The organism is Segatella oris, from assembly GCF_900637655.1.
GTDB classification, from domain to species: Bacteria; Bacteroidota; Bacteroidia; order Bacteroidales; family Bacteroidaceae; genus Prevotella; species Prevotella oris.
Window position 1 is genome coordinate 1,730,144 of the sequence record NZ_LR134384.1, and the last position, 230,686, is coordinate 1,960,829.

At 43.1% G+C, this 230,686-nt stretch carries 168 protein-coding genes, 6 tRNA genes and 3 pseudogenes (2 of these 177 cut by a window edge); 104 read left to right on the forward strand and 73 right to left on the reverse strand.

From position 1 onward, the window contains the following. The 15 genes from EL210_RS07270 to EL210_RS07340 all read right to left on the reverse strand — a co-directional run. A protein-coding gene (locus EL210_RS07270) for a glycoside hydrolase family 26 protein (protein WP_025879524.1) crosses the window boundary here: on the reverse strand, positions 1–791 show its 5' portion. Its footprint begins 334 nt before the window's first position; 791 of the gene's 1,125 nt are visible here — the first part of the coding sequence; the start codon lies at positions 789–791; its stop codon lies beyond the left edge, outside the window. A gap of 21 nt (positions 792–812) precedes the next feature. Then, positions 813–2,093 carry a glycoside hydrolase 5 family protein gene (locus EL210_RS07275; protein WP_018920163.1) on the reverse strand — a complete coding sequence of 427 codons (1,281 nt, stop codon included), beginning with the start codon at positions 2,091–2,093 and terminating at the stop codon, positions 813–815. 12 nt (positions 2,094–2,105) lie between these two features. Continuing rightward, the gene (locus EL210_RS07280; protein WP_018920164.1) at positions 2,106–3,341 is read right to left on the reverse strand and encodes an acetylxylan esterase; all 1,236 of its coding nucleotides are present in this window, start codon (positions 3,339–3,341) and stop codon (positions 2,106–2,108) included. A 104-nt stretch (positions 3,342–3,445) separates the two neighbouring features. Continuing rightward, the gene (locus EL210_RS07285; protein ID WP_018920165.1) at positions 3,446–4,669 is read right to left on the reverse strand and encodes a glycoside hydrolase family 27 protein; all 1,224 of its coding nucleotides are present in this window, start codon (positions 4,667–4,669) and stop codon (positions 3,446–3,448) included. A 502-nt stretch (positions 4,670–5,171) separates the two neighbouring features. Then, positions 5,172–6,497 (reverse strand): sialate O-acetylesterase, encoded by a 1,326-nt coding sequence (locus tag EL210_RS07290; RefSeq protein WP_018920166.1) that lies wholly within the window; start codon positions 6,495–6,497, stop codon positions 5,172–5,174. Positions 6,498–6,678: 181 nt separating this feature from the next. Continuing rightward, the gene (locus EL210_RS07295) at positions 6,679–8,349 is read right to left on the reverse strand and encodes a glycoside hydrolase family 26 protein (RefSeq protein ID WP_018920167.1); all 1,671 of its coding nucleotides are present in this window, start codon (positions 8,347–8,349) and stop codon (positions 6,679–6,681) included. A gap of 138 nt (positions 8,350–8,487) precedes the next feature. Continuing rightward, entirely contained in the window at positions 8,488–9,774 is a 1,287-nt protein-coding gene (locus tag EL210_RS07300; RefSeq protein WP_018920168.1) for a glycan-binding surface protein, read from the reverse strand. Between the two features lie 26 nt (positions 9,775–9,800). After that, complete coding sequence (locus EL210_RS07305) at positions 9,801–11,561, reverse strand: RagB/SusD family nutrient uptake outer membrane protein (protein ID WP_018920169.1); 1,761 nt, start codon at positions 11,559–11,561, stop codon at positions 9,801–9,803. A gap of 18 nt (positions 11,562–11,579) precedes the next feature. Then, complete coding sequence (locus tag EL210_RS07310) at positions 11,580–14,864, reverse strand: SusC/RagA family TonB-linked outer membrane protein (protein WP_025879525.1); 3,285 nt, start codon at positions 14,862–14,864, stop codon at positions 11,580–11,582. Between the two features lie 651 nt (positions 14,865–15,515). Further along, positions 15,516–17,000, reverse strand: coding sequence for a xylulokinase (locus EL210_RS07315; protein WP_018920172.1), 1,485 nt, complete (start codon positions 16,998–17,000; stop codon positions 15,516–15,518). Between the two features lie 593 nt (positions 17,001–17,593). Further along, complete coding sequence (locus EL210_RS07320; RefSeq protein ID WP_018920173.1) at positions 17,594–18,610, reverse strand: beta-carotene 15,15'-monooxygenase; 1,017 nt, start codon at positions 18,608–18,610, stop codon at positions 17,594–17,596. Between the two features lie 21 nt (positions 18,611–18,631). Further along, positions 18,632–20,506, reverse strand: coding sequence for a peptidase U32 family protein (locus tag EL210_RS07325; RefSeq protein ID WP_018920174.1), 1,875 nt, complete (start codon positions 20,504–20,506; stop codon positions 18,632–18,634). Then, entirely contained in the window at positions 20,507–21,424 is a 918-nt protein-coding gene (gene metA / locus EL210_RS07330) for a homoserine O-acetyltransferase MetA (protein ID WP_018920175.1), read from the reverse strand. Positions 21,425–21,543: 119 nt separating this feature from the next. Next, positions 21,544–23,577 (reverse strand): M13 family metallopeptidase, encoded by a 2,034-nt coding sequence (locus EL210_RS07335; RefSeq protein WP_018920176.1) that lies wholly within the window; start codon positions 23,575–23,577, stop codon positions 21,544–21,546. Positions 23,578–23,594: 17 nt separating this feature from the next. Then, positions 23,595–25,538, reverse strand: coding sequence for an ABC-F family ATP-binding cassette domain-containing protein (locus EL210_RS07340; protein ID WP_018920177.1), 1,944 nt, complete (start codon positions 25,536–25,538; stop codon positions 23,595–23,597). A gap of 112 nt (positions 25,539–25,650) precedes the next feature. Between EL210_RS07340 and EL210_RS07345 the strand changes: the two genes are divergently transcribed. The 5 genes from EL210_RS07345 (at position 25,651) to EL210_RS07365 (ending at position 34,269) form a co-directional block, all read left to right on the forward strand. Further along, the gene (locus EL210_RS07345) at positions 25,651–27,774 is read left to right on the forward strand and encodes a Tex family protein (protein WP_018920178.1); all 2,124 of its coding nucleotides are present in this window, start codon (positions 25,651–25,653) and stop codon (positions 27,772–27,774) included. A 700-nt stretch (positions 27,775–28,474) separates the two neighbouring features. After that, complete coding sequence (locus tag EL210_RS07350; RefSeq protein WP_018920180.1) at positions 28,475–31,012, forward strand: ATP-dependent Clp protease ATP-binding subunit; 2,538 nt, start codon at positions 28,475–28,477, stop codon at positions 31,010–31,012. A 196-nt stretch (positions 31,013–31,208) separates the two neighbouring features. After that, entirely contained in the window at positions 31,209–31,910 is a 702-nt protein-coding gene (locus tag EL210_RS07355; RefSeq protein WP_004370855.1) for an iron-sulfur cluster assembly scaffold protein, read from the forward strand. A gap of 12 nt (positions 31,911–31,922) precedes the next feature. Next, a complete protein-coding gene (locus tag EL210_RS07360; RefSeq protein WP_004370856.1) occupies positions 31,923–32,936 on the forward strand; it encodes a GGGtGRT protein in 1,014 nt (337 codons plus the stop codon). 352 nt (positions 32,937–33,288) lie between these two features. Then, positions 33,289–34,269, forward strand: coding sequence for a DUF7833 domain-containing protein (locus tag EL210_RS07365; RefSeq protein WP_018920181.1), 981 nt, complete (start codon positions 33,289–33,291; stop codon positions 34,267–34,269). A 267-nt stretch (positions 34,270–34,536) separates the two neighbouring features. On the opposite strand, the gene thrS is transcribed toward EL210_RS07365, so the two are convergent. The 5 genes from thrS to EL210_RS07390 all read right to left on the reverse strand — a co-directional run bounded on the left by thrS (position 34,537) and on the right by EL210_RS07390 (position 40,086). Continuing rightward, positions 34,537–36,486 (reverse strand): threonine--tRNA ligase, encoded by a 1,950-nt coding sequence (gene thrS, locus EL210_RS07370; protein ID WP_018920182.1) that lies wholly within the window; start codon positions 36,484–36,486, stop codon positions 34,537–34,539. A gap of 86 nt (positions 36,487–36,572) precedes the next feature. After that, positions 36,573–38,546, reverse strand: a complete 1,974-nt coding sequence (locus EL210_RS07375; RefSeq protein WP_018920183.1) for a tetratricopeptide repeat protein — start codon at positions 38,544–38,546, stop codon at positions 36,573–36,575. 9 nt (positions 38,547–38,555) lie between these two features. After that, the gene (gene def, locus EL210_RS07380; protein WP_025879526.1) at positions 38,556–39,119 is read right to left on the reverse strand and encodes a peptide deformylase; all 564 of its coding nucleotides are present in this window, start codon (positions 39,117–39,119) and stop codon (positions 38,556–38,558) included. 9 nt (positions 39,120–39,128) lie between these two features. Continuing rightward, entirely contained in the window at positions 39,129–39,563 is a 435-nt protein-coding gene (gene ruvX, locus EL210_RS07385) for a Holliday junction resolvase RuvX (protein WP_004370863.1), read from the reverse strand. Positions 39,564–39,600: 37 nt separating this feature from the next. Further along, positions 39,601–40,086, reverse strand: a complete 486-nt coding sequence (locus EL210_RS07390) for an SPOR domain-containing protein (protein ID WP_004376182.1) — start codon at positions 40,084–40,086, stop codon at positions 39,601–39,603. A gap of 251 nt (positions 40,087–40,337) precedes the next feature. On the opposite strand from EL210_RS07390, the gene EL210_RS07395 reads away from it, so the two are divergent. Genes EL210_RS07395 through EL210_RS07405 form a run of 3 tightly spaced genes read left to right on the forward strand, consistent with a single transcriptional unit; the run spans position 40,338 to position 41,161 of the window. Beyond that, a complete protein-coding gene (locus EL210_RS07395; RefSeq protein WP_004370867.1) occupies positions 40,338–40,559 on the forward strand; it encodes a YtxH domain-containing protein in 222 nt (73 codons plus the stop codon). A 2-nt stretch (positions 40,560–40,561) separates the two neighbouring features. Then, on the forward strand, positions 40,562–40,912 hold the full coding sequence (locus tag EL210_RS07400) for a phage holin family protein (RefSeq protein WP_004370869.1): 351 nt from the start codon (positions 40,562–40,564) through the stop codon (positions 40,910–40,912). A 3-nt stretch (positions 40,913–40,915) separates the two neighbouring features. Then, positions 40,916–41,161 (forward strand): hypothetical protein, encoded by a 246-nt coding sequence (locus EL210_RS07405; RefSeq protein WP_018920185.1) that lies wholly within the window; start codon positions 40,916–40,918, stop codon positions 41,159–41,161. Here the strand turns inward: EL210_RS07405 and EL210_RS07410 are convergent. From EL210_RS07410 to EL210_RS07420, 3 genes are read right to left on the reverse strand one after another with little or no spacing between them, the layout of a single operon-like run. Continuing rightward, the gene (locus EL210_RS07410; RefSeq protein ID WP_018920186.1) at positions 41,151–41,918 is read right to left on the reverse strand and encodes an MBL fold metallo-hydrolase; all 768 of its coding nucleotides are present in this window, start codon (positions 41,916–41,918) and stop codon (positions 41,151–41,153) included. The genes EL210_RS07405 and EL210_RS07410 overlap by 11 nt on opposite strands. Next, positions 41,915–42,928 carry a UDP-N-acetylmuramate dehydrogenase gene (murB, locus tag EL210_RS07415; protein ID WP_025879527.1) on the reverse strand — a complete coding sequence of 338 codons (1,014 nt, stop codon included), beginning with the start codon at positions 42,926–42,928 and terminating at the stop codon, positions 41,915–41,917. Before murB ends, EL210_RS07410 begins: the two co-directional genes overlap by 4 nt. 11 nt (positions 42,929–42,939) lie before the next feature. Next, a complete protein-coding gene (locus EL210_RS07420; protein WP_026285930.1) occupies positions 42,940–43,794 on the reverse strand; it encodes a DUF4348 domain-containing protein in 855 nt (284 codons plus the stop codon). Positions 43,795–43,988: 194 nt separating this feature from the next. Between EL210_RS07420 and pheS the strand changes: the two genes are divergently transcribed. Continuing rightward, positions 43,989–45,029, forward strand: coding sequence for a phenylalanine--tRNA ligase subunit alpha (pheS, locus tag EL210_RS07425; RefSeq protein WP_026285931.1), 1,041 nt, complete (start codon positions 43,989–43,991; stop codon positions 45,027–45,029). Between the two features lie 520 nt (positions 45,030–45,549). On the opposite strand, the gene EL210_RS07430 is transcribed toward pheS, so the two are convergent. Both EL210_RS07430 and EL210_RS07435 read right to left on the reverse strand, forming a co-directional pair. Beyond that, entirely contained in the window at positions 45,550–46,413 is an 864-nt protein-coding gene (locus EL210_RS07430) for a glycoside hydrolase family 25 protein (RefSeq protein ID WP_025879528.1), read from the reverse strand. Between the two features lie 88 nt (positions 46,414–46,501). After that, positions 46,502–48,142: a diphosphate--fructose-6-phosphate 1-phosphotransferase gene (locus EL210_RS07435; RefSeq protein ID WP_026285932.1), complete on the reverse strand. Its 1,641-nt coding sequence runs from the start codon at positions 48,140–48,142 to the stop codon at positions 46,502–46,504. Between the two features lie 196 nt (positions 48,143–48,338). Here EL210_RS07435 and EL210_RS07440 point away from each other — a divergent pair, with 196 nt between their 5' ends. The 17 genes from EL210_RS07440 (at position 48,339) to EL210_RS07520 (ending at position 71,960) form a co-directional block, all read left to right on the forward strand. Next, complete coding sequence (locus EL210_RS07440; RefSeq protein ID WP_018920192.1) at positions 48,339–48,608, forward strand: hypothetical protein; 270 nt, start codon at positions 48,339–48,341, stop codon at positions 48,606–48,608. A gap of 6 nt (positions 48,609–48,614) precedes the next feature. Next, on the forward strand, positions 48,615–49,160 hold the full coding sequence (locus EL210_RS07445; RefSeq protein ID WP_004370882.1) for a 1-acyl-sn-glycerol-3-phosphate acyltransferase: 546 nt from the start codon (positions 48,615–48,617) through the stop codon (positions 49,158–49,160). A 12-nt stretch (positions 49,161–49,172) separates the two neighbouring features. After that, positions 49,173–52,064 carry a golvesin C-terminal-like domain-containing protein gene (locus EL210_RS07450; protein ID WP_018920194.1) on the forward strand — a complete coding sequence of 964 codons (2,892 nt, stop codon included), beginning with the start codon at positions 49,173–49,175 and terminating at the stop codon, positions 52,062–52,064. 26 nt (positions 52,065–52,090) lie between these two features. Continuing rightward, a complete protein-coding gene (locus EL210_RS07455) occupies positions 52,091–52,420 on the forward strand; it encodes a hypothetical protein (RefSeq protein WP_004370884.1) in 330 nt (109 codons plus the stop codon). Between the two features lie 51 nt (positions 52,421–52,471). Continuing rightward, positions 52,472–54,526 carry a YgiQ family radical SAM protein gene (locus EL210_RS07460; RefSeq protein WP_018920195.1) on the forward strand — a complete coding sequence of 685 codons (2,055 nt, stop codon included), beginning with the start codon at positions 52,472–52,474 and terminating at the stop codon, positions 54,524–54,526. A gap of 114 nt (positions 54,527–54,640) precedes the next feature. Beyond that, on the forward strand, positions 54,641–57,112 hold the full coding sequence (feoB, locus tag EL210_RS07465) for a ferrous iron transport protein B (protein WP_018920196.1): 2,472 nt from the start codon (positions 54,641–54,643) through the stop codon (positions 57,110–57,112). 17 nt (positions 57,113–57,129) lie between these two features. Further along, positions 57,130–58,362 (forward strand): type IX secretion system plug protein, encoded by a 1,233-nt coding sequence (locus EL210_RS07470; RefSeq protein ID WP_025879529.1) that lies wholly within the window; start codon positions 57,130–57,132, stop codon positions 58,360–58,362. 512 nt (positions 58,363–58,874) lie between these two features. Further along, positions 58,875–59,918, forward strand: coding sequence for a UDP-3-O-(3-hydroxymyristoyl)glucosamine N-acyltransferase (gene lpxD, locus EL210_RS07475; RefSeq protein WP_018920199.1), 1,044 nt, complete (start codon positions 58,875–58,877; stop codon positions 59,916–59,918). A gap of 7 nt (positions 59,919–59,925) precedes the next feature. Continuing rightward, positions 59,926–61,317, forward strand: a complete 1,392-nt coding sequence (locus tag EL210_RS07480) for a bifunctional UDP-3-O-[3-hydroxymyristoyl] N-acetylglucosamine deacetylase/3-hydroxyacyl-ACP dehydratase (RefSeq protein ID WP_018920200.1) — start codon at positions 59,926–59,928, stop codon at positions 61,315–61,317. Between the two features lie 17 nt (positions 61,318–61,334). Beyond that, positions 61,335–62,105, forward strand: a complete 771-nt coding sequence (gene lpxA, locus EL210_RS07485) for an acyl-ACP--UDP-N-acetylglucosamine O-acyltransferase (protein ID WP_004376166.1) — start codon at positions 61,335–61,337, stop codon at positions 62,103–62,105. Next, on the forward strand, positions 62,105–63,004 hold the full coding sequence (miaA, locus tag EL210_RS07490) for a tRNA (adenosine(37)-N6)-dimethylallyltransferase MiaA (RefSeq protein ID WP_018920201.1): 900 nt from the start codon (positions 62,105–62,107) through the stop codon (positions 63,002–63,004). Before lpxA ends, miaA begins: the two co-directional genes overlap by 1 nt. A gap of 53 nt (positions 63,005–63,057) precedes the next feature. Continuing rightward, on the forward strand, positions 63,058–65,610 hold the full coding sequence (locus tag EL210_RS07495; protein ID WP_018920202.1) for a transglycosylase domain-containing protein: 2,553 nt from the start codon (positions 63,058–63,060) through the stop codon (positions 65,608–65,610). Continuing rightward, positions 65,600–67,354: an AAA family ATPase gene (locus tag EL210_RS07500; RefSeq protein WP_018920203.1), complete on the forward strand. Its 1,755-nt coding sequence runs from the start codon at positions 65,600–65,602 to the stop codon at positions 67,352–67,354. The genes EL210_RS07495 and EL210_RS07500 overlap by 11 nt, the downstream gene beginning before the upstream one ends. 67 nt (positions 67,355–67,421) lie before the next feature. Continuing rightward, positions 67,422–67,862: a hypothetical protein gene (locus EL210_RS07505; protein ID WP_018920204.1), complete on the forward strand. Its 441-nt coding sequence runs from the start codon at positions 67,422–67,424 to the stop codon at positions 67,860–67,862. Positions 67,863–68,301: 439 nt separating this feature from the next. Continuing rightward, the gene (locus EL210_RS07510) at positions 68,302–69,771 is read left to right on the forward strand and encodes an SLC13 family permease (protein WP_018920205.1); all 1,470 of its coding nucleotides are present in this window, start codon (positions 68,302–68,304) and stop codon (positions 69,769–69,771) included. A 127-nt stretch (positions 69,772–69,898) separates the two neighbouring features. Then, positions 69,899–71,197 (forward strand): NCS2 family permease, encoded by a 1,299-nt coding sequence (locus tag EL210_RS07515; protein WP_018920206.1) that lies wholly within the window; start codon positions 69,899–69,901, stop codon positions 71,195–71,197. A gap of 1 nt (position 71,198) precedes the next feature. Continuing rightward, on the forward strand, positions 71,199–71,960 hold the full coding sequence (locus EL210_RS07520) for an SDR family NAD(P)-dependent oxidoreductase (RefSeq protein WP_018920207.1): 762 nt from the start codon (positions 71,199–71,201) through the stop codon (positions 71,958–71,960). 234 nt (positions 71,961–72,194) lie between these two features. On the opposite strand, the gene EL210_RS07525 is transcribed toward EL210_RS07520, so the two are convergent. Next, complete coding sequence (locus EL210_RS07525; RefSeq protein WP_018920208.1) at positions 72,195–72,491, reverse strand: hypothetical protein; 297 nt, start codon at positions 72,489–72,491, stop codon at positions 72,195–72,197. Positions 72,492–72,600: 109 nt separating this feature from the next. On the opposite strand from EL210_RS07525, the gene EL210_RS07530 reads away from it, so the two are divergent. From EL210_RS07530 to nifJ, 6 genes are all read left to right on the forward strand, one after another. Further along, entirely contained in the window at positions 72,601–73,110 is a 510-nt protein-coding gene (locus EL210_RS07530; RefSeq protein WP_018920209.1) for a nitroreductase family protein, read from the forward strand. A 714-nt stretch (positions 73,111–73,824) separates the two neighbouring features. Continuing rightward, the gene (gene infC, locus EL210_RS07535; protein ID WP_018920210.1) at positions 73,825–74,520 is read left to right on the forward strand and encodes a translation initiation factor IF-3; all 696 of its coding nucleotides are present in this window, start codon (positions 73,825–73,827) and stop codon (positions 74,518–74,520) included. Positions 74,521–74,584: 64 nt separating this feature from the next. Further along, positions 74,585–74,782 carry a 50S ribosomal protein L35 gene (gene rpmI, locus EL210_RS07540; RefSeq protein WP_004370904.1) on the forward strand — a complete coding sequence of 66 codons (198 nt, stop codon included), beginning with the start codon at positions 74,585–74,587 and terminating at the stop codon, positions 74,780–74,782. A gap of 36 nt (positions 74,783–74,818) precedes the next feature. Then, positions 74,819–75,163: a 50S ribosomal protein L20 gene (rplT, locus tag EL210_RS07545; protein ID WP_004370905.1), complete on the forward strand. Its 345-nt coding sequence runs from the start codon at positions 74,819–74,821 to the stop codon at positions 75,161–75,163. 318 nt (positions 75,164–75,481) lie between these two features. After that, a complete protein-coding gene (locus tag EL210_RS07550) occupies positions 75,482–76,669 on the forward strand; it encodes an ATP-binding protein (protein ID WP_004370907.1) in 1,188 nt (395 codons plus the stop codon). A 143-nt stretch (positions 76,670–76,812) separates the two neighbouring features. Continuing rightward, positions 76,813–80,403, forward strand: coding sequence for a pyruvate:ferredoxin (flavodoxin) oxidoreductase (nifJ, locus tag EL210_RS07555; RefSeq protein WP_018920212.1), 3,591 nt, complete (start codon positions 76,813–76,815; stop codon positions 80,401–80,403). Positions 80,404–80,933: 530 nt separating this feature from the next. On the opposite strand, the pseudogene EL210_RS07560 reads toward nifJ, so the two are convergent. The 5 genes and pseudogenes from EL210_RS07560 to EL210_RS07580 all read right to left on the reverse strand — a co-directional run bounded on the left by EL210_RS07560 (position 80,934) and on the right by EL210_RS07580 (position 84,865). After that, a pseudogene (locus EL210_RS07560) lies at positions 80,934–82,054 on the reverse strand (IS256 family transposase). Between the two features lie 289 nt (positions 82,055–82,343). Next, on the reverse strand, positions 82,344–82,916 hold the full coding sequence (locus EL210_RS07565; RefSeq protein ID WP_018920324.1) for a Maf-like protein: 573 nt from the start codon (positions 82,914–82,916) through the stop codon (positions 82,344–82,346). A 13-nt stretch (positions 82,917–82,929) separates the two neighbouring features. Continuing rightward, a complete protein-coding gene (locus EL210_RS07570) occupies positions 82,930–83,448 on the reverse strand; it encodes a KdsC family phosphatase (RefSeq protein ID WP_025879820.1) in 519 nt (172 codons plus the stop codon). Between the two features lie 2 nt (positions 83,449–83,450). Then, complete coding sequence (locus tag EL210_RS07575) at positions 83,451–84,236, reverse strand: Rossmann-like and DUF2520 domain-containing protein (protein ID WP_018920326.1); 786 nt, start codon at positions 84,234–84,236, stop codon at positions 83,451–83,453. Then, the gene (locus tag EL210_RS07580; protein ID WP_025879819.1) at positions 84,233–84,865 is read right to left on the reverse strand and encodes a TetR/AcrR family transcriptional regulator; all 633 of its coding nucleotides are present in this window, start codon (positions 84,863–84,865) and stop codon (positions 84,233–84,235) included. Before EL210_RS07580 ends, EL210_RS07575 begins: the two co-directional genes overlap by 4 nt. A 150-nt stretch (positions 84,866–85,015) precedes the next feature. Between EL210_RS07580 and EL210_RS07585 the strand changes: the two genes are divergently transcribed. Next, positions 85,016–87,304, forward strand: a complete 2,289-nt coding sequence (locus EL210_RS07585; protein ID WP_018920328.1) for an NADP-dependent malic enzyme — start codon at positions 85,016–85,018, stop codon at positions 87,302–87,304. Between the two features lie 68 nt (positions 87,305–87,372). Here the strand turns inward: EL210_RS07585 and EL210_RS13565 are convergent, their stop codons facing one another. The 3 genes from EL210_RS13565 to lepA all read right to left on the reverse strand — a co-directional run bounded on the left by EL210_RS13565 (position 87,373) and on the right by lepA (position 90,619). Continuing rightward, complete coding sequence (locus EL210_RS13565; protein ID WP_154649972.1) at positions 87,373–87,651, reverse strand: hypothetical protein; 279 nt, start codon at positions 87,649–87,651, stop codon at positions 87,373–87,375. A 523-nt stretch (positions 87,652–88,174) separates the two neighbouring features. Next, positions 88,175–88,771: a Crp/Fnr family transcriptional regulator gene (locus EL210_RS07595; RefSeq protein ID WP_025879818.1), complete on the reverse strand. Its 597-nt coding sequence runs from the start codon at positions 88,769–88,771 to the stop codon at positions 88,175–88,177. Between the two features lie 54 nt (positions 88,772–88,825). Next, on the reverse strand, positions 88,826–90,619 hold the full coding sequence (lepA, locus tag EL210_RS07600) for a translation elongation factor 4 (protein ID WP_018920331.1): 1,794 nt from the start codon (positions 90,617–90,619) through the stop codon (positions 88,826–88,828). 88 nt (positions 90,620–90,707) lie between these two features. Here lepA and EL210_RS07605 point away from each other — a divergent pair, with 88 nt between their 5' ends. Further along, positions 90,708–91,088 carry a hypothetical protein gene (locus tag EL210_RS07605; RefSeq protein ID WP_004376145.1) on the forward strand — a complete coding sequence of 127 codons (381 nt, stop codon included), beginning with the start codon at positions 90,708–90,710 and terminating at the stop codon, positions 91,086–91,088. A 227-nt stretch (positions 91,089–91,315) separates the two neighbouring features. Here EL210_RS07605 and EL210_RS07610 read toward each other — a convergent pair whose 3' ends face one another. After that, complete coding sequence (locus tag EL210_RS07610; RefSeq protein WP_004376144.1) at positions 91,316–92,044, reverse strand: YebC/PmpR family DNA-binding transcriptional regulator; 729 nt, start codon at positions 92,042–92,044, stop codon at positions 91,316–91,318. Between the two features lie 45 nt (positions 92,045–92,089). Further along, on the reverse strand, positions 92,090–94,558 hold the full coding sequence (gene pheT / locus EL210_RS07615) for a phenylalanine--tRNA ligase subunit beta (RefSeq protein WP_018920332.1): 2,469 nt from the start codon (positions 94,556–94,558) through the stop codon (positions 92,090–92,092). Between the two features lie 657 nt (positions 94,559–95,215). On the opposite strand from pheT, the gene EL210_RS07620 reads away from it, so the two are divergent. From EL210_RS07620 to EL210_RS07675, 12 genes are all read left to right on the forward strand, one after another. Continuing rightward, the gene (locus EL210_RS07620; RefSeq protein ID WP_026285947.1) at positions 95,216–96,487 is read left to right on the forward strand and encodes a DUF3078 domain-containing protein; all 1,272 of its coding nucleotides are present in this window, start codon (positions 95,216–95,218) and stop codon (positions 96,485–96,487) included. Positions 96,488–96,555: 68 nt separating this feature from the next. Beyond that, a complete protein-coding gene (locus EL210_RS07625; protein ID WP_018920335.1) occupies positions 96,556–98,163 on the forward strand; it encodes a CTP synthase in 1,608 nt (535 codons plus the stop codon). Next, positions 98,164–100,098 carry a membrane protein insertase YidC gene (yidC, locus tag EL210_RS07630; protein ID WP_018920336.1) on the forward strand — a complete coding sequence of 645 codons (1,935 nt, stop codon included), beginning with the start codon at positions 98,164–98,166 and terminating at the stop codon, positions 100,096–100,098. A 127-nt stretch (positions 100,099–100,225) separates the two neighbouring features. Continuing rightward, positions 100,226–102,394 carry a S9 family peptidase gene (locus EL210_RS07635; RefSeq protein WP_018920337.1) on the forward strand — a complete coding sequence of 723 codons (2,169 nt, stop codon included), beginning with the start codon at positions 100,226–100,228 and terminating at the stop codon, positions 102,392–102,394. A 33-nt stretch (positions 102,395–102,427) separates the two neighbouring features. Further along, on the forward strand, positions 102,428–103,795 hold the full coding sequence (locus tag EL210_RS07640; RefSeq protein WP_018920338.1) for an MFS transporter: 1,368 nt from the start codon (positions 102,428–102,430) through the stop codon (positions 103,793–103,795). A gap of 412 nt (positions 103,796–104,207) precedes the next feature. After that, positions 104,208–105,071, forward strand: a complete 864-nt coding sequence (gene purU / locus EL210_RS07645; RefSeq protein WP_018920339.1) for a formyltetrahydrofolate deformylase — start codon at positions 104,208–104,210, stop codon at positions 105,069–105,071. A 57-nt stretch (positions 105,072–105,128) separates the two neighbouring features. Continuing rightward, on the forward strand, positions 105,129–105,863 hold the full coding sequence (locus EL210_RS07650; RefSeq protein ID WP_018920340.1) for a cell division ATP-binding protein FtsE: 735 nt from the start codon (positions 105,129–105,131) through the stop codon (positions 105,861–105,863). A gap of 38 nt (positions 105,864–105,901) precedes the next feature. Then, positions 105,902–107,224, forward strand: coding sequence for an aspartate kinase (locus EL210_RS07655; RefSeq protein ID WP_018920341.1), 1,323 nt, complete (start codon positions 105,902–105,904; stop codon positions 107,222–107,224). 8 nt (positions 107,225–107,232) lie between these two features. Next, entirely contained in the window at positions 107,233–108,393 is a 1,161-nt protein-coding gene (gene lysA / locus EL210_RS07660) for a diaminopimelate decarboxylase (RefSeq protein ID WP_018920342.1), read from the forward strand. Between the two features lie 29 nt (positions 108,394–108,422). After that, complete coding sequence (locus EL210_RS07665) at positions 108,423–109,565, forward strand: glycosyltransferase (RefSeq protein WP_018920343.1); 1,143 nt, start codon at positions 108,423–108,425, stop codon at positions 109,563–109,565. An 8-nt stretch (positions 109,566–109,573) separates the two neighbouring features. Continuing rightward, positions 109,574–110,353, forward strand: coding sequence for a hypothetical protein (locus EL210_RS07670; RefSeq protein ID WP_018920344.1), 780 nt, complete (start codon positions 109,574–109,576; stop codon positions 110,351–110,353). Next, positions 110,350–112,341, forward strand: coding sequence for a fructose-bisphosphatase class III (locus EL210_RS07675; RefSeq protein WP_018920345.1), 1,992 nt, complete (start codon positions 110,350–110,352; stop codon positions 112,339–112,341). Before EL210_RS07670 ends, EL210_RS07675 begins: the two co-directional genes overlap by 4 nt. 141 nt (positions 112,342–112,482) lie before the next feature. Here the strand turns inward: EL210_RS07675 and EL210_RS07680 are convergent, their stop codons facing one another. Both EL210_RS07680 and EL210_RS07685 read right to left on the reverse strand, forming a co-directional pair. After that, the gene (locus EL210_RS07680; protein WP_018920346.1) at positions 112,483–113,049 is read right to left on the reverse strand and encodes a hypothetical protein; all 567 of its coding nucleotides are present in this window, start codon (positions 113,047–113,049) and stop codon (positions 112,483–112,485) included. A 402-nt stretch (positions 113,050–113,451) separates the two neighbouring features. Then, positions 113,452–114,633, reverse strand: coding sequence for an MltF family protein (locus EL210_RS07685; RefSeq protein WP_018920347.1), 1,182 nt, complete (start codon positions 114,631–114,633; stop codon positions 113,452–113,454). A gap of 246 nt (positions 114,634–114,879) precedes the next feature. Between EL210_RS07685 and hisC the strand changes: the two genes are divergently transcribed. Continuing rightward, complete coding sequence (gene hisC / locus EL210_RS07690) at positions 114,880–115,914, forward strand: histidinol-phosphate transaminase (protein WP_018920348.1); 1,035 nt, start codon at positions 114,880–114,882, stop codon at positions 115,912–115,914. A gap of 15 nt (positions 115,915–115,929) precedes the next feature. Here hisC and EL210_RS07695 read toward each other — a convergent pair whose 3' ends face one another. Genes EL210_RS07695 through EL210_RS07705 form a run of 3 tightly spaced genes read right to left on the reverse strand, consistent with a single transcriptional unit; the run spans position 115,930 to position 116,969 of the window. Beyond that, positions 115,930–116,208, reverse strand: a complete 279-nt coding sequence (locus EL210_RS07695) for a hypothetical protein (RefSeq protein ID WP_018920349.1) — start codon at positions 116,206–116,208, stop codon at positions 115,930–115,932. A 19-nt stretch (positions 116,209–116,227) separates the two neighbouring features. After that, entirely contained in the window at positions 116,228–116,581 is a 354-nt protein-coding gene (locus EL210_RS13570) for a hypothetical protein (RefSeq protein WP_018920350.1), read from the reverse strand. After that, a complete protein-coding gene (locus EL210_RS07705) occupies positions 116,574–116,969 on the reverse strand; it encodes a hypothetical protein (protein WP_126370221.1) in 396 nt (131 codons plus the stop codon). The genes EL210_RS13570 and EL210_RS07705 overlap by 8 nt, the downstream gene beginning before the upstream one ends. A gap of 162 nt (positions 116,970–117,131) precedes the next feature. Here EL210_RS07705 and EL210_RS07710 point away from each other — a divergent pair, with 162 nt between their 5' ends. The 3 genes from EL210_RS07710 to EL210_RS07715 are packed head-to-tail and all read left to right on the forward strand — an operon-like array spanning position 117,132 to position 119,316. Continuing rightward, positions 117,132–118,697, forward strand: a complete 1,566-nt coding sequence (locus EL210_RS07710; RefSeq protein ID WP_004376119.1) for an acyl-CoA carboxylase subunit beta — start codon at positions 117,132–117,134, stop codon at positions 118,695–118,697. A 37-nt stretch (positions 118,698–118,734) separates the two neighbouring features. Beyond that, complete coding sequence (locus EL210_RS13575; RefSeq protein ID WP_004370947.1) at positions 118,735–118,884, forward strand: hypothetical protein; 150 nt, start codon at positions 118,735–118,737, stop codon at positions 118,882–118,884. Positions 118,885–118,890: 6 nt separating this feature from the next. After that, complete coding sequence (locus EL210_RS07715) at positions 118,891–119,316, forward strand: acetyl-CoA carboxylase biotin carboxyl carrier protein (RefSeq protein ID WP_018920352.1); 426 nt, start codon at positions 118,891–118,893, stop codon at positions 119,314–119,316. 196 nt (positions 119,317–119,512) lie between these two features. Here the strand turns inward: EL210_RS07715 and EL210_RS07720 are convergent, their stop codons facing one another. From EL210_RS07720 to EL210_RS07730, 3 genes are read right to left on the reverse strand one after another with little or no spacing between them, the layout of a single operon-like run. Next, on the reverse strand, positions 119,513–119,956 hold the full coding sequence (locus EL210_RS07720) for a DUF4293 domain-containing protein (RefSeq protein ID WP_025879846.1): 444 nt from the start codon (positions 119,954–119,956) through the stop codon (positions 119,513–119,515). 1 nt (position 119,957) lies between these two features. Further along, entirely contained in the window at positions 119,958–120,293 is a 336-nt protein-coding gene (locus EL210_RS07725; RefSeq protein ID WP_018920354.1) for a DNA-directed RNA polymerase subunit omega, read from the reverse strand. Positions 120,294–120,300: 7 nt separating this feature from the next. Beyond that, entirely contained in the window at positions 120,301–121,161 is an 861-nt protein-coding gene (locus EL210_RS07730) for an outer membrane protein assembly factor BamD (RefSeq protein WP_018920355.1), read from the reverse strand. An 864-nt stretch (positions 121,162–122,025) separates the two neighbouring features. On the opposite strand from EL210_RS07730, the gene uvrB reads away from it, so the two are divergent. From uvrB to EL210_RS07800, 13 genes and pseudogenes are all read left to right on the forward strand, one after another. Continuing rightward, positions 122,026–124,074 (forward strand): excinuclease ABC subunit UvrB, encoded by a 2,049-nt coding sequence (gene uvrB / locus EL210_RS07740; RefSeq protein ID WP_018920357.1) that lies wholly within the window; start codon positions 122,026–122,028, stop codon positions 124,072–124,074. A 130-nt stretch (positions 124,075–124,204) separates the two neighbouring features. Then, the gene (locus EL210_RS07745; protein ID WP_018920358.1) at positions 124,205–125,002 is read left to right on the forward strand and encodes a DUF4468 domain-containing protein; all 798 of its coding nucleotides are present in this window, start codon (positions 124,205–124,207) and stop codon (positions 125,000–125,002) included. A gap of 20 nt (positions 125,003–125,022) precedes the next feature. Continuing rightward, positions 125,023–125,280 carry a hypothetical protein gene (locus tag EL210_RS07750; protein WP_018920359.1) on the forward strand — a complete coding sequence of 86 codons (258 nt, stop codon included), beginning with the start codon at positions 125,023–125,025 and terminating at the stop codon, positions 125,278–125,280. Further along, positions 125,277–127,583 (forward strand): putative porin, encoded by a 2,307-nt coding sequence (locus EL210_RS07755; RefSeq protein ID WP_018920360.1) that lies wholly within the window; start codon positions 125,277–125,279, stop codon positions 127,581–127,583. Before EL210_RS07750 ends, EL210_RS07755 begins: the two co-directional genes overlap by 4 nt. A gap of 2 nt (positions 127,584–127,585) precedes the next feature. Continuing rightward, positions 127,586–128,503: a 1,4-dihydroxy-2-naphthoate octaprenyltransferase gene (gene menA, locus EL210_RS07760; RefSeq protein WP_018920361.1), complete on the forward strand. Its 918-nt coding sequence runs from the start codon at positions 127,586–127,588 to the stop codon at positions 128,501–128,503. Positions 128,504–128,506: 3 nt separating this feature from the next. Beyond that, positions 128,507–129,139 carry an HD domain-containing protein gene (locus EL210_RS07765; protein WP_025879848.1) on the forward strand — a complete coding sequence of 211 codons (633 nt, stop codon included), beginning with the start codon at positions 128,507–128,509 and terminating at the stop codon, positions 129,137–129,139. 66 nt (positions 129,140–129,205) lie between these two features. Continuing rightward, positions 129,206–129,278, forward strand: a tRNA-Thr gene (locus tag EL210_RS07770). A 5-nt stretch (positions 129,279–129,283) separates the two neighbouring features. Further along, a tRNA-Gly gene (locus tag EL210_RS07775) sits at positions 129,284–129,354 on the forward strand. A gap of 131 nt (positions 129,355–129,485) precedes the next feature. Continuing rightward, entirely contained in the window at positions 129,486–129,926 is a 441-nt protein-coding gene (locus EL210_RS07780) for a T9SS type A sorting domain-containing protein (RefSeq protein ID WP_232000301.1), read from the forward strand. Between the two features lie 132 nt (positions 129,927–130,058). Further along, a tRNA-Lys gene (locus EL210_RS07785) sits at positions 130,059–130,131 on the forward strand. A 29-nt stretch (positions 130,132–130,160) separates the two neighbouring features. Beyond that, positions 130,161–130,233, forward strand: a tRNA-Lys gene (locus EL210_RS07790). Positions 130,234–131,018: 785 nt separating this feature from the next. Then, positions 131,019–131,480: pseudogene (locus EL210_RS07795) on the forward strand (alpha-N-acetylglucosaminidase N-terminal domain-containing protein); the annotation flags it as partial. 191 nt (positions 131,481–131,671) lie between these two features. Next, positions 131,672–132,747, forward strand: a pseudogene (locus tag EL210_RS07800) (IS256 family transposase). Between the two features lie 560 nt (positions 132,748–133,307). Here EL210_RS07800 and proS read toward each other — a convergent pair. Further along, on the reverse strand, positions 133,308–134,789 hold the full coding sequence (proS, locus tag EL210_RS07805; protein WP_018920365.1) for a proline--tRNA ligase: 1,482 nt from the start codon (positions 134,787–134,789) through the stop codon (positions 133,308–133,310). Between the two features lie 205 nt (positions 134,790–134,994). Between proS and EL210_RS07810 the strand changes: the two genes are divergently transcribed. The 5 genes from EL210_RS07810 to EL210_RS07830 all read left to right on the forward strand — a co-directional run bounded on the left by EL210_RS07810 (position 134,995) and on the right by EL210_RS07830 (position 141,550). Further along, a complete protein-coding gene (locus EL210_RS07810) occupies positions 134,995–135,672 on the forward strand; it encodes an OmpA family protein (protein ID WP_004376333.1) in 678 nt (225 codons plus the stop codon). Between the two features lie 65 nt (positions 135,673–135,737). After that, a complete protein-coding gene (mtgA, locus tag EL210_RS07815) occupies positions 135,738–136,472 on the forward strand; it encodes a monofunctional biosynthetic peptidoglycan transglycosylase (RefSeq protein WP_004375063.1) in 735 nt (244 codons plus the stop codon). A 5-nt stretch (positions 136,473–136,477) separates the two neighbouring features. Then, positions 136,478–138,763, forward strand: a complete 2,286-nt coding sequence (locus EL210_RS07820) for an ATP-dependent helicase (protein ID WP_018920366.1) — start codon at positions 136,478–136,480, stop codon at positions 138,761–138,763. A gap of 83 nt (positions 138,764–138,846) precedes the next feature. Further along, a complete protein-coding gene (locus EL210_RS07825) occupies positions 138,847–141,213 on the forward strand; it encodes a TonB-dependent receptor (RefSeq protein ID WP_018920367.1) in 2,367 nt (788 codons plus the stop codon). Between the two features lie 19 nt (positions 141,214–141,232). Further along, positions 141,233–141,550, forward strand: coding sequence for a hypothetical protein (locus tag EL210_RS07830; protein ID WP_126370222.1), 318 nt, complete (start codon positions 141,233–141,235; stop codon positions 141,548–141,550). A gap of 195 nt (positions 141,551–141,745) precedes the next feature. On the opposite strand, the gene EL210_RS07835 is transcribed toward EL210_RS07830, so the two are convergent. The 4 genes from EL210_RS07835 to EL210_RS07850 all read right to left on the reverse strand — a co-directional run bounded on the left by EL210_RS07835 (position 141,746) and on the right by EL210_RS07850 (position 147,184). Continuing rightward, positions 141,746–143,047 carry a DNA recombination protein RmuC gene (locus tag EL210_RS07835; RefSeq protein ID WP_018920368.1) on the reverse strand — a complete coding sequence of 434 codons (1,302 nt, stop codon included), beginning with the start codon at positions 143,045–143,047 and terminating at the stop codon, positions 141,746–141,748. After that, positions 143,044–144,348: an MATE family efflux transporter gene (locus tag EL210_RS07840; RefSeq protein WP_018920369.1), complete on the reverse strand. Its 1,305-nt coding sequence runs from the start codon at positions 144,346–144,348 to the stop codon at positions 143,044–143,046. The genes EL210_RS07835 and EL210_RS07840 overlap by 4 nt, the downstream gene beginning before the upstream one ends. A gap of 241 nt (positions 144,349–144,589) precedes the next feature. After that, positions 144,590–146,125 (reverse strand): OmpP1/FadL family transporter, encoded by a 1,536-nt coding sequence (locus tag EL210_RS07845; protein ID WP_025879723.1) that lies wholly within the window; start codon positions 146,123–146,125, stop codon positions 144,590–144,592. Positions 146,126–146,155: 30 nt separating this feature from the next. Then, complete coding sequence (locus EL210_RS07850; protein ID WP_025879722.1) at positions 146,156–147,184, reverse strand: hypothetical protein; 1,029 nt, start codon at positions 147,182–147,184, stop codon at positions 146,156–146,158. Between the two features lie 142 nt (positions 147,185–147,326). Here EL210_RS07850 and prmA point away from each other — a divergent pair, with 142 nt between their 5' ends. From prmA to rpiB, 10 genes are all read left to right on the forward strand, one after another. Beyond that, positions 147,327–148,190, forward strand: coding sequence for a 50S ribosomal protein L11 methyltransferase (gene prmA / locus EL210_RS07855; RefSeq protein ID WP_018920372.1), 864 nt, complete (start codon positions 147,327–147,329; stop codon positions 148,188–148,190). 642 nt (positions 148,191–148,832) lie between these two features. After that, positions 148,833–150,035, forward strand: coding sequence for an aldose epimerase family protein (locus tag EL210_RS07860; protein ID WP_025879721.1), 1,203 nt, complete (start codon positions 148,833–148,835; stop codon positions 150,033–150,035). 30 nt (positions 150,036–150,065) lie between these two features. Further along, complete coding sequence (locus EL210_RS07865; RefSeq protein WP_018920374.1) at positions 150,066–152,027, forward strand: sodium/sugar symporter; 1,962 nt, start codon at positions 150,066–150,068, stop codon at positions 152,025–152,027. A gap of 451 nt (positions 152,028–152,478) precedes the next feature. Continuing rightward, on the forward strand, positions 152,479–153,156 hold the full coding sequence (locus EL210_RS07875) for an NUDIX hydrolase (RefSeq protein WP_018920376.1): 678 nt from the start codon (positions 152,479–152,481) through the stop codon (positions 153,154–153,156). Positions 153,157–153,185: 29 nt separating this feature from the next. Beyond that, positions 153,186–153,884 carry an L-ribulose-5-phosphate 4-epimerase gene (locus tag EL210_RS07880; RefSeq protein WP_018920377.1) on the forward strand — a complete coding sequence of 233 codons (699 nt, stop codon included), beginning with the start codon at positions 153,186–153,188 and terminating at the stop codon, positions 153,882–153,884. 30 nt (positions 153,885–153,914) lie between these two features. After that, positions 153,915–155,456 carry an L-arabinose isomerase gene (gene araA / locus EL210_RS07885; protein ID WP_018920378.1) on the forward strand — a complete coding sequence of 514 codons (1,542 nt, stop codon included), beginning with the start codon at positions 153,915–153,917 and terminating at the stop codon, positions 155,454–155,456. 19 nt (positions 155,457–155,475) lie between these two features. Then, entirely contained in the window at positions 155,476–157,068 is a 1,593-nt protein-coding gene (locus EL210_RS07890) for a xylulokinase (RefSeq protein ID WP_018920379.1), read from the forward strand. 920 nt (positions 157,069–157,988) lie between these two features. Next, positions 157,989–159,542, forward strand: a complete 1,554-nt coding sequence (locus tag EL210_RS07895) for an alpha-N-arabinofuranosidase (protein WP_025879720.1) — start codon at positions 157,989–157,991, stop codon at positions 159,540–159,542. A gap of 28 nt (positions 159,543–159,570) precedes the next feature. Beyond that, entirely contained in the window at positions 159,571–161,595 is a 2,025-nt protein-coding gene (locus tag EL210_RS07900; RefSeq protein ID WP_018920381.1) for a transketolase family protein, read from the forward strand. 77 nt (positions 161,596–161,672) lie between these two features. Then, positions 161,673–162,116 carry a ribose 5-phosphate isomerase B gene (gene rpiB, locus EL210_RS07905; protein ID WP_004376350.1) on the forward strand — a complete coding sequence of 148 codons (444 nt, stop codon included), beginning with the start codon at positions 161,673–161,675 and terminating at the stop codon, positions 162,114–162,116. A 65-nt stretch (positions 162,117–162,181) separates the two neighbouring features. Here the strand turns inward: rpiB and pyk are convergent, their stop codons facing one another. Both pyk and EL210_RS07915 read right to left on the reverse strand, forming a co-directional pair. Continuing rightward, positions 162,182–163,669 (reverse strand): pyruvate kinase, encoded by a 1,488-nt coding sequence (gene pyk / locus EL210_RS07910; RefSeq protein ID WP_018920382.1) that lies wholly within the window; start codon positions 163,667–163,669, stop codon positions 162,182–162,184. A gap of 250 nt (positions 163,670–163,919) precedes the next feature. Beyond that, positions 163,920–164,585 (reverse strand): DnaJ domain-containing protein, encoded by a 666-nt coding sequence (locus tag EL210_RS07915; RefSeq protein WP_004375039.1) that lies wholly within the window; start codon positions 164,583–164,585, stop codon positions 163,920–163,922. A gap of 1,079 nt (positions 164,586–165,664) precedes the next feature. Between EL210_RS07915 and EL210_RS07920 the strand changes: the two genes are divergently transcribed. Next, complete coding sequence (locus tag EL210_RS07920; protein ID WP_018920383.1) at positions 165,665–168,361, forward strand: valine--tRNA ligase; 2,697 nt, start codon at positions 165,665–165,667, stop codon at positions 168,359–168,361. A 130-nt stretch (positions 168,362–168,491) separates the two neighbouring features. Beyond that, the gene (locus EL210_RS07925; RefSeq protein WP_018920384.1) at positions 168,492–169,670 is read left to right on the forward strand and encodes a clostripain-related cysteine peptidase; all 1,179 of its coding nucleotides are present in this window, start codon (positions 168,492–168,494) and stop codon (positions 169,668–169,670) included. A 46-nt stretch (positions 169,671–169,716) separates the two neighbouring features. On the opposite strand, the gene EL210_RS13580 is transcribed toward EL210_RS07925, so the two are convergent. Both EL210_RS13580 and EL210_RS07935 read right to left on the reverse strand, forming a co-directional pair. Beyond that, positions 169,717–170,136, reverse strand: a complete 420-nt coding sequence (locus EL210_RS13580) for a hypothetical protein (protein ID WP_018920385.1) — start codon at positions 170,134–170,136, stop codon at positions 169,717–169,719. Positions 170,137–170,501: 365 nt separating this feature from the next. Continuing rightward, positions 170,502–172,088: an NAD(P)/FAD-dependent oxidoreductase gene (locus EL210_RS07935; RefSeq protein WP_018920386.1), complete on the reverse strand. Its 1,587-nt coding sequence runs from the start codon at positions 172,086–172,088 to the stop codon at positions 170,502–170,504. A gap of 256 nt (positions 172,089–172,344) precedes the next feature. Here EL210_RS07935 and thrA point away from each other — a divergent pair, with 256 nt between their 5' ends. The 10 genes from thrA to galK all read left to right on the forward strand — a co-directional run bounded on the left by thrA (position 172,345) and on the right by galK (position 186,708). Further along, a complete protein-coding gene (gene thrA, locus EL210_RS07940) occupies positions 172,345–174,780 on the forward strand; it encodes a bifunctional aspartate kinase/homoserine dehydrogenase I (RefSeq protein ID WP_018920387.1) in 2,436 nt (811 codons plus the stop codon). Between the two features lie 6 nt (positions 174,781–174,786). Next, positions 174,787–176,016, forward strand: coding sequence for a cofactor-independent phosphoglycerate mutase (locus EL210_RS07945; RefSeq protein WP_018920388.1), 1,230 nt, complete (start codon positions 174,787–174,789; stop codon positions 176,014–176,016). 3 nt (positions 176,017–176,019) lie between these two features. Beyond that, positions 176,020–177,321: a threonine synthase gene (thrC, locus tag EL210_RS07950; RefSeq protein ID WP_018920389.1), complete on the forward strand. Its 1,302-nt coding sequence runs from the start codon at positions 176,020–176,022 to the stop codon at positions 177,319–177,321. 818 nt (positions 177,322–178,139) lie between these two features. Then, positions 178,140–179,759 (forward strand): ABC-F family ATP-binding cassette domain-containing protein, encoded by a 1,620-nt coding sequence (locus tag EL210_RS07960; protein WP_018920390.1) that lies wholly within the window; start codon positions 178,140–178,142, stop codon positions 179,757–179,759. 109 nt (positions 179,760–179,868) lie between these two features. Further along, entirely contained in the window at positions 179,869–180,465 is a 597-nt protein-coding gene (locus tag EL210_RS07965) for a nucleotide exchange factor GrpE (protein WP_018920391.1), read from the forward strand. Between the two features lie 16 nt (positions 180,466–180,481). Next, positions 180,482–181,654 carry a molecular chaperone DnaJ gene (dnaJ, locus tag EL210_RS07970; protein WP_004375023.1) on the forward strand — a complete coding sequence of 391 codons (1,173 nt, stop codon included), beginning with the start codon at positions 180,482–180,484 and terminating at the stop codon, positions 181,652–181,654. Between the two features lies 1 nt (position 181,655). Then, the gene (locus EL210_RS07975) at positions 181,656–182,942 is read left to right on the forward strand and encodes a bifunctional folylpolyglutamate synthase/dihydrofolate synthase (protein ID WP_018920392.1); all 1,287 of its coding nucleotides are present in this window, start codon (positions 181,656–181,658) and stop codon (positions 182,940–182,942) included. Between the two features lie 100 nt (positions 182,943–183,042). After that, the gene (locus EL210_RS07980; RefSeq protein WP_004376375.1) at positions 183,043–184,134 is read left to right on the forward strand and encodes an aldose epimerase family protein; all 1,092 of its coding nucleotides are present in this window, start codon (positions 183,043–183,045) and stop codon (positions 184,132–184,134) included. A 13-nt stretch (positions 184,135–184,147) separates the two neighbouring features. After that, a complete protein-coding gene (locus tag EL210_RS07985) occupies positions 184,148–185,461 on the forward strand; it encodes an MFS transporter (RefSeq protein ID WP_004376376.1) in 1,314 nt (437 codons plus the stop codon). 86 nt (positions 185,462–185,547) lie between these two features. Beyond that, on the forward strand, positions 185,548–186,708 hold the full coding sequence (galK, locus tag EL210_RS07990) for a galactokinase (RefSeq protein WP_018920393.1): 1,161 nt from the start codon (positions 185,548–185,550) through the stop codon (positions 186,706–186,708). A 482-nt stretch (positions 186,709–187,190) separates the two neighbouring features. Here the strand turns inward: galK and EL210_RS13800 are convergent, their stop codons facing one another. Together EL210_RS13800 and EL210_RS08000 are read right to left on the reverse strand one after the other, a co-directional pair. Continuing rightward, entirely contained in the window at positions 187,191–187,604 is a 414-nt protein-coding gene (locus EL210_RS13800; RefSeq protein ID WP_232000303.1) for a hypothetical protein, read from the reverse strand. 294 nt (positions 187,605–187,898) lie between these two features. Beyond that, positions 187,899–188,807, reverse strand: a complete 909-nt coding sequence (locus EL210_RS08000; RefSeq protein WP_018920394.1) for a TIGR01212 family radical SAM protein — start codon at positions 188,805–188,807, stop codon at positions 187,899–187,901. A 93-nt stretch (positions 188,808–188,900) separates the two neighbouring features. On the opposite strand from EL210_RS08000, the gene EL210_RS08005 reads away from it, so the two are divergent. From EL210_RS08005 to EL210_RS08025, 4 genes are all read left to right on the forward strand, one after another. Then, the gene (locus tag EL210_RS08005; RefSeq protein WP_018920395.1) at positions 188,901–191,105 is read left to right on the forward strand and encodes a S9 family peptidase; all 2,205 of its coding nucleotides are present in this window, start codon (positions 188,901–188,903) and stop codon (positions 191,103–191,105) included. Between the two features lie 272 nt (positions 191,106–191,377). Further along, a tRNA-Ser gene (locus EL210_RS08015) sits at positions 191,378–191,464 on the forward strand. Positions 191,465–191,496: 32 nt separating this feature from the next. Continuing rightward, positions 191,497–191,568, forward strand: a tRNA-Glu gene (locus EL210_RS08020). 58 nt (positions 191,569–191,626) lie between these two features. Beyond that, complete coding sequence (locus EL210_RS08025) at positions 191,627–192,838, forward strand: L-serine ammonia-lyase (protein WP_018920397.1); 1,212 nt, start codon at positions 191,627–191,629, stop codon at positions 192,836–192,838. Positions 192,839–193,376: 538 nt separating this feature from the next. On the opposite strand, the gene EL210_RS08030 is transcribed toward EL210_RS08025, so the two are convergent. The 8 genes from EL210_RS08030 to EL210_RS08065 form a co-directional block, all read right to left on the reverse strand. Next, a complete protein-coding gene (locus EL210_RS08030) occupies positions 193,377–193,934 on the reverse strand; it encodes an NADH peroxidase (protein ID WP_026285948.1) in 558 nt (185 codons plus the stop codon). A gap of 140 nt (positions 193,935–194,074) precedes the next feature. After that, positions 194,075–195,067, reverse strand: coding sequence for a rhamnogalacturonan acetylesterase (locus tag EL210_RS08035; protein WP_018920399.1), 993 nt, complete (start codon positions 195,065–195,067; stop codon positions 194,075–194,077). A gap of 76 nt (positions 195,068–195,143) precedes the next feature. Beyond that, entirely contained in the window at positions 195,144–196,508 is a 1,365-nt protein-coding gene (gene hisS / locus EL210_RS08040; RefSeq protein ID WP_018920400.1) for a histidine--tRNA ligase, read from the reverse strand. 16 nt (positions 196,509–196,524) lie between these two features. Next, positions 196,525–197,802, reverse strand: a complete 1,278-nt coding sequence (locus EL210_RS08045) for an adenylosuccinate synthase (protein ID WP_018920401.1) — start codon at positions 197,800–197,802, stop codon at positions 196,525–196,527. A gap of 51 nt (positions 197,803–197,853) precedes the next feature. Then, entirely contained in the window at positions 197,854–198,303 is a 450-nt protein-coding gene (locus EL210_RS08050) for a Fur family transcriptional regulator (RefSeq protein ID WP_018920402.1), read from the reverse strand. 82 nt (positions 198,304–198,385) lie between these two features. Next, on the reverse strand, positions 198,386–199,000 hold the full coding sequence (locus EL210_RS08055; protein WP_004374998.1) for a DNA alkylation repair protein: 615 nt from the start codon (positions 198,998–199,000) through the stop codon (positions 198,386–198,388). A 12-nt stretch (positions 199,001–199,012) separates the two neighbouring features. Then, positions 199,013–200,947 (reverse strand): dipeptidyl-peptidase 3 family protein, encoded by a 1,935-nt coding sequence (locus EL210_RS08060; protein WP_018920403.1) that lies wholly within the window; start codon positions 200,945–200,947, stop codon positions 199,013–199,015. A gap of 81 nt (positions 200,948–201,028) precedes the next feature. After that, on the reverse strand, positions 201,029–201,526 hold the full coding sequence (locus tag EL210_RS08065) for a helix-turn-helix domain-containing protein (protein ID WP_018920404.1): 498 nt from the start codon (positions 201,524–201,526) through the stop codon (positions 201,029–201,031). Between the two features lie 137 nt (positions 201,527–201,663). Here EL210_RS08065 and EL210_RS08070 point away from each other — a divergent pair, with 137 nt between their 5' ends. From EL210_RS08070 to EL210_RS08080, 3 genes are all read left to right on the forward strand, one after another. Then, positions 201,664–202,839 carry an alkaline phosphatase family protein gene (locus EL210_RS08070; protein ID WP_018920405.1) on the forward strand — a complete coding sequence of 392 codons (1,176 nt, stop codon included), beginning with the start codon at positions 201,664–201,666 and terminating at the stop codon, positions 202,837–202,839. Positions 202,840–204,050: 1,211 nt separating this feature from the next. Further along, a complete protein-coding gene (locus tag EL210_RS08075; protein WP_018920406.1) occupies positions 204,051–205,532 on the forward strand; it encodes a tagaturonate reductase in 1,482 nt (493 codons plus the stop codon). A 71-nt stretch (positions 205,533–205,603) separates the two neighbouring features. Beyond that, positions 205,604–206,347 (forward strand): TIGR02757 family protein, encoded by a 744-nt coding sequence (locus EL210_RS08080; RefSeq protein WP_018920407.1) that lies wholly within the window; start codon positions 205,604–205,606, stop codon positions 206,345–206,347. 7 nt (positions 206,348–206,354) lie between these two features. Here EL210_RS08080 and EL210_RS08085 read toward each other — a convergent pair whose 3' ends face one another. Beyond that, positions 206,355–207,278, reverse strand: coding sequence for a glucosaminidase domain-containing protein (locus tag EL210_RS08085; RefSeq protein ID WP_018920408.1), 924 nt, complete (start codon positions 207,276–207,278; stop codon positions 206,355–206,357). Between the two features lie 78 nt (positions 207,279–207,356). Here EL210_RS08085 and EL210_RS08090 point away from each other — a divergent pair, with 78 nt between their 5' ends. The 6 genes from EL210_RS08090 (at position 207,357) to EL210_RS08115 (ending at position 214,894) form a co-directional block, all read left to right on the forward strand. Beyond that, on the forward strand, positions 207,357–207,737 hold the full coding sequence (locus EL210_RS08090; RefSeq protein ID WP_018920409.1) for a 2-amino-4-hydroxy-6-hydroxymethyldihydropteridine diphosphokinase: 381 nt from the start codon (positions 207,357–207,359) through the stop codon (positions 207,735–207,737). Next, positions 207,734–209,005 carry a M64 family metallopeptidase gene (locus tag EL210_RS08095; RefSeq protein ID WP_018920410.1) on the forward strand — a complete coding sequence of 424 codons (1,272 nt, stop codon included), beginning with the start codon at positions 207,734–207,736 and terminating at the stop codon, positions 209,003–209,005. Before EL210_RS08090 ends, EL210_RS08095 begins: the two co-directional genes overlap by 4 nt. Before the next feature lie 126 nt (positions 209,006–209,131). Continuing rightward, positions 209,132–210,424 carry a serine--tRNA ligase gene (gene serS / locus EL210_RS08100; RefSeq protein ID WP_004374987.1) on the forward strand — a complete coding sequence of 431 codons (1,293 nt, stop codon included), beginning with the start codon at positions 209,132–209,134 and terminating at the stop codon, positions 210,422–210,424. 100 nt (positions 210,425–210,524) lie between these two features. Next, positions 210,525–212,828, forward strand: a complete 2,304-nt coding sequence (locus EL210_RS08105) for a bifunctional dihydroorotate dehydrogenase B NAD binding subunit/NADPH-dependent glutamate synthase (protein ID WP_018920411.1) — start codon at positions 210,525–210,527, stop codon at positions 212,826–212,828. A gap of 444 nt (positions 212,829–213,272) precedes the next feature. Further along, complete coding sequence (locus EL210_RS08110) at positions 213,273–214,088, forward strand: class I SAM-dependent methyltransferase (protein WP_018920412.1); 816 nt, start codon at positions 213,273–213,275, stop codon at positions 214,086–214,088. Positions 214,089–214,270: 182 nt separating this feature from the next. Further along, the gene (locus EL210_RS08115) at positions 214,271–214,894 is read left to right on the forward strand and encodes a hypothetical protein (protein WP_018920413.1); all 624 of its coding nucleotides are present in this window, start codon (positions 214,271–214,273) and stop codon (positions 214,892–214,894) included. Positions 214,895–215,114: 220 nt separating this feature from the next. On the opposite strand, the gene EL210_RS08120 is transcribed toward EL210_RS08115, so the two are convergent. From EL210_RS08120 to EL210_RS08160, 9 genes are all read right to left on the reverse strand, one after another. Further along, positions 215,115–216,017, reverse strand: a complete 903-nt coding sequence (locus tag EL210_RS08120; protein WP_018920414.1) for a 4-hydroxy-3-methylbut-2-enyl diphosphate reductase — start codon at positions 216,015–216,017, stop codon at positions 215,115–215,117. Next, entirely contained in the window at positions 216,018–217,079 is a 1,062-nt protein-coding gene (locus EL210_RS08125) for a DUF1573 domain-containing protein (RefSeq protein WP_018920415.1), read from the reverse strand. It abuts the gene before it with no gap. Next, positions 217,069–222,435, reverse strand: coding sequence for an alpha-2-macroglobulin family protein (locus EL210_RS08130; RefSeq protein WP_026285949.1), 5,367 nt, complete (start codon positions 222,433–222,435; stop codon positions 217,069–217,071). Before EL210_RS08130 ends, EL210_RS08125 begins: the two co-directional genes overlap by 11 nt. Positions 222,436–223,157: 722 nt before the next feature. Then, positions 223,158–224,426 carry an NADH:ubiquinone reductase (Na(+)-transporting) subunit F gene (gene nqrF / locus EL210_RS08135; protein WP_018920418.1) on the reverse strand — a complete coding sequence of 423 codons (1,269 nt, stop codon included), beginning with the start codon at positions 224,424–224,426 and terminating at the stop codon, positions 223,158–223,160. Positions 224,427–224,434: 8 nt separating this feature from the next. Beyond that, the gene (nqrE, locus tag EL210_RS08140; RefSeq protein WP_018920419.1) at positions 224,435–225,061 is read right to left on the reverse strand and encodes an NADH:ubiquinone reductase (Na(+)-transporting) subunit E; all 627 of its coding nucleotides are present in this window, start codon (positions 225,059–225,061) and stop codon (positions 224,435–224,437) included. A 16-nt stretch (positions 225,062–225,077) separates the two neighbouring features. Next, complete coding sequence (locus tag EL210_RS08145) at positions 225,078–225,701, reverse strand: NADH:ubiquinone reductase (Na(+)-transporting) subunit D (protein ID WP_018920420.1); 624 nt, start codon at positions 225,699–225,701, stop codon at positions 225,078–225,080. Between the two features lie 21 nt (positions 225,702–225,722). Further along, a complete protein-coding gene (gene nqrC, locus EL210_RS08150; RefSeq protein WP_018920421.1) occupies positions 225,723–226,424 on the reverse strand; it encodes an NADH:ubiquinone reductase (Na(+)-transporting) subunit C in 702 nt (233 codons plus the stop codon). 14 nt (positions 226,425–226,438) lie between these two features. Beyond that, positions 226,439–227,599: an NADH:ubiquinone reductase (Na(+)-transporting) subunit B gene (locus tag EL210_RS08155; protein ID WP_018920422.1), complete on the reverse strand. Its 1,161-nt coding sequence runs from the start codon at positions 227,597–227,599 to the stop codon at positions 226,439–226,441. Positions 227,600–227,620: 21 nt separating this feature from the next. After that, complete coding sequence (locus tag EL210_RS08160) at positions 227,621–228,970, reverse strand: Na(+)-translocating NADH-quinone reductase subunit A (protein ID WP_018920423.1); 1,350 nt, start codon at positions 228,968–228,970, stop codon at positions 227,621–227,623. 139 nt (positions 228,971–229,109) lie between these two features. Here EL210_RS08160 and EL210_RS08165 point away from each other — a divergent pair, with 139 nt between their 5' ends. Beyond that, positions 229,110–230,686 carry the start of a translocation/assembly module TamB domain-containing protein gene (locus EL210_RS08165; RefSeq protein WP_036889572.1) on the forward strand. The gene runs 2,887 nt beyond the window's last position, so the window shows 1,577 of its 4,464 coding nt (coding positions 1–1,577); the start codon lies at positions 229,110–229,112; its stop codon lies beyond the right edge, outside the window.

A 230,686-nucleotide genomic window follows, 5' to 3' on the forward strand; every position in this document is an offset into this window, starting at 1 on the left:
TGAGTTATGAAATCTTTCCCGGTACCATATTGATACAAGTCTATACCGAGTATATCTACATAGTCATCTCCCGGATAGAAACGGAAGTATTGTTCTGGTGTGTCATCAGCTTGAGCATTGGGAGAATAACTCCAAACAAGATTATGTAAGCCAGCATGCTTCATTGCTTCAAATGTAAGATGAAACAATGCGACATACTGTGTAGGCGTACACTGCTTGCTTCCCCACCAGAACCAAGCCCCACCCATTTCATGCCATGGCCGGAAAATCACAGGCACAATATTCCCTTTCTGGTCTTTAAGTGAAGCAAAGAATTCGGCTAATCGCTTGTGCCAGAGTTGCAATTTAGCGGTTTCTTTGCCTCCGGGAAGAACTTCGGTAACAGCATTCCCTTCTGTATGCCATGCATCTTTACCGGTAACAGGATTGTAGGGATGCCAACTGATGGTTACAATGCCACCTTTCTGATAATGATCTATAATCTGCTGCCGCATTTTATCAAAAGGAACACCATCAAGATTCTTTTCATTGCCAAGTTCAAGACCACCTAATTCACAACCTAAAACGGCAGGATAATCCCCACAAACATCATTCACATCGCTTCTTCCATACTCCCATTTCCATGTCGTACCATAGAAAAAAGCATCCTGATGACCAAACATCACACCTCGTTTCTGCAGTACATGAAGGCGTTCAATAAGCTTTTGTGCAGGCGTTTGCTGCACCTTCCGATTTGCATTTGCATATATTGTCAGTATGACTATTGCCATGACAAAGAGTATTTTTCTCATATCATTCTATTTCTTTGTGTGTCAGTTCTTCGGTAATTTGGCAATAGAAGCTTTTATAATCTTAATGGTACTTTTATCGGTCGAAAACACCGAATTCAACCCTTGTGCTTCTTGTGCGGGATCACCTGTATAGTCATCACCGGGTTGCCATTGTTCATGTTTAGGTCGCGCTTTACCGCCCCATCCCCAGAAATTGCAACCTGCAAAGTATCCTTTTTGGGCTGCATCTGCTATTAAGAGTGAGAATACATAGCTGTAATATGCATCACGGGCTGTGGTAGATGCTTTCTTTGAGAAAGCAAAACCGTCTCGTGGATATCCGAATTCTTCCATTACCAAAGGTTTATTCAGTTTGGTACAGATAGACAAATGACTATCTATATACTCCTTGGTTTTGTCTTTGGAACGCTGTAGGTTTTGTGACAAAGAGTCTTTCTTGGCCCAACTCCAGTTGTAAGGCCAAACATGTATGTTGCAATAGTCTATGTTGGGATCTGCACAAATCCGTTTCCATGAATCGTAATTACCTTCACAACCAAATGCACCTTCAGACCCTACACTCACTAAATGCCGTTTATCAATGCTTTTCATCAAAGCTGCAGCTTTGGCTATCCAGCCTTCGAATGCCGGAAGAACTGATTTATCGAAAGCCCGAGGTTCGTTGCCTATCTGCCATGACATAATGGCAGGATCATCCATATAGCGTTTACCTGTATAGCGATTGGTACGGTTGAGAATGAAACTAAGATGATTAAAGAACAGCTGTTGCGCCTTTTGATTGGTGGCGAATTGCGAAGCATACTTGACATAGGCAGCATATCCTGCTTCATTGGGCTGCACTGCTTTGCCTGCCCCCACGTTCTCAAGATAGAAGCCATAGCCCCCACTCCACTCCCATGAGTTATTAAGGTAGAGCACGGCTACCATTCCACGCTGTTGAAGCTGTTGCATCAGATAGTCAAGTCCGTCAAGTATGGTGTCATTATATACACCTGGTGATGTCTGAAGCACTGGTTTTACTTTCCATTTCGTTCCCTCTTCGCCATCACTACCTACAAGAATGCGTAGATTATTGATGCCTAAGCGTTTCATTTCATCCAACTCACGCTTCAGTCTCTTCCTGTTTCCACCCTCACCTTTTGATCCAAGAATGGCTCCATACCAGTAGTTGGCACCGATGAAAGTATAAGGTTTCCCATTCCGATAGAGTCTTCCGTTTTCTACGGTGACAAAAGATTGGGCCTTAGAGACAGCAACACAAGAAAGAAGCAGTCCCAAAATATAATATCGAATCTTATTCATTGTTTTTAAATTTCATTTTTCTAATCCTAATTGTTGAGTCACCCAGTTCTGCCATTCATCCCACTGTTCTTGAAACCAGAAGTGACCTGTGGCTGGATACAGCCTTAAGGTTCGTGCTCCTTTGGTTACATTATAGGTGGCATATGAACTGTTAGGTGGCACAACTTCATCATTATATCCGAATGAAAACCAACTGGGAACAGTTAAACGACGGGCAAAATTCACACCATCGAAATAGCCGCTTACTGCCACTTTCTCGCTGTCGGGTTGCTTTTGGCCATAGAAATAGTGCGGCCATCCACAGGCTTTGCCATGTAAAGAAGCTGTATGATCACACATAGCTGCATGGACAGCACCCACAAATGTAACTTTAGGATGTAGTGCACCACACACCAATGACAGCATTCCTCCTTGACTTGATCCCGTCACACCGAGCTGTTTGCCATTCCATTCAGGCAGTTGTGCAAGATAATCCACGGCTCGTAATGCACCAATGAATATCCGTTTATAAGGCATTTGGTCGCGATTGTCGAGGTTAGCCTCCCAATATCCGTTCAAAGCTCCATGTAACAAGTCGTCATATACTTGTTGTGGCATCGTTACAGGAATGCCATGCACTCCTATCTCAAGGGTTATCGCACCACGGTCAGCCAAATAAATGTCACCTTGATAGGGCCTGACGCCCGCTCCAGGTACGCGTAAGAGTGCAGGACGTGGCCCCTTAAACGCGGTTGGAATGCAGAGAATGCCATAAATACGGTTGCCGGGATATAAACCATTGAAGCTCACTTCGTACACTGTCACACGCTCCGTACAGCGTTCCGGCAATAATCTTCGGTGGGCATCAAGCGGATATTGGCTGGCTTCTTTATAGGCCTTCTCCCAGAATTGGTCAAAATCTGTCGGACAATTGTCTGTGGGCTGAAGTGTTTCGGGGGCAAAACCAACCGTGCACAAGCCTTCATAGGTCTTATCACCAACGTGTGCCCGCACTTTCAAACGATAGAAACCTGCGGTGTTCATCTTGGCTTTCCATGTGGCAGTGCCGTCTTTCAGCTCCACATTCATCTGCTTGACATCGGGATACATCACAGGTCCTGCTTCAATATCTACCTTTGCTTTTGGCAATGGACAGCCGTTTTTCAGTACAGCTACATTAAAGAGAGCTTCTTCTCCCAACTGATAGTTCCAATCTATGTGATTAGGTCTTACCTGCACGGTGATTTCATTGCCACGTATCTGTGCCATGAGCGTTGCCGATAACAACAGGCAAAGCCAAAGAACAAGTGGGCGTTTAAATGTGGATATCATATGTGAAAAGTATTTTTAGTTAGGGGAAAATTCATTGGCACTTATCGCAATAAGCGATATACAACGACATCCTGTGCAGGAACCGTGAGCTTGCGGTCTACTTTCTGCTTGGTAGAAGTTTTCCCCTCCATGCGCCCTGTCCACAAGTTCTTTACTTTATAGACACACTTATCAAAAGCTGTACTGCGTTTACTCACCTCGTCATCTGTGAAATTAAAGTCCTGCCAGTTAAGGTTACATACAATAGGTTTACGCGTGGGGTTGAGAATAGTCATAGCCCAATCTCCATTTTCAAGAGGCTTGAACCAATAGTCCAATCCGTCACGACTGAAAAGGTGTAGTCCCTGCACACCAAGCTTATCTTGATCAATAGCAATAAGATCACGATTGGTCAGAATAGCCTTGGTTTCTGCACTCATATGGCGTATGTCGTTACCTAAGATAAGCGGACTTGCCATCATGCACCACATCGTAAAGTGTGCCCGGTCTTGGTTTACGGTGAGTCCATTACCTACTTCCAGCATATCGGGGTCGTTCCAATGCCCCGGACCGGCATAGCGACGAAGGCTGTCATTCTTGTTGATACAATCCAAAACGCTATATTGCACATACGTAGGAAATACACGTGTGGAGTCAAAAGAGCACCAAATGTCGGGCCCAATGCGCCATGAGTTTCCTATATCTCTGGCCCAACGCCAAGGTTGATTATCGCCCCACTCACACATGGAGAAAAAGATTGGACGGCCTGAAGCACGCAAAGCATCACTCATCAGCTGATAAGCACCGCGAGGATTGATGTTTACAGTGTTGCACCAGTCATATTTTAAATAATCAACATCCCAGCGGGCATATTGCAGCGCGTCTTGATATTCGTGTCCTAATGACCCGGGACGGCCCGCACAGGTCTCTGTTCCGGCATCACTGTAAATGCCCAACTTCAATCCACGGGCATGGATGTAATCGGCCAAAGCTTTTATTCCATGGGGAAAATGCTTCGGATTAGCCTGGATAAAACCATTGGCATCGCGCTTACCATGCCAGCAATCGTCCATGTTTATATAAATATAACCAGCATCACGCAATCCACTCGACACCATAGCATCAGCAATGCCCTTGATGATGTCTTCATCAATGTTGCCCTGAAACTTATTCCATGAGTTCCAACCCATTTGTGGTGTCTGTGACAGTTCTTCCCATTTTTGGGCTTTTGTTGCCAAGGAAAACAATGCGAATAACAGTAAGGTAATGGCGTACTTTTTGTTCATGTTAGTTTATTCGATTTTTAGTTCTTAGATAATCACAATGCAAAGATAAGACTTAAATATGTAAACTTCAAATACTATATTGACAAAAATCGACACTTTTATGGGCATATGAGGAAAACGATTGCCCATACTCGCAGGTTCTTGACATAGAGTTCTCCGTGCAATGAATATGATTAGTCTTGAAAGACAGAGGCATGATGCAGATGCTGTTACAATCGATTCGAAAGATGTTTTTATTCAACTTTCTCCATATTGGAAATCAATATATTACATGAAATCTATTAAAGCATAAGATAACATCAAGTAAGACCGTGTTCTGACTCCTATCGAAACACGTTGTAATCTGCGTCAAGTTACGTTGCAATCTGACGCAGAACAGCGTGTAACTTGTGTCAGATTACAAGGTAAACTGCATCAAGTTACGCACAGGATTTTGGCATGTGGCAAAATCATATCCATTTCTTTGATTTATCTTTTCCATTTTATAGTGCACTCCCATGGGCTAATCTGTCTTGAAAGGCAACAATGGCAGCCCAGCCTGGTTCTTCACATTTCCCAATTGGAAGTTATGATAACAATAGCGTACGGCAACAGGACGCGCGACATTGGGCGAAGTGAGCAGGAATGTGCTGTTGTGAATGTATTGGGCATGCGCAGGATAATAGACTTTATCCTGACCTGCAATCTCGAAGCCTTCATAAGAAGTTACGGGGACAATGCCATTATAAGTATCTTTCAGATGTACGAAACAACTGTCTCTGCGCACTTCCAACTTCTCGAAACTCGGACTGCGATAGAAGATTTGGTCAAACCCATAGTCGCGTGCAGCGGCTGTCATTGCCAATCGTTCTCCAATCTGTCGTTTCTGACAGGGATGTATCTGCTCCGCCTCTACGGGATAAACCAAATCGTTTGTGCCTATAAGAACAGCATTACCGACGCTTTCTGCCACAGTCTGTTGCTGCATGCGTATAGATGCAGCAGCTGTATCGAGGGCATTACCGTAACTATATGGTGCTATTTCTACAAAATAGAAAGGTAGGTTGGGAACTTTGAAATCACTGCGCCACTGGCTGATGAGTCGGCTGAGACGCTCTGCATAAGTGTTCGGATTGTGGTCGACATTGCTGCATCCCTGATAGTAAATAATGCCGCGTATGGAATAGTTGAGAATGGGATGAAACGTTCCATTGCCCCAAAGCAAGGGGCGCAGCCAGTCTGTCGGATATCTTTTAGCGATTTCTGCGGAGTCTACAGGCTCGTTGGTGTAACATTTCAGATTATCTTCGTTCAACCAACTCTCAACCATAGTTCCACCCTTATTGGCAAGGATGAGCCCAATGGGAACATCAATCATTTCATGCAAGCGGCGACCAAAGAAATAACCAACCGCACTGCAATAATTAGCAGTGTTGGCATTCATTACTTCCCAATGACAGACAGCATCGTCCTTCGGTGTTGCACTCATCACAGCAGGTATCTTCACATAACGCATTCCACGTATGCGCCCGGCATCAGCAATGGCGTCTTGATAACCTTCTACGGGGCACTCATAGAAACCTTGCAGGGGCATTTCCATGTTGCTCTGCCCGGCACAGACCCACACTTCTCCGGCAAGAATGCCATGCAGGGTTACGGCTTCTCCATCACTGAAGGTGATGCTGAGTGGCGTGTAACTTCCTTTAGGAGTACGGATGCGAAAGCTCCATCTACCCTCCTTGTCAGCCACAGTCGTATGACTTGGTCCCCAGGATGGTTTGATGATAACGCGTGTTCTTGGGGTAGCCCATCCCCATAACCGTGCATCTGCCTGTTGCTGCAATACCATGTTATCGCAAAGTATGTGAGGTAATCGGATTTTTGCAGACGCAGGCAAACAAAGGAAAGAGAGGAAAAACAAGATGAGATAATAGAACTTCTTCATGCGTTTTGATGCGTTTTTAGGAATAAGATAAAAAGTTGAAAACTACAAAATCCCCCTCTCGATGAGAGAGGAGGAATAGCATTGTTTATCTTGTGATGACATATTCGGAATTCATTGCTGCTTTCCACCAGTCATCAGTGGCATGCGTACTGCCATACCAAGGCATGGACCAACTCCATTTCGCATCGCTGTTCCATTGCGTTGGAACGTCGGAAACGGTGCCACATTCAGTAAGTGAAATCATCTTGGTTGGATAACGATAAGCCAAGGTGTTGAAGCGATCGGCCATAGCTGCGGCAGAAACCGCTGTCCCGTCTTGCCCATACATATCCGTACCGATGATATCTACATAGTCATCGCCTGGATACCAGTCGCTGTCGGCTTTCTCGGAAGTCCATACCCAAATGAGATTATTGATACCTTTTGCTTTGAAATAGTCATACATAAAGCGCCATAGTTTCACGTAGGAAGCGGCAGAACCATTCCCCCACCAGAACCATTTGCCTGCTGCTTCATGGAGAGGACGCCAGAGAACAGGAATGTTTGCTTGCTGCAATTGCTGCAGATAAGGCACTATCTTCTCCAAGTCTGACTTCATAAATCGGTTGGCCCATGTGCCATCTGTAACCGCATCGTCAAGTGTGAACTCGTTCTTTGCTGCTTTGAAATCGTATTTAACGCTCCCCGTAGTCTCGACAGTAACGCCTGTGACCGTATAGTCATGACCTCCAATAATCAGTCCGTTGGCCCGCATTTCAGTAAGTGTGGTTTGGTCGAGTGTCATGGAATAGCTGTTGCCACTAATGCTGAAGTAGTCCCAGTTCTTGCCGTTCTCATCTACAAAACCTGCCCAACTGCTGTTCTTTATGGAGCCTTGGGCACCTGCTTTCACGTCAGAGATTTTCACAACTAATTTACTTCCGATAGATGCTTTGGCCAATATGTCTTTCGTTGCTTGGGTAGTAAGCTGTATGTTGCCACTCCAGTCACTTGGCATCACCTTGTCCGGACCGCCGTAGAGCACTACGGGTACGGAGGATGTATACGGATTAGAAGTAGGAACATTCCAGTGCCAGCTGATCGTAACTATGCCACCTGCATTGTGCCATGACTGTACAGGAGAGATGTTGGAATAGTCTATCCACCCGCCAGAGGTGCTTGATTGCAAGTGAATATAATCGTATCCGTTGATAGCCGGATATTTACCTGTGAGCTGATATACTTTCTCTGCATTCTCATTATTCCATGCAACATTGGCCATTGTCGCAGAGAATATCTTCTTGCCATAGTTGCTTACCAACTTTTGGTAGAGTGCTTTGGTTTCTGCAGTTGCATCTGCATTGACGGGAGAAGTGGCTATCTTCTGACTCTGTGCCACGAGAGTTGCTTTGACCATGGGGGCTGCTACACGGTTGGGACCAGTTACTACGCCTTCCGGGATAACGAGTTCATAGCTTTTGTCCCGACTGATATTGGCCATGATGAGCAACTGCTTGGATGAGCCGATCACGTTGGCACTAACAACAGGTGAGCCGTTAAGTGTGATTTTACTGTAGTCAGCTGAAGAGAAGAATACATTCTTGTCGTAGGTGACAATAATGGAATCTAAGCCCGCCTTGATATTAGTCTGTGGAGATACACTGACAAATCCGGGAGCATCTACGTCTGCAATATAGTGTTCAACGCTGTCACTGCATGCTGCAGCTGCAAACGAAAGCAGCGTGAATGCTGCGATATGAAGTTTATTCGTGAGCATAGTTTCTTTTGTTTTTAGGATTAAAAAGAATACGGAGGTAAGCCTGTAAAAGTAAGTGTAAGGACTCAAGACGAAGACATTGCTTCCTGATGAAGAAGTATCGGCATGGCCTTGACTCCTTTACACTTGTCATCACTTCTACTTCATTGGCACTACCCTCACATTGTCAATATCTAATTCAGGAGTACAGTCTGTTCCTTCCACACCTCCGTTCCAAAGGAAGAGTGTGAAACCTGTCATGCTATTTTTTGTAATGGTCTTGCCTGCTGACTGTCCTTCATGCGTCTTGTTGAAAGCTGAGAGAGGGATTGTGACTGTAATCCATTCATTTCCTGTATTGAACGAACCTGTTGATTGCCATGGCAACCACAATCCACGGGCGATGTCAGTACTATTATAATACTGGTTGTTTGCTGTCAAAGAGGTCACGTCTTGATTGCCGGTGAAGATGAGTTGAAGGGCAGAAGCGCTCCACGGAGAGGTTTCGGGTACACGACATTCGAATTTCAATGCCATGTCATTGATTTCACAAGTATCAAGCATATTGGCGAAACTTGAGATAGACGAAAGTTCAGGATACCCGGCAGAAGGTTCAGGCCAGTAGTTCATGCCAAAGTCGTCTTCGTCCCATGTAGCACCAACCTTACCTAACATCGTTGCACCACCAAGGTAGAGATAGCTTCCATCGATGCCCCCAGTGCGTATGCGTCCGGGGCGCCATCCATGTCCGCTGGCCAGTCCTCCGTGTGAACCATCGAAGTCAAACAGAATATTTCGTGTGTCTTTATATACGAACTGCGATTTACTCTTGCCGTATACGGTTTCCACATACACTCTTCCAGGCTGTGCACCTGAAGGTACCGTGAAAGTGATACTGTTTTTATTGATTGACTTAATCTTGGTTACCGCCAATTCACCATCATTGAATTTAACCTGTAAAGGTTTGTAGGGATCCTGAATGAAGTAGTCACCAGTAATGGTTACATCTTCACCGGCAGCTGCATATTCACAACTCATCGCAGACACTGTAGGTGGTGGGACTATGACATGAAAATCATAAGTAGTGGTATCACCGTCGCCATTGATCATATAAATCTTGTCAGTTACGGCGGAAGGTATATTCTTCGGGATGTCCACTACTAATGTATTATCAGTGATAAAACTGGTGTTGAGCACTGCTTGCTGGTCATTAAAAAGCATCTTACGAATGCTGCGGAGATTTTTTCCAACAAGACAAATGGTAGTTTGCAGATAACTTTTCGTGATGACAGAGTCTGCACTCTCAGGGAGTCGGACGTATTGTATCTCAGGACTTCCGGTCGTTGATTTATATTCGTCGGGCTGATCCTTACATGAGGTCAATCCTATTGTGGCTGCACCTAACAGAGAAATCAGCGTGAGACATATATTTTTAGAACATTTCATTTGCTTCTGTTTTAGAAAGTTTGGAACTAATAGGAATATGTTGAGCGTACGTCAACATGCACAGGGGTTTTCTGTAAATTGCCATTGAACACCACATCTTGACTCGGGAACGGCAGAGTGAAACTTTGTTCTGAGACATTAGGAGCCTGTGTTTCTGAGGCGTAGTGCATTGTAGATGTATCTACATTCCAAGAATTACTCTCATAATAGTTTTTATAGAGGGTATTAAGACCATAATAGGCACCCCTTTTCTGCTGCTTAAGTTCATTGATGCTTCCAGACATATCATAATAGCTGCGACGCACAAAATCGTACCAACGATCGCCTTCTATGGCCAATTCCAGTCGACGTTCTTTCCAGACATCCTCCCAAGTAATGCTTGTGGGCCGTGTAGCAGACTTGATGGCACGGCTGCGCACTTTGTAATAGGCATCGATTGCATTGGCATCAGTGGTACTTCCGTTATTGCCAATGACCGCTTCTGCATAGATAAGATAGACGTCAGACAATCGCAATACAGGTGTAGCAAGGCTACTGTGCATGTTTGAAGCAGAAATTCCGTCTACAGCATACGTCTTATGATCGTATGCATCTCCGTAAAGATGCTTCACACAATTGCTTCCTGTAGCACTTTGCAGCGTTCCTGGCCCTCCTGAACCATAACCGTTACTGTCGTAAATGAATTGTAAGAAGTTAAATCCTTTACGCCCGCGCTTGTCTGTTTTGTCTGTCCAGAAATACTCGTAGAAGTCACCAGCCATCATCATTGTTGCTTTGCGACGTGCATCTACATCCGTTCTTGTTGCCGGCTCTTCCAATGGTGATACACCAAAAGCCTCCTGCAAGTCTGCTGATGGACCGTTATAGCCACCCCAACAATCACCAAATTCATCGAATCCCTGCATGGCGAGATCGCTCTGAAGTGTGTTCTGTACTGTCCATATGCTGGTATCTGCTGTCCACAACCATGAGAAAAGACATTCTTCATTAAGGGCATTCTGCAATCTGAACACGTCAGAATAATTCGCCATCAGTTTGCGTCCACTGTTATCTATCACGTCTTTGGCATATGAAGCAGCCTTTTTCAGGTCATCAGTATTACGTTGTCCATGTCCATTAGCATTCACCCCACTTTTGTAGAGATATACTTTGGCAAGCAAACCTTCGGCAGCATAATAGTCTATACGCCCCGGATTGCCTTTGCGTGGCAGCAGTTCCATCGCCTTTTCCAAAGTCATGATGATGTATTCATATATGTCAGATTTCTGTACTCGGCTTACATTGCTGTATGAACCGTCTGCAAGCATTGTTGAGTTATCGTGAACGATTGGCACATCACCAAATGAACGTACAAGGAAAAAGTAGGCCATAGCTTTCCATGCAAGGCATTCGCCCATACATTGGTTCTTCACTTTTTTTGAAGCTTCAGCTGCTTTAAGGTTGTTGTAAACAGTGTTGGCGTGCCCTATGACAGCCCAAAGCGAATTAGACATGTTCACAAGGTCTTCGTCTGTGCTGTTCACGGTGAGTGTCATATAGGGACTTGAGCCCCAATAGTAGTTGCCAGACATTACTTCACCCACCTTGATAAAACCTCTCTGAAAGTCATACCAAGGAGAATTATACAGATAATTGACGCCCTGTATACATTGACTATCATCTTTATAGAATGTTCCTGCATTATAGGAATCTTCTGCCGGTCGATCTAAGAAATCATTACACGATGATGTAATAAGCGCACCTGTTGTCAAGGCAAAAGCCATATATAAATATTTTATATGTTTCATTGTGAAAAAGATTTTATGTTAGAAAGTGAGGTTCAAACCAAATGAATAGGTTGTTGGCGAGGGATAGCGACCGTTATCCACCCCGTAAGTATAACCGTTGATATCGGCTGTACTTGCACCTATCTCGGGATCATAACCGTCATAGCCTGTTATAGTGAACAGATTTTGAATGTTCATGTATACACGGACATTCTCTACCCCCCACTTCGAAATCCATTTCTTTGGCATTGTATAGCCCAATGCAATATTTTTCAAACGGAGATATGAGCCGTCTTCTATATAGCGATCGCTAATCACATCGTTATCATTGGGGTCTGTAATAGTGGCACGAGGGATGGTTGTGCCAGGGTTAGCCACGCGTACATTGCTCGCATCTGTATACCAATAGCTACCTGCAGCATAGGTTTTCGATGGGTCAATAGGCTCCAATCGAGCACGTCCTGTAACATCTTTCAGCTGATTACTCCATAGTGTATTCATATGGGTGAGCTTCATCTTCATATAGTTGTACACTTTGTTGCCATATGTTCCATTTATAAAAACATTGAGGTCAAAGTTCTTGTAACGGAAAGTATTCGTCCAACCAAAGGTGAATTTAGGCATAGGTGAACCAATGTTGGTCTTATCATAGTCATCAATAATTCCATCTGGCTTACCGTCTGGGCCGCTGATATCTTTGAATTTCAAATCACCAATCCAAGGTGTGGTATTGCGATCAAAACTCTTTCCGTCAGCAGGATATTTCGAAGTCTTGGGCGAGGTCTCAAGATCTGCTAAGTCTTTATACACGCCATCGGTCACAAATCCATAGAAACTATAGAGAGATTCGCCCACATTCGACACGCTGATCACATCACTCCATTGCCCATATCCTACGATTGCAGCATTCTTCGTACCCGAAAGAGCAACCAACTTGTTTTTGTTCCACGAAATCTGGAATTCAGAATCCCACTGAAAACGACCTGTCAGAGGATGCGTATTCACTGTAAGTTCAACACCGGTATTGCGAATTGTACCATAATTACCATAAGGAGGTGCCAGAACTGAAGACACATTACCCGATGTTCCCATATAAGAAGGGAGCTGGAGAGGCATGAGCATGTCTTTAGATTCTTTGCGATACCAATCCAAGGTCACGTTTATACGGTCGTTGAAAGCTCCTAAATCGAGTCCCACATTCCACTGTTCCTGACTTTCCCACTTTATGTCAAGGTTGGGAATATTGTCTGGACGGTAAGATTTTCCCAGCAAAGTAGGCATAGCTTTCATCAAAGTTCCCCATTTGTAAGAGCCAATAGCCGAGTTACCAGTCTGTCCCCAGCCTGCTCTTAACTTACCATTGGTGACATATTTGCTAAGGAAACTCTTCTGAAAAAAAGTCTCGTTGGTAAAACGCCACGATGCAGCAAACGAGTGGAAACCGGCCCATCGCTTGTTCGGCCCAAAGTTGGAACTTCCATCATAACGGTAAGTGTATGTTGCATTATAGCGATCATTGAAAGCATAAGTCAAGCGAGTAAAGACCGAAGCCATGGCTGAACTGCCGAAACCCACTTGAATTGCAGGCGTACCTGAACCCAAAGCAGGATTGTTTACAGTATTTGAAGGCAGATTAGTATTCTCTGTTCGGTTGTTATCATATTTGCTTTCCCACATCTCCTGACCTATCATTGCCGTGAAACTATGCTTACCAATCGTATTGGAATAAGTGATATAGTTTTTCAATTGCCAGAAAGTTCCGGTTCCTTTTTGCACAGAAGCACTATTGATACTACGCTTCCAACTTCCCAAATCCACAGTAGGGAGGAAACGGTTACCTCGGTTTGCACTAATATCATAACCTAACTCTGCATGCCACACTAAATTCTTGATTGGAGTAACTTCAAAGAATAAGTTGCCATTCAGTTTACGACGGTCAAGCTTGATTTGGTTCAGCATGGCCATTGCTATAGGGTTTGGATTGGTGAAACCTTCTTTTGAAACAGATGAATAACCGCCGTCTATATTATAAATAGGTATATCTGGCGGCGTAGTGAGCGAATAGTTGATGATACCAGCATCACTGTCTGCAAGTTTCAAATCATCATGTGTATTTGAGAAGTTGGCGCTAAGTCCTAATTTCAACCATGATTTCAACTTTGCATCCAAATTCACACGCATACCTAAACGGTCGAATTTGCTGCCAATAATCGTACCCTCTTGATTCATATAATTGGCCGAAACATAGTACTGCACCTTATCCGATCCACCTTGGGCAGCAATCTGATGTGAATGCTGGAATGCCGTTCTGAAAATTGCGTCCTGCCAGTTTGTTCCTTTTCCTAATATGGAAGGGTCTGAATAGTGTTTGTCAGCATCAGCCGCATTGATTTGACCTGTCGTCACAAAATCATTATAATAGTCTGCAAATTCACGCAAATCCATAATGTCTAAGCGTCGGTTTTGCCGGCTCCAAGCCATCATTCCATCATAAGTAAACTTTGCTTCACCGGCCTTTCCACGTCGTGTAGTAATCAACACCACACCATTTGCGCCTTGCGCACCATAGATTGCCGTGGCAGAAGCATCTTTCAAGATCTCCATTGAGACGATATCATTAGGATTAATGGTTGAAAGTGGTGAGATTGTAGATACCTTTCCATTACCCAGAGCATCTCCAAGACCATACGACGCGCCACTTGCTCCACTGCTTTGTATAATCACTCCGTCGATGACATAAAGTGGTTCGGCATTGGCATTGATAGTGGCCTGGCCGCGCACACGTATGCTTGATGATGTACCTGGGGCGCCAGAAGTACTGATAGCAGTAACACCTGCCGCACGTCCTTGCAGCGTCTGATCAAGCGATGTAACGATAGAACCGCGTAGTTTCTTTTCATCCATGGTGACAGATGCACCGGAAACATCGCTTTTCTTCATGGAACCATAACCTACAACAACAACTTCGTTGAGTGTAGCATTGTCTTCTGTCAGCGTGATTGAATAAGAAGTCTGACCTGTAATCTTTACTTCTTTAGGAGTATAGCCAATATAAGATACTTCAATAGTGCTTCCCTGTGGCACTGAGAGCGTGAAGTTTCCATCAAGATCTGTAATGGTAGCATTGTTCGTACCTTTCTGTTTGACAGTAGCTCCGATAATAGTTTCCTTGCCATCAGTAACTTTTCCGGTAATCTTTTTGGCCTGTTGTGTAATGGCATACACGGCATTTCCACCGGCAGCACATACTTGTGGTGAATGTCCAAGCATCGTCAGTGTCAGACATCCAATAAACAATGTAGTTTTACTGTTATTTATATCCATAGATGTTAGGATTAGATTGTTTGATATCTCCTATTGTCAATCTCCGAAATTTACAGCTTCCGGCAATCTGTTTGCTATTGGTTTAATGCTTATAGGAAGGCAAAACTCACTCTTCCTCAGGTATTTTCATCTTCTGTTTAGGTATAATTCCCGATAACAGATGTAACGAGAATTAATTCGGTGCAAAGATAATCATTATTCCGAAAAACAATTGATGTTATTTTACTGTTTACTAATACTATATTGATAAACTGCACTTTAAAGCTATTTTTGCATAAAGCAAGAACCCAAAATTAATATTTAAGAGACCTTATATCATGCATGACAGACAGTCTTAACTATGGCAACTATAACTGTATTGTCTTGGATATCAGCAGGAAAACAATAGGACGGCAACTATCATTATATCGTATTGTCTTGAATGTAATATGTAAACAGGTTACTTGTAAATTATAAAAATTTCTTTTCTTGAATGGAGATAATTTTGAAGTACGGTCTTTATCCTAATCATCCGATTTATGATAGATATCTTGTTGGAAGCATATTATATTGCTAAGCATATGGTATTTAATATAAAGCAGGAAAAGGAAGACATCCAAAAAGTTGCCATCCTCTCCTGCTTTCCTGTCATTAAGGCTTTTCTTCTGTGGTTTAATCTTTAAGAATTGCTTTCCATTCAGCGTATGCATTCAGGTATTCATCGCGCTTTTTCTCATCAGGTTCGATAACAGCAAGCTTCTTCAATGTTGCAAAAGCCTCGTTATTGTCTTTGTAGATACCGGCGCCTATACCGGCACCCTTGGCTGCACCTACGCTGCCGTCTGTCTCATACAATTCGATGGTTGCACCACTGACACCAGCCAAAGTGTCTCTGAACAACGGACTGAGGAACATGTTTGCTCTTCCGGCATGTATCTTATTCAATTCCATTCCCATGTTCTGCATGATTTCCATGCCATAGCAGAAACTGAACACTATACCTTCCTGTGCAGCCCTAACCAAATGAGCTTGGTTGTGATTATTGAAGTTCAGACCATGCACTGAGCAACCAACTTCACGGTTTTCAAGCACGCGTTCCGCCCCATTTCCAAATGGAATAATCTTCACTCCCTCACTACCAATCGGCACTCCTGCTGCCATATCATTCATTTCTGCATAGCCCATATTCGGTGTTATATTACGATGCACCCACGCATTCAATATGCCTGTGCCATTAATGCAAAGCAGAACACCCAACCGATCAAGCTCCGTGGTATAGTTGGCATGGGCAAAGGTGTTGACACGACTCTTCGTATCGTAGTTCACATCACCTAAAACGCCATATACAACACCCGAAGTTCCCGCTGTGCTCGCAATTTCTCCGGGGTTAAACACGTTCAGACTGACGGCGTTGTTAGGCTGATCTCCGGCACGATAGCTGATTGGCGTGCCTTCTTTCAGTCCCAACTCCACAGCTGCCTCCTTGGAAACCACACTTTGGATTGCAAATGTTGGAACGATATCTGCCAGCATGTTTTCGTCAAATCCAAAATAGTCTAACAGGAATTTTGCAGGTTTCTTGGTCTTGAAGTCCCACAGCATACCTTCAGACAGCCCACTGATTGTTGTCTTTACTTCGCCACTCAATTTCATGGCAATATAGTCTCCGGGCAGCATAATCTTGTCTATACGGTCAAAAAGTGCAGGTTCATTCTCTTTCACCCAAGCTAATTTTGCTGCTGTAAAGTTACCGGGAGAGTTCAGTAAATGGCCTAAACACAACTCTGCACCTAAGTCCCTGAAAGCACGTTCGCCATAGGGAACCGCACGAGAATCGCACCAAATGATGCTCGGACGCAGCACTTTATGTGCTTTATCTACGCAAACAAGGCCATGCATCTGATAGGAAATGCCGATTGCCAGAATGTCTTCACCCTTTGCTCCGGTTTCGTTCATGACCTTTTTCAACGAGAGTTTTGCATTCTCCCACCACATCTGCGGATCCTGTTCGGCCCATCCTGCCTTGACAGCCATGATAGGTGCTTCTTTTTCCGGATAGAAAGCAGAAGATGCAATCTCGCCATTTTCCACGTCAACCAATGATGCCTTGACAGAACTACTGCCCACATCAAACCCCAACAAATATCTTCTGTTCATAGTTGTAAACCTGATTTATTTCTTATTCTATATTATATATTACGAATGAAACATAACATTCCCCCTACTCTTCCATAGGAAAAAATTAAAAACTCGGGTCAGAACACGTCTGCCCGAGCTATCATCCTCGCATGGATGAATTTATGGTTGTGTGTTTTCAAATGCTGTCTTATCTCTGTTCTGTACTGGAAAAGACTGCCCAACTGTGCGAAAGTATATCTCTTTCCCGTTGTTGCACTTTGCGCATACACCAAGGAGTATAGTCAGAATTAATTCTTCTTCATGCGTGCAATCAATTTTATTTTGATGCAAAGTTAATGTTCTTCCGAATACTGGGAAATACTAATTTATGATGATTTGCAACATTCTGTCTCCTCCCTTGCATCATAGGGTTAAATCAGAGGAGTGTAGAAACAATGCTACAACAAAGATTTTTATAGAAACAAATATCATGCTGACTTTCAACCACTTACAAGTCAGCTTCTGATTTGCGTCATATGACCGTGTCATCTGCATGAGATTACGCTGTCATCTGCATCAAATGACAAGGTAATCTGACGCAGATTGAAAGCTTGTTTGCTGCATGTTTGAAATCAACTGTTCCATGCACCGCAGTGAGGACAACGTCCTTTACGACGCAAGGCATGCCCGCAGTTGCCGCAAACAAAGAGAGTGCGGTTCTTGGTGGCATAGCGATACAGGGCGAAATAGACATAGGCGACCAACAGCAGATAGCCGATGTAATAGAGCGAGAGGATGCTGAAAATGATATAGTCCACTGCACACACGCCTATCAGTCCGCAGATATAGAGCACTGCCTCGCCTGCAGGGAGTTTATGGAATGTGTCGTCTATGGCTGCAATTCCTACGATGAGCATGGCCCATACAGAAGACAGGAAGACAGAAAGCAGGGGTGGAACCGAACAGGGATTAAGCGTAGGGTGGAAATAGAAATGTCTCCACACATCGGGGGCAAAGTTCTGTATGCTGGCATAGAAAGTCGCTGCAGAAGCCACAATGATAGCCAACAGTGTTGGATAGAACGAGTCTATATCGCGAAAATGCACCAAATGGGCATTCTTGCGCATGAGTTTTCGAGTGACATAGCCCGTGAAAATCAAGACAACAATAACCAATGATATCAGCAGGTGAATATCAGAGAAGGTGGAGATAAACTGTGAAATCGGATCATCGGGTACCACTTTGGACAACAACACCGACTCTCGCTGCCAGCCAAAGGTGTGCTGATCGCGTGCCACCTGTATCCAGACAGAGTCTATCGAGTCAGAGGGTATCGTGCGAATATCGGCTACAACCAGGTGATTATGCTTGTAGACATAGATTGTATCCGTAGGTAAAAGGGCCGAAACCTCCTCGGGTTGCTGGCGAATGAGTGGCATGGAATCGGCCTTTACAATGAAGTTGTAGTTGTTGGTATAATGGTGCTTGGCCTGAAAAGACAGTGAGTCTATCTGCTTTGCACTATAGGTGACCATGGCATCATGTGTCTCCGGCTTCTGATGATAACATGAAGTTATCAGCAGGAGTACGGTCAATACACAGATGCTGCTACTGAAAAAATGGCGGATATGCTTCAAATGGTTCTTCATTGTTGGTGTTCTGATTTAGTTTTATGTTTCTGCATAAATGTTCATTTGGCATTCCTTGCAGTTGAATTCCAATCGGAATCGCCTGCCATCCCCCAACCGCAGATAGAGCGGTTCTTTCCAAGTGGGGTGCTTCCCTCCCCTTTTCACACAGTAACCTAAAGCAAAGCGTATGCAATGACGACATTGCATCACCAAAGGGTTGCGCGTGGGTGAAAGTTCAAAGGCAGGCTGAATGTTTTTCAGTCCCTGCGTTTCAAAAAACCTTTTTGAAAGATGATTGGATATATTATAAAGGTAGGGATAGGCCTTGTATGCCTTGGGCATCACCGTTTCTACACCCTCTGTCTTCTTAACCGCCAGCTCTGTTGCAGGTCTCTCTTGCTTTTGCACCAGCTGTTGTTCCAAGGCTTGTATCGCCTTTCGGCGTAACTCGGTAAGCAGACTGGAAGGTATGAAAAGCTTTCCGGCCTTGTCTTCGATTTTGATTTCCTTGCATGCAAAGATCGTGTTGCCTAATTTTTCCAACTGCTTTCTGATATTTTCCTCCTGTGGCTGACGTGCCTCCTGGTGGTCAAATATAATGGTTGCTTCGGCTTTCATGCCCATTTCTTTGTTAGAAACACGGAGAGTGAAACCGTCATCCGTGGTCTGAAAGGTCATTTCTACCTGCAACTTTCGCCTTGCCGTCACGCCTGAAAGCAGATGAGAAAAGGCCACATCATTGTTGCGGTAGAGTCCCATTCCCGGCTTAAGGCGGGCAGGCATCTTCAAAGGAAACAGCCTGTTACCTACCGCTTTGTTGATGCGAAAACCCTCAAGCTCATGCTCCTCGTTGATAAAACAGAGGCCATCGCCATTCTCAAATGTTGCAGTTCCCGCCACATTGAATGAGTTGCCACGAACCTCCTTGACCTTTCCGACATATTCTCCCATGGCTTTCGGCGTGTCAAAACAGGCGATATCGGCCTGTCGACCGTTGAGAAAATAAGTTGAGAAACCACGGTTGAAAGTCTTTCTGAGATTGGGTTGGAAATCATATTCCATCTTTCCATGTGAAGCTCGGCAATAGCGGTCGGGGGCTTTCTTGATGATTTCGTCTATCCGTTGGCTATAGGCGCTGACCACATTCTTGACGTATTCAACATCTTTCAGTCGGCCTTCTATCTTGAAAGAGCAGGCACCGCTGTCAGCCAATTCCTCCAAATGGTCAATCTGGCACATATCACGCAGGGAGAGTAAATGGCGCTGATGTTCGATTTCCTGTTGGTTATCATCAAGCAAATCGAATTTCATACGGCAGAATTGTGCGCAGGCTCCACGGTTGGCACTGCGGTTAAAGCAATGTTGGGAAACATAGCATACGCCCGAATAGCTTACACACAAGGCACCATGCACAAAGACTTCAAGATCCATATCGGGTACCTCATGGTGGATTTCTGCAATCTCTCGGGCCGAAAGTTCACGCGCCAAGACAGCCCGTTTGAAACCAACGTCCTGCAACCACCTCACTTTTTCGGCCGTGCGGTTATCGGTTTGAGTCGATGCATGCAACTCCATTTGGAAAGGTTTCTCGTCATCCCATTCTGCAATCAGTTCCAAAATACCCATATCCTGCACCAATAAGGCATCGACACCACAGGCATTAAGCGCTTTCAGAAGCTGTTTTGTGTCGGCTAATTCGTCCTCATAGAGAATGGTATTCACCGTGACATAGACACGTGCGCCATACTGATGTGCATAGTCACACAGCTGGTGTATATCCTCAACAGTATTGCCGGCAGCTGCCCGTGCACCGAAGCGTGAGGCACCGATATATACGGCATCGGCACCATGACTGACAGCAGCCATGCCACATTCAAGGTTTTTTGCCGGGGCTAAAAGTTCTAAACTGCGCATTTACTTGATATCCTCAATATTGTAAGGTGTAGTCTGATAAACATAGTAATTTATCCAGTTGTTATAGAACAAGTTGGCATGTGCACGCCAGGAAACCATGGGAGCTTCTGCAGGATTATCGTTCTTGTAGTAGTTGACAGGCTGTTCTACATCATCACGTGTATCCCTATCACGCCTATACTCACGGTCGAGTGTGTCGGGAGCATACTCCAAATGGCCCGTGATAAAGAACTCACGGCCTCCTCGTGCCATGACAATGCTGACACCGCTCTCGGGCGATTCTGCTATGATTTCAAGCTCCAGATGTGCCTCAATGTCCTCTCTGCGCACTTCGGTGTGCCTGCTTTGCGGCATGGTGAAACTGTCATCAAATCCACGAAAGATAGGAAGTGTAGGGGCTAATGTGTGCTGGCGGTAGATGCCAAACATCTTTTTTTTCAGCGGATACTTTGGTATTCCGTAGAAATGATACAGTCCGGCCATGGCTCCCCAGCATAGATACATCGTACTTGTGACGTGAGTGCGGGCCCAATTGAAGATATCCTGTATTTCCGACCAATACTCCACATCTTCATAGTCCATGGTTTCAATCGGTGCACCGGTAATGATCATGCCGTCGAATTTCTGTTTGGAAAGCTCATTGAAGTCCTTATAGAACATCATCATATGCTCTACAGGCGTATTCTTCGGTGTGTGGCTTTTCAGTTTCATGAAGCAGATGTCTAACTGTAACGGCGTGTTGGAAAGCAGACGCACAAGGTCTGTCTCCGTCGTTATCTTCAACGGCATGAGGTTGAGAATGACGATGCGCAAAGGCCTGATTTCCTGGCTGTGCGCACGCGTTTCGTCCATAACAAAGATATTCTCTCTTTTCAGAATATCAATGGCAGGCAGTCTGTCGGGGAGTCTTAACGGCATTTTCGTCTCAAAATATTAATGATACAAAGGTATGGTTTTTATTTGGAAAAAGAAAAAAGGATGCGGAAATATATTCCCGCATCCCCTTATCCTGTGGATATCTACAGTCTATCTTCGGGTTACCAAAGCTGCAGACGTTCGTTCTCCGGCAAGTACATCTTGTCGCCTTTCTTGATATTCCAAGCCTTATAGAAAGCATTGATATGAGGCAGTGCACCGTTAACGCGCCATTTACCCAATGAGTGTGGGTCACGCTTTACACGGTTGCGGATTTCCTTGTCGGTGATGTTCTGTCCCCAAACACCGGCATAAGCCAAGAAGAAACGCTGTGCAGGTGTGAAACCATCTTTGTCTTTCAAAGGCTTCTTTGCCGTTGCATTCATCAGTGCATTGTAAGCAACCTCAAGACCTCCGTGGTCAGCAAGGTTTTCACCAAGCGTGAATTTACCGTTAGCATGCAAGCCGGGAAGCACCTCAATGCCATCAAAGAAGTCAGAATAAAGCTTTGCACGCTTGTCAAATCCCTTGGCATCACTGGCAGTCCACCAGTCTTTCATATTGCCGTCTGCATCATACTGGCGCCCCTGATCATCAAATCCGTGAGTCATTTCATGACCGATGACCACACCGATAGCACCATAGTTGAATGCTTCATCGGCCTTCGGATCAAAGAACGGATACTGAAGAATACCTGCCGGGAAGCAGATTTCATTCGTCGTTGGATTGTAGTAGGCATTCACTGTCTGTGGTGTCATGTCCCATTCGTCCCTGTCAACAGGCTTACCTGCCTTGTCTTCAATTTCCTTGTCATGGGCAAACTTGCGGCAAGCCATTACATTCTCGTAGAAACTCTTATGAGGATCAATGGTCAAACGGCTGTAGTCAGTCCATTTGTTGGGATAACCAATCTTCACATAGAAGCGGTCAAGCTTGGCATGTGCATTGGCTTTGGTTGAATCGCTCATCCATGTCTGGGCATCAATACGCTGTCCAAGACTCACTTGGAGATTCTTCACAAGGTCTGTCATCATCTTCTTGGAAGACTCAGGGAAGTAGCGTTTTGCATAGATACGGCCCAAAGCCTCTCCCATCTGCGCCTGCACTTGATTGGTTGCACGCTTCCAAAGCGGGTAATCTTCCTTGCGACCACTCATGGTCTTGCCGAAGAAATCAAAGTTTGTCTCGCGGATTTCATCCGTCAGATAGCTTGCACTGCTGCTGATAACGTCCCACTCCATCAAGGCTTTGATTTCATCTGCTGTCTGAAGTGACATGAGTTTATCAAGTCCTGCCATGAAAGAAGGCTGACCAACAATCATCTTCTGTATGTAAGCTGACTTGATACCCTCTGCATTGGCAAGCTGTTCGATAGGAATGTTTGGATAATCTGCCTTCACTTCTTCCAATGTCATCTTGTTGTAATTGGCCTGTGGATTGCGCAATTCTGTCATGCTCTTGGAAATCAAGGCAACAAGAGTTTCCTGGCGGAAAACATCCTTACTGCGCTTCTTGGCCTGTGCTTCTGTAAAACCATACAGGCGGAACATCTGCATGATATAATTCTTGTAGGCATCACGAATAGCTACGGTTGCCGAGTCATTGTTGAGATAATAGTCCTTTTGGCCTAATGTCAGACCGCTCTGATAGATGTTCAGAATGTTGTTCTTTACATCTTTCTCGTCTGCTCCAAAGCCTGCTGCATACTGAATACCATAGCCTTGTGCAGCATATTTCAACTGCAAGGCACGAAGCGCCTTTACGCTCTTGGCGGCCTCAATCTCATCCAGCAATCCCTTGACAGGAGCTATACCGTCTTTGTTTCTGCGGTCAACATCAAGGGCTAACTTGTAGAAATCAGAGAGTTTCTGCTCTATTGTTCCCTGCTTGTACTTCTTTTTCTGCAACTCACCGAGAATGGTGTTGATGCGTTTGTTGTTGTCTTCCTGCAACTGATCGAAACTTCCAAAACGGCTATAAGCAGCGGGAAGAGGATTGTTTTTCTGCCATCCACCCGTAGCAAATTGGTAGAAATCGTCCTGTGGACGTACCGAACGATCGAAGTTCTTCTCGTAAAGTCCAGACTGATTTTGGGCTACTCCCATTACAGGAACAGCGGCCATCATCATCAATGGAATGATTTTCTTCATTTTCATGTTTATATATTATTTTGTTAAACCTTATCTTTAAGTTCATTCAATGCCTCTGAAAGCATAAACCACTGCTCGTTTTCCTGGTCTAATTTCTGCTTCGTAGAGGTATATTCGGTAACGAGTTCCATGTTAGATGCATTCTTGGGGTTCATCAACAGCGCATCAAGTTCTTTGATACGTTGTTCCATATTGGCAATGCGTTTCTCGCTTTCCTTTACGGCTTTTTCGGCCTTATTAATCTTCTTCTGCCATTCCTTGCGCTCCTGATAGTTCTGTTTTCCTGCCTTTTCAGGTGCTTCAGGTTGCTTTTCTTCCGGTTCAACAGCAGCCTTATTGCCTATTGCTTCCTGAATGGTTTCGGCATGATGCACGCGCAAATAGTCGTAAATACCACCTAAATGCTCAACAACCTTACCACCACCAAACTCATATACCTTATCCACAAGACCATCAAGGAACTCACGGTCATGACTGACGATAATGGCTGTTCCGTCAAAAGCCTTGATCGCTTCTTTCAAAACATCCTTTGAAGGCAGGTCAAGATGATTGGTCGGTTCATCAAGTATCAACAAGTTGACGGGTTCAAGCAGCAGCTTGATCATAGCCAATCGGCTGCGTTCTCCACCGCTAAGGAACTTCACTTTCTTTTCAGAGGTCTCACCACCAAACATGAAAGCACCGAGCAGGTCATTGATTTTCAGTCGTATATCCCCAGTAGCCACACGGTCTATCGTGTCATAGATGCTAAGCGACTCATCAAGAAGCTGGGCCTGATTTTGGGCAAAATAGCCAATTTGAACATTGTGCCCAATCTTCAACTTGCCTGTATAGGGAATTTCACCCATGATACATTTTACAAGCGTTGACTTTCCTTCACCATTCTTTCCGACAAAAGCTACTTTCTCACCGCGCTTGATGGTCAGCGTTACATGTTCGAAAACGGTGTGCGAACCATAGTCTTTCCGCACGTCGTCACAGATGATGGGGTAATCGCCACTACGCAGACAAGGGGGAAATTTCAAATGCATGGCACTGTTATCCACCTCGTCAACCTCAATGGGAACTATCTTTTCAAGCTGCCGAATGCGTTGCTGCACCTGCACGGCTTTCGTGGCCTGATACCTGAACCGCTCGATGAAAGCCTTTGTGTCGGCAATCTCTTTCTGTTGGTTTTCGTAAGCACGCAGCTGTTGTTCACGGCGTTCCTTGCGCAAAACAAGGTACTCATTATATTTTACTTTATAGTCTTCAACATGGCCACAAACGATTTCCAACGTTCTGTTGGTTACATTATTGATAAAAGCACGGTCGTGACTTACCAGCACAACTGCACTCGGACTCTGCACCAAGAACTGCTCCAACCACTGTATACTCTCGATATCAAGGTGATTGGTAGGCTCATCAAGCAACAGCACATCAGGCTTTTTCAACAGTATCTTTGCCAGCTCAATGCGCATACGCCAACCTCCTGAGAACTCTTTGGTAGGCCGTTCAAAGTCGTCACGCGTAAAGCCAAGACCGGTCAATGTACGTTCTATTTCAGCCTCATAGTTCTCTCCTCCGAGCATCATATAACGTTCATGTTCCTGTGTGAAGCGTTCTACAAGCGCGGCGTAGTCATCACTTTCGTAATCTGTTCGGTCGGCCATTTCCTGCTCCATTTTCTTCAATCGAGCCTTCATCTTCGTGTTATCGGAAAACGCCTTACGTGTTTCTTCGCGCACGGTGGTGTCATCCTGCAGCTTCATCACCTGTGGCAAATAGCCTATGGTGACATCATTCGGAACGGAAACAACGCCACTCGTGGGTTGCTGAAGACCGCAAAGTATCTTCAACATCGTAGATTTTCCTGCACCATTCTTCCCAACAAGCGCTATTCTGTCACGATCGTTCACAACAAAACTCACGTCGGTGAACAGCGGCTTCACACCAAATTCAACCTTTAAACCTTCTACTGATATCATTCTATTTAGCTTATTTCGCGCATACAAAGGTAGCCATTATCAATAATACTACAAAAATAATTCCTATTTATTTAAGAATAGTAGTACCTTTGCGACTTAACAAATTACAGACATGAACAACAATTATCAAATCATAGCCAAGAAGCTTATGCTTCCCGAAAAGCAGGTGGAAAACACCATATTGCTGCTCAATGAAGGCTGCACTATCCCTTTTATTGCCCGTTACCGCAAGGAACGCACAGGCTCACTCGATGAAGTTCAGATTGCTGCTATCAGCGAACAATACGCCAAGATGCAGGAACTCACCAAACGAAAAGATACCATCTGCAAGACAATAGAAGAACAAGGCAAACTGACAGCTGACTTGAAGCGGAAGATAGAAGCTACGTGGGACGCTACTGAATTAGAGGATATTTATCTGCCTTTCAAGCCTAAACGAAGAACAAAGGCACAGATTGCGCGTGAAAACGGACTCGAACCGCTGGCCACAATCCTGCTGTTGCAACGCGAACAACAGCCCGAAGCTGTTGCCAAACGCTTTCTTAAAGGAGATATAAAAAGTGTTGATGAAGCGCTGGCAGGTGCAAAGGACATCATAGCAGAAGCCATCAGTGAAGATGAAACCGTGCGCCAACAGATACGAAGTGTATTCAGGCGCGAAGCGGTTATCACTTCCAAAGCAGTGAAAAGCAAGCGGGAGGAAGAAGGGGCACAGAAGTTTGCCGACTATTTTGAATTCAGTGAACCTCTCAAACGATGCAGCAGTCACCGCCTGTTGGCCATGCGTCGTGGTGAGAGTGAGGGCTTTTTGAAAGTTAACATTGATGTTGACAGCGAACAATGTACTGAAAAAATCCGCAAAAAATATGTTCATGGCTTGGGCAAATGCCAGCAACTTGTAGGAGAAGCCTGCGATGATGCTTATAAAAGACTCGTCAGACCATCGATTGAAACCGAGTTTGCCAACACCAGCAAAGAGGCTGCCGATGAAGAAGCTATCAAGGTGTTTGCCGAAAACCTGCGCCAACTGTTATTGGCTGCACCGTTGGGACAGAAGCGCGTTATGGCCGTTGACCCTGGCATTCGAACGGGTTGTAAGGTGGTTTGTCTTAGCGAACAGGGCGATCTCCTACATCATTCGGTCGTCTATACCGTAGGCAATAAATCTGGAAATGACGCACTGGCAGCCTTCACAAAACTTGTCAGTCGATATGATGTGGAAGCCATTGCTGTTGGAAATGGTACAGCAAGCCGCGAAACGACCGACATTCTGCGTCAGATAGACAATGTACCTGTCTATGTGGTCAGTGAAGACGGAGCTTCCATTTATTCGGCTTCAGAGAATGGGCGCAATGAGTTTCCCGACCTTGATCTCACGGTACGCGGAGCAATTTCTATCGGCCGACGCCTTATGGACCCACTTGCCGAATTGGTTAAGATTGATGCCAAGAGCATCGGTGTGGGACAATATCAGCATGATGTGAACCAGACAAAGTTGAAACAATCGCTTGACCGCACTGTGGAAAGCTGTGTCAACCAAGTTGGAGTGAACCTCAATACAGCCTCTAAGCATTTGCTCACCTATGTAAGTGGACTTGGCCCTTCCCTCGCACAGAACATCGTTGACTACCGACATGAGCATGGTGCCTTCGCTTCGCGCAGCGAACTGAAGAAAGTTCCACGCTTGGGCAGTGTGGCTTATGAGCAGTGTGCGGGCTTTCTTCGCATCCCCAACGCGCGCAATCCGCTTGACAACTCGGCTGTACATCCCGAGCGTTATGCCCTTGTCGAAGTCATGGCAAAGGAACAGCAATGCACGGTCAGCAATCTTATTGGCAACCATGAACGCCTGAAACGAATTTCTTTGCAGCAGTTTGTCACGTCAGAAGTGGGACTCCCTACCCTCCACGACATTCTGAAAGAACTCGAAAAGCCGGGCCTTGACCCCCGCGAACAGCTTGAAGAATTCCGCTTTGATGAACACGTGCACACGGTAGAAGACCTCAATGTCGGTATGGAACTGCCGGGCATCGTGACCAACATCACCAACTTCGGGGCTTTTGTTGACATAGGTGTTCATCAGGACGGACTTGTTCATATCTCGCAAATGGCCGATAAATTCATTAAGGATCCCAACGAGGTTGTCAAGCTCCACCAGCATGTCCGCGTGCGTGTTATAGAAGTAGACCTTAGGCGTAAACGCATCGCATTGTCCATGCGGAGTACCCGCAACTAAAGGGAAATTGCATCATCTGCCACCTGTTGTCTCTGGTTTTACAGCCTGACACTAATAAGTTGACATTCGTCAAGAAATTACTGTCATTCTTAACTTTATACTGTCAAATCCTTGTCATGACACGAAATGTGCACTATCTTTGCAGTCACAAAAAGGATAACAAGCGCATAATAGGCGCTATAGATGTTTAGTTTAAGTAGAATTAAAAAGGTAAAAAGATGAAAAATTTGACAATGAAAATGAAGAGTGTGATTATAAAGATTGTGAAAACCTATAAAGATTCAATGTCTTGCTACGGTGAGGGAATGTTGAATGGAAGAGGTTACACATGTGCATAACGATTAAAAAGAATGATAAAACAGAGCCGATTGGTCTTTTCCAGTCGGCTCTGTTCTTTTATGTCACTTTGCTTAGCAGCAGAGGGCAGATGTAATTCACATGTCCGGAAGATTTCTGATTTGCGTCAGAACAACGTGCAATCTGACGCATATTAAAGCGTAAGTTGATGCAGATTGCAGGCTAAGTTGACGCAGATTGCACGACAATCAGACAGAGATGACAAAGCAGGGCATTGGACGATGATAGCTGTTGGGCAGGAGATTGCACGCAATTTTTGGCATAACCTTTGCAAAGTTTCATGATAAATAGTATATTTGTAACAGCAAATCAATCATAAACTAAGAATAGGAGACTATAATATATGACAAGTCAGTTCTCACCTAAAGTTTCAGAAATATTGGCATTCAGCAGAGAGGAGGCCAACCGATTGGCCAGCCGTTCTGTAGGGCCTGAACATCTTGTCTTAGGTATATTGCGTGGAAAGGACAGTCTGCTCCACAGTCTTTTCCAGCGCATGAATATCAATGAAAGCAATGTAAAGACTGAATTGGAAGACAGGGTAAGGCAGGATGACATCACTTCGGCCATGATTACCTCGGAACTCGTGCTGAACGAACAAGCCAACAACATCTTGAAACTCGCAGTTCTCGAGGCTCGTATACAACACACACAAATGGTTGACGTGCAGCATCTTGTGTTGGCTATCCTGCATGATCAAGTGAACAATGGAGCTAAGAAAATTCTGGAAGAAAACCATATGAATTATGAAGATACGCTCGCTTACCTGAAAACCCAGATGAGCAGCAATGCCAAACCCACGAATAGTTTCGGTATGCCCGAGGAAGAAGAGGAGGAAGAAGAGGCTATGTCGCAGCAGGGGGCCAACAGGAAACAGGCTTTCACCAAGACTGCCGGCAGCGAACAAAAGAAAGGAACGCCTGTTCTCGATAACTTTTCTACCGATTTGACCCAGGCTGCAGCAGAAGGAAAGCTTGACAAAGTGGTCGGACGTGAAAAGGAAATCCTGCGTGTCACAGAGATATTGTGCCGCAGAAAAAAGAACAATCCTATTCTCATCGGAGAACCGGGTGTAGGCAAGAGCGCCATTGTTGAGGGCCTGGCACAACTCATTGTGCAGCATAAGACTTCACCCATTCTGTTCAACAAACGCGTTGTTAATCTTGACCTGACAGCTGTTGTGGCCGGAACGAAATACAGAGGACAGTTTGAAGAGCGCATCCGTTCATTGATCAGCGAACTTGAGAAGAACCCCGATATCATTGTTTTCATTGATGAAATCCATACAATGATTGGTGCCGGAAGTACTCCGGGCAGCATGGATGCAGCCAATATCATGAAACCTGCATTGGCACGCGGGGTAATCCAGTGCATCGGTGCCACCACTATAGATGAATATCGCAAGAGTATTGAGAAGGATGGAGCATTGGAACGCCGTTTCCAGAAAGTCATGGTAGAACCGACTTCTGCTGAAGAGACACTGACAATCCTGCACAATATCAAAGACAGATATGAGCAACATCACCATGTCAGCTATACAGATGAGGCATTGAAAGCATGTGTCAATTTGACAGAACGCTATGTTTCAGACCGCTATTTCCCTGATAAGGCCATTGATGCGCTTGATGAAGTCGGGTCACGTGTGCATCTGCAACATGCAGAGATGCCTGAAGAATTGACTGAAAAGCAGAAGGAATTGGAGGAAACCATACAGAAGAAGAAGCAAGCAGTGAGAAATCAGAACTTTGAACTTGCTGCAGGTTACCGTGATCATCAGACTACTTTGGAACAGGAAATCGAAGAGCTCAACCGCCAATGGACCGCAGGTGACAATACACTTCGCCAGACTGTAACCGAGGTAGAAGTTGCCGATGTGGTATCGATGATGGCAGGAGTGCCTGTACAACGCATTGCAGAAGCAGAGAATGTGCGCTTGCGCAATATGGGAACAGTGCTGAAAGAGCAGGTGATTGCGCAGGATAATGCGATTGAGAAAATGGTGAAGGCCATTCAACGCAACCGCGTTGGCATCAAAGATCCCAACCACCCGATTGGCGTTTTCATGTTCCTCGGTCCTACCGGTGTAGGCAAAACTTATTTGGCAAAGAAGCTTGCTGAATACATGTTTGGCTCTGATGATGCCTTGATACGTATAGACATGAGCGAATATTCCGAAAGCTTCAACACCTCCAGATTGGTGGGAGCACCTCCCGGATACGTAGGATATGAAGAGGGTGGACAGCTTACAGAGAAAGTGCGTCGCCACCCCTACTCCATCATTTTGTTGGATGAGATTGAGAAAGCACATGGTAATGTATTCAACATGCTGCTCCAGGTGCTTGACGAAGGAAGGCTGACGGATGGAAACGGACGGTTGATTGACTTCCGAAACACCGTGATTATCATGACTTCTAACGCTGGAACACGTCAGCTGAAAGAGTTTGGTCATGGTGTAGGTTTTAATGCCGGAGGAAACGTTGGACTCAGCATTAACGACAAAGACAAGGAATATGCACGCGGTATTATCCAGAAAAGCCTCAGTAAGCAGTTTGCACCTGAGTTCCTGAACCGCTTGGATGAGATTATAACTTTCGATCAACTCGACCTTGAGGCCATTAAGAAGATTATCAATATCGAATTGAAAGGCCTCTACAAGCGCATAGAAGGCTTAGGCTATCAACTGACTATCACCGATACGGCTAAGGAGTTTGTAGCAACGAAAGGCTATGATGTGCAGTTTGGTGCCCGTCCTTTGAAGCGTGCTATCCAGAACTATATCGAGGATGGTGTATGCGAAAAGCTTCTCTCAGACAATCTGAAAGAAGGTGATACCATTGCTGTCAGCAAGTCACCCAACAAAGATGAACTGCTGTTCAAATGAAATTAGGGAATTGTAAACTCAACATTGCAAAGCTACTGAAATATAGTTAGCAGACCGTTTGCAATCCTAAAAAATATCACTAAATGAGGAAAAAGCCTACCTATAAGTAGGTATTTTTCCTCATTTTTTTATAACTTTGCGTGCAACAAGATGTAGATTATACAACAACATTATTTATATAATTAATTTAGCGAATATGATTTATTCTAAAGAAGTCGACAACATGTGTGTTGTCGCAAAGGGTCCAAATCATGGCCCAGCTCCTATTCCTGAAGAGGGAAAATGGATTCAAGCTAAAGAGATTAAAGACATCTCGGGTTACACTCACGGTGTGGGTTGGTGTGCTCCTCAGCAGGGTGCCTGCAAACTTTCACTGAATATCAAGGACGGTGTCATTCAGGAGTGCCTCGTAGAGACTATCGGCTGTACCGGTATGACCCACTCTGCAGCTATGGCTTCAGAGATACTTCCAGGCAAGACAATCCTCGAAGCGCTGAATACCGACTTGGTTTGTGATGCTATCAATACTGCAATGCGTGAGCTTTTCCTGCAGATTGTCTATGGACGCAGCCAGAGTGCATTCTCTGAAGGCGGTCTTGTTATCGGTGCAGGTCTTGAGGATCTCGGTAAGGGGCTCCGCAGTCAGACCGGTACACTCTATGGCACTGTTGCAAAGGGCACACGCTATCTTGAGCTGACAGAAGGCTACATCACCAAGCAGTTCCTTGATAAAGACAACCAAGTTTGCGGTTATGAATATGTACATCTGGGCAAGATGATGGAAGCTATCAAGAATGGTATGGACGCAAATGAGGCTGTCAAGAAGTTCACGGGCAGCTATGGCCGCACAACAGAGGCTCAAGGTGCTGTTACATCTATTGATCCACGTAAAAAATAAGGAGATACAGAAATGATTAGAAAAGTAAGTTTTGAGAGCCAGGAGCGCCGTATAGACCAAGTCCTTGCAGCGCTGAAAGAGAACGGTATCAACAGTATCGAAGAGGCTAATGAGATCTGCGAGCAGGCTGGTGTAGATCCTTATCAGATGTGTGAGGACACACAACGCATCTGCTTTGAGAATGCAAAGTGGGCTTATGTATGTGGAACAGCTATCGCTATAAAGAAAGGTGTAAAGACAGCTGCCGATGCAGCAGAGGCTATCGGGATTGGTTTGCAGAGCTTTTGTATTCCCGGTTCTGTTGCCGATGACCGCAAAGTAGGTCTCGGTCATGGTAACCTTGCAGCACGTCTGCTCCGTGAAGAGACAGAATGCTTCGCTTTCCTCGCCGGTCACGAGTCATTTGCTGCAGCCGAAGGTGCTATCAAGATTGCAGAAATGGCCAACAAGGTTCGCCGTAAACCACTTCGCGTTATCCTGAATGGTCTTGGTAAGGATGCTGCAATGATTATCAGCCGCATCAATGGCTTCACATACGTTCAGACCAAGTTTGACTACTATACGGGCCAAGTTAACGTTGTAAAAGAGACTGCCTACTCTGATGGGCCACGTGCAAAAGTAAAGTGTTATGGCGCTGATGATGTTCGTGAAGGTGTTGCTATCCTGTGGAAAGAGAACGTTGACGTATCTATCACCGGTAACTCTACCAACCCAACGCGCTTCCAGCACCCGGTAGCCGGCACTTATAAGAAGGAGCGTGTAGCAGCAGGTAAGCCTTACTTCTCTGTAGCTTCAGGTGGTGGTACGGGCCGTACACTGCATCCGGACAACATGGCAGCAGGCCCCGCTTCTTACGGTATGACCGACACCATGGGCCGCATGCACTCTGATGCGCAGTTTGCAGGTTCTTCTTCAGTTCCTGCCCACGTTGAGATGATGGGCTTCTTGGGAATGGGTAACAACCCAATGGTAGGTGCAACCGTAGCTATTGCCGTTGCACTTGACCTCGCTCTGAACAAGAAATAAACAGATGTAGCTTTGCGAAAACAGGCTGCACACCTGTCATATTTCGCAGATGCCAACAAACTCTTAGTCCCCTTTTGGATATTTTCCAGGAGGGGATTTTTGTTGATGAAATGTCTCTTGACATCGTCACTAAAAGCTTGAACGAAGTAACCTCAATGGCTGAAAAGTGATACAAAATAGGTGTACACTAAGCTTTCCTCATGAATTTCTTTGGAAAAGACTTGCAAATGGAGTATGAAATTTTGTATCTTTGCAGGCGACAGTCCAAATGAAAGGTACCAAATGCATTTGCAACCTGCTTCATGAAGTCTGTCTTTTATAAAGAGGATAACAACTTAATAATCATACTCCGATGGAAAAAATCAGGAAACAACAGGGCCATGTGGTAGCCCGAAACCACCGCGACTGTAAAGAGTCAGAAATCTTCGTGCGCTTCGAAATCTCGATGCTCAATTCTTATGACATGACACTTGTCAGGGATAAATATGGCATAGAGGGTTGGGGAATTGTGCTCTATATCATGAAATACCTCATAGAACGCCGTACGGACTGCCGTGCCCCTCTCTATGTTGTAGGCGAAATTGCACACGCATGCCATAAAAACCGACGCACCATTTTGCAGCTTATAGCTGACTTCCCTTCACTCTTTGAAATTGAAGCAGGAGGCAAGATATTTTCAAGTCCGTATCTTTTACGGTTTTTCCTCAAAACTTCAGCAAAAAAAGAAAAGTCAAACAGAAGTTTAGATAAATTAACAAATGAGACACTTGATAATCAAGAAGTTAGCTTTCCTAAGAACAAGAACAAAGAACAAGAACAAATAAAAGACGAAGAAAAAGAAGTAGAAAAGGCCGACGTCGACGCCGATTCTTCTAAGAATAATTCTCAATCGGGAACAAAACTTTCGGCAAAAGCCGACACACCGTCAGCAGCCTACACCCTACAGAAAAATCATGCGAAGGCAACAGCTATGGCAAAATCACAGGTAGCACCCGTCAGACATCGGGAAGATCAGCCTTCGGTTGCTGCCCCCTCGCCTTCAGAAGAAGGCATACCGCGCCAGCTTCTCAGCCAACTCTATCAGGATAATGACTATATGGCGAGTCTTGAACATATGGCAAACCTTGCAGTCTGCAAGAATTTCACCGTGCGTCGGAATGTGCTCTTCTGGTTCTGGCACTATTGTCAGATGCATGCCAAACATGTACGCTCTGCAGCAGATGCCAAGGACTATTTGGCCAATCTGATGCGTCCAGGAAGCAACACGCGGGCACAGTTCATGGCCTATCAAAATCATCTCTATGAGCAGAGAAGTCTTGCACAGCACCATTAAAGTGCATCAAGCCCGCTGACTACATGCAGATGACGACCTATTTTGACTCAAAACAGGCGGTAACATGACGTAGATTGCAGTGTAATATGACGCAGATTGCAAGGTAATTCGATAGAGATGAGAATGTGTTTCCATATGGATTTCCCCTGCAAAACAGAAAGAGCCGGCAAGCAAGTCCCAATGATGGAGCATTGCTACCGGCTCTTTATACGGTGTCTATTCCTGAAAAGGAGCTTTCGCTTAGCGATGAAATTCTCCGGAGGATGATTAATCCAGAGTCTTCAACATGTCTGCAACTTCTGCATTAATACGGTTGGCAAACTCCTCCATTTTCATGGTAGCCTGCTCGCCTCCTCCCTGCTTACGCATGGAAACAAGCCCTTCGGCAGCTTCTTTCTCACCGACAATGACCATGTAAGGAATACGCTTCAACTCATTATCGCGGATTTTACGTCCAATCTTCTCATTGCGGTCATCAATGACAGCGCGCACACCTACGGAGTCGAAATACTTGCTAACCTGCTTTGCATAATCGTTATATTTCTCTGAAATAGGCAGAATTGCAACCTGATCGGGAGTGAGCCACAATGGGAAGTGACCTGCGGTGTGTTCGATGAGCACGGCAGTGAAACGCTCTAACGAGCCGAACGGTGCTCGGTGTATCATCACCGGAGTCTTCTTGGTATTGTCTTCAGCCGTATATTCGAGCTTGAAACGAGCGGGCAGGTTGTAGTCAACCTGAATTGTGCCTAACTGCCATTTACGCCCGATAGCATCTTTCACCATGAAGTCAAGTTTAGGCCCATAGAATGCGGCTTCACCGATTTCTTCACGTGCAACAAGTCCCTTCTCCTTGCAAGCTTCGCGGATGGCATTCTGACTTTCCTCCCAAATCTCATCCGAGCCAATATACTTTTCCTTGTCTTTTGGGTCACGCAATGAAATCTGTGCCTCGTAGTTATCGAATTGGAAAGTCTTGAACACCTTGAGAATGATATCAATGTTGGTTTCAAATTCAGCTTTGACCTGATCGGGACGCACAAAGATATGTGCATCATCCTGCGTGAAAGTGCGCACACGGGTAAGCCCATGCAGCTCTCCACTCTTCTCATAGCGGAACACCGTTCCAAACTCTGCGATACGCAAAGGCAGGTCCTTGTAGGAACGAGGCTTGCGGGCATAGACCTCACAGTGATGAGGACAGTTCATCGGTTTCAACATGTATTCCTCGTCTTCTTCAGGCGTATGGATTGGCTGGAAAGCATCTTTGCCATAATGTGCATAGTGGCCCGAAGTGACATAAAGACTCTTGCCACCGATGCCCGGAGTGATGACTTCCTGGTAGTTATAGGGGCGCAAGAGACTACGCAGCAGCTCCTGAAGGCGCAGGCGCAGTTGTGTTCCCTTGGGCAACCAAATAGGAAGCCCTTTCCCCACACGGTCAGAGAACATGAAAAGTTCCATTTCCTTGCCAATCTTTCGGTGGTCGCGCTTCTTGGCTTCCTCCAGCATTACAAGGTATTCATCCAGAAGTTTCTTCTTTGGGAAAGTGATACCATAGATGCGGGTCATTTGCTCACGCTTGGCATCACCACGCCAGAAAGCACCGGCAACACTTGTTATCTTGACAGCCTTGATAAGTCCTGTTGACATCAAGTGTGGCCCACGGCAGAGGTCTGTAAAGTGTCCTTGGGTATAGGTAGATATGGTTCCATCTTCCAAATCCTGCTCGATATGTTCACATTTATAGGTTTGTCCGTCAGACTGAAACTCTTGAAGCGCGTCAGACTTAGAGATATTCTTGCGGACAACAGGCTCGTCTTTCTTGGCCAATTCAAGCATCTTAGCCTCTATCTTCGGGAAGTCATTTTCTGAAATAGTCTGTCCTTTTGGTGGCATGACATCATAGAAGAAGCCGCTTTCAACAGCAGGCCCAAAGCCAAACTGAATGCCCGGATAGAGTTCCTGCAATGCTTCTGCAAGAAGATGGGCTGAAGTATGCCAGAAGGTATGCTTGCCTTCTTCATCGTCAAACTTATAAAGTGCAATCTTTGCATCCTCATTAATCGGACGATTTAATTCTACAGTCTCACCGTTAACCCCGCAAGATACAACGTTGCGGGCGAGAGCCGGCGAAATACTCTCTGCGATTTGCAAACCAGTTACGCCCTGTTCGTACTCACGGACAGATCCGTCTGGGAAAGTGATTTTAACCATATTACAAATTAGTTTTATAAATCAATTGTTAGCGCAAAGTTACTCTAAAAGCATGAGATGGCAAAATAAAGAAACACATTATTTTGCTATTTCTTCGTAGAATACCGCTTAATCAAAGCATAAGCGTCATAAAGTCCCAATTCACCTGCAGTACCTAAGTCTTTCAAAGCATCCGACCGCTGCTGTAAAGCCATCTTTACAATACCTCGATTATAGTAGGCTTCGGCAATACGACTGTTGTATTTCAGGGCACTTTCATAGCAAGTGATGGCATTTGTATAATCATTCAGCAAAGCATAGACATTGCCTAAATCATAAAGCAGATAGGGATTGCCGGCATCAAGTGCAATGGCACGCTTCAAATCGTCTGCGACTTTCTTGATAAACAGACCATTGCTCTTTGCAGGGGTGGCATGTTCCTTCGATGCCAACAGACAGGCTGCCCGTTGCCAATAAGCCAAAGCAAGGGTTGAATCCTGCTCTATACAGGCGTTCAGATCATTTAAGGCTGCTTCGTAATTGTAGGTTGTCGTGTAGGCAACAGCACGCTGTAAGAGCAAATCGGGAAGCACTTTCATATCGGTAGAAGCCTGAATGCGCGAAGTAAGTGTCTCTATCAATTGGAAGAATTGCTTGGCCTGCTGGGGCTCTGCGGGCGCAATGCGGCAACTGACATATAGTTTGTGCAAGGCAGACTTTTTAAGATTGAATGCATCAACAGACTTGTTTACAATCTGATATTCATTTATTCCGTTGGAATAGGGCTGTAGAGACAGGAAATACAGAGGCATGTAATCTGTGGAAACTTCACGGTTCTGGATATATCCACGGATTTTACTTGAATATTGCGGTGTAGATACTTCATCATTCAGAACAATCCACTGATCGTATTTCTCAATATCAAAGTCGTTCATTTTCCTAACGCTGCGCAACTTCTCCTTGCTCCAACGCTGCTGAATTCCAAGATGCTTGTTCATCTGAGCTTTCAATACCCGAAATTCATCGAGTTCTGCTTTTGCAGTCAACCCCAAGTGTCGATAGCATTTGGCACGGCTAAGAAGACCTGACCAGAAATTAGGAAACTTGGAGATTACACGCGAATAATCGCTGATAGCTCCACGATAGTCACCCACTCTGTCCAACAATAATGCACGGTTATATAGGGCTTGCAGATTGTTAGGTTCAAGGCGTAATACATAGCTGAAATCCTTGATTGCGTTGTTATCATCTCCCACCGTCAGCCCCAAAAGCCCGCGATTATAATGCGCAAGGAAACTGTTAGGATCCATTTCTATGGCCTTGTTGAAGTCTTCCATAGCCTGCCGGAGCTTGTTGAGATTAACCCGACACATGGCACGATAAGTGTAGTTGTTGACCACATTGGGGGTGTAGTGAATAGCTTTTCCAAAAGCCTGATCAGCCTTGCGCCAATTACTTTGCCTCAGATACAGACGTCCCAATATCGACCAAGAGTTACCATCGTAAGGATTAACTCTCACAGTTTTCTCTGCCCATTGCCGTGCCTGCAACGTATCATTGGCATTCAGATAGGTTTCGGTCATCAGTGCATAAGTATTGGGGAGTGCAGGCCATCGCTTCAAGATATATTGCAAATCATGACGTGTCTGCTGTACCTCATGCTGATAATAGCGTGAAAGCGCCCTGTTAAACCAATACTCTTTATTATCCGGATCCAAGGCGATTGCTCTGTCATAGTCGTGGATTGCATCCACATATGACCGTAAGACAATTCGATTATTGGCACGTTCACGAAACAGTTCGTGTACGTAGGGATTAAGTTTTACAGCTTGATTAAAATCCTCTTCTGCACCGGTATAGTCGCCAAGTCGCTGTTTGGCTATACCACGATAAAACCAAGCTCTATATAAATAAGGCCTGTTGGAAATGATATTGTTGCAATGTTGAATAACGACTACATAGTCTCTATTGTCCAATGCAGTAGCACTGACATCAAGCAAACGCTCTGTGTTGTATTGTGAATACGCAGCAAAATGCACCGTAACCACTATTGCAAACAATGTCAGCAGTCGCTTCATCATTTGCAAACATTACTTATGAGCCACTTTAGTTCGGTAAGCACAACGGAACTTACCTTTCATCATTGCCTTGAGTTTGCTGAAAATCATTTGCTTTCGGAGAGGGGGAATACGATCAATGAACATTTTTCCCTCTAAATGATCAAATTCATGTTGCATCACTCGTGCAAGGAAACCATCAATCCACTCATCGTGTTCGACAAAATCTTCATCCTGATATTTCACGTGGATACGCGTCGGACGGGTCACTTTTTCAGAAAGTCCGGGCAGGGACAGACACCCTTCTTCCATCGTTTCTTTGGGGGAGTCTTCATCAAATTCGAGAATATGCGCATTGATGAATGCCTTTCTGAGCCCCTTGTATTCAGGGTAGTCATCACTCAAGACATCAAGGTCAATAACCACAACACGGATATCCTTGCCTATCTGTGGGGCCGCCAACCCAATACCGTTGCTTGCAGTCAGCGTCTCAAACATATCTGCAATGAGTTCTTTCAGCTGAGGATAATCAGCTGTTATATCCTGCGCAACCTTCCTCAATACAGGTTGGCCATATATATATATAGGTAATATCATGAATTAATCTTATTTTCTATTTAACATCGAGTGCCTGTACTGCATGTAATCCTGCAAGATAATCGTTGCAGAAATCTCATCTATCAAGCCTTTATTTTCTTTTCTGACCTTTTTCCTAACCCCACTGTCAATGACAACTTGATGGGCTATAACCGATGTGAAGCGCTCATCGTAATACTCTATGGGGATGTTTGGCACGAGCTTACGCCAGCGATTGACAAACTGCTCCACACGTGCAAGGTTTTCGCTGGGTCGGCCGTCCGGCTGTGTAGGTCGGCCTATAACAATCCGTTCTACCGGCTCTTTTGCAATGTAGTCTTTAAGATAGTCTATAAGAGAAGATGTAGAAACAGTGGCCAATCCATTTGCAATAATCTGCAATGAATCGGTCACTGCCAATCCCGTACGCTTTTTACCGTAATCTATAGAAAGTATACGTGCCATATCATTAAACTATTCTCTACTGAGGATAGTTACTTGTTTATTTCTTGAATAGCAACCAAGCATCTGAGTATTTAGCACGCAATGCATCACGACTCCTAACGGCATCAGCCTTACTATCGAACGAAGTAGCAACTACACGATACATATTACGCTCATTGTTATAGACAATCGTTGGATTATATCCGGCATTTCTCAACGTATTCTGAACCCCTTCGGCATTGGCCTTCAATGAGAAAGAACCTACTACAACACCGAAATTCTTGACTTCAGGACCATTAACCACAGAGAAATTCTCCTGACGAACAACAGCATTATCCACATTATCCATCACCGTTGTCTCGGTTGCAGATTTCTGCTCAAGTGGAGTAACCACCGGAGAAGTTGTCATAGGCTCACTCTGTTGCGTTGCTTCTTGGGCCTTAGCCTTGTCATACGCCTTCTTATAAGCACTCTCACTTGACTTACAACTTGTAAAAGCTAAAGCCGTACAGAGACTTATACATAATACCATAGTTTTTTTCATAATTCTCTTATTTTAATGAAATTAGACTTTAATCATATTTCGTGCGAAAATACAAAATATATCACAATTACCTGCGAAAAGCCCACATAAAGTTTGTTAAATCAAGAAAATCATAAGGATTTAATAAAATTTGAATTCGCTTTCATTGTTTTATTGCAAAACTTTTATTATATTTGCCTATGTATTCATGACGATATATTAAGATATTAAAGGATACAAGTTTATATATTTATCAACTAAATTTTAGGATTATGAAGACATTAGGTTACATTGGAGCATTCTTAGGTGGTGCCATTGCTGGTGCTGCATTAGGTCTGTTGATGGCTCCGGAAAAGGGAACAGACACACGTACAAAGATTACCGATGCGGTTGATGATTTCTGCAAGAAGCATAATATCAAACTTACACGCAAGGATGTAGACGACTTCGTTGATGACATCAAAGACGCTGCTACTGACGTTGTTGCTGAATAATCATGTTCTCAAACGACAGAAATATCGAAACTATAGGACAACTCGTAGAGGTGTTCAAACACTACATCGAGCTTCAGAAAGAATGTTTGAAGCTTGATGTAGTTGAGAAAGTCGTGCGGCTGATTACTGCAATTACAATCTCGGCAGTAATCGTTGTTCTAATGATGTTAGCACTTATTTACCTCAGTTTTGCCGCAGCTTTTCTGCTCAGCACTTGCTTGGGAAGTGTTGCCGCTTTCTCTATCGTGGGGTGTTGCTACCTTTTACTACTCGTCTTGTGTATTCTTTTTAGGCATCAGTGGATAGAAAGGCCTTTGGTCCGTTTCTTAGCAAACCTTTTTTTCAGCAAATAATTCATGGAAACTGTTACTGAATATAAATCACTTAATGATATCAGAATACGCAAGGAAATGCTGCGTAATGACATCTTGAAGGACGACCAGAAGATACGGACACTTTGGCATAGCCTTTTCAAACCATCTGATATCTTCGATAAGAACACATCACCTTCAAAACGGATATCAAGTCTTATCAATACAGGTGCAACTGTCATTGACGGTGCAATATTGGGTTGGAAGCTTTACCGCAAGTTCAAACGGTAATCGTTTCACCGTCATACCCAAATTCAACACCATGAGGAAGAAGTCGGCCTGCTTCATTATGCAAGCCGATTTCGTGTGTCATGTGAATAAGATAAACCCGTTTTACACCAAGCACTTTGGAAAAGGCAATGGCATCATCAATAAGTTGGTGGCTATGATGTTCCCGCTTCCATCTTAACCCATTGACAACCAACACCTCTATACCTGCCAGGTAAGAAAGCTCTGTTTCTTCTATCCGCTTCATGTCTGTGATATAAGCAAGTTTGCCCATTCTGAAACCAAGAACAGGCAATGTATCATGCATCACTGTTATGGGAACAATGTCAATATCACCGACAGAAAATCTTTCATGCGGTTTAATCTCATGCAAAATCAGTCTGGGAACTCCTGGATAGAGGTCTCCATTCGTGGGAAAACAATAGGGCATGTTATGCTTTAGCCCATGAATGACATTTGAATCCGTATAAATATCAATGTCACCGAATTTACAAAATGGGCGCAGGTCATCAATACCACCCACGTGATCATAGTGAATATGCGTCAGTAAAACGGCATCAATCTTCCTGAAAGGCTGCAAAAGCATTTGCTCCCTGAAGTCAGGGCCACAGTCTATCAGTACTCGGGTCGACTCCGTTTCTATCAAAGCAGAAGTCCGAAAACGATGATCGCGAGGATCACTGCTTTTGCATACTTCGCAATTACAACCTAAAACAGGAACTCCCTGAGAGGTGCCCGTGCCCAGAAGAATCACTTTCATCGTATATTCACCTCCGGATTAATCTCTATCCCGAAACGTTCTTTCACATCATGCTGAATGGTATGGCATAGTGTGATAATATCCTTTCCAGAAGCACCACCACGATTAACTAACACCAAAGCCTGCTTGTCATGCACTCCAGCCTTGCCCAAAGCCTTGCCTTTCCAGCCACACTGCTCAATCATCCAACCAGCCGGAATTTTATAAGTGTGTTCAGTTACCTGATAAGAAGGTATCTGAGGATATTGCATGCGCAACTGTTTATATTTCTCTTCATCCACAATAGGGTTCATAAAGAAGCTGCCGGCATTTCCCATTACTTTGGGATCGGGGAGTTTTTCCTGCCGTATTTCAATGATTGTACGGCGCAACTCCTCTGCCGTTGGCTGCATAATTTTCTTTTCAGCAAGCTTGGTGCGGATATTCCCATAATCCAATCGGGGAGTGAAAACGTTTGAAAGACGGTAAGTAACAGCTGTAATCAGAAACTTTTCTTTCCATTCATGCTTGAATTTACTTTGCCGATAACTATATTCACACGCACTGTTTGCGAGTCTAACTTCCCTCCCTGTTGCTATTTCTACAGCTTCTATCTCCTCTATGAAATCCTTTGCTTCAGCACCATATGCCCCGATGTTCTGAACAGCACTTGCCCCCACTTCACCTGGAATAAGTGAAAGGTTCTCCATACCATAATAGCCATGGGAAACAGCATAGGCCACTACATCATCGAATATCTCACCGGAGCCACAACGAAGCAAGTAACCATTTTCCACAGGTTTCACCTCTATACCACGCACGGCAGAATGAATGACCGTTCCGGGATAGTCACCTTGCAAGAGAAGATTGCTTCCCTCTCCTATGATTAAAATCGGACTGTCATCATCTGTCAGCTGCAATACTAATTTTTTTGCTTCGTTTACAGAAGCATATTCCAGAAAACGTTTACACAAAGCATCAATACCAAAAGTGTTGTGCTCCAGCAAACTATAGTTTCTAATATCTTTCATGGTTTCACAAGTTACATTGAGAGTTTTGTCAACATCCATTTTCCACCGTGCCGCTTAAAGGTCAATTCGGTTTCCAGACCATTGGCAATACCGCGAATAACGAATATTTTCTGATTGCTTTCCGTGTACTTCTGCCCATAGATAATATTATAAATCAGTTCACGAGGAAGCTCCGGTGCAAACGAAGGCCATTGTTCAGGAAGCAGTGTTCCCGATGTATTGCTGAAATCATTATCGGGATCAGGCCCGACAAAAGCCAATGGATCATGCACACTCTGCATTTGAAAAGCGGAGTCAGCTGCAAAGCGATTATAGAATTTCAAGAATGAGGCATTGGTATTCTTATACATGTGTTTGAAGTCAATGGAAGTCAACAGCCATTCACCATTAATCCTGTTGAAGAGATACTGCTTTACGGTCTTTGCATTCAGATTAATCTTTTCAACGACCACATGTGAGACAGTGGTATCCTTGACAACCTGCATTTGCTTGGCATTATCAAATATCAACGTATAGAAATCCTGGCGCATAAAGAAGTTGTCTATCTTCCACTCTCCTTTCTTGATGGTCTCTACAACCTTTCCATCCCTATATACCGGCAACGGGAAATGAATGCGTTTGCGTTGCAGTTTTCGGTTTGCTGCAAAGTTAAAGAAGAAGTCATCAAACAATTCATCTGCGGCTTTCGGCAGCGGTTGCTCTGTCATCAGTGCTTCCAATGTGTCGGCAGAAGTAGAGTCAGCCTGTGTGGAATCAACCTCTACGCTATCTGTTGAAGTCGGCTTTTTACCCGTACAGCCCGTTGTAGAAACGAAAGCTGTTACCAAGATAAATATAAAACTAAAAGCTACCGTAAACTTTCTCATACCTATTTAATTATGCCTAAAACATGTTTACTCCCAAATTCTATGCAAAAATACAACTTTATTTCGATTGCAACAACAAAGAAACCTAAAAATGCAGAACCTCACTAAAAATATCATTTTGCACTTTCCTATTCTCAATAAAAATACGTAACTTTGCAGCATTGAGTAAGATTAAAAACGTTTTTAACAAGTATATGCTTTTAGAGAAAATAGAAGAACTGCTAAAAGAAGTAAGCAGTTTGACTGCAAAGAATGCAGAGGACGTAGAACGGTTGCGTCTTAAATATCTTAGCAAGAAAGGTGAAATCAACGCTCTTATGGCTGATTTCCGCAACGTTGCAGCAGACCAGAAGAAGAATATCGGTATAAAAATCAATGAACTCAAGCAGACGGCAACCGACAAAATCAACAGTCTGAGGGAAGAACTTGCCGAAGAAAAGGCACAAGGGGATGACATAGACCTCACCCGCACAGCCTATCCTATCCGACTTGGAACGCGTCATCCGCTGACAATTGTCAAAAATGAAATCATCGAAATATTCCAACGCATGGGCTTTGTTCTGGCAGACGGCCCGGAGATTGACGATGACAAGCACGTTTTCACCATGCTGAACTTTGCAGCAGATCATCCTGCACGCGACATGCAAGACACTTTCTTCATTGAGCAAAGTGATCCAAATGACGTGACGAAAAACATCCTGCTGCGTTCGCATACCTCCGGAGACCAGTCGCATTTCATGGAGACTCACAAGCCTCCTTTCCGTATTCTGTGTCCCGGTCGTGTGTATCGTAATGAGGCTATCAGCGCCCGTGCACACTGCTTTTTCCACCAGGTTGAGGGACTTTATGTCGACAAAAACGTCAGCTTCACTGATTTGAAGCAGGTTCTGCTCACGTTTGCACGCGAAATGTTCGGCCCGGATACGAAGATACGTCTGCGTCCGAGCTACTTCCCTTTCACTGAACCGAGTGCAGAAATGGACATCTCATGCCACATCTGTGGCGGTGAAGGCTGTGGCTTCTGCAAGCATACCGGTTGGGTTGAGATACTCGGTTGCGGCATGGTTGACCCCAATGTGCTTGAAGCCTGCGGCATAGACAGCAATGAATATACGGGCTATGCTTTCGGTATGGGTGTCGAACGCATTACCAACCTCAAATACCGTGTCAGCGACCTACGCCTGTTTTCAGAGAACGACACACGTTTCCTGAAAGAGTTTGAGTCAGCATATTAAGAGCAGGTTACAGCAATATAAATACAATCATACATAAGAGGGTTACCTTCATCGAGAGGTAATCCTCTTTTGAGTATCTATAGATGATAGATTTTATTCAAAGTTTCAATACAGCTTCCTGCTTTAAGATAATTTAAGAAAGAAGTCAAAATAGCGGACAAAATGATTTGTTTGATTTTTTCATCTGTAAATGAATATTCAATCATTCTCGCTGGTTTACAACTTCATTCACGGCAAATCACCGTGCGAAAAGCATCAAAACAGCGCATGAAATGACGCATATTGAAGGCTGACTTGATGCAGATTACAGTCTGTTTCAATACACTTTACAATACAGTTTCCCCGAGAAACAAAAAAGAGGAAAGTGCGATTGCACTCTCCCCGACACAAAGATAATGTTTTTGAGAAGCAAATGCAAATCTATTGTCAAAATAATCAACAATGAAGTATAGCCTCTGTTTCTTTCGAAAGAGGATGAATGACAAAAGAGATACTGTGAAGAAATGGTATAAGGGCATGCTCACCACCTTTTACGTCCAATGGTCATCTGCTTGAGATCATAATAACTTCCGTTGTATATATTCAAGTCCACATAGCCTTTTATGCCTGGCAAACGCCCTGCATCCGTATGCTGCCAGAACTTCCACGGGCCTTTATATTCTATTTTCTCAACATAGTAATGTGCTATCCAATAGGGATAATCGTCGAAAACAGGAGCAGACAAGTAGCTCTGCTTGAATTTATAATAGGTGTAGATGATTGGCTTCACATGGTATTTATCCTCGACAATATGAAGCCAAGTCAATATATCGCGTTGGAAATCCTCCACACTTTGCTCCTTAGGCTTATGCTCCACATCAAGCACAGGAGGAAGATCGCCGTCGTTAAGATGAACCTTCTTCAGGAAAAAGTAAGCCTGGTCGCGGGCCGATGACTTATTACTCCAGAAATGATATGCCCCTCGAATGAAGCCATAATCACCTGCACTCTGATAGTTTTCATAGAAAGTCTCATCGAGCTTACCCGTTCCTTCAGTGCTCTTCATAATGACAAAGCGCACCGGACACCCGTTAACCATTGCATTGGAAAGCAGTCCCCAATCAATATCTACCTGATAATGGGAAATGTCTATGCCATGGATTTCATAGCCTGCAGGGTATTTGGCATCTCCATAAAGCGCACGCCATCTGAAACCTGTCGGACTGACAAAGAAATAATAAAAACACCAGATGTAGAGTGCAATCATGCCTACGGCACCCAGAACAACAGCCCATTTGGGATAACGATGCAGGAAAGTACGGCGCGAACGGGTAGCCTTTCGCCTACCCTTCGTATGCGAAGTGCGTGTGGTTCTTCGGGCTGTAGTTCGTTTCGTACTCATCATTGCATAAGAATACATATAGGGATTGAAATCCGTCTGGCGACAAATTCCTCTCCCTATATGGTTTATTTATGGTAAAATAGGAATGAAATTATTCCTGTTCGAGAACCAAAGTCTTGGTAGGCTGGTCGCAAACCTCAGCAGGTCCCCAATACTGAATTGGGCCCGGGTAAACGTATTCCGTGTTCATAGCCCACTCATCACGCTTGGCAGCAAAAGTCTTGAATGGCTTGCCATCAAGCTCAACAAGTGCCTTGCGGATAACAGGTTTCATCTCCCCATTGCGCTTCTCCATGTTCATCATCATTGTGATTGGCACACCACCGGCTCTCCATTCATCGGTCTTGGCAGTGGTGTTCTTGACGATTGCCATGTAACCGGTCTTGCCGTTTGCAACGAGCTGAGCCGCACTTGTACCTAAAGCGTAGCAGTAGTCTGCATCAAAGTTGGATGGAGCAGCACAACGACCTTCGTAACCGAAGAAGTGATGTTGAGCAGCAAAAGTACCGTTGTACTTACCCTCCTTGGCCCATTTTGCGAGCTTGGCAGCAACCATTTCAGAGAGCAGTTTCTCTGTTTCAATCAGTGAAACCTGTACGTTTCCGTGAGGATCACGGTCAAGACTCAACTGGCGGGCAACGCCTTCGGGCAGCGTCTCAAACGTAGCGGCATTCTCTTTTGACAGATGTGAGAGGATATATTCACGCTGAGCATCCTTGTCAAGGTCTTTATAATCAGCACCATGTGCAGCAAGAAGGTCGTTCAGTTCTTGAATCAGGCGACCTATGGCAGGAATAAACTCTATCAGACCTTCAGGGATCAAGACAACACCGAAGTTGTTTCCCTGCTCTGCGCGATGAGCAACAGCCTTGGCTATATTCTCTACAACCGCATTGAGTGTCATGTCCTTTGCTTCGATTTCCTCTGAAATGAGACAGATGTTCGGTTGAGTCTGGAGTGCACATTCAAGTGCAATATGAGATGCAGAACGGCCCATCAGTTTGACGAAGTGCCAATATTTGCGGGCTGAATTACAGTCGCGCTCAATGTTGCCGATAAGCTCAGAATAGGTCTTTGTTGCCGTATCGAAACCGAAAGAAGTCTCAATCTGGTCGTTCTTCAAGTCGCCATCAATGGTCTTAGGGCAGCCGATAACCTGAACACCATACTTCTTAGCTGCATAATATTCAGCCAGAACACAGGCATTGGTATTGGAATCATCACCACCGATGATAACAATAGCCGAGATATCCAACTTACGGATAATCTCAAGACCCTTTTCGAATTGATCTTCTTTCTCAAGCTTTGTACGCCCCGAACCAATCATGTCGAAGCCACCGGTGTTGCGATATTGGTCAATAAAATCGGCTGTAATCTCAATATATTTATGGTCAACAAGACCGCCTGGCCCCATCAGGAAGCCATAAAGACGGTTCTCCGAATTCAGCTTTTTGACAGCATCAAACAATCCACTGATGACATTGTGTCCACCGGGAGCCTGACCTCCGGAGAGAATAACACCAATATTAATTCTCTTGGTGTTGTTTTCCTCACCCGGCACGAACTCTATCAGAGGCATACCATAGGTGTTAGGGAACAGCTTTTTGATTTCTTCTTGATTGTCAACACTCTTTGTGGGAGCACCCTCTACAATCTTTACTGCACCTTGAAGAGCCTTAGGTAGCTTTGGCTGATAAGCAGCTCTTTCTTTCTGCAATGCACTAATTTCCATAATTTTGTTAGCTTTATATATTTTAGAATAACTAATTTCAGACTTTAGAACAGCTGCAAAAATACGGTTTTTCCATGACATATGGAAATAAAAAAAGAGAAAACGAGGATTAAAGAAAACTTTTTCCACTTTATATGCACTGCTTTTCTTATTTTTTTCTATCTTTGGCATGTAGAAATATCAAATATGGAATATTATGGCAAATAAACGCACATTGAAACAATCTATCAATTACATTTGCAGTGATCTGTTTGCAGAAACTGTAGCAGCAGCTTTATACAACAAGGAAGTAAGGCAGGAGAATGTCGATGCACTATTGCTTTCCATCCTCAGAGTCCACAGTGATTTTATCCGCCGTGTGTCTCATCCAGAACCGGGATTGCCCGCAAAGACCTACTATAAAACTATTATTGAAGACTTCAACAAACAGGCTGCTGAGATTGTAGACCATATTCAGAATTTATAAAAGGAAATGATTAGAACATTCTGCAACTGGCTACTTTATAAGAAAATGGGATGGACTAAGGAGATTACTGTAGCTCATCCAGACAAATTTATCATTTGCCTTGCACCACATACGAGCAATTGGGACTTCCTCATCGGGCAGCTTTACACAAAGGCGGAAGGCCTAAAGACAAACTTTCTGATGAAGAAAGAGTGGTTCTTCTGGCCTTTGGGAGTTATCTTTAAGAGGTTGGGGGGAATTCCTGTATGGAGATCCAAACACACAAGTATGACCGACAATCTGGCTGAAACAGCTGCAAAGAAAACTTCTTTCAAGCTATGCATCACCCCGGAGGGTACTCGTTCTCCTAATGCAGACTGGAAAAAAGGGTTCTATTTCATTGCCTTGAAAGCTGGTATTCCTATTCTTTTATATGGTGTAGACTATGAGAAGAAGAAAATAACATGCACAGAAAGCTTTATACCTTCGGGCAACATTGATGAAGATATGCCGAAGATAAAAGCTTATTTCAAAGAGTTTAAAGGCAAAAAGCCTGAAAACTTTGCATACTAAATCAATTTTTATATGAGAAAGAAAATAGTTGCTTTTGGATTAATCTTGGCGCTTTCTTCCCCACTCTATGGTTTTATGCCGGTGGAAGATGCGTCATTAAAGAATACCATAGGCAACTATCTGACAAGATATTGTACGGAGAAGAAATATTCTTCCGACCTTATAAGTATTGAAAAATTACAGATAGACAACAGCAGAGAAACTGTTATTATCTCAATAAGTAATAACTTTGCTAATCAATATCTTACATCAAGAGATGTAAAGAAGTTATTTAAGGGTATCAAAAAGGTATTGCCATCATACTGCAGGAAATATCAGCTATCTGTTCAGACATGTGGAACGCCCCTGCAATATCTTCCTGAAGATGCAATTGTTCCAGACAATGAAGGAAATCGTTTTTGGGGTGATATTGAATATAAAGATGCTCCTTGGACAGAGAATGCCTCGCGTCCATTTGGCATAACCCATGGATTGTATAACAGACATATAACCCTATGGGCAAGCCATGGCCGCTATTATGACGCTGACAAAGGAGTATGGAAGTGGCAACGCCCTAATCTTTTCGGTACAACAGAAGACTTGTTTACACAAACTATCGTAGTTCCTTATCTGATTCCAATGCTGCAGAACGCTGGTGCTGTGGTCTTTACACCGCGTGAAAGAGACTGGCAAACAGATGAACAGATTGTAGACAATGATGTTTCGAAAAGTCCGTCATACCTCGAAGTAAATGTAAAAGGAGACTGGAAGACTACTCCAGAAAAGGGCTTTTCATTCCATTTGGGGACGTATGAGAATGCAGAAAATCCCTTTACAGCAGGAACTGCACGAATGACAAAAACAACAAAAAGCAAAAACTATTCGCTCATTTCATACCAACCATATTTGAATAATGATGGAAAATATGCCGTTTATGTAAGTTATCAAACTTTGGACAAAAGTATTCCCGATGCAGAATACATCGTTTATCACAAAGGAGAAGCGACACGTTTCACGGTTAATCAAACCATGGGAGGCAGCACTTGGGTTTATTTGGGAACCTTTGATTTTGCAAAAGGTTCAAGCCAAGAGAACCGCGTAGTGATTACAAACCGCTCTAAACATCACGGTGTTGTAACAGCTGATGCTGTAAGGTTTGGTGGTGGTATGGGGAATATTGAGCGTGGAGGAACAACCAGTGGCTACCCAAGATGCTTGGAAGGAGCACGCTATTATACACAATGGGCCGGTGCTCCGGCAACTGTATATAATGGCAGATTGGGGCAAAATGACTATGCAGATGACATCAATGCACGCTCTTACATGAGTAATTGGTTGGGAGGAGGTTCTTGCTATGAACCAAGCATAGAAGGGAAAAAAGTTCCTATAGAATTATCGCTTGCCGTGCATAGTGATGCCGGATTTGATAGCAATGGAGGACTTATTGGTTCATTGGCGATTTGTACAACTAACTTTAATGAAGGCAAATTAAACTCCGGTATTTCTCGCTTGATATCAAAAGATTTTGCAAACAGACTGTTAAATGGGTTTGACCGAGATCTTCCTGCCATTGCAAATCGTTGGGCAAGACGATATCTATGGGACCGTAACTATTCTGAAACCCGTAATCCAGAAGTGCCATCTGCGATTATTGAAACACTCTCTCACCAGAACTTCCCGGATATGATTTTGGGACAAGACCCTAATTTTAAGTTCGCAATGGCACGCTCTTTGTATAAGACTGTCACACGATTTATCAATGAGGGACATGGCCGACCGACAATCATACAGCCTCTTGCCCCTCATAATTTCAAAGTGGAATTTACAGATAACAGCCATATAAGGCTTGCATGGAAAGCTACAGAAGACAACTTGGAACCTTCGGCCTACCCAAATGCTTATGTGGTTTACACCGCTATCGGGGCCTCTGGATATGACAATGGAACGATTGTGAAGAAACCGTTTTATGATCTTCAAATAGTTCCTGGCATTCAATATAATTTCAAAGTCACGGCAATTAACCGCGGTGGAGAAAGCTTTCCAACTGAAGAACTCTCTGCCTACAGACAAGATGGAGCAACGAAAAACATTCTTGTTGTTAATGGTTTTAACCGTCTTTCAGGCCCAGCCGTCATAGATAATGGTGAACAACAGGGCTTTGAATTGGACAAAGATCCAGGCGTTTCGTATGGACTGACAGCCGGATGGAACGGGAAACAGCAAGAATTCAGCGTTTCCCGAATGGGTATAGAAGGGCCTGGGGGACTTGGATATGGTGGAGACGAACTTGCGGGGCATTTCATCATGGGAAATGATTTCTCTGCGGTGAAAGCACATACCGAGGCTATTGCAAGTGCAAGAAAATACAATGTCGTCAGTTGTTCTGCTCAAGTTTTGGAAACAGAAAACATAAATCTTTCTGCATATCAAACCATTGATCTCATCTTGGGACTACAAAAATATGATTCTCATGCCTTAGGCTATTATAAAGTCCTGCCTAAAACATTGCAAAATCACCTACGTAGCTATACGCAGAAACATGGAAACTTGATTGTCAGTGGCAGCTATATAGGAAGTGACATGCAAGACATTAATGAACAACAATTCCTGACCGATGTGCTGAAAGTCAACTATCAGCAGAATGATTCAACAACGGCAGGAGAATTCATAAACGGGCTTGGCGCATCATTTGACATTTATCGTCAGACCAATCCCCAGCATTATGCAGCAACGTCTGTAGATATATTAAATCCTATAACGGGTGCTATCTGTGCCATGCAATATAGTGATGGCACCAGTGCTGCCGTTGGATATCAAGGCAATGATTATCATGTTTTCACCACAGGTTTCCCTTTAGAATGTATCAAGTCAAGAGAAACACGTAATGCAATCATGCGTGGCATCCTTCAATATGTTATGAAATAAATAGTAATATCTTAAAATATACAATCATGTATAAAATCCAAGCCAACCAATCCGGTACGCGTTCAATAGAGATCAGCGACCTACATTTAGCAACAATTGACAAATATCAGCTCATGCGTAACCTTGTAGACAGCAATGGAATTATTGATGAGACCGTGCTTGACAAGCTGAAATTCAATGTTCGCTCACTTTTGGAAAGTGAGACCGGCAATGACAAGAACCTTCTTGATCTTTGCTTAGACGTAATTTACAATGCTAACATGAAAGCTATCGGCCTTCACAATCTTGTCCTACTCTATGCAGAGTGGAAGAACAAGCAAGGTGAAACGCAAGAAGAACAGGCAGAAGAAGTTTAATATATCGTGGTGGAAAATACAGTTTTTTCCACCACTACAAGCTATAAAAGATTGAATTCAGAGCAATACAAACTGACAGATTTCCTCCCGACAACCAAGAAAGAATGCGAACTGAGAGGTTGGGGTGAACTTGATGTTATCCTCTTTTCGGGCGATGCCTATATCGATCACCCTTCATTTGGAGTTGCAGTCGTAGGACGTTCTCTCGAAGCAGCAGGCTATCGTGTGGCCATTGTACCACAACCGGATTGGCATGGTGATTATCGTGATTTCAAGAAGTTGGGGCGTCCACGGTTGTTCTTTGGCATTTCTCCTGGCTGCATGGATTCCATGGTTAATAAATACACAGCCAACCGACGCCTGCGTTCTATCGACGAATACAGCCCAGACGGTCGACATGATTGCCGTCCGGAGTATCCAACCATCGTATACTCCCAGATACTAAAGAAACTTTATCCCGATGTACCTGTGGCTTTAGGAGGCATTGAAGCTTCAATGCGTCGACTGACACATTATGACTATTGGCAGGATAAACTGCGTCGTTGTATTCTTTGTGACAGCGGGGCAGATATCATCTTATATGGCTCGGGAACAAAATCTATCATTCAACTTTGTAAAGAATTAGAAGCAGGACTACCCATAAATTGTATCCATAATATCCCACAGACGGTGTATCTTGCAAAAGAACAAGATATTGAAGGCGGTATCATGGAGGATGACATTGTGCTCCATTCTCATGAACAATGTCTGCAAAACAAGAAAGCAGAAGCTGAAAATTATCGTCATATAGAGGAAGAATCCAATAAGATACATGCCCAGCGACTATTGCAACAAGTCGGCAATATGTATGCCGTTGTCAATCCCCCCTACCCAACCATGACAACAGAAGAATTGGATGCAATCTTTGATTTGCCTTATACGCGACTGCCACATCCTAAATATAAAGGAAAGAAACTACCTGCCTATGAGATGATTAAGTTTTCCATCAACATGCATCAAGGCTGTTTTGGAGGCTGCGCTTTCTGTACAATATCTGCCCACCAGGGTAAATTCGTGGCATGCAGAAGCAAGAAGAGTATCGTCAATGAGGCCAAGAAAATAACACAAATGCCTGATTTCAAAGGCTATCTTTCTGACTTAGGCGGCCCTTCTGCAAATATGTACGGCATGCATGGGCGCAACCTTAAGGCCTGTGAACGCTGCAAACGTCCTTCATGTATTAATCCGCAGATTTGTCCTAACCTTGATACTGATCATACAAAACTGCTTGATATCTATCACGCTGTTGATGCCTTGCCCGGTATAAAGAAAAGTTTCATTGGCAGCGGTGTACGTTATGACCTGCTCTTACATAAAGGTAAAGACGAAAAAGCCAATGCTTCTACCCGCCAATATACGCGTGAACTTATTGAAAATCATGTCAGCGGGCGCTTGAAAATAGCTCCGGAGCACACCCAGGAGAGCGTATTGAAATTGATGCGTAAGCCCTCTTTCTTACAATTCTATGAGTTCAAGCGTATCTTTGATCATATCAACAAGGAAGCCGGTCTCAAGCAACAGATTATCCCTTACTTTATCAGTTCTCATCCAGGATGCCACGAAGAAGACATGGCCGAGCTTGCCGTGATAACAAAAGACCTTGACTTTCACCTGGAACAGGTGCAGGATTTTACACCAACCCCAATGACCATATCCACTGAAACATGGTATACGGGCTACGATCCTTACACTCTTGAACCTGTTTACAGTGCAAAGACGCCACGAGAGAAGCTTGCACAAAGACAATTCTTCTTCTGGTATAAGCCCGAAGAACGCAAGAATATTGAGCGAGAGTTGAAGCGCATCGGACGTGAAGACCTTATCAAACGCCTCTTTCCCAAGGGTGCATCATTCAATAAAGGTTATCAACGCGAAACCAGATATAGCGACCGTCCTGTTGGCAGTACATACAACACAGTTCCCAACAATGGGAATAAAGCAAGGCGCACAGGCAAAAACAACAAATCACACGCAGCCGAAGAAGTGCAGCAAGGTGGCCACTCCAAAGGGAAAACAAAGAGGAGTTTCAATCCCAACTTCAGCAAAAACAATCATAAACACAGATAGGCTGAACTTGAAAGCTATCATCATTATTGGGTATTTACATTTCATACAGGAATAATGTTCACGTTTTATGTGCATTAATTTTTGTATTTTTGCAGTAAGAAAGGAAAGACAATTATGAAATTATCTGATTTACATACAGGCGAACATGGTATTATCGTTAAGGTAACGGGCCATGGAAGTTTCAGAAAACGCATTGTAGAAATGGGGTTCATCAAGGGAAAAAAGGTAGATGTTCTCCTTAATGCTCCACTTATGGATCCCGTGAAATACAAGATTATGGGCTATGAAGTTTCATTGCGAAGGACAGAGGCCGAGATGATAGAAGTAGTCTCTGAAGCTGAAGCAAAAGCTATGAATGCGTCTTCACTCCATGATTCAACAAATACTGATAAAACTGCCATTACAACTTCTGATGACAGTCCTTTGACAGAAAAACAGTTGGAAGAAGCCGCTCTGAAGCGTCATCGGATAATCAATGTGGCTTTGGTGGGCAATCCCAATTGCGGCAAAACCTCACTGTTCAACTTTGCTTCGGGTGCACATGAACGTGTCGGTAACTACTCCGGCGTTACGGTAGATGCAAAAGTGGGGCATGCAGAATTTGAAGGCTACACGTTCAATCTTGTCGACTTACCGGGCACATACAGCCTCTCTGCCTATTCACCGGAAGAACTTTATGTGCGCAAACAAATCATAGACAAGACGCCCGACGTTATCATCAATGTGCTTGATGCAAGCAATCTCGAACGCAACCTCTATCTCACAACGCAGCTCATTGATATGAACCTGCGCATGGTGTGTGCACTCAACATGTTTGATGAGACCCAACGGCGTGGTGATAAAATCGATATCAACAAGCTGTCCGAACTCTTTGGTGTGCCCATGGTTCCAACGGTGTTCAAGAGCGGTGAGGGAGTGAAACAGCTTTTTCATCAGATTATTGAACTTTATGAAAGCAACGGAGAAGAGTTGCCTCACGCACATCATATCCACATTAACCATGGTCATGAGATAGAAAACGGCATTACACATATCCAGGAATACCTGAAAAAAGACTATGAACTTCGTCAACGATATTCAACCCGCTATTTAGCAATCAAACTTCTTGAAAATGATTCAGACACAGTAAACTATCTACAGACAAGGCCAAATGCCTCGGAAATTTTCAAGGAAAAGGAGATTGCAGAGATACGAGTAAAAGAGGAAACAGGCGAAGACTGCGAGACGGCTATCATGGATGCAAAGTATGGTTTCATACATGGTGCACTCCAGGAAGCACAGTATGAAACGGGAAAAAACAAGGACACTTATAGGATGACAGAATATATTGACCGCGTCATCACCAACAGATATCTTGGTTTCCCCATCTTTATTCTGATGCTTTTTATCATGTTCTCGACCACCTTCATCATAGGTCAGTTTCCGATGGATTGGATTGATGCAGCCGTTGCCTGGTTTGGAGAAATCATCTCACAGAACCTGCCCGACGGCCCAATAAAAGCCATGCTTGTAGACGGAGTGATAGGAGGTGTAGGCGCAGTTATCGTGTTCTTGCCACAAATCCTTATTCTCTATTTCTTCATCAGCTTTATGGAAGACTCCGGCTATATGGCACGTGCTGCTTTCATCATGGACAAACTGATGCACAAAATGGGACTGCATGGCAAGTCGTTCATTCCACTTATCATGGGATTTGGCTGCAATGTACCCGCTATCATGGCCACAAGAACCATTGAAAGCCGACGTTCACGACTCATCACCATGCTCATATTGCCACTGATGAGCTGCTCTGCCCGACTGCCAATATATATCATGATTACAGGCTCTTTCTTTGCCTTGAAGTATCGGTCATTGGTAATGTTGTCTCTCTATGTCATTGGGATTGCGATTGCTGTCATCCTAAGCCGCATCTTCTCCACTTTTGTTGTAAAAGGTGAAGACACACCATTCGTGATGGAACTTCCCCCCTATCGTTTTCCGACATGGAAGGCCATGGGGCGCCATACATGGGAAAAAGGAAAGCAATATCTTAAGAAAATGGGAGGAATTATCCTTATTGCCAGCATCATTGTATGGGCCTTGGGCTATTTCCCGCATGACGATACATTGTCTCCGCAGCAACAACAGGAGCAGAGTTTCATTGGGAAAATCGGTAAAACAGTGGAACCAGTATTCCGTCCGCAAGGCTTTGACTGGAAAATTGACGTTGGATTGATTTCCGGTGTGGGTGCCAAAGAGATTGTTGCAAGCACTATGGGCGTCCTCTACAGCAACAATTCAAGTTTCAGTGACGATAACAACTTCAACGATGAAGGGGGAAAATATCAGGTGCTTCACCGACAAATGACACACGACATTGCCCAACTCCACGGCATCACAGATACCGAGGCGGCTCCCATTGCCACACTCACGGCCTATTGCTTCCTGCTCTTTGTGCTCCTCTACTTCCCCTGCATTGCCACTATTGCAGCTATCAAGGGAGAAACGGGAAGCTGGAAATGGGCACTGTTTGCAGCCGGTTACACTACGTTGTTGGCTTGGGTTGTCAGTGCTGCAGTGTTCCAAATCGGTCGATTATTCATATAGTATAAAACCGATACCATATGCAAAAGACCAAAAGAACTGTCATCCTCTCATTTCTGCTGTGCATAACAATGACACTGTCTGCACAGCGAAATGAGATTTTTTCTTCCGATATTGCCACTTTGCAGGTGCATAACACCCAACAATTGCGGGCTATGCTTCCCGTCATTCAACTGAACAGTGGCGAGCAAATTCAGATTTCATTTGATAATTTCAGGCATGAATATCATCGGTTCACCTACAAAATCATGCACTGTGAAGCCGATTGGTCGCCCTCTACTCAAATCTTCAGCAGCGACTATTTAGAGGGTTTCAGCGATAATCTTGTCATTGAAGACATACAGGAATCGGTCAATACGAACGTTGAATACACCCACTATTCCTTTAGATTGCCCAACGACCAATGCCGCATAACCCAAAGTGGTAACTACAAAGTGAGCGTCTATGACGAGGATGAAAAACTGATGTTGAACGCCTGTTTCATGGTTGTTGACCCAACCATGCACGTTGAACTGTCCTGCACTTCCAATACGGATATTGATTTCAATCGGGCACATCAGCAAGTTGAAATGAAACTCAAATACGGCAATCTTCCTGTCATTGCTCCCAACAACCAAATCAAAACGGTAGTCTTGCAAAATGGAAACTGGAATGATGCCCGCGTGAATATGAAACCGCAGTTCGTTCTTCGTGACGAGCTTCAGTGGCAACATTGCCGTGGTTTCATATTCGATGCAGGCAACAACTACCGCAAGTTTGAATGTCTTTCTGTTGACCATCCTACAATGGGTATTGAGACTATAGACTGGGATGGCAGTAATTATCATGCACATCTCTGGCCTGATCTCCCTCGCAGAAACTATCTGTATGACGAGAGTGCACAGGGAGTTTTCGTCATCCGCAACAGTGATGACAACGGGAATGACTACCTGTCAGACTATGTCATCGTTCATTTTACGCTACAGACCGATGCCACAAACGATGAAATTTACGTCAGCGGCGGTTTTACCAACTATCGGCTCTTGCCTCAATATCAGATGAAATATGATGCCGTAACACGTAACTATACGCTGTCTTTACTGATGAAACAAGGTTATTATTCCTATGAATACGTCAGGCGAAATGCTGACGGAAGCATACAGCTATTGCCCTCGGAAGGCAATTTCTATCAGACAAAAAACCAATATCAAGCATTGATTTACTACCGAGGAACGGGAGAACGTACAGACAGACTCGTAGCCGTTGTTCAGTAAAGCAAACAGATGCAGCTTCTGAACAGGGGGAAAACATAGCTTGAATAACGGTGGACACAGTTGCCGGGAACCGTGACATGCACAGATGTAAGAAACACGATACAGCCTAAAGAGGGTACACTTTATTGTCATATCCATAGCAATCTGGAAATCAACAAGTTAAGAAAGCCTTGCAACTTGCATCAAAATACGATGCAATCTGCGTCAAGACAGCGCATCATCTGCGTCAGATGACACTGTATTCTGACGCAAATCAGAAACACATTCAATATGTATTGAATTATTGATGAAATCAAAACCTCTCTGAAACGATAAGCCTTCTAAAGAACATTACATATATTATGCGGAAAGAGTGATGGGCAAATACGGCATGAAATGCTTTCCATATGCAACCATGAAAGGACAAAATAAAAGGTTTGCACGCAAAAAACGTAAAATAATCCGACTCACCTACCTCTGTATGAATTAATTTTGTTATATTTGCAAAAATATAATTGAACATCAAATCAGATATGGAATTTTCAGCAAAGCAAATCGCCCAGTTTATCCAAGGGCGTATTGAAGGTGATGAAAACGCTATGGTGAATACCTTTGCCAAGATTGAAGAAGGAGTTGCCGGAGCCATTTCTTTCCTTGCTAACCCCAAATATATTCACTACCTTTACGATACAAAATCGACGATTGTCCTTGTTGATGACCAGATAAAAACAGATAAACCTGTACATAATACTACAATCATCAGAGTTGCCAATGCACGTGATTGTGTGGCAAAACTTCTACAGATGTATGACGCTTCCATGCGTCAGAAGAAGACCGGCATAGACAGTCTTGCATTCATTTCTCCAACGGCAAAAATCGGCAAAGAGGTCTATATAGGCCCATTTGCCTATATTGGCGATGACGTCGTTATTGGCGATGGCTGTCAGATATTCCCTAATGTTGTCATCAATGAGAAGGTTACTTTGGGAAATGATTGTATTGTCTACCCCAATGTTACCTTGTATATGGGCACTAAAATCGGCAGTCGTGTGATTATTCATGCAGGCAGTGTCATCGGTGCAGATGGCTTTGGCTTTGCCCCTAATGGCAAGGATGGTTATGACAAGATACCTCAGATAGGTATCGTTGAGATAGCCGATGATGTGGAAATCGGTGCAAATTCATGTGTAGACCGTTCTACAATGGGAAGCACAAAGATAAAGAAGGGTGCAAAACTTGATAATCTTGTGCAGATTGCTCATAATGTAGAAGTGGGCGAAAACACCGTGATGTCAGCGCAAGTCGGCATTGCCGGAAGCACGAAAATCGGTCAGTGGTGTATGTTCGGCGGTCAAGTCGGCGTAGCAGGACACATAGAGATTGGCGACAAGGTGTTCTTAGGTGCCCAGAGCGGTGTGCCGGGAAGCCTCAAAAGCAATCAGGTGTTGATTGGCACACCACCAATGGAAAAGCTCCCTTACTTTAAGTCTCAGGCTCTGTTTCAACGTCTGCCGGAGATTTATAAGGAGCTGAACGAACTGAAAAAAGAAATTGAAGAACTAAAGAAACAAAGATAATCAGTATATGGAAGCTAAGAAGCAGACAACACTTAAAGGAAATTTTTCTCTTTTTGGAAAAGGGTTACATACGGGTTTGAACCTTACTGTTACATTCAATCCCGCACCCGAAAATACCGGATATAAAATACAACGAATTGACATAGAAGGTCAACCGATTATTGATGCCGTAGCAGAAAATGTGGTCGACACACAGCGTGGAACGGTTCTTGCAAAGGGAGATGTCCGCGTTTCTACCGTAGAACACGGTATGGCTGCACTTTATGCCTCGGGCATAGATAACTGTATCATTCAGGTCAATGGCCCTGAATTTCCTATTCTTGACGGTTCTGCAGCAATGTATGTTGAGAAGATAAAGGAAATAGGTCTTGTTGAACAGAATGCTACGAAAGACTATTATATCATTCGTCATAAGATTGAAGTAAAAGATGAAGACACGGGGTCTGTGATCACTATTCTGCCCGATGACCAATTCAGTCTGACTGCAATGTGCTCATTTAACTCCAAGTTTATCAACAGTCAGTTTGCTACCTTGGAGGATATGTCGACTTTCGACACAGAGATTGCTGCAGCAAGAACATTCGTGTTTGTACGCGACATCGTTCCTTTGTTGGAGGCAAACCTTATCAAAGGTGGCGACCTTGACAATGCCATTGTTATCTATGAACGTGAAGTGAGCCAAGAGAAACTTGACCAATTGGCCGATGTTTTGAAAGTTCCTCACATGGATGCAACGAAGATTGGATATATTCAGCACAAGCCATTGATGTGGGAAAATGAGTGCACACGTCATAAATTGCTTGATATCATCGGTGACATGGCGCTTATCGGCAAACCTATCAAGGGCAGAATTGTTGCGACCCGACCTGGTCATACTATCAATAATAAGTTTGCAAGACTGATGAGAAAAGAAATTCGCAAGCATGAAATTCAGGCGCCAATCTATGACCCGAATGAAGTGCCAATCATGGATAACAAGCGTATTCGCGAACTGCTTCCTCATCGCTATCCCATGCAGTTGGTCGACAAGATTACAGCAATGGGCCCGACAAGTATTGTCGGTGTGAAGAATGTTACAGCCAATGAGCCTTTCTTCCAGGGCCATTTCCCCAACGAACCTGTCATGCCGGGAGTTCTTCAGATAGAAGCAATGGCACAGTGTGGTGGTCTGCTTGTGCTTGGGCAATTGGAAGAACCAGAAAAGTATTCAACTTATTTTTTGAAGATTGATGATGTTAAATTTCGACAGAAAGTAGTTCCTGGAGATACCCTCCTCTTTAGAGTTGAGCTCTTGGCACCTGTTCGTCATGGCATCAGCTCTATGAAAGGATATATGTTTGTTGGTGATCAAGTTGTTTCAGAAGCAACATTCACAGCCCAGATTGTAAAGAATAAATAAATCAGTTTCAAAGAAATATGAATCAAATCAGTCCGCTTGCCTACGTTCATCCCGAGGCAAAACTTGGAGACAACAATATTATCGGCCCTTTCTGTTACATTGATCGAGATACCATTATCGGTGACAATAATGTGTTTCAGAACAGTGTAACAATCAATGTTGGGGCGCGGATTGGCAACGGAAATGAGATATTTCCCGGTGCCAGCATTTCCACCAAGCCACAGGATTTGAAATTCAAAGGGGAGGTTTCTACCTGTAAGATAGGCGATAATAACAGCATCCGCGAGAATGTAACCATATCCCGTGGCACAGCATCCAAAGGTGTAACGCTCGTAGGTAGCAACAACCTTCTGATGGAGAACATGCATATAGCGCATGATTGTGTGTTGGGCAACAACTGCATTATCGGCAACTCAACGAAATTCGCCGGTGAAGTTACAATTGATGATAATGCAATTATCAGTGCAACCGTATTGACACACCAGTTCTGCAAGATAGGAAGTTATGTCATGATACAGGGCGGTTGTCGCTTCAGCCAGGATATTCCACCTTATATTATAGCAGGCAAGGAGCCTACAAGATATTGTGGAATTAATCTCGTTGGACTTCGTCGACACGGTTTCAGTAATGAACTAATTGAGAGTATTCACGAGGCTTATCGTCTCCTCTATTCAAAAGGTGTCCTTAAAGAAGGTATCGAAGAAATCAGGAAAAACCTTCAGATTACCCCTGAAATACAATACATCATTGACTTTGTAGAGTCATCCAAGCGAGGCATTATCAGATAATGAAAACCCTTGTTGTTGTTCTTGGGCCTACTGGAGTTGGAAAAACGGAGCTTTGCATCAAGCTTGCCCAATATCTGAAATCGCCCATTATCAATGCTGATTCCCGACAGATTTTTGCAGAAATCCCTATCGGTACGGCTGCCCCAACCCAAGAACAACAGCATGCAATCACTCACTATTTCGTGGGTAATCATTCTATAAAGGACTACTATAGTGCTGCAAAATATGAAACCGATGCTTTAGAACTGATGGAAAGTCTTTTCCATCAGGGGCACGAAACATTGTTGCTGACAGGTGGAAGCATGATGTATATAGATGCTGTATGCAATGGAATTGATGACATTCCTACTGTAGATCAGAAGACACGTGACTTACTGAAGAAGAAATTAACCGAAGAAGGGTTAGACCATCTCGTAGAAGAACTCAAACAACTTGACCCAGAACACTATCTTGTTGTTGACAAAAAGAACCCTCGCCGTGTAGTACATGCCTTAGAGATTTGCTACATGACGGGGAAAACTTACACGTCATTTCGTAAACAAACCAAGAAGCAAAGACCGTTTAAAATATTAAAGATAGGATTAAACCGAGATCGAAATGAGTTGTATGGAAGAATTAATTCACGCGTTATCGACATGTTCAATCACGGTTTGATTGATGAATGCAAGCATGTATATGACTATCGGGATTGTAATGCACTCAATACTGTTGGCTACAAGGAAACATTCAATTACATAGACGGTTTGCTAACGCAGGAAGAGACTATTCGGCAGATACAGTCGAATACACGACAATATATGCGAAAACAGCTCACCTGGTTTAAACGCGATCAAGATATCAATTGGTTTCAACCGGACAACATTGAAGAAATTATAAAATACCTTGATGAAAAGCTGTAAGTGCTGATATATTTTGTACATTTGCATTATCAAGGCTCGATAAATATAGGATTATGAAGATAAAAAGATTTTTTAGCTGGTGCATCCGCCTTTTACGTAACTTCTGGCCATGGTATAAAGGCTTATATAAGGGGCGTGCATGGTACACTAAGACACTGATAGGTGTTGTGTCGTGCATCGTTGCATTCTTTGTCTACCTGGGTATGGTAGATATGAATTTCCTATGGCTTTTCGGCAAATCCCCAGGCTATTTCTCTGGTATTATGGCTCCACAGACCAGCGAAGCTTCGGAGATTTACAGTGCTGATGGAAAGCTGATTGGCAAGTATTTCAATGAGAACAGGACTCCTGTAAAATACGAAGAAGTAAATCCTGTATTCTTCCGTGCCTTAATTGATACAGAAGACGAACGCTTCTATAAACATTTTGGTATCGATCCGATCGGTCTGTTTGGTGCGATAAAAGACGCCGTATTTCATCATGACGGCCGTGGAGCTTCGACTATCACACAGCAATTAGCCAAGAACATGTTCCGTGTCCGCTCTCAGTATTCAACGGGGATATTAGGTAAAGTTCCAGGCCTTAAGATGCTGATTATCAAAAGTAAGGAGTGGATTATTGCAACAAAACTTGAAACGGTTTATTCCAAAAAGGAAATCATAACGATGTATGCAAACACTGTCGATTTCGGCAACAACTCCTATGGAATCAAGACAGCTGCAAAGACATATTTCAACACTACACCACTCAACCTGACCACAGAGCAGGCTGCAGTTCTTGTAGGAATGTTGAAAGCAACATCTTACTATAACCCCAAAACAAATCCAGAGCATTCACTTGCACGCCGTAACACCGTACTTACTAACATGTACAAGCATGGCGATTTGAAACGTGAAGCCTGCGATTCTCTAAAAGAAATCCCCATAAAGTTAGACTTCAAGGTTGAAGAAAACTATGATGGTCAGGCCAAATACTTCCGTGAAGCAATAGCCAACTATCTGAAAGACTGGTGTGAAGAGAATGGTTACGATCTCTATTCCAGTGGTTTAAAGATTTACACTACTATTGATACCCGAATGCAGAAATATGCTGAAGATGCTGCAAGAAAGCAAATGAAGCAGGTACAGCAGAACTTCAACAACCATTGGAGCATTTATAGGAACCAGTCAAGCAACTGGCTTCGACAGGAACCGTGGCAGGACGAAAACCATCATGTCATTCCAAACTTCATTCAACAGATTGCCGAACGTCAGCCTTTCTATAAGGCTCTGATAGCTCGCTTCCCGAATAATCCGGACTCTGTCAACTATTATTATAAAGAATGGAAACATCCTGTGAAGGTCTTTGACTATGACAAAGGCACCGTTGTCAAGGAGATGACCTCTGAAGATTCCATTAAATACATGACTACATTCATGCATTGTGCCTTTCTTGCCATGGAGCCTCAGACGGGTGCTGTCAAGGCATGGGTGGGTGATATAGACTTCGATTCATGGAAATATGATAAGGTAACGGCAATGCGTCAACCTGGTTCAACTTTCAAACTATTTGTGTATACAGAAGCCATGAACCAGGGATTGACCCCTTGTGACAAACGCCGTGACGAGTACATCTCCATGCAGGTGTACGACAAAAAGCAACACAAGGAAGTGACATGGACACCTGGTAATGCCAATGGTTCATTCAGTGGAGACTCCATGCCATTGAAGAGTGCATTTGCAAAGAGTATCAATTCTGTTGCCGTTCGGCTTGGTCAGGAAATGGGAATCAAGCGAATTATTGAAACAGCAAAGAAGATGGGTATTGTCAGTCCTTTGGATGATGAGCCTTCTTTAGCTCTGGGCTCAAGCGATGTAACCTTGTTGGAAATGGTAAATGCCTATTGCACGGTTGCTGACAACGGTAAACATCATGAGCCAGTACTTGTTACCCGCATCCTTGATAAAGAAGGAAACGAGGTCTATGTAGGCCCAACAAAGTCAGAACAGGCTATCCCTTACAAAAGCGCTTTCCTCATGCAACAGTTACTACAAGGCGGTATGCGTGAACCAGGAGGCACATCACAATCCCTTTGGGGCTATGTAGGCAACTATCGCGACACTGATTTTGGTGGTAAAACCGGAACAAGTAACAACCACTCTGATGCCTGGTTCATGGGCGTTACCCCACGATTGGTTGTCGGAGCTTGGGTCGGTGGCGAATACAGATGCATTCACTTTCGAACAGGAGCTTTAGGACAAGGAGCACGAACGGCATTGCCTATATGCGGTTATTTCCTGCAATCATTACTCAATGACCCTGAATTCAAGCAATATCATGCCAAGTTTGACAAACCGCATGATGATGATATCACAAGCGACATGTACACTTGCGCAAGCTATATTCCACAGGCTAAGCGTGATACTACAAGGCAAGACAGCATTGTCAGCGAGGAAGAAGTGTTCTTGGATGAGGATGGTAATCCTATTTTACGTAAGGTAGAACAGTCTGAGGAAAACTCTAATAACTCTTCAGACAATTCAAAAACAAACAAATCGGCAAATGAAACTAAAAAGGATAAAAAGCGAAAACCCTCTGAACAACAAGTCAATTTAGATGACCTCTAAAGCAGACAAGACAAACGATAATATGGATTTCGACAATCCGGAGTTGCAGAATGCGCTCCAGATTGTTAAGTTTACCCGTCGCTCGCTCTTCCTTACAGGTAAAGCAGGGACGGGTAAATCAACGCTTTTAAAGTATATTGCTACTACAACTAAGAAGAAACACATCATTCTTGCGCCCACAGGTATAGCGGCAATCAATGCAGGTGGTGCAACCTTGCACAGCTTCTTTAAGCTTCCCTTTCACCCTTTGCTCCCCGATGATAGCCGATATTCTGTCAGAAATATACGCAAAACACTCAAATACAATACAGAGAAAATCAAGCTCATCAATGAAGTTGAATTGATTATCATTGATGAGATAAGCATGGTAAGAGCAGACATTATAGATTTCATCGACAAGATATTGCGCGTCTATTGCCACAATATGCGCGAACCTTTTGGTGGAAAACAAATGCTGTTTGTCGGTGATATCTACCAGTTGGAGCCTGTATTGAAGGAAGAAGAATGGCGATTGCTGCAACCTTACTACCCTTCAAAGTTCTTCTTTGATGCCAAAATCTTCAGTGATTTCAAGCTGATTGCCATTGAACTCAAGAAAGTCTATCGGCAATCCGACCCTCTGTTCATCAGCATTCTTGACCACATCCGCACATCAAGTGTGACAGATGCTGATCTCAGAATGCTCAACAACCGTGTCGGTGCATCGCTTGAAACCGAAAATTCAAAACTCGCTATAACCCTTTCAACACGCCGTGATACGGTGGATTATATCAATGATGAGAAGCTCAAGGAACTTCCCGGAGATGCTAATGTCTTTAACGGCATCATCGAAGGAGAGTTTCCTCTCAGCAGCCTCCCTACTCCAATCGAGCTTGAACTGAAATTAGGTGCACAGGTGTTATTCATTAAAAACGATCGTGAAAAGCGCTGGGTAAACGGCACACTCGGTACGGTTATCGGACTTGATGATGCTGTTGACGGCCATATCTATGTGATGACCGAAGACGGACACAACGTCGATGTGGAACAAGAGATATGGAGTAACGTCAAATATACCTACAATGAAACCGAGAAGAAAATCGAAGAAGAAGAGATAGGTACCTTTCGCCAGTTTCCATTACGATTGGCATGGGCCATCACTGTCCATAAGAGTCAGGGACTCACTTTCTCTCAAGTAAAGATTGATTTCACGGGAGGCGTTTTTGCCGGAGGGCAGACCTATGTTGCCCTTTCACGCTGCACGGCTATCAACGGCATTACACTTCAAGAACCTCTGCGGCGAGATGAAATCTTCGTCAGAAGCGAAGTGACTAACTTCTCATGTAACTATAACAATGAAACGGCCTTGCAGACGGCCCTTCAGCAAAGCAAGGCAGACAGACAATACCATGATGCCGTGAAAGCCTTTGATAAGGGAGACATGGCGCAATGCCTCGACAACTTCTTTCTTGCCATACATAGCCGCTACGATATCGAAAGGCCTGGTCCCCGAAGATATATCAGGAAGAAACTCAACATCATTAACCTTTTGCGGGAAAAGAACACAAAACTACAGGCAAAACTAAAGCAACAAGAAGACTATTTGAGGAAACTGGCCGTTGAATATGTCCTCATGGGCAAGGAATGTGAAAGAGAAGGCATGAAAGAGGCAGCCTTACGCAATTACAACAAAGCCTTGGAACTGTGTCCGGACATCCCGGAAGCCAAGAGGAAAGTGCGTAAATTAAGCAAGAAAGAAAAATAAAACAGAAAAAATTTTGCCATGTCTTGCGTTTCGCTTATCTTTGCTTTGACATTTAATCTCATGGAATATGAAAGCAACAGAACAAACCATACAGCAGGTTGAGCGGTTCATCAACAAGATTGGACAGAAGTTCCCGGCATGTGAGGACACGGCTATCGTGACCGATATTCATGTATGTGCAAACCCAGACAGTGGTGAGTTGCTGGCTTATGACGACAATGGCGACGAGATAACACGCTGTGTTGTTGAACAATGGATTGGCAACACGGATGATAAATTCTTTGATCAGATAACGCTACAACTAAGGCATATCATCAAAACTAAGGCTGATGATGTAGACCATTTAGGCATTCTCAAACCCTATAGTTTTGTGTTGGAGAACGAGGAACACACCCCTATTGCCGAACTTTATCTTGCAGATGATGAAACTGTCATTATTGGTGGAGACCTGATGAAAGGACTTGAAAAAGACCTTGACGACTTTCTTTCTGACCTTATCAAAGAATAAATAAGCATCTGTTTTTAACACCTGAGGGGCAGACCAAAAGGAAATAGAAAACCGTTTTCAATGTATGTGCAGAATAGTTTCATGCCCTTGATTTCCTTGCTTTTATCGTCTTGGTTTGCAATGTCGGTCACTTCCTTTTGCCACTTGCGTCACTTTACCGCCTAAAGTGACTGAAAACACCATGCAACTTGACGCAGATTACACGCTAACTTGACGCAGATTACAAGGCAACTTGACGCGACATACAAACCTCCCTGTGGCATAATATACGACAACGAAGTGCATATGATCTCCTTTTAAGAAAGAACTGCGTTGTCAACTAAAATCTAATCATCATGAAAAAATAAAGTTACATATTTGTCAGACTCATGATTAAATCGTATATTTGCCAACAATTTTAAATCATTTGTTCTTATAACCATAAAGACATAAACAATTTATGCAGGGCTCAATCAATTCAGTTTTATCGGGAGATTTCAACAAAAAGAAATTCCTGATGTGTGTGGTTACAGCAATCTTGACTGTAATCGTATGGAATCTTCCAAGTAGTTTCTTCGGCATCGAAGGGCTGACTGTCGTTCAACAGCGCGTAATTGCCATTTTCGTTATGGCCGTATTGCTGTGGATAACAGAAGCCATTCCAGCCTGGGCAACCTCTATCACCATTATCTTCGTGCTGCTCTTCTGTGTCAGTGACTCGTCATTCCAGTTCTTTCAAGGCACAGAAGATCAGTACGGAACAATGCTTGACCACGTGGGAGTCATGGCATGTTTCGCCGATCCGACAATCATCTTGTTCTTAGGTGGCTTTGTGTTGGCAATTGCAGCAACCAAGAGTGGCCTTGATGTTCTTGCGGCCCGAACGCTGATGAAGCCTTTCGGACAAAAGAGTGAGAACGTGCTTTTAGGCTTTCTTCTCATAACAGGTGTGTTCTCCATGTTCATTTCCAACACTGCAACAGCAGCGATGATGCTCACTTTCCTCACCCCTGTATTCAAGGCACTTCCTGCAAATGGTAAAGGAAGAATAGCGCTTACAATGGCCATTCCGGTAGGAGCTAACTTAGGAGGTATGGGTACCCCTATCGGTACACCACCGAATGTATTTGCCTTGAAATACCTCAATGACCCCACAGGGCTGAACATCGGCATCACATTCTCCCACTGGATGATGATTATGGTGCCGCTTGTTATCGTGTTGCTCATCATTGCATGGCGCATGATTATACGCTTCTTCCCATTCACTCAAAAGACTATACAGCTTGACATCAAGGGAGAAGTTTCACATAACTGGCGCACTGTCGTCGTAGCAGCAACCTTCATCCTGACTATTTTCCTATGGGTTGCCGGCAAAAACCTATTTGGCATCAACGCAAATACAGTCGCCATGCTGCCAATTGCCGTATTTGCCATCACCAGAGTCATAACAGCAAAAGACCTGCAAGATATCGACTGGTCTGTTATCTGGATGGTAGCGGGAGGTTTTGCCCTCGGTAATGCAATGAACGGAACAGGTCTTGCTGAGAACGCAATCAAGAGTATTCCCTTCGGAGCATGGAACCCCTTGATTATTCTTTTCATTGCATGTATCATCTGCTTTATACTGAGTAACTTCATATCCAATACGGCCACAGCTGCTCTGCTCGTGCCAATTCTTGCAGTTGTATGTAAAGGTATGGGCGAAAACTTAGGTATGATTGGTGGCACAGTGACGATATTGGTCGGTATTGCTGTAGCGGCAAGTGCTGCAATGAGCCTTCCCATCAGTACTCCTCCGAATGCCATTGCATTCTCTACAGGCCTTATAAAGCAGAACGACATGCTGAAAGTCGGTGTTTCGGTAGGCGTAATAACCCTCATCATTGGTATCAGTATGCTTATTGTAATTGGCAAATTAGGGCTGTTCTGATTTGTAATCAAATAACACAGAGCCTCTCCTCCTACTTGAAGGTGAGGCTTCTTTCATTTTTTCTACCACAATCTCAAGTTGTTTTATCTATATTTTTGTAACTTTGCAACAATCAATTTTTCAAATCATGTTCTTACAGAAAGCTTTGGGTTTCAATCCCACTACGATGAAGGCTCGCACAGAAATCATCGCCGGAGCCACGACATTCCTCACCATGTGTTACATTCTTGCTGTCAATCCAGGTATTCTAAGCACTACGGGAATGGACAAAGGAGCTGTCTTTACGGCCACAGCAATTGCTTCAGCCATAGCAACCTTACTGTTGGCTTTCATGGCCAAACTACCTTTTGCACAGGCACCGAGTATGGGACTCAACGCTTTTTTTGCCTTCACACTCTGTCAGGCAATGCACTATACATGGCAACAATCGTTGGCAATCATGCTGGCTGAAGGTGTTCTTTTCCTTCTGATAACCTTCCTCAACATTCGGGAACACATCCTGAATGCAATTCCAAACAACCTGCGTTACGCAATCTCAGCCGGTATCGGTATGTTCATTGCATTCATTGGACTGAAGAATGCAGAAATCATTGTAGCCAATCCTGCAACCTATGTAGGATTAGGTAAGTTCACCCCAACAGCAATTTTAGGTGTCATTGGGATTATTCTCAGTGGTGTTCTCATGGCACGTCGCATCAAAGGAGCTTTGTTCCTCAGCATCATTATCACAACTATCATCGGCATTCCGATGGGAGTAACACAAATTCCTGCAGGGTGGTTACCTGTTGACATGCCTCAGGATATTCGGCCAATCTTTGCTAAATTTGATTTCTCTGAACTTATCACACTGAAGACCGGCCTTGTGATTATCTCCCTTTTAATGGTCAACATCTTCGATACTGTAGGTACACTTGTCGGCCTTGCTTATAAAACTGGCATCGTAAAGAAAGACGGTTCAATTCCCCACATCAAGGAAGCTATGATGAGTGATGCCATTGGAACAACCTGTGGTGCATTCTTGGGATCAAGCACTTTGACTACTTATGTGGAGAGTGCAGCAGGCATAGCCGAGGGCGGACGCAGTGGTCTGACCTCTGCTTTCGTGGGACTGTTATTCATTATTTCACTGTTCCTGTCGCCTCTTTTCATGCTTATCCCCAGTGCTGCAACAAGCGGAGCACTCGTTCTTGTAGGCGTATTGATGCTCGACAGCGTGAAACAACTTGAACTCAACGATGTAAGTGAGGCCTTTCCTGCTTTTATCACGATGATAACCATGGTGCTCTGCTACTCTATTGCCGATGGTATCTATTTGGGAATTCTAAGCTATGTCATCTTGAAACTTTGCACTTCGCAATATAAAGTGCTTAATTCCACATTGATAATCCTTTCTATTCTCTTCATTCTAAACTTTATTTACGGATAAAATGGAAAAGAAAACCGCATTGATTACCGGTGCAACAAGTGGCATTGGAGCTGCATGTGCCCGAAGATTTGCACATGGAGGATATGACCTTGTCCTTACAGGACGCAATCAAGAGAAACTTCATGAAGTATCTCTGCAGCTACAGAAAGAGGGCACAGATGTATTGACGCTTGCTTTCGATATTACCAATCGAGAAGCTGCGATGAAGGCTGTCAGTCAGTTAAATGACAGGTGGAGTCAAATAGATGTACTCATCAACAATGCAGGGTTGGCTTTAGGACTTGAAAAAGAATACGAGGGAAACATGGATGAATGGGATACCATGATTGATACAAACATCAAAGGTTTGCTCACCATGACACGCCTTATTGTCCCCAAGATGATTGAAAGACAATGCGGACATGTCATTAATATTGGCAGCGTTGCAGGCGATGCAGCCTATGCCGGAGGTAATGTTTACTGTGCAACAAAGGCTGCTGTCAAGGCACTTTCTGACGGATTACGGATTGATGTGGCTCATACGCCCATTCGAGTGACCAATATCAAGCCGGGACTTGTAGAGACTAACTTCAGCAATGTGCGTTTTCATGGCAACAAAGAAAAGGCAGACAGTGTCTATAAAGGAATTAAACCGCTCACAGGAGATGATATTGCCGATGTAGCGTTTTATGCTGCCAATGCACCTGCCCACGTACAGATTGCAGAGGTTCTCGTCCTTGCAACGCATCAGGCTAACGGTTCGGTCACTCATAGAGAACGGTAATTTGCAAAGCAAAAACCATATAAGAAGCCCCCATTCCTCTGACAGTAATCATCTATGAGGAATGGGGGCTTTGCATGGATATCAGTCAAGCTGTCTACAGAAAACTACTCAATAGCGCAAGAAGTGCTGGGCCTCGTTGCTTAAAGATAATCTTAAAGATGTTCTATTCCCCACAAGAATGGCCGACACAATAGTCAAAACACTCATGCCATTACATGCAGCTACGCAACGAAGTTAACACCCTTTGCCATCAAGACTGCAGCTTGGTGCACCGGCTTCCTGAGATTTAAGACCAGCTTCTTCAGGGGTAAGCGTCACGCGACCATCCTCTAAAACAAAGCAGGGAATACCTGCATAGCCATGTTTTTTGGCATCATCAAACACAGGATTATTATCTCTGAGACTCAGAAAAGCCTTCAGATTTCTGACATGCTCACCGATATCTATCACTTCATAACGGTCATTACCTTTCACCTGTTCGTCTACAAAAACGCAATCCGGACAAGTTTTCATTCCATAAATCTTTATCATATGCAAATTACTTTAATTGAAAATTCATCGCAAACTTACATAAAAATACTGATATTCGCACACAAAAAGAGAAGTTTTATTACCTTTGTCAATTATAATTTCAAAGCTAATGGATTTTTTAGAACTAAGCAAGAAGAGGTTTGCTACGCGCAAATTCAGTCAAGAAACAATAAGTAAAGAGGACCTGAACTATATCATGGAGAGTGTGAGAATGGCTCCTTCAGCCGTAAACCGACAGCCATGGAAGTTTGTCATCGTACAGTCTGGCACTGCAAAAGAGAAGCTTTTGCAATGCTATGACAGGGAGTGGTTCCGCTCTGCCCCACTCTATATCATCTGTCTGAAAGACACTATGTCCAATTGGATACGCCCTTTCGACAACAAGGCTCATGGAGACATTGACCTTGCCATAGCCATTGAACACCTCTGCTTGGCAGCAACCGAGCGAGGATTAGGCACTTGTTGGGTGTGTAACTATGACCCGGAAAGACTTTCTCAGCTGTTCCCTACGCCGGGATATGAAGCAGTTGCCATCATTCCTCTGGGACATATTGCCCCGGACTGTCCTCATAAAGAAAAACAACGTAAACCTTTAGAAGAAATCACAGAATACATCTAAACTTGACATCGGCCCCGACTTGATAGTAAAAAGGCATAAAGCTGTATCTGTGAATTAGTCTTTAATCTTTTTCACCCCATATAATCATGCAGCTGATGACACCTGCTGTATCTCATGTTTTTTGTAAAGATTAGTGGCTGTTTTTAACATTTCAGAGAGTGACTAAACAGAAAAGGAAAAGCAAAAAAATAGGTATTATTTTATGATTTTCCAGCTTTCGGATTGCAAATCCATTCACATTACACTGCGTTTTGACTCAAAACACGTGGCTTTTTGAGTCAAAATACAACGCAATCTGATGCAGATTACGCAGTGATTTGATGCAAGTGACATCCATTTTTGACATGATTTTACATTACATTTAGAATTGAAAAACATAACATTCTGATAATCAACGTAGTATAAACTGCTTAAAAAACAGGCATATTTGAAGCGATGAAGATATCCCTTTCGAATATACGAGTTTTATGAGAACAATTGTAAATATCCTTGAATGAAATTAACATATAATTCGCTTTGCCGCGAAATAGAATTTATTCTGACATGAACAGTTGAGCCATTACAGAGGCTGCACATGATAAAACAGAAAAAATGTCCCCATGATAGGCAATCTGATAAAAAACTATTAAAATATACAGGCTTTTTCTTGTATAATTCATTGAGAAATAGTACCTTTGCAGGCGTTTAGCAAAAATAGACAATTAAAATAGTTGAATGAAGAATGACAAATTGAAAAATCAGTACCGTGTTAATGAACAAATACGTGTACGTGAGGTCCGTATCGTAGGAGAGGACGGTTCTGAAGTAGTACCTACACGCAAAGCTTTGGATATGGCGCACCAGAAAGGTGTTGATCTTGTAGAGATTTCGCCTAATGCCCAGCCACCGGTTTGTCGTCTCATTGACTATTCAAAATTCCTTTACCAGCAGAAGAAGCACCAGAAGGAAATGAAGCAGAAGCAGGTGAAGGTTGAAGTGAAAGAAATACGTTTCGGTCCTCAGACCGATGAACATGACTATCAGTTCAAGTTGAAGCATGCACGCGAATTCCTCAACGAAGGCAACAAGGTTCGTGCTTATGTGTTCTTTCGTGGTCGTTCAATCCTTTTCAAGGAACAGGGAGAAGTTCTGCTACTCCGCTTTGCAAACGATCTTGAAGAGTTTGGAAAAGTGGAACAGATGCCGAAGTTGGAAGGAAAAAAGATGTTCCTCTATCTCGCACCAAAGAAAGTGGGAGTCGTAAAGAAGAGCCAACAGAAAATGGATAGAGAAAAGCGTGAGGCCGAAGCTAAAGCTGCAGAGCAAAACCAGAAGAATGAAAATGCAGAGAATAACGGCTTATTTGCCAATGCGAAGAACGGCCAAGACGTACTTAGCAAACTGAAAAATGGAAGTTCTGTAGAAGAATAAAAGAGACGTGCGTAACGCCAGGTATATGCGTTGCCACAATAAATAACAATTTAAAATAAAAAAAATGCCAAAAGTAAAGACAAATTCCGGCGCAAAGAAAAGGTTCTCATTCACCGGTACTGGTAAGATTAAAAGACATCATGCTTACCACAGTCACATTCTGACTAAGAAGACAAAGAAACAGAAGAGAAATCTTGTTCACCAGACAATGGTTGATCACAGTAACATGAAGCAGGTTCGCGACTTGCTCTGTCTTCGTTAATTAACTTTTTAGTAGAACATTTAAAGAAAGAAAATTATGCCAAGATCAGTAAATCATGTTGCTTCAAAAGCAAAGAGAACAAGAATTCTGAAGCTCACTAAAGGTTACTATGGAGCGAGAAAGAATGTTTGGACGGTAGCAAAGAATACATGGGAAAAAGGTCTCACCTACGCTTATCGTGACCGCCGAAACAAAAAACGTAACTTCCGTGCATTGTGGATTCAGCGTATCAACGCAGCTGCCCGCCTTGAGAATATGAGTTATTCTACATTGATGGGTGCTCTCCATAAAGCTGGTATTGAAATCAACCGCAAGGTTCTTGCAGACCTTGCCGTAAACAATCCCGAAGCTTTTAAAGCTATCGTAGAAAAGGTTAAGTAATCATTTTGATTACACATATATTTATAAAAAGGAGTGAATTGCTTAAGTAATTCACTCCTTTTTGTAGTTTAAGAATATACAAAGCCTTTCTAAACCCCATGAACATGCAAAGAAAAACAATAGAAGAGCAAAAAGAAATTGAATTTACTGATATCAAAAGATAGTTTTTATAACAATACAAATCGAATTCACACTCGTTGGTTTAGCTACACTGCTAAAATATGAAAAAATACCAACTTTTTTGCAATCTACAGTTTGCAAATTTAGAAATAAGTATTATCTTTGCATAGTATTTAGATATAAAAGAACCCAAAGATAATGGAAGCTTTCTTTCGTACACACGCTTATCTTGTTGAGCATACAAACGTATCAGTACGTCGCACCCTTATGGATGAGATTAACTGGAACGGTCGCATGATTGGCATTAAAGGGACACGCGGTGTAGGAAAGACCACATTTCTACTGCAATATGCCAAGGAAAAGTTTGGCGCACACGATCGGCGATGCCTCTATGTCAACATGAACAACTTTTATTTCCAAAGTAAAGGTATTGCAGAATTCGCCGGGGACTTTGTCAACAACGGAGGAAAAGTACTACTGATAGACCAGGTATTCAAGCAACCTAATTGGAGCGTAGAGCTTCGCAAATGTTATGATTCCTATCCTAATCTAAAGATTATATTCACGGGTAGCAGTGTGATGAGACTCAAAGAAGAAAACCCAGAACTCCATAATATTGTCGAAAGCTATAATCTTCGGGGGCTGTCTTTCCGTGAATATCTCAATCTTATGACGGGAAATAACTTTCATGCTTACACTCTATCTGAGATATTGCATAATCATGAACATATCATCAAGGACATTCTCCCGCTCATAAGTCCTCAGAAATACTTCCATGATTATATTCATCATGGCTTTTATCCATTCTTTTTAGAACACACCAACTTTTCGGAAAACTTACTCAAAACAATGAACATGATGACAGAAGTCGACATTCTGCTCATCAAGCAAATTGATTTGAAATATCTTACAAAAATCAAGAAGCTTTTTTATCTGCTGGCAGTAGAAGGCCCTAAGGCACCTAACATCAGCAATTTAGCTCACGAAATACAGACCAGTCGAGCCACGGTTATGAATTACATCAAGTATCTTGCCGATGCCCGACTCATTAACATCATTTACCCTGTTGGGCAGGAATTCCCCAAAAAGCCAAGCAAGGTCATGATGCATAACTCCAATCTCATGTATGCAATCTACCCCATTCAGGTCAATGAGCAGGAGGTTATGGAAACTTTCTTCGTCAATTCACTTTGGAAAGATCACAAAGTTAATCAGGCTTCCAAGGATCACTATTTCACCGTCGATGGCTGTCGCAAGTTCAAAATTATTGATGCACAAAGCGAACACAAGCAACGATGCAACCCAGATACGGTCTATGCACGCTATAATACAGAAGTAGGAAAAGACAATCTCATTCCACTTTGGTTATTGGGTTTCCTTTATTAAAGGGATAAGTTGACAAGTAAATGAGTCTATAAATTATAGGTAAACACATAGGCTACTCATAAAGAGTTGACAAGTTAAATGATTGAAAAATAGAAAATTAAACAATATACAAAAACATTCATTAATATTTTATCAGACATAAAATGGCTAAAGAAAAAAAGTTTATCACTTGTGATGGTAACACAGCTGCCGCTCATGTAAGCTACATGTTTACAGAGGTTGCTGCCATCTATCCTATTACTCCGTCATCTCCGATGGCCGAGCATGTAGATGAATGGGCTGCCAAAGGTCGTAAGAACCTATTTGGTCAGACAGTTTCTATCCAGGAAATGGAGTCTGAGGCAGGTGCAGCAGGTGCCGTTCACGGTTCTTTGCAGGCTGGTGCCCTCACTTCTACCTACACAGCATCACAAGGTTTGCTGCTGATGATTCCTAATATGTACAAGATTGCAGGTGAATTGCTTCCATGCGTATTCAACGTTTCTGCTCGTACATTGGCATCTCATTCTCTTTGTATCTTCGGTGATCACCAGGATGTAATGGCCTGTCGACAGACGGGATTCGCTATGTTCTGTTCAGGTTCTGTTCAGGAAGTAATGGATCTTTCTGCTGTTCCTCACTTGGCAACACTTGAAACATCTGTTCCTTTCATCAATTTCTTCGATGGTTTCCGTACTTCTCATGAGTACCACAAGGTTGAAGAAATGGATATGGAAGACGTTCGTTCACTCGTTAATCCTGAGTTTATCAAGAACTTCCGTGATCGCGCACTCACTCCTGAACGCCCCGTAACACGTGGTACAGCTGAAAACCCAGAAACTTTCTTCACGCATCGTGAGGCTTCTAACCAGTACTATGACCGCATTCCTGCTATCGTTGAGAAGTATCTGGGTGAGATTTCCAAGATTACCGGTCGTGAATATCACCTCTTTAACTACTATGGTGCAAAGGATGCTGAAAACATTATCGTCCTCATGGGGTCTGCTACAGAGCCAGCTCGTGAGGCTATTGACTTCCTTGTAAAGCAGGGAAAGAAGGTAGGTATGGTTGCAGTTCACCTATATCGTCCATTCTCTGTTGAGGCTATTCGTGAAGCAATCCCAGCGACGGTCAAGCGCATTGCCGTACTCGACCGTACCAAGGAACCGGGAGCAGAAGGCGAACCATTGTATCTCGATGTGAAGAGTGCCCTCTATGACGATCCACGTAAACCGCTGATTGTCGGTGGTCGCTATGGTCTCGGCTCTTCAGATACAACTCCAGCCAAGATTATCTCTGTGTTCAACAACCTCGAGTTGCCTATGCCAAAGAACCACTTCACAGTGGGCATCGTAGACGATGTTACTTTTACTTCACTTCCTGAAGTTGAGGAAATCCCAATGGGTGGCGCAAGTCTGTTCGAAGCTAAGTTCTATGGCTTGGGTGCTGACGGTACAGTTGGTGCCAACAAGAACTCTGTTCAGATTATTGGTAATAACACCAGTAAATACTGTCAGGCTTATTTCAGCTACGATTCTAAGAAGTCTGGTGGTTTCACTTGTTCACATCTTCGCTTCGGTGATGAGCCAATCCATTCTTCATATCAGGTAAATACGCCTAACTTTGTGGCTTGCCACGTTCAGGCTTACCTCCACATGTACGATGTAACTCGTGGTTTGCGCGACAATGGAACATTCCTGTTGAACACCATTTTCGAAGGCGAAGAACTCGTAAACTTCATTCCAAATAAGGTAAAGGCTCACTTTGCTAAGCACAACATCAAGGTATATTATATCAATGCAACAAAGATTGCACAGGAGATTGGACTTGGCAACCGAACCAATACTATCCTGCAATCTGCATTCTTCCGCATTACTCAGGTTATCCCAACCGAACTTGCTGTTGAGCAGATGAAGGCATTTATCGTGAAGTCTTATGGCAAGAAGGGACAAGACATTGTCGACAAGAACTATGCTGCTGTTGACCGTGGTGATGAATATAAAGAACTGACCATTGATCCTGCATGGGCTAATCTACCTGCTGACGAAGATAAAGATGGCAACGTTCCGGCATTCATTAAGGAAATTGTTCGTCCTATCAATGCACAGGCAGGAGATTTGCTGAAAGTATCTGATTTCGTAAAACATGGCACTGTTGATGGCACATGGAAGAATGGCACAGCAGCCTATGAAAAACGTGGTGTAGCAGCATTCGTTCCTGTTTGGAAACCAGAAAACTGTATCCAGTGTAACAAGTGCGCCTACAGTTGTCCTCATGCAACTATCCGTCCGTTTGTTCTTAACGAAAAAGAAAAGGGTGACTTCGGAGATGAGACCATTGATATCCTCGCTCCAAAGCAACTTAAAGGTATGCAATTCCGCATTCAAGTTGATGTTCTCGACTGCCTTGGCTGTGGTAACTGTGCTGACATCTGCCCAGGTAAAAAGGGTGAAAAAGCGCTCGTTATGGCTCCGTTCAATGTTGACGCTCCTGATATGATCAAGGAGATGAACAATTGGGAACACATGGTTAAGAATGTAACTTCTAAGCAAGATCTCGTAGATATCAAGCAGAGTCCGAAGAACAGTCAGTTCGCACAACCATTGTTTGAATTCTCCGGTGCATGCTCAGGTTGTGGTGAAACTCCTTACGTAAAGCTCATTTCTCAACTCTTCGGCGACCGTGAAATGATTGCAAACGCTACAGGTTGCTCATCTATTTATTCTGCTTCAATCCCATCAACTCCATATACAACAAACGAAAAGGGACAAGGCCCAGCCTTTGATAACTCTCTGTTTGAAGACTTCTGTGAGTTTGGTTTGGGTATGGCCATGGGTAACAAGAAGATGAAAGAGCGCATTGTGAAACTACTCAACGATGCAATGGCTCATGAGGATAATCCTGCAGAATTCAAGGCAGCAGCAGAAAAATGGATTGCAGGAAAAGATGATGCTGATGCTTCAAAAGAGGCTGCAGCAGAGCTCAAGCCGCTCATTAAAGCTGGTGCAGAAGCCGGATGTCCAATCTGCAAGGAACTCCAGACACTTGAACATTACCTCGTTAAACGCAGTCAATGGATTATCGGTGGCGACGGTGCTTCTTATGATATCGGCTATGGTGGTCTCGACCATGTACTCTCTACAGGTGAAGATGTGAATATTCTCGTACTTGATACAGAGGTTTATTCTAACACCGGTGGTCAGAGTTCCAAGGCTACTCCACTTGGTGCCATCGCTCAGTTTGCTGCTCAAGGTAAGCGCATCCGCAAGAAAGATCTTGGCTTAATGCAAACCACTTATGGTTATGTATATGTGGCCCAGATTGCTATGGGTGCAGACAATGCACAGACATTGAAGGCTATCCGTGAAGCTGAAGCTTATCCAGGGCCATCACTCATCATTGCATACGCACCATGTATCAACCATGGTATCAAGGGGACCAAGAACATGAAGCGTAGCATGGGACGCAGCCAGAACGAGGAAAAACTTGCTGTCGACTGTGGTTACTGGCACTTGTGGCGCTATGATCCACGCTTGGCAGATGAAGGGAAGAACCCATTCCAGTTGGATTCTAAGGCTCCCAATTTTGCTGATTTCCGTGAGTTCCTCATGGGTGAAGTTCGTTATTCCTCAGTAGCTAAGGCTTATCCTAACGAAGCTGAAGAACTGTTTGCAGAAGCAGAAAAGATGGCTAAGCTCCGTTATCAGACTTACCAGCGTAAGAGCAAGGAAGACTGGAGCGAGACTATTGACTAAAATCAATATGCATATAAAAAGAAGACGCACATCAATGTGCGTCTTTTTTTATGTGAAAAAGCTTCTCTCCATAGTTCGTCATCAGTCAACTATAACTTAGAATATATTATAAAGCATATTACAAAAGATCTCATTCTTTCTATAAAGTAAATGAATGACGTTCTAACTTTATAAATTGTGAACAGAATTTTAACCTTTGAGAATACTACCAATTAAAAAATAAAAGACAGAAAAACAGGCCTAAATTTATAAGATCAAAGACCTTTCCTGTGAAGAAAACCATTTAATGCTATAACTTGAGTCAGATTATATTTCTATATGAGTTGAATTGTCGTACAATCAAATGCAAATTTCAAGGTAATCTGATACAAAACACAACTAATTTCAGCATGTTCTTGTTTGACAATTCGTATAGAATAGTTGTAATATATTAATAGTTAAAAATTATGAACAAATTAAAAAACAGAGTTTATCTTGATCGAGGGAAACTCTAATTTGGTACTGTCTTTCAAAGTGTGTAAGTATTCCTTCTATTCTATTCTCTCTTTCCATTCGTTTTCTATCTTCTGTTTCCAGTTTTTAAATTGATATATTCTTCTGGCATATGTCTTCTTTGTTTCCTCCACAGCCACAGCAGCCAATAGGAATATCACTGACTTGTCTGACGGCATAGAGGTCCTCATACTTACGGTTCTCTTGTATTTTCTGTTTAACCTTTCAATCCAGTTGGTCGTGTATATGCACCTTTGTACTTCTATGGGGAAGTCCATGTACGTGAAGTAAGCTGCGTTACGCTCCGCCTTATACCTTCTCAAGGTTGGGTACTTCTTTTCCCATTTGGTTACAAAAGTAATGAAATGTCCGTATCCCTGCAAGGATTTCATCTCTTTGTTCTCCAAGGAAAACACTTCGCCAAGTTCCCGGGCCACTTCCGGCTTATCCTTATGGGATACGCTACCAAGTATCTGTCGCTTGACATGTGCCACACAGAACTGGTGGGCTGCCTGCGGAAAGGCAGCACAGACGGCATTCTCTATGCCTTGCAGCGCATCGGAAACGACAAGGTCAATTCCCTCGACGCCCCTTTCTTTCAACGCCTCAAGCTCCTCTTTCCAGCATACGGCCCCTTCTGTGGGATGGTTGACTACGGTGAGCACTTCCCTGCTTCCGTCCTCCAACACCCCCAGCATGGTAAGACGGCTAAGTAATGCGGGGACAAGGCACGACCGAGCCACTGCTCAACGTCTTCACGGCAACACCTGGACAGATAGGAAACCTGCTGCCTGCTGTAAGCGCGGCCATAGATGCTGTCGGAGAACTCGCCTATCTGTTGCGTAGTAAGTCCCTTGGTGTAGAGAAGGTTGAACAGCCTCACACGTTCCTCGCTTTCATTGCGTATCAGGCCCAGGAGAACGGGATAGAAGTTGCCGCTGCGGCTGCGGGGGACGCGCAGGGAAAACTCAAAGCCGTGACTGTACCAACGTCGAGAACGGAAACCGTTGCATTGCTCATTGCCGTTTGCACTGACGAAAAGCTCCCGTTCATGAAACATCAAGGAGTTCATAATTAAAGACAGAAGGGTGACAAAACCCTCGCTACTGCTTGTGTAATTCGAAAGAATTTCCGAAATTTGTGAATGTGTAAGTTTCATTTGTTCGTTTCTTTATTGTTTTCAAGTACAAAGATAAGAATTAAATGGGCTTACACACTTTTATAGGATACTACCTGTAAATTATCATCAGATTTTAACACTTGAAACTCTAATTTCAAATTTGCAAATCTGACGAAAGCAATTGTAAATATTCTTAAGAAAAATTAAATCATACAGCCATATATGGAATTACATGAAGAGAACTATCTCGTCATGTTAATGACAATACAACGCTATACAAGACACGCTCTTATGAGATATATAATAAAATATCCAACGCTGTTGCCATTCAAAACTTCAAGAGTTCCTCATAGATACGCTGTACCGGCAACCCCATCACATTAAAATAACTTCCTTTCAGTGAAGTAACACCTATATAGCCAATCCATTCCTGTATTCCATATGCTCCTGCCTTATCAAAAGGCTTGTATCTTTCAACATAATAGTTGATTTCGGCATCGCTCAACGCCCTGAATGTAACTTCGGTTGTCACGTTGAAGCTACGTTGTTTCTCTAAAGTTGTCAAACTTACTCCCGTGACGACATGATGTGTTCGGCCGCTCAGCAAACGCAACATGCGATAAGCGTCAGCCTCATTACTCGGTTTTCCCAAAATTATATCATCCACGACAACAACAGTATCGGCCGTCAACACCAACTCATTAGCAGTCATGGTGTCACGATAAGCAGCAGCTTTCAACTGTGAAAGATACAAGGGAACCTCGTCTGACGGTAGGTTTTCAGGATAAGTTTCATCTATCCCTTCTTTCACAACGACCTCAAAAGCTATGTCTAAACCTGCAAGCAGTTCTTTCCTGCGAGGAGAATTACTTGCCAAAATAATCTTATACTTATTATCCATACATCCCTGTGTATTACCAACCGAAAGCCTTTTCCTCACTCATCCATTTACCTTGCGCCCGCAATACCTGCTCAATGACATCGCGACCACACCCATATCCACCTGCCTTAGAACTGATATAGAGTGATATATCTTTGATATCAGAGACCGCGTCTGCCGGACAACAAGGACAACCACAACGACACATCACCTCGTAATCCGGTATGTCATCCCCCATATATAACACCTCTTCATCACTGACGTGCATTTGTTCTAATAGACTTTCATAAGTCTTTATTTTTACAGAACACCCCATACAGACATGCTGAACACCTAAACTTTCATAACGCAATCTTACAGCTTCAGTCTTTCCTCCGGTAAGAATAACTATTTGAAGGCCCATTTTAACGGCCAATTGGATAGCATAGCCATCTTTGATATTCACCGTACGCAGTGGTTCTCCTGTATGTGAAAGCACAATTGTTTCAGCTGAAAGTACACCGTCTACATCAAAGATGATGGCTTTTATCTTTGTTAAATCATAATTGATCATATTCATTTTTTGTTGTTTATTATTGCTGTTTGATGAATGGATTTGCTCATCAGCTCATAGAGGTTCTGCCACAATGGAGATGCAGCCAACAACATCTTATGTTTTTCCATCACATTCTCATCATAACGGACTGCCGGCCCAGTCTGGGCATGAGCAGGCGAAAGTTCATGCACCTTATGTGCCGTCTCATCAATTAGCGGCAGGAGTACATCGAAAGGAACACTATGGGCAGCCAGCAATTCTGATGAGATTTCATAACAATGATTCACGAAATTGCAGGCAAATACTGCTGCAAGATGAAGATATTTCCTGTCAGCAGATGACAGCGTGTATACCTTAGTAGATATTGAAAGGGCAAGAGTTTTTATTTTTTCTAAAACAGAATTATCACAAGCTTCTATAAAACAAGGGAGTGACCTAAAGTCAACAACTCTTTCCTTTGAGAAGGTCTGCATTGGATAGAGTACCCCATAACGCACAGCGCTACCTTCAAATAACGCCATTGGCACACTGCCTGCTGTATGCAAGAAAATCTTATCTGATTTGTTTTTACAAACATCAGCTATCACTTCCTGTAATACACTATCCTTCAATGAAAGAATATAAACATCAGCATCATTATTTATTTCAGAAAACTGATTGACTGCTTTTGCTTCCAGACGAGAAGCCAAACTGACAGCATTCAAAAGCCGGCGACTGTACACTTGCACAATCTGATGACCTGCATTTTTTAACGCTACACCAATGTTAGTAGCCAGATTTCCTGAACCAATAAGAGTAATTTTCATCGTAGAATCTTCAATTTTTCGTCTAAGATTGCCTGTCCTTTCTCCGTACAGATGCCTCTCATAAAAAGGAAAATGATATTATATAGGATATGTTTCATACTATAAAGCTGATAAAGTTGGTGTTCCATGACATGTCGCATGGCTACAGAACTAATCTGCTCCAAAAGGTTATAGTCGACATCTCCACGAAAGTATCCTTCCTCTACCCCACGTTGAAAGAACAATTTTCCTTTCTTATTACGCGACTCATGCACGGAGTCAAGATAGGAGATTATACGCGTGTATTTATGCAAATCAACAAAGAAAGCAGGCGAAATGTTCTGAAACCTCTCGACTTTATAACGATAAAATTCAGCAAAAACGTCCATCACTGAAGTAGCATGTTTAAGCTGGAAATCTTCCATATAGTGGTCATAACAGTTTTCAGCCTCCCGTATTCCCTCCATCAGTAAATCCTCCTTATTGTCGTAGATTTCATAAAGCGTACGCTTAGATATCCCCAATTTTCTGGCAATATCATCCATCTTGACCTGTCGGATACCATTCATCATAAATTCATGCATGGCAGTTTCAAGAATACGTCCCTTCAACTGCTCGCGATATTCTGTCGTTGCGTTTGTCTTATGCATAAGGATTTGTAGATAAGAAGCCCGTGAGATATTCTTTTGCAAAGTTACAAAAAATAACAAAAAACGCATATTCAATCCCACGTTTTTTGCTAACTTTGCAAGTGATGGAAGGAAAAAAGAAAAAGAAAACAGAACTTTAAATAAACGAAAATGGTAAAAGTTACGAAAGAAGCAGCCTTGGCCTATCATGAAAATGGGCGTCCGGGCAAGATAGAAGTGAAGCCGACAAAGCCCTACCACACACAAACAGACTTGAGTTTGGCCTATTCACCAGGTGTTGCTTTCCCCTGTCTTGAAATCCAGGCCAACCCCGATGATGTCTACAAATATACCGACAAAGGCAATCTTGTTGCTGTTATCAGCAATGGCACCGCCGTCTTAGGTCTCGGAGATATCGGTGCTATGAGTGGCAAACCGGTAATGGAGGGGAAAGGATTACTTTTCAAAATCTATGGTGGTATTGATGTTTTCGATATTGAGGTGGCAGAGAAAGATCCGGAAAAGTTCTGTGAAGCCGTTGAAAGAATAGCCCCGTCATTCGGTGGTATCAATCTGGAAGATATCAAGGCGCCTGAATGTTTCTATATCGAAGAACGCCTGAAGAAGAGCCTTGACATTCCCGTGATGCACGATGATCAGCATGGAACGGCAATCATTTCAGCTGCCGGACTCATCAATGCGCTCGAAGTGGCTGGCAAAGACATCAGCAAAGTAAAGATAGTTGTCAATGGGGCGGGAGCTGCAGCAATCAGCTGTACAAAACTGTATGTAGCTCTTGGTGCAAGGGTTGAAAACATCATCATGCTTGACTCAAAAGGAGTCATCACGGCCGACCGCGAGAAGCTTACACTGCAGAAAGCTCTCTTTGCTACCAAACGAAAGGATATTCACACATTGGAAGAAGCGCTTCAGGGAGCAGACGTATTCCTCGGCCTGAGTAAGGGAAATGTCCTTACACAGGATATGATCCGCAGCATGGCAGACAATCCCATTGTTTTTGCATTAGCCAATCCTGTACCTGAAATCTCCTATGACGATGCCATTGCCAGCCGCCCTGACGTATTGATGAGCACCGGGCGAAGCGATTATCCCAACCAAATCAATAATGTCATCGGCTTCCCCTATATCTTCCGTGGCGCACTCGATGTTCATGCAAAGGCCATCAATGAAGACATGAAGCTTGCTGCAGTAAAAGCTATTGCAGACTTGGCAAAGCAACCGGTTCCCGATGTAGTCAATGAAATCTATCATGTCACCGATTTGACATTCGGTCCTAAATACTTCATTCCAAAGCCTGTCGACCCGCGATTGATTACCGAGGTAAGTGCTGCCGTGGCCAAAGCTGCCATGGAAAGCGGAGTGGCCCGTACGCCTGTCAAGGATTGGGAAACCTATAAAAAAGGATTGCGACAGTTGCTCGGCCAGGAAACCGCATTCACCCGCAAGCTCCATGACACTGCACGTCTGCACCCACAAAAGGTCGTTTTTGCCGAAGGAGGTCACGCCACGATGATGAAAGCCGCTGTCCAGGCAAAACAGGAAGGTATCTGCGAGCCTATCCTGTTGGGCAATCCTGATCGTCTTCATCGCTTGGCCAACCGATTGAAGCTTGATCTTAACGGGGTTGAAATCATTGACATGCGTGCTGATCAGGAGCAAGGACGCCGTGCAACTTTTGCCAAACACTTGGCCGAAAAACGTGCACGACAGGGATATACGTTTGAAGAAGCCTACGACAAAATGTATGAACGCAACTATTTCGGCATGAGTCTGGTGGAGAATGGCTATGCCGACGCATTCATAACAGGCCTGTACACCAAATACAGCAACACGATCAAAGTGGCCAAAGAAGTGATTGGCGTAAGACCGGAATACAGGACGTTCGGCACGATGCACCTGCTCAACACCAAAAAGGGCATCTATTATATTGCGGATACGCTGATTAATCGCCACCCAGATGAGAATATACTCACGGATATTGCGAAGCTGAGTGCCCACACGGTGAAGTTCTTCAACGAGGAGCCGGTCATTGCCATGCTGAGCTATTCGAACTTCGGTACAGACGAGATTGGAAGTCCGCTAAAGGTACATAATGCCGTCGAACAGATGCAGAAGGAATATCCAGACTTGGCCATTGATGGTGAGATGCAAGTGAATTTCGCACTCAACAAGGAACTTCGTGACGACAAGTTCCCATTCAGCCGCCTGAAAGGAAAAGATGTCAACACCCTCGTGTTTCCCAACATGAGCAGCGCAAACTGCAGCTATAAACTTCTGCAAGAGCTCAACAAAGACTGCGAAATCATTGGCCCTATCCAGATGGGACTCAACAAATCTATCCACTTTACCGACTTTGAAAGTTCTGTCAAAGATGTTGTAAACATCACGGCAGTAGCAGTTATCGATGCTTATGTTGAAAAGGTAAAGAATAACAAATAAGCGTTCTGCTACGGTTATAAAAAAAGAGAGCGTAGCAAAATAAACCTGGCTCCCGAAAGTTATTTCGCCTAACTTTCGGGGTCTTTTCGTCTTTCCGAGGATTGGGAAACGCAGCCAACGGCGTTTTTTGTTCTTCCCAAAGTTGGGAAAGCTGATTTTCGATGAATTCCTGTTTTCCCAAAGTTGGGAAAGCCAATTTCTGCTGAATTTTGAGTTTCCCAATGTTGGGAAAGACGTTTTTCGCTGATTTCTTGTTTTCCCCCATGAGGGAAAGACGATTTTCGCTGTTTTCTTGTTTTCCCCCGTGAGGGAAAGCCGATTTTCGATGATTTCTTGTTTTCCCCCATGAGGGAAAGACGATTTTCGATGATTCCTTGTTTTCCCCCGTGAGGGAAAGACGATTTTAATCGTTTTTTGATTTTCCCTCACGGGGGATAATCTGTTTTCGCCGATTTTTATCCGTCGTACCCCTACGAAAGCCTCTTTCTCCCGTTTTTCGTTCATCGTACCCCTACGAAAGCCTCTTTTTTCCATTTTTCGTTCATCGTGCCCCGTATCTGGACAATTTTTCTCGAAAATCGACAATTTACTCCCGTATCTGGATTGATTTTCTTGAAAATTGATGATTTACTCCCGTATTTAGACAGATTTTTCTGAAAATCGACAATTTACTATCGTATCTGAGCAGATTTTACCGAAAACTGATGATTTACCCCTGTATCTGAATGGATTTCCCGAAAAAACAAAGAAAAAGACCATTTCTCTGCTCAAAACGAGTTTTGAAATGGTCTTTCCTTATTGATTTGTTTCAGATAAGATTTTCAAAAAGGCATTTGTATTTTGACACTGCCTCCGTTTTTATTTTGCGTCTCAATCAATCAGTGTTGTCGCCCTGACACGGCTCAATGTTTCGGGCGTCATCTGCAGATAGCTTGCAATATACACAAGCGGGGCACGCAAGACTACCTGCGGCATGAGCTTACACATCTTCTTGTAACGATCGCCCGCTGTTTCAAAACGCACCAAGTCGGCATGCACCTGGGAGAGAATCAAACTTTCTTCCAATATCTTACGATATAGAATTTGAATGTTCACGTTGTGCAAGGCCACCTGTTCCAAACGATGCTTAGGCAAGGCGTAAATCACTGAAGGCTCTATTGTCTCTACCTGCAAATGGGTAGGAATTTCAAGAAACAGGCTCTCTATGCACATGAAGATAGAGCGGTCGGAACCTAAATGTTCGGTAACTTCCTTGCCGTTTTTGAAATAGAATTGGCGTATAACTCCCCGATCTATGTAATAGATATTCTCGCATACCTCGCCTTCTTTCAGTATCATTTCGTTCTTGCCAAATTTCATCGGCACAAGAATACTCTCTAAAACATCAAGCTCGTCATGCGTCATCGTACTGTATTTACGGGCGAGTTCACGGGCAATATCCCGTGGTGTGTTCAATGGTTCTCTCATGTTAGGAAATCCTCCATAATTAATATTTAAGTGTTCTGCTTTGCTGCATCCGAATTAATCGAGCTTGAGCACGGCAAGGAAAGCTTTCTGAGGAACTTGCACATTTCCGACCTGCTTCATTCGTTTCTTTCCCTGTTTCTGCTTCTCAAGCAACTTACGTTTACGACTGACATCACCGCCATAGCATTTTGCAGTGACATCCTTTCTTACCTGCTTCACCGTCTCGCGGGCTATAATCTTGGCACCAATGGCTGCCTGAATAGCAATATCAAACTGCTGGCGGGGAATCAGTTCTTTCAATTTCTCGCACATCCGACGGCCGAAATATACGGCATTACTCTCATGGGTCAGCGTTGAAAGGGCATCAACGGGTTCTCCATTGAGCAGAATATCCAACTTTGCCAACTTCGAAGGACGGAAGCTATCCACATGATAGTCGAACGAGGCATAGCCTTTCGAAATGCTTTTCAGCTTATCATAGAAGTCTATCACAATCTCCCCAAGCGGTATCATGAAATGAAGTTCCACGCGATTTCCACTGACATATTCCTGCTTTATCAGCTCTCCCCGCTTGTCGAGACACAGCGTCATAATCGGGCCGATATAGTCGGCCGCCGTGATAATCGATGCCCGGATATAAGGCTCCTCAATATGATCTATGAGTGTCTGCTCGGGCAATCCCGACGGATTATGCACCTCTCTGGCATTCCCCTGCTTGTCGTAGACCATATAGGAAACATTCGGCACAGTGGTGATAACATCCATATTAAACTCGCGGTCGAGTCGTTCCTGAATGATTTCCATATGAAGCAATCCCAAGAAACCGCAGCGGAAACCAAAACCCAAAGCCACAGAACTCTCCGGAGAGAATGTCAGAGAAGCATCATTCAACTGGAGCTTTTCCAACGATGCACGCAGGTTCTCATAATCATTAGGGTCAATAGGATATACGCCGGCAAACACCATGGGCTTCACTTCCTGGAAACCCGCGATAGCTTCGCTGCAGGGATTGGCCACAGAAGTAACCGTATCGCCCACCTTCACCTCCGTGGCTGTCTTGATGCCACTGATGATATAGCCCACCTCGCCTGTCGACAGCTCGTCCTTAGGAACCATATCCATTTTCAAGACGCCGACTTCGTCAGCATCATATTCCATGCCGGTATTAAAGAACTTCACCCTCTCGCCTTTGCGTATCTTCCCGTTGAGAACCTTGCAAAGCACTATAATACCACGGAAACTGTTGAAGATCGAGTCGAAAATCAGTGCTTGTGCCGGTGCATTCAGCTCGCCCACAGGTGCCGGTATCCTCTCGACTACAGCCTCAAGAATATCTTCCACGCCCTCACCGGTCTTTCCCGAAGCACGGATAATATCCTTTCGGTCACACCCGATAAGCTCCACGATTTCATCTTCCACCTCATCAGGCATGGCATTCGGCATATCAATCTTATTGATAATCGGGATAATCTCCAAATCATGCTCTATGGCCATGTAGAGATTGGAGATTGTCTGTGCCTGCACACCTTGCGTGGCATCCACGACAAGCAATGCCCCCTCACACGCAGCAATAGACCGCGACACCTCGTAAGAAAAGTCCACATGTCCCGGCGTATCTATCAAGTTAAGAATATATTCCTCACCGTCTTGAGCCTTATAGTTCATCTGAATGGCATGGCTTTTAATCGTGATGCCACGCTCACGCTCAAGTTCCATGTCGTCGAGCATCTGTCCCTCGGTAATCCGAATCGTCTGCGTCTTCTCCAAAAGTCGGTCGGCAAGTGTCGATTTGCCATGATCGATATGGGCGATGATACAGAAATTCCTAATATAGCTTATCGTGTCCATTGCTTATAATCTGCTTTTTTTACCATGCAAAGATAAAGAAAATTCTCTGATAATTTCGTATCTTTGCAAAAAATAAAACTATCAGACAATGAAAAAGATTCTTTTTTCCACCCTTGTCCTGCTGACCTTTACAGCCTGTCATCATGAGACTATTGAAGAACGGGCGGCACGTGAAGCCAAGGAATATACACAGAAGATGTGCCCCACCCCTGTTGTGAATTTCACCCGCACTGACAGCATGGTATTCGACAAAACAACGCGCACGCTGATTTATTTCTGCTCATTCACCGACAAAATGGACAACGCGGAGATTGTCAATGCCAATCGGACAAAACTGTCAGACGGGCTCCGTGAGGGGCTGCTGAACGACACGGGATTAAAAACCTATCGCGAAGCCGGTTTCCATTTCAAATATATTGTCCGCTCAGCCAAAGACCCAAAGAAAACACTTTATCAGGAGAAATTCTGAAAACTAATTTATTCTTGGCCAGATTTAAGCGGCATTTATCCGAATACAAAAAGTATAATGCAGATATAAAAGAAAATCCTTCCTTCTCCAGAAGATACTGAAGAAGGATGGATTTTCTTTTTATTTTCGAATTCTGCAATCTGAACTTTGATTACAAAAAAGCTTTACCTATGAATGAACAGAAGCAAATTAAAAGTTCAGATACAAAAAAACGAAACTCAAAGCCCCTATTCCTCAGGCTTCATGTTCGTGTAAACGGTCTGGACATCATCGAACTCTTCAAGCTTTTCAACCATTTTATCTATGGTTTCCCGCTCTTCAGGAGTAACATCCTTGAGGTCGTTTGGAATATAAGTGAACTCTGCTCCCGTAACTTCAAAGCCTTCAGACTCTAAATGTTTCTGGATTTCGCCGAAGCTTTTCGGGTCACCGTAAATGGTGATTTCGTTTTCTTCCTCATCCTCATCATATTCGTCTTCCACACCATAGTCTATCAAATCGAGTATCAATTCATCCATATCAAGACCCTCTTTCTTTTTGAATGTGAAAACGCTTTTGTGGTCAAAAAGGAAAGAAAGACTGCCGGTCGTTCCCATATTTCCGCTGAACTTATTGAAGACTGAACGCACATCAGCTACCGTGCGTGTGGTATTATCAGTCAAAGTGTCAACAAAGACAGCCACTCCATGAGGGCCATATCCTTCATAAGTAACCTCCTTATATTCGCTCTGGTCTTTACCCATTGCATTCTTGATAGCACGCTCAATGTTATCCTTCGGCATGTTTTCACGCTTACAGTTGGCTATCAAAGCACGTAGTGTAGGGTTGTTTTCCGGCTCCGGCCCGCCTGCCTTTACTGCAATTGCAATCTGTTTACCTAATTTTGTGAATACTCGGGCCATATGCCCCCAACGCTTCAGCTTAGTTGCTTTACGATATTCAAATGCTCTTCCCATTTTAATGATATGATTTTTTGTTTATTCCTAATAGATAATATGCCCTTATCTAAGCTCTGCCCCCAACTTGGTTGTGAGTTGCTTGATCAATTTCTGCATGATCGCATCAATGGCTTTATCATTGAGGGTCTTGTTGGCATCTTGCAAAATGAAATTCACCGCATAGCTCTTTTTGCCTGCAGGAAGGTTCTTTCCTTCATAGACATCAAAGAGTTCCACGCGCTTCAGAAGCTTCTTTTCTGTCTGAACGGCAATCTGTTCTATCTGTTCAAACTCTATATTTTTATCTATCAGCAGTGCCAAATCACGACTGACGGCGGGGAACTTACTGATTTCCTCAAACTCAAGTTCATTCTTGCGAACGGCCTTTGTCAGTGCATCCCAATCAATTTCTGCATAGAAGACAGACTGTTCGATGCCCACTTTCTTCAAGAGTTTCGGACTTAGAATTCCCACCTCTGCAAAGAGTTTTCCACCTCTATTCTTATAAGCAAGGGCCTTGGCAAAGATATTATTCTCGCTCTTCGTAATGACGAACATCCCTGTGGGAACACCAATGCGCGTGAAAATGTTCTGCACATAGGCCTTAAGTTCATAGAAACTTGCATCTTCGTCAGCATGTATCCAAGAACCTTCCACCCGCTTACCTGTAAGCCAAAGTGCCAAATGCTGGTCTTCAAGATAAGCTTTAGCGGGATTTTCCGCCTGCCATTTCTCCTTATTATATGTATAGACATTACCCATTTCGAAGAAACGGATATTGTTATTACGGCGGTTTACATTACGCACAACACTCTCCAAACCACCAAACAAAAGCGTCTGGCGCATCACACTGAGATCAACACTAAGCGGGTTCATCACCTTTACCGTAGTGTCTTCGGCATAAGCATTCAAGTCGAAATCCGTATAATAAGACAGCTTCGAGAGCGAATTATTCATGATTTCATTGAAGCCACAACCCACCAATTGCTCACCAATAAGGTTGCTCAGCCGATGTTTCTTATCCTCATCGCCGGCAATAGTCAGCGAACTGTTCAGCTGTGTAGGTATCTCAACATTGTTGTATCCATAGATACGAAGAATATCCTCGACAACGTCACAAGGGCGTTGCACATCTGAACGATAAGGTGGAACGAGCAGTTCAATGCTATCTTCGGTCTCATCAGCAATCTTCATTTCCAAGTTGGTAACAATGCTCTTAATGGTTTCTTTGCCTATTTCTTTACCAATAAGTTTATGCACATAATCATAAGAGAGGCTCACCTTGAAATCCTCAATAGGTTCAGGATAAACATCCTTTATCTGCATCGACACCTTACCACCTGCTAATTCTTTACATAAAATGGCAGCCTGCTTCAAGGCGTAGATAACGCCATTGGGGTCGACGCCACGCTCAAAACGGTAGCTGGCATCAGTGCTCAAGCCATGACGACGAGCACTCTTGCGGATCCAGGTCGGGTGGAACAATGCACTTTCAAGCACGACATTGCAGGTCGTGTCATAGGTTCCGCTACCCTTTCCACCAAACACTCCAGCAATACACATAGGCTCTTCAGCATTGCAAATGCTCAAATCACGTTCGCACAACGTATGCTCTTCGCCGTCGAGCGTAACGAACTTTGTGCCTTCCGGTTGTGTACGGACAACGATTTTGTGACCTTTCACCATATCGGCATCAAAGCAATGCATCGGTTGTCCATAGGCCATCATCACATAGTTGGTAATATCCACGATATTATTAACAGGACGCAGTCCTATCAGACGCAGTTTGTCTTGAAGCCATGCAGGACTTTCCTTGACGTCACACCCCGTTACACTCACACAGGCATAACGCTTACAAGCATCAGTATTCTGTATTTCAACCTCTATCGGCAGGTCTTCATTATCCACCTTAAAAGCATCACATGAAGGACGGTGCAGGCTGGTCTGATAGCCATTCTGCTTGAGCCATGCATAGAAATCGCGGGCAACACCATAGTGTGAGAGGGCATCTCCATGATTGGCCGTAATGTCTATCTCTATCAACCAATCACTCTCCAAATGATAATATTCGGCAGCCGGCATGCCAACTACGGCATCCTCCGGCAAGACGATGATGCCATCATGACTGTTGCCCACGCCAATCTCGTCTTCGGCACAAATCATACCTAATGACTCTACGCCACGAAGTTTGCTCTTCTTGATAGTAAACGACTCTTCACCATCATAAAGCACACAACCTAAATCGGCTACAATCACTTTCTGACCGGCAGCTACATTCGGGGCACCACACACAATCTGCTGTGGCTCACCTTTACCAAGATCGACTGTTGTCACATGAAGATGATCACTGTTGGGATGCTCTACACAGGTCAACACCTTGCCCACATAAAGCCCCTTCAGACCACCTTTGACCGTCTGTACTTCTTCTAAAGCGTCGACTTCCAAGCCAATAGAGGTCAGCGCATCAGCCGTTTCCTGTGGCGTAAGGTCAAAATCAACATACTCCTTAAGCCATTTATACGAAATGTTCATATATAGTTTTTATTATATTTCAAAACAGATGCAAAAATACAAAAAATGCAGGAAATACACAAACACATAGTTAAAAAAACGCAGTCCAATTCAGATTGAGCAGTAAGACCAACCTTTCAAAATGACCATCCAACATTTTTTGAAGAGCCATAAAACCACAACTTCCTGTAAATTAAATTCACAACAGATTTGCATTTGCGTTCAAAAATCATTATCTTTGGTCTCGGGAAAGTCGCATGTTGACTTTCCCTTTTTCGTTTTTCCACATCACAAATAAAAACAACACGTTTACAAGACTGCACAATATACCTCAAAAAGGCTTGTAAGATGACTCAAATCACAAGGCAAAATGACTCATTTCATCCGACAAAATGAACCATATCAGAACTCCGGATGACACATATTGAACTATTCTTAGATAGAAACAGACAGGCAAAAGCCAAAATATGAAAAGCCAGAATGACAAATATTGTATGATATTTTGAGTTTTTTCTTAAAAGATGTTTATTTATATTTCTATCCAAAACAGTAACAGACAGACCTTGTTCACCTTTACATCATCACGACAACTTTTCCCTTTCATGCACAAGCATACTGCTTTTTTCCTTTCCAAAGGCTTTGGTTTTCTGCATTTTTTGCATTACCTTTGTGCGCATTATGAGACGAATTACAACGATATCCATATTCATTCTCGCCTGTGGAATGGCATTCCAAACACAGGCACAGACCTTTCGCATGCCGTCAGCAAGCAAGCCTCACACCATTGCAGAGCGCTACATTGACAGCCTTATGACCACGCAAAGGAAACTTGCAGACACTCAACTGCCTTTCTCTCAAGCCAACTATGCCCGGCTCTTTCTGCCTCCCACTTTTTATAAGGGTGTCAGTCACAGAATATTTTCATTTGCAGAGACAGATTCAGCGACTTTAACCAAGCTGCTTGATGATGCCCTTTTGAATATTTACCTCCGTCGTCCTGACCTCGTAAAGACTACGGAAAGTCACCTCGATATCATTGGACCGACACTTGAAGTGGATAAGGCTATAAGGCCTAATAACCAACATCTTAGTGAACATATATCTCCGAAGACGACTGAACCCGAATACGTAGATGCCAGTATTGAAATCTATAAGCCCAACTTCTGGACTTATCATGGAGACTACTACCTCCAGTTTCTACAGAATTATGTTTCAAACAACTGGTACAAAGGAGGCGAAAGCAACTACAGTATGGTTGGAGCCGTGACGCTGCAAGCCAACTATAACAACAAACAAAAGGTGAAATGGGACAACAAACTCGAAATGAAACTTGGCTTCCAGACCTCACGCAGCGACAACCTTCATAAACTCAAAACCAGTGAAGACCTGTTGCGTTATACGGGGAAATTAGGTTTCCAGGCTACAAACAGATGGTATTATACCACCCAACTCATTGCCTATACGCAGTTCATGAGAGGCTACAAGAACAACGACACCTTTGTTTACAGTGACTTCATTAACCCGCTGAATATCAACCTTTCTGTCGGTATGGATTACGTGGTGTCATGGTTTGACAAACGACTCACAGGCACTATCCATTTAGCTCCGGCAGCCTATAACTTCAGATATGTCAGCCGACTCGACCTGAGTAAACGCTATGGACTCAAGGAAGGCAGACATACCCTGCACGATATCGGTTCAGAATGTACGGTTGATCTGTCCTGGAAAATGAGCGATATGATAAAATGGAGAACGCGACTCTATGGGTACACGACCTACAGACGTGGGGAGATAGAATGGGAAAACACCATTGTCTTCCAGTTCAACCGCTATATCAGTACAAATATTTTCATCTATCCTCGCTTTGATGATGGTGCATCACGTGACGGTAAATATGGTTACTGGCAACTCAAGGAATATGCAAGTCTTGGATTTTCATATTCTTTCTAAAGAAACGTTTGCCTATCTCATGAAAAAAGACTAAATTTGCACGCTGAACCAATAAAGACATAATTATTGTGGCTGAAACAAAGTTTATATTCGTCACCGGTGGCGTAGTTTCCTCGCTCGGCAAGGGAATTATCAGTGCTTCCATCGGAAAGCTTCTGCAAGCCAGAGGCTACAACATCACTATTCAGAAGTTCGACCCGTATATCAACATTGATCCGGGCACGCTTAATCCCTATGAACACGGGGAATGCTATGTCACTGCAGACGGTATGGAAACCGACTTAGACTTAGGACACTACGAACGTTTCACGGGTATTCAGACCACAAAAGCCAACAGTATGACTACGGGACGCATCTATAAGGCCGTTATAGACAAGGAACGCCGTGGGGATTATCTGGGCAAAACCATTCAAGTGGTACCACATATCACTGATGAAATAAAACGTAACATCAAGCACCTCGGACAGAAATATCACTACGATTTTGTGATAACCGAAATCGGAGGAACCATTGGTGACATTGAGAGTGCTCCTTTCATGGAGGCTATCCGACAAATGAAATGGGAATTAGGAAAACGCGCCATCAGCATCCACCTGACCTATGTACCCTATCTCAAGGCAGCCGGAGAACTTAAAACCAAACCCACACAACATAGCGTAAAGGAACTTCAAAGCATCGGCATTCAACCCGATATCCTCGTGCTCCGTACGGAAATGCACCTCAATGATGCTATTCGGAAAAAGGTAGCTGCTTTCTGTAATGTTGATTTTGACTGCGTCGTACAGAGTGAAGATTTGCCCTCTATCTATGAAGTGCCGGTGAATATGCTAAACCAAAAGCTTGACGAAGCTATCCTGCGGAAGGTTGGAGAGCCTATCGGAAAGACACCGGCATTGGGACCTTGGAAGGAATTTATCGAACGGAGAGAACATGCTACAGAGACTGTCAACATCGGTCTTGTTGGCAAATACGACTTACAGGATGCCTATAAGAGTATTCGTGAAAGCCTCTCTCACGCCGGAACTTACAATGATTATAAGGTCAATATCAGCTTTATCAATTCAGAAGGTATCACCGAAGACAATGTTGCCGACAAACTTTCAGGTCAAGACGGCATCGTGATCTGTCCGGGATTTGGACAACGTGGTATCGAAGGAAAAATCATAGCAGCCCATTACACACGCACCCACGACATACCGACTTTCGGTATTTGCTTGGGTATGCAGATGATGGTCATTGAATTTGCACGTAATGTTTTGGGATATTCTGATGCTAACAGCCGTGAGATGGATGAGAAAACACCCCATAATGTCATCGATATCATGGAGGAACAAAAGAATATTTCCAACATGGGAGGAACGATGCGATTAGGTGCCTACGAATGTGTGCTCAGACAAGGAAGCCGTGTATTCAATATCTATAAGAAAGAGAATATCCAGGAACGTCACCGTCATCGTTATGAATTCAACAACGAATATCAGAAAGAATTCGAGAAACATGGCATGATGTGTGTGGGTAAGAACCCAGAGAGTGATTTGGTTGAGATCGTAGAAATCCCGACCTTGAAATGGTACATCGGCACACAATATCATCCGGAATATCAATCCACAGTCCTCAAACCACACCCTCTGTTTGTGGATTTTGTGAAAACAGCAATAGCAAATAAGAAAAAATAAATGGATAAGAACAACATTATCGGTTTTCTGCTCATCGCGGTCGTTCTGATAGGTTTCAGCTGGTATAACCAACCTTCTGCAGAAGAACAGCGTGCCGCCTTTGTAAAGGACTCTATTGAACAGGTCAATAAAAGCCAATCACTAAAGGCTACCCAGCTGGCCGAAAAACAAAAACAACAGGCTGAAAGACAGAAGATATTGGACGACACAACGTCGCTCTTCCACAAAACTCTTACTGGCAATGCCGAACAGATAGTTCTGAAGAACAAGAAAGTGGAACTGACGCTCAATACCAAAGGAGCAACTGTAGAGAAAGCTGTTATTAAAGGTTACGTAGGCCATAATCTCAAAGTTAAAGATGGTTCAGCCGATCAGAAAGATGTAATTCTTTTCAATGGCGCTGACCAAAGCCTGAGTTATATGCTTAGTGCCAAAGAAACCAATATCAACACCTCTGACCTTTATTTTGTTCCTTCACAAGTAACAGACTCCACAGTCACATTCACGGCCAATGCCGGTGAAGGAAAGACACTCACCCTAAAGTATGTCTTGGGCAAGGACTATATGCTTCACATGCAATTGAGTGCACAGGGTATGTCAGGTCTTTTCTCACCGGGTACACAGACGATGGACGTGAATTGGAAAGACAAAGTACGCCAACAGGAAAGAGGCTTTACCTTTGAAAACAGATATGCCACTCTCACCTACCACAAGTCAGAGGGTGGAACAGATTATCTCAACGAGGGTAAAGAAATTACAGATGAAGCTATTGAGGACAAGATTGATTGGATTGCATTCAAGAATCAATTCTTCAGTGCGGTGATGATTGCCAAGAATGATTTTCAGAGCAATGCCCTGATGACCTCCATTCCACAAGAAAAAGGAAGCGGATATCTGAAACAATATGAAGCCAAGATGAAGACATTTTTCGATCCAACCGGTAGGCAAGCGTCGGAATTTGATTTCTATTATGGTCCAAATGACTTCCGTCTCCTGCAGAAAATGGAAGGAGAATGTCACTTTGGTAAAGATCTTCAGATGCAACGTCTCGTATATCTTGGCTGGCCACTCTTCCGCATCATCAACCGTTGGTTCACACTTTATGTGTTCGATTTTCTCACGGGCATGAACATCAACATGGGCATTGTGCTCATTCTGATAACTCTTTTATTGAAGCTCCTCACCTATCCGATGGTAAAGAAGAGCTATATGAGCAGTGCCAAGATGCGTGTGCTGAAACCGAAATTAGATGAGGCAACCAAGCAATTCAACAAGCCTGAAGACCAAATGCAGAAGCAACAGGCCATGATGTCAGAATATGCCAAATATGGCGTAAGCCCCTTGTCAGGCTGTCTGCCAATGCTCATTCAGGCACCAATCTGGATTGCCATGTTTAACTTTGTACCGAATGCTATCCAACTACGTGGTGAAAGCTTCTTATGGATAAAAGACCTCAGTACCTTTGACCCTATATGGGAATGGAATCACAACATATGGCTTATTGGTGACCATTTGAGTCTCACTTGTATTCTGTTCTGTGTCGCCAATGTGCTTTACACAGTGATGACCATGCGCCAGCAAAAGGACCAGATGGTTGGTCAACAGGCTGACCAGATGAAGATGATGCAATGGATGATGTTCCTCATGCCAGTGATGTTTTTCTTCATGTTCAATGATTACAGTGCAGGCCTAAACTTCTATTATTTTGTGAGTCTTTTCTTCAGTGCTGCCATCATGTGGGCACTACGCAAGACAACGAACGACGAGAAATTGCTCGCAATCCTTGAACAACGCTATCAGGAAAACAAGGCCAATCCTAAAAAACAGAGCGGTTTGGCTGCTCGCCTGCAGGCCATTCAGGATATGCAGAAAAAACAACAGGAAGAACTTCACCGTAAACAAGAAGAACTCAATAAAAAGAAAAGAGAACTTTAACTAACAGACAACCACAGAGTATGCAAGCTTACGGTCTTACAATCTTTTTCTATCTTTTATATAATGCTATGGAGAGAGAAGTGAAGACCTACTTTTGCAGAGTCTGTGGTTCTTTCAGTTACAGAGAATGAATAAATGTATTGCTATTGCGATGATAGCCCAACTATTGGCTATATCGCCCCAAACGAACGCTCAGACAATGATCGGCCCCAACAACATGAAACTGCAGTCCGACCTCATGACCCCGGAAGTCCTATGGGGAATGGGGCGTATTGGAGGAGCGTCCCCCTCTCCTGACGGCAAATCAATAGTTTATCAGGTTTCTTATTATAGTGTAGAAGAAAATAAAAGCCATACCATGCTCTTTGTCCAGGACGCCAACAGAAAGAACAAGCGCCAACTTACAATGGACAACAAGAATGAGAGTGATGCTGTATGGATCGGGGGAGGACAACGTATAGCCTTTCTCCGTGATGGTGAGATTTGGGTAATGACAGCTGATGGAAAGAACCGACAGCAACTCTCCCACACCCAAGGAAGCATTGAAGGATTTACCTTTTCGCCCGATGAGAAAAAGGTGGTATATATTAAAAGCATCCCCTATCATGGAACTATCCGACAAAATCCTTCTGATTTACCAAAGGCTACTGGTCTGCGGATTACAGACATGAACTATCGGCATTGGGATCATTACGTGGAAACTATCGCCCACCCTTTCGTGGCCGATGTAACCGCAAATGGCATCGATGAAGGAAAAGATATCATGGAGGGTGAGCTCTATGAGTCTCCCGTGGCACCTTTCGGGGGTATCGGACAGCTTGCCTGGAGCACAGACTCTAAGAGCATCGCCTATACCAGCCGAAAGAAAGAAGGCACACAATATGCCATTTCCACGGATACAGACATCTATCTCTACAGTCTGACAACGGGAAAAACGACCAATCTCTGTAAGCCGGAAGGCTATCAGGAACCGAAAATTGATGCCACCAAAACGATGAAAGGACAGCAGGTGAACCATCAGAATGGCGACATGCAGGTAGGCTATGATGTCAATCCGAAATTCTCTCCTGACGGCAAGTATATCAGCTGGCAGAGCATGGAACATGACGGCTATGAAAGTGATCTCAACCGTCTTTGTATCATGGAAATAAGTACAGGGAAAAAGCATTATCTGATTCATAAAGACAATTTTGACAGCAACGTTGATGAATACGTATGGGCCAACGACAGCAAGAGCGTTTACTTCCTTGGTTGCTGGCATGCCTGCATAAATGTCTATCAGGCTACGCTTGAGGGCAAAGTCATGCAACTGACCGATGGTTGGTATGATTTTGGAAGTATAAAAACATTAGGCAACACGCGCAATCTGCTGGTTTCGCGCCACTCTATGCTCCAGCCCGATGACTTATACTTGCTTACTCCTTCTAAGACTGAGAAAAAAAGTAAGCTTACCCAGCTGACTTTTGAGAACGAACATATTCTCAATCAACTGGCCATGCCTACACTCCAACAACGATGGGTGAAAACAACAGACGGCAAAGAAGAATTAGTGTGGATTGTTCTGCCACCACACTTCGATGCCAACAAGAAATACCCTACGCTGCTGTTCTGTGAAGGAGGCCCGCAAAGTCCTGTAAGCCAGTTCTGGAGTTATCGCTGGAATTTCTTCATTATGGCTGCTCACGGCTACGTGGTTGTTGCCCCTAACCGCCGAGGCCTTCCTGGTTTTGGAAGCGAATGGAACGAAGAAGTCAGCGGCGACTGGACTGGACAGTGTATGAACGATTATCTAAGCGCAATAGACGATGCCGCTGCCAACCTCCCATTTGTGGATAAAGACCGATTAGGATGTGTAGGGGCCAGCTTCGGAGGCTTTTCAGTATACTACCTTGCCGGCCACCATAACAAACGCTTCAAAGCATTCATTGCCCATGACGGTGCCTTCAATCTTGAGAGCATGTACACCGACACGGAAGAAGTTTGGTTCAGCAACTGGGAATACGAGGATGCCTATTGGAACAAAGACTTGACCGAACGGGCAAAGAAAACCTATGAGAACAGTCCCCATAAATTTGTTGACAAATGGGACACGCCAATTCTCGTCATTCATGGAGAAAAAGACTACCGCATCAATGCCAACCAAGGCATGGGGGCCTTCAATGCAGCACGCCTGCGTGGTATTCCTGCCGAAATGCTGCTCTTTCCCGACGAGAACCACTGGGTGCTGAAACCCCAGAACGGCATACTGTGGCAACGCACATTCTTTGAGTGGCTTGATAAATGGCTGAAGAAATAAACATATAAAACAAATAACAGAAAATAAACGAAAATGACAGAGCTCATCAGAAAAAAACTCAGTGACAGTGCGGGAGCACGCTGGACTGCCCTCTTCATTGTAGCCTTCACAATGATGATGGGATATTTTATCACCGATGTAATGTCTCCGCTCGAAGTATTGCTCGAAACATCCAAGGCACAAGGTGGCCTCGGTTGGTCTTCAAGCGACTATGGTTTCTTTGCAGGGGGCTACGGACTCATCAACGTATTTTTACTCATGCTCTTCTTTGGCGGGCTTATCCTCGACAAGATGGGCATACGGTTTACGGGGGTCATGGCCAGCGGACTCATGGTTGTCGGTGTGGTCATCAAGTATATCGGTGTGACAGCCGACTTCGGCGACAGCACTTTTACCTTACAGTTCGTCAACTTCTCTCTCCCGATGTCAGCAGCTGTGGCTTCATTGGGCTTTGCCATTTTCGGCGTGGGATGCGAAATCTGCGGTATCACCATTTCGAAAGTCATCACCAAATGGTTCACCGGTCATGAACTGGCCCTTGCCATGGGCGTACAGGTGGGACTGGCACGACTCGGCACAACAGCAGCCATGGCAGGTTCTCTCCCGCTCGCCAAAGCTTTCGGCAACCATGTCAGTGCTCCGATCCTCTTGGGGCTCGTACTGTTGATTGCAGGCTTCTTAGCCTTCATCGTGTACACCGTAATGGACAAGAAACTCGACGCCTCCACCGAAGCATCAGCACAGAGTGAGCCCACCGATGACGAGGGCTTCCACTTTGCCGATTTGAAGTTTATTTTCACCAACCCTGGCTTCTGGTGCATCACCCTACTCTGTCTGATGTTCTACAGCGGTGTGTTTCCATTCCTTAAATTCGCCACGAAATTGATGGTCGAGAATTATGGCGTACCGAGCAGTCTTGCCGGCTCTCTGCCCGGTGCCATTCCCCTCGGAACAATCATCCTTACCCCTCTCTTCGGCACTATCTACGACCGCATTGGAAAAGGAGCAACGCTCATGCTTATCGGTAGTGTGATGCTGACTCTTGTACACGTCATTTTCATGCTCCACATCCTGCCGGTCGGTTGGTTTGCCGTCATCATGATGATTGTCCTGGGCATAGCTTTTTCCTTGGTTCCATCAGCCATGTGGCCAAGTGTCCCGAAGATTATTCCAATGAAACTGTTAGGTTCAGCCTATGCCATCATCTTCTACATCCAGAACATCGGGCTGAGTCTCGTCCCAATGGCCATTGGCAAAATCAACAAGGCTGATCCCTCATTCACGGGCATGGAAACCTTCTTCATCGGTTGCGGCACGGCGGCCATCATCGTTGCCTCAGCCTTACTTGTCATCGACAAGAGGAAAAACTACGGTCTGCAGCAGGCCAACGTAAAGAAATGATTCTTCATAAGGAATTGCTTTGACGTATAATCAACAATTCCACATTCCTCATTCCAAAAATCCGGGCCTAATGTAATATTTTCAATTCACTACTGTTCACAGAATATTACATTAAGCCCCAGATATTTCTATAATGACAAAGAGATTGAAAAAGGAACTGTATCATACATTTTCATTGCTGCTCCTATAGGAGAACTGCCAACCAACTTGATAGGGTCAGCCAGAACAATCACCTTCAAACTCTTTATTCTGCCACGTGACATATTCGATACTACAGAACTACATTGAGGCCATACTTTTCAGCTCATGTAATAAAAACAATCGGTATCTTCTTCTTTCTTGATTAAAATATCTATCTTTGCATATTGTAACAAGGGGAAAAAGATATCCCGCATAATTGAAAATATCAAGTATGAAACCAACAGCGATACTACTGCTCCACTGCCCTGATGAACAAGGTATCATCTGTGAGATAACCAAGTTTATCACAGACAATCATGGCAATATTGTCTATCTTGACCAATATGTTGATTGTGAGGACAGCATGTTTTTTATGCGTTTGGAATGGGATTTGGAGAATTTCATGATACCAAGAGAGAAGATTGAGGATATCATAAACACGCTCTACAAAGTACGCTACAACATGAATTTCAATCTTTATTTTAATGATGAGAAGCCACGCATGGCTATCTTTGTCAGCAAGATGAGTCATTGTTTATACGATCTTTTGGCACGCTACAAGGCTGGTGAATGGAATGTAGAGATTCCATGTATCGTGAGCAACCACGAAGATTTGAGTTATGTTGCCAAGCAGTTCGGCATTCCTTATTATGTCTGGTCTATCAAGAAAGACCACAGCAATAAGGCCGAAGTGGAAGCTGCAGAGATGGAACTTCTGAAGAAGGAACGGGTGACATTTATCGTTTTGGCACGCTACATGCAGATCATCAGTGATGATATGATCAAGAGTTATCCCTATCATATCATCAATATTCACCATTCGTTCCTTCCAGCCTTCGTGGGCGCTAAGCCATATCATCAAGCCTGGGAACGGGGTGTCAAGATTATCGGGGCCACAAGCCACTATGTCACGGCAGAACTTGATGCAGGACCAATTATTGACCAAGATGTCACACGTATTTCCCATAAAGATACCCCCGAAAGTCTTGTGCTGAAAGGAAAAGATTTGGAAAAGATTGTATTAAGCCGTGCTGTGACAAAGCATATTGAACGAAAGATACTGGTTTACCACAACAAGACAATTATCTTTTCATAGGTTACAAGATTAAAAGACACACAAAATTACATGATAAAATAAAGCAATAATAATAAAATGAGTCTGATAGATTATAAAAACATAGACATATATCAAGGTGACAGTCTGATTCTCAGAAATGTAGACTTTCACGTTGACGAAGGTGAGTTCATGTATATCATCGGTACAGTCGGCTCGGGGAAATCGAGTCTACTCAAAACTTTTTATTGTGAACTTGACATCTACCATGAAGATGGTAATGAAGGAGAGAAAGCCGAAGTGCTTGGCCGTGATATAATCACCTTAAAACGCCATGACATACCCGCACTGCGCCGAGAAATGGGGATTATCTTCCAAGATTTCAAGCTTCTACACGAAAAATCTGTACGTAAAAACCTGGAGTTCGTGTTGAAATCTACTGGTTGGAAAGATAACAAAGAAATCAATGAGCGTATTGAAAGTGTGTTAACCGATGTCGGCATGCTCGATAAAATAGATAAACTGCCTCATGAACTTTCAGGAGGGGAACAACAACGTGTGGCCATTGCACGTGCCATTCTGAATAAGCCTAAAATCATCATCGCAGACGAACCTACAGGAAATCTCGACCCAGAGACCGCCTGCAAGATTATTAGCCTGCTGAAAAACATCACGACAACAGGCACGGCCGTCGTCATAACCACACACAATATTCCAATGCTCAACAAGTATCCTGGCATTGTCTACAGATGCAAAAATGGTGTAATTAATGATGTGACCACTGAATACAACAAAATGGATCTCAGTGAAGATGCAGCATACAATGACCAATGAAACAAATGTAAAACTCTGAAATCAAATATATTACTATCATGAAAGTAATGAAATTTGGGGGCACTTCCGTTGGTTCGCCAAAAAGGATAAAGGAAGTATCTTCTCTCATAACAGAAACTGGTGAGCCAACATTTATTGTTCTCTCGGCCATGAGCGGCACAACAAACTCTCTTGTCGAAATATCTAACTATCTCTACAAGAAAAATCCTGACGGTGCAAACGAGATAATCAACTGCCTTGAAAATAAATACATGCTTCATGTTGAGGAACTTTATACTACTGAAGTCTACAAGCAGAAGACACGTGAATTCCTACATGATGAATTTGATTATCTGCGCTCGTTCACCAAAAATCTCTTTACGAGTTTTGAAGAGAAAAGCATTGTCGCTCAGGGAGAAATCATGAGTACAAACATGGTGGTAAACTACCTGCAAGAGAATGGTGTCAAAGCCGTATTGCTCAATGCTCTCGACTTTATGCGAACTGACAAGAATGGAGAACCAGACCTACAGACCATCAAGGAAAAGCTATCTGAAATCATGAAAGCCAATGAAGGATATCAAATCTATCTTACTCAGGGTTTCATCTGCCGTAATGCCTATGGTGAGATTGACAATCTGCTGCGTGGAGGAAGTGACTATACTGCCTCTTTGGTTGGTGCTGCGCTTCCTGCAGAGGAAATTCAGATATGGACGGATATTGACGGCATGCACAACAACGACCCGAGGGTTGTTGAAGATACGGAGGCACTCCACCAATTAAACTTTGACGAAGCTGCAGAACTTGCCTATTTTGGTGCTAAAATCCTCCACCCTACTTGCGTCCTGCCTGCAAAGTATGCCAATATCCCCGTGAGATTAAAGAACACCATGGATCCTAAAGCCGAAGGAACACTTATCAATAACGTTGTTGTCAAAGGAAAATTCAAGGCCGTAGCTGCTAAAGATAATATTACTGCAGTGAAGATAAAGAGTAGCCGAATGTTATTGGCAACAGGTTTCCTTCGAAAAATATTTGAGATTTTCGAAAGCTATCAGACCCCTATTGATATGATTACCACCAGTGAAGTTGGCGTATCTATGAGCATAGACAACAATACGCATTTGGACGAAATCGTTAATGAACTAAAGAAGTACGGTACGGTGACTGTCGACACAGACATGTGCATTATCTGTGTTGTAGGCGATCTCGATTGGAACAATCTTGGCTTCGAAAGCCAAGCTCTTGATGCTATGAAGAATATCCCCGTGCGCATGATTTCATATGGCGGAAGCAATCATAACATCTCATTCCTGATTAGAGAAGCAGACAAAAAGCAAGCTCTTCAAAGCTTAAGTGCAATCCTCTTTGCCAACAAATAGAAGCATTCATGACGAAAGGAATTTTCAATATTGAGAAGTTTCAGAGGTTATCAACGCCTTTCTACTACTACGATACGGAGTTACTGCGAAGAACTTTGACAGAGATCAAGACCGAAGCCAACAAACACAGCAACTACATCGTACACTATGCTATCAAGGCAAATGCCAACACCAAGCTTCTCAAAATCATTCATGAGGCTGGTCTTGGGGCCGACTGTGTCAGCGGAGGCGAAATTAAAGCTGCACTTGAGGCTGGCTTCCCTGCCTCTGAAATTGTCTATGCCGGCGTGGGCAAAAGCGATTGGGAAATCAATCTTGGACTCGATAATGAAATATTCTGCTTCAATGTAGAAAGTATTCCCGAACTGGAAGTCATCAATGAACTGGCTGGAACCAAAGGGAAGATGGCTAATGTAGCTTTCAGAATAAACCCTGATGTAGGAGCACACACTCATTCAAACATTACGACAGGCTTGGCCGAAAACAAATTTGGCATTGCCATGCGTGATATGGAGAGCATCATCAATCGTGCTTTACATATGAAACATGTAAAATTCATAGGTCTACACTTCCATATCGGAAGTCAAATTCTTGACATGTCCGATTTCGTTGCACTTTGCAGACGCATCAATGATTTACAAAACCAATTGGAAAAACATGGTATATCCGTCAGACACATTAATGTCGGGGGTGGATTAGGCATTGACTATGAACACCCAGACAAATCAGCTATCCCCGATTTCAAAGCCTATTTCGACACTTATGCCAAATACTTGAAACTTCGGCATGGACAACAGCTACATTTCGAATTGGGACGTGCAGTCGTTGGACAATGTGGAAGTCTCATTACCCGAACACTCTATGTGAAACAGGGAGATACTAAGCAATTTGCTATCGTTGATGCTGGTATGACAGAGCTTATACGACCTGCTCTCTATCAGGCTGTTCATAAGATAGAAAATATCAGTAGTAATAGGCCCACCGAGATTTATGACGTTGTGGGGCCCATATGTGAGACCAGTGATGTCTTTGCCAAGGATGTTCTATTGAACAAAACATACCGCGGGGATCTACTTGCCATCCGAAGTGCTGGCGCTTATGGTGAGATTATGGCCAGCCAATACAACTGCCGAAAACTTCCCAAAGGATATACTACAGAGGATTTATAATTCCTCTGACGTGATACGAGAATAAATTTATGATAATAGATCAACTTACATTAATTTTAGGATTTTCCATTATCTTGCTGGCAATCATCGCATTGCTGACCAGTCCTTTTCTGTGCAAAATCAAGTCACAGAACAGAGAAAATATAGAAACAGAACTTCCTCCCATCAGCATCATCATCCCCACACACGACAATTTCTCAGAGCTACAACGCAATCTACCAATATTCTTACGTCAGCAATATGCAGGTAGCTATCAAGTGATAGTTGTGGCAGACAAAGGTGATCACGAGACAGAAAACCTCATGAAACGGCTGATGAGTGAGTATAATAATCTATATGCTACCTATCTGCCCGATTCTTCACGCTATATGAGCCGTATAAAATTAGCTATTACGCTTGGTGTAAAAGCCGCCAAGACTGATTGGATATCCATTACTGATCCAACCTGTAGGCCTGCCGATGAATCTTGGTTGACTTCATGGGGACAAAACATGACAGCCGACACAGACTTTGTCATGGGCTACGTGGCTCTCGACAATAAGACTCCCGCCACCTGGCGCTTTGAACATGCACTTAAAGCCAACAAATGTTTACGTGCCGGCCAGCGTGGAAAAACATGGGCAACCAACTGCCAGAATATCGCATTCCGAAAGAGTCACTTTATGAAAGGAGAAGGCTTCCGTGGCAATCTACAATTGATCCGCGGCGAATACGATTTCCTTGCCAACAAATATGGGCGAAACAATGCCACACGCATTGATATTCGTAGAAGTTCATGGCTGTATGAAGAAGATCCAAGCAAAAAGACATGGTACAATCGTAAAATCTATTTTCGCGCTTCCAAGCCATTACTCAAAGGCTATATGGGAAATCGCCTTTGTACCCTCTTTGAAAATATGACACTACATCTCAGTTTCCTTGCTTCTCTTACATGTGGCGTTTTTGCTGGCATTATGCAGAACTGGATATTGCTCGGATGCGCATTCTTTTCTCTATTACTCCTTATTACCGGACGCACAATCCTTGCCTCCAAAGCCATTTCTCACCTTGACGAAAACATCAGGAAAGGAAGCATGTTCTTCCTTGAGATGCTATTGGCATGGCGAAACCTCAGATATAAGTTCTGCTATATACACGCTGACAAAAGTGATTTCACAAGTCATAAATTATAGACAACAACATGCGCATCAGATTTTTTCATCCCCCGCTTGAAGCAAATAGACAACAGGCTGCATTCATAGAAGTATTGCAAAAGGCATGGGAAGCCAATCAAACAACGTTGGCGGATGACCAAAAATATGATCTTCTGCACGTCTTGGGAAGGCCTTCACATGAGGTTGTAGAAAAAATCCGTTGTGCAAAGAAGAAACGCATTCCCATTTTATATTCTCCATTGTCTGAGATTGCACCATGGAGTGAGAAACCTATTAATCACTCACTTGCCAAGCAACTGTTCATACACACCACAGGCAAAGCTGAATACGACTATATCAAGAAAAGATATTCCGATGCCAATGTCATCCTGATGAAGAATCCGGCTGTTACTGTTGATACCACACAGACGCTCTTCAATAGTGAATTGCAACAGTTATACCAGCAAATCCTGAAACAACATGATGAACAGGTTAAAGCTGATATCGATACCAGTATCACTAAACTGAAAACTCCTATCGACGATGAAATCATGCATGCTGTGCTCAAAGGTTTTCTCTATCTGCATTATAAATACGGTCGCCGTCAAATTCTCCAACAAGATATAGATGCTCAAAGTCAACTGATGCTCACCGCTGATTATGACGAAGATAAATTAGGGACTATTCTCAAAGAACTTAAGCTTTATAGATTTGTCTCCGGTTTAGAGACTGTCATGGAAAAAAAATCACAACTCACGGAGGGCTTCATGCCCATCCCTGCCACAAATGGTCGTTTAACTAAACATATTAACTCAGCAACATTATGAAGAAATACAACATTGAAAAAGATATGCGTTATCTGCAATTGTTGGCCAATTCTTTTCCAACAATAGCTAATGCAAGTACAGAAATCATCAACCTGCAGGCCATTCTCAACCTACCCAAGGGCACTGAACATTTTTTGGCCGACATACATGGTGAATATGAAGCTTTTCAACATGTATTGAAAAATGCATCTGGAAATATCAAACGAAAAGTGAACGAACTCTTCGGAAACACTCTTCGCGAACAAGAAAAACGGGAACTCTGCTCACTGATTTACTATCCAGAACAGAAACTCGAATTAGTCAAAGTCACAGAAGAGGATATCAACGACTGGTATCACATCACGCTTCATCAACTCGTAGCAGTCTGCCGGACTGTTTCCAGCAAATACACACGCTCAAAAGTAAGGAAGTCTCTACCTGCCGACTTTTCTTATATCATACAGGAATTGCTGCATGAACACACCGAGAACAATTCAAACAAGACTGCTTATGTCAACGTGATAGTTGATACCATCATTTCGACTGGGCGTGCAGATGACTTCATCATTGCCATATGTAACGTTATCCAAAGATTAGCTATCGACCAACTGCACATTCTGGGCGATATTTATGACCGTGGCCCGGGTGCACATATCATCATGGACACCATGGCTGGCTACCATAGTTGGGACATACAATGGGGTAATCACGATATTCTCTGGATGGGGGCTTGCGCAGGGAATGATGCCTGTATCTGTAATGTCATCCGTCTGAGCCTGCGCTATGCCAATCTCACAACCCTTGAAGAAGGATATGGCATCAATCTCGTCCCATTAGCCACATTCGCCATGGAAGTCTACAAGGACGATCCCTGTGAGGAGTTCATGCCGCGTCTCAGTGGCGGAGCAAAGCAGGTGGATGAGAAAACACTCCGCCTGACAGCCCAGATGCATAAGGCTATTGCCGTCATACAATTCAAGGAAGAAGCTCAACTCTTTGAAGCCCATCCCGAGTGGAAAATGCAAGACCGTGAACTTTTCAAGATGATAAACTACGAAAAAGGTACGATATTGCTTGACGGGAAGGAGTATCCTCTGACGAGCTGTAACTTCCCGACGATTGATCCCAAGCATCCCTGCGCACTCACATTCGAAGAAAAAACCTTGATGGGAAAACTGCATCATTCCTTCCGTGTCAGTGAGAAACTCCACAAACATATCCGTCTCATGTTACAACATGGATGCATGTATGCCATTCGCAATGACAACCTGCTGTTCCACGCCTCAATTCCTCTTAACGATGATGGAACACTGAAAGAAGTTGAAATTGAACCTGGAAGAAAATATAAAGGGCGTGAACTCATGCAACAGACAGGCATGCTCATACGCGCGGCTTTCCAAGACGACAGTACATTGGAAGAAAAAAAATATGCCATTGACTACTTCATTTACCTTTGGTGTGGCCCAAACAGTCCCCTTTTCGACAAGGATAAAATGGCTACCTTTGAACGCTATTTCATTGCCGACAAATCTACCCACAAAGAAGAAAAAGGGAACTATTTCCTATTGCGTGACAATGAAAAGATTGTAGACTATATCCTTGATGCTTTCGGTGTGAAGGGAGCCAACCGACATATCATCAACGGACATGTGCCCGTGCATGTGGCCAATGGTGAGAACCCCATTAAGGCTTCGGGGAAACTGATGGTCATCGATGGCGGTTTTTCCCAAGCCTACCACAAAGAAACGGGCATCGCCGGGTACACATTGGTTTATCACAGCCGCGGTTTCCAACTTGTACAGCACGAACCTTTCACGAGTGCAGCCGATGCCGTTCAGCGTGGAACAGATATCAAGTCTACGACCCAGATTGTTGAGATGAGCAGTCACAGAATGCTTGTTGCCGATACCGACAAGGGCATAGAACTCAAGAAACAGATTGAAGATCTTGAAGAACTTCTCTATGCCTACCGCCATGGTATCATCGGAGAAAAAGAAAGCAAGAAGTAAAATCTTTGTATATCCACAAAACAATCCTTCAGCTATCTCACTTTTATAGAGGTAGCTGAATAATTAATACGTGAGTTCGGCGTATCTCCTGTCTGCAAAAGCTTTCCGAAGATCCTATCCGCGAAAGGTTTCATATTTTATTTACCCTTTATGCTTAGACTTTGAAGAGTGCTTCTTATGGTCGAGCCACACAATCAACACGATAAGTCCACAGCAAGCCACGAAATCAAGCATCCAGCTCCAATTGATTGACAGTGCAGCCTCTTGGATAAGTGCTACTAACTCCGAAAAACTACCGCCCCGCTGGAGGAAAGAAAAGAACATCAGCCCGAATAATGCCAGAAAACTATTAAAGAAAACAGACACCATCATCTTTAATTTCCACTTAAAGGAAGCTTTCTCACCTCCTTCCTTAAAGTAGCCTTTTCCTATAAGGAAGATAGAATAACAGGCAGGGACAAGAATCAAGATGATTCCGCCAGGAATACGTCCAATATACCAGTTGAGTAAAAGTGTTTTTAGGGATAAATAATGTTCCGAAGCCACATAAAGCAAGAGTAATATCCCATAGGCAAACATCATTCCCAGCGAATATTTCCCAACTCCACTCTTTATCTTGTCTAAACAAAACTCTTTGAAGCCCAGTAATATCCCCACCCAAACGAGCAACAGCAGCCCACCAAGCAAAAAAGCAATCGTACGATTCATACTTTCTATTTGCGATTAAAAAGATACGTTTTCACTAAAACAAGTCCCTCTATCTGAAAGGAAACTCATATGTAAAGTTATGAAAAAGATTTCACCCCTACAACTTTTCCAGCTACTTTCATATACCGACTCACGTAATTAATAAATAATTCTCGTTCAAAAAATATCAGCTAAGACCGCCCCCTGTTTAGGATAAGATAAAATAAGGTACCATGACATGGCATTGTAATTTGTATTGAATCACCTCACAATTTAAGTCATTTCACCGTGTGATTTGAGTCAAAAAGCAGTGTAATCTCTATCAAATTACCATGCAAACTGATATGGATTACACTAATTGGGAATACATCTTTGCTCGTAATAGTTCCCATTGCGTATCCCAAACTTGGGAAAGATTGGGAGTTAAATCTTAAAACGGTTACGATGCTTGGCGCGCGACGGCGCCATATTATCAAGACTTCCACCGAAGCCTTTGAAACTATCCCCCGTAAATCCCCCTCCTGTAGAATGTGCAAAGCCACGGTATTGCGCCCACCTGTCCACGATACGGCTGACATAATCTACTGTTTCATGACCACGCATATAACCATACTTCACCACTGGATCATTATAATAAGGCGGAGTGCTCAGCCGCAAGACAAACTCCCGAACATCACTCCAAGAATAAGGATTGCGCCCATATTTACGTGCCAAAGCCATGGCATCTCGAATATGGAAGTAGCCTCCATTGTAACTGGCCAATACATAATAGCTCCGTTCTATCGGATTAGAAACATCAGAAAAGTGTTTAGACAATTCATAAATATACTTGGCAGCTGCAGCTATATTCCGTTCGGGATCATATATTTCTGTACGCGACAACCCCAGATGGTCTGCTGTCCGTGGCATAATCTGCATCAGTCCACAGGCTCCTGCCCATGAATGTGCCTGTGGGTCAAACGTTGACTCCTGATAACATTGAGCCGCCATTAGGCGCCAATCCCAGCCTGCCATGGGTGCATACTGCCTGAAATAAGGATCCCAACGGGAGATGATGCCTTCTGATCTATTCAACATCGGCGAATAAACATGACGTGTCACGCTACGCGTAGAAAGCAAGAAATTTTCTTCTTTCTTCAGAGCGGCTATCATCTGCGGACGAAACCAATGGTTCAGTGAGTCTGCTAATTCCGTGTTATCCAATTGCACAGCCCATTGTGCATGCAAAGAATCTATCTTTACGCCGCAATACTCTACATTCTTATAGCGTCGCGGTAAAGGGAAAGCGATGAGGTCTCCATCGCCAGCCTGTAATCTTCTCACCATCTCCATGGTATCCTTGCAGACCTCTACTCGAAGCGAGACTCCCATTTTCTGGGCAAACTTTTCTGCCAAAAGATATTGAAGCCCCATGCCTCTACCATGATAATCATAGTAGGTTTCGGGGCCAGACATGGTGAGCACTATAAGCTCTCCGTTACTCAGAATATCCGAAAGAGTGAAGTTTCCCTGCTTGGGCAGAGAGTCACCCTCACCGATAACCTCGCCCCAAGGAGTCACTATCTTTTCTTTTCGTTCTTTACAGGAAGCCAACAACACAAGCATCAGCAATCCTCTAAGGCATAAAGCATATAAATGGCGCATAAGCGTTGATACGTTCTTAATAATACAGAAGGCATGACAGCCTATGGTCACAAAATTACAACATAATTTGGAAATATCCATTAAAAAGCATATTTTTGCACGGTAATTCCTGTTATAAAAGGAATTATCAATACTCACGTCAGGCTTTCAGCATCTATATGATGCGGCCTCTATTTCGTGACATCAACACATTAAAAACAGCGAATCATGAAAGAAATCAAAGCACTCTGCCGTCAGAATATATGGAATTTACCTTCCTATACTGCTATTGAAAGCGAGCATTCAGAACAGCAGGACATGCTGCTCCTGAACGCAAATGAAAATCCGTATAACAAGCCATTCAACCGCTATCCCACTCCACAACAACAGGAACTCAAACTGTTGATTTCATCCGTAAAAGGCGTTCCTGCTGCTAATATCTTTTTGAGCAATGGAAGCAATGAGGCTATCGACATGACTTTCCGCATCTTTTGCGAGCCTGGGGTCGACAATGTTGTTGCCATTTCTCCTACTTACGATATGTACAGACGATGTGCTGAACTCAATAATATTGATTATCATTCTGTCCTGCTTGACGAGCACTACCAAACAACGGCCGACAACCTACTCGGTGCTTGCAATGAACACACTAAATTAATATGCATTTGTTCACCCAATAATCCTACGGGAAACACGATAGACCATACCGTAATTAAACAAGTTCTCTATTCTTTCCAAGGCATTGTCATCATCGATGAAGCCTATATTGACTTTGCAAACAGCCCTTCATTCGTCAAGGAACTGGCGCAATATCCAAACCTCATAGTGCTCAACACGATGAGCCACGCCTGGGGATTAGCCGCTATCCGATTAGGCATGGTCTTTGCCGATAAGCCCATTATAGATTTGTTCAATAAAGTTGCTATGCCCTACAACATAAACGCATTGACCCAACAGCAAGCTATTGAAGCACTGAAAGATCCTTTTGAAACCGCCAAACGGGTAAGTCTCATTCAACAAGAACGCGCGAGAATGCTGTCAGCTTTCCAGGCTCTTCCTTGCTGTAAAAAAGTCTATCCTACGGAAGCAAACTTCTTCTTGGCCCAGATGATTGATGCACAAGCCATATATGATTACTTGCTTCATCAAGGTATTGCAGTGCATAACTGCGCACACATTGAACATTGTGAAAACTGTCTCCGCATCACTATCGGTACGAAAACAGAAAACCAAGCATTGCTGGCTGCATTGAGAAAACTATAGACACGTGAAGTCTGTTTAAGCATCAATCTTTCTGCTTTCCCGTAGGGCGAGAAAGACGTTTTGAGGCTGTTTTTGTGTTTCTCGTAGGGCGTTAAAGCCGTTTTGAGGCTGTTTTTGTGTTTCCCGTAGGGCGAGAAAGCCATTTTGGGGGTGTTTTTGTGTTTCTCGTAGGGCGTTAAAGCCATTTTGAGGCTGTTTTTGCGTTTCCCGTAGGGCGAGAAAGTCGTTTTGAGGGTGTTTTTGCGTTTCTCGTAGGGTGAGAAAGCCGTTTTGAGGCTGTTTTTGCGTTTCCACGGGGTTGGAAATGTAATTCTCAGCGTTTTTTCAGTTTCGGCCGTGGCGGAAACGCAGTTTTTTTCATTTTTAAGCTTTCGGCCATGGCCGAAATGCAGTTTTCGCCGTTTTTCGTTTTTCGGCCGCAGCCGAAACGCTCTTTTTGCTGTTTTCTACTCTTCGGCCATGGCCGAAAGTCGATTTTCGCTGTTTTTTCAGTTTCGGCCGCGGCGGAAATACTGTTTTCACTGTTTTTTGCTCGTCCGCCGTGGCGGAAAGCCGATTTCCAACGTTTTCTCGCTTTCATCCACGGATGACGGGCATTTTTTTGCCTTTTTTTAGCTTTCATCCATGGATGACGAATGATTTTCAGCGTTTTTTCGCTTTCATCCACGGATAACGGGCATTTTTTGCCTCTTTTTCGTTTTCATCCACGGATGACGAATGATTTTCGGTAAATCCAGCATTTCGTCGACCGACGAAGAACGCTTTTCATCGTTTTTCGCATTTCGTCGGTCGACGATGAGCATTTTTCGCTGTTTTTCGCGTTTCGTCAACCGACGACGGGTGTTTTTTCGCGATTTTCGCATTTCGTCGACCGACGATGAGCATTTTCCAGCGATTTCAGTATTTCGTCGACCGACGACGAGCATTTTCCGCCATTTTTCGCGTTTCGTCGGCCGACGACAGGCTTCTCTTTGTAATACCTTTAATATAGAGGCATAAACCAACAGACCTGTCGAGTCACGAATGATTTTGTTATGACTAAGCAAGCAGACCAACAGAGAGTGGTATAACGCGATGTTGGTATTTTTTGCTTTTTAACCATTCTACTTTTTCCCTTTTTATTTTTTTTACTACCTTTGCAGGCAGAACTATTGCGTAATCGGCATTTGGTTACCTTTTTTGCATTATGACTATAAAAAATTAATTGATAAAAACTTATGAGTAAGCAAGTAGAAAAAATCAAGCAGCTTATTGCAAAACGCGAAGAGGCACGCCTTGGCGGTGGTCAGAAAGCTATCGACAAGCAGCACGAACGTGGTAAATACACTGCGCGCGAACGTATCGAAATGTTAGTTGATGAAGGCAGTTTCGAAGAATATGATATGTTCAAACTGCACCGTTGCCACAACTTCGGCATGGAAAAGAAGCAATTCTTAGGAGATGGTGTTGTTGCTGGTTCTGCAACCGTCAATGGTCGCTTGGTTTATCTTTATGCACAGGATTTTACAGTCAATGGCGGTTCATTGTCTGAAACAATGGCGCAGAAAATCTGTAAAGTCATGGACATGGCAATGAAGATGGGAGCGCCCGTTATCGGCATGAATGACTCTGGTGGTGCACGAATTCAAGAAGGAATTTCTGCATTGGCAGGCTTTGGTGAAATCTTCGAACGCAATATTCTTGCCAGCGGTGTAATCCCTCAGATCAGTGCAATCATGGGGCCATGCGCCGGTGGTGCTGTATATTCTCCGGCACTGACCGACTTCACAATCATGACAGAAGGAACTTCTTACATGTTCCTGACAGGGCCGAAGGTTGTTAAAACTGTTACGGGAGAAGAGATCGATGCCGAGCACTTAGGTGGTGCAAGCGTTCATGCAAGCAAGAGTGGTGTTACACATTTCACGGCAAAGACCGAAGAAGAGTGCATGGAACTCATCAAGACACTCCTCTCTTACATCCCTTCCAACAACACCGAAAATGCTCCTCGTGTTGAGTGCGACGACCCTATCGACCGCAAGGAAGACCTGCTCAACGAAATTATTCCGGAGGATCCCAACCAGGCATATGATATGTATAAGGTCATCAGCGCTGTTGTTGACAACGGAGAATTCTTCGAAATTCAGCCTAAGTTTGCCAAGAATATCATCACGGGCTTTGCGCGTTTCAACGGCCAGAGCGTTGGCATTGTTGCCAACCAACCTGCAGCTTATGCCGGTGTTCTTGACGTTAATGCCAGCCGCAAGGGTGCACGCTTCGTACGCTTCTGCGATGCTTTCAACATTCCAATCGTCAGTTTGGTAGACGTTCCGGGCTTCCTGCCGGGTACGGGACAGGAATATAACGCTGTCATTCTGCATGGAGCACAGTTGCTCTACGCTTATGGTGAAGCCACCGTTCCAAAGATTACAATCAATCTCCGCAAGAGCTATGGCGGTTCACACATTGTGATGGGCTGCAAACAACTCCGTTCCGACCTCAACTTCGCATGGCCATCAGCCGAGATTGCAGTAATGGGTGCAAGCGGCGCCGTAGCAATTCTCTGCGGTAAGGAAGCGAAGAAAATCAAAGAAGAAGGTGGTGATGTCAAGGCATTCCTTGCTGAAAAGGAGGAAGATTACACCGAGACTTTTGCCAATCCATATCAGGCTGCCCAGTATGGTTATATTGATGATGTCATCGAACCACGTAATACGCGCTTCCGCATTTGTCGTGGTCTGGCTCAACTCGCAACCAAGCGCCAGAATATTCCTGCCAAGAAGCATGCCTGCATGCCCATGTAATCCGGGTTGAAAACGAAAAACAATAACGTAACAAACGATGGATAAGAATATATATGCGGCTATTGCCATGGCACTCTATGAGTTTGAAGGCAATAATGTACACGACTATGAACCTGGCAAAATCACGATTGAGCCACACCATACGCTATGGAATGCCAAGTTCCTGTCATTAACCAAAAAACCATAACAGAATATGAAAGAGTTTAAATATACAATCGATGGTAAGGAATACAACGTAACCATCGGTGAAATCGATGAGAACAATGTTGCCCATGTAACTGTAAATGGCGACGATTTCAAGGTTCAGATGGAGAAGGAAGCAGAGCCTGAGAAGAAGAAAGTCGTATTGGGTAAACCTGCCCAGACCGAAGAGTCAGAAGCTGCTCCCGCCGCCAATGTCAATACCAATAACGCTGTCAAGGCTCCGCTTCCAGGCACGATTACAGCTATCAACGTAGAAGTAGGTCAGGAAGTAAAGGCCGGAGATGCAGTCGTCGTACTTGAGGCTATGAAAATGGCCAATAACATCGAAGCTGAAAAAGACGGAAAAATTACGGCAATCTGTGTCAAGATTGGCCAAACCGTGCTTGAAGAAGACCCGCTCATTGTTATCGAATAAATAAGAACAACTTTATTTATAAGAAAGAGGATATGCCTGAAAATCAAGTATATCCTCTTTTTTATCTGTCATTCAAAGCTGATATCAGCCATTCCTTATCTATAATTTAATCAATGTATAAAGCATGCCCTCTACTGAAAAAAATACAGAAAACCGAAAATCTATAATACTTTGATAGTCAACTTTAAGACTTGTTTTATCGAATTCTGTCTGCATCCCTGACTAATTTTTCGTCTGCAAGGATGGCATTACGCGCCATATGATGAAGGAAAAACGCAATAATGGGCAGACAAAAGGCAAAGCGAAGAGAGACGGATGCCGTTGATGTGAAATGGAAGAATGCAAAATAAGCATACCAAAGAACGATAAGAATCATATTAATCACACACAACTTTACCTGAAACAAACGCTGATGATACTTGAAAATAGCCCACAATGTGAGCGGACAAGTCAGCAACAACAGTGCAAAAAGTGGACTTACGAAGAATGAAATCCCTGCGTTGCTGCGTATCCAAAGATTAGTGACAATGCTGTCTGGCTCCATACCGGAAGCCTTCAAAGAGGCTATCGGAAGGCATAGACAGACAATAGTCACAATCAGAGCTGCCAATAAATACAGAGTCTGCTTACGCTGTATCATCTTATTCCTCTACGTTAGTTTCTTTCGAAGGATCGCGCCAATAGACGTTTCCTTCAATGAATTCCTCTGTTGCAAGCAGTGTTGGTTTCGGCAGTTTCTCGTAATAACGCGAGATTTCTATCTGCTCGCGGTTCTCGAAAACCTCCTCAAGAGAATCATTATAAGAAGCAAATTCAGCAAGTTTCTTATTCAAATCCTGCTTGATTTCAACAGAGATTTGATTAGAACGCTTAGAAATGATTGCTACACTCTCATAGATGTTACCGGTTTCCTTGCAGAGCTCCATGATATCACGAGTTACAGTATTAACCGGTGCTTTTGATTTCTTGTAATCCATTATTTATTTAATTGTTATTATTGTTGTCTGTAGAACTCTCTCCCGTATACTTCTTGCAACGGGCAATAAACTTCTCGGCGATGCTCTTATCCTTGGAGTCAGGGAACTGATTGATAAAGCCATAGCATTCGTCTTCAGCATCCTGATAGCGCTCCAAGCGTTTAGTTTCCACACTTTGCTCGGCAAGTTCAAACTTACTCTTCATCAACAACAGTGAAAATTCCTCACGCAAAGCAGTATAAGGATAATCTTTCAAGGCATTCTGGCAGGTGACGATACAAGCTTCATAGTTGTTACCGCCATCCGAACAGTTACCGAAATAAGGGCCAAGATTATAATAGAGTCGAGCTGAATAAAGCTCTTTCAAAACAAGCTTATCCTGCAATTCAAACAGATATTTCTGTGCCTCGGGCTTCAGTTTTGCATCGGGATAGAGATCAAGATAGGTCTGAAAAGCATTGATAGCAGATACTGTCATTGACTGATCAAGGCGCGGTTCCGGCGTACTTTTATAAAGACTCAACCCTTCATAATAATGAGCCATCTCCGCAAGATATCCTTTCGGATAAGACTGATAATAGCGTTTGAAAGCCTGGGCTGCCCCTTCATAGTCCATACTTCCATATTCGGCCATAGCCAACATATACAGACTTTCCTGTGCATTATCAGTTCCTTTCTGGATATTGATGAGGTCGGTCAGCAATGTAATAGCCTGCGTATATCTTCCTTTAGCATAGCACTCTTTAGCGAATTCATACTTGTACTGATAGTTGTCTGTCTTGTACACTTTATTGAATTCTTGGGCACAACTCGAGAAAAGTAACACCATGCATATAGGAAGTAAACCCTTTTTCTTCATATCAAACATTTTGAATTGCAAAGTTACGGACTTTTCTATGATTTGCAAAGTAAAAGATACACTTTTTCGTAAAATATTAACCTTTATAACGTATCAAGCAATATTATAATTCATTCCGACGAGTATTTTCTGATATTATAAGCCAAATAAAACTCAATCTGACACAGCTCTTTTGAGCTTGACAAAACAATACGACACCCGAAGCATGGCATTCTACAATGGTGCTTCCCATGATAAATTTAACAATAAGCATTTTATTCGGTCGCATAATTCCAAATAATAAAGTATAATTTATTTCTTTATAAATACCTTTACAAACTCTTTCATTTGCTCTGTATATTTGAAAAGCAAGTCTCCTTCATTCCAAATACGCCCTATTTTTTAGGGTTTTATAATCCTTTGACTGTCAGAAGATTATGGATTTCATTAGAAAATAAGATGCAAAATCATGCTGAAAAGCAGTGCAATTTGCATCAAAATACACTGTAATATGCCTCAGATTGGCACGCGTTTTGGCCCAAATAACGGTGTAATTCGCATCAAATTGCAACGCTTTATGAACGAAATCACCCATCAAATACTTTGGAGAGATAAAATAAAGCCTGTTTTTCAGCTTTTTCATTTCTATTTGCTCATCTCCCAAAGTGTTAAAACAGAGCATTATTATTTACACAAAAAATAAATATTTCTGCCTTTAACTGTTGTTCAGAATATGACTATCAAAATACGTTGTCTTATACTGTCAGTCTGCTATTTCTGTTCTTCATCATAATATTTTCATGAAACTGAAGAAAGATTTTACTTCGCATAAGATTGCATAATCATTGGGGATTTCGTAAATTTGCAGTTGAAACAAAGGATAATAAAGAATACATGGATTTCAAACTTACTTCAAAATACAGTCCTACCGGTGACCAACCCGAAGCCATTGAGCAATTGACAGAAGGCATCAAAGAAGGTATCCCTGCACAGGTTTTGTTGGGTGTTACCGGCTCAGGAAAGACATTTACTGTGGCCAATGTCATTGCAAACGCCAACAAGCCAACCTTGATTTTAAGTCATAACAAGACACTTGCAGCCCAGCTCTATGAGGAAATGAAGGGCTTTTTCCCTGATAATGCCGTGGAATATTATGTTTCATACTACGACTATTACCAACCCGAAGCCTATCTTCCGACCTCAGACACCTATATAGAGAAAGACCTTGCTATCAATGACGAGATAGATAAACTGCGATTAGGTGCCGTTTCTGCCCTGCTTTCCGGCCGCAAAGACGTGATTGTAGTATCGTCGGTTTCATGTATTTATGGTATGGGAGGGCCTGTTGCCATGCAGGAAAGTATCATCAAAATCAAGCGTGGACAGACACTCGACCGCAATGAGTTTTTGCGCAAACTCGTTGATGCGCTCTACGTAAGAAACGATATTGATTTGCAAAGGGGAACCTTTCGGGTGAAAGGCGACACGGTAGATATCTCCATGGCTTATAGCGACAATATCCTCCGTGTGACGTGGTGGGACGATGAAATTGACTGTATTGAGGAAGTGGACAGCGCGACTTTTCACAGCTTAGAGCGTTTTGAGACCTATGAAATCTATCCTGCAAATCTCTTCGTTACCTCGAAAGAACAGACCGAACGGGCTATCCGCATGATACAAGACGACTTGACAGAGCGCGTGGAATACTTTAACTCAATTGGTGATAACATTAAGGCTCAGCGAGTTAAAGAACGTGTGGAATATGACATGGAGATGATAAAAGAGTTGGGACATTGCAGTGGTATTGAGAACTACTCGCGCTATTTCGATGGCCGCCAGCCAGGAGAACGCCCCTATTGCCTGCTTGATTTCTTCCCAAAAGACTATCTGATGGTGATTGACGAAAGCCATGTGAGCGTGCCACAAATCAATGCAATGTACGGCGGAGACCGTGCCCGAAAGCAGAATCTCGTGGAATATGGTTTCCGATTGCCGGCAGCTTTCGACAACCGTCCATTGAGATTTGAGGAATTCCATTCACTGATTAACCAGATTATCTACGTCAGTGCAACACCGGCCAAATATGAAATAGAAGAGGCTGAGGGTGTTATTGTGGAACAGATTATCCGTCCTACCGGGCTGTTAGACCCCGAAATAGAGGTTCGTCCATCAGAAAATCAGATAGATGATCTCATGGATGAGATTCTAACACGCATTCACCGACAGGAAAGAGTGCTCGTAACAACGCTTACAAAGCGAATGGCAGAAGAACTAACAGAATATCTTTTGAACCATGAAATAAAGGCAAACTATATTCATAGTGACGTGGCAACACTCGACCGCGTGAAGATTATGAACGACCTGCGAGCCGGTGTTTTTGATGTTCTTGTTGGCGTAAACCTACTTCGCGAGGGTCTTGATTTGCCGGAAGTGTCGTTGGTTGCCATTCTCGACGCAGACAAAGAAGGTTTCTTGCGCAGTCATCGTAGCCTGACACAGACAGCAGGTCGCGCAGCAAGAAATGTCAATGGAAAGGTGATTATGTATGCCGATACTATCACGGAAAGCATGCAGAAAACTATAGACGAAACTGCACGTCGACGCAGTATACAGCTGAAATACAATGAAGATCACCATATCACACCTAAACAAATCAAGAAACAGATAGGCTCCTCATTAGCAAGTTTGTCTGTCGAAAGTAATGACAGAAAAAATGCAGCGACACAGAATGGCAAATATCCTGGCATTTATTTGGAGCCGGAGAGTGGTGCCTTTGCTGCTGATCCGATTGTAAAACGCATGTCAAAGGCAGAATTAGAGAAGAGCATTGCCAACACAACAGCTCTTATGAAGCAAGCAGCAAAAGACCTTGACTTTATTCAAGCCGCTCAATATCGCGATGAAATCATCCGCTTGCAGGAACAGTTGAAAGACAAAGTATAAAGCCCAGATGGGAGAATAGGATAGGAAAGCGATTTTTATTAATTATCGTTAAGTTTGGAAAATCAAGCGTAACGCCATCTGTTCTCTCGTCTTTTTTTAGTAATTTTGTCATATTATATTTGATTATCTTATGAAAAATCTATTCATTGCAATATGTTGTTTGGTGCCTGCTATAGGCATAGCACAGACAGTTACGCCTATTCCTGCGAACAAAGTTGAAATCTTAAAGGCCGAAGCTGCAAGGAAAGCAGCAGAAGCAAAAAAGGCAGCTGAAGAAGCAAAGCGTGCTGCTGAAGAAGCCTTGAAAGCAGCAGAAGAGGCAGAACAGGCCACACAAGCAACACAACAACAGAAAGACAGTTGGACGATACCCCAACAAACCAAGCAGCAATCTCAACCTGTTGTCTCCAAGACTACTAATCCTTACGAGGGTTATTTAGCTGGTGCTGTGCCTGAACAAGATGGGAAAGTAACTTTTGAACTCAGGAAGACTGCCACCAACATGAACGCATCTGAAATTTACAAACGCGTTTACAATGTTCTCAACAACTTAGCTCATGATGAACATCAGGCCGGGAACAGTCGCATAGCGTTGGTTAACGAAGCTGAGCATATGATTGCAGCAAAATATGAAGAATGGTTGGTTTTCTCTCAAAATCTGCTTTCTTTAGACCGTACTAAATTCAACTACACGATTGTTGCCAAGTGTCAGAACGGACAATTGGAACTGACTTTAAGTCGCATCAACTACAATTATGAAGAGGATAGGCCTTCAGGTTTCAAGGCCACAGCAGAAAATCTGATTGCTGACAGAGTAGCTCTTACCAAGAAAGGCACAAAGCTACAGCGCATGAATGCTAAGTTCAGAATGAAGACGGTAGACCGAGTGAATGAGATTTTCAACGAGATAAAACAAGCACTCAAATAAAAATATAATTCAATAAGATTATGAATCAGGAAGAAAAAACAAATATAAATGAGACGCAGTATGCCGTCAGACCGCATCACAAACAGAAGCGGTTAATAGACAACAACGATGACATGCTTAAATATCGCAACATACTTAACATCATTTTCATGGTGCTTGCCATTGTCGGTGTCATAGTATATACACAGACAGACTATAAAATTACAGCTACGATTATACTCATTGTAGCAGTAGTATTGAAGTTTATTGAGGTTGCATTACGAATGTTCCGCAAATGAAAAAAACATTCTTTTTTTTCATCTTCCTTCTTTCTACAGCACATGGTTATGCCCAGTTTGATGATGGTTTCAACCAAATAGATACTGACGGGAATACTATCCAACGTAACAACAAGAGTAAAAAAGATTCATTAGGGAGCAACAAGGAAATCCCAGAGGGTATCAAAGTATGGACTGTGGACACACGTTTCGGAGACCGAAAGGCAGCGGTTCCCGATACGATTTCACACATGTTCATGAACTCAATCTTTACAACAGGCTTACGGGGTGACTATACTACGACGGGGAATTTAGGTGCTCCACGCATAAACCGTATTGTGACTGACCGGCCTTTCGGGAGCCAGTTTATCTTCACACAGCCCTATGATTTCATCATTACCCCTATTGAACAGTTCCACTTCACGAATACTCTGTCGCCCTTTACCAATATCACTTATAACAATGCAGGCAACCGAACTAACGGCGAAGATCACCTTACAACGAAGTTTGGAGTAAATGCAGGAAAAAGGTTAGGTGTCGGCTTTAAATTCGATTATCTCTATGGAAGGGGGTATTATCAAGACCAGAGTACCGCACATTTCAACTATACCATGTATGGTTCTTACTTGGGAGACCATTATCAGGCTCACTTGTTAATGTCAACCAATCATCAAAAGGTTAGTGAGAATGGTGGTATCACTGATGACAACTATATCACGCATCCGGAAAGCTATAGTGACAAGTACTCTACGAATGAAATACCGACAGCTTTGTCGCAAAACTGGAACAGGAACGACAATCAACACATATTTCTAACGCATCGTTATAACCTCGGTTTCAGCAGGAAAGTGCCTATGACAGAAGAGGAAATCAAGGCAAAGAAGTTTGCTATGGCTTCGAAAAAGGAAAACGAAGCACAGAAACGAAAAGATAAGGCAACACAAGAGGGAAGACAGGATGACGACAAAACAGTTACCCTCCAGGGCCGTCCTGATGATGCAAAAATAATGGGGGCAGAGCCAATCTCACAGAAGAAAGATAATAATCGCGTAACCTTAGACAAACAGGCTGCAGACAGTTTGCTTGCTGCTGAAAAGAAAACGCAGGTTGACACAGCATGGATGAAGAAAGAATTTGTCCCTGCCACAAGTTTTATCCATACGCTCAAGTTCGACAACTATCGCCGTATCTATCAGGCATATAAGACTCCTACCGATTTCTATGCAAATACTTACACTGTAGATGAACCGCTAACCGGCGACTCTATCTATGATAAAACCCGCCACTATAGACTCAAAAATACATTCGCTTTATCCTTATTGGAAGGGTTTAACAAATGGGCTAAGGCGGGATTGAAAGCTTTCATTACACCGGAGTTGAGGCATTTTACGCTCCCAAGTGCTACAGGAACAGACACTTACAACGAGCACAACCTGAGTTTTGGAGCACAATTGAGTAAGAAACAAGGTAAGACTTTCCATTATGATGCCATTGCCGAGACATGGCTTACCGGTGAAGATGCCGGACAATTGAAAATCGATGGGTCAGCTGATCTCAATTTCAAACTGTTTGGAGATACTTTGACTTTAACAGCCAATGGGTTCTTCTATCGCCTAAATCCTACGTTCTATTATCGTCATTATCATAGTCGACATGCATGGTGGGACAATACAAACATGAGTAAAATCCTGCATTCAAGGATACAAGGCATTCTGAATTATCAAAAAACACGCACCACTTTACGCGTAGCAGTGGATGAAATCAAGAACTATACTTACTTTGCTTCATCCCATACAATAACAAGTGGAAAGCGTGTTAATCATGCTATTACAGTAAATCAGAACAGTGGAGCCATTCATCTGTTGACAGCATCTCTGTCGCAGGATTTCACGTTTGGACCACTTAATTGGGAGAGTGTAATTACCTATCAAAACTCAAGCAACAAGACTGTTTTGCCTGTTCCGACGCTCAATCTCTACAGTAACGTCTATCTTCGCTTTAAGATTGCTCACGTATTGCGATGTGATTTCGGGGCAGATGTGAGATATTTCACAAAGTATTATGCCCCCGATTACGTTCCAAGTTTGGGACAATATGCCGTGCAGACAAATACAAATACGACAGGAAGTGACAGCCGTGTTGAGATAGGAAACTATCCAGTAGTCAATGTTTACGCCAATTTCCACTTGAAACATACACGCTTTTTCATCATGATGAGCCATCTAAATGCAGGAACCGGCAAGAAGAATTATTTCTACACTCCACACTATCCACTCAATCAAAGCATACTTAGATTTGGATTAAGTTGGAATTTCTTCAACTGAAAATGAACGAAAACAAGATTGTCATAAATTCATTCAAAGCTTGGTTTCTGGCTTCGAGGCCAAAGACATTGACTGGGGCAGCAGTTCCCGTCATGATTGGTACCACGCTTGCCTTCAACCAAACAGGGATTGAGCAGTTTGCTGTTATCCCTGCTATACTTTGCTTTCTCTTTGCTTTCATCATGCAGATAGATGCCAATTTCATTAACGATTACTTCGATTGTCAAAAGGGAAACGACAAATCCGAGAATAGATTGGGGCCTAAAAGAGCATGCACTGAGGGTTGGATAACCTTACCTGCCATGAAAAAGGCAATTGTCATGACCACTATTCTGGCATGTGTCATTGGACTGCCACTTATTATATATGGTGGATACGGAATGCTTCTGATTGGCCTACTCTGTGTCCTCTTCTGCTTCCTCTATACGATAAAACTGTCTTATTTTGGGTTAGGCGATCTGTTGGTACTTATATTTTTCGGCATTATTCCTGTCTGCCTGACCTATTATGTCATCATGCCACAAGCAGAAAGAAATATTTCTTTAGAAGTCATTCTGGCTTCATTAGCCTGTGGTTTCGTTATCGATACTTTACTTATCGTCAATAACTATCGTGACAGAGACAACGATCGACGTGACGGGAAAATCACGCTCATTGTTCGAGTTGGTGAGAAATGGGGCACACGTCTTTATCTCTTATCGGGCCTGATTGGAGAAATCCTCATGCTATTCGTCAGTATAACCAATTCGGGAAGTACTTTTGCTCCCACCTTTTTGCTGGGATATCTGTTTCTTCACTTCTTTACTTATGAGAGAATGTTAAAGATACGGCAAGGTAAGGAACTCAATAAGGTCTTGGGAATGACAGCCCGCAACATGTTTATCTTCGGTATATTATCAACTCTGGCAATCTTAATTTAACATATGCAACAGGTATCTTTGGAAATCATGGAGTTTATTGAGCACCATATACTCCCTCGTTATACAGCTTTTGGAAAGAGTCATGGACTGCAACATGTCAATCGGGTTATCAAGAATTCCATTGAACTGGCCAATTATGTTGGTGCAGATATTAACATGGCATATGTTATTGCAGCCTATCATGACCTTGGTATGTCGGGACCACGTGCCATTCATCATCTCACCAGTGGTAAGATTTTAAGCAACGATGTACGTCTGAAGAAGTGGTTCAACAACGACCAGTTGAAAATCATGAAAGAAGCCGTTGAAGACCATCGAGCCAGTTCAAGCCACACTCCACGCACCATCTATGGCAAAATTGTAGCTGAAGCCGACCGCGATCTTGAGCCGGATGTTGTCTTCAGCCGAGCCATACAGTTTGGTCTTGAGAACTATCCTAAATTGGATAAAGAGGGACAATGGAAACGCTTTGAAAGCCACATGAATGAAAAATATTCACGAAACGGCTACATACATCTGTGGATTCCCGGAAGTCCCAATGCCAGAAAGCTCAAAGACATACAGGATACTATTGAAGATAAAGACCTGTTACGCATGAAATTTGACCTCTTATATTCAAAAGAAAATAATGAATAAATTTGGCTCTTCCAAAAAAATAATATACCTTTGCACCACGAAACACCGAAAAGCATGAGTCTCTATGCCGATATGGCTCAGTTGGTAGAGCAACGCATTCGTAATGCGTAGGTCCCGGGTTCGAGTCCCGGTATCGGCTCTCTTGCGGAATTAGCACATCGGTAGTGCGCGAGCTTCCCAAGCTTGAAAGGCGGGTTCGACTCCCGTATTCCGCTCAAATATCCCTCATAATTTAACGCTTCTCATTTGTTAAATTATTAAAAGCTGTTGTTTATTTATTCTTTATTTCAAACAACATAACGCTTCTTTTCGTATATTTGCAAGCATAATATAGTATTGGATGCTTATGAGGAACGTTATCCTGCTACTTTACCTATTCATCATGTCCACGGTTGTCTATGCACGACACAATGAAGAATTGAGTATCAACGGCAATCGGGCAGACAAGAATGTCATAGAAATCAGCTTCGAAGACTCTGCGGTTATCCTCCATTGGAGCGACAACACGACAACAAGTAACAAGATAGCTGATACAATGACTAAGCTTGCTTGCGTGGAAGGAATAGACAAAGCACATATTGCTTCAATAAGCGGCATCTACGAAAAAGAAATCCTTATCAGTGGCACAAAGCCTGGAACATCCATTAATATCTATGACATTGCAGGCAATAGGCTGCAAAACATTCTTTCTGTCAGCCCAACAACACCAATTGATATCAGCCACTTTAATACTGGTATCTATCTAATTCAAGACAAAAATACAGTTATCAAATTCGTGAAGAGGTAGCTCTAATAATTCAAACTATAGCTTCTGCCCTATTTTTTTGAAAAAAAACATTCTTTTATTTGGCTGTTTGATGAAAAGAATGTACCTTTGCACACGCAATTCGGAATTATATCTTCCGTGACAATATCGAATGCACCCTTAGCTCAGTTGGTAGAGCAACTGACTCTTAATCAGTGGGTCTAGGGTTCGAATCCCTAAGGGTGTACATTTGATAGACGTTGATAAATTGCACTTGCACCCTTAGCTCAGTTGGTAGAGCAACTGACTCTTAATCAGTGGGTCTAGGGTTCGAATCCCTAAGGGTGTACAAAGAGAGTTGGTCTTCCACCTCTCTTTTTTTCTTTATAGGCAAAATATCTTTTGCAATCAACAAGTAGCTAACTCTTGATTCTGTAAATATTACGGTCTACTTTTTAACACTTCAAGCTTCTATCATCTACAGAAAAAAAGCGGAAAATATAGGTTTACACATCAACATCATGGAAATCTAAATACAACATAACGTATGAAAAATCATAATATGACGCAAAATGCGTGGCAATTTAATGCTAAATACACTGTAATCAGCATCAAACGACACAGCAATCTAAGGCAGATTGTGCTGTAATCTGATGCTAATTACAGCACTTTTGAATATGATCTTATTTCACATTTTGCCTTCACTTCTATAATATTCTGATATTCAAGCTATTACAATATCCTAAAATACAGCACGTATTTCGAGCAAGGATGAGCTTCATTTCAAATACGCGAGTATAACGAAGGCTATTGTAAATATCCTTGAAGAAAATTAACCTATATTCCGCTTCATTGCATTATAACGCTCCAACAATGCTTAAAGAAGAACAAACTGAAATCAACTGAAAAACAATAAGCATCAAAGCGGTTCGTTTCTCACCTTTAAAAGCATCGGGATATGACGGCTTAAAAGTAACCGTTGAAAGCAAAAAGGATGTGTTATAAAATGCTATTAAATCCATTCTGCATTGAGATTAGCCCCCACTTGTTTTGTCCTGTCACCCTATAAAATCTCTGTCGCTTTGATATATATAAGAAAAAGTCATTACCTTTGTAGTCTAATGATAATTTAACATGAGAACCATTATTACTTTATTCTTTTGCCTCATCGCTGTCATTTCATCAGCCAATCCTATTGATAACCTTTTAGAACGGATTGATAAAGGGGCAAGCAAGAAGTTCAAAACCGAACTTATCCAAAGTCCTACTGACTTCTTTGAATTGTCACAAGAGGGAAATCGCATTGTCATTAAAGGCAATACGTGGGTGAATATTGCTGTGGGGCTAAACTGGTATCTTAAATATTACGCCAGTATTCACCTTACTTGGAATAACATGAACACGCATCTGCCGGCCTCACTCCCAAGGGTTACAAGTCCCGAACGCCACAAAACCGACCTCAAACTGCGCTATGATTTCAATTATTGTACTTTTTCTTATTCCATGGCTTTCTGGGATTGGAAACGCTGGCAGACGGAAATCGACTGGATAGCACTGCATGGTGTCAACCTCCCTTTAGCCATTGTGGGCGAAGAAGGAGAGTGTAAAGTAAACTGTGTCAGGCTACAATAAGAAACAGTCTTATACAGTTTATTTTTTATGGACAACAAAGAATTTGATTACAAGAGAGCTGCTGAACAGCTTTGTAAGGGTGAACCATTATTTAGTAAGGATGGTGCTTTGGCACCAATGTTGGAGCGTATTTAAATGCTGCTCTTGAAGGTGAGATGGATGCCCATCTCACTTCTGAAGAGCGTTCACAAGGCAATCGCCGTAATGGTAAAATGCCTAAGCAAGTACAAACTTGTTATGGTGCGGTCATTGTTGAGACACCTCGTGACCGTGACGGTTCCTTTGAACCGCAGACCGTCAAAAAGTGCGAGACAATCCTTGCAGAAGGTATGGCGGATCAGATTATAAACATGTATGCTTTTGGTACAAGTACCCGCGATATCAGCAAGTATTTTGAGCGTGAGTTTGATATCAGACTATCTGCAGAGACCATCAGTTCCATCACAGACAGAGTACTGCCGGAAATCAAGGCATGGCGTTCACGAATGCTTGACCCTGTATACGCAATATGCTGGCTGGATACCATCCATTATAAGGTGAAGGACGAAACCGGACGTGCGGTCTCACGCGCCATTTACAACGTCTTAGGCATCAACAAGGAAGGCCACAAGGAACTTCTTGGTATGTATATCTCCAAGAGTGAAGGTGCAAACTTCTGGTTAGAGGTTCTAAGTGACCTTCAAAACAGAGGTGTTCAGGATATATTGATATGCTGTATTGATGGTCTGAAAGGCTTCCCTGATGCTATACAGAGCGTATTCCCCAATACAAGTGTCCAACTCTGTATTGTCCATCAAATACGTAACTCTATCAAGTACGTTGGCAGTAAGCATCAAAAGGAGTTCCTCCGTGACCTTAAGACAGTATACGGTGCCGTTAGCAAAGAGACTGTAGAAACACAGTTAGACACACTCGAGAGCAAGTGGGGGAAATGTATCCCATCGTCATAAAATCATGGCGTGACAACTGGGAACGCCTCACGGAATACTTCCGGTATACACCTGCGATACATAAGCTGATATACACCACCAACACGGTTGAAGGCTACCATAGACAAGTACGTAAGGCAACAAAGAACAAAGGCGTCTTCCCATCCGATACTTCTCCCGAAAAGCTTGTGTATCCGGCATACCGGAACATACGTGAGAAGTGGACTATGCCACTTGCCAACTGGTCTCAGATATCACAGCAATTAGCAATAAAATTTGGAGAACGTTTTGAAATCATGTAACTTTACCTCGGAAGAAAGGTTCCTCATTTGGATGACACGATTAGAAATCGTGTCATCCAAAATGAGATGAAATATGAAGGATTAGAGCCTTGACACTGTTGAAATTACACAACTGTGATTAGGTTTGCATAACAAAAGTCTTTTATTCTATTTATCTTTTTGTTCATCCTCTTTTCACATGAAGGTACATAATTCTTTCTTGACGTGTAATTCCATTCATATTACCGTGCAACTTGATGCAAGTTACACAGTGATTTGATGCTAATTACAGCGTCTTTAGAAATAACTTGCGCAGCCCTTTGAACCAGAATGCATCACATCTTGACAGACAACAATTTGAAACTACAAGAACACAAAGCTCAATTGGAGTGAGGAAGAGTTTTTCACTCAATACAGACCGTTTCGAGATGTTGGCACGTTAAGCCCCTAAAAGAAACAATAAGAAGGAATAGACAGATGATTATTAAAGAGAGAAGTTGACTTATCATTAAATAAAAAAGAGAGGATATACAATTTCTTTATGCAAATCCTCTCCCTGCAACAAAGTAATAAATAATCGCTTAATAGCTTCTTGCTATGATGACACGACATTTAGCCGGCTTCCCGGAAACCATGTCAACACCCTCTGTCTGCTCATAATCAAAAGGCACACAACGAATGGTCGCCTGCGTGTCTTCCTTGATTTTGGCTTCTGTCTCAGCTGTACCATCCCAATGACAAAGGAAGAAACCGCCATCTTTCACACGCTCTTTGAACTCATCATAATTGTCACATTCGTAGACATGAGCATCACGATAAGCACGTGCTTTCTCAAACAAATTAGCCTGAATATCATCAAGAAGCGTCGTAACTCGCTCTACTATACCATCAAAACTTACACTTTCTTTCTCAAGCGTATCACGGCGCATGATTTCAATAGTGTTGTTTTCAAGGTCGCGCCCTCCCATGACGAGACGTACAGGTATGCCTTTCAACTCATAGTCTGCAAACTTAAATCCTGGGCGTTTGTTGTCTGAATCATCGTATTTCACACTGATGCCAAGCTCCTCAAGCTTATTGATGACAGGCTGCAACTTGTTGCTGATAGCCTTGAGTTGGTCGTCACCTTTGTAAATTGGAATTATGACAACTTGGATTGGAGCAAGTTTCGGTGGCAGCACAAGACCATTGTCGTCGCTATGCACCATAATGAGAGCGCCCATCAAACGGGTGCTGACCCCCCAAGAAGTTGCCCATACATATTCGGGCTTATTCTCTTTATTCAAGAACGTAACATCAAAGCTCTTGGCAAAGTTCTGACCGAGGAAATGGCTCGTTCCACTTTGCAATGCCTTCCCGTCCTGCATCATCGCTTCTATGGTATAGGTATCAAGTGCACCGGCAAAGCGTTCAGTCTCACTCTTTACTCCCTGAAAAACAGGCACTGCCATCCATTTCTCTGCAAAGTCAGCATATACCTTCAGCATCTTCTGAGCCTCCACTTCAGCCTCCTCCCGTGTAGCATGTGCTGTGTGACCTTCCTGCCAAAGGAATTCAGAAGTGCGCAGGAAAGGACGCGTACGCATTTCCCAGCGCATCACATTACACCATTGGTTACACATAATGGGCAGGTCTCTCCATGAATGAATCCAACCTTTATAAGTATTCCAGATGATAGTTTCTGACGTAGGACGGATAATCAATTCTTCCTCAAGCTTAGCTGAAGGATCAACCACAACACAGTTTCCTTCTTCACTTGATTTAAGGCGATAGTGAGTAACAACAGCGCATTCCTTGGCAAACCCCTTTACATGTTCAGCTTCCCTGCTGAGGAAACTCTTCGGTATTAACAGTGGAAAATAAGCATTCTGCACACCGGTTTTCTTGAATTCTTTGTCAAGCTGTGCCTGCATCTTTTCCCAAATAGCGTAACCGTAGGGCTTAATGACCATACAACCACGCACAGGACTCTGCTCTGCCAATTCAGCCTTGACTACCAAATCATTATACCACTGGCTGTAATTCTCAGCCCTTTTGGTAAGTTGCTTTAGTTCTTTTGCCATTATACTAATCTTTTTTCTTTAATCCGTATACATTGAAAAGTTTTAGGGAAACCCCTATTATGAATAGGTTATTTCCACTTTTTATGTCGTAAATATAGTGTAAATTTGCTGCAAAATTACAAAAAATAGTTGGTATTCAGCATATAATGTTGGAAAAACGACTATCTTTGCAGAAAATAAGTAACGAATTAAAGAAAGAGAAATTATGAAGAATTTGAAAATGGCAACAGTGGGACTCTGCGTTCTCTCTGTTTGCAGTTGTAGCACAAAACAAGGTACAGGCACGCTGATTGGTGCCGGTGGTGGAAGTGTTTTAGGTGCTATCGTTGGCAAGATTGCAGGAAACACAGCCGTAGGTGCAGCTATTGGTGGTGCCGTTGGCGCCGGTGCCGGTGCTTTGATTGGCCGACACATGGATAAAGTTGCAGCTCAAGCTGCCCAGATACGGAATGCAAAAGTTGAAGAAGTGACTGATGCAAACGGACTGAAAGCAGTCAAAGTTACTTTCGATAGTGGAATTCTCTTTGCAACAAATCAGGCAACACTCACTTCATCTTCAAAGAATGATTTGGCTAAATTTTCAAAAGTGCTGAAGGATAACAGTGATTGCCATGTAGATATCTATGGGCATACCGATACGACAGGCAATGATGGCATCAACATACCTCTAAGTAACAGACGTGCAGAGAGTGTTGTTAACTATCTTAAGCAATGTGGTGTTTCAGGCTCACAGTTCCAGAATGTTGTTGGAAAAGGTAGTGCTGAGCCTGTTGCAGACAACTCTACTGCTGCTGGCCGCAAGCAAAATCGCCGCGTAGAAGTTTATCTGTATGCTTCTCAGGCAATGGTAAATGCCGCCAAGAACGGCTCACTTTCAGAATAATCTGATTAAAACAATTTCATATCGGGAGTACACTGCCAAAACAGTGTGCCCCCATTTTTGCATTAATGAAAACCATAATCTGGAAAATTATCAGGTGGGGTTTTGCCCTGTTCTTTGCCTCTTCGATATTCGCAGTGGTTATTCTCCGCTTTGTTCCCGTATATTTCACTCCACTTATGTTTATCCGTTGCTTCCAACAAGTAGGCAATGGAGAGAGTATGACACTACATCATCATTGGATACCGCTTGAAGAAATCTCTCCTCATCTGCCTGTTGCTGTCATGGCAAGTGAAGATCAACGTTTTCTATTACATCATGGTTTTGATTACAATGCCATTCAGAAGGCGGCAAAACAGAATTTGAAAAGTGGAAAACAGAAAATGGGGGCAAGCACCATTAGCCAGCAAACAGCAAAGAACGTGTTCCTTTGGCCCGGTCGCTCTTGGACGCGAAAAGGTTTTGAAGTCTATTTTACGGCACTTATAGAACTGCTATGGAGCAAGCAACGCATTATGGAAGTTTACCTGAACTCCATAGAAATGGGCAACGGCATCTATGGGGCAGACGCTGTGGCTGAATATAATTTTGGGAAGAAAGCTGTCGATTTATCACGTGCAGATTGCGCCACTATAGCAGCTACATTGCCTAATCCCCGAAAGTTCAGCAGTAAGAATCCAGGCCCTTATGTCATTAAACGAAGAGGGCAGATTATGGCCAACATGCGTTTCATTCCCAGTTTTCCAAAAGAAGGAGAAGATTATAACCCTCACACTGCTGCAGGTGGTGTATATGCTCATTAATTAGCATGGATTTTGAATTAAACGAAGGACAGCGCGCTGCTGTCGAATATTGTGACGGGCCACAGTTAGTCATTGCTGGTGCAGGTTCAGGCAAAACGCGTGTACTCACCTATAAGATTGCTTATCTTATTGATGAGAAGCAGTTTGAACCATGGAGTATCTTGGCTTTAACCTTTACAAATAAGGCTGCGAATGAGATGCGTAGTCGTATTGGCAAGGTCGTGGGGCAGGACCGTACACACTATCTCTATATGGGTACATTCCATAGTATCTTTTCTCGTATCTTGCGCATCGAAGCTGAAAAGTTGGGCTATACCAAGCAATTTACAATATATGATGAAGCAGACAGTCGTTCGCTTTTGAAGAACATTATCAAGGAGATGAAACTGGATGATAAGGTGTATAAGCCTGCAGGTGTTCATGCAAAGATCAGTATGGCAAAGAACCATCTCATTCTTCCCGACTTATATGCCCAAGACCAAGCTGCCTTGAAGCGAGATTATCATAACCATCAACCAGAGATTTACAAAATCTATCAGACCTATCAACAACGTTGTCAGAAGGCCAATGCCATGGACTTTGACGATTTGCTTGTGCTTACTTGGCGACTCTTCAAAGAGCATGATGACATTCGAAAGAAATATGCCGAGCGGTTCAAGTATGTGTTGGTTGATGAGTATCAAGATACCAACTTTGTGCAGCAGTGTATCGTTCTGCAGCTTACTCAAGAGCATCGTCGTGTGTGTGTGGTTGGGGATGACGCCCAAAGTATCTATGGCTTCCGCGGTGCCAATATTGATAACATCCTCGATTTTCAAAAGATTTATCCCGAAACCCGGCTTTTCAAGTTAGAGCAAAACTATCGTTCTACTCAGCATATTGTGCAGGCAGCGAACAGTTTGATACAGCATAATAAACGACAAATTCCAAAAGATGTCTTCAGTTGCAACGATAAGGGGGAAAGATTAATCCTGCGCCCTGTCTACAGTGATAAGGAAGAAGCTGCAGTTGTTTGCCGTTATATTAAACGGCTTAAGCAGAAAGAAGATTTCAATTATGATAGCTATGCGATATTATATCGCACTAATTCCCAGAGCCGAAGTTTTGAAGAAGAGATGCGAAGGCAGAGCATACCTTATCGGATTTTCGGTGGTATGAGTTTCTATCAGCGCAAAGAGATTAAAGACATTCTGGCCTATTTCCGTATGGTTGCCAACCCTGAAGACGAGGAAGCAATCAGGAGAATCATCAATTATCCAACGCGAGGTATCGGTGATACAACGGTTGCAAAGATTGCAGCATGTGCTCAAGCAAACGATGTCAGCTTTTGGCAAATTGTCAATTCTCCTGTGAAATATGGACTGAATGTAACCAATAGCACTGTCAACAAATTACGTTCATTTGCCGAACTCATCTCTTCTTTCATTGAAAAATCAGCCTCAACGGATGCTTACCAATTAGGAACAGCCATTATTCAAGAGAGTAAAATCAATGCAGATATATTTTCATCCAACGATCCGGAAGCACTCTCTCGACAGGAAAATGTTGAAGAATTCCTCAGTGGTCTGCAGGATTTTGTTGAAGGAAGACGCGAAGAAGGCCAGGAAGAGTATACAGGGCTGACAGACTTTCTGCAAGAAGTTTCATTGCTTACCGATGTAGAAAGTGACGATGACAAAGACGGAAATAAGGTTAGTCTGATGACAATTCATTCAGCAAAAGGATTAGAGTTCCCCGTGGTTTTCATTGTAGGGATGGAAGAAAACATATTCCCCAGCCCTATGTCTACAAATAATCCACGCGAGCTTGAAGAAGAAAGGCGCTTGCTTTATGTGGCGATTACGCGTGCAGAGAAGTATTGCATCTTGACTTGTGCAAAGAACAGATGGCGTTTTGGCAAGTTGGAATTCGGTGCTCCAAGCCGTTTCTTACATGATATTGATCCGTCTTTCCTGCGGATTGAAAATGACAACTTAACTGATGATATCCTTTTCAAAAACTCTATTCCAAAGTCTGCAAAGCCGACTACCGGTATCCACTCAAGTCCTTTGCGCCCTGTAAGAGTGGGATCAATCGTGCCCAAGTCAATATCAAAAGAACCGAGCAAGACTCCTGTCTCGACTCCCGATGGATTGCACGTTGGCTGTATCATAGAACATCAGCGTTTCGGTATGGGCACTGTTATCAATCTTGAAGGGGAAGGAGAAAATCAGAAAGCCACCGTAACGTTCAAGAATACCGGCCAGAAAGTGCTTTTATTGAAGTTTGCCCGATACACGATTATTGAATAACGTTTGACAAAGGAAAGCCGACTACAGAGCAGAGAAAGTCTCACATGCAATATCCATCTTTCTTCTGCGTTAATCAAATAGATATGAAAGCAAGAATTTATTTGATAGTCCTCTTCTTTGTCTCTGTGTTTCATCTGCAAGCACAGAACTTCACGCTTCATGGCACAATCCTCGATACAGCAGGCAAACCGATTGAATTTGTAACTATCAGCAGCCAGGGAAAAGTAGTGTTTTCTTCATTGAAAGGAACTTTTTCCATGACTCTTCAAAGCACAGATTCTGTAGTCGTGAAGTTCTCTATGATTGGCTTCAAGACCAAGACCCGTGTATTGCGAAATCCCAAAGGCACACAAAAACTTATCATTTCGCTTGCCGAAAGCGAAAATACGCTTGGCACTGTTGACGTGAAAGGGCAAAAAATACAAACCGGACAGAACCAACAACTGAAACAAGAAGACCTGCAAAACATCCATGCGGCCAATGGAAATGCCGTTGAAAAGCTGGTGCAGATGCAAGCAGGCGTCTCTACCCACAGCGAACTTTCATCCCAATATAATGTCCGTGGCGGCGCATTTGACGAGAACAGCGTGTATATTAACGGCAATGAGATTTACCGTCCTTTCTTGGTTCGGAGCGGACAGCAAGAAGGATTGTCAGCTATCAATCCATATATGGTTGAGAAAATTGATTTCTCAACCGGAGGCTTCGCAGCTAAATATGGCGATCGAATGTCTTCTTCATTAGACATCACCTATAAGCAGCCCAAAGCCTTTGAAGCTACTATAGCCGCAAGCTTGATGTCGGCCGATGCGTATATCGGTTTTGGGAACAGCAAATTTTCATGGACCAATAGTTTCCGTTACAAGACCACTCGCAATCTGTTAGGGTCTTTGGAAACCACAGGAGAATATAAACCACGCTTTTTGGACTATCAGACTTATCTGCACTATGCCCCTGACCAGCGATGGACTATCGACGTTATTGGAAACATCAACCTAAGCCATTACGATTTCTACCCTACTTCAAGGGAAACGAGTTTCGGCACATTAAAGAACGTGAAATCGTTTCGTGTGTATTTCGACGGCCAGGAAAAGGATATTTTCAAAACCTATCTTGCCTCGGTTTCCCTAAGCCGTCATTTCGGAAAAAACACCCAACTTTCACTCATAGCCTCTGCTTTCAAAACCCATGAAAGAGAACAATATGATATTCAAGGGCAGTACTGGCTCACGCAAACCGAAACCAATAAAAACTTAGGCGTAGGCACTTATTTTGAACATGCACGCAACTATCTGAATACACATGTTGAGGCTTTAAAGCTGATGTTAAAGCATAAGACGGCGAAACACAACGTTGAGACGGCCCTATATTTCAAGAGAGAGCATATCGAAGCCAACAGCAACGAATATGAAATGCGCGACTCAAGCGGCTACAGCATACCGCACACGGGGAAAGAGCTCAATCTTATCTACTCGCTGCGCGCACAAAACAAGATTGATGCCAATCGCATTGAGAGTTATATTCAAGACACCTGGCACTTTGCAAGCAAGAGAGAGCACACCCATTTCACCCTAAACTACGGCATCCGTATGAGCCACTGGAGTTTCAATCGGGAAACCATCGTTTCGCCACGCCTGTCTTTAGGGATTGTTCCCGCATTCAATTCAAATGTTACCTTCCGCTTGGCTACAGGTCTTTACTATCAAGCTCCATTCTTCAAAGAACTGCGCGACACAACCACGATAAACCATATCACAGTGGCAAAGCTCAATAACAAGATACGCAGCCAGCGTTCCATTCATTTCATTGCAGGTTTTGATTATCAGTTCAAAATGGGCACACGCCCTTTCAAATTCACAGCTGAAGCCTATTATAAAATCCTCGGAAATCTCATTCCCTACTCTGTAAACAACGTGAAAGTGGTATATTATGGAACGAATGATGCCAAGGGACATACTGCAGGCATTGATTTCAAACTCTATGGAGAGTTTGTACCCAACACGAATTCATGGGTGAGTCTGTCGCTGATGAACACGCAGATGCGCTTCCACGGCATGGACATTCCATTGCCTACCGACCAGCGTTACGCCTTGAATATGTTTTTCACAGACTATTTCCCGGGCACTGACAAATGGAAAATGACCTTGGCCATGAGCTATGCAGACGGACTTCCCTTCTCTACTCCGCACGATGAACTCGGCAGGAATTCCTTCCGTGCACCGGCTTACAGGCGTGTTGACCTTGGCATGAGCTATCGTCTGCTTGACAACACAAAGAAAGCTAAGCCCATTATAAAGAATGTATGGCTCGGATTAGAATGTCTGAACCTCTTTGGCATCAACAATGTCAACAGCTATTACTGGATTACCGATGTCAGAAATGTGCAATATGCCGTACCCAATTACCTTACAGGGCGACTGCTAAATGCCCGCGTGACGATGGATTTATAAATATTCGGACCTTTCGGCCATGGCCGAAAGTCAGTTTTCGTCGTTTTTTGTTCATCGGCCATGGCCGAAAGCCAATTTTCAACGTTTTTCGTTCGTCGGCCACGGCCGAAACGCATTTTTTGTCATTTTCTGCATTTCGGCCACGGCCGAAACTCAGAATTTATCTGTTTTTGATTTTCCGTCGCGGCGGAAACACTGTTTTTCTCATTTTTTGCTTTTCAGCCGCGGCGGAAATGAAATTTTTGCTGTTTTTTACTCGTCCGCCGCGGCGGAAAGCCTATTTTCAGCATTTTCTCGCTTTCAGCCGTGGATGACGAACTATTTCCATGAAAATTGATGATTTACCCCTGTATTTGAACAGCTTTTTCTGAAAATCGACAATTTACTATCGTATTTGGATAGTCTTTCTTGAAAATCTGCAATTTACTATCGTATCTGAACAGATTTTTCTGAAAATTGATGATTTACTCCCGTATCTGAGTGTTTTTTTCCCGAAAATCGATAATATCCTCTCATATCTGGGTTATTTTCCTTAAGCTTCGTCAAGGCTCAACTGCACATCCGGAATTGGAGCATTAGCACTCTCTTTGGCGCCTAAAGCCTTGAGGTCATTAGCCTTTTGCACGATGCTCTGACGGCCTGTATAAGCTTTTTTGTAGGCTTCGTCGTAGTCTTTATGCAAAGTTTCGATATCCTTTCCAACTTTATCAAAGCGCTTTACGAAATCACCAACGCGCCGCAGCATTTCATCAGCAAGATCAAACACGCGCTTTTGGTTCTCGGTCTGTGCATACTGCCGCCATGCAATCTGTATAATCTTCAGGATTGCCATGAGGTTCTGCTGACTTGTTATAAAGACATGCTTCTCAAAAGCATCATGCCAAAGCTTGGGATCTGTCAACAAGGCCAATTGCAAAGCTCCCTCATAAGGCACATACATAATCACGAAATCTATGGCGCGACGCGGTGCCTTGATATACGAACTATAGTCTTTCTTGGCCAAAGAATTGAACTGCGAGCGAATGCTTCTCACTACATCATCTGCATATTTCTTCTTGACAACCTCCTCTTCTGCATTCATATAGTTGGCATAAGCATCGATGGTCATCTTTGAGTCGATGATAACATCCTCGTTATTAGGGTAATGCAGGATGACATCGGGTATCATCTTCCTGCCGCTATCTTCATTCATCAAGACGTTTCCTTTGTCATCTGTCAGCGTCTGTTGAATGTCATAGTCAATTCCCAAGCGCAGTCCCTGGCTGTCGAGCAGGTTCATCAGCGTAAGTTCTCCCCAATTGCCCTGCACCTTATTAGCCCCTTGCATGACATTCGTCAAACGCGTAGCAGAGGCATCTATCTTGGCTGTCTGCTCGGCCATAGACTTTAATTGTTCAGAAAGAGAAGCCGTATTTTTGGCCGTTTCATTATTCGTCTTATCAATAGCCAGCTGTAACTGTTCGATATTCTGTTTCAAAGGCTGTGTGATATGTGCTATCGACTCTACATTATCTGTCTTCAACTTCAGTGAAGTCTGTTCCAGAATTTTTGTCGCAAGGTTTTGAAACTGTTCCTGAACAGTTTCCAACTGCTGAGCGAACTGCTCCTGCCTAAGCTTCTGTTCACGTGAATTCTGCTCATCACGCAACACAGTTTCACGCTCATATTGCTCCTTAAGATGTTCTATATCCTTCTGATGCTGCTGCTTTTCTGCTTCTAATTGCGTCTGAAGATTAGCATTAGCCAACTTATTTTCATTCATCTTATTATTCAGAATGAAATATGAACCACCTGCACCCAAAAGAATTCCCACGAATATATATACCACTATCATATACTTGTAATTTTTAATTGAACACGATTTAGCAATAAACGCTGCACTATTCCCCGTACTGCCAGATATAGGATAAATGCCAACCAAAGTGCATGATTACCCAGCAAAGCTGATAATGAGAAATAAACGACAAAGAAACTGACCGCTGAAAGAAAGGAAGATATCAGCATATAGCGCGTCATGGTGGCCCCAATATAAATACCATCAAGTACAAATGCAAGGAAACCTGCCAAAGGAATGAACACCACCCAATAGAAATAAACTTCTGATGTGGCAAGCACACTACTGCTGTCGGTAATCAATTGCAGGAAAAGTCTTCCCCCGCCTATATATATAATGGTGGCAACAAGTGCTATTCCGATGCCCCATCTCAACAGACGGGAAGTAAAAAGACTGAATGACGGCAAGTCCTTCGCTCCATAACTCTTACCACATAAAGCCTCTGCTGCAAAGGCAAAGCCATCCATTACGTAGGAAAACATAGTAAAGAATGTCATCAGCAATGTGTTTGCAGAAAGGATAAGATCCCCTTGCCGTGCCCCTAAAGAGGTGAAAGACAAATTAACTGCAACCAAAAAGAGCGTACGAAGAAAGATATCTCTATTGACTAAAAACAAGCCTTTCCATTTCACAGGAGAGTGTAAAACAGTAGACTTCGTCTTCAATTCTACTATCTGCCTAAAGGCAAACCAGATTCCCAATAAAGCCCCACTCCATTGTGCAATGACTGTTCCTAAAGCCACTCCTTCTATTTTCATGCCGAGAACGATAACGAAGAAAAGGCTTAAAATGATATTGACCACATTCTGAAACAAGGCTATCATCATGGGAATACGCGTATTCTGAAGTCCGACAAACCAACCATTGAGCGCATAGAGAGCCAACATAGCAGGTGCTCCCCAAATACAAATGGAAAAATAAATGCGTGTGAGTCGCATCACCGATGACGATGGGTGCATCAGCCAAAGTGAAAATTCACACAAGGGAAACTGTAATATTATAAAGAGAAAACCTATTGAAAGCGCGATATACATAGAACGACGGAGCACTTGCAGCACAGCTTTATAATCTTTGCGCCCCAATGCCTGAGAAGCCATACCGCTATTTCCCATACGGAGGAAACCGAAAATCCAATAGATAACATTGAATATCATAGAACCAACAGCAATGGCTCCGATATACGTTTCCGACCCAATATGCCCTACAATAGCAAGGTCTACAAGGCCTAAAAGCGGCACTGTTATATTGGAAACAATGGAAGGAAGCGCCAATTTCAAGATTGCATTGTCTGTCACATTCATAGCTACAAAAGTAGTATAAAAAAGAAAGATAACAAAGGAAATAAAAAGAAAAAGGAGAATGTCTCACGACAAACTCCTTTCATAATTCTTACTAAAACTTAATTAATCACTAAAATAAATACTTTATTTAAGTTTAATTGCGACTCGGCCTGGATTTGCTTCGAGTTACTACTCACTACAAAGAGTGTGTAATTTCAGCTTCTCTCCAAACCGATGGATTCAGAAAAGTAATTGTGATACCTTAGAAGCGGTAGCCTAATGTCAACAGCAACTGATGACGTTTATTGTTTACCTTAGTTGCCGTAGCAATATTGTCTTCATTAGAAGGCGTTTTGCCCTCATAATAGTTAGCAAACGGGAAGTATTCTCCATTCTGTGCACTATACTGATAAGCAAGATCTACATTGAAGTTCTTATGAGCATATCCAACACCGCATGTAATGCGATTTGTAGCTTTCCAGTTCACAAAACTCGTTGAACTGGCATAATAAGAACCTGGGGAAGCGATTGTCCCGTTCTTTGCACCATTCTCATTAAACATGGCACTCAGGTAATTATAACCTAAACGAACTGACCATTCAGGCATAACCTTAAATTCAGCACCTAACTTCAGCGTATGAACACCTTTCAAAGTTTCTTGGGTATGCGCATTCATTGCTTTGTCTTTATGGCTGCTTTCATAGTAAGTACCATACCAGTTATCATAATAGCCTCCATCCTTGATACGCGTACTCATTGCACTATAATCCGCATATTCATATGTTGCTCCCAATGCAACAACATTATTGATCGTATGACCAAGGCTCAAACCGAATTTCCACGGGGTGTCAACTCTGAAATCATAAGACTCATGTGTAGGCACAGATGTAGTTCCATCAGTCATTGTAGAATAATTCGAAGTTGTCAAATCATACCATGTCGGCGTATTCATATACACACCTACACGAAATGCATTCGCATCAAATGGACGGAAAATTGCACCAAACTTGACATCATAACCAGTACCGGTAATCTCTCTGTTATCATTCAAAGTCAAACCAGGAATTTTATCTGCGTTGGCAACAAAGTTCTCGGTATATTCCGAATGATTGCGATAATGCACGTCATGCAAGCCAATTGTCATACCCAAATAAATACGATTGTTGATATTCCCGCTCAAACTGACATCATATTCGCCGATATAACCCATGTTCTCTTCATTATAAAGATAACCTGTAGCAGGATAATTATAATATTTTCCTGCGTTCTTATTATAAAGAAGATTATCCATATAAAGCCCGTCTATCTGGTTATATGTCATGCTTTTCTTGTCCGTAAAAACTTTATTACGATACTTCTGATAAGTCAATTTGTTCTGTGAAGCATTATTCAACGTGTTGGCTGCACCCAAAATCTGGTCGAAGTTGCGGCTCTTATGGTAATTAAAACCTATATTGAAACCTGAATTAGAACTTTTATTGAGCACATATACAAAACCTATCTGATCAAAACTGGCATTCGTTTTACCTAACGAATTGAACTTGGTTGCATCCTGCAGACTGACCAATCCGAAAGATAAATCGACCTTTGACTTACGGAACAAGCCGACACCTGCAGGGTTTGTACTCATCGTTGAGACATCAGCACCGAGTGCTTCCATAGCGCCACCCATACCAACATAACGGGCCGTACCATTCAAATCATTATCAACGAGTCTTGTGTTCTCATATGTTTCCTGAGCCATTGCAGACATGCCACATAGGGAGAGCACTGCAACGGAAATATATAACCTTTTCATAAGCTGTATTCTTTTTATTTTCATTACATGTTATCTACGACCTCCAAACGATCCACCTGAATGGAAACCACCGCCACCGGAGAAGCCACCACCAGAGTTACCGCCTGAGAAACCTCCGCCGGAATGCACACTTCCTCCAAAGGAAGAGCCTGAGTCGAAACCTCCTGAATTATAAGAACGACTTGGAACCGGATTATATGATTCGCGCGGAGGATTGTTGTTGTAAGAGCGTGAAGGTATTCCATTGTTACCAGTATTGTAAGAACGACTGCCTTCTACACTGCGAGAACCGCCAAACATACCGCTATTGCCAACACGAACTCCTGGAGCAGACGCACCGACAGAACGGCTTGTTCTTGCACTGACACGCGAACCTCCGAAAGTTCCTCTTGGGAATGATGAAGACTCTGCAGTATAACTATGGTTCATTGTGCCTGTCGGACGACTATAACTTACGTAGCCGCCATAATAAGGATAGCCGTAGTAGCCACCATAATACCATGGACTATACCAGCCTCCATACCAACCGGCATAACCGTAGTAAGGATATCTATAGCCATAATAACCACCATAGTACCATGGATCATACCATGGATCGTAGAACGGATCATACCAACCATAGCGCCAACGAGCGCCATATCCCCAATAAGGACCAAAGCCCCAAGAATAACTGTAATACCAAGGATCATAGTAACCATCCCAACGACTCATGCGACGAGTATATCTATAATCGTCATCATTGACCATAGTTTCGTAGTATTTTCCGACAAATGTCGTATCAATATACGTAGAATCAGGATAGACGCCATTACCCTTCGTGAACTGGACGATGTCGTTTCCTTTGTCGTCAGTACCTATTTTCTGATAATGGCTCCAATACTTTCCACGACGATTATACTCGTCTACATTACGGTCACTACCCGAATAATAAGTTGACTTCTCAACAACGGAGCTGGTTTCCGAACTCTTTTTCGGCGTGAAATAGAGGTCGTCGTCCTGTGCCATTATAGATAACGGCAACGCTCCTGCAAGGACTGTCATGAGAACAAGTTTTTTCATATGATTACTTTCTATTTTGTTTTACATTCTTTTTCTGATACAAAAATATCTATTCTTTTATTGCAAAAATAAGGAAATTCCCTAATCTGCAATAGGTTTTTCCCTATTTTTATATATATTTGCACTAAAATTAAGCAACATTATGAAGTATCTTGAAATAGATTTTTCGATAGAATGCGCCCCGGAGGTTATCGAGGACGCACGTGCATTGCTTGCCGACGCAGCCGGAGATGCAGGCTGTGAGTCGTTTGAAGACACGCCAAACGGACTAAAAGCCTTTGCACAGACCGACAATTGGAACGAAGAACAGATTGCAAAAGCTATTGACGATTTTCTTATTCCTGATGTAAACATCAGCTATACCATAAAGAATGCCGATGATAAAGACTGGAATAAAGAATGGGAAGAACAGGGATTTGAGCCTATCAATATTGACGACAAACTTCTGATTTGCGATGCAAAAAAGAGCCTTCCAGACACTAAAGATAAAAATATTGACCATATTTTCATTGATGCCAAGTTAGCTTTTGGCACCGGTACTCATGAGACAACCCGCATGATTGCTTCTACCCTATTGCATCTCGACCTCAAAGACAAACGCATACTTGATTGCGGTTGCGGAACGGGTATATTGGGAATTATTGCTGCAAAGTATGGTGCAAAGGCCGTTGTCAGTTATGATATAGATGAATGGAGCGTTGAAAACTCACAGCACAACATTGCAATTAACAATGTTGAGAATATTGAAATTTATCATGGCGACGCCCATGTGCTGAACCATATCTCGGGAGTTTTCGACATTGTTACAGCCAATATCAACCGCAATATCATCCTTAATGACATTGCTACATTCAAAAGTGTCATGAAGAAGGATAGCCTTTTAATCCTCAGCGGGTTTTATCAAGCCGATATTCCCATTATCTTAGAGCATGCAAAAGCATTGGGAATGGAAGAATATGGACGAAAGAACGACAACGATTGGGCTTGTTTAATCCTGACAACATAAGGAAACTTTCATAAGAACTCCAGTTGAATTACACCCTTTCTTTTGTAAACTTTATTGCCCATTTTTAACACATCAGAAGGTTATCAACCAGAGGAAAAAGAATAAGAAAATGGACTTTAGTTCACATTTTTGCAGGAGTCAGTGTGGGGTTTGATACAGAATGCGCTGTAATTTGATGCAGATTGCATGGCTATTTGACTCAAAACACACCATAATATAATATAGATTACAAGGTAATCAGACGCAAAACACAGTGCTTTTTTACATTATTTTCATCCCTGTTTTGCACATACTTCTATAACATTCTGACTATCAAAGGATTGCAAACTATTAGAAAACAAGCAATATTTGAAGTGAAAAGACCTTTTATTTTAAATATCCAAACTGAATAATGGATATTGTAAAGTTCCTTGAAAAGATTTAACATATAATTCGCTATCAAGCAAATCAGAAACCATTTCAACTGTAATACAACAGACTTAAAAGTGACTGACTACCACAAAGAAAACTAAATAAACTGCTTAAAAGTGTTAATTAGACACTCACAACATGAAAAATACCCTTAAGAAAGATACAAGTTATCAAGAAAAGTTGTAATTTTACACCAAAATATTAATTCACCTATAATAATCACTCATGTTTATGAGACACTTAAAAGGAATATTATTCGGAGCAGGAATGGCGACCATTCTGTTCTCTGCATGTGGCACTAAGGAGAATGCCCAGCTGACTGTATCAGGTCTTAACCCAACAGCTTTTGATTCAACAATCAATGGGAAGAAGACCGAGTTGATCACACTTACCAATCACAATGGCATGGAAGTTTGCCTGACAAACTACGGAGGGCGCGTGGTTTCGATTTCAGTGCCCGACAGAAACAGCAAACCTACCGATGTTGTTTTAGGCTATGATAACATTGCACAATATGCTGATACCGTGAATTCTCCTTCAGATTACGGTTCAACTGTCGGTCGCTATGCCAATCGAATTAAGGATGCCAAGCTGACAGTCGACGGTAAAGAATACAAACTAAAAGCCAATGATAATGCAAATTGCCTTCATGGTGGGGGCAACAGTGGCTGGATTCACCAAATCTATGACGTGAAAGAGAAGACCGACTCGTCGGTAGTCTTTGCCATTACTGCTAAGGACGGAGAGAACGGTTTCCCTGGAACGGTCAAGGCTACTGCCACATATACTGTAAAAAGTAACAATACGCTCGACATTGTTTTCGAAGCTACCACCGACAAGGAAACAGTCGTCAACATGACCAACCATTGCTATTTTAACCTTAATGGCGACCTTTCCAATGAAGGCTTCAATCAGGTGATGTATATCAATGCCGATAAGTTTACTCCAAGTGATAAGTTCTATATCCCTACAGGAGAAATCAAAAATGTGGCTGGCACACCGATGGATTTCCGCAAACCTTCTGTCATCAGTGAGAAATACGATACCACTTTTGACCAGATCAAGAATGCAACGGGCTATGACCACAACTGGTGTCTGAACACCTATAAAGATAACAAAGGTGACGACAAAACTGTTGCAGCAAGCCTATATTCGCCAAAAACAGGCATCAGACTTGAAGTATTCACGAACGAACCTGGGCTTCAGGTATACACAGGCAACTTTCAAGGAACGGGGATTGCCTGTAAGCATGGCGTGAAATACCCCAAACACGTAAGCGTCTGCTTTGAAAGTCAGAAATATCCAGACTCTCCTACTAAGATCAAAGCAAAGACAAAAGGTTGGGAAATATCCAATCCTTATCTCAAACCAGGCGAAAAATACTACAGTCATTTGGCCTACAGGTTTTCCACATCAGAAACTCTTGAAAAATAATCTCATAACAAAAACCTAATAACAAATAAAATGAATAGTATTTCAGAAGCGATAAGTCAGTCGGGATTTAAATCCATCGACTTGATTATTCTCGTACTTTATCTTGTGCTGCTCGTTAGTCTTGGTCTTTTTCTCAGCCGCAATAAGGGAGGAAAAGAGAAGAGTGCCAACGACTACTTCCTTGCAGGCAACACGCTTACTTGGTGGGCTGTAGGTGCTTCATTGATTGCAGCCAACATTTCAGCAGAACAGTTTATCGGCATGTCGGGAACAGGTTTTCGCGACGGTATTGCCATTGCAGCCTACGAAGTAATGGCTGCTGTGACTTTAGTTGTCATTGGAAAGTTCCTTTTACCGGTGATGCTCGACCGCAAGATCTTTACAATTCCACAGTTTCTCCGTGAGCGTTACAATGATGGTGTAGGATTGGCGTTCTCCATTTTGTGGCTTTTCCTCTATGTATTTGTCAACCTCACTTCCGTGGCATGGCTTGGAGCATTGGCTATCGAGCAGATACTTGGTCTTCAAGGGCTATCCGTAAATATCTTCGGATTAACCATTTCCATGCGTATGCTGATTATTCTCTGTCTGTTTATCATTGCCGGTCTATATTCAATCTACGGTGGTTTGGCTTCTGTAGCATGGACTGATGTGATGCAGGTGACCTTCCTCGTCGGTGGTGGTTTAATTACTGCATACGTTGCTCTGAGCGAAATGGGCAAAGTGTTCGGCACAGATGCACTCGGCGCTTTAAGTCGCGTATATGCTGACCTGACGACAGGCACCCATGCAAATGATGTGCATTTCCACCTTGTCATTCAAGAAAGCCACAACGTGAACGCGTTCGAAAACGTACCGGGTATAGCTGCTGTTGTCGGCGGCGTATGGCTGACGAACTTAGGATATTGGGGATTTAATCAATATATCATTCAGAAAGGACTTGCAGCCAAGAGCATTGATGAAGCGAAGAAGGGTTTGGTCTTTGCTGGCTTCCTGAAGATTTTAATTCCATTCATCGTAGTATTGCCCGGCATCTGCGCCTACTATATCATGCAGGATCCGCAAGCTTTCTCAAGCATTCATCTTGCAGGCAGCATCAACAGAGCCGACGACGCTTATCCCTGGTTAATCAGAAACTTCACCCCGACAGGCATTAAAGGTCTCAGTTTCGCTGCTTTAGCTGCTGCGATCATTTCTTCATTGGCTTCCATGTTCAACTCTACTTCTACCCTTTTCACCATGGATATCTACAAAAAATATATCAATAAGGATGCAAAGGACAAGACATTGGTAAGCGTAGGCCGAATGGTTGCTGTGGGGGCACTGCTCATTGCCTTGGTTGCCGTAGAGCCTTTATTGGGCGGACTTGACCAAGCCTTCCAATATATTCAGGAATATTCAGGCTTCATCTATCCTGGAATTATCGTAGTTTTTGGCTTAGGGCTTCTCTGGAAACGTGCATCTTCCACAGCTGCTGTATGGACAGCCATCCTCACAATACCTATGGGCGTTTTGTTCAAAATACTGCTGCCGAATGTTGCATTCCAGTTCCGTGCAGGCTACATCTTCATCATTTTGTTCACATTCTTCGTTACTGTCACTTACCTTGACAAGAAGTATATCCGGTGTGAACTCCCTTCAGAAGCTGACCAGAAACAGATGCTGTTATGGGCTAAAGTTTTAGGGTTTGCCGGAGTGTTGATGATAATTGCAGCAGCTGTCGTCACTATTCTCGGTGTAATCAACCCTGGCGGCAATCCTGACACAAGTGTTATAGCCTACCTGAACGATATCGGTTTCCAAGCCTTTTTCTTCTTCGGAGTGCTCACCGGCTCATCAGCTGTCTGGCTTTACAGTAACTCTAAAGATAGCGTTCAAGACGTCAAGGCCCTGCCAATAAACCTGAAGCTCTTTGCAACCAACAGGGAATATACTTTAGGAACATGTGGCATTGTCCTTATTACTTTCCTCCTGTATGCCCTTCTGTGGTAAGGAGAATGTCGTAGGAACCTCATTTATAAAATTCGAGAATTCGGGGTAAGAATTAAGTTCGATAGGGGCAAGGGAGTAAAAAAGGTTTGTCCGAGGTCTCGGATGAACGAAAAACTGAAAAAAAACAGCTTTCCGAGGCCTCGGACGAACAAAAAACTGGAAAAAACGGCTTTCCGAGGCCTCGGACGAACGAAAAATGGGGAAAAATGGCTTTCCAACCCCTTGGATGAACAAAAAATAGGAAAAAATGGTTCTCCAACCCCTTGGATGAGCAAAAAATGGAAAAAAAATAGCTTTCCAACCCCTTAGATGAGCAAAAAATGGAAAAGATGGCTTTCCAACCCCTTGGAAGTGGAAAAATAGATGTTTGAACTGAATTCGCGTATAAAACTAAAGAGCAAAGGAGATGGCGAATATAACCATCTTCCTGCAGAAATAAAACAATAAAAATATGACAAACTTTTATGGTGAGCATACCAGACTGCTTGTATCCGTCGATTGTATCGTGTTTGGTTTTGAAAAAGGTAAATTGAAACTACTTCTCGGAAAAAGGAAAATGGATCCGGGACGTGGGGAACTTTCTCTCTACGGCGGCTTTGTGGGAGCAAAAGAAAGTCTTTCTGATGCAGCCAACAGAGTATTGCAAGATCTCACAGGTCTGCGTAATCTTTATATGAAACAGGTAGGTGCTTTCGGCAATATCGACCGTGATCCGGGCGAACGCGTCATCTCCATTACCTATTGTGCACTTATAAATGTCAAAGACTATGATGATAACCTCCGCATACAGCATGACTTGGAATGGGTTAATTTAGAAGAGCTCCCGAAGCTCTATTCCGACCATAACATCATGGTGAACAAGGCTATTACCATGCTCCGCAGACGTGTGAACACAGAGCCTTTGAGTTTCAATCTGCTTCCGGAGCTATTCACCTTGACCCAATTGCAACATGTCTATGAAGCAATCTTGGGTGAAGAAATCGATAAAAGAAACTTCAGAAAACGCATCAAACAGATTGACTTCATCGAGAAGACTGAACTCATAGACAAGATTACTTCGAAACGCGGTGCAGCCCTCTATCGCTTCAACAAGCGCGCATACGAAGACGATCCCAACTTTAAACTATAAAAAAGAAAAAATCATTCTATTGAAATATTATGTTAGAAGAATTGAAAGAAAAGGTCTTTAAGGCAAATCTTGACCTTGTGAAGCACCGGCTCGTCATCTTTACCTGGGGCAACGTTTCAGGCATTGATCGCGAAAAAGGGATGGTTGTCATCAAGCCCTCCGGTGTCAGCTATGAGACGATGAAAGCCTCAGACATGGTTGTTGTCAGCTTGCAGAGTGGAAAAGTTATTGAGGGAGAACTCAATCCGTCATCAGACACTCCCACTCACTTGGAACTCTATCGAAACTTTCCCGAGATCGGAGGTATTGTCCATACTCATTCTACCTATGCCACAGCATGGGCGCAGGCAGGCTGCAACATTCCTAACATCGGTACGACACACGCAGATTATTTCCATGATGCTATCCCCTGCACTGACGATATGGTAAAAGAGCAAATGAATGAATATGAACTGAATACAGGCGTGGTCATTGTAGAGAAATTCTATAAAAATCAAATCAACTATATGCACACACCTGGTGTGTTGGTAAAAAATCATGGCCCTTTTTCGTGGGGAAAAGACCCAGACAATGCTGTTTACAATGCTGTTGTCTTGGAACAAACAGCTAAAATGGCATTCATTTCTTTCAATATCAATCCACAGACAACCATGAATCCGTTGCTGATCGAAAAACATTTTAACCGTAAACATGGCCCCAATGCCTATTACGGACAGAAGAAGAAATAATCAGAAAAAACAAACTAAAAACATAAGACAATGATAAAAGCATTTGAGAATTTCGAGGTATGGTTTGTAACCGGTGCACAACTTCTTTATGGAGGAGACGCTGTAAAACAAGTTGATGCGCATTCAAAAGAAATGGTAGAAGGGCTTAACACATCCGGCCTGCTTCCTGTAAAGGTAGTTTATGCGGGGACAGCCAACTCTTCCCATGAAGTAGCAGATGTAATGTCGCGTGCCAACAACGACAAGAAGTGTATCGGTGTCATCACATGGATGCACACTTTCTCACCAGCCAAGATGTGGATTAAAGGCATGCAGATACTGCATAAGCCTCTGCTACATCTGCACACCCAATACAACCAGCAGATACCTTGGGAAACAATGGACATGGATTTCATGAACTTAAACCAGAGTGCACATGGTGACCGTGAGTTTGGTCACATCCTTTCACGCCTCCGCAAGAACCACAAAACCGTCGTTGGTTACTGGAAAGATGAGAAGACACAGAAGCATATTGCTGTATGGGAACGGGTCTGTGCAGGCTGGGCTGACGCACAGGATTGTCTGATACTCCGCTTCGGCGACCAGATGAACAATGTGGCTGTCACCGATGGTGATAAGGTTGCTTTTGAACAGGTGCTGGGATATCATGTAGACTATTGCCCATTCTCTGAAGTTCTTTCTTACTTCGATAAAATTCAAGATGCAGATGTAGACGAACTTGTAAAGGTGTACTTTAAGGAATATGCACATGATGCCAAACTTGAAGATAACAAGACTGAAGAATATAAAAAGATCTGGAATTCCGCAAAGGCAGAACTTACCCTTCGCGCCGTATTGAAAGCGTATGGCGCAAAAGGCTTCACGACAAACTTTGACGACCTTGGTGATGTAAATGTAGAAGAAACAGGCCATGGCTTTGACCAAATCCCTGGTTTAGCCTCACAACGTTTGATGAGTGAAGGTATCGGTTTCGGTGCAGAAGGTGACTGGAAGTCGGCTGCTCTCTACCGCACCACATGGTTTATGAGCCAAGGTCTGGAGGGAGGAACTTCTTTCCTTGAAGACTACACGCTGAACTTCGACGGCGAAAATACATCTATCCTTGAAGCTCACATGCTGGAAATCAATCCCGACATTGCTGAAGAGAAACCACGTTTGGAAGTACATTTCCTCGGTATAGGATATCGTAAGAGCAAGACTGCTCGCTTGGTTTTCACCAGCAAGCAGGGACATGGTGTTACTGCAACTATTGTAGATATGGGCAATCGCTTCCGCCTGATAGTTAATGATGTTAACCTCATCAAGTCGAAGCCGCTCCCAAAACTTCCTGTTGCCTCTGCACTTTGGGTTCCGGAGCCTTCATTCGAAGTTGGCGTAGGCTGTTGGATAAATGCAGGCGGCACACACCACTCTTGTTTCAGCTTCGGCCTTACAGACGAATACTGGCGAGACTTTGCAGAGATTGCCGACGTCGAAGCTTGTATCATCAACAAGGATACCGATTACGAACAATTCCGCAAAGAATTAAAGTTCAATGAAATATACTATATGTTGAACAAGGCTCTCCGCTAATTTATCTATCACGAATAAAATGAATGAAAAGAAAATAATAGAATCGGGCAAAGCCATTCTCGGTATTGAGTTTGGCTCTACCCGGATAAAAGCTGTTCTTATAGATCCAGAAAATCGCCCCATTTCACAAGGAAGCTTTGAATGGGAAAACAAATTAGTCGACGGACTGTGGACTTATAGTCTTGATGCTATATGGAATGGTTTACGGGAATGCTATGCCGACCTAAGGAAGAATGTAAAACAAACCTATGATGCAGAAATAGAGACATTGGCAGCTATCGGCATCAGCGCCATGATGCATGGCTACATGGCTTTCAATAAAAAAGAGGAAATACTTGTTCCTTTCCGCACATGGCGTAACACTAATACCGCAAAGGCTGCAAACGAACTCTCAAAACTGTTTAATTTCAACATTCCATTGCGTTGGAGCATTTCTCACCTCTACCAATGCATCCTTGACAAGGAAGAACACGTGCAGGATATAGACTTCCTAACCACATTGGCAGGCTATATTCACTGGCAACTTACAGGCGTAAAAGCACTTGGAGTCGGCGATGCTTCAGGTATGTTCCCCATTGATTCTGCAACCAAAGACTATGATGCTGCAATGATTGAAGAATTTAATCAACACATTGCTCATAATCATTTTCATTGGAACATACTTGATATACTTCCAAAAGTACTCTCAGCGGGTGAGAATGCCGGTGTATTAACCGAGAAAGGCGCCCTTCTGATAGACCCCTCCGGTCATCTTAAATCAGAGATTCCCGTCTGCCCGCCTGAAGGCGATGCGGGAACAGGCATGGTAGCTACCAACGCCATCAAGCAGCGTACCGGCAACGTTTCTGCCGGCACGTCCTCATTCTCAATGATTGTATTGGAGAAGAAACTTTCCAAACCCTACGAGATGATAGACATGGTGACTACGCCAGATGGCAGTCCTGTTGCAATGGTTCACTGCAACAACTGCACTTCAGATTTGAACTCCTGGGTAAACCTATTTAAAGAGTATCAGCAACTTATCGGCATTAAAGTCGACATGAATGAAGTGTTTGGGAAATTATATAACCATGCGCTTGAAGGAGATAAAGATTGCGGAGGCCTCATTGCATACAATTACATTTCTGGAGAACCCGTTACAGGATTGGCAGAAGGTCGTCCCCTATTCGTTCGTTCAGCCAATGACAAATTCAATCTGGCAAATTTCATGCGCGCCAATCTCTACGCATCAGTAGGCGTGCTTAAAATAGGCAATGACATTTTGTTTAACGAAGAAAAGATACGTGTTGACCGTATTACTGCACATGGAGGTTTATTCAAAACGAAAGGTGTGGGGCAACGCATCCTTGCTGCCGCTCTCAATTCTCCAATCTCCGTCATGGAAACAGCAGGAGAAGGTGGTGCGTGGGGAATTGCTCTTCTCGCGGGTTATCTCATCAACAAAGCCGTAAACCAATCTTTAGCTGACTATCTTGACGAAAAGGTCTTCATTGGAAATATCGGCACAGAAATCACACCAACTGCCGAGGAAGTTGAAGGATTCAACACCTATATTGAGAACTACAAAGTAGGATTACCCATTGAACAGGCTGCTGTCAAATTCAAAAAGTGAGTTCTACGTTTACATGCAATTAACAACCTAATAAAATTGATTGAATGGAGATATCAAAATCTCTATCTATTACATTATGACATGAATTCTGTTTAAGAAACGGCTATCCAACCCCTTGGAAATGCAGAAATCGCGAAAAAATGCCCGTCGTCGGCCGACGAAATGCTGAAATCGCTGAAAAATGCTCGTCGTCGGCCGACGAAACGCAGAAATCGCAGAAAAACGCTCATCGTCGGCCGACGAAATGCAGAAAACGCCGAAAAATGCTCGTCGTCGGCCGACGAAACGCAGAAAACGCGAAAAATAATCTTTCGTACCCCTACGATGAGCAGAAATCGCGAAAAACAGCCTTTCGTACCCCTACGATGAGCAGAAATCGCGAAAAACAACCTTTCGTACCCCTACGACGAGCAGAAAACGCGAAAAAACGCGTTTCGTAGGGGTACAATCAATAAAAAACGGCAAAAACAGCATTTCGTAGGGGTACGACGGGCAAAAAACGCTGAAAATCGGCTTTCCGCCATGGCCGACGAGTAGAAAACAGCAAAAAGAGCATTTCCGCCGTGGCTGAAACTGAAAAAACGCTGAAAATCGACTTTCCGCCGCGGCGGACGAGTAAAAAACGGTGAAAACAGCATTTCCGCCGCGGCTGAAAATGGAAAAACGCTGAAAATCGACTTTCCGCCGCGGCGGACGAGTAGAAAACTGCAAAAAGAGCATTTCGGCCGTGGCCGAAAAACGAAAAACGGTGAAAATCGGCTTTCGGCCGCGGCCGAAGAGTAGAAAACAACAAAAACAACATTTCGGCCGCAGCCGAAACTGAAAAAACAGCGAAAAACGGCTTTCTCACTATCGGGAAGCAGCAAGATTGACGTTTAAACCGAATTCACGTATATTATTATTAAAACCTATTAGTAGAAATGAAAAGACAATTGATAACTATTACTATGCTAGCATCAGCATTTAATCTGACGATGTCGGCACAAGATGCAAAGATTAGCATTCATACTAATCAAGTCAAAAACAAGATTAACAAAGAAATCTACGGACAGTTTGCAGAGCATTTAGGGTCGTGCATCTATGGTGGTTTATGGGTGGGCCCTGAATCAAAAATTCCAAACATCAACGGCTATAGAAAAGACGTTCTCTATGCTTTAAAAAATTTAAAAGTACCGGTTTTAAGATGGCCGGGCGGCTGTTTTGCTGATGAATATCACTGGATGGATGGTATCGGCCCGCGTAATCAGCGCCCCAAGATGCAGAATAACAATTGGGGAGGAACCATTGAAGACAATTCCTTCGGTACGCACGAATTTCTCAATCTGTGCGAACTCTTGGGAGCCGAACCGTATATCAGTGGTAATGTCGGTTCTGGAACAGTGGAAGAACTTGCTAAATGGGTTGAGTATATGACCAGCGACGGCGATACACCAATGGCTAATCTACGCAGGAAAAACGGACGCGAGAAATCATGGAACGTGAAATATCTCGGTGTAGGAAACGAGAGCTGGGGCTGTGGTGGCAATATGCGTCCTGAGTACTACAGCGATCTCTACCGCCGTTATTCCGTCTATTGCCGCAACTATGACAAGCACCAACTCTATAAGATTGCTTCAGGAGCAAGCGACTATGATTACAACTGGACAAGAGTGCTGATGGACAATGTGGGCAATCGCATGAATGGATTATCTCTACACTACTATACCGTAACAGGTTGGAACGGCAGCAAGGGATCAGCTACGAAGTTCTCGAACGAAGATTACTACTGGACAATAGGTAAATGCCTCGAAATTGAGGATGTCATAAAAAAGCACAGTGCCATCATGGACCAAAAAGATCCGGGAAAGAGAATCGGTCTTCTTGTTGATGAATGGGGAACATGGTGGGACGAAGAACCCGGCACTGTCAGAGGACATCTTTATCAACAGAATACCATGCGCGATGCCTTTGTTGCAGCGCTGTCGCTCAATGTTTTCCACCGCCATGCTGATCGCGTGAAAATGGCTAACATAGCCCAAGTAGTCAATGTACTTCAAAGCATGATACTGACAGACACAAAAGATGCTGGCCACATGGTATTGACTCCTACATATCACGTATTTCGCATGTATCAACCGTTCCAGGATGCAAAAGCACTTTCATTGGATGTGACATGTGATTCCATGAAAGTAAGGGACAATCGAACCATTCCGATGATTTCGACAAGTGCCGCCAAAACAAAAGAAGGCTATCTTGTTGTTTCGTTGGCAAACGTCAGTCTTGACAAGGCACAGGAAGTTGAATTCACAACCGATGGAATGACTGCAAAAACCGTTAAGGGAGAAATCCTAACCAGTAAGAATATTGCAGACTATAATGATTTCAACCACCCGGACACCGTAAAGCCTGTAGCTTTCAAGGATATAAAAATAAAGAAAAATACGATAAAAGCTAAAATTCCCGCAAAGTCTATCGTCGTTTTAAATATTAAATAGTATATTTGTAACAAATAAAAACACGATCATGAACGATATTAAAGTTATGAACCATGCTGCAGACAATATCCGTATTCTTGCTGCAGCAATGGTAGAGAAGGCAAACTCCGGGCATCCTGGTGGTGCAATGGGCGGAGCTGATTTTATCAACGTGCTCTTTGCCGAATATTTAGTCTACGACCCATCAGATCCGACATGGACCGGTCGGGACCGCTTCTTCCTTGATCCGGGACATATGAGTCCTATGCTGTATGCAGGGTTAGCGCTTCGCGGTTATTTTACTCTTGATGATCTCCAGCAATTTCGGCAGTGGGGTTCTGTTACGCCTGGACACCCGGAACTCGATATTACACGTGGCATAGAGAACTCATCCGGGCCGCTTGGCCAGGGACATGCCATGGCTGCTGGTGCTGCGATAGCAGAGAAATTCCTTGAAGCGCGTCTTGGAAAGACCATGATGCAACATAAAATCTATGCATACATCAGTGACGGAGGAATACAGGAAGAAATCTCACAGGGTGTGGGACGTATTGCCGGTAACTTAGGCTTAAACAATCTCATCATGTTCTATGACTCCAACGACATCCAGCTTTCTACAGAATGTGGCGTTGTAATGTCCGAAGATACAGAGATGAAATACAAGGCTTGGGGCTGGAATGTTCTTAAGATTAATGGCAACGATGTAGCTGAAATTCGCAAAGCCTTAGATATTGCACAAAATGAAAAAGAGCGCCCTACCCTTATCATTGGTAAGACAATCATGGGCAAAGGTGCATTGAAAGAAGATGGCAGCAACTATGAACACAATATCAAGACACACGGTGCACCGCTCGGCGGAGAAGCTTATATCAATACTATTAAAAACTTAGGTGGTGATCCTGACCATGCATTTGCTTTCTTCGATGATGTTAAAGAGTTGTATGCAAAACGTACAGAAGAACTGAAAAAGATTGTTGCAGAACGTAAGAGTGCTGAACAAGAATGGCGCAAAGCTAATCCCGAGAAGGCAGCCCGAATGAACGAATGGTTCAGTGGCAATGCTCCCAAGGTAGATTGGAGCAAAGTAAGTCAAAAGGAAGGTTCTGCCACACGTGTCGCCAGTGCAGCTTGTCTAAGTGTCTTAGCCGAGCAGGTGCCTAATATGATTTGTGCTTCTGCCGACCTAAGCAATTCCGATAAGACTGACGGATTCCTTAAAAAGACCAAGAGCTTTGTTCGCGGCGACTTCAGCGGAGCTTTCTTCCAAGCCGGAGTTGCAGAGCTTACCATGGCCGACATGTGTATCGGTATGATGCTGCATGGTGGTGTTGTCACAGCAATGGGTACATTCTTCGTATTCTCTGACTACATGAAACCAGCAGTACGCATGGCAGCATTGATGCAGGTTCCTGTAAAGTTCATTTGGACACACGATGCATTCCGCGTAGGTGAAGATGGACCAACACACGAACCTGTTGAACAGGAAGCACAAATCCGACTAATGGAAAAACTGAAGAACCATTCAGGTAAGGATAGCGTACGCGTGTTCCGTCCTGCAGATGCTGATGAGACTACGGTTTGCTGGAAGTTGGCTATGGAAAACACGGCTACTCCTACAGCGCTGATACTCTCACGCCAAGGCATTGCCAAACTGCCTGCAGGAAACGATTACGAACAAGCTGCAAAGGGTGCTTATATTGTCGAGGGATCGGATGAAAACCCAGATGTAATTCTCGTGGCAAGTGGTTCCGAAGTTTCTACTTTGGTTTCCGGATGCGAAGCACTGCGCAAGGAAGGCATTAAAGTCCGCATTGTCAGTGCCCCCTCTGAAGGTTTGTTCCGCACACAGAGCAAGGAATACCAAGAAGCAATATTGCCTTATGGCATCAAGAAATTCGGTATGACGGCCGGCCTGCCGGTTACTCTTGAGGGACTTGTCGGTATTGGCCCCAACAGTAAAATCTTCGGTTTATCAAGCTTTGGCTTCTCTGCTCCTTACAAGGTGTTGGATGAGAAACTGGGATACACAGGTGAAAACGTCTACAAGCAGGTGAAAGCCTTCCTTGCAGAATAATTGAAATAAACGATTATCGGGGAAAGGGTCAACAGACTTTTTCCCTTATCCTTTTAACCTTTAACACAGATTTGCCTATGGAAGTTAAAACAGTAGGTCTTGCCTGCGATCATGCAGGCTTTCCTTTGAAACAGTTTGTACTCGAGTATCTTGAAAAGAAAGGGTATCAAGTAAAAGACTTTGGCACATACAGTAGTGAGAGCGTTGATTATCCCGACTTTGCCCATCCATTAGCAGAGGCAGTAGAGAATGGCGACGTTTATCCCGGTATCGGCATATGTGGCAGCGGCGAAGGCATGGCCATTACGCTCAACAAACACCAGGGAGTGCGTGCAGGCCTTGCATGGAATAAAGACATTGCTCAATTGATCAGACAGCATAACGATGCCAATGTCATTGTTTTGCCCGGACGCTTCATTGACAACAAAACCGCAGAAAAAATTCTTGATGCATTCTTCACAGCCACGTTTGAAGGTGGTCGCCACGAGCGCCGAGTGAAGAAAATACCACTAAAAGAGTAAGAAGCAAATAAAAAAGGAAAGTCTAAATAGGCTTTCCTTTTTTATCATTCTATAGCATCAAATGATTATGCTTCTTTCTTATTCTTCCGTTCTTTAGCAATCTCCCGCCCCGAAGTTTCGGGGAGATGGAACTGGTAATTTTCATTAAACACCTCTCCGACTTTATTAATCTCAAGGAATGAGGTTCCCCCACCCTCACCGAAACTGCCGCTCAGATAGGCAACCTTATCCTCATCTTTGATATATCCTTTCTGCCGAAGCATGCGCAAAGCAGCAAAGAACATGTATTGAGAACTGACCTCTTCGTGCTGATATATCGGGATAACTCCATAGCTGAGGTTCAGCCAGCGCTGCGTCTTTTCATTATAACATATAGCCAATACAGGTACAGGCCCACGGAAAGCCGCCAGATTGCGTGCCGTCTGACCAGTCTCACTGTCGGTGATAATTCCCGCAACCCCAAGCTTTCGGGTAGCATCAATCGCTGCATGAGCTAAGAATGCACGCTGATCCAAATCACCATTTGACCATGGAGCCTCTATTTCTTCCCGTCGGGAATTGTCCTTCTCTGCCTGTTCTGCAATACGTGCCATGGTCTGAACAGCCTCAAGCGGATATTTGCCACTGGCCGTCTCGCCGCTCAACATCAAGGCATCTGTACGATAATAGATTGCATTAGCTATATCCGTTACCTCTGCACGCGTTGGCCGAGGATTGTTAATCATCGTATGAAGCATTTGTGTTGCCACAATAACAGGCTTACACTTGGCCACGCATTTGCGGATAATATTTCGCTGAATGCCAGGAATACGCTCAATAGGGACTTCAATACCAAGGTCACCACGCGCAATCATCACACCATATGAGGCATCTATAATCTCATCGATATTGTCTACACCCTCTTGATTTTCAATCTTTGAGATAATCTTTATGTCACTGTGATGCTCATCTAAGATATCCTGGACTTCCTTCACGTCAGCAGCATTTCTGACAAAAGAATGGGCAATGAAATCAATGTCAAGTTCTATGGCTAACAAGATATTACGTCTATCTTTTTCTGTAAGTGCAGGCAAATCAATATGTTCTCCCGGGATATTCACACTCTTGTGAGCACCCAGAACGCCATCATTCTGTACCTGTGCTACCAGCATCGGGCCACTATTCTCTATGACGCGCATATCAAGTTCGCCGTCATCAAACAGCAAATCATCACCCACTTTCACATCCTTTGTGATATCGCGATAAGAAACATTGATGATATCATGCGAGCTGTCCATCTCCGGACGACCGAATACTTTCACCATATCACCGGCCTTATATTGCAAGGGAATTTCCACTCCCGTGGTACGAACTTCCGGCCCTTTCGTATCAATCATGATACCGATATGTGGCGAAACAGCGCGCACATTCTTTACAATCGTCCGTATACCCTCTGGCGTTGCATGAGCGGTATTCATTCGAACCACATTCATTCCTGCGAAGAAAAGCTTGCGAATAAAATCCTGATCACATCTCCGATCACTTATCGAGGCAACTATTTTTGTTTGTTTCATATAGCTATCTTGAATTTTCCTGCAAAGTTAAGGCAAATCTTACATAATTCAAAGTATTTGCTCTTGTTTTATCTCTTTTTGCATATTTCACTGAAAGAGAACCGTGCTTCAGCCTTTCACAGACACCCATTACCCCATAACACAACATGGGATAATCACCAAGATGACCTCTGATGGCGCAGATGCACAAAGTACACACACCACGCCACAGAGCCTATCATCTGCAGTAAAACAGCATGAAGCATAAAGATTAGCTATTCCTCATTTCCTGAAGCAGCTGTTTCTGGCGCTCGCTTAGTCCTGTAGGCAGCTTCACATTATAAACGATTATCAAATCGCCATATGTTCCATTGCCTCGGCTGTAGCCTCGTCCACGCACACGCACTTTCGTTCCATTCTGAGTTTCGGGCTTTACTTTCAGTTTTATCTTCTGCCCATTACTAAGCTGTATAAGCACTTCTCCACCTAACAAAGCTGTGTACATATCAATGCTGACCTTTGCTTCCATCTGTCCACTGCTCTGTTGTTGCTGGGCACCAAAGCCAGACGAGCGAAAACGACCACCTCCAAACAAATCTTGGAAGAAACTGGAGAAACCTCCACCTCCACTTCCATAGCCACTGAAGTCGAAGCCTTCGAAAGGATTACCGCCGCTAAAACCTTCGGTATCATTACCTTGAAAGGCATCAGCCTGCCTCCACTGTTCGCCATATTTGTCATACTTGGCCCGCTTTTCCGGGTCACTAATCACGTCATAGGCCTCATTCAAAGCCTGAAACTTCGCCTTTGCTTTCGGATCATTTGGGTGTAAATCGGGATGAAACAGCTTTGCACGCTTCCGATAGGCCGCCCTAACATCCTTCTGTGGAATGTTCCGGTCGACACCAAGAATTTTATAATAGTCAATAAATGCCATAATTATTTTCCTCCATATTAATTGTTTATCTTTTGTCCTTTGATATTAGTACAGCAAAAATCATGCCCAACCCAAGCCTCTTGATGATATCTTTCATCCACCAATTGAAATACAAACAGACGACTATCTGGTATATAAATAACCTTATAAACAAGTTAAATAATTATACACCAGATTAATAATATACTACTATTCAAGTTTATCTACAAAATATTCTCATTCACACTAATCCTCAAAGACACTTACAAGCGAAAGCTAAGAAAACCAAATCCGATGTAAACTTTCCGATTGGCATATTATGTTTCCATTGAACGTTCATCATCACATGAAGCTACTTTTCCCATAAATCTTCTCAACCTATGTGATGAGAATAAAGATAAGTCTACCACTTTTGATATCACCTTGAACACCTATCATTAGAAAACAGGCAGTATTTAGTCCGCATTGAATTAATTATATTACTGCTGACAAATTATATGTTAAAACACATCAAGGATGTTTACAATTTACATCATAGGATTTACTTATTTGAGAGAAAGACTCTCTTTACTCCAAATAAGCTCTGTTTTTCAAGAAGTTATAATGCATTAACAGTCAAAGTGTTACGAACTCCGATACAATTCGCAGCATAATTTCACGCTGAAAAACCTTACGATATGCGTCAAATCAGGCTGCAATCTGTATGAGATTACAGCTTCTTCTGACTCAAATAGCAATGTAATCTGCATCAAATTACAATCTGTGATGAATGAGATTGCACACCCAATTGACAGAAAATATAAAATAATGCCTGTTTTCTTGATTTCCATTTTCTATTTGGTGACACTCAAAAGTGTTAAAATCGTGATATAAAATTGACAATAAACAGAGACAAAAGAAAGTATAGAACTGTTGTTCAGCATAAGTAACAGAGGACTCCTTTGCTGTAAATATTGTGCATCTATGCTTGTAAACATATGGAAAATCAAGCCTCGTTTATCCAAACAGAGTTACTTTCCACCTCATAATATGACGAATATTCGAATATTATTTGTAATTTTGCGGCGTAAAATTAAAAAGGAAATAAAAAGGTTGAAATCATGGAACTTGCAAGTAAATATGATCCACAAGCAGTAGAGTCAAAATGGTATGAATACTGGCTCAATAACAAATTGTTCAGCAGCAAACCTGATGGGCGCGAGCCCTACACGATAGTTATCCCACCACCAAACGTAACAGGGGTACTTCACATGGGGCACATGCTTAACAATACTATTCAAGATATTCTTGTGCGTCGTGCCCGCATGGAGGGCAAGAATGCCTGTTGGGTGCCGGGAACCGACCATGCCAGTATTGCCACGGAAGCTAAGGTTGTGGGTAAATTGGCTGAAAAAGGAATAAAGAAAACCGATCTCAGCCGTGAAGAGTTCCTTGAACATGCCTGGGATTGGACGCATGAACATGGTGGAATTATTCTGAAACAATTGCGCAAATTAGGTTGTTCATGCGATTGGGATCGCACAGCATTTACAATGGATGAGACCCGAAGCAAAGGGGTTATCAAGGTGTTCTGCGATCTCTATGAAAAGGGACTGATCTATCGTGGCGTGCGTATGGTCAACTGGGATCCCAAAGCACAGACTGCACTTTCTGATGAAGAAGTAATCTATAAGGATGAACATTCCAAACTTTACTATCTGAAATACCGCGTAGTAGAAACCGATTGCAAGCAGGTGGAAGAAGGAAATGTGATGCACAAAGACGACAAAGGATACTATGCTGTCGTTGCAACCACCCGTCCTGAAACTATTATGGGTGACACTGCAATGTGTATTAATCCTGCTGATGTAAAGAATACATGGCTCAAGGGGAAGCATGTCATCGTTCCACTCGTTGGTCGTGAAATTCCAGTTATAGAAGATGAATATGTTGATATTCAGTTTGGTACGGGTTGTTTGAAAGTAACTCCTGCACATGATATCAACGACCATGCACTGGGTATAAAGCATGGATTGGAAACCATCGATATCTTCAATGATAACGGAACTATCAGCAAAGCAGCCGGTCTCTATGTAGGTCAAGACCGAATGGACGTCCGCAAGCAGATAGCCAAGGATTTGGAAGCAGCCGGACTAATGGAAAAGATTGAGGATTATGACAATAAAGTGGGCTTCTCCGAGCGTACCAACGTGCCTATTGAACCAAAACTTTCTACACAATGGTTCCTCAAAATGCAGCACTTTGCAGACCTTGCACTCGGCCCAGTGATGTCTGACGAGATTGAATTCTATCCCAAGAAATACAAAAACACCTATCGCCATTGGCTTGAAAACATCAAGGATTGGTGTATTTCACGCCAATTGTGGTGGGGACATCGCATACCCGCTTACTACTTTACAAATACAGACGGCAAGCGCGACTTTGTTGTTGCTGCCACCATTGAGGAAGCTTTGGCAAAGGCCAAAACCAAGAACTCAACGCTTACAGTCAATGACCTTGAGCAGGAGAGTGACAGCCTTGACACATGGTTCTCTTCATGGTTATGGCCGATTTCTGTTTTTGATGGGGTCAATCATCCCGACAATAAGGAGATAAACTACTATTATCCAACCTCTGATCTCGTAACAGCACCCGACATTATTTTCTTCTGGGTGGCACGCATGATTATGGCTGGCTATGAGTATCGCAAGACCTATCCATTCAAACATGTGTACTTTACGGGCATTGTTCGCGACAAGTTAGGCCGCAAGATGAGCAAGAGTCTCGGCAATTCCCCCGACCCTATCATGCTCATAGAGAAGTATGGTGCAGACGGTGTACGCATGGGTATGATGCTCAGTGCACCTGCAGGCAACGACATTCTCTTTGACGAAACGCTCTGCGAGCAAGGTCGCAATTTCAACAATAAGATTTGGAATGCATTCAGATTGGTAAAGGGTTGGCAGACTGCGGATATCGAACAGCCCACTTGTAACAAGTTGGCAGTAGAATGGTTTGCTGCAAAACTCAAGGAAGTGAATGCTGAATTGCAGGACCAGTTCAAGCAGTATCGCATCTCTGAAGCTTTGATGACTGTCTATAAACTATTCTGGGATGAATTCTCCAGCTGGTATTTGGAGATGGTGAAACCTGCATACATCAATGGCGAGGCACAGCCTATCGACCAAAAGACCTATGATGCAACGATTGGTTTCTTTGACAATCTGCTCAAGATGCTGCATCCGTTCATGCCTTTCATCACAGAAGAATTATGGCAGCACATAACAGACCGTAAGGAAGGCGAAAGCATTATGCTGGCAACCTTGCAGATGGATGCTCCTTCAGCAAATGAGATAAAACTCATCAATGATATTGAAATTGTCAAGCAGATTGTAGGCGGTGTGCGCACCGTTCGCAACCAAAAGAACATTGCTCCCAAGGAACAGCTTGTGCTTCAAGCTATCGGTGAGAACAAGATGACTGATTACAACAGCATCATTCTCAAGATGGCCAATCTCAAGAGCATTGATATTGCAACAGAAAAGAGCAACGATGCAAGCAGTTTCATGGTCGGAACTGATGAATATGCAGTGCCATTGGGTGATCTCATTGACATTGCTGCCGAAATTGAAAAAGCAGAAAAAGAACTACAACATTTAGAGGGTTTCCTCATGGGCATCCGCAAGAAACTCGGCAACGAAAACTTCGTGGCACACGCTCCCGAAGCTGTTGTAGCCCGTGAACGCAAGAAGGAAAGCGACTCTGTGGAAAAGATTGCTGCCTTGAAGCAGACTATCGAAGAGTTGAAGAAAAAATAAAAGAAGGCATAACCTCACTTTGTATATAGCTTACAAGCTATGACAAAGTGAGGTCGGCTTTATCAACACGCAACACTAAACAAGAATACGCAAGCTTATGATGAGGAAATATTGTTCAGGATTAATCATTATGATATTGGCATTGGCATTATCCTCATGCCATGATGACATTCCGATTTATGATTCGTATGAAACAACCACGCAAACGCTGTTCGTGTATATGCCGTGGACGGGGTCAACAATTTCTTCAGCAGGCAATTTGAATTATTACTTTGATAAAAATATTGCAGGTATGAAGGCATATATTGATAATTCAAAGGGCATCAAAGGTACTGATATCATTGTTTTCAAAGCTAACAGTCAGAGCCAAAGTGTTATTTTCCGCATGAAATATAACATAACACAGCAACGCTGCGAATTCGATACTCTCAGAACAAATGCCGGTTTTGTGTCAGTATCTGAAGCTAACTTGGAAAGCCTCCTGAACCTTGTCACTTCATACAGCACTACAGGAAAGTACAGTCTGCTGATTGGTTGTCATGGAAGCGGTTGGACTCCACGAGGCAGTGACAATACCATGCCGCGTGCTTCAAGCCGCGCTTTCGGCGGTACAGAGCAGGCTACACAATACAATATCAGCGACCTTCGGGATGCCATTGCACAATCTCAGATGAAAAAGGTGAGATTTATATGTTTTGACGACTGCTATATGGCCAACGTAGAGACCGCTTATGCCTTGAAAGATGTTACCGATTATCTTGTAGGCTCAACAAGCGAAGTGCTGGCAGACGGCATCCCATACAGTGAGGTTTTTGGCCACATCATAGGGCAACCCGACTACGGGAAATGGATTGACGGCTTCTATCAGCATTATTCAAGCCCCCCCCTGCCCTATGGTTCACTCTCTGCCATACGCTGTGGAAAATATATTGAAGACATGGCTACTGTCATGAAAGCGATTAATCAGACTTATACATTCAACACGAGTAATCTGAACAACGTGCAGTTTCTCGACGGATACGACAATCACGTCTTTTTCGACCTAAGTTCTTATATCGACGAACTCGGCGTTCTGCCGCCACTTCGTGCAAACTTTGATCAGGCATTAAAAGATTTGGTTCCTCACAAGGCATGCACCCCTTATCTATATACGATATATACAAACCCTTATCGTCCGGGGGATGCCCAATATTCTGCAAACACGTATAAGGTCAGTAAGTTCTGCGGCATTACGATTAGTGACCCGACAAGAAACTCTACTGTTTACTACACCAAACAGCAAACGGATTGGTGGAAAGCCACGCATTGAAATGCTCGTCTGAGGGCTCGGATGAATGAAAAATGGGAAAAATCGCTCATCCAAGGGCTTGGATGAATGAAAAACGAAAAAAATTACCCGTCCAAGGGGTTGGATGAATGAAAAATAGAAAAAATCGCTCGTCCAAGGGGTTGGAAAAGCTCCCAACAATATTTTTTGTTCTTCCAAGGGTTGGGAAATGCAGCCTTTGAGATTTTTTATTCTTCCCAAGTTTGGGAAAGCATTTTTTCGACGTTTTTCGATCTTCCCAATATTGGGACAGCCATTTTCTTCCGCTTTTTGTTCTTCCCAAGCTTGGGAAATCCGATTTTCCACATTTTCTCGTCTTCCCAATTTTGGGAAAGTATCTTCCGCTGATTTTTGGTTTTCCCTCACGAGGGAAATCCGTTTTTTGCTGTTTTCTTGTTTTCCCCCGTGAGGGAAAGCCGGTTTTCGCTAATTTCTTGTTTTCCCCCATGAGGGAAAGTTAATTTTCACTGTTTTCTTCTTTTCCCTCGTGAAGGAAAGACGTTTTTCGCTGTTTCCCTGTTCATCGTACCCCCTACGAAGCGTGATTTTTCGTGTTTTTTCGCTCATCGTAGGGGTACGAAGCCTTGTTTTCTGCGTTTCTCATCAATCGTACCTCTACGAAAGCCTCTTTCTTCTGTTTTTCGTTGATTGTACCCCATATCTAAACAAGTTTCCCGAAAATCGACAATTTACTCCCGTATCTGGACAGAATTTCCTGAAAATTGATGATTTACTCCTACATATAGACAGATTTTCCCGAAAAATGATGATTTACTCCCGTATCCGAGCTGTTTTTCATGAAAACGTGAAGAACTACAGGCCTTCCACATAGAGAGCAGCCATTTCTGCACACCGTTCTCCGTCAATTCCCGCCGACACAATACCGCCCGCATAGCCCGCACCCTCACCGCAAGGAAACAGCCCCTGCAAGCGCACGTGCTGCAATGTGGCTCTGTCGCGGATTATCCTTACGGGGCTTGACGTTCTTGTTTCGGCTGCAATCATCACCGCCTCGTTCGTCAGAAAACCGTGGGCATTCTTTCCAAAGACCTTGAATGCCGCCTGCAATCGCTTGCTTACAAAGGCAGGGAACCAGAAATGAAGCGGACTGCTGATAAGCCCGGGGGCGTATGAACTCTTGGGAAGGTCGTAACTCAGACGGCCACTGACAAAGTCTGCCATTCGTTGTGCAGGCGCAGTCTGCTTCATATTCCCCTGCTGCCAACACGTTTTCTCCAATTCTTCTTGAAAACGCATCACGCTCAAAGCATCCTCTTTATCTTCACCAACGATCTTCATGCAATCCTCCGGATGCATCTCTACAACCATACCACTGTTACTCCATGCCGTTCCACGATTGCTCGGACTCATGCCATTGACAACAATCTGCTCTCTATCTGTAGCTGCAGGAATGACAAAACCACCTGGGCACATGCAAAAACTATACACCCCACGACCATCAACTTGCGTCACAAAGGAATATTCTGCAGCCGGAAGATACTTTCCCCGGCCATTCTTATTATGATATTGTATCTGATCTATCAATTCACTCGGGTGTTCCAAACGTACACCAACAGCTATTCCCTTAGCCTCTATCTCAACCTTTGCTTCATTAAGATAGCGATAAACATCACGTGCGCTATGGCCAGTGGCAAGAATAACAGGACCACGAAACTCCAACTGACATTGTTTCTGCAAATCAATAGCCTCAACACCTACTACCCTATTCTCAACCATAAGTAATCGAGTCATCTTTGTCAAGAAATGAACCTCACCACCACTCTTGAGAATAGTATTGCGCATATTCTCTATCACACGAGGCAGTTTGTCAGTGCCAATATGCGGGTGAGCATCAGCCAATATCGACGCAGAAGCCCCATGCTGACAAAACACATTGAGAATCTTTTCCACGCTGCCACGCTTCTTGCTCCGTGTATAAAGTTTACCGTCACTATAAGCACCTGCACCTCCTTCGCCAAAACTATAATTGCTTTGTTCGTCAACTTTCTGCGTTTTCGTAATCAGAGCCAAATCTTTCTTGCGCTCACGTACGTTCTTGCCACGCTCCAAAACTATCGGACGCAGACCTTTTTCTATCAAACGAAGTGCAGCAAAGAGTCCGCCTGGCCCCTCACCAACGACAATAACAGGCTTGCCTCTTTCCACATTTGGGTAGTCCGTACGTACGAATTCCTCTTCTTGTGGAAACTCATTGATGTATGCACGCACTTTCAAGTTGACAAAAATTTGTCGTTGACGCGCATCTATACTACGCTTCAACACCCGCACTTGATAGAGTGTGCGAACGTCAAGACCTTTCTCCTCAGCTATATATTGCTTGATATTCTCTTCTGTGTAGGCCACCTGGGGCAATACACGAATTTGATATTCTTGTGTCATATTTGCAAAGTTACCCAAATTTGATGACAAATAGAAAAATATCATTCATTTTGTTGGTCACAATAATAAATCTTTGTATTTTTGCGCTTAGATTTGATTAAACTGTAAGTTTCATACTGCATTTTGTTATCATTTCCCACTTTTGTATGGTCGGTAAAAGAGAACGAAATATGTAAGAAAGCTATCCGTTTAACACATCTACAGCAAGAAAAGCCACTATTGTTGAGTGGTTGCACAAACCCAAAACTGTTATAAAATGAAAGTATTGAAATTTGGCGGGACATCTGTTGGTTCCGTAAAAAGCATTCTCAGCTTAAAGAAAATCGTAGAGAACGAGGCAAAGAGTGAAGACATTATCGTTGTTGTCAGTGCCCTTGGAGGTATTACCGACAAACTCATTACCACCGCACAATTAGCCCTTAGGCATGATGGAAAATGGAAAGAAGAATTCAACATCATGGTCGATCGTCATCACAAGATGATAGACACCATCATTACCGATACCAAGAAACGTGTTATTTTATTTAATAAAGTAGATGCTCTTTTTGAACAATTGAAGAGCATTTACTTTGGCGTTTACCTCATTCATGACCTCAGTGAAAAGACCGAGAATGCTATTGTGAGCTATGGAGAACAACTTTCAAGTGTCATTGTTGCTACGCTAATCAGAGGAGCAAAATGGTATGAAAGCCGTGATTTCATCAAAACAGAACGGAAAAATAATAAGAATACGCTTGACAGTGAACTAACCAATAAGCTTGTACGAGATACTTTCAGCGATCTTCCACACATATCACTTGTGCCCGGTTTCATCAGTCGAGATCGAGATACTGACGAAACAACGAACCTCGGGCGTGGCGGGAGCGACTACACAGCAGCCATCCTTGCAGCAGCCCTCAATGCAAGTGCATTGGAAATATGGACTGATGTAGACGGTTTTATGACAGCAGATCCCCGTGTTATCAAGTCTGCTTATACCATCAATGAGCTGAGTTACATTGAAGCCATGGAGCTTTGTAACTTCGGTGCAAAGGTCATTTATCCTCCGACGATCTATCCAGTATGCGTAAAAAACATACCTATCAAGGTTAAGAATACCTTTAACCCGAATTATCCCGGCACTACCATTAAAAATAAAATTGATGATGACAACAAACTCATCAAGGGTATCAGTTCCATAAACGGCACAGCACTCATCACGGTTACAGGCTTGTCTATGGTTGGAGTTATCGGAGTAAACCGACGCATTTTCACGGCACTTGCCGATGAAGGTATCAGTGTATTCATGGTTTCTCAAGCCTCTTCAGAGAATTCTACAAGTATCGGTGTCAAGGAAGAAGATGCCGATGAAGCTGTCAAAGTGCTGAATAAAGAGTTTTCTGCAGAGATAGAAGACGGTGCCATGTTTCCTATGCATGCCAAGAAAGGATTGGCAACAGTCGCCATTGTTGGTGACAACATGAAACATGCCGCGGGTATATCGGGAAAGCTTTTCGGCACATTAGGCCGAAGCGGTATAAGCGTTATCGCCTGTGCCCAGGGTGCCAGTGAGACGAATATTTCCTTTGTTGTCAAGAGTGAATATCTTCGGAAGTCTCTTAATGTGCTCCACGATTCTTTCTTCCTCTCTGAATATAAAGTGCTCAATCTATTCATCTGTGGAATTGGAACTGTAGGAAGTAAACTGATAGAACAAATCCGTAAACAATATAATGAACTTAAGGAACGCAATCAGTTGAAGCTGAATGTCGTGGGAATAGCAAGTTCTAAGAATGCAATTTTCAACCGAGACGGACTTAATCTGTCCAACTACCGCGAGACCTTGAAAAGTTCTGAGCCGAGTTCTCCAGAGAAGTTACGCGATCACATTGTGGAGATGAACATTTTCAACAGTGTCTTTGTTGATTGTACAGCAAGCAAGGAGATAGCTTCACTCTATCAAAATTTCCTCGAACATAATATTAGTGTCATTGCAGCTAATAAACTTGCAGCCAGCGGAGAGTATGACAAATATGCACAACTCAAGAAAACTGCCCTCCGCCGTGGTGTCAAATTCAGATTTGAAACCAATGTCGGGGCTGGTCTTCCAATTATTGGAACCATCAACGACCTACGCAATTCGGGGGATAAAATACTGAAAATTGAAGCGGTGTTAAGCGGTACACTTAACTTTATTTTTAATGAAATCAGTGCCACAGTTCCTTTCTCTGAAACTGTCAGAAGAGCCAAAGAGCAGGGCTATAGCGAGCCAGATCCGCGCATAGATCTTAGTGGAACAGATGTTGTCCGCAAGCTCGTTATCTTGGCACGCGAGGCTGGATATCGAGTAGAACAAGCTGATGTAGAGAAGCATCTATTCGTTCCGCAGAAATATTTTGAGGGAAGTGTTGAAGAATTCTGGAAGCGTTTGCCCGACTTGGACACTGATTTTGAAAATAAACGAAAGGCTTTGGAGAAAGAAGATAAGCGTTGGCGTTTTGTAGCAACACTTGATGGAAACCACACAAGCGTAGAACTTAAGGCCATTGATCGAAATCATCCGTTCTATAATCTCGAAGGAAGCAACAACATTGTATTGCTTACCACCGAGCGCTACAAGGAGTATCCAATGTTAATACAAGGCTATGGAGCCGGTGCAAGCGTAACTGCAGCCGGTGTATTTGCCAACATCATGTCTATTGCAAACATTTAATTCCGTATGAAACATATCATCATCTTAGGAGATGGCATGGCCGACCATGCCATTGACCGATTGGGAGGAAAGACACCTCTCCAATACGCAGATACACCATACATGAACTTCCTGGCCAAGCAAGGAAAGACAGGAATGCTCAACACTATACCTGATGGATTTCTCCCCGGTTCTGAAGTTGCCAACACTGCAATCCTGGGTTACGACCTCAATAAGGTCTATGAAGGACGCGGCCCATTAGAAGCTGCCTCCATTGGATATGAGATGCAACCCAATGATATGGCAATACGATGCAACATCATCGAACTGGCAAACGGACGTATCAAGAACCATCACGGAGGGCATCTGACTACAGAAGAAGGCGATCTACTTATTAAGTTCTTAGACAAGGAGCTTGGTAATGACCAAGTGAAGTTCATCACCGGCATTCAATATCGCCATTTACTTGTCATCAAGAATGGCAATAAACACATCACTTGTGCCCCACCACACGATCATCCTAACGAGGAATGGAAACCGCTTCTCGTTAAACCTGAAGAGGGATATACCGAATACAATAGCGACAGAATGACTCCACAGGCTACGGCCGACCTGCTTAATGATCTCATCATCAAGAGCCAATCACTGCTTGCAAACCACCCTTTTAACCGGCAACGCACAGAGAAAGCCAACAGCATCTGGCCTTGGAGCGGAGGTTATCGCCCGTCTATGTCGACGCTGATGCAACGCTATCCGGAGATCAAAAGCGGAAGTGTCATTTCGGCAGTCGACCTCATTCGCGGTATCGGTCACTATGCCGGACTTGATATTATCAAGGTTCCCGGTGCAACCGGACTGGCTAATACCAACTATGAAGGAAAGGCATCAGCAGCTATTGAGGCGCTGAAGAAACAAGATTTCGTGTTTCTACATATAGAAGCAAGTGATGAAGCTGGGCATGACGGAGACCTTGATTTGAAACTCCAGACTATCCGCAATCTTGACGCCCGCATCGTTAAACCCGTCTATGAAGCCGTAAGTGAGTGGGAAGAACCTGTATGTATCGCCCTACTTCCCGATCACCCAACGCCTGTAGAGATACGCACTCACGTCAAAGAACCCGTTCCTTTTGCCATCTGGCACAGAGATATCCAACCCGACAAGGTAACAACCTACGATGAAAAGAGTTGCACTCATGGAGAATATGGACTGCTCTCACTGCAACAGTTTATGGAAACTTTCATGAAAATCAAATAAACAATGAAATATTACAGCACTAACAAAAAGGCACCTACAGCCACGCTTGAAGAGGCTGTCATCAAGGGATTAGCTCCCGACCGTGGGCTATACATGCCTGAACATATCCAAAAACTGCCGGCAACTTTCTTCAACCAAATTGAGAAACTAAGTTTTCAGGAGATAGCTTTCGAAGTATCCAAGGCCTTCTTTGGTGGCGACATTGAGATTGAGGCTTTGCGAAACATCGTCTATGATACGTTATCTTTTGATGTTCCCGCCGTTCACATAGAAGATAATATCTATTCGCTTGAACTCTTCCATGGCCCCACGTTAGCTTTTAAAGATGTTGGAGCTCGCTTCATGGCCCGCTTGCTTCAGTATTTCATTCAACGCGAAGGCCAACAGCAAATCAACGTTCTCGTGGCAACAAGTGGCGACACCGGATCGGCCGTTGCCAACGGTTTTCTTGGTGTCAACGGTATCCATGTCTATGTACTCTACCCTAAAGACAAGGTGAGTCATATACAGGAAAGCCAGTTTACCACCTTAGGTCAAAACATCACTGCACTGGAAGTAGATGGCGTATTTGATGATTGTCAGGCTATGATCAAGCAGGCTTTCATGGATGAAACACTCAATCATCACATGAAACTCACCTCTGCCAACAGCATCAATGTGGCTCGTTTTCTTCCACAGGCATTCTATTACTTCTATGCATATGCCCAACTTAAACGGTTAGGTAAGGCCGACAAACTGGTAATATCAGTTCCAAGTGGAAATTTCGGGAACCTCTGTGCCGGACTCTTCGCCTATAAAATGGGACTTCCCGTCAATAGGTTTATTGCTGCAAACAATGCCAATGATGTCTTCTTCCATTATTTAAGAACCGGTGAATATATGCCTCAACCCAGCAAACAGACCTTGGCTAATGCCATGGATGTAGGCAATCCTTCAAACTTCGCCCGCATCTATACGCTGTTCAATGGCAGTCATCAGGCTATTACTGAACTCATCAGCGGAGCGACTTACACTGATGACATGATACGCAAAACCATGCAAGAATGCTATGCATCAACAGATTATATTCTCGATCCTCATGGTGCCTGTGGCTATAAGGCACTGAAAGAACAGTTGCAACCAAGAGAAACCGGCCTCTTTCTTGAAACGGCACATCCTGCAAAATTCAAGGATAAAGTAGATGAAATCTTGTCTACAGAGATTGCTGTTCCAGAGCGTTTGGCAGCCTTCATGAAAGGAACAAAGCAAAGCATTCCTATGGATAAGCAGTTCGAAACATTCAAGCAGTTCCTTATGGACACATAAAAGCCAAGCCCTGAACATTGCTTTCATGGATTAAAGTCAATCGGCTTCTCTTGCAGATTGGCTTTAATTCGTTTTCCAATATGCTGTCATACGCACTACATTTCCATTTATCGTCTGTGCCAAACATATCAACTTCGCCCGCATAATTCCTGTAAACCAATTATGTGTTAATTCTATTCAAATATATTTACGATTGCCCTCACATATCTCGTCTATTTGAAACGAGTCTCTCCTACACGCTCGAAAAGAGGTGTTTTTCAATAAATCGTAACATACTCACAATCAACACATTACGAAATATAAAGCAAATTACAGAATGAAATCACGCTGAAAAATCATGCAATTTGCATCAAATTACGCCATAACTTGCACCAGTTTGTCCCATGTTTTGAGTCAAATAGCCATGTAATCTGCATCAAATTACAATGCAAAACGAATGGAATTGCAAACAGAGAGCATTGGAATCGAAAAATAACACTCACTTTTCCTATTCTTCTTTTCTGTTTAGTGAAGATTTTAAGTGTTAAAAACATGGTGATATCTTTACAAATTCAAGAAGGTATCTGATGTTAAAACATCTCTTTTATACAGTGGTTATGAAAATATATTTCTACGCAGAACCCCAATTTTCTCATTGAAGTATAAAGATGCCTTGCTTCTTCTTATGCAACCAATCAAAGGCACTTATAAAGCTACTGAAACCACATTATAAAGCCATATTATACGATATAATTGCGAAATTAGCAGGCTGTACATCGTAAATACAAAGTTTTTTGATTACCTTTGCACCAGATTTCATTTATAAGGTAAAAGACAAAATGATAACATTAACCAATCTTGCTATCCAATTTGGAAAGAGAGTGCTTTACAAAGACGTAAATATCAAGTTTACCCGTGGCAACATCTATGGTGTCATTGGAGCCAATGGCGCAGGTAAGTCAACCCTGCTGCGTGCCATAAGTGGCGACTTGGAACCCAACCATGGAAGTGTAGAGCTCGGGCCGGGCGAACGTCTTTCTGTTTTGGAGCAAGATCACTTCAAATACGATGAGTATCGTGTTATGGACACGGTACTCATGGGACATCAGCCTCTTTGGGAGAACATGAAAGAGCGAGAACGCCTCTATTCAAAGGCAGAAATGACCGAAGAAGACGGTAATCGCGCAGCAGAATTGGAAGAGAAATTTGCTGAAATGAATGGTTGGGAAGCAGAAAGTGAGGCTGCCCAACTGTTGCAGAACTTAGGAGTTAAGGAAGAATTACACCAGAAAATGGTAAGCGAACTGAGCAATACAGAGAAAGTTCGCGTGATGTTGGCAAAGGCCTTGTTTGGTAAACCGGATAATCTTCTGCTTGATGAGCCTACCAATGACCTTGATCTGGACACCGTTGAATGGCTTGAAGACTATTTAGGAGAAATTGATGAAAGCCAGACTGTACTCGTTGTGAGCCACGACCGACACTTCCTTGATGCGGTTTCTACACAGACGATTGACATTGATTATGGTAAAGTTACCGTTTTTTCCGGTAACTATTCATTCTGGTATGAGAGTTCACAGCTGGCACTTCGTCAGGCACAGAACCAGAAACTGAAAGCTGAAGAGAAAAAGAAACAGTTGGAAGAATTTATCCGTCGTTTCTCTGCCAACGTTGCCAAGAGCAAGCAGACTACATCAAGAAAGAAGATGCTTGAAAAGCTGAATATTGAAGAGATCAAGCCATCAAGCCGTAAATATCCAGGCATCATTTTCCAGATGGAACGTGAACCCGGCAACCAAATTCTTGAAGTTGAGGGATTGAAAGCTGTTGATACTGATGGCACTGTGCTTTTTGATAATATCAATTTCAATATTGAAAAGGGGCAGAAAGTTGTTTTTCTGAGCCACAACCCTAAAGCCATGACAGCACTTTTCGAAATCATCAATGGTAATCGTGAGGCTGATGCCGGAACTTATAAATGGGGAGTAACCATTACAACGGCTTATCTCCCACTTGACAACACAGAGTTCTTCAACAGCGACTTGAACTTGGTAGATTGGTTAGGGCAATATGGTGTAGGTAATGAGGTCATGATGAAAGGCTACTTAGGCAGAATGCTATTCAGTGGCGAAGAAGTACTGAAAAAGGTCAATGTACTTTCGGGAGGCGAGAAGATGCGTTGTATGATTGCCCGCATGCAACTGCAGAATGCCAATTGCCTAATCCTCGATACACCCACCAACCACCTTGACTTGGAAAGTATTCAAGCCTTCAATAACAACTTGACACTCTTCAAAGGCAACATTCTTTTCTCAAGTCATGACCACGAATTCATTGAAACTGTGGCCGACAGGATTATTGAATTGACACCTAATGGAGCGATTGACAAATTGATGCCTTACGATGAATACATTCACGATGAGACCATCAAGGAACAGAAAGCAAAGATGTATTGCTAAACCATATCATGCCTGAAAGCTGTAAAGCAGTTATCAATTGCGATATATGTCTGCTGCTTTCAGGCATTGTTTTGGCATGCTTTTTGCAATAACTCACAGAAAATTAGATATGATGAAAAAAGAAGAAGACATAAAGCAAGACGTAAACATGTCAGCTGAAAAATCAGAGAACACTGCATCAGAACATGCTCAGACAGAACAGGAAACTGTCAATGAGACAGAGAAAGAACCTGAAGAAGAAAGTGCAGGCAAGGAGGAAAAGGATCCGATGGAAGCTCTGAAAGAAGAAAACAGCAAACTTAAAGAGCAACTGTTACGTACGATTGCGGAGTTTGACAACTTCAGAAAGCGTACCAATAAAGAGAAAGCCGAACTCCTTCTGAATGGCGGAAGAAAAACTGTTACAAGCATTCTGCCCATACTTGACGACTTCGAGCGTGCACTGAGTGACAAGAGTGAAGATGCTGTTGCCATTAAAAAAGGTATGCAGATGATTTTCAATAAATTTATAAAGACCCTTGAAAGCATGGGAGTAAAGAAGATTGAGACTGACGAAGCAGACTTCAATACCGACTTTCATGAGGCTATAGCCATGGTTCCGGGTATGGGTGACGACAAGAAAGGGAAAGTAATTGATTGCGTTCAAACAGGCTATACAATGAACGATCAAGTAATCAGACACGCAAAAGTAGCTGTAGGACAATAATAAGGCAGAACAGATTATGGCTGAGAAGAGAGATTACTACGAGGTACTTGGTGTTGAGAAAACTGCCACTGACAATGAAATAAAAATGGCTTATCGCAAGATAGCCATCAAATTTCATCCTGACAGAAACCCTGGGAACAAAGAAGCTGAAGAGAAATTCAAAGAAGCTGCTGAAGCTTACGATGTGCTCCGAGATCCACAGAAACGTCAACAATATGACCAGTTTGGGTTCAATGGGCCTCAAGGCGCAGGCGGATTTGGTGGAGGTTTCAGCGGAGGTATGGACATGGATGATATATTCTCTATGTTCGGAGATATCTTCGGAGGTCATAGTGGAGGCTTCGGTGGATTTGGAGGTTTTGGCAATGGGGGTGGCTCACGACAGCCCCAATATCGTGGTGCAGACCTTCGACTGAAGGTTAGTCTCACTTTAAAGGAGATTGCTACAGGCGTAACTAAGAAATTCAAGGTACGAAAAGATGTAGAATGTAAACATTGTCATGGCAGTGGTGCAGAGGCAGGAAGCAGTAGTGAGACTTGTCCTAAATGTGGTGGACGTGGTGTTGTCATGAAAACCGTACGCACTATGCTTGGCATGATGCAGACACAAACAGAGTGTCCCGAATGTCATGGCGAAGGAACTATCATCAAAAACAAGTGTAAGGAATGTGGTGGTACTGGAGTTGTTAAGGGTGAAGAAGTCGTTGAGATCCAGATTCCGGCAGGCGTTGCACAAGGAATGGTTGTCAATGTTCCCGGAAAGGGTAATGCAGGTATGCGCAATGGCGTCACAGGCAATATTCAAGTTCTGATTGAAGAAGAGCCTAATGACACCTTTGTTAGAGATGGACAGGACGTGATTTACAACCTCCTACTCGACTTCCCGACTGCTGCTCTTGGTGGTGAAGTAGAGATACCTACTATCCAAGGTACCCAAGTCAAGATTAAAATTGACGCAGGAACACAGCCTGGAAAAACGCTACGTCTACGTGGTAAGGGACTTCCTGCCGTACAAGGATATGGTAACGGAATGGGCGATTTGGTTGTTAACATCAGTGTTTACATCCCTAAGACACTTGATAAAGACGAGAAAATAGCCATTGAAAAATTCAAGAATAGTGATAATTTCAAAGGGGATATAACAACCAAACAGACTATCTTCCAGAAATTTAAGAACTATTTCAATTGAGATGATGAATTATAAAGAGACCACAGAATATCTTTTCAATAGCACCCCTGTTTTCGAACATGTGGGTGCTTCTGCATATAAAGAGGGGCTACATAATATACAAGTTTTGGACGAGCACTTTGGATTTCCTCATCGTTTATACAAGACTATCCACGTAGCAGGCACAAACGGTAAAGGATCTTGTTCACATTCACTGGCTTCAATGCTGCAAAAGAAAGGCTATAAAGTGGGACTTTACACCTCTCCTCACATTATAGATTTCCGAGAACGAATAAGAGTTAATGGCCAATGTATCAGTGAAAAGGCCGTTATTGATTTTGTAGAAAAAGAACGAAACTTTTTTGAACCACTCCATCCAAGCTTCTTTGAACTTACAACAGCATTAGCTTTCAAATATTTTGCTGAGCAAAAGGTTGATATTGCTGTTATCGAAGTGGGATTAGGAGGACGGCTTGACTCTACTAATATCATAACTCCCATCTTATCAATCATTACGAATATCAGTTTTGATCATACACAGTTTCTCGGCAATACACTGCCTCAAATCGCATATGAAAAGGCTGGTATTATCAAGAAAGGTATTCCAGTAATTATCGGAGAGTACACCAAAGAAACACGACCTATATTCGAAAGCAAAGCAAAAGAAAAGAGCTGTCCGATATGTTTTGCACAAGATAATCAAGAAATCATCTATAGTGAAGCTGATAAAACAGGCGGACGAACATACAAAACAACACACTTTGGTTCTTTTCATGCCGAACTTGCAGGTGATTATCAAGTTAAGAACATGAATACTCTGCTGAATGCGGTCAATGTGTTAAAAGCGCAAGGCATTGATTTAAGCGATGAAATCTGTGCCTTAGACCATGTTACAACATTGACACATTTAATAGGTCGGTGGATGGAAGTGAACCGTTTACCGAAAGCTATATGCGATACAGGGCATAATGTTGGTGGATGGCAATATTTAGTTCCACAGATAAAGGCACAACCTTGCAAACAACTTAGAATTGTGTTCGGTATGGTTGACGACAAAGATATTGATACGGTGATGGGTATGCTCCCTAAACAGGCTATTTATTATTGGACACAAGCAACCACTAAGCGAGCAGTACCTGCAGACAAAGTTTCAGATAAAGCCTTGCTGTATGGTTTGAGTGGCCATATATACAAGAGTGTAAAGGAAGCCTATAGTCATGCACTTGCAGAGGCTGACAATGCAGACTTCATATTTATAGGTGGTTCAAGTTATATTGTTGCAGATTTGCTTTCCTCTGTTGAAAAATAATCAAAAAAGGAATAAGTTTTTTACTTTTTCATTTGGGAAACTCGTTATTTTTTATTTACTTTGCAATAAATATATCAGTAACTAAAAACTTAAAGATATTATGAACACAGTTCCAAATGAAAACATTTGTGGTCTGAAACGTGAGGATTTTCAGACCACAGTGAACGGAAAGAAAACCGATTTATTTATCCTTCGCAACGCCTTGGGAAACGAAGTCGCTATAACCAATTATGGCGGTGCAGTAGTAGCCATCATGGTTCCAGACAGAGAGGGGAACTATGCCAATGTTATCCAAGGTCATGATAATATCAATGATGTTATCAACTCCCCAGAACCGTATCTAAGTCGACTGATAGGACGATACGGTAACCGTATTGCTAACGGGAGATTTCAACTTCATGGCAAGGAATATTACTTGCCTATAAACAATGGTCCAAACTCTTTGCATGGTGGAAAGAAAGGCTTTAATGTCAAGGTTTGGGATGCAGAGCTGATGAATAATCAGTCTCTTGTGCTCCATTACGTTTCATCTTATGGTGAAGAAGGTTTCTCCGGAGAACTTAAGACTACAGTTATCTATACATTTAATGATGATAATGAATTCATTATAGATTATTTAGCGTGCACCAATAAAAAAACGATTATCAACTTAACTCACCACGCTTTCTTCTCATTAACAGGTATAGCCAACCCCACTCCAACGGTTGACAATCTTGAATGTGAAATCAATGCAGACTTCTATTTACCAATAGACTCAACCAGTATACCTACAGGTGAAATCCTCAAAGTTGAGGGCACTCCATTTGACTTCCGCAAACCTGTAGCAATTGGCAAACGAATCAATGACGACGACAATGAGCAACTGAAGAATGGTTCTGGCTATGATCATTGCTACGTACTTAACAAAAAGGAAGAAGGAGAACTGAGTTTCGCCGTTAAAGTCACAGAACCCAACAGTGGCCGTACAATGGAAATGTACACTACAGAACCTGGTGTTCAACTCTATACTGGTAACTTTGAAGATGGCATGAAAGGCACGCATGGAGCAACTTATCCTCGTCGCTCTGCTGTTTGCTTTGAAGCTCAGCACTTCCCTGACAGTCCAAACCGTCCCTATTTCCCATCTGTTGTGCTAAATCCAGGGGAACAATATAAGCAAAAAACTATCTACAAATTCGGAGTAGACAAATAATTCACATAAATCAATGGAAAAAAACACTAAACAACAAGGAAACATCATTGCCATTATTACAATGATGTTTCTCTTTGCGATGATTTCTTTCGTTACAAACCTCGCAGCTCCTATTGGTGTAATCTGGAAAAACGTGTTCGACGGAACAGGTAGTGAGAACATGATAGGTATGCTGGGCAATGCGATGAATTTCCTCGCTTACCTCTTCATGGGTATTCCTGCTGGCAAGTTACTCACCAAGATTGGCTACAAGAATACAGCTTTGACTGGTATTGCAACAGGCTTTGTAGGCGTACTTATTCAGTTTATTTCAGGCAAATTTGGTGCTGATATCAGTGGCTTTGCCGTCTATCTGTTCGGTGCATTCATCAGCGGTTTTGCTGTATGTATTCTCAACACGGTGGTTAATCCCATGCTGAACCTGCTTGGTGGTGGTGGTAATCGTGGTAATCAGCTGAACCTCATTGGAGGCACGCTCAACTCTTTATCTGGAACCTTGACTCCTATGTTGGTCGGTGCCCTTATTGGAACAGTTACAGCTACGACGAAGATGGCCGATGTTAATTTAGTCCTCTTCATTGCTTTAGGCGTATTCGCTACAGCCTTTATCGTACTTATGTTCATTCCTATTGCAGACCCGGAAATGGGCAAGACGACAAGCAAGACCGTCTTTGAACATAGCCCATGGGCCTTCCGTCACTTCGTACTTGGCACCATCGCCATCTTTGTTTATGTCGGTGTTGAGGTTGGCATCCCTGGAACATTAAACTTTTACATCAGTGATACATCAGCGAAGGGTGCTGGATTATTAGAGAATGCTGCCGCTATCGGAGGCTTTGTTGCCGGTACCTACTGGTTCCTTATGCTGGTTGGCCGCTTCATCGGCAGCTTCATTGGCGGTAGGGTTTCAAGCCGTTCGATGATGATAATCACAACCGTTGCAGGAATGATACTCATCATTCTGGCCATGATTCTCGGTAAATCGACAACAGTTTCTATGCCGGTATTCACCGGTACATCATTCAAGATGGTTATTGTTCCTATTGCAGCCCTATTGTTAGTGCTTTGCGGTTTATGCACATCTATCATGTGGAGTTGCATTTTCAATCTTGCAACAGAAGGTCTTGGGAAATACTCAGCAGCTGCATCCGGCATCTTTATGATGATGGTTGTTGGCGGAGGTCTACTACCATTGCTACAGAACTTCATTGCTGATTATTCATCATATATGTTCTCTTACATTGTTCCTCTCATTGCATTAGCTTTCATGTGCTTCTATGCTGTGATTGGAAGCAAGAATGTCAACAAGGATATCCCCGTAGACTAATATCTAATCAAAGCTCTCATATTGTAAAGTCAAGATGAGAGCTTTATACTTTTACCCCTCAAAAGCAATCTAAAATCTATTAAATTATGGATATTGAAAAAGTAAGAAGTCGCTTCATCAAGCATTTTGATGGCAAGACAGGAAGCATCTATATGTCTCCAGGAAGAATCAATCTTATTGGTGAGCACACCGACTACAATGGTGGTTTTGTATTTCCCGGAGCTGTAGATAAAGGTATCATGGCTGAAATTCGCCCTAATGGAACCGAAACCGTCATGCTCTATTCTATTGACCTCAAGGATCGTGTTGAATTCAAAGTCAACGACCCACAAGGACCTCGTGCAAGCTGGGCACGCTATATTTATGGTGTTGTACAGGAAATGAAGAGCCTTGGTGTTGATGTCAAAGGCTTTAATGCAGCTTTCTATGGTGACGTTCCTTTGGGGGCAGGTATGTCTTCGAGTGCAGCACTTGAAAGTTGTTTTGCTTTCGCTCTGAACGATCTTTTTGGTGACAATAAAGTTTCAAAATGGGATATGGTACTTGCCGGACAAGCTACCGAACACAAATATATCGGTGTAAACTGCGGTATCATGGACCAGTTTGCAAGCGTCTTCGGCCAGGAAGGTAAACTGATGCGTTTGGACTGCCGCAGCCGTGAATTCGAATATTTCCCATTCAATCCACAAGGATATCGACTTGTTCTCGTAAATTCAAAGGTAAAGCATGAACTTGCAGGAAGCCCCTATAACGATCGTCGCAACAGCTGTGAGAATGTGGTAAAGCACATTGCTGCCAAACATCCGGAGGCTAAATTTGAAACACTTCGTGACTGTACATGGGACCAATTGGAAGAGGTTAGAGCCGAAGTCGGCGAAGAAGATTACAAGCGTGCACATTTTGTTCTCGGCGAGAAAGACCGCGTACTTGCTGTCTGCGATGCACTTGAGAAAGGCGATTACGAAACCGTTGGGCAGAAGATGTTCGAGACTCATGAAGGTCTGAGCAAAGAATATGAAGTATCTTGTGAAGAACTTGACTTCCTCAATGACATCGCAAGAGAAAATGGCGTGACAGGAAGTCGTATCATGGGTGGCGGTTTTGGAGGTTGCACCATTAATCTTGTCAAAGATGAACTCTATGACAAGTTCATCGCCGATGCCAAAGTTAAGTTCGCAGCCAAGTATGGTCATGAGCCGGAAGTCTATCCAGTTGTGATTAGCGAAGGTTCACACAAAGTGTGCTAATCCCCATACTTTACTTCTAAAAAAAAAAGGGGGGACATCATAATGATGCCCTCCTTTCGTGTAAATAAGATAAGAGGATATACCTCAATTTCTATTATAAATAGGTATTCCCTACAACAAACGACATCTCGACTTCAGAGGATTGACAATTTTAGTTCATATCAAAGAGGGATGCAATATGCATCAAATCACCCTGCAATCTGCGTCATCTTACGTGGTAAACTGACGCAGATTACCGCGTAACTAAAGCCAAATTACAAAGCTGTATGAGGCATATTATTCATAAAGATCGATAAAATGATTATTTCGACTCTGTTCAGCAATCATTCAAGCCCTTAAAATATAATATTTAAAAGTGTAGAATTCATGTTCTTTGTATTTATAGAAAATGTTATAAGAAAGATCGAGGAAAACTATAATTCCATTCCCATTATATTCTTCCAATATTGAATTCATACAGCAATCTTTCAGACTAAACCAAACTAATAAACTCCTCTCATCACCCAAATAGCACCAAACAATACAAATAAAGCCTTGATTAACAGCAGCACAAGAAACAAAATTCCAATTCCAAGTAACACTCTTGCCAGCATTCTCCGCTGTGCCATTTCTACTAAAAATGCAAAGGCAGAAACAAGAAAAAGAAAGTAACCGCCGAAGATACCAAATAGCCAAAGAAACGGAACTGCCGCCATCCAAGGGGCTGAATAAGGCTGTCCTGCAGGATGATTCATGACAAGCACATAGCTGACAACGGCTATTACGAAGCAAAATATATTACAGAAATAGATGTATCTGAACAATTGTTTTCGATGCACATACGCCATGATTGCCAAAAGAATTGTCAAGACTAAAGGCACATAAAGCCTAAATAAAATATAGTCATCGTGTAACATGATTACTTTATCTAAGTTTTTTATTCTTTAATTCTATAATAATAACAAGGTTCATTAAATTCTATTCACCACTTGATATTCTTGAGCAGTAATGATTAATGTTTTTAATTCATTTCTCTAAACCCATTCTCAAAACAATGAGGAATATAGTTAGAAGAATGTTTGCTTTACTTGGAAAACGGACAAACTCACCCAGTATTGTGCAGAATTCTGTATTTTATTAGGTTGAAAGCTTGTTGGAAAACAAAAATCAAAAGCTGCCGTTATCTCAAGTACAGAATAGTGATTTTCTAACTAAAGTGCATCCCCTTGTCGGATATTATGCTCTTTCATATAACGATGAAGAAGGTTAGTGAATTCATAGTTCTTCAGGCCCCACTTCGGTGCTATCAACAGATGGGCAGGCGACTGACTGACGAAACGTTCCAGCACAAGCGAGGGACGGAGATGCGAAATATAGGTCGCAACGAGCTTGATATAGTCATCTACAGAATAAACAGGGAAGGGATTGCGGAGATATTCGGCAGCCAACTGCGTGCCACGAATAATCTGCATCTGATGTATTTTCAGGATATCAAGAGGCAAGGAAGATATTATCTCTGCCTGACGGATGCTTTCATCAGCATCTTCCCCCGGCAGTCCAAGAATAACATGAGCACCACACAAAATGCCGCGTGCATGTGTTTTCTCAACAGCTAAGCGGCAACAAGCAAAATCATGTCCACGATTTATCCTCTTCAACGTAATATCATTAGCACTTTCAATGCCATATTCGATCAGCACAAACGTGTGTCTCTGCAAAGCAGCAAGATAGTCGAGCAATTCATCGTTGATGCAATCGGGCCGAGTACCTATGACTATTCCTACAATATCTTCCACCTGAAGCGCCTCTTCATAGCGTGCTTTCAGCTGTTCCAGCGGGGCATAAGTGTTGGAAAAAGCTTGGAAATAGGCTAAGAATTTCATGTCAGGATATTTATGGGAAAAGAAGCGTTTGCCTTCTTCCAATTGTTGGGAAACGCGCTTATGACGGTCACAATAGTTTGGATTAAAAGTTCGGTTATCGCAATACGTGCACCCACCTAAACCGATTTTCCCGTCACGATTGGGACAGGAAAAGCCTGCATCAATACTTAATTTCTGGACTCTGAACGGGAATTTCGCTCTAATCCACGAAGAAAAATCATTGTAAAAAGCATTCATCACATGCAAAGTTATGAAAAAAGCAGGCAAACGGCAAACGGTTTTCAGGGCTTTTTCGTAACTTTGTCAACATAACATTAAATTTTCACCAATATGAACAAACTATTTGTTATGTGCATAATGATGCTTTTAGCCACATCAAATGTATCAGCTGACAATAAGATTACACTGAAAGATGTTACGGGAAAAACATTCACTCCTAAATATATCACAGGTGTTGATCCCATAAAAGGAACCGACCGATATGCCAGCATAAGCAACGACGGCAGACAGATTATTGAATATGCTTTTAAGACAGGTAATCAGACACGTGTGCTTTTTGACATTGCCAACACACATGGGGAAAGCATCAAACAACTCGACGGATACACGCTTTCTCCCGATGGAAAGCGCATGCTTATACAGACAAATACACACAAAATCTATCGCCGTTCGTTCACGGCTGACTATTATATTTACACCATTCAGAGCAGGAAACTTGAAAAACTCTCGACAGGTGGACCACAACAGATACCTACATGGTCACCCGACGGCAATCAGATTGCTTTCGTCAGAGATAATAATATCTTTCTCGTAAAACTGCTCTATGATAATGCAGAGAGCCAAATTACAAAGGATGGCAAGTTTAATGAAATCATCAATGGAGTTCCCGATTGGGTTTATGAGGAAGAGTTTTCAACCAATCGCTCGCTCTGTTTCACTGCAGACAGCCGTATGTTATGTTGGATAAAATATGATGAAAGAAAGGTAAAAGAGTATTCTTTGCAGCTCTTTATGGGCAGCCACCCTACCATGAAAGCGAATGAGGTTTATCCGGGAACCTATACTTATAAATATCCTAAAGCTGGAGAAGACAACTCGATCGTATCCGTGTGGAGCTATGAAATACAGACTCACAAGACTAACCGCCTGCAAGTGCCTCTTGAAGGTGACGGATACATACCCAGAATAAAGTCAACCAACGATGCTAACCGCATTATCGTATTCACCATGAACCGTCATCAAGACGTACTTAATCTCTATGCAGTCAATCCTCGCACTACTCTTTCACAGCTACTTATCAAGGAACAAGGAGATAAATACGTGAAAGAAGAGGCCATGGAAGGCATCGCTATCGGGCAGAACAGCATTCTGCATCCAAGCGACCGCGACGGTTACATGCACCTCTATCTCTATAATATGAATGGTAGTCTCATCCGTAAAATCGGTGACGGGAACTATGACATCACGAGCATTTATGGCTATGATGAGACGACAGGAGATGTATATTATCAGGCAGCAGGTATCAATCCACACGACCGCCAAGTGTTTGTCAGCCACAAGACCGGTAAAACAGAACGGCTTACGGATACAAATGGTTGGAATAAGGCCATTTTCTCAGGTGACTACAAATATTTCCTTAACACATGGAGCAACTATAATACGCCCTACGTATTTACTATTCGCGACAACAAAGGCAAGGTGCTTTCAACTCCTGTAGATAATAAAGAACTCAAAGAAAAAGTAAAAACATACAGCTTTAATGGTCGAGAAACTTTCTCATTCACTACTTCTGAAGGTGTGAAGCTTGATGGTTGGATGGTTAAACCTAAAGATTTTGATACCAATAAAAAGTATCCTGTCATCCTTTTTCAATACAGTGGACCAGGAAGTCAACAGGTAATCGATGCATGGAATGCAGGTTCTATGGGCAACGGTGGAGCTTTCGACTACTATCTTGCACAGCAAGGTTTCATCGTAGTCTGTGTTGATGGGCGAGGTACAGGCGGGCGAGGTGCAGCGTTTGAGAAATGCACTTATCTAAGAATTGGTGAACTTGAGTCACGCGATCAGATTGAAACAGCATTATGGTTGGGCAAGCAAAGCTACATTGATAAGGAGCGTATAGGCATTTGGGGCTGGAGTTTTGGTGGTTTTAACACCTTGATGAGCATGAGCGAAGGACGCCCTGTGTTCAAAGCAGGTGTGGCAGTTGCGCCACCAACCAATTGGAGATACTATGACACTATCTATACAGAGCGCTACATGCGCACACCAAAAGAAAATGGAAGTGGCTATGCCACCAACCCCATTCAGCGTGCGAATGCTCTTCATGGCGCCCTGCTTATATGCCATGGCATGGCTGATGACAATGTGCAGCCACAGAATACAATGGAATATACAGAAGCTTTGATACAGGCAGATAAGGATTTTAAGGAGAACATCTATACCAACCGAAATCATGGTATCTATGGTGGCAACACGCGCACCCACTTATTACGCCAGATTTCCAACTGGTTTATTGAGCATTTAAAATAAAGAAATACATATAAATAGCATTCGCCCCGACACACAACAAAAGAGGACTTGCATCTTTATAAAACAGGAACATATGGTTGCCTCCATTTGTTCCTGTTACTTTAAAAACATTACTAATAAAATCCCCTGCCCTATTTGCGGGGCAAACATCAAGCAAAATTGAAGATAATTTCAAAAAAAGCACGAAAAAGTTTTGGATGTATAAGAAACTTTTCATACCTTTGCACCGCATTTAAGAATAATGCTTGGCGTATCGGATACAATCCATCAATGGAAGGATGGGTGAGTGGCTGAAACCAGCAGTTTGCTAAACTGCCGTACGAGTTCTCGTACCGGGGGTTCGAATCCCCCTCCTTCCGCACGCAAAGTTTTAAGAGAATGCAAGCTAACTGGTCGGTTCATCTAACGGTTAGGATACAAGATTCTCAATCTTGGCATACGAGTTCGATTCTCGTACCGACTACAATAGAGTCCTGCAAATCACAGATTTGTGGGACTTTTTGCTTTAAGAAAGTTCGCATATGGAGTCAATCAAAGAAATATTTCGAATAGGTAAAGGCCCTTCGAGCAGTCACACTATGGGTCCACAGAAAGCTGCAAAAATATTCACAGAGCGCCACCAAGATGCTTCTTCGTTTCAAGTAATCCTCTATGGCTCGCTGGCTGCAACAGGAAAAGGACATATGACAGACATCGCTATCGAAGAAGTTATGCGCCCAACAGCACCTGTTGAAATCATATGGCAACCGCAAACATTCCTCCCCTTCCACCCCAATGGCATGAAATTCATTGCTCTGGATATTGACGAGAAACCCTTAGACGAATGGACTGTATATAGTATTGGGGGCGGTGCCCTGTCTGAAGGTAAGGGTATTAGTGACTATTTTGCAACCCAAGAAGTTTATCCTCTCAATTCACTTCACGACATCATGAAGTGGTGTAACGATAACGGATGCAGCTATTGGGAATACGTAAAGAAGTATGAAGACAATGATATCTGGGACTATCTACTAAACGTTTGGGAGGTTATGAAGCAGTCGGTAAAAGCAGGGTTGGCGCATGAAGGAGTTCTTCCCGGCCCACTCCACCTGCCAAGAAAGGCTGCAACCTACTATGTAAAAGCCAGTGGTTACAAGCCATCCCTGCAGAGTCGCGGACTAGTCTATTCATATGCACTGGCTGTTAGTGAGGAAAATGCCTCTGGGGGCACTATTGTCACAGCACCAACCTGCGGGGCCTGTGGAGTTGTTCCAGCGGTTTTATATCACTTATACAAATCACACAACTTCAGCAATGAGCGTATTGCACGTGCCTTGGCCACTGCGGGACTCTTCGGAAGCATTGTCAAGAAGAATGCATCTATCAGCGGTGCTGAGGTAGGATGCCAAGGAGAAGTAGGTGTAGCCTGTGCAATGGCATCCGCTGCAAGCTGTCAACTCTTCGGTGGAAGTCCCTCACAGATAGAATATTCTGCCGAAATGGGCTTGGAACACCATTTGGGAATGACCTGCGATCCTGTCTGCGGACTCGTTCAGATCCCATGTATCGAACGGAATGCCTTTGCAGCAACCCGTGCACTTGATGCCCAACTATACGCTTCTTTTGGCGATGGAAGCCACCGTGTAAGCTTCGACCGCGTGGTCAACGTGATGAAACAAACTGGTCATGACTTACCTTCTCTCTACAAAGAGACCAGTGAGGGTGGCCTTGCCAAAGGCTATAATCTGGAATAAAGAAGATCTTTTTCCATATGAAAACAAGGAGAAAGCCTTATTAATATAGGAAGGGAAAGCAATAAAACCAAGTGATGTTTGCTTTCCCTTTTTACATTTAATATGTTATCTAACCTCTGTTCGAAATAAGCAATTGGAACTATTACAAACAAAGATTAATCTCCAGAGAATGTAATTCATATCAGTTTGCATGGCAACTTGACATAGATTACACTGCATTTTGACGCAAGTTACATGGTAACTTGAGGCAGATTGCACGATGATTTGACGCAAAACATAAAGTTACTTGAGTCATAACACATAATGACATGATAATCAAAAACTTGAAAGCTGTTGTAAAACGAAGCGCATGTTGAGGAAAGAATACGCAAGTATGGCTTTGTTTGAGATTTACAACTTAATCTTCAAAGAGGCCTTACTGTCTATGAGTAGAAATATGAAAAAGCCACATCCGACTTTGTAAAAAGTCAGACATGGCTTATATTTTCAAACTCCTTCTTTTACAAGAACGGGGTTCTCAGAATTGGCATTGCGGAGACTACTTGAAAAATCTCTTATAAAGACCGGCGAAACCAGCTGCATGGCGAGCCTCATCCTTAGCCATTTCGTGGATAGTGTCATGGAGAGTGTCGTTGCCTTCAGCCTTAGCCTTCTTTGCAAACTCAAACTTTTCAGCACATGCACCCTGTTCAGCTGCAATACGAGCTTCAAGGTTTGCCTTTGTATCGGCAAGCACTTCACCTAACAGTTCTGCATAACGGCTTGCGTGGTTAGCCTCTTCGTAAGCATAATGTTCATAGGCACGGGCAATCTCAGGATAGCCTTCTCGATCAGCTTGGCGTGCCATAGCAAGATACATACCAACCTCACTGCACTCGCCTGCAAATGTTTCCTTGCAATGCTGAATCAATTCTTCAGAAACGCCTTCTTTGTAAGCTGCGCCAAGATAATGAACGGTTGCAAACTTCAATTCGCCGTCAGTAGCCTCCATTTCCTTAAACTTACTCTTGTCAGCCTTACAGATTGGACACTGCTCCGGAGCCTCAGTACCTTCATGAATATAACCACATACCGTACAAATAAATTTCTTCTTCATAATGTTTTTGTTTTTTAATTTTACGTGTTTTGTATTACCATTAATCCTGTTCTTGTTTGCAAAGATAGCGCAAAACATGCTAAAAGCAAAATACTTCGCCTGTAAACATCAAATGTTTAAGCTTTTTTCACCATATATCTTTAGCGATATATCTTCGCCTGCCCATATAACGTCATTTTCAAACTCTTGTCAGACAGTTCTTTTGTCCCTTTCCACTGGCCATCCATGACAAGCACATGATAGGTTCCTTTCGCTGGCTTATGGGAGAGAGCACTGTCTAAAGAAAAGTAATTGCCTCGCCCACGAGTTGAAACGACAGCATCATAATGCCTGATATAAGGCTTCAATTCCGGTATCTGTTCACCTATGGCTTCTGCCAATGCATTAGCAACCGTAAAGGCACCATATATATTATAATGTGTATTGTCTTTCCTTCCTTGCGGGATGGAAGCACTTTCTCCCGGCTTCAGCCATACGTGTAACTTCCTACTTCCGACAACACCATGACGTTGTTCTATTTGAGAAGTAATGGCATTAGCATCAATATAGCATACCTTCAGCTTTTGGGCAACTCGTCGTGCAACCCAACGATAGGCACCATGAGTGTCGACAAGAGTGTCACTATTTGTCTGTTCGTCTCCATAGGCCACAGTTCTCAACTTTTCATCGTCAATGATTCTGTCAGGCAGCTTATAAAAACACCTACGTGCAACAGGGCTCATCAATATAGGAACTGCCCCTTTTGCTTTGGTTTCCAGAGCATAGCGTTCAAGATTTTCTGCAAAAGTTGTATTCGGTTCTGTGTGCCGTTCTACGTCAGGTTTTGAGTCATTATGCCCAAATTGAATAATTACATAGTCACCAGGCTTCAGGCTTTCAAGTATTTTCTGCCACCGTCCTTCATCACGAAAACTCTTGCTCGATCTGCCATTGACTGCATGATTGCTCACGATAACATCCTCCGTAAAGCACCCTTGCAACATCATCCCCCACCCTCTTTCTGGATTTCCAAGCGGATTATTCTTCTCTGCCGCAGTTGAATCACCAATAATATAAACAACAGGTTTATGCTTATCGGTTGCTATCAAAACAACAAGTAAGAATGCAATTAAGAAATAAAGAGAGTGTTTCATATGACAATTATTAAGTAGTTAGATTATATTTATAAAGGGTAGAAATAGTCTCTGCCATTTCTACCCTATTAAAGTTTTACTTAGAAACAGTAGCAATCAGCTCATCAATTGTAATCAATGTCTGTTCGCCTGTCTGCATATCCTTCAGCATAAGCTTTCCTTCATTGATTTCATTTTCACCTGCAAGCACCACGTAAGGAATATTCTTGGCATTTGCATAGCTCATTTGCTTTTTCATCTTTGCCTTGTCTGGGAATATTTCCGTACGAATACCAGCCTTTCGAGCCTTGGCAACAAAAGGAAGACAATAAGCAGTCTCTTTCTCACCAAAGTTGATAAATAAGACTTGTGTAGCATTAACTGCCTCTTTGGGATAGAGGTCGAGTGCATTCAAAACATCATAAATTCGGTCTGCACCAAACGAGATACCGACACCACTCAAGCCCGGCATGCCGAAGATACCTGTAAGATTATCGTAACGACCACCACCTGTGATACTTCCCATTGGTGTATCAAGTGCTTTCACCTCAAAGATAGCTCCCGTATAGTAGTTGAGTCCACGGGCCAGTGTCAAATCGAGTTGTATTTCGTTGTTCAATCCTGTAACCTTCAAGGCATCAAGGATGAACTTCGTTTCTTCAACACCTTTCAGTCCTACATCAGAACCTTCAAGCACTTTAGCAATGGTATTGAGTTTATTCTCATTCGTTCCTTCCAAAGAAATGATAGGCTGAAGCTTCTCTATAGCCTCGTCACTGATACCATCAGCCTTCAGCTCTGCATTGACATTATCGAGACCTATTTTGTCGAGTTTATCAATAGCGACTGTTATATCAACGATCTTGTCAGCTTCTCCGATAACCTCAGCAATGCCCGTAAGTATCTTTCGGTTATTAATCTTTATCTGAACTCTTACACCGAATTTCGTAAAGACAGTGTCAACAATCTGCATCAGTTCAACCTCGTTCAACAAGGAATCAGAACCAACAACATCTGCATCACACTGGTAGAATTCACGATAACGTCCTTTCTGTGGACGGTCTGCACGCCACACAGGTTGTATCTGATAGCGTTTGAAGGGCAATTGAAGTTCTTCACGGTGCATCACAACATAGCGCGCAAAAGGAACTGTCAAATCATAACGAAGTCCTTTCTCACATAGTTTTGAGGCCAAGTGAAGCGGATTACGTTCGCTTAGCTCTTCATCTGTAACCTTATTCAGATAATCACCGGAATTCAGTATTTTGAAAAGCAGTTTATCACCTTCTTCACCATACTTTCCCATGAGCGTCTGTAAGGTTTCCATTGCAGGCGTTTCTATCTGCTGAAAACCATAAAGGGCATAAACATCCTTTATAGTATTGAAAATATAATTTCTTTTTGCCATTTCCTCCGGCCCGAAATCCCGGGTTCCCTTTGGAATGGAAGGTTTTTGTGCCATATATTCTTCTATTTTTTTATAAAATAACAGTCTGTTCTCTGTCAGGCCCTATAGAGACTATCTTTATGGGTGTCTCCAGGAAATCCTCTAAAAACTTAATGTAATTATGGAACGCCTGTGGGAATTGTGATTGTTCAGTAAACTTAGTCATATCCGTCTTCCAACCAGGGAACTCCTTATAGACAGGTTCAACACCTTCAAGTTCGTAAGGCAATTCCTTCGTAAGGCTTCCATCTTTCAGTTTATACGCCACGCATGCCTTGATTGTTTCAAAGGAATCAAGCACATCACTCTTCATGAGTATCAGCTGGGTAACACCATTAATCATAATAGAATAACGCAATTGAATGAGGTCTACCCAACCACAACGGCGTTCACGTCCTGTCACAGCACCATATTCATGGCCAAGGTCACGAAGCATTTTGCCTGTTTCATCAAAAAGCTCTGTAGGGAAAGGGCCTGCACCAACACGAGTGCAATAAGCCTTCATGATGCCATAAACTTCGCCTATTTTGTTAGGACCTATTCCCAAACCGGTGCAGGCTCCCGCACAAACGGTATTGGAGGATGTAACGAATGGGTAAGAGCCAAAATCCACGTCAAGCATGGTTCCCTGAGCACCTTCACACAGAATGCTTTTCCCTGAACGCAGGATATTGTTGATTTCGTGCTCAGAATCAACAAAATGGAACTGGCACATATAATCAACTCCTTCCATCCACGTCTTTTCAACCTCATCGAGACCTTCGAAGTCTATCCAGCCCAGCGCTTCCAGCATCTTCATGTGACGCGCCTTGTGAGCAGCATATTTTTCTTGAAAGTTCTCAATAATATCCCCTACTCTCAAACCATTACGGCTTATCTTATCAGTGTAAGTCGGGCCTATTCCTTTCCCCGTAGTACCCACTTTAGCCTTTCCCTTAGCTGCTTCATAGGCACGGTCTAAAAGGCGATGTGTCGGCATAATGAGGTGAGCTTTCTTAGATATATGCAGACGCTCTTTCAAAGGATGACCACTTTTCTCCAAGTCCTTGGCTTCTCCCATAAACAAATCAGGGGCAAGCACAACTCCATTGCCAATGATATTTACCTTACCACCTTGGAAGATACCTGAAGGAATTGAGCGAAGCACATATTTCTGGCCTTCAAACTCTAATGTGTGGCCTGCATTAGGACCACCCTGAAAGCGCGCTACAACATCATAGTTCGGTGTCAAGACATCAACTACTTTCCCTTTTCCTTCATCCCCCCACTGCAAACCGAGCAGGACATCAACTTTACCTGTTGTATTCATTTTATCCTATAGATTATTGCTTTTTGACTTCATATTGACTTCATATGTGTTTTAACGTATCTTTTTTGATTGACATTTACCACAAACTCCATATAAATAGAGCGTGAAATTATCTTTACGAAAACGGCTGATTTTCATTTCTCCAATTGTTTTCTCAAGTTCCAGGTTCTTCAGTTCCGTAACCCTTCCACACATCCGGCAAATCAGCCGAACATACCCCTGTGCAGAGAATGCCGCCTCATAGACTATGGCATCCTGAAGATGATGCCTGACTACGAGCCCTAACTTCAGGAATAAATTCATACAATTATAAAGAGTTGCCCTGCTCACCCTAAATCTTTTTTCATTCAAAGCCTCATTTAAGGCATCCATAGTGAAAAGGCTATCCATACTGTAGATAGCATCCAACACTGCATAACGTTCAGGAGTTTTGCGGTGATTATCCGATTTCAGAAACTTATTCAGAACATCGTAAGCCCGTTGGGTTTCCTCTCTTGCCATTGAATAATTGTTTGAAACAATTCAACATACAAAATTAGTAATTTTATATCAGATTGAGAAATATAATAACATAATTTTCACTTTAAATCTCAACAACGCCATGCAAGGCCTTCCTGACAATCATTTCATAGTCATTCCCCAACTCCGCGAAACTCAAAATGGCGTTCATAGCAGCATGTTTAACACCCATATTTTCATTACTCAGTGCTACAGCTGCTTGATCCAAGAATTCATTAATACCACGTTCATTGGGTTCCAGCCCCTTTCCAAACAATCTACCCAAAAGATTGAAACCACAAATCTGATAGAGATTATTCTCTGAAGCAATACATTCAAAAGCAAGAACAGAGGCATAATCCACATGTTGGAAAAGATTCATGGCCAACATTTCGGCAATTTCCTGTGTGCGGGTCTGTTCCAACCAAACTTCAGCCAAATCAGCCTCCATTCTATCGGCTGGCATAATCAATGTGGCAAGAATCTTGCATTCACGCACATTCTCCTTAAACAAAGCAATGGCAAGTTCATAATCCTTTCCATATTCCTTGGCCATTTCATGAAGGTTTATCAATGGCACACCCCAATTGACATTGTAATTCAGTCCCTTCTCACGCATAGACTGAGAAGCAGGCCCATTCATATAAAGTCTGAAGCTTTGCTTGATTTTCTTCAACTTATCATTCAATTCCATATACATTCTCACTTTACATTAATATTCACTTGAATAACGCATCATCTGATGTGCATAGCTTTCTGTATAATCCAACTTGATATCCACAATATTGCCATTTTCATCGTATTCAGGCTTCATCCACGGGTTCAAAAAACCTTTATAAGGGGCTATCCCCAACTTTTCATAGCGTTCAAGAATCTCCCGATGCAACTGAGAGTCTATGTGAACGGCATATTTTTCAACCAATGCCCGAGCTGCATTGAAATCACCTTCACTCTTGATACGTTGTATTTCGCCCAACTGACGGGCAAAAATTCCTCTCAAGCCATCGTAATCCTTCACTGACACATAATGCTTTCCGCCATGCATCTCTAATGCTACTATCTGCTGTTCTACATCCATATCGAGTGCCCAATTGGCTATCAATGCCCGATTTCTCATGTGTGCCTCTTCGATGTCATTACCCAATTCTATCCTTACGGCCTGTGTCAGCAGACCATTTTGCATATAAGTATAATATTGGCTTTTATAGGCTTCCCTATCTGGGGTCAGTCCCAATTCTACCAACTTGTCATCAGCCAGATAATACAGTCCAAACAAATCGGCACGCGCCTCTTCTATCGTATTTCCGTAAGCTTTCAGTGCATCGGGATCCGTTTCCTTCAACAACTGACCACTGCCATGTCCAAGACACTCATGCAAATCCGTATGAAGTTCATCACACAAGTCTCCATATCTATCAATGAGCGCCCGCGTTTCATCATCAATGACAAACTCCTGCATGAAACCATTCCCTCGCGAAGCCTTACTATAGGCATCTGTGAGGTTTCCAATGGTGACACTTTTAGAACCATGCTCTGCTCTAATCCAGTCGGCATTCGGAAGATTTATACCTATAGCTGTAGAGGGATATTCGTCTCCTCCGAGCATTGCCGCACAAATGACATTTGCCGTCACGCCCCGAACAGTCTTTTTCTTAAACCTCCTGTCCACAGGGGAATGGTCTTCAAACCACTGCGCATTCTCGCTGATCAGACGAGTACGCTTTGTTGCCTCAGCATCCTTATACTCAATAATCCCCTCCCACGAGCCTTTCAATCCCAAGGGGTCACCATAAACTTCTATGAAGCCATTGATGAAATCAACTTGTCCATCCTGCTCTTTCAACCACTCAATAGAATACTCGTCAAAGTATTTAAGGTCGCCCGTCTGATAATACTTTATCAAAATGGCTATAACCTTCTTCTGCTGTTCGTTTTCAGCATATTGAGAAGCCTTCGCCAGCCAATGGATGATTTGACGGATTTTATTGCCATACATGCCATTTGCCTTATAGACAAGCTCTGTCAACTTCCCGTTTTGCTTGGTCAACTTAGAATTAAGTCCATAGGAAACAGGACGAGCATCTCCCTCCACCTTCATGCCATTATAAAAACTTTCAACCTCACTTTGCGAAACATCTTCATAGAAGTTGCAGGCAGACGTCTTGATGAGGTCTACGCCTTCAGCCTTGTTAACACGCTTTGGCAAATAGTCAGCATCAAAGATAACCGACAGAATTTCATTCAGCAAATTGTTCTTTTCTTCCTCTGACCCTAATGCCAACTGTTCATAGGAAAGGCTATTGTAGGCATCACAAAAAAAGTCCTTACTGAATTCAGGTTTGAATTTATCACACCCATAGTGATGATAGATACCATTTGAGAACCACACTCGTTTCAAATAGACTGTCAACGCCTGAAAGTCATGAGTGTCACGGCTGCCGTTGTAAAGAAGGAAAATACTTTCAAGCACCTTGCGAATGCTAAGATTATATTTTCCAAATTGGTCAAACGTGATGTCTCTGCCTGAAAGAACAGCCTTCGACAGATAATATATATATATTTTCTGTTGAAGCCTCAGAGCTTCAAAACCTTCCAATTTATACCTCAACAACTGGATGTCGGCAAACTTTTCATCTATATAGTTCATGTATTATATCATTTAATTCAACAATAAAGCCCACAGAAAGACACATTCATCTTCCTGTGGACTTCATCATATCAGAGAAATTCATTCTACACTCAATGCCTTTGTAACATTTTTCGAACCAGGCTTTCTTCCCCGTTTCTTCGGCACCTCTGTCTGTACAGCGTTCTGCTGGAAATGACGAAGCTTGTAGTCGCGTGGCGTACAACCATTCAGTTTGAAAAATGAAGCATAAAAAGACTGACGATTAGAGAAACCTACCATGTCGGAAATATCTTCCATGTTCAGTTCCTTGTAGCGTTTGTCAGCCAGAAGTGTCATCGCTTCTTCTATTCGATATTTATTAACGAAAGAAGTATAGTTCATGTGAAACTTTACGTTTACAACAGCTGAAATATAACGCGTGTTTGTACCTAACTCGTCAGCGAGCTTCTTGGCAGAGTAATCCTTATCCTTATATTTCTTCTGAATAAGAATAATATCAAGGATTTTTTCTTTCAATTCATCCATCAGACCGGGCCTGACAAGAGTACGGTATACCGCCTCCTTTTCCCGCTTCTCCGTAATGTTATACTTTGCCATAATACTAAAAAAATTAATTATTTTCCTCCTTTCCGTTGCAAATTTAAATATAATAAATTAATTTATCAAGTCTTTCGACATTTATTTTATAAAAAAGGCTATCTTTGTGATATCAAATCACTTAAATAACAAAAGACATGAAGAAAATACTTACCATCCTGCTCATCTTTTTCTTTACAACTCCATGCTTGGCACGTAAAGATTTTTATACCATTATCGTTTCTCTTGATGGTTGCCGTTGGGACTATCCCGAATGGTATGAGACGCCTTTCTTAAACTATATGGCTGAGAATGGTGTCAAATCGGGACTGATTCCCTCCTATCCCTCCAAAACTTTCCCTAATCATTATACACTTGCAACAGGACTTTATCCCGACCACCATGGCATTATAGCAAACTCATTTGTCAACAGAAAGGACGGACAGATATTTTCTCTCGGCAACCCCAAGACTAAAACTGACAGCAGATTCTACGGAGGAGAACCGATATGGGTTACTGCCAAAAAACAAGGCAAACGCGTTTTCACCTATCATTGGCCCGGAAGTGATGTCAAAGTGAAGAACCTCTATCCCGATGTGTGGTTCAACTACAATCAGCATCATCTCACCGTGAGCGAACGCATCACATTAGCTTCACAAGCCATCAACGCAAAAAGCGCCCCCGACCTCATCATGATTTATTTCGAGGAGCCTGACCACCAAGGCCACGACTTCGGCCCACAGAGCCCACACACCAAGGATGCACTCAGAAACATGGATGCTCACTTACAGGACTTATGGGAAAACATCCAGCAAGGACCGCGCAAAGACAGTGTCAACCTCATTGTTGTCTCCGACCACGGCATGACATTGGTGAGCCCCGAGCGAAAAATAGAATGCAAAAAATATCTTAACCCGAAATGGTATGAACGCGTTGAAGGCAACCTGCCCGCACAAATCTATTGCAAGAAAGGCTATGTAGACTCGGTTTACAATGCCTTGAAAGACCTGCCGCATCAGCGGGTATGGCGCAAGAAAGACATTCCGGCTTACCTGCATTATGGAACACACGTGAACATCGGCGATATCGTTGTAGACCCGCAAGAGGGGTGGCTGGTAACCGACGACAAGGTCAAAACAGGCGGCATGCACGGCTACGACCCTACCTATAGCGACATGCAAGCCATTTTCAGAGCCATGGGCCCGAGTTTCCGACATATCACTTACCCACACTTCCAAAATGTCAATGTCTACGCCCTTCTGTGCCACCTCATCGGGATAACTCCCGCGCCCAACGACGGAAACTTCCAGGAAGTGAGCCCCCTGCTGAACTAAACAAAACCGCATTGCTTTCACACCGACCACAGCCCTACAATTACAGCGACAGACAGCCACACATCTCCATTCACATCCAATGACAAAGATAATAAAAAAAATCTGAAAAACCAAATAATCGGGGATGTGTGGCAGTCAAAAAAAGATAAATTTTCTGAAGACTAAGATTGCATGTGGTTTCGGCACATATCCAGATACGCTCAGACTTAATGTAACACGCAAAATGTTACATGTAACATGTAATATGTAATTTTTTTTGGGGACACAAAATGAGAAATATTCAATGAGAAATCAGGAAAAGAGAACCATCATAAATCTAAAATATTACATATTACATATTACATGTAACGTTTAGCACCATATGCTAATTCACAATGCATAATTGCGCATGATACATAAGAGAGAGAATGAATGCTTACAGATTGATAGTTTTATAGTGGATTATATATAATAATTATTATCATTATTATATTATTATAATATATAATAATATTATATATTATAATAAACTATCTCTCTCCCCCCAATTCTCAAAGCAGTGAATCGACCTAAACGTTACATGTAATATGTAATATGTAATATTTTGGAATACAGCAGAGGATATCTAACATGGCTTTAGAAACCGACAAGCACTTTGAAACGGCCTTGCAGACAGACTGTTTGACACGGCAAATCGCCTCTTTTGAGGGTTTAACATCCATTAACGTGCCGCAATCGCGCTTTTCCATGGCTTTCGGCCTGTCATGTATTATCTTTGCAAAAGACAGACAACAGTGCACCACACATCCTGAAAGACAAACAACAGCCCCGGCAACCACAAAACTATCCCTGAGAGAGAGGGATTTCTGACAAGCGTAGTGATTACGTTCTGAGAGAGACTGACGCCCACACACCCTATCATCTGCAACCACAGACCGCTGCGAAGCGTACACCCGGCAGGCAACATGCTACACCAAGCCTTTGAACAAAGCTTTGAAAAAATTACAATATTACATATTACATGTAACATTAACCCCAAAACATACATGATGCACATTGACACCAGACGCAGGCAGAAGCGGATAAAAAAAGCAAGAGCGGCGAATAGGAGAATGAGCGTAAACCTTTACGTTGCTTTTCTGTGCAGACAGCATGCAAGTTATCAACAAATTTGATTACCTTTGTGATTAGAAACATATTCATCTAATAAACGAATAACAAAAAAACTAATCATGAATGAATTAAAATCCTTGAACAAGCGTACAGCCCCCAAAAGCACTATGCCTGAGAGAATCATCCAGTTTGGAGAAGGTAATTTTCTCCGTGCCTTTGTTGACTGGATTGTCTTCAACATGAATCAGAAGACAGACTTCAACGCTTCTGTCGTTGTCGTTCAACCTATCGAACACGGCATGATTGACTGGCTCAACGGACAGGATTGCCTCTATCATCTGAATCTGCAAGGCAAAGAAAATGGTCAGTCTGTCAACACGCTGACACGCATTGATGCCATTAGCCGCGCCCTCAACCCCTACACACAACACCAGGCTTTCATGGCTCTGGCAGAGCAACCCGAAATGCGATTTATTATTTCCAACACCACCGAAGCTGGTATTGCCTTTGATGAAACCTGCAAGTTTGCAGACAAGCCTGCATCCAGCTATCCCGGCAAGCTGGTTCAACTCCTGTTCCACCGTTACCAATATTTCCATGGAGCCCCCAACAAGGGAATGATTATCATGCCGTGTGAACTGATTTTCCTCAATGGGCATCGGCTGAAAGAGTGTATCTATCAATACATAGAACTGTGGAAAGACGACCTCGGAAGTGACTATAAAGGCTTCAAGGATTGGTTTACCGACAATTGCTTCGTCTGTGCAACGCTTGTCGACAGAATTGTTCCAGGCTTCCCTCGTGAAAACATCAGCGAAATCCAACAGCAAATCTGCTATAAGGACAATCTTGTGGTCAAGGCCGAGACTTTCCACCTGTGGGTTATCGAAAAAGCTGAAAACATGACCGTAGAGCAGCTGCAGGAAGAGTTTCCCGCGCACAAGGCAGGCCTGCACGTGCTTATCACCGACAACGAGAAACCCTATCATGCGCGCAAGGTGACACTGCTCAACGGTCCCCACACAGTGCTTTCTCCTGTAGCCTACCTGAGTGGTGTAGACATTGTCCGTGATGCATGCGAGCACCCAGTGATAGGCAAGTATATTCATAAAGTTCAGTTTGAAGAACTCATGCAGACATTGGACTTGCCCCAAGACGAACTCCAACAGTTTGCCTCTGATGTGCTCGAGCGCTTTGAAAATCCCTTTGTCGATCATCAGGTCACTTCTATCATGCTCAACTCTTTCCCAAAATATGAAACACGCGACCTACCCGGACTGAAAATATATCTGGAAAGGAAAGGCACCCTTCCTCAAGGACTTGTATTTGGCTTGGCAGCCATTATCACTTATTATAAAGGTGGCAACCGTGAAGATGGAACAGCCATTGTTCCAAACGATGACCCTAAAATCATGGATAAACTGACAGAACTCTGGAACACGGCAGACACACGAAAGGTGGCAGAAGGCGTCCTTGCACTCAAAGAGGTATGGCATGAAAACCTCAACAAGACCGTACCTGGACTTACAGAAATGCTCAAGAAACATCTCGACCTCATCCAAGCCAAAGGTATGCTCGAGGCGGTCAAGGAAATTATCTGACACACTTTGAATTGTCACTATACCCTTTATTATCCCTATGACAACGGATAATAAAGGGGTTTCTGAAAAACATGGACAGAAAAATAAAAAAAACACTTGAGAAGGCGGCACTGCAATATGAAACAGAGACGTTCCTCTTTGACGATCCCTCTTTTTTCATGCACATACCGGCAGACAATCACGACAAGGAAATCATAGCATTTATAGCCTCCTGCCTAAGCTATGGCCGACGGGAATTATTCTTTCCCAAGATTCAATACATTCTCGATAGTTCTGAAGGAAAACTAAGCAGCTGGCTTCTTTCAGACGCATTCAAAGAAAATATTCCCGACAATCAACAAACGTTCTACAGACTATACACCAACCACACAGTTCATCTGTTCCTCGACAACCTGAAAAATCTGCTCGTGGCCTATGGCTCCATGGAAAACTTTGCAAGACTTCACACCTGCAATCATCAGGCTATCACGCTGATAGAGGCGCTCTGCACATTCTTCAACACAGGAGAACATTCACACATCGTACCGCGCAACACACTGTCAAGTTGCAAAAGACTCTGCATGTTTCTGCGTTGGATGGTACGCAACGACTCCCCTGTCGACCTCGGTCTGTGGAGTGAAATTATTGATAAGCGAACGCTCATCATGCCACTTGACACCCATGTCATTCAAGAGGCCAACCGATTAGGACTTATCACATCAAAAAGCACAAGCATGAAAGCAGCCAACAAACTTACTGCCATCATGCTTGACATATTTCCCGAAGACCCTCTGAAAGGTGACTTCGCACTTTTCGGCTATGGCGTAAACTACTGACCGCGCCTTAATAAACTCTCAACACGTCACCAACTCTTATCTGATAGTCAGGCGAAAGATGATTCATCTTGTAGAGGCTCTTCAATCTGATTCCATACATCTGCGCAATACTATACATGCTTTCATTGGGCCTCACAATATGTGGACGCCCCTTATAAGCCTTGTCTGCCCTCTTCTGTTTCTTTTTCAGATAGATAACCTCACCCGGCTGAAGCATATCATCCTTATTACGCTCATTATATCTGGCAATTCGACGATAAGAAATATCAATCTCCTTTCCAATACCCTTGAAAGTATCACCGGCACGTGCAATGATATAATAATTCTGATTATAAATCTTAATGGGATGCAGGGGCATACCCTTTGAAACAGGCTTATCATAACCGCCACGCTTTGCCATGAACTTGTCATACCCAGTGGCCCGGTCGAGTTCATAGAGTTTATAAAGTTCAATGAGTTCTATCAATTTATCCGCATACAGAGGGTTGGTGGCATATCCACAGGCTTTCAAGCCACGAGCCCACCCACGGTAATCTGTACGCCGAAGCGAGAACAAACTACGGTATCTTACGTTATTCCGAAGAAAGTTACTGTGATCCTCATAACTTTGCATCGCATTATCGTATGCCCTAAAGCATTCATTACGTTCATCATCATCATGATAAATAGTGTTTCCAAGCCAATCATGACACTTTATTCCAAAATGATTGTTTCCCTTGACGGTAAGCTCACTTCTGCCAGCCCCACTTTCAAAGACTCCCTGAGCCAAAGTGATACTTGCAGGAATGTTATAGCGAAGCATTTCTTCGATGGCAAGGTTCTTGTACTGGTCTATGTATCCCTGATATACAGAATTCCAACGCATCTGTGCAGTCATATTCGATGCCGCAAACAGACAAAGAAACAAGAATATCGACATTTTTTTCATCATGGCAACAAATTTACGAAATATAAGAAAAAACCACAAAGAAAAATAGTGGCTTTTATTAATTATTAGTATTTTTGCAACATGTCTTACGATAAACAGATAATCATGGCTTTGGGGTCTAATCATAATCCTCTGCAAAACATATCCCATGCAGAAGTGATATTGAAACAGTTGTTCCCAGACATCACTTTTTCCAAACGACTGTGGACAAATCCCATAGGCATGACTTCTCCCCAATTTCTCAACACACTTGCCATTTGCTCTACGAAAGAGAGTCTCAAAGAAACACTCCATGATATCAAACACATCGAACTTCTATGCGGTGACACGCAGTCTCAGCGTAAGGAAAAGATTGTCGCCATGGACATCGACATCCTTAAATATGGAAGCCAGAAGCTTCATGAAAACGATTGGAATCGTCCCTATATCCAGCAACTCCTTAAAGAAATGAAACTAAAATGAAAAAACTCTTTTTGATTTTAGCACTCTTCACGAGTCTTTATGCCGAAGCACAACACTTCGATGATTACTTTACAAATGCAACGCTCCGCATTGATTACATTTTCTCGGGCAACGCCAAGCATCAGGAAATCTCATTAGATAAGCTCAATCGTTCGCCGCGATGGTATGGAAAGCACAAAAGACTGGCAGAAATTCCAGTAGAGGGAAATGGGCAAATCACAGTGCGCCACCACCATACGGGTAACGTGATTTATAGAAATTCATTTTCAACGCTCTTCCAGGAATGGCTCTCTTATGACGAAGCAAAAACTACTTCAAGAAGTTTTGAAAACGTTTTTCTCGTACCTATGCCCAAAGATACCGTAGACATCACTATCGATTTACGCAACAACAGACGAGAGGTTACGACAAGCTTTACCCACCAGGTGGTTCCCTCTGACATTCTTATCCGAAAGATTGGGTACAACAAACGCACGCCATTTATACAGATGCTCGCTCCAAAAGATACAAGCAACTGTATTCACATTGCCTATATTGCAGAAGGATATCAGCCCGCAGAGATGCCGACATTTATCAGCGATGTAAACAATGCCATGGAAGCATTATTTGCCCATGAACCTTTCAAAAGCATGAAAGACCGCTTTTCTGTTGTAGCCGTTGAAGCTCCTTCAAAAGACAGTGGAACCAGCGAACCCTCTAAAGGTATCTGGAAAAACACAGCATTAAGCAGCCACTTCGATACATTCTATAGTGACCGATATCTAACTACGCTCAATATCAAGGATTTACATGATTGGCTCTCAGGTATTCCCTACGAGCATATTATCGTTCTTGTAAACACAGACCATTATGGAGGAGGTGGTATTCTGAATTCCTACAATCTTTCCATGGCTCACCATCGACTGACACGCCCTGTCGTGGTTCATGAGTTTGGACATAGCTTTGCAGGCCTTGCTGATGAATATGGCTATGAATATGAACAAATTCCCATGTATCCACACGATATTGAACCATGGGAACCAAACATTACGACCCTGGTCGACTTCCATGGCAAATGGGAAGACCTCATCCAAAAGAAAACACCAATACCGACTCCACCTACAGCAGCCAACCGACATCATGTTGGCGTTTATGAGGGTGCTGGCTATGCCCTTAAAGGCGTCTACCGTCCAACGATGGATTGCCGAATGCGCACAAATGAAAACCCAGAATTCTGTCCTGCATGCCAAAGAGCTATTACCCGTCTGATTGAATTCTATACAAAATAGAAAACTTAAACATATAGGCAATATCATCATTAGAACACCAATGTTCAAAGTCTAATTCTTTGTCGCAACGAAAAAAATTAGTAACTTTGCGCAAATAATAGAATACAATAAATTAAAAGATAAGCTATGCTTACACTTAAACTCATCAGTGAGGAAACTGAACGTGTGATTAAAGGCCTGGAGAAAAAGCACTTTGAAGGTGCTCGTGAGGCTGTAGAAAAAGTTTTAGAATACGACAAAATCCGTCGTGAGGCTCAGCAGAAGCTTGACTCCAATAAACAACAACAAAATCAACTGGCTAAGCAGATTGGTGGTTTGATGAAAGAAGGCAAGAAAGAAGAAGCCGAAAAAATCAAGAACACTGTTGCTGAATTGAAAGCTACCGACAAGGCACTCCAAGAAATCATGGACAAGGCACAGGGGGATATGACGCAGACACTCCTTGACATTCCAAACATTCCAAACGACAGAGTTCCGGAAGGCAAAGATGCAAGTAGCAATGTTGTTATCAAAGAAGATATCACTAACATGCCTCAATTGGGCGATGATGCCCTCTGCCATTGGGACTTGTTGAAGAAATATAATCTCGTAAACTTCGACCTCGGGGTGAAGATTACGGGGGCAGGTTTCCCAGTATATATCGGCAAAATGGCACGTTTCCAGCGTGCACTCGAAGCTTTCTTCCTTGATGAAGCACGCAAATCAGGCTATGTAGAAATCCAACCTCCTTATGTTGTCAATGAAGCTTCGGGCTTGGGCACAGGTCAGCTTCCTGACAAGGAAGGTCAGATGTATCATGCCAATCTCGACAACCTTTTCTTGATCCCTACAGCTGAAGTCCCCGTGACCAATATCTTCAGAGACGAGATTCTTGACGAGAAAGATCTGCCTATCAAGCATTGTGCCTACTCTGCTTGTTTCCGTCGTGAAGCAGGAAGCTATGGTAAAGATGTGCGTGGACTGAACCGTCTACATCAGTTTGACAAGGTTGAGATTGTTCGTATCGATACTCCCGAACATTCTTATCAGTCATGGCAGGAGATGCTCGATCATGTGGAAGGTTTGCTGAAAAAACTTGAATTACCTTACCACTTGCTTCTACTTTGTGGCGGTGATATGAGTTTCACATCAAGCATCTGCGTAGATTTTGAAACCTATTCAGCAGCCCAGCACCGCTGGTTGGAGGTTTCATCGGTTTCAAACTTTGAGAGCTATCAGGCTAACCGCCTGCATTGTCGCTATCGTCATGCAGAGGACAAGAAGATTGAACTCTGTCACACACTGAATGGTTCGGCTCTTGCTTTACCACGTATTGTTGCTACAATTCTGGAGAACAACCAGACCCCACAAGGTATTCGTGTGCCCAGAGTGCTCGTACCTTATTGTGGTTTCGAATATCTTGATGACAAGAACGATTAATACATAAGGAAATCAGTATTGTTGAGTGTAACAGCTTTTCAATACTGATTTTCTACCTTTCAGGCGAACTATTACACACAAAAACATTATCTAATCTTCCATGAACAAAATCATTTCAAAAAGACAGTTTTCCGAGAAGGTGTTCTGTTTCGACATTGAAGCACCACTGATAGCCCAGAGCCGACGCGCAGGAAACTTTGTTATTGTCAGAGTAGACAAGAACAGTGAGCGTATGCCTTTAACCATTGCTGACGCTGATAAAGTGCGGGGAACTATCAAACTTGTTGTACAGAAAGTTGGACTTTCATCTACCAAACTTTGCAACCTCAATGAAGGTGATGATGTGGCCGATGTGGTAGGACCATTAGGAAATCCCACACATATTGAGAATTTCGGTACAGTCATCTGTGCAGGAGGTGGTGTTGGCGTGGCCCCCATGCTTCCTATTATCCGTGCATTGAAGGAGGCAGGCAACCGTGTTCTATCTGTTTTGGCAGGTCGTAATAAAGACTTGATTATACTCGAAGACGAAGTAAGGGCTTCAAGTGACCAAACGATAATCATGACCGATGATGGAAGTTATGGTGAGAAAGGTGTTGTTACTGTGGGTATCGAGAAACTGATACAACAGGAACATATTGATAAAGCATTTGCCATCGGTCCACCCATCATGATGAAGTTCTGCTGTCTTCTCACTCAGAAATACAATATCCCAACCGATGTTTCACTGAATACCATCATGGTTGACGGTACAGGTATGTGTGGCGCTTGCCGTCTGACAATTGGAGGAAAGACAAAATTTGTCTGTATAGATGGGCCTGAATTTGACGGTGCATTGGTCGACTGGGATGAGATGTTCAAGCGCATGGGCACTTTCAAAGCCGTGGAAAAGGAAGAAATGGAGCATTATCAAGAACATCTCTGCCTACCTGAGATAGAGCCTTCTACCCAATCAGCATCTCCTATCCCTCTCCCCAAGCACACTCCTCTGCCCCAGCAGGAACCTCTCAAAGCTAAGGACCGGGTGAAAATTCCACGTGTCCGTATGCCCGAACTCGACCCAGCTTATCGTGCAACAACACGATTAGAAGAGGTCAATCAAGGTTTGACTGCAGAAATGGCTATGCGCGAAGCCCAACGATGTCTCGACTGTAAGCACCCAAGCTGTGTGGAAGGCTGCCCCGTAAACATAAACATACCAGGCTTTATCAAGCAGATTGAAAAGGGCGAATTTATTGAGGCAGCCCGCATTCTCAAGCAAACTTCTGCCCTTCCAGCTGTTTGTGGTCGAGTATGTCCACAGGAAAAGCAGTGTGAAAGTCGATGCATACACCACAAAATGAATAGCCAACCTGTTGCCATTGGATATTTGGAACGCTTTGCCGCAGACTACGAACGCGAGAGTGGACAAACTGTTTTGCCGGAAATGGTAGCCTCAAACGGCATCAAAGTGGCTGTAGTTGGCTCGGGCCCATCAGGACTTAGCTTTGCCGGTGACATGGCAAAGAATGGTTTTGACGTTTATGTGTTCGAGGCTCTGCACGAGATTGGCGGCGTATTGAAATATGGCATCCCCGAATTCCGTCTGCCCAACCGCATCGTAGAGGCAGAGATTGACAATCTTCGCAAGATGGGTGTACACTTCCAAACAGATATTATCATAGGTAAAACTATCAGTATAGCCGAACTGAAAGCCAAAGGTTTCCAAGGAATCTTTGTTGGTTCAGGGGCTGGATTGCCTAATTTCATGGACATTCCTGGCGAGAACGCGCTGAATATCATGTCGAGCAATGAATATCTGACTCGTGTAAACCTCATGGATGCAGCCAATCCTCATACCGACACTCCTATCAACTTAGGCAAGAAAGTCCTCGTTGTGGGTGGCGGAAATACAGCCATGGACTCCTGCCGTACAGCTAAACGATTAGGCGCTGATGTCACTTTGGTCTACCGGCGCAGTGAAGCTGAGATGCCAGCCCGCATTGAAGAGGTGAAACATGCCAAGGAGGAAGGCATTCAATTCCTTACACTTCACAATCCGAAAGAATATCTGACAGATGACAATGGAGCCGTAAAAGCAGCCATTCTTGATGTCATGCAACTCGGAGAACCCGATCAAAGTGGACGCAGAAGGCCAGAAACAACAGGGCAAACAATCACGATAGCATGTGACCAAGTGATAGTAGCAGTGGGCGTTTCGCCTAATCCTTTAGTACCGCAAAGTATGGAAGGGCTGGCGCTCGGTCGTAAGAATACGATTGCTGTCAACGAACAGATGCAGTCTAACCTGCCCGAAATCTATGCGGGTGGTGACATTGTTCGTGGTGGAGCCACGGTTATTTTAGCCATGGGTGATGGCCGACGTGCAGCTGAAAACATGGCCAAACAACTGACAAAGAGCTAAAATAAGAATACCATAAAGGCCAAAAAGACTTGAAAAGCAGTCTTTTCCAAAAGAATAAAACAAAATAAAACTCAAGGAAAATATAACTTTTCAAGTCGCTCTATTGATAAAACCTCTCTAAAATACCAAGGGGCAGACAAACAACCATATCGTATAACTTCTTTTTATATTTGAACAAGTAAGAGATTATAAACAAAAGAAAGTTGCAAGGCAAGCAGGAGCTATGAAAAGAAGACTTCTCCTATTGCCTTAACACACAAAACTTCCTATGTAAAAAAAATCACTATTTTTAGGGATTGTATATCCTGACTGTCTTCCATACCTTTGCTCAATAGAAAGATATTCATTCTTTTGTACACTCTATGATACTGTGTATTTCTTTTCGCTTAAAGATATAGATGAATAATTCCCACTTTCCACATTGACAACAATAAAATAGAATATATGGTTAAAAGTAAACTTACAAATGTATCTGAGACCATGCTGATAACGCTATGGGCAAAGGCTGAAGAAACCAAACGTGCGGATGCTCTGCTGCATGATGAAAAGGCAGTAGAAATTATGGAGAAAATAGAATATGATTTTTCCAAGTTCAACAAGGCAAAATTCTCACAGGCAGGATGCTGTGTCAGGGCGAGCCTAATTGATGCAGAAATCCGAGATTTCCTCTATAATCATCCAGACGCAGTAGTTATCCAACTGGGAGCCGGTATAGATGCACGGTATGAACGACTTCATCGTCCGTCAGTAACACACTGGTACGACTTGGATATTGAGGATGCTATCAGACTACGTCGCCAGTTGTTGTCTGAAAGTGAACGAAACACCTATATAACATCTTCCATGTTTGATTATGGTTGGACAGAAATCGTGAAATCCCATGAAAAACCAATCCTCATCATCATTGAAGGTGTATTGATGTACTTTGAACCAGAAAAGATAAAGGCCTTTTTTCGTGAACTTTGCACCCGCTTCGACAATGCTACCATAGTGTTCGACATGTTAGCTTTCGCTTTGGTTGGCCATTCCAGACAGCATGATTCTCTACGGAAAGTAGATAAAGACATAGAATTCAAATGGTCACTGCTAAACACAAGGGATATGGAAGCATGGAATCCAAAGATAAAGCTCGAAAAAGAATTCTACATGAGCAAATACGATCATGGGCGTTTTCCTTTCATTTTCAGAATGCTCTATAAAATTCCTTATTTCTTCCGCCATTACAACCAGCGTGTGATAAAACTGGTCATTAAGACATGAGTTTAATATAAACTCTATACTATTGTCTTTCTTTTGTCAATGATATCACATATCCATTGACAGTCTCTTAGTAGTATTTGTATATTTCTTTATTGATTACAAAATGTTTTGTACAACATGGTATTGTGGGAATATATTCTTTTTACTACCTTTGCAGACTGTAAACAATATAATTCAAAAACATGACACAAATTTTCAAAAAATCAATCCTTTCTGCCATTCTGCTCATCCAGACAGGCCTGATGATGGCACAAGATGTTCCGGAAAAGCTACTTGGTGTTTATAAAGGAAAAGCTACCACTACACTAATTATCAACGAAGGAGAAACTAAAAAGCAAGAAGCAGAGAAAGTCTTTGATGTAGAAATTATCAAGACTGGAAATGACACGAAGTTAGTACTGAAAGACTTTAAATTAGGAGATGATGAATTCAAAGAAATTCCATTCCATGGATTAGGATGCTACTATGAAGAAGGGAAAAAGCGTTGGAATATTTTTACCGAGTCCCCTCTCTCTGGTGAAAAGCTTGAGACAAAAGCCAAAAAGCAGGTAACGCTTGGGGGATTTATAGACGATAACTACAGTTTTGTATACGAAGATGGTAGGATTGAACTAACCTTTGAAATCTTCTCCGATAAGGCAAAGATATACAAACAGGAATTCAAAGGCAAGAATACGACAACAAATATCAAGAGCCTCCGTGCCAAGAAGCTTACCAATAGTATAGTCTATGATCTTTCTGGCCGACGTGTACACCAGCCGAAAAAAGGCTTATACATCATCAATGGCAAGAAGATTGTCAAATAATCCCTTCCCTATTGATAGGCAGAAAAAACGTTCTACCTATTACTTCATAAGAGTTGGCTCCACCTACCTCTACAATATTGATGGGCCAACTCTATTATTAAAGAGACTTAACAAACCTCTCTAAAGATACTTTCTATAAGTATTTTCAAGCAATACTTCATAGAATTCTAAAAAGAAGAACTCATCTAACCAATGCAAATACACAAAATAGAGGCATGACTTATGAATTCGACTCTTCGCCATTCCACCTTCTGATATAATCCCTGCATTCTTCCATGAGCCATTTAGGTGTGCTCGTTGCACCGCAGATACCGACGGTCTTTGCGCCATTGAACCATTGCATATCAATTTCATCAGCACTTTCTACCTGATGACTGTTGGCATTGACACTCTGACATTCTTTAAAAAGCACCTTGCCATTTGAACTTTTCCTTCCTGCCACAAACACCACAACATCGTGCTTACTGGCGAAATTCGCTATATTAGGCATACGATTAGCCACCTGCCGGCAGATGGTATCAAAGCTCTTGAACTCGGCTTCGGGCGAGATATGCGACTGTATATAGTCAATGATATGATGAAATTCGTCAAGGCTCTTCGTCGTCTGTGAGTAGAGATAGATGCTGCGATTGAAGTCGAGTTTCTTCACATCATCAAACTTTTCTATCACAATGGCTCTGCTATGTGTCTGCCCGACAAGGCCAAGAACCTCGGCATGACCATTCTTTCCGAAGATCACAATCTGCCTGTCTGCATCTTCTTTATGTTCTGGAATATCAGTTCCTTCTTCGTATTGCTTCTTGATACGTTTCTGAAGCTGTAATACCACAGGGCATGTGGCATCGATAATCTCAATGTTATTCCTACGCGCCAGTTCGTAAGTTTCAGGCGGTTCACCATGTGCACGCAACAACACTTTCACGTCATGAAGCTCGCGCAATTGGTCATGATTAATGGTAACGAGTCCGTTTTCGTGGAGTCTTTCCACCTCCATGCTGTTGTGTACAATGTCTCCAAGACAGTAGAGTGTACCCCCTTTGGCCAATTCTTCCTCGGCTTTCTTGATGGCTGTGGTCACGCCAAAACAGAAACCACTGCCATTGTCAATTTCTATCTGTAGCATTTACCTTACATTAATTTTAATAACCACCTTGCCCCTATCGGGATCATTGGTAATCATGAGTATTCGAAGAGTACGCTTGGGCTCCTTAATTTGGTCGGCAATGGCTGTCACCTTGAGTTTAGCCTGCCCGCCTGGTTCTATCTTCGTCTTGTTCAACGAAATTTCCAAACCATTGGAGAACATCTGCAAATTGCGCACTTCCAAAGGTGAGCGCCCCGTGTTAGTAAGTTCTATCTCTCCTTTAATTCGCTTTCGCCCATTGAAACTTCCCAAATCGAGACTGTCTGCAGAGAGTCTCAGCTTGGGGGCAAGTGCCAGCTCTTGTTCTGTCATACGCCGGAAAGCAGGAAGCAAAATGGTTGAAACCTGAAGTTGTTTCTGTTCAGAAACCTTATCCCCCGGTGCAAAACCAAGGTAGATATTGGTTTGAGTCAGTCCGAAATCACGTAGATTTCGTGAGTCAAGATGAAGCACAGCCGTCCCCGAATGATGCGGAGCAATACGCGAAGGCGACATCTCTGCGGTCAGATAACTCGGCAAATGCATGAATACAGGCTGTGCCACTTGATTGGAATTGTTGAAGATATGTATCTTCTTCAACGGTCGGTCACCACGGTTCACATCGTCAAACTCAATATCGTTTACATCTACTTTCAGGTCACCGAGCGTAAAATCATACGTCCCCATGAAATCCTTAATCTCGCTGACCACTACACCTTGCATCGTCAGCACAAGCGGTTCTTTGCCCACATTACTGTATATGGCTACCTGCTTATGGAAATGTCCGAGTGTCTGGGCATCATAAACAGCACTCACCGTGAAGTCCTTACCTACCCCGACTGTCTCCGGAAAAGAAGCCGTCGTACACCCACAACTTGTCTTTACATCTTGAATTCGCAAGGTCTTAAAGCCTTTATTCTTCAGTTTGAACTCTGCCTTGACAGGCTGTTTGAAGAGCACTTGCCCCACATTAATAACTTTCTGGTTGGCATTGATACGCTGGGCATGTGCAGAAAGCGTTGCACTGAACAGCATGCAGCCTATTAAAATCTTATTTTTCATTATTCAATTTAATCGCTTTGTCACGTCCGCCAAACTCAGGACTATATGTGCAGCGTGCAGTGCAAGTGCCACTCATATATGAGCCTTCGCGGTCAATATAATATTCTGTTTCAATCGTATGAGTTCCTTTTGAAAGGCAATCGAAGTAGTAACTCGTCGTGCGGTCGCCGGGAGCATAGTAATATTCCCAGCCATAACCACTAACTTGATTGACGGGTTCAAGACAAGCAGGGCGTTTATCAGTGACTTCAACAAAGTCATAATCGCGGTCGGCTTTAAGCGTGATACGCACTTTAACCTTGTCACCCACTTTGAATTTACGAGCATTGACAACCTTTCCATTGGCATCAACAAGCTGACGGACTACGCTAAGTTGTGTAGACTGACTGTCAATGTCCTTGATATTCTGGTCATATTCAGCATAAACGGCTCCCCAACTGATGTTGGTCGAAGTCTTCTCCGCAGTCAACACACCAAACTTCTTACCACTCTTTTCTGCCTCCACAAGGGCACGTCCGGCTGTAGCCTCTGTTGTGTTAAGTTTTTCGCCATTGAGTTTCAGCACCGTATTGGCACCATAGTTCGTGAGACTTTCCTTTGTTTCACCTTGCATGAAGGCATAAACAGCATTCACACAATTAATCGGAGTGTCCCAACTTTGTGTGCGTTTGCTCTGCAACAACCAGCGTTGCATCTCGCTGATAGTTTGTTTGTCATCGGGAGTAACGGTTTTCAGTGCCTCTATGACAGCCACCTCTGTCGGTATGCGATAGTCAAACCATGAATAATGTGCACGCTGTGTATCAAAATAACGCCCCATTTCGTCAGAGTAGACGGTGTATTGTTTAAGGCTTTCAAGGTGTTCCTTGGCTAATTTCATATTTCCGCTACGACTCAGAATGACACTCATCATAGCCTTTCCATAGATGCTGAACAGCGTATGATGCTTCTCAACAAGCCCTAATAGATATCTGTTGTCGGCATTATTGAGATTCTCTTTTCTCAGAGCACATATATAAAGATATTGCATGTCGGTCTCAGACGGCAGCAGGTTTCTATAGCCTTTGGTCTCCATTTTCTTGAGTTCAACAACATGTTTCCTTATTTCTCCGGCCATGAACTTCATACTGTTGTCTAACAATTTCTTTGTCGCCTGCTGCTCTCCTATCATCATATTGAGACGTTGCAGCGTTTCAGCTACGCCCACGGTGATATACAACGAACCTCGCATTCCTGGCCACCAAGAAAACGAACCATCGGCAAGCTGCAACTGACGCAGTGCGAAAAGAGCCTCTTCCTTATAGCTGTTCATCACGGCTACAGAGTCTTGTTGCCCTGCCAACTGCATCAAGTGAGCCGACAAACTGTTGGCATAATACTTGGCTGCAAGGCTGATGGCATCCTTTGTCGATGCATGGGCAACTGTTGGAAGAGCCTCTATCATCATCCATGCAGGATTGTTCGTATAACTTATTTTCAGTTTATTCTTCTCTTCCTTGACAGGGAATAGCTTATCAACATCAATGGTCTTCGTGCCCGGTTCGTTCTGACTGAATGCCAAAGTGGTTACCACGTGCTCCTTATCAGAAAGAATGGGCAACAGATGTTGTTCGCCATCACTGAAAGACTGACCATTAACCACCATGCGACAAACCACAGCATCAAGATCGCAGCCCATGGTACGAAGCTGCAAAGGCTCAAAAGTAAAGGCAACTGATGCCGTGGCATTGGGGGCCAACGTCAGTTTCTTTGCCTCAGAGAAAAGTTGCTTTCCTGTCTTTGGATCAAGTATCAGCATCTCTACCTGTCCACTTTGCACTTTGCCCGTGGTGTTAACAACACGATTAGAAAGCATTGCCTGGTCGCCCATTCTGACGAAACGAGGCATGTTGGGCATAATCATTACACTCTTCTTTGCCACAGCTGTAGCTTCAAGCTCAGCGTTATTCATTTCTTTATCGTGTGCCAATCCCAGCAGACGCCATGTTGTTACACTCTCCGGAAGCGTGAACTTCAGACTCACATTCCCCTTATTATCGGTCTGCAGTGCAGGGAAGAAAAATGCCGTTTCATTGAAATTCTTGCGCAGAGATGTCTGCTTCTGTACAGATTGTTGCGTTTCCCTGTGTTTCTTCGGAACACTATATCCTGTAGTGACAACCTCGTTAAGAACTGCACTTAGACTTCCACAAAGCGCATTAGCCACTTCTTCCTTGGCAAGAACCATGCTGCCTGTCATGGAAGACTTTTGCACGGCACGTGATCCACGCACATAAACCGTGGGACGAATATAACCGTTGAGCACATAATGTGTAAAGTCGAAAGAACGCACATAGAGTTGTTTCAGTGGCATTTCACCATAGAGACTCATCGCCGCAAAACTGTTTCCACGCCATTGCATATAAGGTAAATACCAATTGAAACGTACATCTAAGTCCCAATTGTGTGCATAAATATCGTCAAGGCTCATGTCATACATCGTTGCCATGAGTTGTGCACGAGCGGGCTTGCCCATTTTATCTGTAATCTGAAGCGTCCATGTTTCCTGTTGTCCCGGCATGAGTTTGTCGCGGAAAGTAATCCATTTCGTGTGAAGTTCCAATTTCGGTTCGGGACGACGAACAGTTATATCATGGCTATGGAGCACACCATCTTTCACCCAAGCATAAGCCAATGTGATGCCGTCATGATATTCTTCCTTATATTTCAAGGCACGTGTGCGCAGTTCATCATTCAGCGTAAAAGTGCCACTTTCAAGCACCTTGCTGCCCGAAAGCATGCTATAGTACACCATGACATCATGCCTGCTCGAACCTATCTGCACATAGACAGGCTTGCCATCTTCTCTGAAATGGTCACTGCTCGCATAGAACCAATCCTCTGCTTCGTCAGCAGGCTTCTTGTCTTTCAACGAGAATACCGTAAACGAACAGTGCAGCGTATCCTCGCCACAGATAGCTTCCAAAGTGTGACGACCACTCTTCAGCTTCCCAAGATCAAACGTAACAGACTCGTTAGCATTGGCCTGATATACCGTATTGTCTACCTTATAGTCTATCTTTGCAGCTATATTCTGACCGGAAAGGTTCTTATAATCAAAGGTGAAATGCAGCATACTGTCGCGCTCTATGCGTTCGGGCAACCGACAATAGAAATAAGTAGAACGGTTACTGAGCGGGAGATTGAGGCTCCCCTCATGGCTTTCGCCGGCACCATCGGTGACCGTTGCACTCACTTCAACGATATAATAACGCGACATGTTGTTCTTAGCTTCGGGCATAGTGAGTACTACCGGCACATGAAAATGCCCCTCCTCGTCTGTCTTAATGGTGTCTGTCTTGAGTGTCTTCTGATATTCATTGTCACCTCTCCACCAATACCAATTCGGCCGACGGGTCACAGTATAGACCACCTGGGCACCCTGCACAGGAACCCCGGCATAGCTTTTGGCCGTGCCCTCCACATGGATTGTGTCACCATTCTGATAAGCCTTTGCATAAGGAGTGAAGTCAACGGTAAACGTAGGACGCTTGTATTCCTCAACATGAAAATCTGTTTGGTAATCTTCGTTGGCTTCAATCGAAAACGAACCTGTCTTTCCCGATTTCGGAAGGTCAAACGTTGCATTGGCCGTTCCATAGGCATCGGTGAGCACTTTCTTCGTTGCTATCTCGTTATCTTCAGTATCATAGAGTTTCAATGTGATGCTGTCTGCTACATTGACAGAAGCCTTTTTCGTCTGGTTATTCTTCTTAAAGTCAATCAAGCTCACGTGGACTTGTTGTCCGGGACGGTAGAGACGACGGTCAGTGAAAAGCTGGATATCATTCTCTATGAAATCATCTTCATCGTCCTTAGCATAGTCTTCACCCGCTGAATAGTAGGAATTATCAGCATGCCGCAGGCAGAATTTATCGTCAGGAGTGAAAGCCTGATAGAGAACCACGGATGCATTGCTATGCGGCTGATAGACAGTTTCTCCGTGTTTATCCACATCAAGCGTAGCCCGTAATTTGATTTCGTTCTCGTTATAGTTACGCGTAAAGACATTGATTTTGGCATCTGCAATGGGCTTTCCTGTGGTGGCACTCATAGCAACGAGTTTCGTAATCCCTCCGGGAAGGCCGGTTTGCAGCACATACATATCTGAAATGTGGAGCAATGTGCGCTCGGGTTTGATGTCTTTGTTATCTGTTGTGAATTCAACAAGATAGACGCCTTTCTGCAATGGAGCAATCGTCATAGAGTCACAGCTCACCTTATAGGCCGGAAGTCCCACGTAACGATGGGTCACCGAAGTAGCCGTAGGCAGCAGCAACAGCTTTTCAAGCTTGACATATTCCTGCTTTTCGTTTGGGTTGAGCATCAGATATTCCTGCGTATTCAACCGTATAACAGTCATCGTGAGGTTCTGAATATTTGTCAGCTGACGTATCTTTACTCTGATTTGCCTATTGGGTAACTGTACTGTCGGGCCACAATCAACGATGAAACTCGGAAGCGTGAGGCGACTCTGTGCATTGCGAAGTATGTTCATACGAGGCCAGGTGCCCCATTTGGAGAGTGCATAGTTGAGATAGTTCATCTTTTCAGCAGCCGTCACATCATTGGCCTGATCCATGAAATTATAACGGGCAATGGCCAATTCGCCAGCAATAGGCAAATCCTGATAGCGTGTGATGAGCGAGTCAAGGCATTGCAGATATTTTGATTTCTTCAGTTCGTATTTATCGTTGCAGTGCTGCTCCTCAACTAACTTAAAGGCACAATAGCAGGCTGCACTGCGGTTGTTGTGAGCCTCATACCATTGAAGAAGCGTCTTATAGTCACCGGCAGCAAAGCCAAGGACATGCAAAAGATCGTTGTAGAAAATATGACTGTCGATACCTTCTATCATCAATGGTGCATAGTTCTCGGCCTTTACAGCAGCCAAGAGTGCAGGGTTCTGCATGGAACGGCGCATGAACTTCTTGCTCACCTCCATGGAGTCGGCTACATATCTGAACTCCTTTTGATAGATTCTCCCCAGCACACTGTAGTAGATTGCTGCTGCAGCACGGTCGTCTTTCTCGGCTTTCATGGCAGAAAGGCTCAACCGTTGTAACTGTGGTTGCAGGGAGTCGCCTGACAGGTCTTGCCAGTTGACCACTTGCTCAAGCTCGGCCTTGATGAGCTGACCATAGGCTTTGTCTGCCCGTGCCTTAGCACTGATCTGATTGAGGATGCCGATAGCCGAACGCGGTTGGTTCTTTTTCTGCACCTGTTCGTATTGTTTCCACAACGAATTATAGCTGTCTGCCATGATAGCGAAAGGCATCATCAACAGCAGGGCAAGAGAAAACATCACCTTTTTCATACGATTTGCTTTTATGTTTTTTGTCTGCAAGACCTATCAAGAATATCCATACACGCTTTGCAAAGATAATGATTTTTTTACAGTAATACCGATTTCCCGTCATTTTTTATCAATGATTACCCTTTGGAAGCAATAAAGAAATCCCTCTGTTTTGTAAAGATTATCAGCAGAAATTTAACATCTTTTGGCCACACCAAATAGAAATAAAAAACCATTCTCAACGCATGAGCAAAGTCATTTCAGAACTTCAACTGTCTCGTTTTTATTTCTTTTGCATGCAACTCCATTCATAATAAGCTGTGATTTGAGGCAGATCAGACAACAACTTGAGTCAGAATACACAACGAAATGAGGCAAATTGCAAGGTAATTTGATGCAAATTGCAATGCTTTTTAGCGTGATGTAGCATTGTCGTTTGCCCCGAATTTCATAACTATCTGACTGTCAAAACATTGCAATTCATCGAAAAACAAACCTTATTTAGGGCGAGGAAAAGTCTCTTTTCAAATACGCGAGTATAGCGAGGGCAATTGTAAAGAAATTTAAGAAGTATTTTCTGAACATCTTTATTGATAAAGCAACGGAGAGGAAGAGCTTTCTCAAAAGACAGAACGAAAAGGAGATATTGGTGAATACAAATGGCTTGATTGAACGCATAAAATCGAAAAAGGCATGCCGAATGACTTCCGGCATGCCTCTTCCTGATATAACTTTCCGACTGACTAACCGAAGTTATCATACATGATTGCATCTTGATCAACGCCAAGACTGTCCAGATAATCGGTCACTGTCTTGATAAGCATTGGAGGACCACAGAGATAATACTCGCAATCTTCAGGTGCCTCATGATCTTTCAAGTAGGTATCACGGATACAGTTAACTGCAAAACCTGTATAATACTTCACACCTGCTGCATCGGCTTTCGGGTCTGCACGGTCGAGCGAAAGGTGGAAATGGAAGTTTGGATATTCCTTTTCAAGCTCCCAGAAGTCCTCAAGGAAGAAAGCCTCACCCAAGGCTCGTGCACCATAGAAGAAGTGCATTTCGCGGTCGGTTGTATGCAACGTCTTTGTCATGTGCATGATTTGTGCACGCAACGGTGCCATACCCGCTCCACCACCAATCCAAATCATCTCCTTACCGGAAGTGAAATTCGGGTGGAAGTCGCCATAAGGCCCACTCATCATCACCTTATCTCCAGGCTTGAGAGAGAAGATATAAGAGGATCCGATACCTGTAGGCACGTTTTGGAAACCTATTTGCGGACGTGGAAGGAAAGGCGTTGTAGCAATACGGACGGTAAGCGTAATGATGTCGCCCTCGGCAGGATAGTTGGCCATGGAATAAGCGCGAACGGTAGGTTCGGGGTTACGTGCTTTGAGAGAGAAGATATTAAACTTCTTCCATGCACCTATATATTCCTCGCCAATGAGTGCCTTATCGAAATCTTTATCATAGTCGATGCAGTCATATGCAGGGATTTTAATCTGTGCATACGAGCCGGGGATGAAGTCCATATGCTCTCCGGGGGGCAATGACACCTTGAATTCCTTGATGAAAGAACTTACATTCTGATTGGAAATGACAGTACACTCCCACTCTTTTACGCCCATGACACTCTCGGGAACTTTGACTTTCAAGTCGCCTTTCACTTTGCACTGACAACCCAATCGCCAGTGATCCTTTATCTGCTTACGCGTGAAGTGAGGCTTTTCAGAATCGAGGATTTCACCACCACCTTCAAGCACCTGCAACTTGCATTGCCCACAGCTGGCCTTACCACCGCAGGCAGAAGGCAGGAAAATACCATTCTCGTTGAGGGTCGCCATCACGCTGCTGCCCTGTGGCACCTCTATCGTTTTATCGCCATTGATTTCTATTTTTACGTTACCGCTTGGGCTGAGATATTTCTTGGCTACAAGCAGCATAACGACGAGAAGGAGTATGATGATGAGGAATACCCCTATGCTTGATAAAATGAACTGTTCCATATACCTTATTATATTTTAAGTCCGCTGAACACCATCATGGCCATTGCCATGAGTCCAACGGTGATAAACGTGATGCCAAGCCCTTGCAGTGGCTTTGGAACATCACTATACTGCATCTTTTCACGAATGGCACCCATGAGCACAATAGCTAATGTCCAGCCGAGTCCGGAACCGACAGCATAGACGACAGCATCAGCCACATTGCCGATATACTGCGTGTTGCTTGGATCAAGATTGATGCGCTGCTGCATGAAAAGAGACGCTCCCATGATAGCACAGTTGACGGCAATCAAAGGCAAGAAAATACCTAAAGCTGAATAAAGTGACGGCGAATACTTTTCAACTGTCATCTCTACCAACTGCGTAATGCCGGCGATAACAGCAATGAAGAGAATGAAACTCAAATAGGAAAGGTCGACTCCTTCAATCAAACAGTTGGGCCCAAGCACCTTCGTTTGGAGCAGATAATCAACCGGAACCGTTACGAACAGCACAAAGGTTACAGCCATACCAAGCCCAAAGGAAGTCTTTACATTCTTGCTTACGGCAAGGAATGAACACATGCCGAGGAAGAAAGCAAAGATCATGTTGTCGACAAATATCGAACGGAAAAACAATGAAATGATATGTTCCATCTTATTTCTACTTTATTTATTTCTCTTTATAAAAATAGGCACGATGTACCCAAATGACACAACCTACAAGGATTAAGGCCATGGCCGGCATCGTCATCATACCATTATTCATATAACCTGCATCGTAGACTGACTGCGGTATCAATTGGAAACCAAGCAGACTGCCACGTCCCAACAGTTCGCGGACTGCACCTACAATTACTAAAATCAACGCATACCCTAAACCATTGCCTACTCCATCAAGGAAACTTGGCCAAGGTTTATTCATCATTGCAAAAGCCTCAAGACGCCCCATGAGAATACAGTTGGTGATAATCAGACCGACATAGACCGACAACTGCACGCTGACATCATAAGCTACAGCCTTCAATATCTGACTGACAATTGTTACCAAAGCAGCAACGACCACCAATTGAACAATGATACGGATGCGCATTGGAATGGTTTTGCGGATAGAAGCAATGATAACATTAGAGAAAGCCGTAATGATTGTAACGGCAAGTCCCATGACAATAGCTGGCTTCAGCTGTGAAGTGACAGCCAACGCACTGCAGATACCAAGCACTTGAACTAAGATTGGGTTATCAAGGTTCAGCGGGTTGATAAATGCTTCTTTATTTTGTTTACTGAATAAACTCATCTTCTGCTGTTATTATAAGGATTATTTATCATTCAAGAATGTCAGATACTTGCCCAAAGCTTCATGCAACATGTCACGCACACCATTACTGGTCAGTGTGGCACCTGTTACGGCATCAACCTGTGTTGCAGGGTCGGTGACATTCTTTTCAACTCCAAGTGCAATAGTTTTATCGTCACCTGACGTAAAAACTTTCTTGCCTTGGAACTTTTCCTGCCAAGCAACGTTGTCCTTGATTTCTGCACCTAAGCCTGCAGTCTCACTTTCATGATTGAAATAGGCACCGTAGACCGTAGCCCTATCTTCATTTAAAGCGATATACCCACTGATAGGCCCCCAGAGTCCCATACCATAAACAGGGATTACATATTTGCGAGAACCGTTGACTTTGCAGATATACAAAGCCAACTTACCTGCCTTATAATCCTTGCTTTCGAGCTTGAAACCGGCTTTTTCACCGCCTTGCGTTCCAGCCTCAACAACCTTTCCTTTTTCATCAATCACTTCATCGGCAATGACCACTTCCTTATATTTGGCGTCGGCTTCTTCATTGCTAAGGTCACGAATGTTGAGTGAATTCAGTATCTGCTTCTTCTTATCAAGTGCCACATTAGCATCCTGCATTGGTTTCAAAGCCTGAAACACGAAAGCCAAAAGGAAAGCAACAATGACTACGATAACGGCAGAATAGATAATCGTATATGAATTTGAATTTGTCTTCATAATCAATCTCTTATTTATTTTTCATTCGTTACACGTTTTGCACGACGAGAGATGTTGCGCTGAACAACGCAATAGTCGATGAGTGGAGCAATCATATTGCCGAAGAAAATCGCTAACATCATGCCCTCGGGAAAACCAGGATTCATTACGCGGACTATCACAGCAAGTGCACCGATGAAGAAACCATAGTAGTATTTTCCCGTCTCTGTACGAGCAGAAGTGACAGGATCGGTAGCCATAAACACTGCACCAAAGCAGAAACCACCCAACACAATATGCTCATACCATTGTATAGGTGTCATACCCAAAGCATGGAACAACACTGCTATCACAATACCACCGGCAAATACAGAGCCCATGGTTTTCCAGCTGGCAATGCCTGTCCATAACAAAATAAAAGCTCCGATGGCAATAGCAATAACGCTGGTTTCACCTATTGAACCTGGTATAAAGCCAATGATCATATCAGCCAATGATGCATCAGGCATACTACCTGTTGCCAATTGGCCAAGCGGAGTAGCTGCGGTAAAGGCATCAGGAAGAGTATTACCCAGGCCAAAAATGGAGTTAGTAGCTACCCATACGCGGTCACCTGTCATTGCACTTGAATAAGAGAAGAACAGGAACATACGGGCAGCAACTGCGACATTGAAGATGTTCATACCTGTTCCACCGAAGATTTCCTTAACGAAAATCACAGAAAAAGCACACGCCAAAGCCAACATCCACAAAGGACAGCTGACAGGAACTATCATTGGAATGATGATACCTGAAACCAAATAGCCTTCTTGGATTTCTTCTCCTTTCCACTGCGCCCATGCAAATTCAAAGCCTAAACCAACAACATAGCTGACAATCAGCTTGGGGAGAACGGCCAAAAAGCCAAACATGAACATGTTCCAGAAAGAAGCTTCTGCCAATTTTCCTGCTGCAGCAAAGTTCTGATAGCCTATATTATACATTCCAAAGAGCAAAGCTGGAAGCAAAGCTATCACAACAAAGCTCATGATACGCTTCGAATCAATCGCATCATGGATATTGGTTCCACTCACTGATGTGGTATTAGGCACATACAGAAATGTCTCCAATCCGTCAAACACACTTCGAAAAGCATAGAGTTTACCACCCTTTTCAAATGTAGGTTTGATGTTATCAAGATATTTTCTTAGACTCATAATTCTTTTTATCCTTAAATATTAAGCATTCTCTTTACGAAGCATATCAAGACCATTGCGTACTATCTTTTGCAATTCCAACTTGGAAGAGTCAACGAATTCAGCCACAGCAAAGTCTTCCGGGCTTACTTCATAAATACCCAACTGCTCCATCTTGTCGATGTCTTCTGCAATGATGGCCTTGATAAGATATTCTCCATAGATATCCATTGGAAGCACTTTATCGTACTCTCCGCTCATAATCATGTGACGTTCACCACCCTTTATGCGTGCATCAAGGTTGTATTCTTTCTTACCCAAGAGCCAAGAAAGATAACTACGTGAAGCAGAGAATTGATTGAGACGTGGAAGTATCCAACCGAAAAGTTCATGCCTTTCATCACCTTCCGGGATTACTGTAACCTCAGATGTATGAGCACCTATATAATCTTCAAGCGTAGACTTGTGACCTGTCAGTGGGTTTCCATTGATGATACGCACATGTTCTGTAGCATTCAATTGGCTTTCAAGCATTGCAGAAAGTGGAGTTCCCACCAATGTTTCAACATAAGATGGAGTCTTAACTTCGCTACCGGCAACGGCAATAACACGTCGAAGGTCCACTTTTCCCGTATTAAACAAGCGGCCAAAAAAGATTACAGCTGCAGGATCTACTGTCCAAACAACCTCTCCCTTATTGACAGGAGCAACATGATTGACTTGTACACCGACATTTCCTGCAGGGCATTTTCCCTCGAAGATATTGATTTCAACATCCTTTGCGCTGATAAGTGCAGATGAAGTTTGCTGCTTACTTACCCCCAAGTAAGTCTTCTGTATCTTTGAAAGAGCCGTCAATCCCGTCTGAAAATCTTTCTCATTACCTCTTAGTTCTATTTCAAAGTCTGAAGCCAAAGGCATATCTCTAAATGCAGAAACAAAGATTGCTTTCGGCTTTGTGTCGGGAGTTGTAGCCACTGCATAAGGCAACTGCTGAATATAACCAAACAAACCAGCTTCTAAAAGCGCCGCTCTGACAGCATCACCCTCAAGTTTAACAACATCCTTTGTCCCAAAATCAACATATTGCTGGGTGTCATCAGCCTTCACTTTGACACAGAGAACCTTGCGGCGTTCACCTCTCACGACTGCTTCCACAGTACCACTGACAGGAGATGCGAACTTCACTTCAGGATATTTCTTGTCCACAAACAGAGCGTCCCCTACCTTGACACAGTCACCTTCATGCACAACAACCTTTGGTGTAACGCCTCCGAAACTATCCGGCACAAGCGCATATTCAGCACTTTTAATCGGTTTTATAATTTCGCCATTGGCCCTACCTCTCAGGTTAATGTCTAAGCCCTTACGTAACTTAACTACATTTGCCATAACTATTTTATATATGAATACTTCTTTTACCTTAAGAAAGAACAGGTGTAAAACAACGGATGCAAAATTAAAGAAAAATAAGCATAAAAGAAAGAAAAAAATGCAATTTATTCCCTCATAAATTAAAATTGATGTATTTTTGCAAGGTAAATGCGTTAGAGAGGACAAACTGAAAAGACTCAAACATATTGTCAATGCCTTAATATGGACCTTGGCAGGGCTATATTTTGCACTTATTATATTGCTGCACATCCCAGCAGTTAAAGGGTTTATTGGTCAAGAAGCAAGCCTTGTCTTAGCAGAGAAATTAGGCACTAAAGTTGAGATTGGGAAGATTGATCTCGGCTTTCTCAATCGCTTGATAATTGATGACATTTTGGTTTATGACCAGTATGGACAGAAACTGCTTAGCTCTTCGCGTGCTTCTGTCAAAATAGAAATACTCCCTTTACTTGAAGGTCGTATTTCTGTATCATCTGCCCAGCTGTTTGGTGCCATGGTAAATACCTATCGCCACACAGCTGAAACAAAGCCTAACTACCAGTTTGTGCTCGATTCGCTCGCATCAAAAGACAAGAGTTCCCAAAGCAAACTCGATTTGCATGTGGGGGCACTCATCATTCGTAACAGTCGATTAAAATACAACCAACAGGACACAAAGAGCTGTACAGGAAAATTAGACACAAGACATCTGAACGTGTCAGATATCAGTGCACATATTATTCTCAACGCACTTACGAACGACAGTATCAACCTTGTCATCAAAAAACTATCACTCAAAGAAGCAAGCGGTCTACAGCTTGTTTCGCTCTCAACCAAGTTCATTGCCAACAAACAACAGGCAAAGTTGGATTTTTTCACCATTCAACTGCCTGGCACACAGGTAAACATCAAGGATGGAGAAGCAAGCTATTCTTTTGAGGACGGCAAGTTACAGCTACCTTCTATTCAATATTCTGCAACGCTCAACCACTCTGTCATCCGCCCTTCAGATTTGGCTTTCATGCTTCCTGAACTCAAAAACTTCAAGAAAAAAATCGACCTCTCCTTGTCTGTCAACGGCACGGGCACGACAGCTCGCATCGCATCTCTATTAGTAAATAGTCACAGTATCTATCTTTCGGCCAATGGTTCTGTAAGCAACTGGCAGGCAAAAACACGCTGGGCTGCAGACATCAACAGTTTAAGAATGCGAGGAGATGGCATCAAATTCATCAGTGACAATTTAGGGCAACGCCTGAATATTCCCATTGAAGTTACACGCTTGGGCAACATCCAGTTCAAAGGAAACTTGGGGGGGTATGAGAAAGACATCGCCATGAAAGGCATGCTCCACACTGATGCCGGCAATGCAAACCTAAGAGTTGGCCTGCACGGAAAGAATTTCAATGGACGCATTGAAACTGCTGGTGTAAACTTAGGAAAGATTATTGACAATCAACAATTGGGCATCATAGCTGCCAAACTCTATGCCAAAGGCAATGCAGAAGGGAAAAACTTCAAGGTTGATGCACAAGGAACGATTGACCATGTAGACTGTAATCACTACACCTATCATAATATCGACATCAACGGTATCATTCAAAAGCGCGACCATCAACAGAGCTTTAAGGGTAAACTCAATATCAACGATCCCAATGGAAAAGTGCAAATCAATGGTGATTTCAGTAATATCAGACGAAATCTCAAGTTGAACCTCACGGGCCACATTGCGAA

Excerpts from the sequence above, each read along its gene's own strand:
- EL210_RS07830 (WP_126370222.1), top strand. The coding sequence starts at position 141,233 with ATGGCCGAAAGTCAGTTTTCGTCGTTTTTTGTTCATCGGCCATGGCCG.
- EL210_RS08110 (WP_018920412.1), top strand. The coding sequence starts at position 213,273 with ATGGTTAAAAGTAAACTTACAAATGTATCTGAGACCATGCTGATAACG.
- EL210_RS07845 (WP_025879723.1), bottom strand. The coding sequence starts at position 146,125 with ATGAAAAGGTTATATATTTCCGTTGCAGTGCTCTCCCTATGTGGCATG.
- EL210_RS08120 (WP_018920414.1), bottom strand. The coding sequence starts at position 216,017 with ATGCTACAGATAGAAATTGACAATGGCAGTGGTTTCTGTTTTGGCGTG.
- EL210_RS07975 (WP_018920392.1), top strand. The coding sequence starts at position 181,656 with ATGATGAATTATAAAGAGACCACAGAATATCTTTTCAATAGCACCCCT.
- pheS (WP_026285931.1), top strand. The coding sequence starts at position 43,989 with ATGCTTTTAGAGAAAATAGAAGAACTGCTAAAAGAAGTAAGCAGTTTG.
- EL210_RS07585 (WP_018920328.1), top strand. The coding sequence starts at position 85,016 with ATGGTAAAAGTTACGAAAGAAGCAGCCTTGGCCTATCATGAAAATGGG.
- EL210_RS08155 (WP_018920422.1), bottom strand. The coding sequence starts at position 227,599 with ATGAGTCTAAGAAAATATCTTGATAACATCAAACCTACATTTGAAAAG.
- EL210_RS07890 (WP_018920379.1), top strand. The coding sequence starts at position 155,476 with ATGAATGAAAAGAAAATAATAGAATCGGGCAAAGCCATTCTCGGTATT.
- miaA (WP_018920201.1), top strand. The coding sequence starts at position 62,105 with ATGAAAACCCTTGTTGTTGTTCTTGGGCCTACTGGAGTTGGAAAAACG.
- EL210_RS07345 (WP_018920178.1), top strand. The coding sequence starts at position 25,651 with ATGAACAACAATTATCAAATCATAGCCAAGAAGCTTATGCTTCCCGAA.
- EL210_RS08005 (WP_018920395.1), top strand. The coding sequence starts at position 188,901 with ATGAACAAACTATTTGTTATGTGCATAATGATGCTTTTAGCCACATCA.
- EL210_RS07340 (WP_018920177.1), bottom strand. The coding sequence starts at position 25,538 with ATGATATCAGTAGAAGGTTTAAAGGTTGAATTTGGTGTGAAGCCGCTG.
- metA (WP_018920175.1), bottom strand. The coding sequence starts at position 21,424 with ATGCCGTTAAGACTCCCCGACAGACTGCCTGCCATTGATATTCTGAAA.
- yidC (WP_018920336.1), top strand. The coding sequence starts at position 98,164 with ATGGATAAGAACAACATTATCGGTTTTCTGCTCATCGCGGTCGTTCTG.
- nifJ (WP_018920212.1), top strand. The coding sequence starts at position 76,813 with ATGGCTAAAGAAAAAAAGTTTATCACTTGTGATGGTAACACAGCTGCC.
- feoB (WP_018920196.1), top strand. The coding sequence starts at position 54,641 with ATGAAATTATCTGATTTACATACAGGCGAACATGGTATTATCGTTAAG.
- def (WP_025879526.1), bottom strand. The coding sequence starts at position 39,119 with ATGATATTACCTATATATATATATGGCCAACCTGTATTGAGGAAGGTT.
- EL210_RS08070 (WP_018920405.1), top strand. The coding sequence starts at position 201,664 with ATGAAGAAAATACTTACCATCCTGCTCATCTTTTTCTTTACAACTCCA.
- EL210_RS07310 (WP_025879525.1), bottom strand. The coding sequence starts at position 14,864 with ATGGATATAAATAACAGTAAAACTACATTGTTTATTGGATGTCTGACA.
- thrA (WP_018920387.1), top strand. The coding sequence starts at position 172,345 with ATGAAAGTATTGAAATTTGGCGGGACATCTGTTGGTTCCGTAAAAAGC.
- EL210_RS07295 (WP_018920167.1), bottom strand. The coding sequence starts at position 8,349 with ATGCTCACGAATAAACTTCATATCGCAGCATTCACGCTGCTTTCGTTT.
- EL210_RS07710 (WP_004376119.1), top strand. The coding sequence starts at position 117,132 with ATGAGTAAGCAAGTAGAAAAAATCAAGCAGCTTATTGCAAAACGCGAA.
- araA (WP_018920378.1), top strand. The coding sequence starts at position 153,915 with ATGATAAAAGCATTTGAGAATTTCGAGGTATGGTTTGTAACCGGTGCA.
- EL210_RS07395 (WP_004370867.1), top strand. The coding sequence starts at position 40,338 with ATGAAGACATTAGGTTACATTGGAGCATTCTTAGGTGGTGCCATTGCT.
- EL210_RS07335 (WP_018920176.1), bottom strand. The coding sequence starts at position 23,577 with ATGAAAATGAAGAAAATCATTCCATTGATGATGATGGCCGCTGTTCCT.
- mtgA (WP_004375063.1), top strand. The coding sequence starts at position 135,738 with ATGAAAACCATAATCTGGAAAATTATCAGGTGGGGTTTTGCCCTGTTC.
- EL210_RS07765 (WP_025879848.1), top strand. The coding sequence starts at position 128,507 with ATGCAACAGGTATCTTTGGAAATCATGGAGTTTATTGAGCACCATATA.
- EL210_RS07675 (WP_018920345.1), top strand. The coding sequence starts at position 110,350 with ATGAAGAAATACAACATTGAAAAAGATATGCGTTATCTGCAATTGTTG.
- EL210_RS07445 (WP_004370882.1), top strand. The coding sequence starts at position 48,615 with ATGATTAGAACATTCTGCAACTGGCTACTTTATAAGAAAATGGGATGG.
- EL210_RS07875 (WP_018920376.1), top strand. The coding sequence starts at position 152,479 with ATGACAAACTTTTATGGTGAGCATACCAGACTGCTTGTATCCGTCGAT.
- EL210_RS08055 (WP_004374998.1), bottom strand. The coding sequence starts at position 199,000 with ATGTATATGGAATTGAATGATAAGTTGAAGAAAATCAAGCAAAGCTTC.
- EL210_RS07915 (WP_004375039.1), bottom strand. The coding sequence starts at position 164,585 with ATGGCATTTATTGACTATTATAAAATTCTTGGTGTCGACCGGAACATT.
- EL210_RS07525 (WP_018920208.1), bottom strand. The coding sequence starts at position 72,491 with ATGATAAAGATTTATGGAATGAAAACTTGTCCGGATTGCGTTTTTGTA.
- hisC (WP_018920348.1), top strand. The coding sequence starts at position 114,880 with ATGAAAGAAATCAAAGCACTCTGCCGTCAGAATATATGGAATTTACCT.
- EL210_RS08030 (WP_026285948.1), bottom strand. The coding sequence starts at position 193,934 with ATGAAGAAGAAATTTATTTGTACGGTATGTGGTTATATTCATGAAGGT.
- EL210_RS07290 (WP_018920166.1), bottom strand. The coding sequence starts at position 6,497 with ATGGTATTGCAGCAACAGGCAGATGCACGGTTATGGGGATGGGCTACC.
- EL210_RS07455 (WP_004370884.1), top strand. The coding sequence starts at position 52,091 with ATGTATAAAATCCAAGCCAACCAATCCGGTACGCGTTCAATAGAGATC.
- EL210_RS07610 (WP_004376144.1), bottom strand. The coding sequence starts at position 92,044 with ATGGGAAGAGCATTTGAATATCGTAAAGCAACTAAGCTGAAGCGTTGG.
- EL210_RS08085 (WP_018920408.1), bottom strand. The coding sequence starts at position 207,278 with ATGATGAAAAAAATGTCGATATTCTTGTTTCTTTGTCTGTTTGCGGCA.
- EL210_RS08025 (WP_018920397.1), top strand. The coding sequence starts at position 191,627 with ATGGAGTCAATCAAAGAAATATTTCGAATAGGTAAAGGCCCTTCGAGC.
- EL210_RS07920 (WP_018920383.1), top strand. The coding sequence starts at position 165,665 with ATGGAACTTGCAAGTAAATATGATCCACAAGCAGTAGAGTCAAAATGG.
- murB (WP_025879527.1), bottom strand. The coding sequence starts at position 42,928 with ATGAAAGATATTAGAAACTATAGTTTGCTGGAGCACAACACTTTTGGT.
- EL210_RS07510 (WP_018920205.1), top strand. The coding sequence starts at position 68,302 with ATGCAGGGCTCAATCAATTCAGTTTTATCGGGAGATTTCAACAAAAAG.
- EL210_RS08160 (WP_018920423.1), bottom strand. The coding sequence starts at position 228,970 with ATGGCAAATGTAGTTAAGTTACGTAAGGGCTTAGACATTAACCTGAGA.
- EL210_RS07420 (WP_026285930.1), bottom strand. The coding sequence starts at position 43,794 with ATGAGAAAGTTTACGGTAGCTTTTAGTTTTATATTTATCTTGGTAACA.
- EL210_RS07470 (WP_025879529.1), top strand. The coding sequence starts at position 57,130 with ATGCAAAAGACCAAAAGAACTGTCATCCTCTCATTTCTGCTGTGCATA.
- EL210_RS13580 (WP_018920385.1), bottom strand. The coding sequence starts at position 170,136 with ATGGGGGAAAACAAGAAATTAGCGAAAACCGGCTTTCCCTCACGGGGG.
- EL210_RS07670 (WP_018920344.1), top strand. The coding sequence starts at position 109,574 with ATGCGCATCAGATTTTTTCATCCCCCGCTTGAAGCAAATAGACAACAG.
- EL210_RS13565 (WP_154649972.1), bottom strand. The coding sequence starts at position 87,651 with ATGGGGGAAAACAAGAAATCATCGAAAATCGGCTTTCCCTCACGGGGG.
- EL210_RS07375 (WP_018920183.1), bottom strand. The coding sequence starts at position 38,546 with ATGATGAAGCGACTGCTGACATTGTTTGCAATAGTGGTTACGGTGCAT.
- EL210_RS13575 (WP_004370947.1), top strand. The coding sequence starts at position 118,735 with ATGGATAAGAATATATATGCGGCTATTGCCATGGCACTCTATGAGTTT.
- nqrF (WP_018920418.1), bottom strand. The coding sequence starts at position 224,426 with ATGGAACAGTTCATTTTATCAAGCATAGGGGTATTCCTCATCATCATA.
- EL210_RS07755 (WP_018920360.1), top strand. The coding sequence starts at position 125,277 with ATGAAAAAAACATTCTTTTTTTTCATCTTCCTTCTTTCTACAGCACAT.
- EL210_RS07300 (WP_018920168.1), bottom strand. The coding sequence starts at position 9,774 with ATGAAATGTTCTAAAAATATATGTCTCACGCTGATTTCTCTGTTAGGT.
- serS (WP_004374987.1), top strand. The coding sequence starts at position 209,132 with ATGCTTACACTTAAACTCATCAGTGAGGAAACTGAACGTGTGATTAAA.
- EL210_RS07935 (WP_018920386.1), bottom strand. The coding sequence starts at position 172,088 with ATGACACAAGAATATCAAATTCGTGTATTGCCCCAGGTGGCCTACACA.
- EL210_RS07850 (WP_025879722.1), bottom strand. The coding sequence starts at position 147,184 with ATGAAAAAACTTGTTCTCATGACAGTCCTTGCAGGAGCGTTGCCGTTA.
- EL210_RS07365 (WP_018920181.1), top strand. The coding sequence starts at position 33,289 with ATGGAAAAAATCAGGAAACAACAGGGCCATGTGGTAGCCCGAAACCAC.
- pyk (WP_018920382.1), bottom strand. The coding sequence starts at position 163,669 with ATGAAACAAACAAAAATAGTTGCCTCGATAAGTGATCGGAGATGTGAT.
- EL210_RS07665 (WP_018920343.1), top strand. The coding sequence starts at position 108,423 with ATGATAATAGATCAACTTACATTAATTTTAGGATTTTCCATTATCTTG.
- EL210_RS08035 (WP_018920399.1), bottom strand. The coding sequence starts at position 195,067 with ATGAAACACTCTCTTTATTTCTTAATTGCATTCTTACTTGTTGTTTTG.
- EL210_RS08075 (WP_018920406.1), top strand. The coding sequence starts at position 204,051 with ATGAATGAATTAAAATCCTTGAACAAGCGTACAGCCCCCAAAAGCACT.
- EL210_RS07650 (WP_018920340.1), top strand. The coding sequence starts at position 105,129 with ATGAGTCTGATAGATTATAAAAACATAGACATATATCAAGGTGACAGT.
- nqrC (WP_018920421.1), bottom strand. The coding sequence starts at position 226,424 with ATGAAGACAAATTCAAATTCATATACGATTATCTATTCTGCCGTTATC.
- hisS (WP_018920400.1), bottom strand. The coding sequence starts at position 196,508 with ATGGCACAAAAACCTTCCATTCCAAAGGGAACCCGGGATTTCGGGCCG.
- EL210_RS07900 (WP_018920381.1), top strand. The coding sequence starts at position 159,571 with ATGAACGATATTAAAGTTATGAACCATGCTGCAGACAATATCCGTATT.
- uvrB (WP_018920357.1), top strand. The coding sequence starts at position 122,026 with ATGGATTTCAAACTTACTTCAAAATACAGTCCTACCGGTGACCAACCC.
- EL210_RS07835 (WP_018920368.1), bottom strand. The coding sequence starts at position 143,047 with ATGATAGTGGTATATATATTCGTGGGAATTCTTTTGGGTGCAGGTGGT.
- EL210_RS07925 (WP_018920384.1), top strand. The coding sequence starts at position 168,492 with ATGATATTGGCATTGGCATTATCCTCATGCCATGATGACATTCCGATT.
- EL210_RS07750 (WP_018920359.1), top strand. The coding sequence starts at position 125,023 with ATGAATCAGGAAGAAAAAACAAATATAAATGAGACGCAGTATGCCGTC.
- EL210_RS07575 (WP_018920326.1), bottom strand. The coding sequence starts at position 84,236 with ATGAAAATTACTCTTATTGGTTCAGGAAATCTGGCTACTAACATTGGT.
- EL210_RS08095 (WP_018920410.1), top strand. The coding sequence starts at position 207,734 with ATGAAAAAACTCTTTTTGATTTTAGCACTCTTCACGAGTCTTTATGCC.
- rpiB (WP_004376350.1), top strand. The coding sequence starts at position 161,673 with ATGGAAGTTAAAACAGTAGGTCTTGCCTGCGATCATGCAGGCTTTCCT.
- EL210_RS13800 (WP_232000303.1), bottom strand. The coding sequence starts at position 187,604 with ATGTTACACGATGACTATATTTTATTTAGGCTTTATGTGCCTTTAGTC.
- EL210_RS08125 (WP_018920415.1), bottom strand. The coding sequence starts at position 217,079 with ATGAAAAATAAGATTTTAATAGGCTGCATGCTGTTCAGTGCAACGCTT.
- EL210_RS07780 (WP_232000301.1), top strand. The coding sequence starts at position 129,486 with ATGAGGAACGTTATCCTGCTACTTTACCTATTCATCATGTCCACGGTT.
- infC (WP_018920210.1), top strand. The coding sequence starts at position 73,825 with ATGAAGAATGACAAATTGAAAAATCAGTACCGTGTTAATGAACAAATA.
- EL210_RS07720 (WP_025879846.1), bottom strand. The coding sequence starts at position 119,956 with ATGATACAGCGTAAGCAGACTCTGTATTTATTGGCAGCTCTGATTGTG.
- EL210_RS07605 (WP_004376145.1), top strand. The coding sequence starts at position 90,708 with ATGAAAAAGATTCTTTTTTCCACCCTTGTCCTGCTGACCTTTACAGCC.
- EL210_RS07305 (WP_018920169.1), bottom strand. The coding sequence starts at position 11,561 with ATGAAACATATAAAATATTTATATATGGCTTTTGCCTTGACAACAGGT.
- EL210_RS07865 (WP_018920374.1), top strand. The coding sequence starts at position 150,066 with ATGAATAGTATTTCAGAAGCGATAAGTCAGTCGGGATTTAAATCCATC.
- EL210_RS08050 (WP_018920402.1), bottom strand. The coding sequence starts at position 198,303 with ATGGCAAGAGAGGAAACCCAACGGGCTTACGATGTTCTGAATAAGTTT.
- EL210_RS07280 (WP_018920164.1), bottom strand. The coding sequence starts at position 3,341 with ATGGCACAGATACGTGGCAATGAAATCACCGTGCAGGTAAGACCTAAT.
- EL210_RS07500 (WP_018920203.1), top strand. The coding sequence starts at position 65,600 with ATGACCTCTAAAGCAGACAAGACAAACGATAATATGGATTTCGACAAT.
- EL210_RS08105 (WP_018920411.1), top strand. The coding sequence starts at position 210,525 with ATGAACAAAATCATTTCAAAAAGACAGTTTTCCGAGAAGGTGTTCTGT.
- EL210_RS07725 (WP_018920354.1), bottom strand. The coding sequence starts at position 120,293 with ATGGATTACAAGAAATCAAAAGCACCGGTTAATACTGTAACTCGTGAT.
- EL210_RS07285 (WP_018920165.1), bottom strand. The coding sequence starts at position 4,669 with ATGAACAAAAAGTACGCCATTACCTTACTGTTATTCGCATTGTTTTCC.
- lysA (WP_018920342.1), top strand. The coding sequence starts at position 107,233 with ATGACGAAAGGAATTTTCAATATTGAGAAGTTTCAGAGGTTATCAACG.
- rplT (WP_004370905.1), top strand. The coding sequence starts at position 74,819 with ATGCCAAGATCAGTAAATCATGTTGCTTCAAAAGCAAAGAGAACAAGA.
- lpxD (WP_018920199.1), top strand. The coding sequence starts at position 58,875 with ATGGAATTTTCAGCAAAGCAAATCGCCCAGTTTATCCAAGGGCGTATT.
- rpmI (WP_004370904.1), top strand. The coding sequence starts at position 74,585 with ATGCCAAAAGTAAAGACAAATTCCGGCGCAAAGAAAAGGTTCTCATTC.
- EL210_RS07820 (WP_018920366.1), top strand. The coding sequence starts at position 136,478 with ATGGATTTTGAATTAAACGAAGGACAGCGCGCTGCTGTCGAATATTGT.
- EL210_RS07400 (WP_004370869.1), top strand. The coding sequence starts at position 40,562 with ATGTTCTCAAACGACAGAAATATCGAAACTATAGGACAACTCGTAGAG.
- EL210_RS07980 (WP_004376375.1), top strand. The coding sequence starts at position 183,043 with ATGAACACAGTTCCAAATGAAAACATTTGTGGTCTGAAACGTGAGGAT.
- EL210_RS07355 (WP_004370855.1), top strand. The coding sequence starts at position 31,209 with ATGATTTATTCTAAAGAAGTCGACAACATGTGTGTTGTCGCAAAGGGT.
- nqrE (WP_018920419.1), bottom strand. The coding sequence starts at position 225,061 with ATGGAACATATCATTTCATTGTTTTTCCGTTCGATATTTGTCGACAAC.
- EL210_RS07275 (WP_018920163.1), bottom strand. The coding sequence starts at position 2,093 with ATGAATAAGATTCGATATTATATTTTGGGACTGCTTCTTTCTTGTGTT.
- EL210_RS07505 (WP_018920204.1), top strand. The coding sequence starts at position 67,422 with ATGAAAGCAACAGAACAAACCATACAGCAGGTTGAGCGGTTCATCAAC.
- EL210_RS07655 (WP_018920341.1), top strand. The coding sequence starts at position 105,902 with ATGAAAGTAATGAAATTTGGGGGCACTTCCGTTGGTTCGCCAAAAAGG.
- dnaJ (WP_004375023.1), top strand. The coding sequence starts at position 180,482 with ATGGCTGAGAAGAGAGATTACTACGAGGTACTTGGTGTTGAGAAAACT.
- EL210_RS07985 (WP_004376376.1), top strand. The coding sequence starts at position 184,148 with ATGGAAAAAAACACTAAACAACAAGGAAACATCATTGCCATTATTACA.
- EL210_RS07320 (WP_018920173.1), bottom strand. The coding sequence starts at position 18,610 with ATGAAGAACCATTTGAAGCATATCCGCCATTTTTTCAGTAGCAGCATC.
- EL210_RS07325 (WP_018920174.1), bottom strand. The coding sequence starts at position 20,506 with ATGCGCAGTTTAGAACTTTTAGCCCCGGCAAAAAACCTTGAATGTGGC.
- purU (WP_018920339.1), top strand. The coding sequence starts at position 104,208 with ATGAAACCAACAGCGATACTACTGCTCCACTGCCCTGATGAACAAGGT.
- EL210_RS07570 (WP_025879820.1), bottom strand. The coding sequence starts at position 83,448 with ATGATCAATTATGATTTAACAAAGATAAAAGCCATCATCTTTGATGTA.
- galK (WP_018920393.1), top strand. The coding sequence starts at position 185,548 with ATGGATATTGAAAAAGTAAGAAGTCGCTTCATCAAGCATTTTGATGGC.
- EL210_RS07595 (WP_025879818.1), bottom strand. The coding sequence starts at position 88,771 with ATGAGAGAACCATTGAACACACCACGGGATATTGCCCGTGAACTCGCC.
- EL210_RS07430 (WP_025879528.1), bottom strand. The coding sequence starts at position 46,413 with ATGATGAGTACGAAACGAACTACAGCCCGAAGAACCACACGCACTTCG.
- EL210_RS07810 (WP_004376333.1), top strand. The coding sequence starts at position 134,995 with ATGAAGAATTTGAAAATGGCAACAGTGGGACTCTGCGTTCTCTCTGTT.
- EL210_RS08000 (WP_018920394.1), bottom strand. The coding sequence starts at position 188,807 with ATGAATGCTTTTTACAATGATTTTTCTTCGTGGATTAGAGCGAAATTC.
- lepA (WP_018920331.1), bottom strand. The coding sequence starts at position 90,619 with ATGGACACGATAAGCTATATTAGGAATTTCTGTATCATCGCCCATATC.
- EL210_RS07515 (WP_018920206.1), top strand. The coding sequence starts at position 69,899 with ATGTTCTTACAGAAAGCTTTGGGTTTCAATCCCACTACGATGAAGGCT.
- EL210_RS07530 (WP_018920209.1), top strand. The coding sequence starts at position 72,601 with ATGGATTTTTTAGAACTAAGCAAGAAGAGGTTTGCTACGCGCAAATTC.
- EL210_RS08060 (WP_018920403.1), bottom strand. The coding sequence starts at position 200,947 with ATGAACTATATAGATGAAAAGTTTGCCGACATCCAGTTGTTGAGGTAT.
- EL210_RS07435 (WP_026285932.1), bottom strand. The coding sequence starts at position 48,142 with ATGGAAATTAGTGCATTGCAGAAAGAAAGAGCTGCTTATCAGCCAAAG.
- prmA (WP_018920372.1), top strand. The coding sequence starts at position 147,327 with ATGAAGTATCTTGAAATAGATTTTTCGATAGAATGCGCCCCGGAGGTT.
- proS (WP_018920365.1), bottom strand. The coding sequence starts at position 134,789 with ATGGCAAAAGAACTAAAGCAACTTACCAAAAGGGCTGAGAATTACAGC.
- EL210_RS07410 (WP_018920186.1), bottom strand. The coding sequence starts at position 41,918 with ATGAAAGTGATTCTTCTGGGCACGGGCACCTCTCAGGGAGTTCCTGTT.
- EL210_RS07880 (WP_018920377.1), top strand. The coding sequence starts at position 153,186 with ATGTTAGAAGAATTGAAAGAAAAGGTCTTTAAGGCAAATCTTGACCTT.
- EL210_RS07565 (WP_018920324.1), bottom strand. The coding sequence starts at position 82,916 with ATGGATAATAAGTATAAGATTATTTTGGCAAGTAATTCTCCTCGCAGG.
- EL210_RS07360 (WP_004370856.1), top strand. The coding sequence starts at position 31,923 with ATGATTAGAAAAGTAAGTTTTGAGAGCCAGGAGCGCCGTATAGACCAA.
- EL210_RS07495 (WP_018920202.1), top strand. The coding sequence starts at position 63,058 with ATGAAGATAAAAAGATTTTTTAGCTGGTGCATCCGCCTTTTACGTAAC.
- EL210_RS07730 (WP_018920355.1), bottom strand. The coding sequence starts at position 121,161 with ATGTTTGATATGAAGAAAAAGGGTTTACTTCCTATATGCATGGTGTTA.
- EL210_RS07405 (WP_018920185.1), top strand. The coding sequence starts at position 40,916 with ATGGAAACTGTTACTGAATATAAATCACTTAATGATATCAGAATACGC.
- EL210_RS08145 (WP_018920420.1), bottom strand. The coding sequence starts at position 225,701 with ATGAGTTTATTCAGTAAACAAAATAAAGAAGCATTTATCAACCCGCTG.
- EL210_RS07965 (WP_018920391.1), top strand. The coding sequence starts at position 179,869 with ATGATGAAAAAAGAAGAAGACATAAAGCAAGACGTAAACATGTCAGCT.
- thrS (WP_018920182.1), bottom strand. The coding sequence starts at position 36,486 with ATGGTTAAAATCACTTTCCCAGACGGATCTGTCCGTGAGTACGAACAG.
- thrC (WP_018920389.1), top strand. The coding sequence starts at position 176,020 with ATGAAATATTACAGCACTAACAAAAAGGCACCTACAGCCACGCTTGAA.
- EL210_RS07635 (WP_018920337.1), top strand. The coding sequence starts at position 100,226 with ATGAATAAATGTATTGCTATTGCGATGATAGCCCAACTATTGGCTATA.
- EL210_RS07390 (WP_004376182.1), bottom strand. The coding sequence starts at position 40,086 with ATGAAAAAAACTATGGTATTATGTATAAGTCTCTGTACGGCTTTAGCT.
- EL210_RS07840 (WP_018920369.1), bottom strand. The coding sequence starts at position 144,348 with ATGAATGTGACAGACAATGCAATCTTGAAATTGGCGCTTCCTTCCATT.
- EL210_RS07520 (WP_018920207.1), top strand. The coding sequence starts at position 71,199 with ATGGAAAAGAAAACCGCATTGATTACCGGTGCAACAAGTGGCATTGGA.
- ruvX (WP_004370863.1), bottom strand. The coding sequence starts at position 39,563 with ATGGCACGTATACTTTCTATAGATTACGGTAAAAAGCGTACGGGATTG.
- EL210_RS08065 (WP_018920404.1), bottom strand. The coding sequence starts at position 201,526 with ATGGCAAAGTATAACATTACGGAGAAGCGGGAAAAGGAGGCGGTATAC.
- EL210_RS07550 (WP_004370907.1), top strand. The coding sequence starts at position 75,482 with ATGGAAGCTTTCTTTCGTACACACGCTTATCTTGTTGAGCATACAAAC.
- EL210_RS07680 (WP_018920346.1), bottom strand. The coding sequence starts at position 113,049 with ATGAATCGTACGATTGCTTTTTTGCTTGGTGGGCTGCTGTTGCTCGTT.
- EL210_RS07450 (WP_018920194.1), top strand. The coding sequence starts at position 49,173 with ATGAGAAAGAAAATAGTTGCTTTTGGATTAATCTTGGCGCTTTCTTCC.
- EL210_RS07440 (WP_018920192.1), top strand. The coding sequence starts at position 48,339 with ATGGCAAATAAACGCACATTGAAACAATCTATCAATTACATTTGCAGT.
- pheT (WP_018920332.1), bottom strand. The coding sequence starts at position 94,558 with ATGAACATTTCGTATAAATGGCTTAAGGAGTATGTTGATTTTGACCTT.
- EL210_RS07350 (WP_018920180.1), top strand. The coding sequence starts at position 28,475 with ATGACAAGTCAGTTCTCACCTAAAGTTTCAGAAATATTGGCATTCAGC.
- EL210_RS07895 (WP_025879720.1), top strand. The coding sequence starts at position 157,989 with ATGAAAAGACAATTGATAACTATTACTATGCTAGCATCAGCATTTAAT.
- EL210_RS08130 (WP_026285949.1), bottom strand. The coding sequence starts at position 222,435 with ATGAAAAAGGTGATGTTTTCTCTTGCCCTGCTGTTGATGATGCCTTTC.
- EL210_RS07860 (WP_025879721.1), top strand. The coding sequence starts at position 148,833 with ATGAGACACTTAAAAGGAATATTATTCGGAGCAGGAATGGCGACCATT.
- EL210_RS07685 (WP_018920347.1), bottom strand. The coding sequence starts at position 114,633 with ATGCTTGTGTTGTTGGCTTCCTGTAAAGAACGAAAAGAAAAGATAGTG.
- EL210_RS07580 (WP_025879819.1), bottom strand. The coding sequence starts at position 84,865 with ATGCATAAGACAAACGCAACGACAGAATATCGCGAGCAGTTGAAGGGA.
- EL210_RS08045 (WP_018920401.1), bottom strand. The coding sequence starts at position 197,802 with ATGAATACAACAGGTAAAGTTGATGTCCTGCTCGGTTTGCAGTGGGGG.
- EL210_RS07315 (WP_018920172.1), bottom strand. The coding sequence starts at position 17,000 with ATGAACAGAAGATATTTGTTGGGGTTTGATGTGGGCAGTAGTTCTGTC.
- EL210_RS08080 (WP_018920407.1), top strand. The coding sequence starts at position 205,604 with ATGGACAGAAAAATAAAAAAAACACTTGAGAAGGCGGCACTGCAATAT.
- EL210_RS07715 (WP_018920352.1), top strand. The coding sequence starts at position 118,891 with ATGAAAGAGTTTAAATATACAATCGATGGTAAGGAATACAACGTAACC.
- EL210_RS07745 (WP_018920358.1), top strand. The coding sequence starts at position 124,205 with ATGAAAAATCTATTCATTGCAATATGTTGTTTGGTGCCTGCTATAGGC.
- EL210_RS07640 (WP_018920338.1), top strand. The coding sequence starts at position 102,428 with ATGACAGAGCTCATCAGAAAAAAACTCAGTGACAGTGCGGGAGCACGC.
- EL210_RS07480 (WP_018920200.1), top strand. The coding sequence starts at position 59,926 with ATGGAAGCTAAGAAGCAGACAACACTTAAAGGAAATTTTTCTCTTTTT.
- EL210_RS08090 (WP_018920409.1), top strand. The coding sequence starts at position 207,357 with ATGTCTTACGATAAACAGATAATCATGGCTTTGGGGTCTAATCATAAT.
- EL210_RS08115 (WP_018920413.1), top strand. The coding sequence starts at position 214,271 with ATGACACAAATTTTCAAAAAATCAATCCTTTCTGCCATTCTGCTCATC.
- menA (WP_018920361.1), top strand. The coding sequence starts at position 127,586 with ATGAACGAAAACAAGATTGTCATAAATTCATTCAAAGCTTGGTTTCTG.
- EL210_RS07945 (WP_018920388.1), top strand. The coding sequence starts at position 174,787 with ATGAAACATATCATCATCTTAGGAGATGGCATGGCCGACCATGCCATT.
- EL210_RS07960 (WP_018920390.1), top strand. The coding sequence starts at position 178,140 with ATGATAACATTAACCAATCTTGCTATCCAATTTGGAAAGAGAGTGCTT.
- lpxA (WP_004376166.1), top strand. The coding sequence starts at position 61,335 with ATGAATCAAATCAGTCCGCTTGCCTACGTTCATCCCGAGGCAAAACTT.
- EL210_RS07825 (WP_018920367.1), top strand. The coding sequence starts at position 138,847 with ATGAAAGCAAGAATTTATTTGATAGTCCTCTTCTTTGTCTCTGTGTTT.
- EL210_RS07620 (WP_026285947.1), top strand. The coding sequence starts at position 95,216 with ATGAGACGAATTACAACGATATCCATATTCATTCTCGCCTGTGGAATG.